229 protein-coding genes, 5 tRNA genes, 2 other RNA genes, 3 pseudogenes and 1 riboswitch (1 of these 240 cut by a window edge) are annotated in these 230,686 nt (G+C 52.0%); of the genes and pseudogenes, 93 read left to right on the forward strand and 146 right to left on the reverse strand.

The window, feature by feature from the left end:
- The first annotated feature begins 52 nt into the window (after positions 1–52).
- Positions 53–189, forward strand: a non-coding RNA gene (locus tag OGY04_RS23230) — RtT sRNA.
- A gap of 126 nt (positions 190–315) precedes the next feature.
- Here OGY04_RS23230 and OGY04_RS10580 read toward each other — a convergent pair.
- The 7 genes from OGY04_RS10580 to OGY04_RS10610 form a co-directional block, all read right to left on the reverse strand.
- Positions 316–1,422 carry a PTS fructose transporter subunit IIC gene (locus OGY04_RS10580; RefSeq protein WP_063940631.1) on the reverse strand — a complete coding sequence of 369 codons (1,107 nt, stop codon included), beginning with the start codon at positions 1,420–1,422 and terminating at the stop codon, positions 316–318.
- A 43-nt stretch (positions 1,423–1,465) separates the two neighbouring features.
- Complete coding sequence (locus OGY04_RS10585; protein WP_286585254.1) at positions 1,466–1,777, reverse strand: PTS fructose transporter subunit IIB; 312 nt, start codon at positions 1,775–1,777, stop codon at positions 1,466–1,468.
- Positions 1,778–1,832: 55 nt separating this feature from the next.
- Positions 1,833–2,303, reverse strand: coding sequence for a PTS sugar transporter subunit IIA (locus tag OGY04_RS10590; RefSeq protein ID WP_284884388.1), 471 nt, complete (start codon positions 2,301–2,303; stop codon positions 1,833–1,835).
- Between the two features lie 135 nt (positions 2,304–2,438).
- Entirely contained in the window at positions 2,439–3,116 is a 678-nt protein-coding gene (gene alsE / locus OGY04_RS10595) for a D-allulose 6-phosphate 3-epimerase (protein ID WP_286585255.1), read from the reverse strand.
- A 22-nt stretch (positions 3,117–3,138) separates the two neighbouring features.
- Entirely contained in the window at positions 3,139–4,401 is a 1,263-nt protein-coding gene (ulaA, locus tag OGY04_RS10600; RefSeq protein WP_286585256.1) for a PTS ascorbate transporter subunit IIC, read from the reverse strand.
- A 31-nt stretch (positions 4,402–4,432) separates the two neighbouring features.
- Positions 4,433–4,699, reverse strand: coding sequence for a PTS sugar transporter subunit IIB (locus OGY04_RS10605; protein ID WP_267441719.1), 267 nt, complete (start codon positions 4,697–4,699; stop codon positions 4,433–4,435).
- A 10-nt stretch (positions 4,700–4,709) separates the two neighbouring features.
- Positions 4,710–5,150, reverse strand: coding sequence for a PTS sugar transporter subunit IIA (locus OGY04_RS10610; RefSeq protein ID WP_103284950.1), 441 nt, complete (start codon positions 5,148–5,150; stop codon positions 4,710–4,712).
- A 222-nt stretch (positions 5,151–5,372) separates the two neighbouring features.
- Between OGY04_RS10610 and OGY04_RS10615 the strand changes: the two genes are divergently transcribed.
- The gene (locus OGY04_RS10615; protein WP_267441720.1) at positions 5,373–6,431 is read left to right on the forward strand and encodes a LacI family DNA-binding transcriptional regulator; all 1,059 of its coding nucleotides are present in this window, start codon (positions 5,373–5,375) and stop codon (positions 6,429–6,431) included.
- Between the two features lie 88 nt (positions 6,432–6,519).
- Here the strand turns inward: OGY04_RS10615 and rlmC are convergent, their stop codons facing one another.
- The 10 genes from rlmC to OGY04_RS10665 form a co-directional block, all read right to left on the reverse strand.
- Positions 6,520–7,647 carry a 23S rRNA (uracil(747)-C(5))-methyltransferase RlmC gene (rlmC, locus tag OGY04_RS10620; RefSeq protein ID WP_048214585.1) on the reverse strand — a complete coding sequence of 376 codons (1,128 nt, stop codon included), beginning with the start codon at positions 7,645–7,647 and terminating at the stop codon, positions 6,520–6,522.
- A 41-nt stretch (positions 7,648–7,688) separates the two neighbouring features.
- A complete protein-coding gene (locus tag OGY04_RS10625; protein ID WP_003035378.1) occupies positions 7,689–8,177 on the reverse strand; it encodes a YbjO family protein in 489 nt (162 codons plus the stop codon).
- 59 nt (positions 8,178–8,236) lie between these two features.
- On the reverse strand, positions 8,237–9,082 hold the full coding sequence (potI, locus tag OGY04_RS10630) for a putrescine ABC transporter permease PotI (protein ID WP_008784246.1): 846 nt from the start codon (positions 9,080–9,082) through the stop codon (positions 8,237–8,239).
- The gene (gene potH, locus OGY04_RS10635; protein ID WP_071445005.1) at positions 9,079–10,032 is read right to left on the reverse strand and encodes a putrescine ABC transporter permease PotH; all 954 of its coding nucleotides are present in this window, start codon (positions 10,030–10,032) and stop codon (positions 9,079–9,081) included. Before potH ends, potI begins: the two co-directional genes overlap by 4 nt.
- A 9-nt stretch (positions 10,033–10,041) precedes the next feature.
- Positions 10,042–11,175, reverse strand: a complete 1,134-nt coding sequence (gene potG, locus OGY04_RS10640) for a putrescine ABC transporter ATP-binding subunit PotG (RefSeq protein WP_008784245.1) — start codon at positions 11,173–11,175, stop codon at positions 10,042–10,044.
- A 138-nt stretch (positions 11,176–11,313) separates the two neighbouring features.
- Positions 11,314–12,426: a spermidine/putrescine ABC transporter substrate-binding protein PotF gene (gene potF / locus OGY04_RS10645; protein ID WP_136391668.1), complete on the reverse strand. Its 1,113-nt coding sequence runs from the start codon at positions 12,424–12,426 to the stop codon at positions 11,314–11,316.
- Between the two features lie 433 nt (positions 12,427–12,859).
- A complete protein-coding gene (locus OGY04_RS10650; protein ID WP_003831662.1) occupies positions 12,860–13,336 on the reverse strand; it encodes a type III secretion system chaperone family protein in 477 nt (158 codons plus the stop codon).
- 90 nt (positions 13,337–13,426) lie between these two features.
- Positions 13,427–14,329 carry a 30S ribosomal protein S6--L-glutamate ligase gene (rimK, locus tag OGY04_RS10655; protein WP_003831660.1) on the reverse strand — a complete coding sequence of 301 codons (903 nt, stop codon included), beginning with the start codon at positions 14,327–14,329 and terminating at the stop codon, positions 13,427–13,429.
- Between the two features lie 59 nt (positions 14,330–14,388).
- The gene (nfsA, locus tag OGY04_RS10660; protein WP_008784243.1) at positions 14,389–15,111 is read right to left on the reverse strand and encodes a nitroreductase NfsA; all 723 of its coding nucleotides are present in this window, start codon (positions 15,109–15,111) and stop codon (positions 14,389–14,391) included.
- Positions 15,095–15,385 (reverse strand): DUF1418 family protein, encoded by a 291-nt coding sequence (locus OGY04_RS10665; RefSeq protein WP_286585257.1) that lies wholly within the window; start codon positions 15,383–15,385, stop codon positions 15,095–15,097. Before OGY04_RS10665 ends, nfsA begins: the two co-directional genes overlap by 17 nt.
- 172 nt (positions 15,386–15,557) lie before the next feature.
- Here OGY04_RS10665 and OGY04_RS10670 point away from each other — a divergent pair, with 172 nt between their 5' ends.
- Entirely contained in the window at positions 15,558–15,821 is a 264-nt protein-coding gene (locus OGY04_RS10670) for a GrxA family glutaredoxin (RefSeq protein ID WP_003035358.1), read from the forward strand.
- A gap of 34 nt (positions 15,822–15,855) precedes the next feature.
- On the opposite strand, the gene OGY04_RS10675 is transcribed toward OGY04_RS10670, so the two are convergent.
- Positions 15,856–16,236, reverse strand: a complete 381-nt coding sequence (locus tag OGY04_RS10675) for an inner membrane protein YbjM (protein WP_003035356.1) — start codon at positions 16,234–16,236, stop codon at positions 15,856–15,858.
- 269 nt (positions 16,237–16,505) lie between these two features.
- Here OGY04_RS10675 and OGY04_RS10680 point away from each other — a divergent pair, with 269 nt between their 5' ends.
- Positions 16,506–18,191: an aspartate:alanine antiporter gene (locus tag OGY04_RS10680; RefSeq protein ID WP_003831652.1), complete on the forward strand. Its 1,686-nt coding sequence runs from the start codon at positions 16,506–16,508 to the stop codon at positions 18,189–18,191.
- A 288-nt stretch (positions 18,192–18,479) separates the two neighbouring features.
- Here the strand turns inward: OGY04_RS10680 and OGY04_RS10685 are convergent, their stop codons facing one another.
- The 8 genes from OGY04_RS10685 to OGY04_RS10720 form a co-directional block, all read right to left on the reverse strand.
- Positions 18,480–18,695: an ogr/Delta-like zinc finger family protein gene (locus tag OGY04_RS10685; protein WP_286585258.1), complete on the reverse strand. Its 216-nt coding sequence runs from the start codon at positions 18,693–18,695 to the stop codon at positions 18,480–18,482.
- Positions 18,696–18,762: 67 nt separating this feature from the next.
- Positions 18,763–19,863: a phage late control D family protein gene (locus OGY04_RS10690; RefSeq protein WP_286585259.1), complete on the reverse strand. Its 1,101-nt coding sequence runs from the start codon at positions 19,861–19,863 to the stop codon at positions 18,763–18,765.
- Positions 19,860–20,345, reverse strand: a complete 486-nt coding sequence (locus tag OGY04_RS10695; protein WP_058842450.1) for a phage tail protein — start codon at positions 20,343–20,345, stop codon at positions 19,860–19,862. Before OGY04_RS10695 ends, OGY04_RS10690 begins: the two co-directional genes overlap by 4 nt.
- Positions 20,342–23,407, reverse strand: a complete 3,066-nt coding sequence (locus OGY04_RS10700; RefSeq protein WP_286585260.1) for a phage tail tape measure protein — start codon at positions 23,405–23,407, stop codon at positions 20,342–20,344. Before OGY04_RS10700 ends, OGY04_RS10695 begins: the two co-directional genes overlap by 4 nt.
- Positions 23,400–23,519, reverse strand: coding sequence for a GpE family phage tail protein (locus tag OGY04_RS10705; protein WP_001397628.1), 120 nt, complete (start codon positions 23,517–23,519; stop codon positions 23,400–23,402). Before OGY04_RS10705 ends, OGY04_RS10700 begins: the two co-directional genes overlap by 8 nt.
- A 14-nt stretch (positions 23,520–23,533) precedes the next feature.
- Complete coding sequence (locus tag OGY04_RS10710; RefSeq protein WP_286585261.1) at positions 23,534–23,836, reverse strand: phage tail assembly protein; 303 nt, start codon at positions 23,834–23,836, stop codon at positions 23,534–23,536.
- A 54-nt stretch (positions 23,837–23,890) separates the two neighbouring features.
- The gene (locus tag OGY04_RS10715) at positions 23,891–24,406 is read right to left on the reverse strand and encodes a phage major tail tube protein (RefSeq protein ID WP_286585262.1); all 516 of its coding nucleotides are present in this window, start codon (positions 24,404–24,406) and stop codon (positions 23,891–23,893) included.
- 9 nt (positions 24,407–24,415) lie between these two features.
- The gene (locus OGY04_RS10720) at positions 24,416–25,588 is read right to left on the reverse strand and encodes a phage tail sheath protein (RefSeq protein ID WP_286585263.1); all 1,173 of its coding nucleotides are present in this window, start codon (positions 25,586–25,588) and stop codon (positions 24,416–24,418) included.
- A 133-nt stretch (positions 25,589–25,721) separates the two neighbouring features.
- Between OGY04_RS10720 and OGY04_RS10725 the strand changes: the two genes are divergently transcribed.
- Positions 25,722–26,537, forward strand: a complete 816-nt coding sequence (locus tag OGY04_RS10725; protein WP_267452222.1) for a S1 family peptidase — start codon at positions 25,722–25,724, stop codon at positions 26,535–26,537.
- Between the two features lie 107 nt (positions 26,538–26,644).
- On the opposite strand, the gene OGY04_RS10730 is transcribed toward OGY04_RS10725, so the two are convergent.
- The 6 genes from OGY04_RS10730 to OGY04_RS10755 are packed head-to-tail and all read right to left on the reverse strand — an operon-like array spanning position 26,645 to position 30,923.
- Positions 26,645–27,088 (reverse strand): tail fiber assembly protein, encoded by a 444-nt coding sequence (locus tag OGY04_RS10730; RefSeq protein WP_286585264.1) that lies wholly within the window; start codon positions 27,086–27,088, stop codon positions 26,645–26,647.
- 4 nt (positions 27,089–27,092) lie between these two features.
- Positions 27,093–28,499: a phage tail protein gene (locus tag OGY04_RS10735; protein ID WP_286585265.1), complete on the reverse strand. Its 1,407-nt coding sequence runs from the start codon at positions 28,497–28,499 to the stop codon at positions 27,093–27,095.
- A complete protein-coding gene (locus OGY04_RS10740) occupies positions 28,496–29,101 on the reverse strand; it encodes a phage tail protein I (protein WP_286585266.1) in 606 nt (201 codons plus the stop codon). The genes OGY04_RS10735 and OGY04_RS10740 overlap by 4 nt, the downstream gene beginning before the upstream one ends.
- Entirely contained in the window at positions 29,094–30,002 is a 909-nt protein-coding gene (locus OGY04_RS10745) for a baseplate assembly protein (protein ID WP_286585267.1), read from the reverse strand. Before OGY04_RS10745 ends, OGY04_RS10740 begins: the two co-directional genes overlap by 8 nt.
- Positions 29,989–30,348: a GPW/gp25 family protein gene (locus OGY04_RS10750; RefSeq protein ID WP_286585268.1), complete on the reverse strand. Its 360-nt coding sequence runs from the start codon at positions 30,346–30,348 to the stop codon at positions 29,989–29,991. The genes OGY04_RS10745 and OGY04_RS10750 overlap by 14 nt, the downstream gene beginning before the upstream one ends.
- Entirely contained in the window at positions 30,345–30,923 is a 579-nt protein-coding gene (locus OGY04_RS10755; RefSeq protein WP_286585269.1) for a phage baseplate assembly protein V, read from the reverse strand. Before OGY04_RS10755 ends, OGY04_RS10750 begins: the two co-directional genes overlap by 4 nt.
- A 91-nt stretch (positions 30,924–31,014) precedes the next feature.
- Between OGY04_RS10755 and OGY04_RS10760 the strand changes: the two genes are divergently transcribed.
- Positions 31,015–32,160: a hypothetical protein gene (locus OGY04_RS10760; RefSeq protein ID WP_286585270.1), complete on the forward strand. Its 1,146-nt coding sequence runs from the start codon at positions 31,015–31,017 to the stop codon at positions 32,158–32,160.
- Here the strand turns inward: OGY04_RS10760 and OGY04_RS10765 are convergent.
- From OGY04_RS10765 to OGY04_RS10815, 11 genes and pseudogenes are all read right to left on the reverse strand, one after another.
- Positions 32,138–32,584: a phage virion morphogenesis protein gene (locus OGY04_RS10765; protein ID WP_286585271.1), complete on the reverse strand. Its 447-nt coding sequence runs from the start codon at positions 32,582–32,584 to the stop codon at positions 32,138–32,140. The two genes, OGY04_RS10760 and OGY04_RS10765, sit on opposite strands and share 23 nt — an antisense overlap.
- Positions 32,577–33,008: a phage tail protein gene (locus OGY04_RS10770; protein WP_286585272.1), complete on the reverse strand. Its 432-nt coding sequence runs from the start codon at positions 33,006–33,008 to the stop codon at positions 32,577–32,579. The genes OGY04_RS10765 and OGY04_RS10770 overlap by 8 nt, the downstream gene beginning before the upstream one ends.
- Positions 32,971–33,219, reverse strand: a complete 249-nt coding sequence (gene lysC / locus OGY04_RS10775; protein WP_237441275.1) for an Rz1-like lysis system protein LysC — start codon at positions 33,217–33,219, stop codon at positions 32,971–32,973. The genes OGY04_RS10770 and lysC overlap by 38 nt, the downstream gene beginning before the upstream one ends.
- Entirely contained in the window at positions 33,104–33,532 is a 429-nt protein-coding gene (gene lysB, locus OGY04_RS10780) for an Rz-like lysis system protein LysB (RefSeq protein ID WP_286585273.1), read from the reverse strand. Before lysB ends, lysC begins: the two co-directional genes overlap by 116 nt.
- Positions 33,529–34,044, reverse strand: a complete 516-nt coding sequence (locus tag OGY04_RS10785) for a lysozyme (protein ID WP_286585274.1) — start codon at positions 34,042–34,044, stop codon at positions 33,529–33,531. The genes lysB and OGY04_RS10785 overlap by 4 nt, the downstream gene beginning before the upstream one ends.
- A complete protein-coding gene (locus OGY04_RS10790; RefSeq protein ID WP_001397650.1) occupies positions 34,025–34,240 on the reverse strand; it encodes an HP1 family phage holin in 216 nt (71 codons plus the stop codon). The genes OGY04_RS10785 and OGY04_RS10790 overlap by 20 nt, the downstream gene beginning before the upstream one ends.
- A 42-nt stretch (positions 34,241–34,282) precedes the next feature.
- Positions 34,283–34,446, reverse strand: a pseudogene (locus OGY04_RS10795) (tail protein X); the annotation flags it as partial.
- A complete protein-coding gene (locus tag OGY04_RS10800; RefSeq protein ID WP_096756074.1) occupies positions 34,446–34,910 on the reverse strand; it encodes a head completion/stabilization protein in 465 nt (154 codons plus the stop codon). The gene OGY04_RS10800 and the pseudogene OGY04_RS10795, both read right to left, overlap by 1 nt.
- Before the next feature lie 93 nt (positions 34,911–35,003).
- A complete protein-coding gene (gpM, locus tag OGY04_RS10805; protein ID WP_286585276.1) occupies positions 35,004–35,654 on the reverse strand; it encodes a phage terminase small subunit in 651 nt (216 codons plus the stop codon).
- Positions 35,655–35,657: 3 nt separating this feature from the next.
- The gene (locus OGY04_RS10810) at positions 35,658–36,725 is read right to left on the reverse strand and encodes a phage major capsid protein, P2 family (RefSeq protein ID WP_286585277.1); all 1,068 of its coding nucleotides are present in this window, start codon (positions 36,723–36,725) and stop codon (positions 35,658–35,660) included.
- A 16-nt stretch (positions 36,726–36,741) separates the two neighbouring features.
- Entirely contained in the window at positions 36,742–37,575 is an 834-nt protein-coding gene (locus tag OGY04_RS10815) for a GPO family capsid scaffolding protein (protein ID WP_286585278.1), read from the reverse strand.
- A gap of 142 nt (positions 37,576–37,717) precedes the next feature.
- Between OGY04_RS10815 and OGY04_RS10820 the strand changes: the two genes are divergently transcribed.
- Both OGY04_RS10820 and OGY04_RS10825 read left to right on the forward strand, forming a co-directional pair.
- Positions 37,718–39,484, forward strand: a complete 1,767-nt coding sequence (locus tag OGY04_RS10820; RefSeq protein ID WP_286585279.1) for a terminase ATPase subunit family protein — start codon at positions 37,718–37,720, stop codon at positions 39,482–39,484.
- Positions 39,484–40,512, forward strand: coding sequence for a phage portal protein (locus OGY04_RS10825; protein ID WP_286585280.1), 1,029 nt, complete (start codon positions 39,484–39,486; stop codon positions 40,510–40,512). Before OGY04_RS10820 ends, OGY04_RS10825 begins: the two co-directional genes overlap by 1 nt.
- 36 nt (positions 40,513–40,548) lie before the next feature.
- Here the strand turns inward: OGY04_RS10825 and OGY04_RS10830 are convergent, their stop codons facing one another.
- The 8 genes from OGY04_RS10830 to OGY04_RS10865 form a co-directional block, all read right to left on the reverse strand.
- On the reverse strand, positions 40,549–41,220 hold the full coding sequence (locus OGY04_RS10830) for an HNH endonuclease (protein ID WP_286585281.1): 672 nt from the start codon (positions 41,218–41,220) through the stop codon (positions 40,549–40,551).
- Positions 41,213–42,451, reverse strand: a complete 1,239-nt coding sequence (locus tag OGY04_RS10835) for an AAA family ATPase (protein WP_286585282.1) — start codon at positions 42,449–42,451, stop codon at positions 41,213–41,215. The genes OGY04_RS10830 and OGY04_RS10835 overlap by 8 nt, the downstream gene beginning before the upstream one ends.
- Positions 42,452–42,812: 361 nt before the next feature.
- Positions 42,813–43,679 carry a hypothetical protein gene (locus tag OGY04_RS10840; RefSeq protein ID WP_241176991.1) on the reverse strand — a complete coding sequence of 289 codons (867 nt, stop codon included), beginning with the start codon at positions 43,677–43,679 and terminating at the stop codon, positions 42,813–42,815.
- 364 nt (positions 43,680–44,043) lie between these two features.
- Positions 44,044–44,232: a hypothetical protein gene (locus OGY04_RS10845; RefSeq protein ID WP_024906464.1), complete on the reverse strand. Its 189-nt coding sequence runs from the start codon at positions 44,230–44,232 to the stop codon at positions 44,044–44,046.
- Between the two features lie 135 nt (positions 44,233–44,367).
- On the reverse strand, positions 44,368–46,752 hold the full coding sequence (locus tag OGY04_RS10850) for a replication endonuclease (RefSeq protein ID WP_286585283.1): 2,385 nt from the start codon (positions 46,750–46,752) through the stop codon (positions 44,368–44,370).
- A gap of 19 nt (positions 46,753–46,771) precedes the next feature.
- Entirely contained in the window at positions 46,772–46,999 is a 228-nt protein-coding gene (locus OGY04_RS10855) for a TraR/DksA family transcriptional regulator (RefSeq protein ID WP_080625500.1), read from the reverse strand.
- On the reverse strand, positions 46,999–47,235 hold the full coding sequence (locus tag OGY04_RS10860) for a DUF2732 family protein (RefSeq protein WP_137366245.1): 237 nt from the start codon (positions 47,233–47,235) through the stop codon (positions 46,999–47,001). Before OGY04_RS10860 ends, OGY04_RS10855 begins: the two co-directional genes overlap by 1 nt.
- Positions 47,236–47,302: 67 nt before the next feature.
- Entirely contained in the window at positions 47,303–47,644 is a 342-nt protein-coding gene (locus OGY04_RS10865; RefSeq protein ID WP_200060582.1) for a DUF5347 domain-containing protein, read from the reverse strand.
- A 220-nt stretch (positions 47,645–47,864) separates the two neighbouring features.
- Here OGY04_RS10865 and OGY04_RS10870 point away from each other — a divergent pair, with 220 nt between their 5' ends.
- Positions 47,865–48,323 carry a hypothetical protein gene (locus tag OGY04_RS10870; RefSeq protein ID WP_286585284.1) on the forward strand — a complete coding sequence of 153 codons (459 nt, stop codon included), beginning with the start codon at positions 47,865–47,867 and terminating at the stop codon, positions 48,321–48,323.
- Here the strand turns inward: OGY04_RS10870 and OGY04_RS10875 are convergent.
- Genes OGY04_RS10875 through OGY04_RS10885 form a run of 3 tightly spaced genes read right to left on the reverse strand, consistent with a single transcriptional unit; the run spans position 48,271 to position 49,275 of the window.
- Positions 48,271–48,504, reverse strand: coding sequence for a phage filamentation protein Fil family protein (locus tag OGY04_RS10875; protein ID WP_286585285.1), 234 nt, complete (start codon positions 48,502–48,504; stop codon positions 48,271–48,273). The genes OGY04_RS10870 and OGY04_RS10875 overlap by 53 nt on opposite strands.
- A 7-nt stretch (positions 48,505–48,511) precedes the next feature.
- Entirely contained in the window at positions 48,512–49,021 is a 510-nt protein-coding gene (locus tag OGY04_RS10880; protein WP_286585286.1) for a phage regulatory CII family protein, read from the reverse strand.
- Positions 49,022–49,053: 32 nt separating this feature from the next.
- Entirely contained in the window at positions 49,054–49,275 is a 222-nt protein-coding gene (locus OGY04_RS10885; protein WP_286585287.1) for a regulator, read from the reverse strand.
- A 125-nt stretch (positions 49,276–49,400) separates the two neighbouring features.
- On the opposite strand from OGY04_RS10885, the gene OGY04_RS10890 reads away from it, so the two are divergent.
- The 5 genes from OGY04_RS10890 (at position 49,401) to OGY04_RS10910 (ending at position 53,842) form a co-directional block, all read left to right on the forward strand.
- Positions 49,401–49,961, forward strand: a complete 561-nt coding sequence (locus OGY04_RS10890; protein ID WP_286585288.1) for a phage repressor protein CI — start codon at positions 49,401–49,403, stop codon at positions 49,959–49,961.
- Positions 49,962–50,042: 81 nt separating this feature from the next.
- Positions 50,043–51,002, forward strand: coding sequence for a hypothetical protein (locus tag OGY04_RS10895; protein ID WP_286585289.1), 960 nt, complete (start codon positions 50,043–50,045; stop codon positions 51,000–51,002).
- A gap of 82 nt (positions 51,003–51,084) precedes the next feature.
- A complete protein-coding gene (locus tag OGY04_RS10900) occupies positions 51,085–52,125 on the forward strand; it encodes a phage integrase (protein WP_286585290.1) in 1,041 nt (346 codons plus the stop codon).
- A 69-nt stretch (positions 52,126–52,194) separates the two neighbouring features.
- On the forward strand, positions 52,195–52,776 hold the full coding sequence (locus OGY04_RS10905) for a hypothetical protein (protein ID WP_286585291.1): 582 nt from the start codon (positions 52,195–52,197) through the stop codon (positions 52,774–52,776).
- A 268-nt stretch (positions 52,777–53,044) separates the two neighbouring features.
- Complete coding sequence (locus OGY04_RS10910; RefSeq protein ID WP_286585292.1) at positions 53,045–53,842, forward strand: SDR family NAD(P)-dependent oxidoreductase; 798 nt, start codon at positions 53,045–53,047, stop codon at positions 53,840–53,842.
- On the opposite strand, the gene OGY04_RS10915 is transcribed toward OGY04_RS10910, so the two are convergent.
- Positions 53,829–54,389, reverse strand: coding sequence for a TetR/AcrR family transcriptional regulator (locus tag OGY04_RS10915; RefSeq protein ID WP_003831648.1), 561 nt, complete (start codon positions 54,387–54,389; stop codon positions 53,829–53,831). The genes OGY04_RS10910 and OGY04_RS10915 overlap by 14 nt on opposite strands.
- Positions 54,390–54,474: 85 nt before the next feature.
- Here OGY04_RS10915 and OGY04_RS10920 point away from each other — a divergent pair, with 85 nt between their 5' ends.
- From OGY04_RS10920 to OGY04_RS10930, 3 genes are all read left to right on the forward strand, one after another.
- Positions 54,475–55,683 carry an MFS transporter gene (locus OGY04_RS10920; RefSeq protein ID WP_008784238.1) on the forward strand — a complete coding sequence of 403 codons (1,209 nt, stop codon included), beginning with the start codon at positions 54,475–54,477 and terminating at the stop codon, positions 55,681–55,683.
- Entirely contained in the window at positions 55,683–56,498 is an 816-nt protein-coding gene (locus OGY04_RS10925; protein ID WP_286585293.1) for a Cof-type HAD-IIB family hydrolase, read from the forward strand. Before OGY04_RS10920 ends, OGY04_RS10925 begins: the two co-directional genes overlap by 1 nt.
- 107 nt (positions 56,499–56,605) lie before the next feature.
- Positions 56,606–56,887: a hypothetical protein gene (locus tag OGY04_RS10930; RefSeq protein WP_003831642.1), complete on the forward strand. Its 282-nt coding sequence runs from the start codon at positions 56,606–56,608 to the stop codon at positions 56,885–56,887.
- Positions 56,888–57,104: 217 nt separating this feature from the next.
- Here OGY04_RS10930 and OGY04_RS10935 read toward each other — a convergent pair whose 3' ends face one another.
- Positions 57,105–58,337, reverse strand: coding sequence for an MFS transporter (locus OGY04_RS10935; protein ID WP_008784235.1), 1,233 nt, complete (start codon positions 58,335–58,337; stop codon positions 57,105–57,107).
- A gap of 297 nt (positions 58,338–58,634) precedes the next feature.
- On the opposite strand from OGY04_RS10935, the gene ybjG reads away from it, so the two are divergent.
- Together ybjG and deoR are read left to right on the forward strand one after the other, a co-directional pair.
- Positions 58,635–59,243, forward strand: a complete 609-nt coding sequence (gene ybjG / locus OGY04_RS10940) for an undecaprenyl-diphosphate phosphatase (RefSeq protein ID WP_286585294.1) — start codon at positions 58,635–58,637, stop codon at positions 59,241–59,243.
- A gap of 64 nt (positions 59,244–59,307) precedes the next feature.
- Positions 59,308–60,066, forward strand: coding sequence for a DNA-binding transcriptional repressor DeoR (deoR, locus tag OGY04_RS10945; RefSeq protein WP_032942805.1), 759 nt, complete (start codon positions 59,308–59,310; stop codon positions 60,064–60,066).
- A 45-nt stretch (positions 60,067–60,111) separates the two neighbouring features.
- On the opposite strand, the gene dacC is transcribed toward deoR, so the two are convergent.
- Positions 60,112–61,314 (reverse strand): serine-type D-Ala-D-Ala carboxypeptidase, encoded by a 1,203-nt coding sequence (gene dacC / locus OGY04_RS10950; RefSeq protein WP_020996521.1) that lies wholly within the window; start codon positions 61,312–61,314, stop codon positions 60,112–60,114.
- A gap of 328 nt (positions 61,315–61,642) precedes the next feature.
- On the opposite strand from dacC, the gene OGY04_RS10955 reads away from it, so the two are divergent.
- The gene (locus OGY04_RS10955; RefSeq protein ID WP_032942804.1) at positions 61,643–62,269 is read left to right on the forward strand and encodes a glutathione S-transferase family protein; all 627 of its coding nucleotides are present in this window, start codon (positions 61,643–61,645) and stop codon (positions 62,267–62,269) included.
- Between the two features lie 5 nt (positions 62,270–62,274).
- Here the strand turns inward: OGY04_RS10955 and OGY04_RS10960 are convergent, their stop codons facing one another.
- Entirely contained in the window at positions 62,275–63,372 is a 1,098-nt protein-coding gene (locus tag OGY04_RS10960) for a PQQ-dependent sugar dehydrogenase (protein ID WP_286585295.1), read from the reverse strand.
- Between the two features lie 102 nt (positions 63,373–63,474).
- Positions 63,475–63,858 (reverse strand): biofilm formation regulator BssR, encoded by a 384-nt coding sequence (gene bssR, locus OGY04_RS10965; RefSeq protein ID WP_008784229.1) that lies wholly within the window; start codon positions 63,856–63,858, stop codon positions 63,475–63,477.
- Between the two features lie 220 nt (positions 63,859–64,078).
- Here bssR and OGY04_RS10970 point away from each other — a divergent pair, with 220 nt between their 5' ends.
- Entirely contained in the window at positions 64,079–65,005 is a 927-nt protein-coding gene (locus OGY04_RS10970) for a LysR family transcriptional regulator (protein ID WP_071445063.1), read from the forward strand.
- Positions 65,006–65,037: 32 nt separating this feature from the next.
- Here OGY04_RS10970 and glgP read toward each other — a convergent pair whose 3' ends face one another.
- Complete coding sequence (gene glgP, locus OGY04_RS10975) at positions 65,038–67,488, reverse strand: glycogen phosphorylase (RefSeq protein WP_286585296.1); 2,451 nt, start codon at positions 67,486–67,488, stop codon at positions 65,038–65,040.
- Positions 67,489–67,539: 51 nt separating this feature from the next.
- Positions 67,540–67,725, reverse strand: coding sequence for a glycine cleavage system protein T (locus tag OGY04_RS10980; RefSeq protein ID WP_223240755.1), 186 nt, complete (start codon positions 67,723–67,725; stop codon positions 67,540–67,542).
- A gap of 231 nt (positions 67,726–67,956) precedes the next feature.
- On the opposite strand from OGY04_RS10980, the gene rimO reads away from it, so the two are divergent.
- Positions 67,957–69,264 carry a 30S ribosomal protein S12 methylthiotransferase RimO gene (gene rimO / locus OGY04_RS10985; RefSeq protein WP_204191432.1) on the forward strand — a complete coding sequence of 436 codons (1,308 nt, stop codon included), beginning with the start codon at positions 67,957–67,959 and terminating at the stop codon, positions 69,262–69,264.
- A 92-nt stretch (positions 69,265–69,356) separates the two neighbouring features.
- On the opposite strand, the gene gsiD is transcribed toward rimO, so the two are convergent.
- The 6 genes from gsiD to OGY04_RS11015 form a co-directional block, all read right to left on the reverse strand.
- Positions 69,357–70,268 carry a glutathione ABC transporter permease GsiD gene (gene gsiD, locus OGY04_RS10990; RefSeq protein WP_003831612.1) on the reverse strand — a complete coding sequence of 304 codons (912 nt, stop codon included), beginning with the start codon at positions 70,266–70,268 and terminating at the stop codon, positions 69,357–69,359.
- Between the two features lie 2 nt (positions 70,269–70,270).
- Complete coding sequence (gsiC, locus tag OGY04_RS10995) at positions 70,271–71,191, reverse strand: glutathione ABC transporter permease GsiC (protein ID WP_032942797.1); 921 nt, start codon at positions 71,189–71,191, stop codon at positions 70,271–70,273.
- Between the two features lie 46 nt (positions 71,192–71,237).
- Positions 71,238–72,776 (reverse strand): glutathione ABC transporter substrate-binding protein GsiB, encoded by a 1,539-nt coding sequence (gene gsiB, locus OGY04_RS11000; protein ID WP_191226233.1) that lies wholly within the window; start codon positions 72,774–72,776, stop codon positions 71,238–71,240.
- Positions 72,777–72,804: 28 nt separating this feature from the next.
- Positions 72,805–74,676, reverse strand: coding sequence for a glutathione ABC transporter ATP-binding protein GsiA (gene gsiA, locus OGY04_RS11005; protein WP_057067350.1), 1,872 nt, complete (start codon positions 74,674–74,676; stop codon positions 72,805–72,807).
- Entirely contained in the window at positions 74,663–75,628 is a 966-nt protein-coding gene (gene iaaA / locus OGY04_RS11010; RefSeq protein WP_003836974.1) for a beta-aspartyl-peptidase, read from the reverse strand. Before iaaA ends, gsiA begins: the two co-directional genes overlap by 14 nt.
- A 191-nt stretch (positions 75,629–75,819) precedes the next feature.
- Positions 75,820–76,608: an aminoglycoside adenylyltransferase family protein gene (locus OGY04_RS11015; RefSeq protein ID WP_286585297.1), complete on the reverse strand. Its 789-nt coding sequence runs from the start codon at positions 76,606–76,608 to the stop codon at positions 75,820–75,822.
- 174 nt (positions 76,609–76,782) lie between these two features.
- Between OGY04_RS11015 and moeA the strand changes: the two genes are divergently transcribed.
- Both moeA and moeB read left to right on the forward strand, forming a co-directional pair.
- Positions 76,783–78,018, forward strand: a complete 1,236-nt coding sequence (gene moeA / locus OGY04_RS11020; RefSeq protein WP_286585298.1) for a molybdopterin molybdotransferase MoeA — start codon at positions 76,783–76,785, stop codon at positions 78,016–78,018.
- Positions 78,018–78,767, forward strand: a complete 750-nt coding sequence (gene moeB / locus OGY04_RS11025) for a molybdopterin-synthase adenylyltransferase MoeB (RefSeq protein ID WP_057067348.1) — start codon at positions 78,018–78,020, stop codon at positions 78,765–78,767. The genes moeA and moeB overlap by 1 nt, the downstream gene beginning before the upstream one ends.
- A gap of 86 nt (positions 78,768–78,853) precedes the next feature.
- Here the strand turns inward: moeB and fsa are convergent, their stop codons facing one another.
- On the reverse strand, positions 78,854–79,516 hold the full coding sequence (gene fsa, locus OGY04_RS11030; protein WP_032942786.1) for a fructose-6-phosphate aldolase: 663 nt from the start codon (positions 79,514–79,516) through the stop codon (positions 78,854–78,856).
- A 132-nt stretch (positions 79,517–79,648) separates the two neighbouring features.
- On the opposite strand from fsa, the gene OGY04_RS11035 reads away from it, so the two are divergent.
- The 4 genes from OGY04_RS11035 to OGY04_RS11050 all read left to right on the forward strand — a co-directional run bounded on the left by OGY04_RS11035 (position 79,649) and on the right by OGY04_RS11050 (position 85,441).
- Positions 79,649–80,548, forward strand: a complete 900-nt coding sequence (locus OGY04_RS11035) for a glycyl-radical enzyme activating protein (RefSeq protein WP_137377782.1) — start codon at positions 79,649–79,651, stop codon at positions 80,546–80,548.
- Between the two features lie 5 nt (positions 80,549–80,553).
- Positions 80,554–82,986 carry a glycyl radical protein gene (locus OGY04_RS11040; RefSeq protein WP_286585299.1) on the forward strand — a complete coding sequence of 811 codons (2,433 nt, stop codon included), beginning with the start codon at positions 80,554–80,556 and terminating at the stop codon, positions 82,984–82,986.
- A 224-nt stretch (positions 82,987–83,210) separates the two neighbouring features.
- Positions 83,211–84,026: a Cof-type HAD-IIB family hydrolase gene (locus OGY04_RS11045; protein WP_032942782.1), complete on the forward strand. Its 816-nt coding sequence runs from the start codon at positions 83,211–83,213 to the stop codon at positions 84,024–84,026.
- 152 nt (positions 84,027–84,178) lie between these two features.
- A complete protein-coding gene (locus OGY04_RS11050) occupies positions 84,179–85,441 on the forward strand; it encodes a DUF1479 domain-containing protein (protein WP_103015135.1) in 1,263 nt (420 codons plus the stop codon).
- Positions 85,442–85,519: 78 nt separating this feature from the next.
- Here the strand turns inward: OGY04_RS11050 and OGY04_RS11055 are convergent, their stop codons facing one another.
- Entirely contained in the window at positions 85,520–87,112 is a 1,593-nt protein-coding gene (locus tag OGY04_RS11055) for an ABC-F family ATPase (RefSeq protein WP_008784214.1), read from the reverse strand.
- Positions 87,113–87,344: 232 nt separating this feature from the next.
- Between OGY04_RS11055 and ldtB the strand changes: the two genes are divergently transcribed.
- Positions 87,345–88,265, forward strand: coding sequence for a L,D-transpeptidase (ldtB, locus tag OGY04_RS11060; RefSeq protein WP_008784213.1), 921 nt, complete (start codon positions 87,345–87,347; stop codon positions 88,263–88,265).
- Positions 88,266–88,359: 94 nt separating this feature from the next.
- On the opposite strand, the gene OGY04_RS11065 is transcribed toward ldtB, so the two are convergent.
- Together OGY04_RS11065 and mntR are read right to left on the reverse strand one after the other, a co-directional pair.
- Entirely contained in the window at positions 88,360–89,469 is a 1,110-nt protein-coding gene (locus OGY04_RS11065; protein ID WP_286585300.1) for an anion transporter, read from the reverse strand.
- Entirely contained in the window at positions 89,466–89,939 is a 474-nt protein-coding gene (gene mntR, locus OGY04_RS11070) for a manganese-binding transcriptional regulator MntR (RefSeq protein WP_003831586.1), read from the reverse strand. Before mntR ends, OGY04_RS11065 begins: the two co-directional genes overlap by 4 nt.
- A 186-nt stretch (positions 89,940–90,125) precedes the next feature.
- Between mntR and mntS the strand changes: the two genes are divergently transcribed.
- Complete coding sequence (mntS, locus tag OGY04_RS11075; RefSeq protein WP_003831584.1) at positions 90,126–90,254, forward strand: manganase accumulation protein MntS; 129 nt, start codon at positions 90,126–90,128, stop codon at positions 90,252–90,254.
- Between the two features lie 276 nt (positions 90,255–90,530).
- Positions 90,531–92,111, forward strand: a complete 1,581-nt coding sequence (locus tag OGY04_RS11080) for a phosphoethanolamine transferase (RefSeq protein WP_048235776.1) — start codon at positions 90,531–90,533, stop codon at positions 92,109–92,111.
- Positions 92,112–92,250: 139 nt separating this feature from the next.
- Here OGY04_RS11080 and ompX read toward each other — a convergent pair whose 3' ends face one another.
- Entirely contained in the window at positions 92,251–92,766 is a 516-nt protein-coding gene (gene ompX, locus OGY04_RS11085) for an outer membrane protein OmpX (protein ID WP_048214619.1), read from the reverse strand.
- Positions 92,767–93,177: 411 nt separating this feature from the next.
- Here ompX and rhtA point away from each other — a divergent pair, with 411 nt between their 5' ends.
- From rhtA to ybiO, 6 genes are all read left to right on the forward strand, one after another.
- Positions 93,178–94,065 (forward strand): threonine/homoserine exporter RhtA, encoded by an 888-nt coding sequence (gene rhtA / locus OGY04_RS11090; RefSeq protein WP_008784209.1) that lies wholly within the window; start codon positions 93,178–93,180, stop codon positions 94,063–94,065.
- Between the two features lie 303 nt (positions 94,066–94,368).
- A complete protein-coding gene (gene dps / locus OGY04_RS11095; protein WP_003035253.1) occupies positions 94,369–94,872 on the forward strand; it encodes a DNA starvation/stationary phase protection protein Dps in 504 nt (167 codons plus the stop codon).
- Between the two features lie 365 nt (positions 94,873–95,237).
- Positions 95,238–95,984 carry a glutamine ABC transporter substrate-binding protein GlnH gene (gene glnH, locus OGY04_RS11100; protein ID WP_003035251.1) on the forward strand — a complete coding sequence of 249 codons (747 nt, stop codon included), beginning with the start codon at positions 95,238–95,240 and terminating at the stop codon, positions 95,982–95,984.
- A 137-nt stretch (positions 95,985–96,121) separates the two neighbouring features.
- The gene (glnP, locus tag OGY04_RS11105) at positions 96,122–96,781 is read left to right on the forward strand and encodes a glutamine ABC transporter permease GlnP (RefSeq protein WP_003035248.1); all 660 of its coding nucleotides are present in this window, start codon (positions 96,122–96,124) and stop codon (positions 96,779–96,781) included.
- Positions 96,778–97,500 (forward strand): glutamine ABC transporter ATP-binding protein GlnQ, encoded by a 723-nt coding sequence (gene glnQ, locus OGY04_RS11110; RefSeq protein WP_003035246.1) that lies wholly within the window; start codon positions 96,778–96,780, stop codon positions 97,498–97,500. The genes glnP and glnQ overlap by 4 nt, the downstream gene beginning before the upstream one ends.
- 118 nt (positions 97,501–97,618) lie before the next feature.
- Positions 97,619–99,856: a mechanosensitive channel protein gene (gene ybiO / locus OGY04_RS11115; RefSeq protein WP_071445081.1), complete on the forward strand. Its 2,238-nt coding sequence runs from the start codon at positions 97,619–97,621 to the stop codon at positions 99,854–99,856.
- On the opposite strand, the gene rlmF is transcribed toward ybiO, so the two are convergent.
- Positions 99,853–100,779, reverse strand: coding sequence for a 23S rRNA (adenine(1618)-N(6))-methyltransferase RlmF (gene rlmF, locus OGY04_RS11120; RefSeq protein WP_153753466.1), 927 nt, complete (start codon positions 100,777–100,779; stop codon positions 99,853–99,855). The two genes, ybiO and rlmF, sit on opposite strands and share 4 nt — an antisense overlap.
- Before the next feature lie 210 nt (positions 100,780–100,989).
- Here rlmF and mcbA point away from each other — a divergent pair, with 210 nt between their 5' ends.
- From mcbA to ybiJ, 5 genes are all read left to right on the forward strand, one after another.
- Entirely contained in the window at positions 100,990–101,250 is a 261-nt protein-coding gene (gene mcbA, locus OGY04_RS11125) for a DUF1471 family periplasmic protein McbA (RefSeq protein WP_048235782.1), read from the forward strand.
- A gap of 290 nt (positions 101,251–101,540) precedes the next feature.
- The gene (locus tag OGY04_RS11130; RefSeq protein ID WP_103015156.1) at positions 101,541–103,826 is read left to right on the forward strand and encodes a catecholate siderophore receptor Fiu; all 2,286 of its coding nucleotides are present in this window, start codon (positions 101,541–101,543) and stop codon (positions 103,824–103,826) included.
- Positions 103,827–103,869: 43 nt separating this feature from the next.
- Positions 103,870–104,547 carry a PKHD-type hydroxylase YbiX gene (ybiX, locus tag OGY04_RS11135; protein WP_008784205.1) on the forward strand — a complete coding sequence of 226 codons (678 nt, stop codon included), beginning with the start codon at positions 103,870–103,872 and terminating at the stop codon, positions 104,545–104,547.
- A 75-nt stretch (positions 104,548–104,622) separates the two neighbouring features.
- A complete protein-coding gene (locus OGY04_RS11140; RefSeq protein WP_103768882.1) occupies positions 104,623–104,889 on the forward strand; it encodes a DksA/TraR family C4-type zinc finger protein in 267 nt (88 codons plus the stop codon).
- A gap of 300 nt (positions 104,890–105,189) precedes the next feature.
- On the forward strand, positions 105,190–105,450 hold the full coding sequence (gene ybiJ, locus OGY04_RS11145; RefSeq protein WP_003831561.1) for a DUF1471 family protein YbiJ: 261 nt from the start codon (positions 105,190–105,192) through the stop codon (positions 105,448–105,450).
- A gap of 97 nt (positions 105,451–105,547) precedes the next feature.
- Here the strand turns inward: ybiJ and OGY04_RS11150 are convergent, their stop codons facing one another.
- The 5 genes from OGY04_RS11150 to OGY04_RS11170 form a co-directional block, all read right to left on the reverse strand.
- Complete coding sequence (locus OGY04_RS11150) at positions 105,548–106,633, reverse strand: malate/lactate/ureidoglycolate dehydrogenase (RefSeq protein WP_286585301.1); 1,086 nt, start codon at positions 106,631–106,633, stop codon at positions 105,548–105,550.
- Positions 106,634–106,795: 162 nt separating this feature from the next.
- Positions 106,796–107,764, reverse strand: coding sequence for a DNA-binding protein YbiB (gene ybiB / locus OGY04_RS11155; protein WP_286585302.1), 969 nt, complete (start codon positions 107,762–107,764; stop codon positions 106,796–106,798).
- Positions 107,765–107,793: 29 nt separating this feature from the next.
- Positions 107,794–109,944, reverse strand: coding sequence for an ATP-dependent DNA helicase DinG (gene dinG, locus OGY04_RS11160; RefSeq protein ID WP_032942770.1), 2,151 nt, complete (start codon positions 109,942–109,944; stop codon positions 107,794–107,796).
- 177 nt (positions 109,945–110,121) lie between these two features.
- A complete protein-coding gene (locus OGY04_RS11165; protein WP_048214628.1) occupies positions 110,122–111,543 on the reverse strand; it encodes a DASS family sodium-coupled anion symporter in 1,422 nt (473 codons plus the stop codon).
- A 33-nt stretch (positions 111,544–111,576) separates the two neighbouring features.
- Positions 111,577–112,929: a class-II fumarase/aspartase family protein gene (locus OGY04_RS11170; protein ID WP_008784199.1), complete on the reverse strand. Its 1,353-nt coding sequence runs from the start codon at positions 112,927–112,929 to the stop codon at positions 111,577–111,579.
- Between the two features lie 202 nt (positions 112,930–113,131).
- Between OGY04_RS11170 and OGY04_RS11175 the strand changes: the two genes are divergently transcribed.
- Positions 113,132–113,866, forward strand: a complete 735-nt coding sequence (locus OGY04_RS11175; protein WP_003831553.1) for a GntR family transcriptional regulator — start codon at positions 113,132–113,134, stop codon at positions 113,864–113,866.
- Positions 113,867–113,934: 68 nt separating this feature from the next.
- Here OGY04_RS11175 and rhlE read toward each other — a convergent pair whose 3' ends face one another.
- On the reverse strand, positions 113,935–115,281 hold the full coding sequence (gene rhlE, locus OGY04_RS11180; RefSeq protein WP_060682506.1) for an ATP-dependent RNA helicase RhlE: 1,347 nt from the start codon (positions 115,279–115,281) through the stop codon (positions 113,935–113,937).
- Between the two features lie 221 nt (positions 115,282–115,502).
- Between rhlE and cecR the strand changes: the two genes are divergently transcribed.
- The 5 genes from cecR (at position 115,503) to OGY04_RS11205 (ending at position 121,249) form a co-directional block, all read left to right on the forward strand.
- Positions 115,503–116,180, forward strand: coding sequence for a transcriptional regulator CecR (gene cecR, locus OGY04_RS11185; protein WP_048235794.1), 678 nt, complete (start codon positions 115,503–115,505; stop codon positions 116,178–116,180).
- On the forward strand, positions 116,177–117,172 hold the full coding sequence (gene hlyD, locus OGY04_RS11190; RefSeq protein ID WP_008784196.1) for a secretion protein HlyD: 996 nt from the start codon (positions 116,177–116,179) through the stop codon (positions 117,170–117,172). The genes cecR and hlyD overlap by 4 nt, the downstream gene beginning before the upstream one ends.
- Positions 117,165–118,901, forward strand: a complete 1,737-nt coding sequence (locus OGY04_RS11195; RefSeq protein ID WP_286585303.1) for an ATP-binding cassette domain-containing protein — start codon at positions 117,165–117,167, stop codon at positions 118,899–118,901. The genes hlyD and OGY04_RS11195 overlap by 8 nt, the downstream gene beginning before the upstream one ends.
- On the forward strand, positions 118,894–120,027 hold the full coding sequence (locus OGY04_RS11200; RefSeq protein ID WP_003831545.1) for an ABC transporter permease: 1,134 nt from the start codon (positions 118,894–118,896) through the stop codon (positions 120,025–120,027). Before OGY04_RS11195 ends, OGY04_RS11200 begins: the two co-directional genes overlap by 8 nt.
- A 115-nt stretch (positions 120,028–120,142) precedes the next feature.
- Positions 120,143–121,249: an ABC transporter permease gene (locus OGY04_RS11205; protein ID WP_008784194.1), complete on the forward strand. Its 1,107-nt coding sequence runs from the start codon at positions 120,143–120,145 to the stop codon at positions 121,247–121,249.
- On the opposite strand, the gene OGY04_RS11210 is transcribed toward OGY04_RS11205, so the two are convergent.
- Positions 121,211–121,621 (reverse strand): YbhQ family protein, encoded by a 411-nt coding sequence (locus OGY04_RS11210; RefSeq protein WP_003831542.1) that lies wholly within the window; start codon positions 121,619–121,621, stop codon positions 121,211–121,213. The genes OGY04_RS11205 and OGY04_RS11210 overlap by 39 nt on opposite strands.
- 132 nt (positions 121,622–121,753) lie before the next feature.
- Between OGY04_RS11210 and OGY04_RS11215 the strand changes: the two genes are divergently transcribed.
- The 3 genes from OGY04_RS11215 to OGY04_RS11225 are packed head-to-tail and all read left to right on the forward strand — an operon-like array spanning position 121,754 to position 124,715.
- Positions 121,754–122,515 (forward strand): endonuclease/exonuclease/phosphatase family protein, encoded by a 762-nt coding sequence (locus OGY04_RS11215; protein WP_286585304.1) that lies wholly within the window; start codon positions 121,754–121,756, stop codon positions 122,513–122,515.
- Positions 122,512–123,753, forward strand: coding sequence for a cardiolipin synthase ClsB (gene clsB / locus OGY04_RS11220; protein ID WP_032942766.1), 1,242 nt, complete (start codon positions 122,512–122,514; stop codon positions 123,751–123,753). The genes OGY04_RS11215 and clsB overlap by 4 nt, the downstream gene beginning before the upstream one ends.
- On the forward strand, positions 123,753–124,715 hold the full coding sequence (locus OGY04_RS11225; protein ID WP_103284921.1) for a lysylphosphatidylglycerol synthase domain-containing protein: 963 nt from the start codon (positions 123,753–123,755) through the stop codon (positions 124,713–124,715). The genes clsB and OGY04_RS11225 overlap by 1 nt, the downstream gene beginning before the upstream one ends.
- A 100-nt stretch (positions 124,716–124,815) precedes the next feature.
- Here the strand turns inward: OGY04_RS11225 and OGY04_RS11230 are convergent, their stop codons facing one another.
- The 6 genes from OGY04_RS11230 to moaA form a co-directional block, all read right to left on the reverse strand.
- Entirely contained in the window at positions 124,816–125,520 is a 705-nt protein-coding gene (locus tag OGY04_RS11230; RefSeq protein ID WP_003831536.1) for a Bax inhibitor-1/YccA family protein, read from the reverse strand.
- 41 nt (positions 125,521–125,561) lie between these two features.
- The gene (moaE, locus tag OGY04_RS11235; protein ID WP_286585305.1) at positions 125,562–126,014 is read right to left on the reverse strand and encodes a molybdopterin synthase catalytic subunit MoaE; all 453 of its coding nucleotides are present in this window, start codon (positions 126,012–126,014) and stop codon (positions 125,562–125,564) included.
- 1 nt (position 126,015) lies between these two features.
- Entirely contained in the window at positions 126,016–126,261 is a 246-nt protein-coding gene (gene moaD, locus OGY04_RS11240) for a molybdopterin synthase sulfur carrier subunit (RefSeq protein ID WP_003831530.1), read from the reverse strand.
- A complete protein-coding gene (gene moaC / locus OGY04_RS11245) occupies positions 126,254–126,739 on the reverse strand; it encodes a cyclic pyranopterin monophosphate synthase MoaC (RefSeq protein WP_003035188.1) in 486 nt (161 codons plus the stop codon). Before moaC ends, moaD begins: the two co-directional genes overlap by 8 nt.
- Before the next feature lie 2 nt (positions 126,740–126,741).
- Positions 126,742–127,254: a molybdenum cofactor biosynthesis protein B gene (moaB, locus tag OGY04_RS11250; RefSeq protein WP_286585306.1), complete on the reverse strand. Its 513-nt coding sequence runs from the start codon at positions 127,252–127,254 to the stop codon at positions 126,742–126,744.
- A gap of 19 nt (positions 127,255–127,273) precedes the next feature.
- Positions 127,274–128,263: a GTP 3',8-cyclase MoaA gene (gene moaA, locus OGY04_RS11255; RefSeq protein ID WP_032934386.1), complete on the reverse strand. Its 990-nt coding sequence runs from the start codon at positions 128,261–128,263 to the stop codon at positions 127,274–127,276.
- Positions 128,251–128,396, reverse strand: a riboswitch (molybdenum cofactor riboswitch). It overlaps the preceding gene by 13 nt.
- 329 nt (positions 128,397–128,725) lie before the next feature.
- On the opposite strand from moaA, the gene yvcK reads away from it, so the two are divergent.
- Positions 128,726–129,634 (forward strand): uridine diphosphate-N-acetylglucosamine-binding protein YvcK, encoded by a 909-nt coding sequence (yvcK, locus tag OGY04_RS11260; protein WP_003831525.1) that lies wholly within the window; start codon positions 128,726–128,728, stop codon positions 129,632–129,634.
- Positions 129,635–130,040: 406 nt separating this feature from the next.
- Here the strand turns inward: yvcK and uvrB are convergent, their stop codons facing one another.
- The gene (uvrB, locus tag OGY04_RS11265; protein ID WP_008784186.1) at positions 130,041–132,062 is read right to left on the reverse strand and encodes an excinuclease ABC subunit UvrB; all 2,022 of its coding nucleotides are present in this window, start codon (positions 132,060–132,062) and stop codon (positions 130,041–130,043) included.
- Positions 132,063–132,830: 768 nt separating this feature from the next.
- Here uvrB and OGY04_RS11270 point away from each other — a divergent pair.
- Positions 132,831–133,553: an ABC transporter ATP-binding protein gene (locus OGY04_RS11270; RefSeq protein ID WP_103284918.1), complete on the forward strand. Its 723-nt coding sequence runs from the start codon at positions 132,831–132,833 to the stop codon at positions 133,551–133,553.
- Here the strand turns inward: OGY04_RS11270 and bioD are convergent.
- From bioD to bioB, 4 genes are read right to left on the reverse strand one after another with little or no spacing between them, the layout of a single operon-like run.
- Positions 133,519–134,217 (reverse strand): dethiobiotin synthase, encoded by a 699-nt coding sequence (gene bioD / locus OGY04_RS11275; protein ID WP_071445157.1) that lies wholly within the window; start codon positions 134,215–134,217, stop codon positions 133,519–133,521. The two genes, OGY04_RS11270 and bioD, sit on opposite strands and share 35 nt — an antisense overlap.
- Positions 134,210–134,965 (reverse strand): malonyl-ACP O-methyltransferase BioC, encoded by a 756-nt coding sequence (bioC, locus tag OGY04_RS11280; protein ID WP_032942762.1) that lies wholly within the window; start codon positions 134,963–134,965, stop codon positions 134,210–134,212. The genes bioD and bioC overlap by 8 nt, the downstream gene beginning before the upstream one ends.
- The gene (gene bioF, locus OGY04_RS11285) at positions 134,949–136,106 is read right to left on the reverse strand and encodes an 8-amino-7-oxononanoate synthase (RefSeq protein ID WP_111465895.1); all 1,158 of its coding nucleotides are present in this window, start codon (positions 136,104–136,106) and stop codon (positions 134,949–134,951) included. The genes bioC and bioF overlap by 17 nt, the downstream gene beginning before the upstream one ends.
- Positions 136,103–137,143 (reverse strand): biotin synthase BioB, encoded by a 1,041-nt coding sequence (gene bioB, locus OGY04_RS11290; RefSeq protein ID WP_008784180.1) that lies wholly within the window; start codon positions 137,141–137,143, stop codon positions 136,103–136,105. The genes bioF and bioB overlap by 4 nt, the downstream gene beginning before the upstream one ends.
- Before the next feature lie 76 nt (positions 137,144–137,219).
- On the opposite strand from bioB, the gene bioA reads away from it, so the two are divergent.
- Together bioA and OGY04_RS11300 are read left to right on the forward strand one after the other, a co-directional pair.
- On the forward strand, positions 137,220–138,509 hold the full coding sequence (bioA, locus tag OGY04_RS11295; protein WP_128611514.1) for an adenosylmethionine--8-amino-7-oxononanoate transaminase: 1,290 nt from the start codon (positions 137,220–137,222) through the stop codon (positions 138,507–138,509).
- Between the two features lie 57 nt (positions 138,510–138,566).
- Positions 138,567–139,043, forward strand: a complete 477-nt coding sequence (locus tag OGY04_RS11300; RefSeq protein WP_048214637.1) for a kinase inhibitor — start codon at positions 138,567–138,569, stop codon at positions 139,041–139,043.
- A 95-nt stretch (positions 139,044–139,138) separates the two neighbouring features.
- On the opposite strand, the gene hutH is transcribed toward OGY04_RS11300, so the two are convergent.
- The 5 genes from hutH to hutI all read right to left on the reverse strand — a co-directional run bounded on the left by hutH (position 139,139) and on the right by hutI (position 145,451).
- A complete protein-coding gene (hutH, locus tag OGY04_RS11305; RefSeq protein ID WP_032942757.1) occupies positions 139,139–140,659 on the reverse strand; it encodes a histidine ammonia-lyase in 1,521 nt (506 codons plus the stop codon).
- 1 nt (position 140,660) lies between these two features.
- Positions 140,661–142,346 (reverse strand): urocanate hydratase, encoded by a 1,686-nt coding sequence (hutU, locus tag OGY04_RS11310; protein WP_174770541.1) that lies wholly within the window; start codon positions 142,344–142,346, stop codon positions 140,661–140,663.
- A 136-nt stretch (positions 142,347–142,482) separates the two neighbouring features.
- Positions 142,483–143,202, reverse strand: coding sequence for a histidine utilization repressor (locus tag OGY04_RS11315; protein ID WP_003831502.1), 720 nt, complete (start codon positions 143,200–143,202; stop codon positions 142,483–142,485).
- A gap of 87 nt (positions 143,203–143,289) precedes the next feature.
- Positions 143,290–144,231, reverse strand: a complete 942-nt coding sequence (gene hutG, locus OGY04_RS11320; RefSeq protein WP_218659435.1) for a formimidoylglutamase — start codon at positions 144,229–144,231, stop codon at positions 143,290–143,292.
- Positions 144,228–145,451, reverse strand: a complete 1,224-nt coding sequence (hutI, locus tag OGY04_RS11325; protein WP_198801912.1) for an imidazolonepropionase — start codon at positions 145,449–145,451, stop codon at positions 144,228–144,230. The genes hutG and hutI overlap by 4 nt, the downstream gene beginning before the upstream one ends.
- A 224-nt stretch (positions 145,452–145,675) precedes the next feature.
- Here hutI and OGY04_RS11330 point away from each other — a divergent pair, with 224 nt between their 5' ends.
- Positions 145,676–146,959 (forward strand): putative acyl-CoA thioester hydrolase, encoded by a 1,284-nt coding sequence (locus OGY04_RS11330; protein ID WP_128611652.1) that lies wholly within the window; start codon positions 145,676–145,678, stop codon positions 146,957–146,959.
- 95 nt (positions 146,960–147,054) lie between these two features.
- On the opposite strand, the gene OGY04_RS11335 is transcribed toward OGY04_RS11330, so the two are convergent.
- The 3 genes from OGY04_RS11335 to OGY04_RS11345 all read right to left on the reverse strand — a co-directional run bounded on the left by OGY04_RS11335 (position 147,055) and on the right by OGY04_RS11345 (position 151,954).
- Positions 147,055–149,319, reverse strand: a complete 2,265-nt coding sequence (locus OGY04_RS11335; protein WP_286585307.1) for a hydratase — start codon at positions 149,317–149,319, stop codon at positions 147,055–147,057.
- A 68-nt stretch (positions 149,320–149,387) separates the two neighbouring features.
- Positions 149,388–150,821 carry an anion permease gene (locus OGY04_RS11340; protein WP_048214643.1) on the reverse strand — a complete coding sequence of 478 codons (1,434 nt, stop codon included), beginning with the start codon at positions 150,819–150,821 and terminating at the stop codon, positions 149,388–149,390.
- A gap of 80 nt (positions 150,822–150,901) precedes the next feature.
- Positions 150,902–151,954: a 4-oxalomesaconate tautomerase gene (locus tag OGY04_RS11345; RefSeq protein ID WP_286585308.1), complete on the reverse strand. Its 1,053-nt coding sequence runs from the start codon at positions 151,952–151,954 to the stop codon at positions 150,902–150,904.
- A 178-nt stretch (positions 151,955–152,132) separates the two neighbouring features.
- Between OGY04_RS11345 and OGY04_RS11350 the strand changes: the two genes are divergently transcribed.
- On the forward strand, positions 152,133–153,083 hold the full coding sequence (locus OGY04_RS11350; RefSeq protein ID WP_286585309.1) for a LysR family transcriptional regulator: 951 nt from the start codon (positions 152,133–152,135) through the stop codon (positions 153,081–153,083).
- Between the two features lie 56 nt (positions 153,084–153,139).
- On the opposite strand, the gene pgl is transcribed toward OGY04_RS11350, so the two are convergent.
- Positions 153,140–154,135, reverse strand: a complete 996-nt coding sequence (pgl, locus tag OGY04_RS11355) for a 6-phosphogluconolactonase (protein WP_020996535.1) — start codon at positions 154,133–154,135, stop codon at positions 153,140–153,142.
- 165 nt (positions 154,136–154,300) lie between these two features.
- Between pgl and OGY04_RS11360 the strand changes: the two genes are divergently transcribed.
- A complete protein-coding gene (locus tag OGY04_RS11360; RefSeq protein WP_003831476.1) occupies positions 154,301–155,119 on the forward strand; it encodes a pyridoxal phosphatase in 819 nt (272 codons plus the stop codon).
- Here OGY04_RS11360 and modC read toward each other — a convergent pair whose 3' ends face one another.
- From modC to OGY04_RS11380, 4 genes are all read right to left on the reverse strand, one after another.
- Entirely contained in the window at positions 155,120–156,178 is a 1,059-nt protein-coding gene (modC, locus tag OGY04_RS11365; protein WP_003831474.1) for a molybdenum ABC transporter ATP-binding protein ModC, read from the reverse strand.
- A gap of 2 nt (positions 156,179–156,180) precedes the next feature.
- Complete coding sequence (gene modB, locus OGY04_RS11370) at positions 156,181–156,870, reverse strand: molybdate ABC transporter permease subunit (RefSeq protein WP_008784169.1); 690 nt, start codon at positions 156,868–156,870, stop codon at positions 156,181–156,183.
- Entirely contained in the window at positions 156,870–157,643 is a 774-nt protein-coding gene (gene modA, locus OGY04_RS11375) for a molybdate ABC transporter substrate-binding protein (RefSeq protein ID WP_003831470.1), read from the reverse strand. The genes modB and modA overlap by 1 nt, the downstream gene beginning before the upstream one ends.
- 184 nt (positions 157,644–157,827) lie before the next feature.
- The gene (locus OGY04_RS11380; protein WP_020996536.1) at positions 157,828–157,977 is read right to left on the reverse strand and encodes an AcrZ family multidrug efflux pump-associated protein; all 150 of its coding nucleotides are present in this window, start codon (positions 157,975–157,977) and stop codon (positions 157,828–157,830) included.
- A gap of 129 nt (positions 157,978–158,106) precedes the next feature.
- Between OGY04_RS11380 and modE the strand changes: the two genes are divergently transcribed.
- From modE to gpmA, 7 genes are all read left to right on the forward strand, one after another.
- On the forward strand, positions 158,107–158,895 hold the full coding sequence (gene modE, locus OGY04_RS11385; RefSeq protein ID WP_003831465.1) for a molybdenum-dependent transcriptional regulator: 789 nt from the start codon (positions 158,107–158,109) through the stop codon (positions 158,893–158,895).
- Positions 158,896–158,962: 67 nt separating this feature from the next.
- Positions 158,963–160,435 (forward strand): molybdate ABC transporter ATP-binding protein ModF, encoded by a 1,473-nt coding sequence (gene modF, locus OGY04_RS11390; RefSeq protein ID WP_286585310.1) that lies wholly within the window; start codon positions 158,963–158,965, stop codon positions 160,433–160,435.
- Between the two features lie 217 nt (positions 160,436–160,652).
- A complete protein-coding gene (gene galE / locus OGY04_RS11395) occupies positions 160,653–161,669 on the forward strand; it encodes a UDP-glucose 4-epimerase GalE (protein ID WP_003831462.1) in 1,017 nt (338 codons plus the stop codon).
- 9 nt (positions 161,670–161,678) lie between these two features.
- Positions 161,679–162,725: a galactose-1-phosphate uridylyltransferase gene (gene galT / locus OGY04_RS11400; protein WP_286585311.1), complete on the forward strand. Its 1,047-nt coding sequence runs from the start codon at positions 161,679–161,681 to the stop codon at positions 162,723–162,725.
- A 3-nt stretch (positions 162,726–162,728) separates the two neighbouring features.
- Complete coding sequence (galK, locus tag OGY04_RS11405; RefSeq protein ID WP_032942744.1) at positions 162,729–163,877, forward strand: galactokinase; 1,149 nt, start codon at positions 162,729–162,731, stop codon at positions 163,875–163,877.
- Positions 163,871–164,911, forward strand: coding sequence for a galactose-1-epimerase (gene galM, locus OGY04_RS11410; RefSeq protein ID WP_286585312.1), 1,041 nt, complete (start codon positions 163,871–163,873; stop codon positions 164,909–164,911). The genes galK and galM overlap by 7 nt, the downstream gene beginning before the upstream one ends.
- 232 nt (positions 164,912–165,143) lie before the next feature.
- Positions 165,144–165,896, forward strand: coding sequence for a 2,3-diphosphoglycerate-dependent phosphoglycerate mutase (gene gpmA / locus OGY04_RS11415; protein WP_003022999.1), 753 nt, complete (start codon positions 165,144–165,146; stop codon positions 165,894–165,896).
- Positions 165,897–166,004: 108 nt separating this feature from the next.
- On the opposite strand, the gene aroG is transcribed toward gpmA, so the two are convergent.
- Entirely contained in the window at positions 166,005–167,057 is a 1,053-nt protein-coding gene (gene aroG, locus OGY04_RS11420) for a 3-deoxy-7-phosphoheptulonate synthase AroG (RefSeq protein ID WP_003831449.1), read from the reverse strand.
- A gap of 317 nt (positions 167,058–167,374) precedes the next feature.
- On the opposite strand from aroG, the gene OGY04_RS11425 reads away from it, so the two are divergent.
- The gene (locus OGY04_RS11425) at positions 167,375–167,749 is read left to right on the forward strand and encodes a YbgS-like family protein (RefSeq protein WP_003022994.1); all 375 of its coding nucleotides are present in this window, start codon (positions 167,375–167,377) and stop codon (positions 167,747–167,749) included.
- A gap of 113 nt (positions 167,750–167,862) precedes the next feature.
- A complete protein-coding gene (zitB, locus tag OGY04_RS11430; protein ID WP_032942740.1) occupies positions 167,863–168,804 on the forward strand; it encodes a CDF family zinc transporter ZitB in 942 nt (313 codons plus the stop codon).
- Here the strand turns inward: zitB and pnuC are convergent.
- The 19 genes from pnuC to cydA form a co-directional block, all read right to left on the reverse strand.
- Positions 168,801–169,520, reverse strand: coding sequence for a nicotinamide riboside transporter PnuC (gene pnuC / locus OGY04_RS11435; RefSeq protein WP_003831446.1), 720 nt, complete (start codon positions 169,518–169,520; stop codon positions 168,801–168,803). The genes zitB and pnuC overlap by 4 nt on opposite strands.
- Positions 169,521–169,546: 26 nt before the next feature.
- Entirely contained in the window at positions 169,547–170,590 is a 1,044-nt protein-coding gene (gene nadA / locus OGY04_RS11440) for a quinolinate synthase NadA (protein WP_003837113.1), read from the reverse strand.
- A gap of 281 nt (positions 170,591–170,871) precedes the next feature.
- Positions 170,872–171,004: non-coding RNA, RtT sRNA (locus tag OGY04_RS11445), on the reverse strand.
- A gap of 22 nt (positions 171,005–171,026) precedes the next feature.
- Positions 171,027–171,102 (reverse strand) — tRNA-Lys (locus OGY04_RS11450).
- A gap of 32 nt (positions 171,103–171,134) precedes the next feature.
- Positions 171,135–171,210 (reverse strand) — tRNA-Lys (locus tag OGY04_RS11455).
- 146 nt (positions 171,211–171,356) lie between these two features.
- Positions 171,357–171,432, reverse strand: a tRNA-Lys gene (locus tag OGY04_RS11460).
- Positions 171,433–171,435: 3 nt separating this feature from the next.
- Positions 171,436–171,511 (reverse strand) — tRNA-Val (locus OGY04_RS11465).
- Between the two features lie 36 nt (positions 171,512–171,547).
- Positions 171,548–171,623, reverse strand: a tRNA-Lys gene (locus OGY04_RS11470).
- Between the two features lie 165 nt (positions 171,624–171,788).
- Positions 171,789–172,580, reverse strand: coding sequence for a cell division protein CpoB (cpoB, locus tag OGY04_RS11475; protein WP_286585313.1), 792 nt, complete (start codon positions 172,578–172,580; stop codon positions 171,789–171,791).
- A 9-nt stretch (positions 172,581–172,589) separates the two neighbouring features.
- A complete protein-coding gene (pal, locus tag OGY04_RS11480; RefSeq protein ID WP_003022983.1) occupies positions 172,590–173,108 on the reverse strand; it encodes a peptidoglycan-associated lipoprotein Pal in 519 nt (172 codons plus the stop codon).
- Between the two features lie 34 nt (positions 173,109–173,142).
- Entirely contained in the window at positions 173,143–174,435 is a 1,293-nt protein-coding gene (gene tolB, locus OGY04_RS11485) for a Tol-Pal system beta propeller repeat protein TolB (RefSeq protein ID WP_003022981.1), read from the reverse strand.
- 128 nt (positions 174,436–174,563) lie between these two features.
- Entirely contained in the window at positions 174,564–175,820 is a 1,257-nt protein-coding gene (gene tolA / locus OGY04_RS11490) for a cell envelope integrity protein TolA (RefSeq protein WP_008784157.1), read from the reverse strand.
- Positions 175,821–175,884: 64 nt separating this feature from the next.
- Positions 175,885–176,313, reverse strand: coding sequence for a colicin uptake protein TolR (gene tolR / locus OGY04_RS11495; protein WP_003022978.1), 429 nt, complete (start codon positions 176,311–176,313; stop codon positions 175,885–175,887).
- Positions 176,314–176,316: 3 nt separating this feature from the next.
- Positions 176,317–177,009: a Tol-Pal system protein TolQ gene (tolQ, locus tag OGY04_RS11500; RefSeq protein WP_003022976.1), complete on the reverse strand. Its 693-nt coding sequence runs from the start codon at positions 177,007–177,009 to the stop codon at positions 176,317–176,319.
- Positions 177,006–177,410, reverse strand: coding sequence for a tol-pal system-associated acyl-CoA thioesterase (gene ybgC / locus OGY04_RS11505; RefSeq protein ID WP_003831439.1), 405 nt, complete (start codon positions 177,408–177,410; stop codon positions 177,006–177,008). The genes tolQ and ybgC overlap by 4 nt, the downstream gene beginning before the upstream one ends.
- Before the next feature lie 542 nt (positions 177,411–177,952).
- Entirely contained in the window at positions 177,953–178,246 is a 294-nt protein-coding gene (ybgE, locus tag OGY04_RS11510; RefSeq protein ID WP_003831434.1) for a cyd operon protein YbgE, read from the reverse strand.
- Positions 178,246–178,359 carry a cytochrome bd-I oxidase subunit CydX gene (gene cydX, locus OGY04_RS11515; protein ID WP_003022970.1) on the reverse strand — a complete coding sequence of 38 codons (114 nt, stop codon included), beginning with the start codon at positions 178,357–178,359 and terminating at the stop codon, positions 178,246–178,248. The genes ybgE and cydX overlap by 1 nt, the downstream gene beginning before the upstream one ends.
- A 14-nt stretch (positions 178,360–178,373) precedes the next feature.
- Positions 178,374–179,513, reverse strand: coding sequence for a cytochrome d ubiquinol oxidase subunit II (gene cydB, locus OGY04_RS11520; RefSeq protein WP_003831431.1), 1,140 nt, complete (start codon positions 179,511–179,513; stop codon positions 178,374–178,376).
- A 15-nt stretch (positions 179,514–179,528) separates the two neighbouring features.
- On the reverse strand, positions 179,529–181,097 hold the full coding sequence (gene cydA, locus OGY04_RS11525; RefSeq protein WP_008784156.1) for a cytochrome ubiquinol oxidase subunit I: 1,569 nt from the start codon (positions 181,095–181,097) through the stop codon (positions 179,529–179,531).
- Between the two features lie 1,217 nt (positions 181,098–182,314).
- Here cydA and glmS point away from each other — a divergent pair.
- The 10 genes and pseudogenes from glmS to cobO all read left to right on the forward strand — a co-directional run bounded on the left by glmS (position 182,315) and on the right by cobO (position 193,491).
- Positions 182,315–182,764, forward strand: coding sequence for a methylaspartate mutase subunit S (glmS, locus tag OGY04_RS11530; RefSeq protein WP_003022963.1), 450 nt, complete (start codon positions 182,315–182,317; stop codon positions 182,762–182,764).
- On the forward strand, positions 182,764–184,152 hold the full coding sequence (gene glmL, locus OGY04_RS11535) for a methylaspartate mutase accessory protein GlmL (RefSeq protein WP_003831429.1): 1,389 nt from the start codon (positions 182,764–182,766) through the stop codon (positions 184,150–184,152). The genes glmS and glmL overlap by 1 nt, the downstream gene beginning before the upstream one ends.
- An 18-nt stretch (positions 184,153–184,170) precedes the next feature.
- A complete protein-coding gene (locus OGY04_RS11540; RefSeq protein WP_003831428.1) occupies positions 184,171–185,616 on the forward strand; it encodes a methylaspartate mutase subunit E in 1,446 nt (481 codons plus the stop codon).
- Entirely contained in the window at positions 185,616–186,857 is a 1,242-nt protein-coding gene (locus tag OGY04_RS11545; RefSeq protein WP_008784155.1) for a methylaspartate ammonia-lyase, read from the forward strand. The genes OGY04_RS11540 and OGY04_RS11545 overlap by 1 nt, the downstream gene beginning before the upstream one ends.
- 3 nt (positions 186,858–186,860) lie before the next feature.
- Positions 186,861–188,231 (forward strand): acyclic terpene utilization AtuA family protein, encoded by a 1,371-nt coding sequence (locus tag OGY04_RS11550; protein ID WP_003022951.1) that lies wholly within the window; start codon positions 186,861–186,863, stop codon positions 188,229–188,231.
- Positions 188,228–188,545 carry a DUF4387 domain-containing protein gene (locus tag OGY04_RS11555; protein ID WP_003831425.1) on the forward strand — a complete coding sequence of 106 codons (318 nt, stop codon included), beginning with the start codon at positions 188,228–188,230 and terminating at the stop codon, positions 188,543–188,545. Before OGY04_RS11550 ends, OGY04_RS11555 begins: the two co-directional genes overlap by 4 nt.
- A 169-nt stretch (positions 188,546–188,714) precedes the next feature.
- Positions 188,715–189,996: pseudogene (locus OGY04_RS11560) on the forward strand (dicarboxylate/amino acid:cation symporter); the annotation flags it as partial.
- A 119-nt stretch (positions 189,997–190,115) separates the two neighbouring features.
- Positions 190,116–191,117, forward strand: a complete 1,002-nt coding sequence (gene glsA / locus OGY04_RS11565; RefSeq protein ID WP_286585314.1) for a glutaminase A — start codon at positions 190,116–190,118, stop codon at positions 191,115–191,117.
- Between the two features lie 109 nt (positions 191,118–191,226).
- The gene (locus OGY04_RS11570; RefSeq protein ID WP_060682560.1) at positions 191,227–192,879 is read left to right on the forward strand and encodes a class I fumarate hydratase; all 1,653 of its coding nucleotides are present in this window, start codon (positions 191,227–191,229) and stop codon (positions 192,877–192,879) included.
- A 9-nt stretch (positions 192,880–192,888) separates the two neighbouring features.
- A complete protein-coding gene (cobO, locus tag OGY04_RS11575; protein ID WP_111465911.1) occupies positions 192,889–193,491 on the forward strand; it encodes a cob(I)yrinic acid a,c-diamide adenosyltransferase in 603 nt (200 codons plus the stop codon).
- Between the two features lie 82 nt (positions 193,492–193,573).
- On the opposite strand, the gene OGY04_RS11580 is transcribed toward cobO, so the two are convergent.
- The gene (locus tag OGY04_RS11580) at positions 193,574–194,476 is read right to left on the reverse strand and encodes a LysR substrate-binding domain-containing protein (RefSeq protein WP_003022936.1); all 903 of its coding nucleotides are present in this window, start codon (positions 194,474–194,476) and stop codon (positions 193,574–193,576) included.
- A gap of 405 nt (positions 194,477–194,881) precedes the next feature.
- Here OGY04_RS11580 and cobA point away from each other — a divergent pair, with 405 nt between their 5' ends.
- Positions 194,882–195,670 (forward strand): uroporphyrinogen-III C-methyltransferase, encoded by a 789-nt coding sequence (gene cobA, locus OGY04_RS11585; protein WP_003831416.1) that lies wholly within the window; start codon positions 194,882–194,884, stop codon positions 195,668–195,670.
- Here cobA and OGY04_RS11590 read toward each other — a convergent pair.
- Entirely contained in the window at positions 195,649–196,542 is an 894-nt protein-coding gene (locus tag OGY04_RS11590) for a PocR ligand-binding domain-containing protein (RefSeq protein WP_286585315.1), read from the reverse strand. The genes cobA and OGY04_RS11590 overlap by 22 nt on opposite strands.
- Before the next feature lie 372 nt (positions 196,543–196,914).
- On the opposite strand from OGY04_RS11590, the gene otnK reads away from it, so the two are divergent.
- The 8 genes from otnK to OGY04_RS11630 are packed head-to-tail and all read left to right on the forward strand — an operon-like array spanning position 196,915 to position 203,669.
- Positions 196,915–198,171, forward strand: a complete 1,257-nt coding sequence (gene otnK / locus OGY04_RS11595) for a 3-oxo-tetronate kinase (RefSeq protein ID WP_032942731.1) — start codon at positions 196,915–196,917, stop codon at positions 198,169–198,171.
- Positions 198,168–198,812: a 3-oxo-tetronate 4-phosphate decarboxylase gene (otnC, locus tag OGY04_RS11600; protein ID WP_008784146.1), complete on the forward strand. Its 645-nt coding sequence runs from the start codon at positions 198,168–198,170 to the stop codon at positions 198,810–198,812. The genes otnK and otnC overlap by 4 nt, the downstream gene beginning before the upstream one ends.
- A gap of 6 nt (positions 198,813–198,818) precedes the next feature.
- Entirely contained in the window at positions 198,819–199,628 is an 810-nt protein-coding gene (locus OGY04_RS11605) for a DeoR/GlpR family DNA-binding transcription regulator (protein WP_008784145.1), read from the forward strand.
- Positions 199,609–200,385 carry a hydroxypyruvate isomerase family protein gene (locus OGY04_RS11610; protein WP_286585316.1) on the forward strand — a complete coding sequence of 259 codons (777 nt, stop codon included), beginning with the start codon at positions 199,609–199,611 and terminating at the stop codon, positions 200,383–200,385. The genes OGY04_RS11605 and OGY04_RS11610 overlap by 20 nt, the downstream gene beginning before the upstream one ends.
- A 28-nt stretch (positions 200,386–200,413) precedes the next feature.
- Positions 200,414–201,226: a beta-keto acid cleavage family enzyme gene (locus tag OGY04_RS11615; protein WP_191226254.1), complete on the forward strand. Its 813-nt coding sequence runs from the start codon at positions 200,414–200,416 to the stop codon at positions 201,224–201,226.
- 21 nt (positions 201,227–201,247) lie between these two features.
- Positions 201,248–202,594, forward strand: a complete 1,347-nt coding sequence (locus OGY04_RS11620) for a bile acid:sodium symporter family protein (protein WP_020996543.1) — start codon at positions 201,248–201,250, stop codon at positions 202,592–202,594.
- Between the two features lie 5 nt (positions 202,595–202,599).
- Positions 202,600–203,019 carry a GlcG/HbpS family heme-binding protein gene (locus OGY04_RS11625; RefSeq protein ID WP_032942726.1) on the forward strand — a complete coding sequence of 140 codons (420 nt, stop codon included), beginning with the start codon at positions 202,600–202,602 and terminating at the stop codon, positions 203,017–203,019.
- The gene (locus OGY04_RS11630; protein ID WP_048214664.1) at positions 203,016–203,669 is read left to right on the forward strand and encodes an aspartate/glutamate racemase family protein; all 654 of its coding nucleotides are present in this window, start codon (positions 203,016–203,018) and stop codon (positions 203,667–203,669) included. The genes OGY04_RS11625 and OGY04_RS11630 overlap by 4 nt, the downstream gene beginning before the upstream one ends.
- A gap of 97 nt (positions 203,670–203,766) precedes the next feature.
- On the opposite strand, the gene sucD is transcribed toward OGY04_RS11630, so the two are convergent.
- The 8 genes from sucD to sdhC form a co-directional block, all read right to left on the reverse strand.
- Entirely contained in the window at positions 203,767–204,636 is an 870-nt protein-coding gene (gene sucD, locus OGY04_RS11635) for a succinate--CoA ligase subunit alpha (RefSeq protein ID WP_003022929.1), read from the reverse strand.
- Positions 204,636–205,802, reverse strand: coding sequence for an ADP-forming succinate--CoA ligase subunit beta (sucC, locus tag OGY04_RS11640; RefSeq protein ID WP_003022927.1), 1,167 nt, complete (start codon positions 205,800–205,802; stop codon positions 204,636–204,638). Before sucC ends, sucD begins: the two co-directional genes overlap by 1 nt.
- Before the next feature lie 90 nt (positions 205,803–205,892).
- Positions 205,893–207,116, reverse strand: coding sequence for a 2-oxoglutarate dehydrogenase complex dihydrolipoyllysine-residue succinyltransferase (odhB, locus tag OGY04_RS11645; RefSeq protein ID WP_008784139.1), 1,224 nt, complete (start codon positions 207,114–207,116; stop codon positions 205,893–205,895).
- A 14-nt stretch (positions 207,117–207,130) separates the two neighbouring features.
- The gene (sucA, locus tag OGY04_RS11650; protein ID WP_003831411.1) at positions 207,131–209,932 is read right to left on the reverse strand and encodes a 2-oxoglutarate dehydrogenase E1 component; all 2,802 of its coding nucleotides are present in this window, start codon (positions 209,930–209,932) and stop codon (positions 207,131–207,133) included.
- Between the two features lie 265 nt (positions 209,933–210,197).
- Positions 210,198–210,914, reverse strand: a complete 717-nt coding sequence (gene sdhB / locus OGY04_RS11655; protein WP_003022921.1) for a succinate dehydrogenase iron-sulfur subunit SdhB — start codon at positions 210,912–210,914, stop codon at positions 210,198–210,200.
- Between the two features lie 15 nt (positions 210,915–210,929).
- Positions 210,930–212,696, reverse strand: coding sequence for a succinate dehydrogenase flavoprotein subunit (gene sdhA / locus OGY04_RS11660; RefSeq protein ID WP_003831409.1), 1,767 nt, complete (start codon positions 212,694–212,696; stop codon positions 210,930–210,932).
- Positions 212,696–213,043 carry a succinate dehydrogenase membrane anchor subunit gene (gene sdhD / locus OGY04_RS11665; protein ID WP_060682566.1) on the reverse strand — a complete coding sequence of 116 codons (348 nt, stop codon included), beginning with the start codon at positions 213,041–213,043 and terminating at the stop codon, positions 212,696–212,698. Before sdhD ends, sdhA begins: the two co-directional genes overlap by 1 nt.
- Positions 213,037–213,441 carry a succinate dehydrogenase cytochrome b556 subunit gene (sdhC, locus tag OGY04_RS11670; RefSeq protein WP_003831406.1) on the reverse strand — a complete coding sequence of 135 codons (405 nt, stop codon included), beginning with the start codon at positions 213,439–213,441 and terminating at the stop codon, positions 213,037–213,039. The genes sdhD and sdhC overlap by 7 nt, the downstream gene beginning before the upstream one ends.
- A 383-nt stretch (positions 213,442–213,824) precedes the next feature.
- Here sdhC and OGY04_RS11675 point away from each other — a divergent pair.
- The 3 genes and pseudogenes from OGY04_RS11675 (at position 213,825) to OGY04_RS11685 (ending at position 216,644) form a co-directional block, all read left to right on the forward strand.
- Positions 213,825–213,935 (forward strand): annotated as a pseudogene (locus OGY04_RS11675) (hypothetical protein).
- Between the two features lie 203 nt (positions 213,936–214,138).
- On the forward strand, positions 214,139–215,422 hold the full coding sequence (locus OGY04_RS11680; RefSeq protein ID WP_003831404.1) for a citrate synthase: 1,284 nt from the start codon (positions 214,139–214,141) through the stop codon (positions 215,420–215,422).
- Between the two features lie 175 nt (positions 215,423–215,597).
- Complete coding sequence (locus OGY04_RS11685) at positions 215,598–216,644, forward strand: AbrB family transcriptional regulator (RefSeq protein WP_008784134.1); 1,047 nt, start codon at positions 215,598–215,600, stop codon at positions 216,642–216,644.
- Here the strand turns inward: OGY04_RS11685 and nei are convergent.
- From nei to ybgI, 8 genes are read right to left on the reverse strand one after another with little or no spacing between them, the layout of a single operon-like run.
- A complete protein-coding gene (nei, locus tag OGY04_RS11690; RefSeq protein ID WP_286585317.1) occupies positions 216,641–217,432 on the reverse strand; it encodes an endonuclease VIII in 792 nt (263 codons plus the stop codon). The genes OGY04_RS11685 and nei overlap by 4 nt on opposite strands.
- 14 nt (positions 217,433–217,446) lie before the next feature.
- Positions 217,447–218,091, reverse strand: a complete 645-nt coding sequence (gene pcp / locus OGY04_RS11695; protein WP_100272761.1) for a pyroglutamyl-peptidase I — start codon at positions 218,089–218,091, stop codon at positions 217,447–217,449.
- A 9-nt stretch (positions 218,092–218,100) separates the two neighbouring features.
- Entirely contained in the window at positions 218,101–219,096 is a 996-nt protein-coding gene (locus tag OGY04_RS11700) for a DUF979 domain-containing protein (protein ID WP_008784131.1), read from the reverse strand.
- Positions 219,093–219,815, reverse strand: a complete 723-nt coding sequence (locus OGY04_RS11705; RefSeq protein ID WP_003831395.1) for a DUF969 domain-containing protein — start codon at positions 219,813–219,815, stop codon at positions 219,093–219,095. Before OGY04_RS11705 ends, OGY04_RS11700 begins: the two co-directional genes overlap by 4 nt.
- Positions 219,816–219,870: 55 nt before the next feature.
- Positions 219,871–220,605, reverse strand: coding sequence for a 5-oxoprolinase subunit PxpA (gene pxpA / locus OGY04_RS11710; protein ID WP_286585318.1), 735 nt, complete (start codon positions 220,603–220,605; stop codon positions 219,871–219,873).
- Entirely contained in the window at positions 220,595–221,527 is a 933-nt protein-coding gene (gene pxpC / locus OGY04_RS11715; RefSeq protein ID WP_057067723.1) for a 5-oxoprolinase subunit PxpC, read from the reverse strand. Before pxpC ends, pxpA begins: the two co-directional genes overlap by 11 nt.
- The gene (gene pxpB, locus OGY04_RS11720; RefSeq protein WP_003831391.1) at positions 221,521–222,177 is read right to left on the reverse strand and encodes a 5-oxoprolinase subunit PxpB; all 657 of its coding nucleotides are present in this window, start codon (positions 222,175–222,177) and stop codon (positions 221,521–221,523) included. The genes pxpC and pxpB overlap by 7 nt, the downstream gene beginning before the upstream one ends.
- 15 nt (positions 222,178–222,192) lie before the next feature.
- Complete coding sequence (gene ybgI, locus OGY04_RS11725) at positions 222,193–222,936, reverse strand: radiation resistance protein YbgI (RefSeq protein ID WP_003831390.1); 744 nt, start codon at positions 222,934–222,936, stop codon at positions 222,193–222,195.
- Between the two features lie 289 nt (positions 222,937–223,225).
- On the opposite strand from ybgI, the gene dtpD reads away from it, so the two are divergent.
- Complete coding sequence (gene dtpD, locus OGY04_RS11730; RefSeq protein ID WP_235124603.1) at positions 223,226–224,707, forward strand: dipeptide permease DtpD; 1,482 nt, start codon at positions 223,226–223,228, stop codon at positions 224,705–224,707.
- 47 nt (positions 224,708–224,754) lie between these two features.
- On the opposite strand, the gene OGY04_RS11735 is transcribed toward dtpD, so the two are convergent.
- From OGY04_RS11735 to OGY04_RS11750, 4 genes are all read right to left on the reverse strand, one after another.
- Positions 224,755–225,657 (reverse strand): Rpn family recombination-promoting nuclease/putative transposase, encoded by a 903-nt coding sequence (locus OGY04_RS11735; protein WP_149608213.1) that lies wholly within the window; start codon positions 225,655–225,657, stop codon positions 224,755–224,757.
- Between the two features lie 161 nt (positions 225,658–225,818).
- A complete protein-coding gene (phrB, locus tag OGY04_RS11740; RefSeq protein ID WP_286585319.1) occupies positions 225,819–227,237 on the reverse strand; it encodes a deoxyribodipyrimidine photo-lyase in 1,419 nt (472 codons plus the stop codon).
- 18 nt (positions 227,238–227,255) lie between these two features.
- The gene (locus OGY04_RS11745; RefSeq protein ID WP_122973777.1) at positions 227,256–227,810 is read right to left on the reverse strand and encodes a DUF1722 domain-containing protein; all 555 of its coding nucleotides are present in this window, start codon (positions 227,808–227,810) and stop codon (positions 227,256–227,258) included.
- Positions 227,811–227,907: 97 nt separating this feature from the next.
- Entirely contained in the window at positions 227,908–228,114 is a 207-nt protein-coding gene (locus tag OGY04_RS11750; protein ID WP_003022870.1) for a YbfA family protein, read from the reverse strand.
- A gap of 308 nt (positions 228,115–228,422) precedes the next feature.
- Between OGY04_RS11750 and kdpF the strand changes: the two genes are divergently transcribed.
- The 3 genes in view from kdpF to kdpB are tightly spaced (at most 20 nt apart) and all read left to right on the forward strand, a layout consistent with a single transcriptional unit that may run on beyond the window.
- On the forward strand, positions 228,423–228,512 hold the full coding sequence (gene kdpF, locus OGY04_RS11755; protein WP_001670793.1) for a K(+)-transporting ATPase subunit F: 90 nt from the start codon (positions 228,423–228,425) through the stop codon (positions 228,510–228,512).
- Complete coding sequence (gene kdpA / locus OGY04_RS11760) at positions 228,512–230,191, forward strand: potassium-transporting ATPase subunit KdpA (RefSeq protein WP_032942710.1); 1,680 nt, start codon at positions 228,512–228,514, stop codon at positions 230,189–230,191. The genes kdpF and kdpA overlap by 1 nt, the downstream gene beginning before the upstream one ends.
- Before the next feature lie 20 nt (positions 230,192–230,211).
- Positions 230,212–230,686, forward strand: the start of a protein-coding gene (gene kdpB / locus OGY04_RS11765; RefSeq protein WP_048214675.1) for a potassium-transporting ATPase subunit KdpB. It continues 1,574 nt past the right edge of the window; only the first 475 of its 2,049 coding nucleotides appear in the window; its start codon is at positions 230,212–230,214; its stop codon lies off the right edge, out of view.

Consider the following 230,686-nt stretch of genomic DNA (forward strand, 5'->3'; position numbering starts at 1 on the left):
CACCGCCATATTTTAAGAAGAGCTCGTACGCAAGTACGGGCTTTTTTTTCGCATGTTGCACATCTGCGGGGGGATGAGAAGCCCCGACCGGGGTTCGACTACTGGCGCAGCCAGTTGGACAGACCGCGAACGGAGTGAGTGGGCTGCCCGAAGGGCGAGCAAAGCGAGTCAATCCCCGCCTCACCGCCATATTTTAAGAAGAGCTCGTACGAAAGTACGGGCTTTTTTTTCGCATGTTGCACGCCAGTGGGGGATGTAATCCCCCACTGTATGATGAACGCTTTCCGATATACACGGAGTACTTTTATTACGTACTTAGCTTATTTTAATATCATCCCAATCGATATCTTCCTCTTCTTGATCATTATTTATAATTACATCCCGAGGAACATCTTTTTTGATAACGGCATAGACAGTAGCCGTGACAAATATATTAACTATCAATGCCATAATACCAGCCATTGGGTGTGACATTGTAGGAATCATCAAAACACCACCAAAAGGTACTGTTGCATCAGCGCCATAAACCATGGTGATTGCACCACCACAAGCACCGCCGATTGCTGCAGCAGCAATACCACGAACGATATCATTCATAACTATGGGTATAGATCCTTCAACAATATTCACCACCCCCATAGGAACAGCCGATTTTAACATTTCGATTTCTTCGTTATTATAAATGTTTTTGCGAAGAAGTTTGGCAATAAAGAATGCAAGCCCAAAACCGATAGGTGTTGCCGTGTTAACTAACTGTAGGGCCGTAATTGGTTCATTTATACCCTGCGCCTGGAGTGTTAAGACAAATGCAAAACACGTTTTATTTATCGGACCGCCAAAGTCAACGATACACAACGCTCCTATAACAGCACCTAATAGTAAATTTGATGAAGTTCCCATACTTCTCAGGAACGATGTCAGAGCGTCTGTAAAAATACCAATAGGCGTACCGATGATATAAACCATAATCAGGGCACTGAGAACGGATGCAAAAAATGGCACAATCAATGTGGGCATTAACCCCCTGGCCCAGTCAGGCACCTTCATATTTTTAATAATAGCGAGAGCAATATACCCGGAAATGTAGCCGCCGATCATGCCACCAATGAAGCCCGCACCAATAGCATTAGCCGCCAGACCAACGACAAAACCAGGGGCAATACCGGGCTTACCTGCGATAGAACCGGAAATCCCGATAGCTATAACGACGGGTAATAGTCCAAGCGCCTTGGCCCCCATAGTCGCGAAGGCCTGCCACAGATCAAATTGACCCGGTACTAAAGTGTCCTGAACCGTCCCCCCAAGGCCCATACCAATTGCAATAATAAATCCAGCACCACAAACAATGGGAATCAAGAATGAGATGGCAGTAAGCAGATGACCCTTAGGGTTTGCTGCTTTCCATACTTCTTTAATATTCATAAATTACGCCCTTTAATTTAAATAGGATACGCATAGGTAAAAGTTATGAATTTACTAATTCACTGAGTTTTTCAATAAGCTTATTGGGAGATTTAACTGCCATTTCAGTTGGCACTCTGACTACTTTCTTTCCAGCGAACCTTTCTTCACCAGAAATCTTAACATCGGCGGCTAACAGTACAATGTCGGCTTGTATGATCTCATCAGCGGTTAAGGCATTCTCGATACCTATAGTGCCTTGTGTTTCAATTTTGACATTATGCCCTGCTTTTTTCGCAGCTATTTCAATTTTCTTTTGCGCAATATATGTATGTGCAATACCTACAGTACAGGCTGTAACGCCAACAATATTCATAACTATTCTCCAGGATTTAATTATTTACTATGTTATGGCTGAGGTGTTGATTAAATTAAGCGTTAATGCCTTCATTTTCAGGGATCAAAAGTTCGATGATTTTCTGAGGATCATTTTCTTTCAGCAATTTTTCTATTATTTCTTCATCTGCTAATGAGCCAGAGACTTGTGATAGTAAACGGATATGAGTTGCATTTTGATCCACTAGACAAACAGCAAATAAAATAATACAACGAACATCACTTCCATCCATTGTTTCCCAGGGTATTTGATGTTGGGTTCGTCCAATAGCCAATGCAGTACGGGCTACGCCTGAGGATTTCCCATGTGGGATCGCAACATGATTCTCGAACCCAGTGGAGCCTTGTTCCTCGCGTAGCCAGACATCTTTTAGAAAATCATTTTTACTGATGACAACTCCATCAAGTACTAATAAGTCGGTTAATTCTTCAATGGCTTCTTCTTTTGTTTTAGCCATCATATTTAGCTTAATGTTCTTTGCATTAAGCACATCTGAAATATTCATAACTCACCTTCATTAATATAATAGGGTTACAGCGCCCTCAACCGAATAAATCAAGAGCGAGAGTAAAGAGACAGATCGGTTAAATAGACTCTTTACCCTAAGTAATGGCTTAATACGGTTGAGCGCGCTGTAATTTTAGGCAGCGACTTCGCGCTGGTAGATATCGACCATTTTATCCCAGGCATCACTGACATTATCCGCCAGGGAGAACAGGCCCGAGGTTCCCACAATATAGACGTCAACGCCGGACCGGGAGATCACATTAAAGGTTTTCTCGTTGCAGGATCCATCAATCTCAGTCAAGTAGTGGTAGCCTTTATTTTCACGCATCGCAATCAGTTCTTTGATTTTGGTGAGTGATTCCGGAATAAACTTCTGCCCTGCGTAGCCGGGGTCAACCGACATAACGGTCACTTTATCCAGCAGATGTGCGTACTCTTTAATAGCATCCGCTGGAGTTGCCGGATTCAACACCACGCCACACTGGCGACCAGCATCTTTAATCTGGTTCAGCAGGCGGAATATTTTGTTATTCGCCGTTTCCGGATGGAAACTGATAATATCGGCTCCCGCATCAATACACATTGGAATAATATCTTCCGGGTGATTCACCATCAAATGCACATCAATTGGCACATCGGTAATTTTCTTCAGGTTTTCGATAAAGAATGGTGACAGCGTAATGTTCTTCACATAGCTACCGTCCATAATATCGACGTGATAAAAATCAGCTCGGCCATTCATTGCCGTAATTTGTTCTCTGAACTGCGTTAAATCCATACACATTAACGAGGGCGAAAATTTAGCTGCCATACCTTATCTCCATAAAAATCAATTAGTTAAATAATGAAACGACATGCCCAAGTATGATTCCAACAACGCCGAAGTCCGCATCACCAAAAGTGGTGGATGCAAAACCAAGGTCGCCCATTAGAGGCAGCAAGATTGCAGGCAAAAACGAAATCAGCAGACCGTGAGCGAAGGCCCCCACCACCGCACCTCGGCGACCACCGCAAATGTTGCCGTAGACGCCCGCCGTCGCGCCGCAGAAGAAGTGCGGTACCAAACCCGGAACAATGACGCTTAAACCAAACAGAGGGCATAGGAACATGCTCACCAGACCGGCGGCAAAACTTGACAGAAAACCGACGATTACGGCATTCGGGGCGAACGGAAAGACGGTTGGGCAGTCGAGCGCCGGTTTGGCGTCTTTCACCAACTTGTCGGCGATACCTTTAAAGGCTGGAACAATTTCGGCAATAATCATGCGTACACCCGCAAGGATGATCCACACGCCTGCCGCAAAGGTCAGCGACTGGATAACGGCGAAGATGATAAAGTTCTGACCACCACTGACGCTGCTCTCAACAAATTCCTTACCTGCAACCAGCACCAGAATTACAAACAGGATCATCATCGTCAGAGAGATAGCAACCGAGGAGTCCCGCAGGAAATTCAGTGATTTCGGCACCTGCATTTCTTCAATTGACGGGCTACCTTTACCGACCGCTTTTCCCACCAGCGCCGACAGCAGATAGCCAGTTGAGCCAAAATGACCTAGTGCCAGATCATCAGTACCGGTTATTTTGCGAGTGAACGGCTGCAGAATGGCCGGAGAGACCACCATCATGATGCCGAGAATCACCGCCCCGACCAGTATCACCCAAAATGGTGACAGGCCGCCGACGGAGAGAATGACAGCCAGCATCGCCGCCATATACAGCGTGTGGTGCCCCGTCAGAAAGATGTATTTCAGCGGTGTAATGCGGGCAAGAACAATGTTAAACAGCATCCCCAGCACCATGATCATTGCCGTCGCGGTACCGTAGTTTTTCTGCGCCAACGCCGCCATGGCGTCAGTATTTGGCACAACACCCTGAATATGGAATGAGTACTCAAACAACTGGCTAAACGTTGTTAACGTAGTGGCAACAATCGCCGCACCGGATGTTAGTATTACAAAACCCATTATAGTTTTAAGAGTTCCGGAAATAACCTCGGAGACTGCTTTTTTTTGCAATAATAGACCGATCATGGAAAACAGACCGACCAGTACTGCTGGTGTACCCAATACATCATGAATAATAAACTGCAGCATAGAATGACTCCGTAGGGCCGCAAAAAATTAGTCAGAGATTCTCGGAAAGAATTTCTTTGATTTTATTGTTATCCAGTAAATTAGATAAGCCAAAGACCTGTGCAGCATGGCTGGATAGATGTTCAGCAATATCTTTAGCGCTAAGAATAATATCTGCAGTTTCACTTTTTGCCGACGTCAGGTCAGTATGTGAAACAATTGCTTCTTTATTTAGCTCTTTAATGATTTTTTTCACGTTCATTTCAACGATAAAACTGCTGCCTAAACCGTTACCACACACAATCAGAATTTTTTTCATCTTTACCTCACTATCCTTTGATAACGGCTTGAATTTTTTCCAATGAGGATGCTTTTAACAATGCTGAAAGTCTTTCATCATCGCTAAAAATATCCGCAAGGGCTGTGATCATATTAATGTGCTCATCTCCCGAAATCGCACATAACATAATCACCACATAAATAGGATCATTATCTTCCGAGTCAAAAGAAATGCCTTGTTTAATATGCAAAAGCGATAAGCCATTTTTAATCCCACCCTGTTCCGGACGAGCATGGGGCATCGCCAGACCAGGTGCTAAAATATAATAAGGACCGAGTTCCTGATGGCTATTTAAAATGGCTTTAATATAAGCCTGAGTTATCGACTCTTTATCCAATAAAGGTTGTGCCGCTAACGTAATGGCCTGTTTCCAGTCACAGACTGAATCCACAATTTGGATATTTTCTGTAGGTAACCAGGTCGTAATCATAAATACCCCGATAGCGTTGAAATTGAGCCTACTATAGAGGAATGCCTTCACGCCTTACCGTGATCTCCCTCGCAAAGTTAGCGCTAACACGATGGCGATGTTAAAATTCTTGTTACCGCTAACTTCATTAACCATACTTATCATTACTTTGCAGTTGGGCAATGCGCAAAACGCTAAACATCATTTACAATGGGAGCCCAGACAGGCTAAAGGAGGACATCAGTGCAGACGTTACAAGCGGACGATAACGATAGCGCGCGAGAAAAACGCAGGAAAAACACTGGCAAAATTACGCTCGCCGAAGTGGCAAAACTGGTCGGCGTTAGCACGATGACCGTGTCGCGCGCACTACGTATGCCTGAAAAAGTGAATCCTGAACTACGCACCCGCATCGAAGCAGCGGTGAACGAGTTGGGCTATGTGCCAAACCTGCAGGCCCGCAGCCTCGCCTCTGCTGACTCCAGTCTCGTAATGGGTGTGGTGCCTTCTTTTTCCTCCCCTGGATTTCTTGCCGTCTCCGAAACGCTACAGACGGTGATCGCGACCCAGGGCTACAGCATGATGTTTATCGAGTCCGGCCAGGGTGGACAAAGCGAAGAAAAAGCCTTTGCACAAATGCTCGCCTATAACCCGGCGGCGATTGTTCAGTTCAATATTGATAACATCAGCAGTTGTTCGCAGATGATAAGTAATACCGGCGTGCCGGTGGTTGAGATTGGTGCCATTAATCGCGATGCTAACTGGGTCAGCATCGGCGTTGACTACGCTGCGGCCATTAAAAAGCTGGTCACCTCCCTTGCGCATAGCGGATATAAAAATATCGGCCTGCTCTGCACCGCCTCCAATAACATTATGTTTCGCCAGGTGCTGAGCGGCTGGAACAGCGCCATGCTCTCGGTTAACCACTCCCCACATCGCGTGGTGACCTCTCACCTACCAGCAGGCATAACGACCGGTTTAAACCTGCTGGGAGATATTCGTATCACCTGGCCAGAGCTGGATGCGCTGATTTGTACATCTGATGAAATTGCCTGCGGCTGCATTATGGCCTGCCACGGTGCAGGACAAAAAGTGCCCAACTCCCTGGCATTGGCAAGCTTGAGTGGTGGTACTCTTGCCGCAGTTTGCTCACCTTCTCTGACTGCTGTCGAGTTCCCATGGAGTGAAACAGGAACTCGCGCTGGAAAAACGTTACTTGATCTCCTTGCTGGCAATTCGACGGATAAATTCATTGAATTACCATCAACGTTACAAGTTCGCGCGAGCACCAGAAAATTGTAATGCGGTAATATTTATTAATTTGTCATCCTGCCTACAGCCTTGCATATCTCCGTAGGCCTGATAAGCGAAGCGCCATCAGGCATGGCAGTTATTGTCGGCTGAGCAGCGTTAGCACTTCATAGTGCGCGGTGTGTGGGAACATATCGAAAAGTTGGACGCGTTCAATGCGATACCCAGGCAACTCACGAATATCCTTCGCCATGGTTTGCGCATTACAGCTGGAATAAACGATATAACGCGGTGCCATGCGAGAGAGAAAATCGCACAGCGGCTTTCCAATCCCCCGACGCGGCGGATTCACCAGCACCAGGTCAGGTACTTCGCCCTGAGCGGTAGCAAACTGGGTTGAATCCAGCGCCTGAAAATGCAGATTCTGCAACCCAAGCTCCTGCGCTGACTGCTTCGCGCAGGTAATCGCTTCTGGCGCGATTTCAATCCCCGTCAGTTTCATTTGCGGTGTAGCACAGTGCAGACCAAAACCCCCGACGCCGCAAAACAAATCCCACATGTGATTAACCGGAAGCTGACGCACCCAGTCACGCGCCGTGGCATATAACTGCCCCGCTACCACCGGATTGGTCTGGAAGAAACTCTGCGGGCGGATCCACAACGGTACATCGTTAAAGCGTTCCGCCAGCGCCTGTTGTTCCGTCAGGAAGATTTCTGTCTCCCCTTCCATAATCGCCATATGCACCGGCTGAATATTGGCAGTGATCACTTTTAACTGTGGGAGTTGTGCCTGCAACCAGGGTAGTGCCGCGCGCAGTTGTGCCAGTTTTGCGTCAGAACGCAGGACAAAACGCAGCATCATACCGCCGTCGTATCGGCTTTCCGTTAACAGCAGATATTTCAGCTCCCCGCGTTTGCGCGCCACGTTATAGGGCGTCAGCCCCGCCCGAGCGATAAACGGCTTAAGCGCGGCAAATACGGGCGCAAAAGACTCAGGATAGAGCGGACAGTCGCACAAATCCTCAGGCGTACCGTCACGATGCAGCATTCCCAGAAGCGGTTTTTCCACGCTGCCGCTGACTACCATTTTGGCTTTATTACGAAACGCGCTTTCCGGACCACTGACCGGCGCGCACCATTCTCCGACCGGATACTCGGCCAGCAGATTCTGCAGATCGGCTGTTTTTTCGAAGAGTTGATCGGCGACAGGCTGTGTTATCCACTGACAGGAGCGGCAGCGTTCGGCGTCATATAGTGCGCACTGCATACAAAGACCTACAAATTAACCGGGGGCCAAGATTATACACGTTATTGCAAACGGAAGAACCGCCTGCTGGACGCAGGAACAAACAGCAGCAGCAATACCAGCATATCCGGCAGTTTTTGCATTACCAGAGTATGCAGGATTTCGCGTCTGGACTCCCCCGCAATACTGAACAGTTCGGGATATCCGTAGCCCAGCGAAGCCGCCCACAGATAGACGCTGGCGATAATCTGGGTCAACAGATAGATCCAGCGCGCCCAGTTCCGTCCTTTTACCAGCGAAAATGCGCAGTAAATTTCGATAAATAGCAGCACCAGACTGCCCAGAAACACCAGCGTCAAATTCCAGGTCTGCACACTGCGATGAATAAACTCACTGGTTCCACGAAACCCAAGCGTATTAAAAATCATCAACAGATCGAGACAGCGGATCATGATAATAGCCAGCGCCGCCACCTGCACCAAAGCAGGGACGTTTAAGCGAGCATGTGATGTGGATGATTTCTTAAAAAATCCCAACGCGTCGTCTTCCATGAAAACGGCGCAGCCACCACAGCTGCGCCGTATAGACAGGTTGGCAGATTTTAGTTTTTTCAGCCGCGTCTTGCACGTTGGATATCGCGGATCCGTTGTTTTTCTGTTCGCGCCATCAGATACCACGCGATAAATCCGATAATTCCTACCACACCAAGGATCAGCGTCGCCAGGGCGTTGATCTCCGGGTTCACCCCCATACGTACGCTGGAGAACACCAGCATCGGTAACGTTGTGGCGCCAGGACCAGAGACAAAGCTGGCTATAACCAGATCATCGAGTGACAGCGTGAAGGCTAATAACCAACCGGAAATCACGGCCGGCATAATCATCGGCAGGGTGATGACGAAAAAGACCTTCAGCGGCGTGGCGCCGAGATCCATCGCCGCTTCCTCAATGGAGTGATCCAGTTCGCGCAAACGTGAAGAAATCACCACCGCTACGTACGCCGTACAGAAAGTGACGTGCGCCAGCCATATGGTCAGCATGCCGCGATCCGCTGGCCAGCCGATGGCGTGAGCCAACGCAACAAACAGCAGCAGCAGCGACAAACCGGTAATAACATCCGGCATGACCAGCGGCGCGGTGATCATAAAGGCGAAACCATTCGAACCACGAAAACGACCAAAGCGCACCATGACCACGGCGGCGATGGTGCCAAGGATTGCCGCCATCGTCGCAGCACCCGCAGCAATCGTTAAACTCATGCCGACGGCGCTTATCATCGCGCTATCGTGAAAAAGCTCGCCATACCAACGTGTTGACCACCCCGCCCAGACCGTCACCAGCTTCGAGCTGTTAAACGAATAGATAACCAACATCAGCATCGGCGCGTACAGGAAGGTAAAGCCCACTACCAGGATAAAAATACGCCACGGCGAGCGAACGACCGGTAAGTTATTCATCCGTGTTCCCCCACGCTTTTTTGCTGATATTTGTGGAACCACATGATCGGCACAATCAGTAGCAGCAGCATAATAATGGCGACAGCAGAAGCCACCGGCCAGTCGCGGTTATTGAAAAATTCCTGCCACAGCACGCGACCAATCATGATGCTATCCGGGCCGCCCAACAGTTCCGGGATCACAAACTCGCCAACAGCCGGAATAAATACCAGCATTGACCCGGCGATAATCCCACCCTTGGTCAACGGCACAATCACGCTAAAGAAGGTCTTAAGCGGCCGTGCACCTAAATCCAGCGCCGCTTCCACCAGCGAGTAATCGATACGGGTCAGCGCGGTATAAATCGGCAGCACCATAAAGGGCAAATAGGCGTAAACAATACCGATGTAGACCGCCAGATTGGTGTGCAAAATCGTCAACGGTTGGTCGATGACGCCCAGCCACATCAGGAAGTTGTTCAGCACGCCGTTGTTTTTTAGGATCCCCATCCAGGCATATACGCGAATTAAAAACGAGGTCCAGGACGGTAGGATCACCAGCAACAGCAGAATATTACGCGTTGAGGGTTTACTGTGCGCGACGGCCCATGCCAGCGGGTATCCCAGCAGCAGGCAACAGATTGTCGAAATTCCCGCCACCTGTAACGATTGCATGTAGGCATCGAAATAGAGCGGATCGTCCGTCAATTGCAAAAAATTGCCTAAATTGAGCGTGATGGATAACTGATCGTCAGCCCATGAAACGAGGTCCGTATAGGGAGGAATAGCGCGCGCCATTTCAGCCAAACTGATTTTGAAGACGATCAGAAAAGGCAGCAGAAACAGGAGCAGCAGCCACACATACGGCAGCGCGATCACCAGCTTGCGCCCGTGCTTCATTTGCAGCCGCGACATAAACAGCGTGAATCGCCCTGCTTTATCCACGCGTGCCGGAGGTTCAAGTGTACTCATCTTCGCTCCTTAAACCGTCAACACCACACAGCTGTCCGCATCCCAACATAAACGGACTTCGTCACCCCAGGTTGGTAATCCCTTGCGATAACGATGCTCATTTTGTAGCTGGGCGCTCAACATCTGGCCGCTTTTCAAACGTACGTGGTACACCGACAAATCGCCCAAATAGGCAATGTGTACCACTTCGCCTACCGCGAAGTTATAACCCTCTGGCGGAGGGGCTTCGCAGAGCATGATTTTCTCCGGGCGCAGCGCAACGTATACCGGGACGTTATCGACAATAGACGCATCGGCGTCCACTTTCAGCGGATGCACCAGTCCAGGAGACTCAATCACCAGACCATCTTCCTGGCGTTCTTTTAGCAGTCCCTCAAAAACGTTTACCGAACCGATAAACTCTGCGCTGTAGCGCGTAGTCGGATGCTCGTAGATCTCTTCCGGCTCGCCGATCTGGACAAATTTGCCACGGTTCATGATCGCGATACGGCCCGCCATCGTCATGGCTTCTTCCTGATCGTGTGTCACCATCACGCAGGTCACGCCGACGCGTTCAAGGATATCCACCACTTCCAGTTGCATGCGGTCTCGGAGTTTTTTATCCAGCGCTCCCATCGGCTCATCCAGCAGCAGCAGTTTTGGCCGTTTCGCCAGACTACGCGCCAGTGCCACACGCTGACGCTGGCCGCCAGAAAGCTGATGCGGCTTGCGTTTGGCGAACTCCTGCATATGCACGAGTCCCAGCATCTCATTCACCCGACTGGCGATTTCAGCCTTCGGCAGTTTGTCCTGCTTGAGGCCAAAGGCAATGTTCTGCTCGACAGTCATGTGCGGAAACAGAGCATAGGACTGAAACATCATATTAATCGGACGCAGATAAGGCGGGACATGCGCTAAATCGACGCCATCAAGCATGATTTGCCCAGTAGTCGGCAGTTCAAATCCCGCCAGCATCCGTAGCAGAGTCGATTTGCCACAGCCGGACGCGCCGAGCAGAGCAAATATTTCACCTTTGTAGATAGTAAGATTGACGTCATCAACGGCGTGCTGACCGTCAAATGACTTGGTCAGATTGCGAATTTCAAGCAGCGGGGTCAGCGCTTTGCGGATTTTCGCTTGTGGGCGTGGGGTTGCATCATTCACTCAGGTGCTCTCCGGCATAAAACAAAGAAACGGTGCAAATAACGCACCATAAAGGTGCGTATTGCCGGGTTATATGTGTCCGGGCTCAACGCTGCCCGGCAGGCAAAAATCCTGCCGGGTCATGTCCCAAACATCGGTTTATTTCCCGCTTTTTACCTTCGTCCATGCGCGGGTACGTACACGATCGATCTTCGGATCCTGTACTTTCAGTGTGAACAGCTTGGCGCGAACATCCGCAGGCGGGTAAATGCCCGGGTTGTCACGAACTTCAGGGCTGACCAGAGCCGTCGCTTCTTTGTTGGCATTGGCATAAAACACGTGGTCGGAGATATGCGCAATCACATCAGGGCGCAGCAGGTAATTGAGGAACTGATAGGCTTCATCTTTGTTTTTCGCATCGGCAGGCATCGCGAATACGTCAAAGAACGCCATTGCACCTTCTTTAGGAATTGAGAAGGAGATATTGACGCCATTTTTCGCTTCTTTCGCACGGTTTGCCGCTTGCCATACGTCCCCTGCCCAGCCAATCGCGACGCAGGTATCACCGTTTGCCAGGTCGTTGATATATTGCGAAGAGTGGAAGTAGCGAATATTTGGGCGCAGCTTCAACAGCAGATCGGTTGCTGGCCCGGTGTAATCATCCGCTTTGGTACTGTTTGGGTCTTTACCCAAATAGTTCAGCACCGTGGCAAACACCTCTTCGGGCGCATCGAGGAAAGAGACGCCGCAGCTTTTGAGTTTTTCCAGATTTTCTGGCTTGAGGATCAAATCCCAGCTATCAACCGGCGCATCCGGCCCCAGCACCGCTTTGACTTTATCCACGTTATAGCCAATACCGGTCGTAGCCCACATATACGGCATCGCGAACTTGTTGTCCGGATCGTGTTTACCCACCAACTTCAGCAGTTCAGGATCAAGATTTTTCCAGCCCGGCAATTTGCTCTTATCCAGCGGCTGGAATACGCCCGCAGTCAGTTGACGCTCAAGGAAGCTGGCAGAAGGAACGACAAGGTCAAAGCCGGTACTGCCAGCCATGAGCTTACCTTCCAGTACTTCATTGGAATCAAATACGTCATAGATAACTTTAATTCCGGTCTCTTTTTCAAAATTAGCCACCGTGTCCGGGGCGATATAATCAGACCAGTTATATATATGCAGCGTTTTTTGTTCAGCAGCGAGCGTGCCGGCAGAGATGGCCATCAGAGCACCCGCAACCAGGCCTGATAACCATTTTTTATTTAAGGCGGTCATAATCTCTTTCCTTCTGAAAGTTCGTTAACAAACGAACAAAAATGTCACACTCTAATGATATGCAAGAAACGTGCATATTCTTTCATGCGGCACCGATGAAAAGAGAGACCTCTCCTCATGCCGCTGTTGCTCGCTGGCATCCGCCGATGCATTCAACACACATTGTGGCCACAGGTCAGGTCACAAGGGGCTGTTTAAATGATGACGTTGGTAAGCTTCGCAAGAATAACTTTAGCCAGGAATTGTGGATATAGCCCAGATTAAAAAACGTCTTTTATCAATTTTTTATGCAGGAATTGTCTATGACATAAAGCGGAAGGCGCTGAATCGAGGTGAATAATTCTTTAATGAAAGGTTAAATGCAGAATAAAAACAGGCAATACGCAACCGCTCTGGCAGCGGCTGCGCGATATATGTCCAGATTCAGGAAGAATTAATGGAGGAAATGAATTTCAGCGGTGCTGTTTTGCGCATCTTCTTCAGCATTAAATAACAGCTGATGCGCTCCGGCTTCGAGGATCACCATCGATATTTGCTCTTCGCTCTGGCGAACAAAACATTCAAACTGCTCAAACGTTACGCCCGGCGTAACGGATAAAGACTGGCAAACCACCAGCTTTGGCAGATTATCATCCTGCATATCCAGAAACGCTTTCACCGTCAGTGAACTGGCATTGATCGCAGACAGATCGGCGGCCAGTGGCAGCAATGCAGAAGGCCTGACTTCCGCCATCGCAGAAAACAGAATGACGTTATCGACCAAATCAACTTTTGCATCAAAGATGCCGTCAAAATTCTGCATGTGTGGCAAGTGCAGCGCCTGACAGGTATCGCATTCAAAAAAACTCATGCCCAGGTCGTCGAGCCATTGACGCAACGTATCCAGAGTGGGAACGACCAGTGATGTCATAATAATGTGCGACCTCTATTGATGAAAAAAATACCGGCACAGCTTACGCAAAAAGAGCGTGTCATACCACGATCGCAATCGATATTGCGCTTAGCCGCCGATTTTAAGACAAAATTCAGGAGTAGCATGGCGCTCGATCCACTGAATCATTTTCGCGGCAATGTCTATTCCAGTGGTTTTCTCCACGCCTTCCAGCCCCGGAGACGCGTTAACCTCCATGACCAGTGGCCCTCGATCAGCGCGCAGAATATCAACGCCTGCAACGTCCAGGCCCATCGTCCGGGCGGCTTTGAGCGCAATTTCTCTTTCGCGCGGCGTGATACTCGCAATAGTCGCCACACCACCGCGATGGAGATTAGAACGAAAATCGCCCTCTTTAGCCCGTCGTTCAATGGCGGCCACTACTTCATCGCCCACCACGAAACAGCGGATATCGCGACCCTTCGCTTCTTTGATATATTCCTGAACCAGGATATGGGCATTCACCCCACGAAAGGCATCTACCACGCTTTCTGCAGCCTGCCGCGTTTCCGCCAGCACCACGCCGATCCCCTGGGTGCCTTCAACCAGTTTCACCACCAACGGCGCACCGCCAACCATGTCAATCATGTCGCTGGTATCGTCCGGAGAGTGAGCAATTCCGGTGATGGGTAAATCAATTCCCTGACGCGCCAGCAGTTGTAGCGAACGCAGCTTATCGCGCGCTCGCGTAATCGCTACCGATTCATTCAACGGATAGCTACCCAGCATCTCAAACTGGCGCAGCGCCGCCGTCCCATAAAAGGTAATCGCGGAACCAATCCGCGGGATCACCGCGTCGAAATGGGGAAGCTGACGGCCCTTGTAATGAATAGAGGATGCCGCCGGGCTGATGTTCATATAGCAAGAAAGGGGATCGATAACTTCAACCAGGTGACCGCGCTGCATCGCCGCTTCACGCAGGCGTTTACAAGAATAGAGCGTTCCGTCCCGGGACAAAATGGCAATTTTCACCCTGCACCTCTCTGAATGACCTGGTAAAAGCTGGCGTATCATACACTGGGTTAAAATCTTTAGCGCGTGGCCCATCCCTGTTTATGCAAATATTCCAGGATAAAGGGGCGACTTTCTTTAATGATGGTACGGCGAATATGATCGCTCCAGGTGTCGCGGCGGGTATTGCTGCCTCGGGTCAGATAGTACTGCGCGAGCTGCTCATCATATTGCGCCAACACATCACTGTTGAGTGGCTGGTATTGGTTTTCATGCACCACAAGCGACGCGGGCAGGCGCGGCTTGATATCCGGGTTATCCGCAGGCCAGCCGAGGCACAATCCAAAGAGCGGCAGAACATGTTGCGGAAGCTTCAGCAGTTCGGTGACCGGCTCAATATTGTTACGCAAACCGCCAATAAACACGCCGCCAAGTCCCAGCGACTCTGCCGCCGTCAACGCATTTTGCGCCATCATTGCAGTATCAACCACGCCAAGCAGCAGTTGTTCCGCCAGCCCAAGCTGCGCGTCAGGGCAAATCTGCAAATGACGGTTAAAATCAGCGCAAAACACCCAGAACTCAGCGGCCTGTGCCACATGCTTTTGGCCGCCAGATAAGGTAGCCAGCGATTCACGCAGGGATTTATCCGTTATGCGAACGATCGTTGTGCATTGTAGAAAACTGGAGCTTGACGTTCCCTGAGCGGCGGCAATAATCGCCTCACGCTGTGCATCCGAAATGGCATCATCAGTAAAATGGCGAATGGAACGGTGGCTGCGGAGTAAATCAATGGTTGGAGTCATCTCTTTTGTCTCTGTCTGAATCAGTTGAATCACCGGGTGCGCGAGACATCAGTTGCGGTGCCAGCAGTTGAGCAACACGCCACATCAACGCCACCGCAGCAGGGAGCATCAGCAGTACGCCCAGAAATATCATCACCACGCAGGCTAACGGGCTGTTAAGCAGTGCGGGCAAGGTGAGGTAATCGTTAAGCGATAGCAGCGCCAGCGATAACAAAACCATCCCAATTATTTCCAGCATCAATACGCTTTTGGGTAATACACCAATTGTGCGCATACGCGGCCTCCCGGCGAAATGGCTTCCATTATAAAACGTTCCGGCTTGCCGTGTTTAACAGATATAGCTTGAGGATATCAAAGCAACAGGCTGAACCTGCTTTCCATCCGTCACAAATCGCGGCATCATAACCGGTATTGCCATCCGGCCTGATAAGTTCGAGGAGAAAGAGATGTTTGCCGTTATTTTTGGTCGCCCAGGGTGCCCGTATTGCGTGCGCGCAAAAGAATTAGCAGAAAAATTAAGCAGTGAGCATGACGATTTTAACTTCCGCTACATTGATATCCATGCTGAAGGAATTACCAAAGCAGATCTGGAAAAGACGGTAGGTAAGCCAGTTGAAACCGTTCCGCAGATTTTTGTCGATCAAAAACACATCGGCGGCTGCACGGATTTTGAAGCTTGGGCAAAAGAGAACATGAATCTGTTCGCCTGATAGCGGTTTCTACGCCCTCACCTTGAGGGCGTCATCAGTTCTTTTTCCGCCGTTGATGCTGATTGAATAAGCTACTGATAAATAAAAAACATAATGCGCCAAGCGCGCACCAAAACACCGCACTAAACAACCACGCCAGCTCTTGCCACAATGAACGCGTCGGCATAAAAACGAACCGCATCAGTAACAGGCAGCACGGCGCCGCCAACATTGCACCAAGCAGGGGTTTGAGCACTTCCCGACGATGGGAAAAAAAGCTTGCTGCAGCACCAGGTAAGATAAAAAACAACAATCCGACCTCAGGATGCCCTGCCGCTCTGAATGCCCCTTTCACGTTCAGCGTTAATGAAAGACACACCACAATAAAGAGCACAAAGCAGCAGACCGCACTCGCCCAACTTTGCTTATGTTTCAATCGTTCCTCCTGACACATTCTCTATCGAACACTCTTTTCGCCCGCAGGCGTCCAGTCAGATAAAGTAACTCGGCATTCCATGCCAAAAACACACCCACACGATTCTTATAGCCGTTGATACGTAATGAGATTAAACTAACCGCATATATTGTTATGCTGCATTATTCGGGGCTGTGTACGATGCTATCGCCCCTTAATTTCTGGCAAAAACATTAGCGTAAATTGCCATTTCTTTCAATAGCTTACTAGTAAACAAGAAGTTAGTCTCCGTGAATATAAACGTCGCAGATTTGTTAAATGGGAATTACATCCTGTTATTATTTGTGGTCCTGGCTCTGGGCCTGTGTCTGGGCAAATTACGTCTGGGTTCAGTCCAACTCGGTAATTCCATTGGCGTTTTAGTGGTCTCCCTATTATTAGGTCAGCAGCACTTTAGTATTAACACCGATGCATTAAATCTCGGCTTTATGCTGTTTATTTTTTGCGTCGGCGTCGAAGCCGGTCCCAACTTTTTTTCGATTTTTTTTCGCGATGGGAAAAATTATCTAATGCTTGCCCTGGTGATGGTCGGTAGCGCAATGCTGATCGCGCTGGGGCTGGGTAAGCTATTTGGCTGGGATATCGGCCTGACGGCGGGTATGCTGGCTGGCTCGATGACCTCAACGCCGGTGCTGGTCGGCGCGGGTGATACCTTGCGCCATTCAGGAATGACAGGGACACAACTTTCAAGCGCTCTCGATAACCTGAGCCTGGGTTATGCCCTCACCTATTTGATTGGTCTGGTCAGCCTGATTGTTGGTGCGCGCTATTTGCCGAAACTCCAGCATCAGGACCTGCAAACCAGCGCCCAACAAATCGCGCGTGAACGAGGTCTGGACACCGACGCCAATCGTAAAGTGTATCTCCCGGTGATCCGCGCCTATCGCGTTGGCCCTGAACTGGTGGCATGGGCCGATGGCAAAAATCTGCGCGAACTGGGTATTTATCGCCAGACCGGTTGTTACATTGAACGCATCCGTCGCAACGGCATTCTGGCCAACCCGGATGGTGATGCGGTGTTGCAAATGGGCGATGAGATAGCCTTAGTTGGTTATCCGGACGCCCATGCTCGCCTCGATCCCAGCTTCCGTAACGGTAAAGAGGTGTTCGATCGCGATCTGCTCGATATGCGCATCGTCACTGAAGAAATTGTGGTGAAAAACCACAATGCCGTAGGTCGTCGCCTGGCCCAGTTGAAACTAACCGACCATGGTTGTTTCCTGAACCGCGTGATCCGTAGCCAGATTGAAATGCCTATTGATGACAACGTCGTACTCAATAAAGGTGATGTGTTGCAGGTCAGCGGTGATGCTCGTCGCGTGAAAACCATTGCCGATCGTATCGGCTTCATTTCAATTCACAGTCAGGTGACCGATCTGCTGGCCTTCTGCGCCTTCTTTATCATCGGTCTGATGATCGGGATGATCACCTTCCAGTTCAGTAATTTCAGCTTCGGCATTGGGAATGCGGCTGGACTGCTGTTCGCCGGGATCATGCTGGGCTTCCTGCGAGCCAACCACCCCACATTTGGCTATATCCCACAGGGTGCGCTGAATATGGTGAAAGAGTTTGGCCTGATGGTATTCATGGCAGGCGTCGGTTTAAGCGCAGGCAGTGGCATTGGTAATGGCCTGGGTGCCGTCGGTGGTCAAATGTTGATTGCCGGTCTGGTAGTCAGCCTGGTTCCGGTTGTCATCTGTTTCTTGTTTGGTGCTTACGTATTGCGCATGAACCGTGCCCTGCTGTTTGGTGCCATGATGGGCGCACGTACCTGTGCTCCGGCAATGGAAATCATCAGCGACACCGCACGCAGCAACATCCCTGCGTTAGGTTATGCAGGGACCTACGCGATTGCCAACGTTCTGCTGACATTAGCGGGGACACTCATCGTCATTGTCTGGCCTGGCCTTGGTTAGCGCTGAAATTTTCCTTTAATTGAAAAATTTTTTGCAGGTAAGCAGAACTTTTCTTCAAGGCGTCAGTCATAACTATTGCCACTGCTTTTCTTTGATGTCCCCAATTTGTGGAGCCCATCAACCCCGCCGTTTTGGTTCAAGGTTGATGGGTTTTTTGTTGCCTGAAATTCACCCCCCTTCCAATCAACCACTTAGATAACTTCTTCTTCATGTATGGCGACAAAGTGGCGACAGAGCTTTTGTTATGGCAACACCAGACGTAAAAAACCCGCCAGCGGCGGGTCAGTATTAGTAAGCAAATTGTTCCTGCATAACCTTTGGATGAGGCGGTGCTGTGCTGATTTTTTGAGGACGGCATACTGAGCGCACAAAAGTCTCATGCGTCACGAAGGTATGCCCGCACTCGATGTTAGTGCACTGGTTGTAGCGTTCTTTGGTTTCATTGGAAACCTGGAAGCTGCTTCGGGTATGTGCAGCCTGCCCGCACATAGGACAATTCATCATAATAATCAGCCCTCATTATTAACCAGTTCGCAATAATGATACACCATTGTTCGCAATTTGGAACTAATCATTCCATTGCGAACTCATCTATTTTCACTTCAAGCTCCATGCTGGTTGTAAATCCATTATCCGGGCTGACAGAATGCGTCAGGGTGGTAATGGTCCATTCGGCATCATCGATCGGCTGCTTAAACCCCGTCACCTTCACCGGCATTTCCGTATAGAGATCAGCCCGCCCCTCAGCCAGCTGCAGGGAAAATGAAGCAACCCCACGCTGCAGACGTTCCCACTGCATTTTTGCTGCGCGCTCTGCATTGCTCCGATTGGCATAGGTACGATTAAGAACCAGCACGTTTTCATCCGTTCCCACCAGATAATCTCCCCGTTTTGCTTCCGGCTCTTTGGGTGTGGTGGTTTTCTTTCGACGGCGCTTAACACTGGTTGTCTCTTTTTTCCTGGGTTCACGCGTATGCAACCAGCTGGCAATAACACCGGTATAGGCACCACGATCAGCAAGGGTGAACCGATGACCGTCACCGGCTTTGCGTGTGATGGTGATAACCGGCAGCGGCTTGCCGCTTGCCGTTCTTCCCTGTCCCTGCCGGATAAACAGCAGATTCCCGTCTTTAACGGAAGCAATCGCCCCATACTGTCTCGCCAGTTTCATCAGAAAACTTGCATCGCTTTCATTGGTCTGGTCCAGATGATCCAGTGCCTTATCCGTCAGGTCTTTACCCAGCGCCACTTTGAGGTTATGCCGGGCGGCGATTTCCTTTACCACCTCCCCCACCGTTGTCTGATGCCATGATTTTTCGCGCCGTGTATTCAGGGTCTCACGGAAATCTGCACTACGCGCCCGGATGGTCAGTCGGTCAGGGGCACCGCTGTGTTCAATTTCATCCACGGTAAAAGCCCCTTTAGGGAAAAGCGGCTGGCCTTTCCAGCCCAGCGCCAGCTGAATCACTGCCCCACGTCGCGGCAGGGCGATCAGCCCGTCGGCATCGTCCAGCTCCAGATCAAGCTGGTCCGCTTCAAAGCCCCGGTTATCCGTCAGCGTCAGACTCATCAGACGGGTATCCAGCACGGTCGTCACGTCCTTACCTTCAATGACGATACTGAAAGCCGGGCTTTTGCTGTTCAGGTTCAGGAGATCAGAATTAACGTTCACTGCAGCAATCCTCCAGCCGTGTTTTTAATCCCCCCAATCGCAGAGGCAGCAGAGTCCTGCAGGTTGCTAAGCTGGTCACTCAGGCTCCCGAACATGTCAGACAGCGACTCATCAACCCGTTTGAGGGTGATCGTAAACTCAATGCGCCGGGGCATTCCACTGGCAAAAAACTCCGTCTTTGTCTGGCTCAGACTTTCAATAACAAACATGCCGTAAATGGTTCCGCTGCCTTCAATCAAAGGCCAGGCTTTGCCCTGCTCTGCCATCAACTCCAGCGCCAGCAATGACAGCCTGCCTCCGGTCACTTCCGGCAGCAGAACCCCGGACAGTGTCAGTGAATCATTATCCGGACCAAGAAACTGCGTTGACGGGCGGCGATTCACCCGGCTGTTGGCTGCATGTCGCCAGCTGCGCTGATACTGCAGCTCCTGATAAGGGACAGTGCGCAACATAAATACATATAAACCCAGCACCATCATCATGATTCATACCCCCCCTGATCGCTGAAATTGCTGCGCGCTTTTGCCCTGGCCCTGCGTTCCCGCTCGTCAAGCTGGCGTGCCACTTCACGGGCAATATCCTGCGCACTCTGTCCCGGCTGCGCGACGATATGAATGGGCGCATTTATCTCATAACGAATAACTGACGGCGGGCTGTCAGCCTTCACTGGCTGAGTCTGGTATGCCCTCGCAGGCAGACTGAACGGATGAAGCGGAGCCGCTTCTGCAGGTGCCGCAGCTACCCCCATCACGCCAGCAACGACAGAGGCAAGAGCAGCAGTACGCCGTCTGCTGGTGACATTTGCCGGTCCGTTCACAATTTCAGGGCCATTTTCTCCAACAATGCCAAACTGCCCGCGTGGAATGATCCCGCCCGTGTCGTACATCCCTGCGTAAGCCGGAAACCCGCCTGGCGGCAGCACCACTTTGCCGTCACTGTTCACCGTGGCGGATTGCTGCTGCGTGACCTGCGCAGGCAGTTTCGCCTTTGCCGCCTCCTTACTGACAATACCGAGCTTTTCCAGTAGCCATGACACACCGGATTTAAGAGACTCCAGCGGGTGCATCACCCTATTCAGACCTTCCGCCAGCGCCTCACCAAACCGGCGCCCCATTGCAGCTGCGCTGTTCAGTTCTTCGGAAGTGGATTTAACCGACGTAAGTAAATCACTGAACCAGCCCCACAAGGCCTGCACCCTGTCACCAATCCACTGAAACACGGGTCTGAGCGGCTCAAAGGCGGCGCTGATGGGTGCAGCAGCGGCTTTGAACCCTTCCACCACGCCCCCCAGAAATGCACTGATGGGCTGCCAGTATTTCCACACAACCAGCGCCACACCAGCCAGCGCAGCCACAACCAGCCCTATCGGACTGAGCAGCGCACCCAGCATGCCGGAAATACCAAACAGCGCGCCGCGAAGTAATGCCAGCGGACCAGAAACAAGAAAACGCAATACGCCACCGGTAGCTGTCAGCCCACCCCGCAACGCCGCCAGCGGGTTCATCACCATACCGATAATATTACGGATGCCTGACATACCGGCACGGAACACGGCAAGCGGCGCACCTGCCACCGTTTTCAGTGCATTACCCGCTATTCCGGCTGAGCGACGCAGGGAATTAAGCGGGGCACTCAGCAACCCGACACTGCCACCGGATGACGCCATACCACGACGCAACAGGAAAAGTGGCGCACCTGCCAGCCATGACAGGGCACCGCCAGTACGTGTTACCGCTGCAGCAACGGAAGGTAATGTTTTTACACCCAGCACAGACAGGCCAAACCGAATCACCGCAATCGGCCCCAGCACAGCAGCCACTGCCACGGCAAGTGTACCCAGCCCGACAGTGACAGCCGCCGTAGCCGCCGCCACTTTCATCAGAGTGCCAGCCAGTATGGGATTCTGCTCAACCCAGCGACGCAGCGCCCCGGTCACACCCTTAACCATACCCATAATATCCATCAGCGGCTGGCGCAGCGTTTCCCCCAGGCTGCTGAAAGCGTTCTGCGCGCCCGTCTTAACCAGCAACCACTGCGCAGACAATGAATCCTTGTTAATGTCGGATTCTTTCTGCATGGAGCCATTAGCACTACTGCCTGATGTGAGTTTCAGCTGACGCTGCAGCTCAGGCAGGTTGTTAGCCAGCTTTGCCGCGTCATCGCCAAACTCTTTGCCAAAAATCATTGTCATGGCTGACAGGCGTTTATCCTGCGGCAGATTGTTGACCTTCTCCAGAACCCGCTGAATGGTGCCCATGGCATCGATGGTCATCTGCTTTTCAATCTCCTCCGGATTGAGTTTCAGCAGATCCATACCTTCAAAGAAGCGTTTACTTTGCATAGTGGCAATGGACAGCTCACGCACCATGGCATTAGAAGCGCTGGCGGCGATTTCCGGGGCAGCCCCAAGTGAAAGAAATGTTGAACCCAGCGCCGCGGCCTTTCGGAAGTCAAGGCGGTCAGCCACGCCCCCCATACGCTGCAGGACGTTGATAATGTCCCCGCCCTTTGACATGGCGTTATCGTCCAGGTAGTTCAGCGCATCGCCCAGTTGTTCAATATTGCGCGTCGGCACTTTATAGAGCTGCGCGATTTTTCCCAGCCCTTCCGCCAGCTCATTGGCGGGCAGCTCAAAAGCCGTTGCAGCTTTTGCCGCCGTGGATGCAAAGGCCAGCAGGTCACGTTTCTGGTCCTCAAAGGGATCATCCTGGTTGGTCACGCCCATGCGCGCGCCCCCCTCAACCAGCGCGGCATAATCTATAGCGCCATTTTCCATCGGCAGCTGCTCACTGGCAGCCTTGATGGCATCCTGCATGTCATAAAACTGTTTTGTACGGTTGCCGTTATCGTCACGAAGCCCGTTTACCTGTTTTGCCACGCCTTTCATGGCATCTTCCATGCTGGCATAGCTTTTCACGGCCGCCATGACCGGGGCACCCATTGCCAGCCCCGCAGCCGTCGTGGTGGCTCCGGCTCCGGCAATACGGTCACGCACCTCAAGACGACGGGAATATTGCTCACGAGCAGCATTCACTTTCGCCTGCTGCTCGCCCAGGCGTTTCAGGGATTTCTGCTGGCGGTCCAGTGCCTGGCGGGTTTCATCGGCGTTCTGCCTCAGCGTACGCTGAGCGGAGCTTAGATTTTTTGTACTGATACCTGCGGCGCTTAATTCACCACGCTGCCGCTGAACCGATTGCTGCAGCCCATTAAAAGCCTCTTTGAGCTGCCCGGCCTTTCGCTTTGCCTGCTCCAGCTCCTTTGCCTGCTTTTTCGTCGGATTGCTGGCAGCAGAAAACGCGCTAGCCAGTTCGGTAACCTTCAGGCGCGCCGCGGTAAGGTCGCTTCTTGCTCCTTCCAGTTGGGCACGGACCTTACGGAAACCATCAATGCGCCCCGCCTGACCGTCCAGCTCTTTTAATCGGGTGCGGCTTTGTTGAATAGCAGTAGCCAGCTCTTTTGAGCTGGCCTGCGCGGATCGAAATGGGCGGGTGAGCTTGTCAACCGCATTCAGAATCACCTGCAGACGCAGGTTATTGTCACTCATCGCTGGCCCCGCTTCTCTGAATCGCTTTGTGCCGCCACTCCAGCACCTCAGTCAGCGGCATAACATCAGTGATGGACGGCGACCAGTGAAAGATGGTGGCAATATCCGCCACCAGATCATCTACCGTCAGGCTGTCGGTAAATCGGCAAGCACCGACTTCTTCAACAAAAAAGTTACTACCTCAACCGACAACGCGGTGAGATCTGCGGGGTCCAGTTCTGCCATTTCCTGTGCGGTCAGCGTCGGGGTTGAGATACGCGGGATAACGGTCATCATCGCCCCCACGTCCATATCCATGATGGCCTGCAACCGTGTGCCACGCAGCGCACCGGAATGAGGCTTACGCAGCACAATTTCGGTGATTTGGGTTTTACCACGAATGATCGGGGTATCCAGTTGCACGGTTTTTTCAGTTTGTTTGTCGCTCATGTTCATTTCCTGTTAATAGCGTACTGGCGCGGCTGACTGCGCCATTGAGTCAAATCAGAGGCCAAGGGCGTTACGGTGTGCTTCCATCAGGTCCACGCCGTCAACGATTTCAATCATGTTGACCACATCCACCTCATAGAGCACCTCGCCGTTGATTGTCAGCTTCGCATAACTGTTGGTGCTGCTGACTTTGGTGCTGCTGCTCTCGCCGGTTTTCCACTCGCCGGAATCCACCTCTTTGTGACGCCCGCGCACGACCAGCTCCACGGCCTGCACTTCGCCGGTATCATCACGCTGAATAGAGCCTGTGAAACGCAGCTGGATGCCGTCAACCGTGGCTTTACCCATCTGCTTGAATAACAGCAGTTCGGTGCCGCCAATTGAAAATTCCGTGTCCAGTGCGCCATCATCCAGCCCCATATCCACATCCACCGCGCCCGGCATACCGCCGCCGCGATACTTCTCAAACTTGCGGGTGAATTTCGGTAGGGTCAGTGACTCAACGATCCCCTGCCAGTTGTTCCCATCATTGAACAGGTTCAGGTGTTTTAACTTACGTGGTAAAGCCATGTAGCCCCCTTATGCGCTGACCTTGCTGGCAAAATCCATCAGGTACTGATCGGTGATGCGCTGGCGCAGCATCAGGTTTTCCAGCGGTGGCACCGGCGTGTAGTCGTAGTCGATAGTGAGCTTCCCTGCTTTCAGGGAGTCTTTATCGTTCACCGACTCATCCAGCCAGCAGTCAGCACCAATGAGATATCCCTGATTCACCAGGCTCCGTAACTTCGCGCGGACACCTTCGATAATGTCGCGGGCCAGCGATGGATTCAGTGGTTTATCCACCGCCCACATGTGCGCTTCTGCGATAGTGTCAGCCAGCACCTGCGCCGTACGGGTGTAGTTCTCAAAGGCAAACAGCGGATCGTCGCTGAGGCAGCGGGAACCCCAGAAGCGGAAGCCGTCTTTACGAATCAGCGTGGTGACGTCGCTCTGGTTCAGCAGCCCCGCATCCGTTGCCGGATCCTGCAGGTCCCAGAACACATCAGCAGAAATACCGGTGACACCGTTTACGCCCACGTTGGACAGGGTTTTGTGCCAGCCGGTCTGCTCGTCGATTTTGGCACGCAGGCCCAGCGCACAGGCAGAGGCGTAAGCCGTCGCGTCCGCCTTAAGTACCGTGTCAAAATTGATGAAATCAGGCCAGATCAGCATCCCCTCGCGCTGGCTGAAATTGTCGCGGTAGGCAATGGCTTCTTCTACCGTTTTGCAGCCATAGGCGGACAGGTAGGCAAACCCGCGCAGGCTCTGCGCCACGCTCAGCAGTTCCGTGGCAACGGCCTGCGTGTCATGCCCCGGCACACCGAGAATGCGCGGCTTGACGCCCAGCTGCGACTGCGCCGACAACAGCGCTTTCATGCCCGTTTTTTTACCGTCAGCGGTTACGCCACCGACGATGCTGGAGGTTGTTTCCGCTTCGGTTTCGCCCTGCGCCACGCGCACGACAACAGTCACGGGTTTTGCCTGGTCCGCAATCGCGTCGAGTGAACGGGCCAGTGTGCCGGATTCTCCCGCCTTGCCGCTGGCGGTCAGCACATCGGTCAGCAGGACCGGCTTATTAAGGGGAAACATGGACGCATCAGCATCATCGCCGGTGCAGACCATGCCCACGATGGCGGTGCTCACTGTGGTAATGGGTCGGGTGCCCTCGTTGATTTCAACAACGCGCACCCCGTGGTGGTAATCCTGAGCCATAAAGATATCTCCAGTTATATTACTGAGATACATTGGCCTTATTGATGCTTTACATCATCCAGTTGACATTGTGCCATTGACGGTACAATCAGACTCAGGTAAGTATTAATCACATTTACATACAGGAGCCCACATGCTAATCCCTTCCTTCAATTATCCTTATCCATCTATATTAGAATTATACCCTTACGGTATAGATGATAACCTTGCATCACAACTTACAGAAAAATGGGAAAGAGCTTTTGTCTCATTCCATGCGCCAAAACCAAATAGCAGAAAAGAAACACTTACAATGGGCAGTGGCTTTCTGATGCTATTAGGTGGCAATCCTTTTATAGTTACAGCAAGTCACGTCATTGATGATTTAAAAGACCTTGATAGCCGATATTTTAGAGTTGAAGATAAAGTATATCCTTTTGAGAAAGTTTCTGTTTTTTTCAATTCCGAACAAGACTATGCCTTCATTGAACTCCCAAAGGAAATGCTTACCTCTGAAAAAGGTTTTATATTTTTCACCGATAGCCCCCGAACTGATCTCATCCCCACTTCTTCCATGATAATTTCTGGTTTCCCCTCATCGAAAAACAAAATCCATAAAGACAGACCAGGCAAAGGCTTGCAGCGATTTAATTTCGTGCACCATCATTTTGAATACAACACTCTAAATGAAGAACTTCATTTCCCATTCGATTCAAGGCAAGGGAAAGGAACGCCTGTAAGGACAGAACCTGCCAGCACTTTCTCATCAGTACCATTACTGGAAGGAATGAGTGGTGCACCGGTGTTACAAATAATGCAGAATATTCATACTGAAGCGTTGACACTCCGTGTCGTAGGGATATTTAAGGAGCATAGATCTAAAACTGAGAAATGTTTAGTGGCCTCAACTTTCATTCACTTTGCGGAAGAAACAAATAACATTCTCGATATTAAAAGCCCCTACGAATGAAAAAATCCGATTCAACGAATGTAGATATACTGTTGAACCCCTATTTACTTTCCGCATTAAAAACACAGCAGCAAAATTTAGAAGCCCCCGCAGATGCGGGGGATGTATTAATATTCCGGAGGCGCAGGCCAACTGATAGCGTCCACATCAGAGATAGTCATTACATCCAGTATATCAAGATAATCCAGCCACAAGTTGTACTGCGCCAGCTCGTCACCCTTCAGCCTGCCGATCGCTGCTTTACCGGGCCACTGCTTACTGTTCATGTAATCATTGGCCTGAGCAATAAGCACCTGTCTAAATTTTTCCGCTTCGGCGATAAGGTCCTCTTTGCTCTTTGATGGCGCATCAATCCAGAAAGGTATACCGTTAGCATCGGAGCGTCTTATTTTCCCCTCTGGCGGTATTCCTGAATATTCAAAATAAATTTCGTCACTTACACCGACAGGATCGCCAGGCCATGATGACGCCTTTTCATAATCCGCCCGCAAAGCAACAGGATAAAATAGATTACTGGTCGGGCTATAAGCGTAATTACATGTTTTATCCATAGTTTTATCTCCCGTACGCGATAAATCCATAATCGGCAATTGCGTTTGTCATTGATGAGTTATAAAGCGTGATCTGATTTTTCCCGGTCCATTTAACCCCCACGCCAGCAATAAAGCCGGGAGCCAGTGCGCCTGTATAAGGCACTACGGCAAGAATGCCGGAAGGGAACGGGAAAGGGAGTTCAATCACTTTTGCTTCCCCCGCGACCAGCCCACCAGTATTCCCGCCAACCCATTGCCGGATTAAGCCAGAAGGTTCTTTGGCATAGCCACTAAGTGACAACTGGGCATCAAATGCGGACATATCAGGGATCTGGTGTGTACCCGTGCCAACATCCCGTTTAGCGGCTTCTCCCAATTGGAGGTATTCGAGAAGCCCTGAAATGCTTTTCCCACTGAGATTTGTCAGCGTGGCATCAAGTGGCTGTTTTCCCGCCAGCGCGTTCATCACTGTTGTCGCAAAGTTAGGATCATTCCCCAGCGCAGCAGCCAGTTCATTCAGTGTATCAAGCGCCGCTGGTGACGAACCAACCAACCCAGCAAGGGCGGCTTTCACAAATGCTGTAGTCGCAATCTGCGTATTGTTCGTCGACTGAGCTGCAGTGGGAGCCGTGGGCGCTCCACTCAGGGCCGGACTTGCCAGCGGTGCTTTCAGTGCCAGAGCATTGTTAATGGTGGTACCAAAATTCGGGTCATTATTGATAGCTGCTGCGATTTCTTTCAGCGTATCCAGCGTTGCAGGTGCCCCACCAATCAGGGCAAGAATAGCAGCCTGCACAAAGGCCGTGTTTGCAAGCTGTGTGGAATTATTGCCTGCCGCCGCCGTCGGCGCTTTTGGCGTGCCGGTGAGTGTCGGACTGTCTTTTGGTGCATACTGCGAATGAGGATCAACAGCAGCAAGATGCTTTGCCATCAGGTCATCCACATACACCTTAAGCTCCAGCACCTTGTCATCCACATATTTGCGGGTTGCCAGAACCACAGCAGCGTCAATTTTCAGTGTGACGTTATCGGTGCTGCTGGTAATCAGTACCATACGCACGGTCTGCGTGCGTCCGCTGCCCTCCGCCAGTTTCGGCTTGTAGCTCTCCGGGCAGTTTCCCACAGCAATCAGTGCGCCGGTTTCATCAAACAGGCCGACTTCACGGATCCACCACCCGCCCTCATTTTCCGGGATCACCTGCTCAGCAATAATCTGGCTGCTGTTCTGCGGGTCGATATACAGCATATTCAGCGCTCCGCGGCGCTCCTCAGCCACTAATGCGGTCTGTTGCGCGTTCGGTGTGGGCAGCACACCGCCACCGCTACCCACCGCCATATGGGTAATTTTCAACGGGACACCGAGCGCGGCGGCGCTTGCCAGTTTCGCCGCGCCGATATCCGTCAGCAGGGTGTAAAATTTTGCGCTCATGGGTTCACTCTCATCGTGTCGATAACATGGACCGCTCCGCCCTCATAAGCGGTGCCGCCGGAAATAATGGTTTCGTTGATATACGGGTAGATCGTGATTTCTTCGCCGGTGTAGGTGGCTGCGCCCACAAAATACGACCCGCTGGTCTGCAGGTTGATGGACATGCCGATCAGATGGCGGCTGCACGGTTTGGCGTCACCGATGAGGCGCTCCAGCTCCAGATAGATTTCTTCTGTTATGCCCTGATCCTGCACGCCAATGTCCAGGCGAAACGTCCCCGCCGTTTCGCCTGTCTGCCACCACTCAATGATGCGGATCAGAAAGCCAAACGGCTCCACCACGCGCCGTACGGCGCTGGTTGTCCCCTTGTGCTGATGGATATAGAAAGCATCCTGCACCACCCGACGCTTAACGCTCTCCGTCCAGCTTTCGTCCCAGCGGTCAACAGAAAACGCCCACGCCAGATACGGCAGAAACCTGACCGGACACGTTGACGGATTCCACAAATCACGCAGCGGCACCTGCAGATCGGAAACTCCGCTGCAGCTTTGCGCCAGTCGGCGCTCAAGCGGCGACGAACCGGGCGGCAGCAGGCTATTCATCCGTGCCCCCGTTGGTTACACTCCATTCCGTACAGGACGCTGCCTGCGTCTTATCCAGCACCACATCATCCATCGGGGACGCCAGCTCCACACGCTGGACACCCTCAACGTGCAGCGCGGCATAAATAGCGCTGCGGCGGATATCACGGCCCAGCCGCGTCTGACTGGCGATGTATTTCTGCAGGCTGGCTTTTGCCGCCGCCATCACCGGCTCAGCCTCCGGCCCCGGATACAGGAAGATCGTTGCGTCCACGCTGTACGGAATAATTTCAGCGCTGCGCACCGTCAGGCGGTCTGCCACCGGGCGAACCTTTTCACTGTTAAGCGCCTGTTCAACCACTGCCAGCAGGTCAGCCCCTGCCGTACCATCACCCTCACGGCTCAGTACGGTAAGCACCACCTCAGCCGGTGCAGGACTGGTTGCGCTGGCATCAGCCACGCGCCCGTCGGCACTTCTGGCGTGGAACTCATAGGCTCCCGTCGGTCCTGCAACGGACAACCCCTCAAATGCTGCAGGAATGCGCTGGCGTAATGCTTCATCACTTTCCATCACTGCGGCGACCGGCGGCACCGCGTCATTATCGGCAGGGACTACCGTCAGGCGCTTCACGTTGCAGTTACCTGCCAGTTGTTCAAGGTCATTTCCCATGGAATAGGCCACCATGACCGCCTGCGCAGCCTCATTAATACGCTGGCGCAGCAGGATTTCTCGGTAAGTATTTTCCTGCAGCAGTTTGGTGACGGGTTCTGACTCCAGCGCTAACGTGCGCATAACGGCTTCCTGTTCATCAGCCGGATGGAGAGCCACAAAGGCGGCCTTGCGTTCTGCCAGCAATGCCTCAAAGTCCGGCACGTCCACAATCTGCGGCGGCGGTAGCCGGGAAAGGTCAATGACTGCCATTGTCTGCTCCTGTTGATACGGAAAGGGAAACCGGTGCGCCGTTATTGCCGTGTCCGGTAAGTTCAACCGCCATAGAGCCGTCAAAATTACCGTTGATAGTGATGGAGTCCAGCGTAATGCGCGGTTCCCAGCGGTTCAGCGCCACATAGACCGCAGACATAATCTGCAGGCGCAGCGCCGGGTTCTGCGGCTGGTCAATCAGGGCAGACAGCAGGGAGCCATATTCCCGGCGGGCAAGACGGCTGCCCTGCGGCGTCAGCAGAATATCCCGCACCGACTGGCGCAGATGGTCTGTATCTACAATGGCCTGCCCGTCATTCCTGCTCATACCGATATACAACGTCATACCGGTCCCCCCGTGTTGTCGCCGCCTTTCAGAACACCAGTATGCTCATGGTCATCAACTACGATCCCGCAGGAAATCATCGCGCCACCGCCTTGAGTGACGCCACCATTGATCACCACCTCGCTGTTAATGCGCGTGGTGTCAGCCTCCACCACAAACTCACTGGTTTTGTAGGTGACGCTGTCTGATGCCTCGATCACCATGGATTTGATGCCCCTGACATACCATCGTCCGGTGGCGGGTTCATACTCAAACCATCCCCCGTCCGGGTACTCCGTCACGCAGCCGTCCACGGAATCCGACGGCGGCGGAAACTGATTCGAGTAGATGGCAGGCAGCACAAATGCGGTTTCCAGATTGCCACCCATACTCAGCACCACCACCTGCTCATCCGGCGACGGACACCACCATGTACGGGCACCACCGGCGCGCAGCGTCAGCCAGTTAATCCAGTTGGTTTCAAGCTCGCCCACTTTCACCCGGCACAGCCATTTCTTCCGATCCACTTCGGTCACGATGCCGGTGCGGATCAGATTGGTGATAAGGCGCATGATTTCTGTGAGTTGTGCGTTCATCTTCGTATGATGACAAAGCAGGATTTTTTATCATCTTTGTGGCACTGTATTGTTATTGATACAATCAGATACTCATAAGGAGATGAATTAAATGATTTTTTCCGCTCGTTACTTGGTCGAATTGCCTTATGTACTTAACATTCCTGATGGAGTGTATGATTTTTTATTCGAAGACACCCTTTTGCATATAACTGTAAACAATGACTTTTACGCACTATACGTTGATGCAGCACTCTTCCCTCAAACTCTTCTTATAGGCACCCGAGAACAACTACAACCGAACCTCATAGCAGGTAGAGGCATTATGAAATGCCGGACAATCGTTACTCTGGCTAGCACTTATGAATGTGAAACTCTTGATGAAATATCTAGAGATGAATTCATAAACTCGGTACGAAGCCAAATAAGAACAACAGATAGCATTCCATCAGAAGAAGATGCTGAGAAATTCTTAGCTTCTATAAGCCAGACAGAAGTTGATAATAAAATAGAACTTGAACGAATTAAAAAAACTGCCCGAACAATATTTCCACCAACACAATGTGAAGAATGCATAGGTATAATAAATCACTTTATAAAACATTATAGAGTTATGTTTAAAGATCCCTTTGCCGATGAAATATCTCTTTATCAAGTTGGCTCTGGCTTTACAAATGGTGTTCTTCAAGAACATTATTACAATGGTAACAAGGTAAGTGCTGCACCTATGGTTGGATTGATCCCACCGTTGATGAGAAGTAGTTGGTTTAACCACAACGAAGAACTTGTAGAACATTTTAAAAACAAGTTAATGATAGGACACTTTAATGAACATCCAGAATTGTTAATACTAAGAGCAACAAACCTTATGCATAAAGGTGCATTAAGATCTGCTGTAATCGAGGCTTCGGCAGGACTTGAAAGTTATGTTCTTAAACTTCTGCTAGATGCTTTAACTACGAAGGGACATAACGAGGAAGAAACTAAAAAATTACTAAGTGACAATTGGAAGTTCGATGACAGGTGCAAAAAGCTCTTTAAATACTGTTTCAATGCCTCCATTCCTGAAATAGCGAAACTTGAATGGCAAATAGCAAGCAAAAACAGAAAAGAACTCCGAGATAAAATCGCACATACATCTCATGAACCAACCGAAAATGAAACCAAGAATTTTATCAGCAGCATCACTTTATTAGTTGAAAAAATAGAAAACCACTTTAAAACGACAATAAAAACTAAGGGGCGAGAAGTTTTATAATGCAATCTTTAATAATTTCATGCTCAATAGTAAACAGACCAAGTAACTGTCGTTTCGCATATTTAACGCTAACGCCATTACGGTTGACCCGATCTCGTAGACCATAGTGATGCACCCGCGCCATCCGCTGCACCTTCCCCTCAAACTGCACGCTGGCTGAGTCCGCGCTGGCTGCAGTTTTCAGGTATTTCGCCGTGCGCAGCTTCGAAAACATCTGGCGTTTGATGCGCCCCTTTTTGGTTCGGGCCGTAACTTTTCGCGGCTCGTATCCGCTGCCATCAGGATTACGCTGCAGCCGAATATTGTTTTGCTGGTTCCGGCGTAATTCCTGCGCCAGTTCGCGCATCATACGGTTGCGTGCAGCAGGCTCCAGATTCGCCAACAGCGCTGTCAGCCACTCATCCACTTTATGCAGGTTATCCACGTTTCACCGTCCACATTTCTTCTGGCTCGTCGGGTTCCGGCTCAGCTTCGACCATTGATATACCGCCGTCAGTGCTGACCAGTACACGCTCCGTCAATTGCAGATTCAGACTGATATCGCATACATCATTGCGCAGAATATCCACTTCAAAGGTGAACAGTTTTTCGCGCAGCTCCGGGTTGTTGATGGCGTCCGCCTGATTTTCGCTGAGCCACAGCAACACGGGAGCCATCAGCAGATTCTGGTCGCCGCTGAAATCCTCGATCACAACGTTCAGGGTGTAGCGGTATTCCCATGACATAGAGCTGGCACCGGTTGCCACCAGTGAGCCGTTATCAACGAAAAGGTGCAGCTTATCCGGGTTGTTGCGGACATACGCCACTGCTTTATTCAGGGCGCTGCGCAGGGACTGCGGTTTGTTCACTGTTTCGCTCCTGACACGCAACTATCGTGTCGACTTTGTCAGCACAGACCGCCCAGGCGGCCTCTGTTTCATCCAGCGCCGCATTCAGATCACCGTTACTGCGCGGCGCTGACCTTTCCAGGCGGCACTGCGTCACTCTGGGACAGCCATTCACGGTAAGCTGCACCTCCGGCAAGGGCCGGACGTTCACGCAGCCTGATAATGTCAGCAGGCAAAGGAGTGTCAGCCCAGCGGCGCAAATCCTCGTTTTCACGTTTCAGTTCCTCGATCCGGCGCTGGCGGCCTCGCAACAGTGCGGTGGTCTGTTCCGCTGCCGCATAAAGCCGAGTCTGCTCCCGGCTGTTGGTTTCGGTCAGAATGGACAGGCCGATCAACTGACTGTTTTTCTTCGTCAGTTCCTGCGTTTTGTTTTTCAGCGCCGTGCCCTGCGTCTCAATGATGTGACTGGCATTGTTAAGCCGCCACGACTGCCAGCCCAGCGCCGCAATAGCCAGCGCCAGCCCTACTACCAATGCGCGTGTCACGCTCCAGTTCCTTTTAAGCACCAGGCCATTTCCCGCGCGCGGCGGTTCTCCAGACCTTTATTTTTCACACCGTTAACGTAAATCCAGCGCGGTAGCTGGTTGCATGCCTGCCACCACTGCTGGCGATTGATATATGACACCATGGTTGACCTGCAGATCGTGCCGGTCCCCACATTGAAACCAATACTCACCAGCGCATCGTAGACATGCTGCGGGGGCTTAACCGTCAGGCAGGCATCCAGCCTTTTTTCAGTCAGTAGTACATTGTTTATTAACCCCTGCGCCGCCTGCCGTTCCGTGATAGCTTTCCCCGGCACCACACCGGACGTATTACCGATCCCGTCAGTCCAGACGCCCGCGCTGCACTGATAAGGCTGCAGGCGGCATCCCTCGTAATCGGCGATCAGTTTCAGCCCCTCAACGGAAGTTTTGAGCGACTGAAAACCGGGCAGCGTGGCGGCGATAGCCAGCACAGCCCCGACAAGACAGCGCTTAACGATTGAAGGATTCATATTCCCCCCGTGAAATTTTGCCATCGCGCAGCAACCTGAAAGACTGGTGTTTGTAGTACCAGTTGATAGCCAGCATCAGCACACCAATCAGTACGCCTCCAACCGTTGATGCATCCTTGAGTGACAGATCGCCCAGCCATGCCAGCAGCACGGCGATGCAGTAAGTAATAAAGGCGCTGATTCGTTCAAGCGTCATAATTCAGTCCCATAGCTGGACGGTCTGCCCCGTGGTTGACGCCGTAATGTCCGGCAGTTCCACCTGCAGCCCGTGCGGTAAAAATGGGCCGTACTCTGCCAGCCCGGATTTGCCTTCAGAACCTGCTCAGTGACCCCCTGCGTACGCCCGTAATGACGCCAGCAAAGCGCGTCCACCGTGTCATACTGATGCGCACGCACTTTCATCAGATAAGCTCCACCGTACAGTGCGGCGCATCCTGCACCCGGCTGATGGCCCAGCGGGCATCACGCCACAGATCGCCGCTGGCCTCCGCCAGCTCCTCCCCCCGTTTCACACCTGATGCCGTGGCGTCATAGTCCTGATAACGCTCATTGAGCACAGCGCGCGTCCAGCAAAAAACGGCGTTATGGTAGTGCCGGATACGCTCGCTTTTACCATCCAGCATGTCCGCCGGAACCTCAGCCAGTGCCCGGTAGCCCAGCAACTGCTGGCGGTTGCGGAAGTCGTACAGCTCAGCGTTAACCTCAGAAATAGCCGTCAGCACAACCTGCTTTAAACGCGGCTGCGTCACCGTGCCGTCAGTTCGCATCACACTGCGAAATTCCGACAGGTCCACATCAGGCCAGAACGGCGTATTTTTGATGACCTCCGCCTGCTCCGGTGCCTGTTCGGGCGCAACAAACTTCATGCGGCTTTCTCCTGAATAAGTGGGCGGTGGACGGAATTTTGATGTGGCAGTGCCTTTCGCCATCCCGTGCCGCCCGTGCGCGGGGCACGTTCGTTAGCGGCTGTCATTGCGCAGTCTGCGCTCCAGCTGCTGCTTTTCTTTTTTCACACCGCAGCGGGGATCAAGCTGCAGCGCATGGGTAAGGTGATTCAGGGCAGACGCCGGGTTGCTTTCGCTCAGTACAGCGCCGATGGCTTTATGCAGGCGCGCCCGCGACTGGTCCGGCATATCAAGATCGGTGGTCAGGTCCAGCGTCTGCAGCAGCAGATCAGCATCAAAACCGGCAGCGGCAAGCAGAGCGCTTTGCGCCGCGTCTGCCATTTCTTCTGCCAGCACGGTCTGCACGTTACGGTTGCCCAGCGGCATCACCCAGCCATGGAGCAATGCATGGCGTCCGATTTCCAGCGCACCGGCAAAATCACCGGCGTCGATACGCCACAGCATCACGTACATCAGCACGTCATCCTGCTGCGCACCTCCGGCAGCTAGCACGCCCTCCGCCCAGGCGGAATATTTCGGCAGCAGTTCCACCTTGATTTCCGCCTTTTTCACCGTGGACTGAACGCCCTTGAGGCGGCGGCGGTCTTCTGCCAGCTGCAGCAGCATCAGGTCATAACCCGACGCATGGCGAACACTGCCGCCCTCACGGGCGGCCTGTTCGGCCTGAATGCGCAGGCGGTGTTGCCGTGCGGGACTCAGGCTCATGCGTTACTCTCCGTTTCCTGTTTCTACTGCAGGCGGGGTGAAATCACCGATTTCGATGTTTTCAACCAGCGCCGCGCAGCGGTAGTCCTCGACCACATACGCCTCGTTGACGGATTCAAAGTTTTCAATCCGGTCACGTTTCGGGTTATCGATAACAGAACGGCGGCGGGTGTCTTCCTGCCAGTAGATCGACAGGTTATCCAGACGGATGATCAGCAGGGCATTCGCCGGGAAGAAAGGCGCGCGCACAGCCTGCAGGCCGCCCATGCGTTTCTGGCTGATGATCAGATCGGCGGCGATTTTCTCGCTGTTGTCCTGCTCTTTGTTGACCAGCGGGAAATACTTGTCGGACAGCAGTTCACGACCGCAGACGACAACCAGCTCGTCATCATCCTGATACTCCACATCGATCAGCTCATTGACGGTATCCATCACCACCGCGTCAAGATTTAGATACTTACCTCCCGGACCTACTTTTACCGGCTCCGCCGTAGTGGTGCCGTCTTCTGCGGTTTTGCTACCCATGACATGATCCGGCGCGTCTTCACGGATTTTCTGCAGCCAGCCTTTATTGACGTCCTGCAGCAGCGGGTTTTCAGCACGGTTGGACGTTTTGGCACGCATCACGCCGTTGAAGCCGATCATGATGCGGTCCAGCGCCTGACGCTTGACGATGGCGTTGCGGATACGCACCTGGAAGTCCTGGAACTTGGCCCACAGGTCCAGTTTTGCGTAGGTCAGCACCGTATCAAAGTTGGTCTGTTCGCATTTGTATTCCACGTCTTCCATCAGCGTCGGATCGGTAGGCTCGCGCTCTTTGGTGGTGGTATCGGTGGTTCCGGCAATGGTGCTGCCAACGCCCAGCCCCAGCAACTGCCCTGACTGCTCAGTGACCGGCGTGATGTTAATCAGCGTCAGGAAAGCGGCGGACTGCTGGATCTGGTCTTCCAGCGTCTGCTGCACGGACGGCTCCACGGTAAACTTGCTGGAGAGTTCTTCAACCTCCACACCGTTCAGGCGCGCCAGTTGCTGCAGGTAAGCGTTAAAGGCAAAGCGGGTTTTCTTTTTCATCGGGTTTTATGCTCCATCAGCAATTGGTCAGGGTGCCTGCCGGTGCGTCACCGCCCGGCGCGCGCTGGCGGTAATCCTTGCGGCTGTCTTCACGGCTCAGCTGCTGCTGTAACTCGGCAAAGGCGGTCTGCTGTTTCTGCAGGGAGGACTCCAGCTCAGAAAGGCGCTGGTCCTGATCGGACAGGGATTTGTCAGTGCGCTCGCTCAGGAGCTGCTGCTCAGTAGCGATCAGCTCCACGGCTTTATGCACATCAGAGAAGCGCGCATCGTCGGTCTGTTCTTTTTTGGTGAACAGCGCGGTGACGCGGGCAAAGAGGGACGGCTTTTCGTCCTGGGCTTCTTCCAGTTCGATCTGCGTTTCTTCGGCAGCGGTAAAAAGGTTTTCAGGATTCTGCTTACGGTTTGCCAGCGGGTTATGTGCGGCACTGGCGCTGAATGCCAGCATTTCGGTGCCGAGACTTGCCGGATCATCTGTTGCAGCCAGTCCCACAAGATAGGCTTTACCGGTGTCAGCAAACTTCGGGCTGACCTCCATGGAGGTAAACAGCTTCTGGCCTTTTTTCACCAGTGCCACCAGGGAGTCCGTCGGCTCAACATCGGCGTAAAGTGCCATCTTGCCCGCCAGCGGACCGTCCTGGATTTCTTCCGCAACCAGCGCCGTCACTTTGCCGTAACGGTTGAAGGCACTGTCCGGGGAATAAGACTTGATGTGCTCAAGGTTAATCAGCGCGGTATAGACCGTCGGGTTGTAGCTGGCAGCCATCTGTTCCAGCCATTCACGCTGGATCTCGCGCCCGTCAGTGGTGGCACCTTCCACCCCGATACGGAAACGCTTTGCTTTCACTGTCATGAGCCGTGCTCCGTTAGAAATAACTTACTGGAGTCTTATGTTTGCGGTGATGGGGGGAGTGAGACAACGCGCTGTATTTGTACGGTAAACCACACAAACCGCAGCCGGGGAAAGCCTCCATCCAAGGCCGTATGTTTGGGCCATGAACACGACACTGACCCCCGCAGACCTCGATCCCCGTCGGCAGGCCATGCTGCTGTACTTTCAGGGATACAGCGTAGCCCGCATTGCTGAAATGCTGGGCGAAAAAGTTGCAACCGTTCACAGCTGGAAAAAACGCGACAAGTGGGGCGACTATGGGCCGCTGGATCAGATGCAGCTCACCACCGCCGCACGTTACTGCCAGCTCATCATGAAGGAGCAGAAAGAAGGGAAAGACTTCAAGGAAATTGACCTGTTGGCGCGCCAGTCAGAGCGCCACGCCCGGATCGGCAAATTTAACGACGGCGGGAACGAAGCAGATTTAAACCCGAAAGTAGCCAACCGTAACAAAGGTCCGCGCAGGCAGCCGGAAAAGAACGTTTTCACCGACGAACAGATCGAAAAGCTGGAAGAAATCTTCCACGCCTCTATGTTCGACTATCAGCGTCACTGGTTTGAAGCAGGAAAAACAAACCGCATCCGCAATCTGCTCAAGTCACGCCAGATTGGTGCCACGTTTTATTTTGCCCGTGAAGCATTGATTGACGCTCTGCTGACCGGACGCAACCAGATTTTCCTTTCTGCCAGTAAGGCACAGGCGCACGTGTTTAAGCAGTACATCATCGACTTTGCCAAAGAAGTTGAGGTGGAGCTGAAAGGCGATCCCATGGTGCTACCCAATGGCGCTGCATTGTACTTCCTCGGCACCAACGCCCGTACGGCGCAAAGCTACCACGGCAACCTGTACCTTGATGAATATTTCTGGATACCGAAATTCCAGGAGCTGCGCAAGGTTGCCTCCGGGATGGCCATTCACAAGAAATGGCGACAAACCTACTTTTCCACGCCGTCCAGCCTGACCCACAGTGCGTATCCGTTCTGGTCCGGTGCGCTGTTTAACCGAGGCCGCGCCAAAGCGGACAAGGTGGATATTGACCTGACCCACAGCAACCTTGCGCGCGGCCTGCTCTGCCCTGACGGACAGTACCGCCAGATCGTCACCGTGGAGGATGCGGTGCGCGGTGGCTGTAACCTGTTCGACCTCGACCAGCTGCGCATGGAGTACAGCCCGGACGAATACCAGAACCTTCTTATGTGCGAATTTATTGACGATCTGGCGTCAGTATTCCCGCTCAGCGAGCTGCAGGCGTGCATGGTGGACAGCTGGGAAGTCTGGACCGATTTCCAGGCACTGGCGCTGCGCCCGTTTGGCTGGCGGGAAGTCTGGATCGGTTACGACCCGGCGAAAGGTACGCAGAACGGTGACAGCGCAGGCTGCGTGGTTATGGCGCCACCCACTGTACCTGGCGGCAAGTTCCGCATTCTGGAGCGTCATCAGTGGCGCGGGATGGACTTCCGCGCCCAGGCTGATGCCATCAAAAAGCTGACGCAGCAGTACAACGTGACTTATATCGGCATCGACTCGACCGGCGTCGGGCACGGTGTTTATGAGAACGTAAAAGCGTTCTTTCCTGCCGTGCGGGAGTTTGTCTACAACCCCAACGTCAAAAACGCCCTGGTACTCAAGGCGTACGACATTATCAGCCACCGCCGTCTGGAGTTTGACGCCGGGCACACCGACATTGCGCAGTCCTTTATGGCTATCCGCCGGGCCACTACAGCCAGCGGCAACCGCCCAACCTACGAAGCCAGCCGCAGCGAAGAAGCCAGCCACGCAGATTTGGCCTGGGCAACGATGCACGCACTGTTTAACGAACCGCTGCAGGGCGAATCCGCCAATACCAGCAATATTGTGGAGATTTTTTGATGAGCAAACGTAAGAAAAACCGCGCTGCCGCTGAGCACAACGTACAACACAAAAGCGGTGTATCTGCAGAGGCATTCAGCTTTGGCGATCCCATTCCGGTACTGGACCGCCGCGAGCTGCTGGATTATGTGGAGTGTGTGCAGATGGATCGCTGGTATGAACCGCCGGTCAGCTTTGACGGGCTGGCGCGAACCTATCGTGCCGCCGTGCATCACAGCTCGCCGATTGCCGTCAAACGCAACATTCTGACCAGCACATTTATCCCGCATCCACTCCTGAGCCAGCAGGCGTTCAGCCGCTTTGTGCAGGACTATCTGGTATTCGGTAACGCCTATCTGGAGAAGCGTACCAACCGGCTCGGCGGTATTCTGTCGCTGGAGCCATCGCTGGCGAAATACACCCGCCGCGGCGTGGATCTGGATACCTACTGGTTTGTGCAATACGGCATGACCACGCAGCCCTACGAGTTTACCAAAGGCAGCATCTTTCACCTGATGGAACCAGATCTGAACCAAGAGATTTACGGTCTGCCGGAGTACCTGTCCGCTATCCCGTCCGCCCTGCTGAACGAGTCCGCCACGCTGTTCCGCCGCAAGTATTACATCAACGGCAGTCATGCGGGTTTCATCATGTACATGACCGATGCGGCGCAGAATCAGGAGGACGTGAACAACATCCGCCAAGCCATGAAAAGCGCAAAGGGACCCGGCAACTTCCGCAACCTCTTTATGTACTCACCCAACGGGAAAAAAGACGGTAACCAAATCATTCCGCTGTCAGAAGTTGCGGCAAAGGATGAGTTTCTGAATATCAAGAACGTGAGCCGCGATGACATGATGGCGGCACATCGAGTGCCGCCGCAGATGATGGGAATTATGCCGAATAATGTGGGGGGGTTTGGGGATGTGGAGAAGGCTAGTAAGGTTTTTGTTCGGAATGAACTTATACCACTGCAAGAACGCTTGTTAGAGTTGAATGACTGGCTAGGTGGTTTAGTAGTTCAGTTCCGGAGTTATAATATAGGATAAATATTTATTGTACTGGGCCTCAAAGGGCCCAATCATTTAAAACTGCAACTCTGCCCTAATGCCTGGAAATTTTTTCATTAATCTTAAATCAGTTAAAATATGCCAACGCCAAAAAACAGAAAATTGATAGGATACATCACACATCGGCCTTAATTTATCCTTAGCCTCTTGAATTTCAACCTCAGTACTTCGAGCACTAACGAGCTTTATCCTCAAACCAGTAAAGTAATACAATTCTTCGTGTAACTTCTCCATAAGATTTACTTTTGTAATTCCTCTTAAACCAGTACTTGAAGAGTTGAAACATTTATCAAGCAACTCAACAGTGTTTAATACTTTTCTACTAGCTCTTTTTCTTCGCGGATATACTTGGACACCATTAGTTATTGCATTCCCTGCTAAATGTACAATCTCGTTGAAAACATCGAAATCAGTCTTTGTGCAATCAACCAAATTCTCATGGGTATCACTTTTGATACTATTGCATCGACTACAGGCCCAAAACAGATTGTTCCAGCTATATTTAAGATTATCATCATCTCGATGTGGAATGAAATGTTCTATTTCAGGATCCATAAGTTCATTTTGTTCACAGAGATAGCATTTTCCATGAAAAATAGTTACCAACGCATCAACGACAGTTCTATGATTATATACACCTCTCGATAAACATTGAGGTGCGGGGACACTTCTAATAACATTAAACATCTTGTTCCCCCTCGATATAATCTAGATATTTGCTTTTAGCGAGCATGAGGGCAGCTTTCGATGTTTTATCAAGAAAATCATTATGTTTCTGTAGAGAATCAATAATAAAGTTAAACCTATCATTAAAGCAATTATCTTCCGCCAACACCATCAACTCTTTGACCATTGAGTTCAATTTATCAGATGAAATATCCTCTCCCAACATACCTTTAATTATTGAACTGTATGAGTACAATGATAAATCACCCATTGCATCTAATGTAGAAAGATTAAATACAATAGCATCAGATACTGACTGAATTACAAAAGGGGAATGTGTTGATACGATAAACTGCATATTTGGAAATGAAGATGCAAAAAAACTAAACACTTTCTTTTGTAAAGTAACGTGAAGATGCGCATCAATTTCGTCAATAAGGACTATTCCTTTCATTTCATGCTTATTGATTTTATCCAACTCAGCTTTAATTAATAAATCGGTATAAATAGAGAGAATTGATGAAAAACCGGAGGATAATTGGTCTAACCCAAATGGTTCTTTATTTTCTTGCAAAAGAAAAATCTTTAATTTATCAAAATCAAAATCCATTCTGATGGAGTCATCTTCAAAAAGTGATTTTAGATCATTATTTATACTTTCTATAATATTGAAAATTCTCTCATGGTCATCATCTTTGCCTACACCTTTACTGACAAGTGCGTAATTCCACAGCGTGACTATATATCTTTCAAAATACATCCCCGCATCAATTTTTGAATTATTTTTCTGAGCTGTATCATATTCACTCAAAAGAAGTTCAAGGCTACTAATTTTACCATCATTTTTTATCTTTGCCTCTCTTATTGCCGGAAATAATCTAACAATGGATTTTTTTTCTCTTGCTGATATTCTGAAATCAATTAAATCATTAAAAGTGATATTGAATTCACTAAATTCATTTAACCTAACTTTTAATTTTTCTGTTTCCGTTACAAAATGATTATAATTCCCTTGACCTTTATTAGTCATTTTTACATTACGTTCGTAATTTTCCAAATCAATTTTAGTTTGTTCTATAGTATAAGGATTATGCGATTTAACTGACGTTTCTATAAATGAATATATCCTCTCAATTAATTTAGTTTTACCTGAGCCATTATTGCCTGCAATTATTAAATTTTTACCTTCAAGTTTCAGGTTGTAAGGTTCGTCATTTCTTTTAAACAAAATGTTTTCAATATAATGCCGCATTATTCTTCATCCCATTATTCAATTTAGTCCATAATATGCCATTACTAAAAAACTTTCACTAGCTTTACGTTATCCTTATTGGCGCGCGCTCGTATCCCCGCCACGCCTGCCCGCATTATGTAGTGGTTATCATGCGCCTGCATGACATAAGCAAAAGCCCGCCATTCCTAGCGGGCCTTAGCTAAAACGATCCTCAAACGATCATGCGGATTCATGCGGCATAGTCATGCAATGACTGCTGCTTGCCATTACAGACCAGCTCGGTGCGTACAGTTGTTCAAGTATCTAGTTAAATTTCGCGAAGATAGCAGCCATGTTTGCATACTCCAGAGCACATAATGTCCCACGTTGGTAATGCAGTCTAGGCACTGATATGCTGAAGCTCAAGCCTAAATACAGTCCCCCAAGCTCGGTCACAGACGTAAGCAGCTGAGCCATCTGGTAGGAATCTTATACAGCTTGGTTCTTGGAAACCAGCGATTAGCGGGGTTGCAAAGCGGCTATACCCACCTTGTTTTTCAATTCGTTTTATTACACCAGAACCTTTTTCAACGACGTACAGATCGCCATCGATTGGATCGAAAATAATGCCAAGAGGACCAGTGAGAGCCCAAGCGAATCTTTGTTCTCTAAAATCCTCATATGTCCCACCCTTTGTTACATCAAATATAGCGCCAAGGGCGTAGTGAGAAAAAAATATACCCGAACCACCACCAGAGCCTCCCCAACTCCCCCCACACCCAGCCAAATGTGGATAAGGCTCAGATTGAACAACAACAGGGAAATTTGAAACAAATATATCTGCCTTATCAAAGCTCCTGCCTTTCACTATTCTACTAATACCTGCCATCCTATTATTAGAAAATGTAGTATAGAGTTCTTTCTGATGTTCAAAAACACCGTATGGATTAGAGTGCTGACTAGCAATTGTCGTAACAGATGCGGCAGCAGAGCTTCGACTTAATGAAATTTCTTTTATTTCACCACGACCTGAGTCTGCAACTATTAGCGTTCCATCACTTAGCGGATGAATTCCACTAGGATTCACAAGTGAGTCTAGCACTAGTGATTTTCCCGAAACTTGGTCCCCGCGCAGTGACGTTACTTCATGAATACAGCCTCCTCCAAATTCACTTACAAATACTCTTCCTTCACTTGTAATTCCCATATGGCTAGGGAGGCGAAGTCCACGTGCGGCATGAGTTACACTTTTAACTATGTAAGGCATAATATCTCCTATTACACTAAGTTATATTAGTTCATAAGGAATTACAATTACACTAATTAAGTTAGGATTATCTGCGGCAGACATTACATAATATATATCATGTTCATACATTCTTTCGCTATCATGTGAAAGAAATTATGAACCACATTGAATTACACACAATAATGGAAAAAGGCGATTAATTATAAAGAGGTAATAAAAAACGATTAGAGAAAGAGATGTTAACTGGAAACCATTCATCAATGCCCTCTATCCTAACTATTGATAGTTAAAAGAGCAGCTACTGAGAGAATATATCATTTATATCGTTGTTCAACCTTGCTGACGTCAGAATCAAGTTCTCACGCCAGCAACGTTCCTGCTACTAACTGGGAAGATCCATGGAGCGGCCGTATTCATGAGCACGAATCTTTGCCATCAGCTCATCCGTCAACTCAGAAACCCACTGGATAGCCAGCTGCTTTTCTTCATCGTCACACTCACTAGCCGCTACAAGCTTGATAAAAAAATCAATGCGCTGGAGCTTTAACGACTCCAAGAAATAGTCCTGCATCTTCCCTCCTATCGATACTACTGCATAAATAACTGTATATATATACAGTATAGAAGAAATTTCTGATTGTAAAATGCTTTTTTAGCTTTCAGTCAGTCATGTGGAGGTCACGATTCTGCACTTTTCGGACGATACTCACGAATACCACTGCCGCCACTTGTCATCCTCCTGCAGACGTTGATTCTGGTAAAACAGGCGCAGCCCGGCTCCAGATGGAATGCTGCCGCCACGCAGAAGCAGATCCACCTCTGTTTCACTCGCATCAAAGCCTCTGGACCTCAGCTCAGCGTCGAGCTGCTGGCGCTGATGACCGTTAATTTCCTGCTTGTACCCTTTTCGACGCTTTGGTTTTACCAGCCTCAACCGGGCAGTCAGCTCCCGGCGTTCCTTAGCGCTCAAATTATGGAGATCAGGCAGCGCCTCCAGCTCACTGGTTAAAGGTAATTCGCCACCTGATTGGTTCAAATTTTCAACAGGGGGACAGTTATTGCCACGAGTCCAAGGGGCGCAAGCGCCCTGGTCGGCTGTCGCCTCCTGAACGTCAACGGCCTTACGAACCTTTTTCCACTTCATCGCGTGCGTGCAAATCTTGCCCTCTACAATCGGGGACCAGATGCCATAGATACGGATACCGTGATCGCCGTAGGCGCTCGGTTCGTCGTTAAGCTCATAAGCCGTGCGGACAAGGTGATGTTTGCGGGGAACCAGTACACCGCCCTGCTTCATGATGTAGGTAGCAAAGCAGCCCGCATCAGCTGCTGCCAGCACCGCATCCAGACGCGGGTTATTCAGTACCGGCGCACCCACTTTGTGCTCGCCCTGCGCTCTCGCGACCTGACCAGCCAGCAAGCGCAACTCGCGATATGCCTGACGCCCCGGAATACCAAAGAAACGGAACTGCTGAACTCGGTGCAGCGACGCCCAGGCGGTGACGTGCTCGGCGCTGTCACGCAGTGACCGGCCTGTTTCTTTGCTGATCTCTTTAGCCAGCCCACGCCCGTCGATATTCTTACTGATGTATTTGGCAATGTAGCTGGTCGGCGTCCCCTTACGCGGGTTGATTAGCTCAGACTTAAAACGCGGTCCCGTATTGTTGCCCAGCTCCTCGCGGTCTTCACGTATGGAAAACTTACGCAGCAGCGCAGTGATGGAGCGGCGGTCTTTTTTGCGCATAAAACACAGCAGATGCCAGTGCACGGTGCCATCATGATGTGGCTCTGCAACGCGGACGCCGTACCAGCGCAGCCCGGCTTTGTGCATGGCCTTGCGGAAAGCGGCGAATGTATCAACCAGATAGTCACTGCTCTGCCGGACCGTGGCGCTGGTCCATTTCGGATTAGGTCTGCCGTTGTTGAGGGTTGCGTGGAAGCGTGACGGGCAGGTGATGGTATAGAACACTGCGCAGTCTCCACGCATTTCCGCGATCAGCTCCAGCCCTTTAACACAGGCCATCATTTCATTACGGCGGTGCGCCGGGTTGCTGTTGCTGGCGTTCACCACATCTTCCATATCCAGCGTGTCACCGTCTTCGTTGACCAGTTCATGCGAGCGGAAGAACTCCAACGATTTGCGACGCTGCTCGCGTTTGTGTATCACGGCTTCATAGCTGACATACGGGGACGCTTTCTTGTTGACCAGGCAGACGGCGCGCAGCTGCTCCTCCCGCCACTCGCAGCGCATCTGCCACAATTTGCGATACCACCAGTCCGCGCACAGCATGCGCGCCAGCGACGGTGGGATAAGTTCATAAGGCACCGGCTTGCGGCGGCGCTTTTTGCGGCGCAACCTCTCAAAGGCAGGCGGGATGACCTCAAGGCGCATGGCTTCTGCAGCAACCCTTTCCCATGCCTGGCGGATTTCTTCTGGTTTAACATCGTCACTGACAAACAGATCACCGCAAGCCGCATCAAGACACATGCTCATATGTGCCGCAACCAGCGTGGAAAGGCGCTTGACCTGCTCCTGATTCATTTCAAGCAGTACCAGCAGCCCCTCCAGCCCGTCCTGGCTCGCCATGAACCGGAAAGACGCAGACACCTGGCTGTCACGCACGCGCTCCAGCCGCTCAAGACAAGGCCTGATTGTTTCGCGCAGATAGCGGGAGTAAGCTTTAGCCTTGCCCAGGCTATGGAAGTATTTAATCCGCTCCAGCAGAGGCTTGCTGATATGGGCAGGCATGGCGCTTACATCGGCAATAATCACTAAATCGGGATTAACGCGCTGCTGTTCGCGGGCCATTTTGGCATGGCTAATTAGCTGATCCTGCTCTATTTCACGCTGGACAGGATCACGGGATTCATTAAAGAAATAGCGTTCCCAAACCTCATCACTCAACACCTCACGGCGCAGTTGCTCCTGCTCGTTATCCGCAGCGTACAGAGTGATCAGGTTTGAAAGTGCAGACACCGGCGCAACGTCCGCCGGTTCCAGATACGGGTTAACCGCTTTTTTTGGGGTATTCCATGGAAAGGCCACGGCGGTCACAGTCGGACCGCCTTTATCTTTTAGTAGCTCAGACATCACTGGAAGACTCCGAAGCTCACAAAGCACCTCGGGTGTAGTGCATCCCTTTCAGCTCTGCTATTTCCTGACAGGTGACGCAGAGATCACAGCCCGGCACTGCAGCACGGCGCTGTTCCGGGATGACGATTCCGCAACACTCACACTCCAGAGAAGAAGCCCCAGTCTTTCGGCTGCGAGCAGTTTGGATATGGCGCTGACGTTCTTCTTCAACGCGCTGTTGTACGAGATCCATTGAATCAGCCATCAGTGCCAGTCCCCCCTAGATTCCGCTTCACAGCGCGCAGCTTCGCGGCGCAGTAGCTCTGCTGCCTCCACCCCGTTCATTTCCTTCTGCAGAATATGAATCGCCAACGCTTCCATTCGGATTGAAACGGCTAAAGCACGATCCTTGCGCTCATCTATACGCGCCTCAGTTAGCAGCAGATTGAGGCCTGCATCATCTGGTCCGGTCTTGGTGATACGTGTTTCAATATTTCGCATAGTTATGTCTCCTGAATTTGGGCAAAGGAATGCCCGGCGGGTTTACGCCATTAATTTCTGTTGTGGATTAATTCGGCATGGTTAGCCGTTTTGGAAATAAGCTCACCACTGCACGAAAATGATTCATTGCTTTAATCAGTTCCCGCTTTTCGTCAGTAGTCAGATCACTAATATTGACGCTATGACGTTCTGCTGGAATTTTTGCCATATAAAATATGGCTGCCAGTGCCCTCTCATTCTGTTTATTGTTAACATCCCTTTGGTTGCGCATATCTTCAATAAACCTTTCAAGCTCCGACTCAATATTCAGGCCGAACACTTTTGCACGTAGTTCTGCAATATGGTTCAGTCCGTCCAGGCGTTTGCCGGGGCTTAGTGGAACAGTTGCCGCCGAGCCATCAATAGCCATTATCCCCTCCTATCTCGTCGTACATATACCTATTTAAAGTTGTGCCGGGAATTTTTTCACACGCCCGGCGCGTGCCTTGGTGGTAGACTATTTGTGCCAACAATCATCTACCCCTCGAAGGAGAAATCTGATGTCAGACTCTGACAACTTCCATGTATTGCCTCGTCCTGCCCCTGCACCTAAGCCAGAACCGGGGCAAGATAAAAAATAGGAATCCGGCATGACTAAACAAAGCTCCGAATATTTCCAGTTGCATTACTGCTATTACCTTGAGGCAATGACGGCAACGCTTCACGGTAGGGCTGACAAATTGATGACAGCTATCCAGCTTATTAGCGGTACTGCAGTATTTGCCGATACAGGATTGGAATGGTTGTTCGCTTTGCCCGTTGTTGTAATCGCAACAATTCAACTTGTGTGGCAACCCGCAATTATTTCCGAGCGTGCTACCGTACAAAGCCGCCAGTACGGGGAATTGCTTTATGCTGGGGATGAACTGACCCCGGAACTGATCGCACAAAAATTGAAAACGCTGCATCACTCTGATTCCGCACCTTTCGGTTCTTTGTTAAATCCAGCCTACAAAAGAGCTGCTATTGCATGTGGTCTGCCTGATGACACTAAACTCAGCTTCCAGGAAAAGCTTTTCGCCTGGTTTGCAGGATGCCTGCCACGTTAATACTTAGACGTTGTAGCAATCTCTTTTTACCTATACCCCGGACAGCCTGCTGCCGGGGAGACAGTTCAATACACGGATGCCACTTTTTTCCGTCAGGTAAGTGAATCCAGCCGTGACCGTAATGCATTGCCGGGCTTTGCCTAACCAGCAGTGATGCGAATGAAGGTTCGTCATTCAGCATAATCACCTCAGCTCAGCCCAAAAGAAGAGCCTAGACCCGTCACGGTATCGACGACACTTGCCATTGCAGGGTTGGCCTGTAAACGCGCCTGCAGCGAAATAGCGGTTAAAGCCATCAAGCGAGTAACTGAATTGACGCTTTCAACAACCTGGCGGCGGGTGGTCGCATTTAGCTGGACACCAGAAACCGCACTCGCAGCGACACGACCGATTTCTGCAGTGGCTTTCAGGACATACTGAGGAATTTTCTCTCGTGCGACTTCATTGGTCGGCACGCATGGCAAGCAATGAATCTGCGCCAGAAACCCATCAACCAGCGTTGAGTCCTCAGTGAGATCGGTCAGCAGCCATATGTCTGGAGCGGTGAGCTGATGCGGTTGCTCCGGGTTGAGCTTATTACGCAGGGTCTGAACGTTCATACCGGCACGTTCTGCCAGCTTCGCCATGTTGTGGCGCAGCGCGAAGGTCCGGCAGGCTTCATTGAAATGGGGATGTTTTGATATGCAATAGTCAAACATAGTCAGTTGCTCCGTGGAGTCTCAAAATGGAACTAGTTGATAGTCACGTTGCAATCAGAAAGGGCATCAACAGTCATAGCTGCGATGTTGATCATCACTTTTTCACGCTTTTTATCCTTACGTAAACGATGACGAACAAGCCTTCCGTCGGCGAGCATGTCGTTGATAGTGTCGATAGATAACCCTGTGAGTTCGCTGTATCTTTCGATAGTTACGTGGGGTGTGGTCAGAGTTATTGAAATGTTAGGTCTCATGGTGCAACATTCCCCGTTTAGTCATGATTAATCAGGATGAACACTGATCGTTTGCTTTTTGTGAACACCAGAAACATACGATCGCATCATGAAATCGTTAAGTAAAAAGTTCACTTGGAGTGACCATGAATTTGGAGAAAGGTGGCCGCGGTGCCATTGGGCGTATGGTTGAAGCGTATGGTTTCAAGACCAGACAAGCCTTATGTGACCATCTAGGAGTTTCAAAAAGCACGTTAGCAACGAGATATATGCGTGACTCATTTCCTGCTGAGTGGGTGATCCAGTGCGCTCTTGAAACTGGCGTCTCACTTAATTGGCTAACAAATGGTCAAGGTGACATCAGGAGTTCACAAAAAGACATCACCTCTGAGCTTCCTAAACAAGTACTGACTAACGGTAAATTACTGAACGATGGTTCTTATGTATTTGATAAAGATTTTCTTCCAAAGAATTTAGTTAGTCCCTTTGTCGTTGTGGAGGGAAACGTTGAGTTTATCTGTGATAGAAATTTCAGTGAAATTCGTGATGGGAAATGGATTGTGAGCATCGATGGCGAGGTTCTTATCAGGACATTAACCCGTCTTCCAAATGCTCGCATTATTGTCGAAGGTGGAAATCGAACATTTGAATGCTTGTTGACAGATATAAAAATAATAGCAAAAATAATTGTTACATGTTTAAAATAACTTTTATATTAAAACTCAATTTATAACTTAGCAAGCTCCATGAATTTAATTTAAAATAAAAGTTATTCAATGAGAGGCACAATGAAATTTTTAGAGTTTTCGGATGGTAGTCTAACTCAGCAGTGGCCCTTTAGGTTAGCACTAGGTATACCTGTATTCTGTGCACTAATACTATGCTTTCCGTTGTGGTTTAATCCATCAATAATTTTTAATCTAACACCTGAAGGCTATAGCAATTTCTTGGAATTATTTAAATTTCCTATAGGTGTTTTATCACTATCTATTCCCTTAGTTGCCATAGTCGCTCATATACAAAGAACAATACAAACCTCTAGTCAGATCGAAGCGACAAAAAAGAAAAATATTTCTGATAGTTTCTTTTCTCACCATAAGTTTATTACTGAAGCCCTAGGAAAGCTACCCAGTATGAAGGCAAAGGCTGGCGGTGAAAATTTTGAGTATAAAATTAACGACCCATATCTTGTGTATAATTACTTTTTTGAGAAATCTTCATATCAAGCAGGTATCATCACAGATGAATTAACATCTAAAGAAGTGTTTATTGGTTTAAAAATCAAAGAAATCAGCAAAATAATTTATGGATTCAATCAATCATCTTTTGCAACGCTCGAAGACGAATTATTTGCAATCCATAATTTAAATAATCACCTTAATAAAATATGCCACCATTTAGCCATTGTTATTCCTGAACAATCAAACAATAAGCTAATTATGTTTAAGTCTCAGGATGGTATTGTCAGTCTTGTTATGCCTTTCAACGACGAGGATGAATTAAAAAAGAAAATCCATAGCGTTCTTACACTTTGTCAGAAATCATTTTCTCTAATAAATCTTACCGTTGATGCTAATCCTTCAACAAGAATATATGCAGCTTCTAATAATGAAGACACTTATCATCTTAAGCATTTATTTAATTGTTCAGTTAATACTAAAATGCAGCCTCAATATGATAAATCCAATGCACATTCGGATCAATTAGAAAGTCAATATCTTCATTATTTGACTCTCTTACAATTATAATTGTATTACTTATCAAGAATCAAACATTGACCACTGTTCAAAAGTACAGTTAAATTTAGCCCTCAGACATGAGGGCTTTTTTATGGCAGTGCGAAAACTTGACACAGGAAAATGGATTTGCGAATGCTACCCCGCAGGGCGCACCGGGCGACGTGTGCGTAAGCAATTCGCCACCAAAGGTGAAGCATTGGCTTTTGAACGTCACACGATGGAAGAGACAGAGGCTAAGCCTTGGCTGGGTGAATCGGTAGATCGCCGAACTCTGAAAGACGTCGTTGAACTCTGGTTCAAACTGCACGGCAAATCCCTGACCGCTGGGAAGCATGTTTACGACAAGCTGATTTTGATGGTCGCTGCTCTCGGAAACCCTCTCGCAATAGATCTCAGCTCAAAATTATTCGCGCATTACCGCGACAAACGCCTTACGGGTGAAATCTATTTCAGTGAGAAGTGGAGGAAAGGTGCCAGCCCGGTAACAATCAACCTCGAACAAAGCTATCTGAGTGGCGTTTTTAGCGAGCTGGCACGACTCGGAGAATGGGCGGCACCGAACCCGCTGGAGAACATGCGTAAGTTCACGATTGCCGAAAAAGAAATGGCCTGGCTAACGCATGAGCAGATCACAGAGCTGCTATACGACTGCCAATGCCAAAGCACCCTGCTCGCTTTAGTCGTCAAGGTCTGCTTGAGTACCGGAGCACGCTGGCGCGAAGCGGTGAACCTCACTCGCTCCCAGGTCACAAAGTACCGAATCACGTTCGTCAGGACCAAAGGCAAAAAGAACCGAAGCATTCCGATTAGCAAAGAGCTTTACGAGGAAATCATTGCCCTAGACGGCTTCAAGTTCTTTACGGATTGCTACTTCCAGTTCTTGTCCGTGATGGAAAAAACCTCCATTGTGCTTCCGCGCGGCCAGCTTACCCACGTTCTGCGCCACACGTTTGCAGCGCACTTTATGATGTCGGGAGGAAACATACTTGCCCTGCAAAAGATCCTCGGTCACCACGACATAAAAATGACCATGCGTTACGCCCACCTGGCCCCTGATCATCTTGAAACAGCGCTTCGCTTTAATCCTTTAGCTACATTACCGGACAACATTCCATCGATGATTTGCCAATGACAATCTAATGCGCGCATGTATAATTCAGCCTAATCCCCCTTTAAATACCTCATTTAGGCAAGAAATCTGATGTCTCAGATCGTTCTTTTTCTACTCGCTATTGTGTTAATTATTGTTATTTGGCGTCTTATCGGACAACACAAGAAAACCTTGTTTCGTATTTCCTTAATTTTACTTTCTGTAGCTGTTCTGCTCATAGGCTCAGTTGCGGGCTGGCTCCAATACAGTGCATGGAAAGATAGCCAGCAGTATCAGAAAGATGTCGTGAGCTATTTTACTTCTTATGACAAATGGGCCGAAGAATCCAGAAAGGAGCATGACAACAACTATTACACGATGGATGTAATGGAAAGATATGCTGAAGACCTAGCGAATGCTCGCGGGCACTCATACTGGTATTCACAAAGGCCACTTACTTTAGGTACTGATGACTTTCCTGTGTTTGACGATACACTGACTATGACCTTAGCTGAACCTCTGGATGGCATAACTGAAATCAAGGTCAGCTATAATCGTGGCTTGAGCGGTGGTGTCGTTAGAGACTCAATAGAGGGAGGTTATCGCGGAGGTTTTCTGGTAACCCTACTCACTTTGGATATGACCAAGCGATGGAACCCTAATAAAAGTGCTTGGATACCAACCAAAGGCTAAAGGGAATTCGTAAAGTTACAACAAACAGTGGCGACAAAATGGCGGCAGCGGTTGGTATTACCCCGTAATCCCCACTCCTTACCACCAACCTAACTCGTTGATAATATTGCAAATCGCTGTTTTCACTAACCCATTTACATAAATGGGTTTTTTGTTGCCTGAAATTTGCGCTCATCGCCTTCCACCTCTGAAACTCCTCCCAAATTTGCAGCATGCCGGTTATGGCACATACTTTAAAACGGTGCTTTATCGGGGATGGGGGTTAGTCATGTTGCTTACTGGCAAAGTCGCAGTAATTTTTGGTGGCAGCGGGGCTATTGGTAGTGCGGTTGCGCAGGCCATGGCGCGCGAAGGAGCCCATATATGTCTGGGCGCTCGCAGCCAGGAAAAACTTGATCGGACGGCCAGTATTATCCGAACGGCAGGTGGTACAGTCGAAACCTTTATCACCGATGTACTCGACGAGCACAACGCATCGAAGGAAGTTACCCGCCTTGCGCAGCAAACTGGTGGAATAGATGTGGTGGTTAACGCAACGGGATTTATGCACGAACAGGGCAAACGCCTTGACGCATTATCCCTCTCTGAGTTTATGAGCGGTATAACCCCTTTCCTCTCGGCGCAGTTCAATATCGCTAAAGCCATAACGCCGCACATGGGCGGCAATCGTGCGGGCGTCATTCTCAGCGTTGTTGCCCCCGCGGCCCCGATGGCGATGCCTGGTCATCTGGGTCATATTGTTGGTTGTGCAGGAACAGGGGCTTTTATTAAAGCGTTCGCCAGCGAGGTAGGACCGGCAAATATCCGGGTCGTCGGCGTGCGCTCGCATGCGATTGTGGATGCTGTTGCAGCTGGCTCCTATACCGGAGAAATTTTCTCCGCCAAAGCACAGTCAATGGGTTTAACCGTCGATCAATGGTTAGGGGGGGCGGCGCAAAGTACCATGCTCGCGCGCCTGCCTACGCTTGCACAAATCGCTGAGGTCATGACCTTTCTTGCTTCAGACCATGCCAGCGCCATGACCGCGACGGTGGTGAATATTACCGGAGGCGCTACGCACAGCTGACTGTCGCGGGTATCCCTGCAATACGCTCCACCATCAGCAAGATATCTTCTCGCTGCAGCGGTTTTTTGTCCGTGACAAAATGCAGCGTCATTCCTTCAATAAACGCATCCAGCGCCCGCGCCGTAACCGGGTCAAACCACTGCTCCAGCGTTTGTTGGCTGCGTAGCATCCAGTTCTGCATCACCGTTTTCAACGCTGGTTTACGGCTGGCAAAAGCATACAGCTGATACATGAGCTCCATATTATCAGGCGTTGTGACCTGAGAGCCGTAAATCATATCGGTAATGGCATGGCAAGCCTGCGACGCATCCTTAACATCGGCAAAAAAGTCCTGATACTGCAGCATCATCCTGTCAGTAAAACGGCCAAATGCCTCCATCAAAAGCTCATCGATTCCCGAAAAGTAATAGGTCATAGAACCCAGTGGTACCTCGGCAATCATAGCGATTTTACGGTGTGTAACCCCATGAATACCATGGGCTATTACTGCATCCAGAGTCGCCTGAACTATTTTTTCCCGCCGCTGCGGATCGTTTGCACGTCGCACTACATTTCCTCTTCTTGCATTTGTGTACAAATGTACACAGTCTTGCTAATGTTGTCTCCTTCCCTCTTTTCTTTGGCTCGAATTCATGACTGGCATCTCATCACGCAAAGCCTTAAGACGTCGCACCTGGGCGCTGTTCACGTTCTTCTTTTTACCAGGATTATTAATGGCCTCCTGGGCAACGCGTACCCCTGCCATCAGAGATATCCTCTCCATCTCCACTGCCGAAATGGGTGCGGTGTTGTTTGGGCTCTCTATTGGTTCGATGAGTGGCATACTTTGTTCGGCCTGGCTGGTGAAACGATTTGGCACGCGTAAGGTGATCCGCACCACCATGTCTTGTGCCGTTCTCGGAATGGCGATCCTCAGCGTAGCGCTCTGGCTACATTCCGCATGGCTTTTCGCGTTTGGCCTGAGCGTATTTGGCGCCAGCTTTGGCGCGGCAGAAGTTGCCATCAACGTCGAAGGTGCGGCAGTTGAGCGCGAAATGAACAAAACCGTGCTGCCGATGATGCACGGTTTTTACAGCCTGGGAACGTTGGCAGGGGCTGGAGTTGGAATGATGCTTACAGCCTTCAGCGTCCCGGCTACCGCGCATATTCTTTTGGCTGCAATGGTTGCTATCACACCTATTTTCATCGCCATCAAAGCTATTCCTGACGGCACGGGCAAAAATGCCGCTGACGGTTCTCACTCCGGTGAAAAAGGACTGCCTTTTTATCGTGATATCCAGCTATTGCTGATCGGCGTTGTAGTGCTGGCGATGGCATTTGCTGAAGGTTCCGCCAACGACTGGCTTCCACTGTTAATGGTGGACGGACATGGATTTAGCCCGACATCAGGCTCGCTGATTTATGCTGGTTTTACGCTGGGTATGACCGTTGGGCGATTTACCGGTGGCTGGTTCATCGACCGTTACAGCCGCGTTGCGGTGGTGCGCGCCAGTGCGCTGATGGGCGCTCTCGGGATTAGCCTAATTATTTTTGTCGACAGCTCCTGGGTGGCCGGTGTGTCCGTTATTCTGTGGGGACTCGGCGCATCGCTCGGTTTCCCGCTGACCATTTCAGCTGCCAGCGACACCGGCCCCGATGCACCGACCCGCGTCAGCGTCGTGGCGACCACCGGTTACCTGGCGTTCCTTGTTGGACCGCCGCTGCTGGGCTATCTGGGTGAACACTATGGCCTGCGCAGCGCTATGTTAGTGGTGCTGGCGCTGGTGCTTGTCGCCGCCGTCGTCGCGAAAGCGGTAGCGAAACCGGATCTCAAAAATACTACGGTGATGGAGAACAGCTAATGAGTATCAAATTAATTGCGGTCGACATGGACGGCACATTTTTAAGCGACCAAAAAACCTATAACCGTGAGCGCTTTATGGCGCAATACCGCCAGATGAAAGAACAAGGGATCCGCTTTGTGGTCGCCAGCGGCAACCAATATTATCAGTTGATTTCCTTTTTCCCCGAACTGGCCAATGAGATCTCATTTGTCGCCGAAAACGGCGGTTGGGTGGTCAGTGAAGGAGAAGATGTCTTTAACGGCGAACTAGCTAAAGACGATTTCCATGCCATCGTAGATCATCTGCTGACCCGCGCCGATATCGACATTATTGCCTGTGGTAAAAACAGCGCCTATACGTTGAAACAGTACAGCGATGAGCATAAGAACGTTTCCGCCATGTACTATCATCGTCTCGAATTTGTAGATAATTTTGACAATCTTAACGACGTTTTCTTCAAGTTCGGGCTGAATATTTCCGACGACCGAATTCCACAGGTACAGTCCGATCTCCACGAGGCGATTGGCGATATTATGGTACCGGTGCATACCGGCTACGGCAGCATCGACTTAATAATACCCGGCGTGCATAAGGCTAACGGTCTGCGCCTGCTGCAACAACGCTGGAATATTAACGACGACGAGGTTGTTGTGTTTGGCGATGGCGGAAATGATATTGAGATGCTGCGTCAGGCGGGATTTAGTTTCGCAATGGCCAACGCTCACGAACCGGTTGTCCAGGCGGCAAAATATCGTGCAGGCTCGAACAACGAAGAGGGCGTGCTGGATGTTATCGACCGCGTGTTAAAGAATGAAGCACCGTTTACGCATTAACGGCTCAGCACAGACGGCAACAAAATGATGGCATGATCTATTCATAATCCGCCTCAAATTAACCCGCTGGATTATTACTTCCAGTGAATATTTCAGGCGAGCGGATCATGAAGAAAAGTGTACTGATGGCGACATTGTTGCTGGGCTTTGCGGGGACAACATTTGCACAGAGCGTTACCGTTGATGTCCCCAGCGGTTATAAAGTGGTGGTAGTGCCCTCTTCCGTCAGCGTCCCGCAGGCGGTCAGCGTAACGACCGCACCACAAACGGTATATGTTGCTCCAGCGCCTGCTCCGGCCCCAGTCTATCGCGCACATCCTTATGCGCGACATGTGGCAAGCGTCGGTGAAGGGATGGTTATCGAACATCAGATTGACGACCACCACTAAGTTGTCGCCAGGCCCAGACAACCGTAATACTAGTCAGTTAAGATCTTTGGTGAGCGGTAGGCCGGATAAGGCGTTTACGCCGCCATCCGGCAATTTGCTACAGGCCGCCGGATGGCGCTTCGCTTATCCGGCCTACAGCGTGATTCTATTATCAACATAATGATGAATTTATCGGCGTCATTATGCTTATCTGCGCTGGATTGCGGACAACCGGGCCTTAACCTTCCCGGGAATTCCCTACCCGTTTATCTTTCAGGAAGATAACCATCAAAATCAGCCACAGTACGCCGCTTGCCAGATTGAACAGGCTGAACAAGCCGTTCCCTCCCAGCAGATACGCGTGTTTGCTCAGCTCAATACCGACGGTAAAAATCAGCATCTGCAACATACCCATTGCGGCAGAAACGGTCCCCTTACTCATTTCGCTGGCAAACAGCGTCAGGCGCACCAGCCCCGCATTCGCCACGCCAATGCCAAACGCATAGATACTCAAACCTGCCGTCATCCATAGATATGCATGAGATGACACTACCGTGGCCGCAGCAGCAATAATCAGGCCAACGGCGATTGGCCAGCCGCCCATGATAATTAGCGAACGCACGGTTTTTCGCGAAGTCAGACGCGCCAGCACCAGGTTACCGGCAATCAACGCGCCAAAAATCGGCACCTGCAACAGACCATATTCGTAGCTGCTGAGATGTTCACCACTGATGATAATAATCGGGGACTGCGCAATCCACGCCAGTAACGGCAGGCTGACAAAACCCAACGCCAGTGCGCCTGCAACGAAGCGCACGTTCCTCAGCACCAGCTTATAATCCTTGCCCAGCTCTTTAATGGACAGCTTTTCACCAAGCCGGGTTGCCGTTTCCGGCATCGCGCGTTGCAGACCAAAAAAGGAGATGGCCGCCAGAGCAGCAAACAGGATAAACATCCCTTCCCACGGCAGAACATGTACCCAGGCTGCGCCTACCAACGGACCCAGCAGTGGCGCAATCAGCGCCACGTTTGCCATCAGCGCGGTAATTTTTATGCAGACCGCTTCTTCAAAGGATTCCTGAATGGCGGCGTAACCCACCGCACCAATAAAGCACAGGCTTATCCCCTGCAAAAAACGCAGGAAGGTAAATTGCTCAATATTCTGTGCAAGCAGGGTTGCAAGGCAGGTAACGATGAACCAGATCACACCGGTTAACATTACCGGACGACGACCAATACGGTCCGACAGCGGTCCTAACAACCACTGCAAAAACATGCCGCCTGCCAGATAGGCGGTCATGGACGTAGGTACCCAATCTAATCCGGCGTTATATTGCGCCACCACCGCCAACATTCCGGGCTGGATCATATCGTTGCCGATATAAGTGGAGAATTCGTAAAGCACCAGACAGAGCGGGAAAAGTAATGCCTGACGCCCCAAACGGACGCCTGAAGATAAACGGTTCTGCATGCAATCTCTTAACTATAGAAAAATCGCGCAAAGTGTAATAAATGCGCCGTACTGGTGATAGTGAATTATGTGATTTGAAAGCAAAATGCGCACATTTTTACACTCATTTGCTCAAGAACATTTTGCTTTAAGGTTAATTTAAGTTGAGACCGTTATCATGCTCAATAAATCTCATTAATTGTCTTAAAAATCGTCATTTAACAGGCAAATAAGACAAGACCGCTTTTTATCCCGTGAAAGCAATTTTATGCTCTCCCAAAATGGGTCTTTTTAACGATTACACTGAGTCTGGACGTTATGCTGGAAAATCTGAACAATTCGCTTTTTTACCTGATCAATGCAACACCCGACTCTGCGCAATGGGCAATTTCGCTCGCCATTTTCATTGCCAAAGATCTGATCAGCATTGTGCCGCTGTTAGCCGTTGTGCTCTGGCTTTGGGGACCTCGTGGTCAGGTTTCGCTCCAGCGCCAGTTGGTCATCAAAATGGCCATTGCGTTGGTAGTCGGTCTGACGATTTCTTGGCTGATGGGGCGTCTTTTCCCCCACGATCGTCCGTTCGTTAACCACATCGGCTATAACTTCCTGCACCATGCGGCAGATGACTCTTTCCCGAGCGACCACGGTACGGTTATCTTTACCTTTGCTCTGGCCTTCCTGTTCTGGCATCGCTTGTGGACGGGTGCTCTGCTGATGGTTGTCGCCGTGGCGATTGCCTGGTCACGAGTTTACCTTGGCGTTCACTGGCCGCTGGATATGCTGGGCGGATTACTGGCCGGGTTGATCGGTTGCCTGAGCGCCCAGATGATCTGGCAACGGTTCGGCACAAGCTTGTACCTCGGCTTGCAGACGTGCTATCGCACCTGCTTCGCTCTCCCCATCCGTAAAGGTTGGGTACGTGACTAACCCGCGGTAAAAAGAGTAGTATTAAGCGCGAAACTGAGCACTTATTCTATTCTCCAGGGGAACTATGGAAACTCGACGCGACGAGCGTATTGGTCAATTACTGCAGGCGCTGAAACGCAGCGATAAATTACACCTCAAAGAAGCCGCGACGTTGCTGGGCGTATCTGAGATGACCATTCGTCGCGACCTGAATAATCATGATGCTCCCGTCGTGCTGCTCGGGGGCTATATTGTTCTGGAACCCCGCAGCGCTAACCACTATTTAATCAGCGATCAAAAATCCCGTCTGGTTGATGAAAAGCGTCGCGCTGCCCAGCAGGCGGCGAGTCTCGTGCAGGCGCATCAGACCATCTTTTTCGATTGCGGTACGACCACGCCGTGGATCATTGAAGCGATCGACAATGAACTGCCCTTCACCGCAATCTGCTACTCGTTGAATACGTTTCTGGTGCTGCAGGAAAAACCGCAGTGCCGCGTCATTCTGTGTGGTGGTGAATTCCATGCCAGTAACGCGATTTTTAAACCGCTCGATTTCCAGGAAACGCTGAACAACCTCTGTCCGGATATCGCCTTTTATTCCGCAGCAGGTGTTCACATCGAAAAAGGCGCGACCTGTTTTAATCTGGAAGAACTGCCGGTGAAGCACTGGGCGATGTCGATGGCGCAGCATCACGTTTTGGTGGTCGATCACAGCAAGTTTGGCAAGGTGCGACCTGCGAGGATGGGGGAATTAAAACGCTTTGATACCATCATCAGCGACAGCCGTCCTGACGAGGCATTTGTTGAGTACGCTAAAGCACAACGTATCACGCTGAAGTACTAACAGATACTGCCGGACGGCGATTGCGCCATCCGGCAATAGATAAGATTAAGAGAACCAACCACCAAACCACTGGTGGAATTTCATCATCACAAAGTCCCACATGCGGCTAAAGAAACCACCCTCTTCCACATCTTCCATCACCATCAACGGACGCTGCTCAATGGATTTTCCGTTCAACTGGAAGTCGATAGTGCCCACAACCTGACCTTTCTTCAGCGGTGCAGTTAGCTGTGGTTCAGTCAGGGTAAAGCTGGCCTTCAGGTTTTTGAGCTGGCCACGCGGAATGGTCACAGAACCCCCTTCTCCGGCGCCCAGATTCACTTCACTCTTATCGCCAAACCAGACGCGCTGGGTGACGAAAGTCGCATCCGGCTTGATCGGCGTAACGGTTTCAAAGAAACGGAAACCCCAGGTCAGCAATTTTTCTGACTCATTGAAACGAATGCGGTCGGTTTTTGCTCCCAGCACCACGGAGATCAGGCGCATATCGCCCTGGGTCGCAGAGGCCACCAGGTTGTATCCCGCCCCGGCAGTGGTCCCGGTTTTCATACCGTCCACGTTCAGGTTGGTGCTCCACAACAGACGGTTGCGGTTCGGCTGGCGGATTTTATTGAAGGTAAATTCTTTCTCTTTGTGAATAGCGTACTCTTCCGGCACATCGTGGATTAACGCCTTCCCGAGCAACGCCATATCACGCGCGGTACTGAACTGTCCTGCCGCATCCAGGCCGTGTACCGTCTGGAAAGTCGTGTTGGTCAGCCCCAGTTTTTTTGCATAGCCGTTCATCAGACCAATAAAGGATTCCTGACTGCCGGCAACGTAATCAGCGAGTGCAATACAGGCATCGTTACCTGACTGAATGATAACGCCTTTATTCAGATCGGACACCGCAACCTGATCGCCGGGCTTGAGGAACATGACCGACGAACCGCGCAGGGCTGGATTACCGGTCGCCCAGGCGTCTTTGCCCACGGTGACCATGTCGTTGAGGTTAATTTTCCCGGCCTTCAGCGCCTGCCCAACCACATAGCTGGTCATGATTTTGGTCAGACTGGCAGGGTCCAGTTTCTCATCAGCATTACCTTCAGCCAGCACCTTACCACTGGCGTAATCCATCAGAATCCACGCACGCGCGTCCACGCTCGGCGGGGCCGTCGGTTGCTCCGCCGCCTGTACGGTCGGTGCCAAAAGGATTAAGAGTGCAGAACCTGCAGCAAAGCTGCGAAGTGAAGAGAAGTATTGCGTCATAAATGCCACCCGAGTATCCATTCCAAAAAACCACGTCATACCACACCGTGTTTACACAAAACCGGCCAAGCGACCTCGACCAACCCATGCAGAAAAAGTCTGATGGATGACGTGTAAAATAAGTGCGGTGAGTAATAACGCACTAACGAGCTTAAAGAAACCGTAAGTTGGTAAAGTTTTTAAAGTTTATGCAATAACGCCGCGCTGCGCTGCTCCTGGCACGATTTTTTTAGACTTTGTTGCGTAAATATTAGGTTTACCCCACCATGTGAGCTAGTCAGATGGCATCTGCAGCCATAAAGCTGCTCAATTAATTTGCGGGGTTACTATGATTACACTGTGGGGTCGCAATAACTCGACCAACGTAAAAAAAGTATTGTGGACGCTCGAGGAACTGGAACTGCCGTATAACCAAATTCTGGCGGGCGGACAGCATGGCGGTAACCGCGATGCCGACTATCTGGCACTGAACCCGAACGGACTGGTTCCGCTGCTACGCGATGATGAAACAGACGTTGTTCTGTGGGAATCCAATACCATTGTCCGCTATCTGGCCGCTCAGTACGGACAAAAACGTTTGTGGATTGACGCCCCGGCCGCGCGCGCCGTCGGTGAAAAATGGATGGACTGGGCAAATCAGACGCTAAGCCCTGCGCATCGGGTTATCTTATTTGGTCTGGTCAGAACACCTGCCGATCAGCGCGATATGGCGGCCATTGAGGCAAGTAAGCAAGTTTGCGAGAACCTGTTTGCCATTCTGGATAACGCGCTGGCAGACCAGCCATGGTTCTCCGGCGCTGAATTTGGCACCGCGGATATCGCTGTTGCACCGTTCATCTATAACCTGTTCAACGTTGGTCTGAGCTGGACCCCGCGCCCGCATCTGGAACGCTGGTATCAACAACTGACCGAGCGCCCGGCGTTTCAAAAAATCGTGATGATCCCGGTCAGCTAACCAAATCAGGGACTCACTTTCAGTAATTCCCCGTCGGACTCGTCGGTTAGCACGTACAAATAACCGTCTGGTCCGACGCGCACATCACGGATCCGCTGCCCCCTTTCCTGCAACAGACGACCATCCTCAGTGATCGTATTCCCTTTAACGCTCAGCACGATCACTTCTTTATCTTTCAACGCGCCGATGAACAACTTCTGCCGCCACTGCGGGAAGGTATCGCTATTGTAAAAAGCCATTCCACTAACCGCCGGCGACTTTTCCCAGTAAAAGATGGGTTGTTCCGTGCCTGCAACAATTTGACCTTTTGCTTCGGGAATTTTCAAACCACTGTAGTTAACACCCCAGGTCGCGATAGGCCAGCCGTAGTTTTTCCCTTTCTCGGGGATATTGATTTCATCGCCTCCGCGTGGACCATGCTCATTGAGCCACAGCACATCACTCCACGGATTCATCGCCATCCCCTGTGGGTTGCGGATGCCATACGACCAAATCTCTGCCCGCGCTCCCGCCATGTTCACAAACGGATTATCCGGCGGAATTTTTCCCTCGTCGGTCAGTCGGACTAATTTACCCTGCAATTTATCCAGGTCCTGGGCGGTAGCGCGTTGATTATTCTCCCCCAGGCCAATAAACAGATAACCGTTACCATCAAATACCAGACGTCCACCAAAATGGTTCCCGGTGGAAAGCTTTGGCTGTTGGCGAAAAACGGTCTGAAATCCTTGCAGATGTTTGAGATCGTCACTCAATCGCCCGTAGCCTACCGCGGTGCCCGCTTTGCCTTCGCGGTCGGCTTCAGCGAAGCTTAGCCATACCCGGCGAGATTGTGCAAAATCCGGTGCTAACGCCACATCAAGCAGTCCTCCCTGACCATTTGCCCAAACTTTGGGTACGCCGGTCAGCGGGTCGGAAAGCCCTTTATCAGGCTGCCAGAGTCGAAGCTGTCCACCTTTGAGCGTAATGAGCATACCGCGGTTATCGGGTAAAAAAGCCAGTGACCATGGGTGATCGAGTTTAGTTTGCAGCACTTCCACTTTTACCGCGGCGGCATAAGTGGAAAATAGCGCAAGTGGAATAGCACAGAGAAAGAGTCGACGCATAACACCTCCTTAATGGCTCTGCATAAAGCGTAGCCAGCAAGGGGAATTATCCCGCTACATTTACATAATCTTGACGAAAAGGGGGAGCGCCCTCCCCCTGATTCAGACGTGTTCCAGCGTTGGGTAAGATTGCAAACTCTGGATACTTAGCGTCAGCGTTGTCAGGCAGTTTTCCAGTTTCTCTGCGTTAACGGCGATAAACGTTGGACAATCGTGATGTCCACTCATAAGACAAACAGCGGCGGCGGCTAACGCCCCTTCAGCACGATGAAGGGCATTCCACTCTTCCTGATCAAGATGCATACCGTGAAGCTGTGATTGCTCGTGCAATTCGCGATTCAGTGCAAAAAAAACATCACGCAGGCGATCGCTCTCGCTAACTGACATGTAGCCTTTCGCTTTTCTCAACTGCAGATAAGCGGCAAGTTCGATACGGGCGTTTATCAATTTGTTGAGAAGATCGGTTCTCAGTCTGTCAACAACCATACTTTGTTCCTCCTCTTTCCAACTATGGTGCAACTTAATAGTATGGTTGTTTTTTGAACAAATAGATGTCCTACATCAATAAAGCCCAATTGATTAACATAATTTACAATGTTACAACTTCATCCGGTACGCTTATCGAAAGCGCCCAGTGTCTGACTCGCCTGACTTTTTTTGCTATACCTGATGTGGTTACTGCCATGGTGTTGATGATGAGGGGTCTATGTCGAAAGCAAATGATGCAGAAAAGATACGCACACTATCAAAAATAGATCTCAATCTGCTGACCATTTTCTGTTTGATCTATAGCGTGGGTAGCATTTCCAGAGTCGCTGACATGCTGAACATCTCACCTTCCGCCGTCAGCCAGTCATTAAGAAAACTGCGCGAAATGATGGGTGATAATCTTTTTGTCCGTAGCGGGAATGCACTGTTACCGACAGTCTATTCTGATGAACTGTATGATAATACAATCCCAATTATCGATAAGCTATCAACGCTGATGCCGCTTTCCACGCCTGCCGCCAAAAAAAGGTTAACGCTTTATACGGAGTCTTTTATTTCCCCTATCGTTATTCCAGATGTCACCGCCAGAATAATCGAGACTGACGCCGATATCAGCCTCCTGCACCTTACCGCCGACCTGAATGAACAGAGTATTATTGAACTGCTGAATATGCGTCAGGCAGATGCCGTTTTTTCTACCTTTGCCGTAGAGTCAGCAAGTCTTTCATGCCAGAAAATATGCGATATGCGCCTGGTACTGGCGGCCTCGCAGAATAATTCTTTATATGGTAACACCATCAGTGAAGCGCAATTCAGAAACGCTAACCTGGTCGGTTACAATACTAAGAATGAGAAAATCATTTATCATCGCAGTATTGTGGATAAAAAATTTAGAACCGGAGAACGCTGCCTGCTTACCTCATCGTTTACGGCGATTCTGACGATTGTGTCCAATACCCATTGTTTAGGGGTGATCCCGGAAAAGGTATTTGAAACACACGCTCACCTGTATGGACTAAAAAAAATAAACACTCCGTTTCCCTTGCCACAATTTAGCGTGTTTGCCTCATCGCGCAAAGAAAGCAATACCCACAAAATCCTCTCACCTATTCTGGCTGATTTGCAAACAGCCTCCCTGTTATGAAAACCAGAGAGGCTGAGCGTTAGAAATACTGGCTACACGCGTATTTTTGCTATGCGCCAGATATGGTCGGCATATTCCTGAACCGTTCTGTCCGACGAGAAATACCCCATGTTAGCAATATTATGCATGGTTTTTGTCGTCCACTCCCGGGGAGTACGATACAACTCGTCCACCGCATCCTGACAATCTACATAGCTGCGATAATCTGCCAATACCTGATAGTAGTCGCCGAAGTTAATCAATGAATCCAACACGTCTCTATAACGCCCTGGCTCCTGCGGACTGAGCACCCCTGTACCGATTTGCGTCAGCACCTGATGAAGTTCCTCATCCTTTTCAAAGATGTGCCTCGGGTCATAGCCATCACGTCGCAGAGTTTCAACCTGATTAGCCGTATTGCCAAAGATAAAGATGTTATCTTCCCCAACGTATTCGCGCATTTCGATATTCGCACCGTCGAGCGTACCGATAGTGAGCGCACCATTCATACCGAATTTCATATTGCTGGTCCCGGAGGCTTCCGTCCCGGCCAGGGAAATTTGCTCTGACAGATCGGCTGCCGGAATAATTAGCTGAGCGAGACTGACGCTGTAATCCGGAATAAATACTACTTTCAGTTTGCCGCCAATCTGCGGATCGTTATTGACTAACTGCGCCACATCGTTAATCAAGCGAATAATTTGTTTTGCCATGTGATAAGAGGAGGCCGCTTTTCCGGCAAAGATATTCACTCGCGGTACCCAGTTGGCATCCGGCGCGGCTTTAATCCGGTTATAGCGTGTAATAACGTGGAGCACATTCATGAGTTGCCGCTTGTACTCGTGGATGCGTTTCACCTGCACATCAAACAGCGCATCAGGATTCACCACCACGCCATAGTGGGTGGCAATATGGTGCGCCAGCCGCTGCTTATTTTCACGTTTCGCACGATGCACAGCCTCATTCACCGACGGATAATCTATAAACTGCTTCAGCTCGCCCAACTGCATTAATTTAGTCCGCCAGCTGTCACCGATATTTTCGTCCAGCACTTTGGCAAGCGGTGGATTCGCCAGCGCCAGCCAACGACGCGCAGTCACACCATTGGTTACGTTGGTGAAACGCAAGGGAAATATACGCGCGAAGTCTGCAAACAGTGATTCGGTCATCAGTTTTGAATGCAATGCCGACACGCCGTTTACCTTATGACTGACAACTACCGCCAGCCAGGCCATACGCACCACACGACCATTGGACTCATCAATTAACGACACACGTTTTAGCAGATCGCTGTCATTACGATAACGTTCCTGTAAGGTCTTCAGAAAACGATCGTTAATCTCAAAAATAATCTGCAAATGGCGCGGCAAAATTCGACTTAGCATTTCTACTGGCCAGGTCTCCAGCGCCTCACTCATCAACGTATGGTTGGTATAAGAAAAAATCTGACAGGTCACGTCAAACGCGTTATCCCAACTAAACTGATGATGATCAATCAATAAACGCATCAACTCAGGGATCGCCAGTACCGGATGCGTATCATTAAGGTGAATCGCAATTTTATCGGCCAGATTGTCGTAAGTTTTGTGCAACTGATAATGACGACTCAGAATATCCTGGATCGTCGCCGAGGCCAGGAAATAGGCCTGGCGTAAACGCAATTCACGCCCCGCATCGGTGGAATCATCAGGGTACAAAACCCGCGAGATACGATCGAAGTGGTATTTGTTTTCCACTTCAGTAGCAAAGTCGGCCTGCTGATTCAGTTTGCCCGCATTAACTTCGCTATTCACCTGCACGTTCCACAAGCGTAACGTATTAGTCGTGTCCGTCGCATAACCTGGAATAATTTGATCATGTGCCACAGCCAGAATATCCTCGGTTTCAAGCCAGCGGGTTTTATTCCCTTCCTGTTGAACACGCCCGCCAAAACGTACTTTATAATGCGTATTATGACGTTTGAACTCCCAGGGATTACCGTATTCCAGCCAATAATCGAGCGACTCTTTTTGTACACCGTTAACGATATTTTGTTTGAACATACCGTAGTTATAACGAATACCGTATCCACATCCCGGCAACCCAAGCGTTGCCAGTGAATCAAGGAAGCAGGCCGCCAGACGACCGAGACCACCATTACCTAACCCGGGATCGTTTTCTTCGTCAATCAGTTCTTCCAGTTCAAGCCCCATTGCCTCCAGCGCGCTTCTGACTTCGTCATAAATACCTAAAGAGAGCAACGCATTGGATAGCGTACGACCAATTAAAAATTCCATCGACAGATAATATACCTGACGCGCATCCTGAGAGAATTGCGCCCGATTAGAACGGTGCCAGCGCTCGACCATCCGATCGCGTACCGCATATAACGTCGCATTAAGCCACTCCCGTTTCGTGGCGATTGCGGGATCTTTGCCAATAGTGAATAAAAGTTTATTAGCAATATCATCTCTAAGTTTATCAACATCAGAGTCCGTGGCGACTGGAAGTGGCGAAATATACATATTAACGTTACCTTTCAAATTTTGTAGGATGGTAATAGACAGGTGAATTATTTAAAGTTTGGGTACGTGAGCGTTAGCTTTTTGTCGAATATTTTCATGACTGGCGATGAACGTTAATTCTGTCATTAATACACGCCAACTTAAGCCTGTGGCAAGTGAGATATAATATAAACTCACACCATTAGCATAAAGAGTTTTAGCCATTTCAAGTTTCGACTTCAAAACAATATCTTTCAAATTTAACCTCATTAGTAACGCTCGACGAGATAAAATTTACGATAATGACTGTCTATAGCCAAGAAGCGGCACTTAAAGCCGGAATTAGACTCACTAAACACCTTTCACTAACCGATCTACTCTTTATAGGTATCGCTCTTTATTCTCTCCGTCTTATGCTGATCAGATATAGATGTACCGTGAAGGCATCTGTATAATCCCCCGATTACGAGCAATGTACAGTATAAGAAAATGGCAAAAATTGGTTTTATATCACTAGGTTGTCCGAAAAACCTCGTCGATTCTGAGCGCATCCTGACCGAACTTCGTACCGAAGGCTATGATGTTGTGCCAAGCTACGACGACGCGGATATGGTTATCGTTAATACCTGCGGCTTTATCGACAGTGCGGTTCAGGAGTCCCTGGAAGCAATTGGCGAAGCGCTGAACGAGAACGGTAAGGTGATCGTCACCGGCTGTCTGGGCGCGAAAGTCGATCAGATCCGTGAAGTCCACCCGAAGGTGCTGGAAATCACCGGACCGCATAGCTATGAACAGGTTCTGGAGCACGTTCACCACTATGTGCCAAAACCAAAACACAACCCGTTCCAGAGTCTGGTTCCTGAGCAGGGAGTCAAGCTGACTCCTCGTCATTACGCCTATCTGAAGATTTCCGAGGGTTGTAACCACCGCTGCACGTTCTGCATTATTCCATCCATGCGCGGCGATCTGGTGAGCCGTCCGATTGGCGACGTCCTTAGCGAAGCCAAGCGTCTGGTCGATGCGGGCGTGAAAGAGATTCTGGTAATTTCTCAGGATACCTCAGCGTACGGTGTAGATGTGAAGCATCGTACCGGTTTCCATAACGGCGAGCCGGTCAAAACCAGCATGGTTGATCTGTGCGAACAGTTATCAAAACTGGGGATCTGGACGCGCCTGCATTACGTCTACCCTTACCCACACGTTGATGATGTGATCCCGCTGATGGCGGAAGGCAAAATCCTGCCGTATCTGGACATCCCGTTACAGCATGCCAGCCCGCGTATTCTTAAACTGATGAAACGCCCGGGCTCCGTGGACAGACAGCTGGCGCGCATCAAGCAGTGGCGTGAAGTCTGCCCTGAACTGACGTTGCGATCCACTTTCATTGTTGGTTTCCCGGGTGAAACGGAAGAAGACTTCCAGATGTTGCTCGACTTCCTGAAGGAAGCGCGTCTGGATCGCGTGGGCTGCTTTAAATACAGCCCGGTAGAAGGCGCTGGCGCTAATGACCTGCCGGATCAAATCCCGGAAGAGGTGAAAGAAGAACGCTGGAACCGCTTTATGCAATTGCAGCAGCAGATCTCTGCTGAACGTTTGCAAGAGAAAGTGGGCCGCGAGATTCTGGTTATCGTTGATGAAGTTGACGAAGAAGGCGCAATTGGTCGTAGCATGGCTGATGCTCCAGAAATCGACGGCGCGGTATACCTGAATGGTGAAACCAAGGTGAAACCTGGCGATATCATCCGCGTGAAGGTCGAAAACGCAGATGAATACGATCTGTGGGGCACCCGCGTTTAATTAGCGTAACCCAACGTAGGCCGGATAAGGCATTTATGCCGCATCCGGCAATGCCTGATGGCGACGCTGAAGCGTCTTATCAGGCCTACGGTTTATCCTTTTATCTTCGGGTCCAGCGCGTCGCGCAGACCATCTCCCAGTAAGTTAAACGCCAGTACCGTCAGGAATATCGCTACCGCCGGGAAAATCGCCACGTGCGGCGCGATCACCATATCAGCGCGCGCTTCATTAAGCATTGCCCCCCACTCCGGCGTCGGCGGCTGTGCGCCTAATCCCAGAAATGACAGGCTTGCGGCAGAGATGATCGACGTGCCAATTCGCATGGTAAAAAAGACCACGATCGATGAGACCGTTCCAGGCAGAATATGGTTGAAGATGATGGTCGCATCGCTGGCACCAATACTGCGCGCAGACTCAATAAACGTCTGTTGCTTCAGCACCAGCGTATTCCCGCGCACCAGGCGCGCGAAGGCTGGAATGGAGAAAATGGCCACGGCAATGATCACGTTAGCGATTCCGCTGCCCAGCACGGCGACCACGGCTATCGCCAGCAATATCCCCGGAAAGGCGAACAGCACATCGCAGATTCGCATGATCAGTCGATCCCACCAGCCTTCGTAGTACCCCGCCAACAGACCCAGTACCGTACCAATCGCCGCGCCAATAAATACGGCAAAGACTCCTGCCGCCAGCGAGATTTGCGCACCAACCAGCACGCGGCTAAAGATATCCCGTCCCAGTGAGTCAACGCCAAACCAGTGCAGCATCGACGGCCCATCATTCAAACGGTCATAATCGAAGTAATTCTCGGCATCAAATGGCGTCAGCCAGCGGGCAAAAATCGCTACCATGATCAGGAGCAATACAAACAGCCCAGCGACCATCGCCATGTGCTGTCGACGGAACCGACGCCAGAACTCATGCCACGGTGTGCGTATCTGCTCTGGCTTAACAAGGGGCATCGCATTTAAAATCGCCTGTCGGCGCCAGTTAAAAAATCGCATCCTTACTTGTACCTGATAGCCGGATTAATGGCAGCGTAGAGCACATCCACCACTAAGTTAATAAGAATAAATTCCAGAGAAAACAACAGCACCTCGGCCTGAATCACCGGGTAGTCGCGCATTTCGACGGAGTCCACCAACAGTCGCCCAAGCCCGGGCCAGTTGAACACCTTCTCAACCACGATTGATCCACCAAGCAAAAAGCCAAACTGTAGTCCCATCATGGTGACCACCGGGATCATCGCATTACGCAGACCATGTTTTAACACCACCCAGGTTTCACTCACCCCTTTAGCCCGCGCGGTGCGCATATAATCTTCGCTAAGCACATCAACAAACGAGGCGCGAGTAAATCGGGCTAACACCGCAGCCACCGCCGCGCCCAGCGTAATAGACGGGAGGATGTAGTGAAGCCAGGTGTCTGCGCCCACGGTAGGCAACCAACCGAGTTCAACGGAGAATATCTGCATCAGCAGCATGCCAAGCGCAAACGCCGGGAACGAGATCCCGGTGACCGCCAGCGTCATGCTTAATCTGTCCGGCCAGCGATTTCGCCATACGGCAGCAATGATCCCCGCCGTCATACCAAACAATACCGCCCACGCCATACTGGCAATAGTCAGCCATAGTGATGGCATAAAACGACTGGCTATCTCTTCAGAAACCGGGCGACGAGAAACCATCGAGGTGCCAAAATCGCCTTGCAACACGTTGGTCATGTAATGCCAGAACTGAACATGCAGCGGCTGGTCAAGACCCAGCTGCTTGCGCACCAGTTCAATAACCTCGGCGTCAGCTTCCGGTCCGGCAATCAGCCGGGCCGGATCGCCGGGTAGCAGGTGAACAAATAAAAATACCAGCACCGCAACAATCAACAGAGTTGGAATCAACCCCAGCAGGCGCTTGAAAACATAGTTAAGCATCAGGCTCCCTTCGTCGGCCCCTGGGCTGCGGGGCCGAATGCATAGCTTATTTTAAATCCGCATCATCAAAACTAAATCCGGTATCCGGCATAATCCAGAACCCGGTCAACCGGGTACTGTGCGCCGAAATCAGTTTTTCCACCACCAGCGGGATCCACGGCGATTCTTTCCAGATAATATCCTGCGCGTCTTTGTACAGCTTCGCTTTCTGCGCCGGATCGTTAGTTTGCAACGCTGCCGCTAAATCACTGTCCACCTGCTTATTGCTGTAGAACGCCGTATTAAACAAAGTTGGCGGCCAGTTTTGTGATGCAAACAGCGGTGACAGCGCCCAGTCAGCTTCGCCCGTAGACGCCGACCAGCCGGTGTAGAACATCCGTACCCCACTCTCTTTCTGCGCTTTCCCTTCAACTTCCGCGGCGCGCTGACCGGCATCCATCGCTGTTACCTGAGCCTTAATGCCCACCTGTGCCAGCTGCTGCTGGGTAAATTGCAGCACTTTCTGCGCGGTACTGTGGTTATGCGAAGACCATAGCGTAGTGGTAAAACCGTTCGGATAACCTGCTTCTTTTAGCAGTTCGCGCGCTTTCGCCGGGTCGTAGGGCCACGGCGTATAGCTTTGCGCATAGGCTATCGACGGGGGGAGAACGCCGGTTGCCGGCGTCGCGTAACCAGCAAAAGCCACTTTCACCAGCGCCTGGCGGTTGATGGCATAATTCAGCGCTTCACGCACCTTCGGGTTGTCGAACGGTTTTTGCGTGACGTTCATGCTGATGTAACGCTGCATAATAGACGGACTGGCCACCAGTTCCAGGTTTTTGTTCTTCGCCAGTAACGCCGCCTGCTCGTAAGGGATTGGGAAGGCAAACTGCGCTTCCCCAGTTTGCAGCATGGCCGCACGCGTGTTGTTGTCGGTCACCGGACGCCAGGTAATCGTATCCAGCTTTGGCAGCCCTTGCTGCCAGTAGCCCGCGAACTTCTTAACCTTCACAAAATCCGTCTGATTCCAGGTATCAAGCTGGTACGGCCCGGTCCCCACAGGATGGAAACCGATCTCCTTACCGTATTTCTCCAGCGCGGCGGGAGAAATCATCGCCGTTGCCGGGTGCGCCAGAATATTGATAAAGGCAGAGAACGGCTGTTTCAGCGTAATCTTCACCGTCGACGGATCGACGACTTCGGTTTTATCGATATTCTTATACAGGTTGTAACGTTTCAGATGGTTTTCCGGGTTACTGGCCCGATCGAGGTTAGCTTTTACCGCATCGGCATTGAAGTCAGTTCCATCCTGAAACTTCACGCCCTGGCGCAGCTTAAGGGTATAGGTCAGCCCATCATCAGAAACCGTATAACTCTCCGCGAGCACATTTTTCAGTTTCATCTCTTTATCAAGGCCAAACAACCCCTGATAAAACGACTTCGCTACCGCCTGCGACAACGTGTCATTCGCGTCATAGGGGTCGAGCGTCGTGAAATTGGACCCCACGGCTACCACTACATCTTTGGCGGCCCAGCCAGGCGATGCGGCCAGTGCAGAGACCACTCCCACAGCAACCAGCCATTTTCGAGCAACAATTTTTGTCATGTTATTCTCCTTAAACCCTGCCTGCCTGTTATAAACGCGAAAGCGCATTTTCTGGTAGCGGACGCGCTACATAATGCCCCGGACCAACTAACTGGAGTGATACGGGGGAAATCTCTTCGCCACGTTTACGAATATTGCTGGGGATATCGTCCGACAACAGCACACGCTGGGGCCGGTGATGGGATGGATCGGCGACCGGAACTGCCGCCATCAGCTTGCGAGTGTACGGATGTTGCGGATTTTCAAACACCGCCCGCCGGGTGCCTATCTCAACGATCTGCCCAAGATACATCACCGCCACACGGTGACTGATCCGTTCCACCACCGCCATATCGTGGGAAATAAACAGGTATGCGATACCCAATTCTCGCTGTAGGTCGAGCATCAGGTTGATGATTTGCCCACGAATTGAAACATCCAGCGCCGAGACAGATTCATCGGCAATAATCACTTTGGGATTGAGCGCCAATGCCCGTGCAATACAGATACGCTGACGCTGACCGCCGGAAAACTCGTGCGGATAGCGCCAGGCATGCTCAGGTAGCAAGCCTACACGTTCCAACAACCATGCAACCCGTTTTGATCCCGCATCGCCCTGCAATAACCCATGTACCCGTAGCGGCTCCAGAATGGAATATCCCACGGTCTGGCGCGGATCGAGCGAGGCATACGGATCCTGGAAGATAAACTGAATATCCCGACGCAGCGGCTGCAACTTGCTGGCAGCAAGGGTATCAATACGCTGTCCGTTGAAAATGATTTCCCCACGCTGAGACTCAACCAGACGCAGCAGCGCCCGCCCGGTGGTGGATTTCCCGCAGCCCGACTCCCCCACCAGTGAGAGCGTTTCTCCCGGCCACAGGTCAAAACTGACGTTTTCCACTGCATGCACCTCGCGAGTCACGCGATTTAGAATACCGCTGCGCAGAGGAAAACGCGTCACCAGATTGCGTACCCGTAGGATAGGCTCGCCTTCAACCACGGTGTCCTGCTCGGTTTGCGGTTCGACATGACTGGGATCGTGCAATGAAATGAGCGGGAAACGGCGCGGAAGCTCATGCCCGTTCATCGCCCCAAGCTGCGGCACGGCTGCCAACAGCGCTTTGGTATAGGGATGCTGGGGAGCGTGAAAAATTTGTTCAACGCTGCCGGTTTCTACCGCCTCGCCCTGATACATCACCAGCACGCGGTCAGCAATATCCGCCACAACGCCCATATCGTGGGTAATGAAGATCACTCCCATCGACATATCCTGCTGCAACACTTTTATCAGTTGCAGGATCTGCGCCTGAATGGTGACATCCAGCGCGGTCGTCGGCTCATCGGCAATTAAAACCGCAGGGCGACACGACAGTGCCATGGCAATCATCACCCGCTGGCGCATACCGCCGGAAAGCTGGTGTGGATAACGCGATAAAATCGCCTTCGCCTCGGGGATACGCACCTGATCGAGCATCCGCTTCGCTTCTACCATCGCCTCTTCATGGCTGGCGCCCTGGTGCAAGCGTATAGACTCAGCAATTTGCTCGCCCACGGTAAACACCGGATTGAGCGATGTCATAGGCTCCTGGAAGATCATCGCGATATCCGCACCGCGCACGTGACGCATTTGTGATGCGCTCTGTTCACCCAGCTCAATAACCTGCCGGTTGCGGCGTCGCAGCAGCATTTCATCGCAGCTTACCTCGCCGCCTGCTTGTTCAATCAGATGCATCAGCGACAAGGCCGTTACCGACTTTCCTGAACCGGACTCACCAACAATCGCCAGCGTTTCGCCACGCTTCAGGCGAAATGACAGATTACGCACTGCGCTGACACGTTGCTGTTCCTGTTCAAAGGCAATATTCAGATTGCTGACTGCCAGCACGTCGCTGGCATCAAGCTCATCACTGTGTGGCAACGCTATCTCCTTTTTCCCGATAAATACCGGTGGTTGGCGTATCGCCTGCATATCCCCAGGCGCGGTACATGCCTTCGCTATTAAACGGCAAGGCGACATTGCCCTCATGATCGATAGCAATTAAACCGCCACTGCCGCCAAGCGCCGGTAATTTTTCCATCACTACGCGTTCACACGCTTCGGATAAACTCAGGCCGCCATAGTCCATCAACGCCGCAATGTCATAGGCCGCCAGCGCACGAATAAAGACTTCCCCGGTTCCGGTGCAGGAGACTGCCACACTTGCGTTATTGGCATAACAGCCTGCGCCGACCAACGGACTGTCACCCACCCGCCCAGGTAATTTGTTGGTCATCCCCCCGGTCGATGTTGCGGCCGCCAGATTGCCAAACATATCTAACGCGACCGCCCCCACGGTACCCATTTTGTTGTTTTCATCCAGCGGGCTCGCGCTATGGTCCAGTACCGTTTCTCCCGCTGTTCGCGCCGCCAGTAGTTGAGCGTAGCGTTCTGGCGTCGAGAAAATATCCGCTGATACGCGCTCCATACCCTGCGCAATGGCAAAGTTTTCAGCCCCTTCACCGATCATCATGACGTGTGGGCTGTGTTCCATTACCAGGCGCGCCGCGAGAATCGGATTGCGTAAATGGCTGACTCCGGCGACGGCTCCCGCATTCAGCGTGTTACCGTCCATCACGCAGGCATCCAGTTCATGGGTTTCATCACGGGTATACACCGCGCCAATTCCGGCATTAAACAACGGACACTCTTCCAGTAAGCGCACGGCTTCGGTCACCACATCCAGTGCGCTACGACCGTCTTCAAGCATCCGCTGGCCGGTTTCAACGATATCCGACAGCGCCTGTATATAACGCAACTCTTGCTCCTGACTCAGCTGCGAACGGGTGATAGCCCCTGCGCCGCCGTGAATTGCAATGACTGCTTTACCCATTTTTTTCGTCCATTAGGTGGCAGGTACCGGGGTTATAAATATCAGAATTTCTGTGACTTATTGATTCGATTTTTGAATATAGAAAGATGCAGACGTCATGTAAAGGTAAAGGCCCGTACCTCACGCCCCATCCCATCAGGTTATTTAGATGAGTTAAACAGAAAGAGTATCTTCCAACATCGTTGAATATATTATTCAAGCCGATCGGCAATCTGTTTTTTTGCATAAAACACAAAGCGTTCAACAGATGGCATAGACGCAGCCCAGTTCTTTTTGGTTAACCCCAGGTATTCCGCACGTGCGGCTTGCAGCGTATCAGCATACTCATCGGGTAATTGCGGTATAAGCCAGGAGGCGGCTTCATCTTTAGCGACAATATTGCCCGTAACTACGCTGTACCAAATACGCGCCAGAGTAAGGATGATATTTCGCTCGTCACCCTCTAAATCGCCCGGTTTCTGCCACATATCAAGGATATGCCGAAACGTTTGCACGACATCGCTAAAAGGGATGACGTTGAATAACGTCTCAGCGGGTTCACCGAACAACGCTACGCTGACGCGCCGGGCCTGGGTCAGCAGGATGGACAGATCAGGATCCACCTGTCTCGGTTCAAAAATTCCCGCGCGAATATCGTCACGCAACCATTCGCCAAATTGCATTTCTCTTGACGGTGGGAATTGCCACGGCACAAGTTGTGAATAGACCACGATGGTCACTTCCAGCGCCCGATAGCTATCAACGCTGCCAGGCGGTGCTGATATTTCCAGAAACCCCTGCATCAGATCTTTTATTTGCCGGGTATTCAGTGGCTGCCTAATGGTAACCAGTAAATCGATATCGCTTTGGGGCTTTAAGCCACCTTCAACAGCAGAGCCATACAAATGAACAGCAACCAGGTCGCCCTCGATAATCCGCGCAATCAGTGCACTGGCGGCATTCACCTGTTGTCGAATTGAATTCGGGATAGTCGCAGCCATTTAGCCTCCTGGAAAAAAGCAGAAATAATGAGTCTATACTGCATTTTTCCTATAGCGCTATTCTCTGGCAGAAAACCTGTCTCAGATCGGATCCTAAGCCTGAGGTAGCATACTGTCCGCGTCCATTTTCTGACATAATGAGCGGATTCGATTTTGCCCCGCAGGAGTCTTCTCATGGAATTTACCGCCGGACTGATGCCGCTTGAAACGGCTCTCTCTCAGATGCTTTCGCGTATTACCCCACTCACCGCCGTCGAAACGCTGCCGTTGGTTCAATGCTTTGGCCGCATTCTGGCCACCGACGTCATCTCCCCGATTGATGTGCCGGGATTCGATAACTCGGCAATGGATGGCTATGCGGTGCGATTAGCCGATTTACAATCAGACCAGCCTCTTGCGGTGGCTGGCAAAGCCTTTGCTGGTCAACCATTCCACGGCGAGTGGCCTGCGGGAACCTGCATCCGCATTATGACCGGTGCCCCGGTGCCTGCCGGTTGTGAAGCGGTGGTGATGCAGGAGCAAACGGAACAAACTGACGACGGTGTACGTTTTACCGCCGAGGTCCGCAGCGGACAAAATATTCGTCTGCGCGGTGAAGATATCGCAAACGGCGCGGTGGTATTCCCTACCGGAACTCGTCTGACAACTGCCGAGCTTCCTGTTCTGGCCTCGCTCGGCATTGCCGAAGTACCGGTCGTTCGCAAAGTTCGCGTGGCGTTGTTCTCCACCGGTGATGAGCTGCAACTGCCGGGTCAACCGCTGGGCGACGGGCAGATTTATGACACAAACCGTCTGACCGTTCACCTGATGCTGCAGCAGCTGGGCTGCGAAGTGATCAACTTAGGAATTATTCGCGACGATCCAAACGCGCTGCGAGCCGCATTTATCGAAGCCGACAGCCAGGCCGACGTCGTCATCAGCTCTGGCGGCGTTTCGGTAGGCGAAGCGGATTACACCAAAACCATTCTGGAAGAGCTGGGAGAAATTGCCTTCTGGAAGCTGGCCATCAAACCCGGTAAACCGTTCGCGTTTGGTAAACTGAGCAACAGCTGGTTTTGCGGCCTGCCGGGTAATCCGGTTTCTGCGGCCCTCACCTTTTATCAACTGGTGCAACCGCTGCTGGCGAAACTCAGCGGAAACACCGCCTGTGGGTTACCTCCGCGCCAGCGCGTGCGCACAGCCTCACGCCTGAAGAAAACGCCAGGGCGTCTGGATTTTCAACGTGGTGTATTGCAGCGTACCGCGGAAGGCGAACTGGAAGTCACCACCACCGGACACCAGGGCTCGCATATTTTTAGCTCCTTTAGCCAGGGCAACTGCTTTATCGTGCTGGAGTGCGATCGCGGTAACGTTGAGGCCGGAGAATGGGTTGAGGTCGAGCCGTTTAACGCACTGTTTGGAGGCCTGTAATGGCGGAACTCAGCGACCAGGAGATGATGCGCTATAACCGGCAAATCATTCTGCGCGGCTTCGATTTCGAAGGTCAGGAAGCGCTCAAAGATGCGCGGGTACTGGTCGTTGGTCTGGGGGGACTGGGATGCGCAGCAACTCAGTACCTTGCGGGCGCTGGCGTCGGACATTTAACCCTGCTCGACTTTGACACGGTCTCCGTGTCGAACCTCCAACGCCAGACGCTGCACAGCGATGCAACCGTCGGGCAACCCAAAGTGCTATCCGCCCGTGACGCGCTAGCGCGGATTAACCCTTATATCGCCATTACGCCGGTGAATGCGCTGCTTGACGATAGCGAGATTCACGCGCTTATTGCCGAACACGATTTGGTGCTGGACTGTACGGATAACGTCAGCATCCGCAATCAGCTGAATGCCGGATGTTTTGCCGCCAGAGTCCCGCTGGTTTCCGGTGCAGCTATTCGCATGGAAGGACAAATTACCGTATTTACATACCAGGACGGTGAGCCCTGCTACCGTTGCCTGAGTCGTCTGTTCGGTGAAAATGCCCTGACCTGCGTAGAAGCCGGAGTGATGGCCCCGCTGATCGGCGTGATCGGATCGTTACAGGCGATGGAAGCCATTAAGCTACTGGCAAACTACGGTAAACCGGCATCCGGAAAAATCGTCATGTACGATGCCATGACCTGCCAGTTTCGCGAAATGAAGCTGATGCGCAACCCGGGATGTGAGGTTTGCGGGCAGTAAAAAAGTCGGGTGGCGGCTTCGCCTTACCCGACCTACAACGGCTCCAACGTAGGCCGGGTAAGCGTTAGCACCACCCGGCAACAGCATCAGATCGACGTGCGACCGAATGCGCTCTGCCAGTCGTGCTCAAACTTCGCGACGGCAGCATCAACCGCCGGAGAGCTAATCATCTGCTGAGCAACGTCCAGCGGTAGCGTGATGGACTCGCAGCCCGCCAGTAGACAATCCAGTGCCTGACGCGGTGTTTTAAAACTGGCTGCCAGTACTTTGGCGTGCGGGGCATGCATTTTCAGTAACGTCTGCAGGTCGGCCACCGTCTGAATGCCATCCCCTCCTTGCGCATCCACGCGGTTAACGTATGGCGCAACGTATTCCGCACCCGCCAGAGCAGCCAATAACCCTTGAGCTGCACCGTATACCGCAGTACCTAACGTCGGGATCCCTTCTTCTTTCAGCAATTTTATAGCCGCCAGACCTTCTGCTGTCACCGGCACTTTGACCACGATATCAGCAATGATTGCCCGCAGCTTACGCGCATCGCTGACCATCCCTTCGGCGGTGGTCGCCATTACCTGAGCAAACAGACGCCCTTGCCCTCCCATCGCTTCCTGCAGTTGCGGCAGTAGTACTTCCAGCGTCTGGTTCCCTGCCGCCACAATGCTCGGGTTAGTGGTCACCCCTGCCAGCGGGAAAATGCGCGCCAGAGCTTTTACCGCATCAACATCAGACGTATCTAAATAGAGTTCCATAACCTTTCCTCAAACGAATAATTAGCATGAATAAAAGGTAGCACGGCGAAACCTCACGGTTAGTTGACGTATGTCAATATAACTTTCATTCGAAAGTAATTTAATCTTTATACGAAAGAAAAGAGGTCGCTTATGATTTTCAATATCCAGCGCTACTCCACGCATGATGGCCCCGGTATTCGTACCGTGGTGTTCCTTAAGGGATGCTCCCTGGGCTGTCGGTGGTGCCAGAATCCGGAAAGCCGCGCCCGCACGCAGGACCTGCTTTATGACGCGCGTTTGTGCCTCGACGGTTGCGATCTCTGTGCTCAGGCTGCACCCGCGGTGATTGAACGGGCGCTGGGCGGATTACTTATTCATCGCGAAAAACTGACCGATGACGCTCTCACCGTACTGACCGACTGCTGTCCGACTCAGGCGTTAACCGTTTGCGGAGAGGTAAAAAGCGTGGACGATATCATGGCGACCGTATTGCGAGATAAACCGTTTTACGACCGCAGTGGCGGAGGCCTCACCCTGTCCGGCGGTGAACCGTTTATGCAGCCAGAGCTGGCAGCTGCTTTGCTCAAAGCCAGCCACGACGCAGGCATTCATACCGCGGTGGAAACCTGTTTGCATGTCCCGTGGAAGTATATTGAACCATCATTACCTGACGTCGATCTGTTTCTGGCAGATCTAAAACACGTTGCAGATGCGCCGTTTAAACAATGGACCGATGGCAGTGCCTCTCGCGTACTGGAAAATCTAAAAAAACTGGCTGCCGCCGGTAAAAAAATGATTATCCGCGTACCGCTGATTCAGGGATTCAACGCAGACGAAGCCGCTATTCAGGCCATTACCGATTTTGCCGCCGATGAGCTTCACGTCGGTGAGATCCATTTCTTGCCCTACCACACCCTTGGCATCAACAAATACCACTTACTCAGTCAACCCTACAACGCACCGGATAAACCGCTTGATGCGCCAGCACTGCTCGAATTTGCCCAGCAGTACGCCAGCCTTAAAGGTTTAACCGCGACCCTACGAGGATAATCGCCATGACCACTCTGAAACTGGACACACTCAGCGACCGTATCAAAGCGCATAAAACGGCCCTGATCCACATCGTGAAACCACCGGTTTGTACCGAGCGCGCCCAGCACTATACCGAGATGTATCAGCAACACCTGGATAAGCCTATCCCGGTACGTCGTGCACTGGCACTAGCTCATCATCTGGCGGAACGCACCATCTGGATCAAACATGACGAACTGATCATTGGTAACCAGGCAAGCGAAGTGCGTGCCGCGCCTATTTTCCCGGAATACACCGTCTCCTGGATTGAAAAAGAGATCGACGACCTCGCCGACAGACCGGGCGCAGGCTTTGCGGTAAGCGAAGAGAACAAACGTGTATTGCATGAGGTGTGCCCATGGTGGCGTGGTCAGACCGTGCAGGATCGCTGCTACGGGATGTTCACTGATGAGCAGAAAGGGCTGCTGGAAACCGGCATTATCAAAGCCGAAGGTAACATGACCTCCGGCGACGCACACCTGGCGGTAAACTTCCCGCTGCTGCTGGAAAAAGGTCTCGACGGCCTGCGTCACAAAGTCGATGAACGTCGCTCCCGCATCAATCTGACATGTCTGGAAGACCTCCATGGCGATCAGTTCCTGAAAGCGATTGATATCGTGCTGGAAGCCGTCAGCCTTCACATTGAGCGCTTTGCCGCGCTGGCGCGTAAAATGGCGTCCATGGAAACCCGCACCAGCCGTCGAGATGAACTGCTGACCATGGCGGAAAACTGCGATGTGATCGCCCATGAGCCGCCAAAAACGTTCTGGCAGGCATTGCAGTTGTGCTATTTCATCCAGTTGATCCTGCAAATTGAATCAAACGGTCACTCGGTGTCGTTTGGTCGTATGGATCAATACCTCTACCCGTTCTATCGTCGCGACGTCGAGTTGAACCAGAGTCTTGATCGTGAGCACGCTATTGAACTGTTGCACAGCTGCTGGCTGAAACTGCTGGAAGTGAACAAAATCCGTTCCGGCTCCCATTCGAAAGCCTCGGCGGGCAGTCCGCTGTATCAGAACGTGACCATTGGTGGTCAAAACCTGGTCAACGGCCAGCCGATGGATGCCGTCAACCCGCTCTCCTACGCGATTCTGGAGTCCTGCGGCCGTCTGCGTTCTACGCAGCCAAACCTGAGCGTGCGTTATCACGCGGGGATGAGTAATGACTTCCTTGATGCCTGCGTGCAGGTGATCCGCTGCGGTGTCGGGATGCCAGCCTTTAACAACGATGAAATCGTCATACCGGAATTCATTAAGTTGGGCATTGAACCGCAGGATGCCTATGACTATGCGGCCATTGGGTGTATCGAAACCGCAGTCGGCGGGAAATGGGGCTACCGTTGCACCGGCATGAGCTTTATTAACTTTGCCCGCGTGATGCTGGCGGCACTGGAAGGTGGGCGTGATGCCACCAGTGGCAAAGTCTTTCTGCCACAGGAAAAAGCGCTCTCGGCTGGTAACTTCAACAATTTCGACGAAGTGATGGATGCCTGGGATACGCAAATCCGCTACTACACGCGTAAATCCATAGAAATTGAGTATGTCGTCGACACCATGCTGGAAGAGAACGTGCACGATATTCTGTGTTCCGCGCTGGTAGACGACTGCATTGAACGGGCGAAAAGCATTAAGCAAGGCGGCGCGAAGTATGACTGGGTATCGGGTTTGCAGGTGGGTATTGCCAACCTCGGTAACAGCCTGGCAGCAGTGAAGAAACTGGTCTTTGAACAGGGCGCTATTGGTCAACAACAGCTGGCCGCCGCGCTGGCCAATGATTTTGACGGTCTGACCCATGAGCAGTTACGCCAACGACTGATCAACGGCGCGCCGAAATATGGCAACGATGACGATAGCGTTGATACGCTGCTGGCCCGCGCTTATCAGACCTATATTGATGAACTGAAACAGTATCATAATCCGCGTTACGGACGTGGCCCGGTTGGCGGCAATTACTACGCCGGGACCTCATCTATTTCGGCAAACGTGCCGTTTGGCGCAGCAACGATGGCAACGCCGGATGGCCGTAAAGCACACACTCCGCTGGCAGAAGGCGCAAGCCCGGCCTCCGGTACGGACCATCTCGGCCCAACGGCGGTAATTGGTTCGGTGGGTAAACTGCCGACCGGTTCGATTCTCGGCGGCGTGCTGTTAAATCAGAAGCTCAACCCGGCCACGCTGGAAAATGAATCCGATAAGCAAAAGCTGATGATCCTGCTGCGTACCTTCTTCGAAGAGCACAAAGGCTGGCATATTCAGTACAACATTGTCTCCCGTGAAACGCTGCTGGAAGCCAAAAAACACCCGGATCAATATCGTGACCTGGTGGTCCGTGTAGCAGGTTATTCCGCCTTTTTCACTGCGCTTTCTCCGGATGCGCAAGACGACATCATCGCGCGTACTGAACATATGCTGTAAACAATATTGTCGGCCGGATGAGATTCCACACCGCCATCCGGCACGCCACCCTCCCCATTGCCGGATACGCTGACGCTTATCCGGCCTACAACGATTCTTCCCGTAGCCGGGTAAGGCGAAGCTACCATCCGGCTTTTTACTTTCATTCGAAATTAAATTTGTGCTACAGGTCACATTGTTATTAGAATGTTTCTGGTTGCAGTAATCGCCAGGAGCCTATCTTTATGACCATCAAAGTTATCGTCACCGATATGGACGGAACTTTTCTCGACGACGCCAAGAAATACGATCGTGCACGTTTTATGGCGCAGTATCTGGAACTGAAAAAACGAAATATCGAATTTGTCGTGGCCAGCGGTAACCAGTATTACCAGCTGATCTCCTTTTTCCCGGAGCTCAAAGAGGAAATTTCTTTTGTCGCTGAGAACGGGGCTTTGGTCTTTGAACATGGCAAACAGCTGTTTCACGGCGAGCTTACCCGCCACGAATCCCGTATTGTCATTGGTGAACTACTAAAAGATAAGCAGCTCAACTTTGTGGCTTGTGGGCTGCAAAGCGCTTACGTTAGCGAAAATGCGCCGGAGTCCTTTGTCGCATTGATGTCAAAACACTACCATCGCCTGAAACCCGTAAAGGATTATCAGGATATCGATGATGTGCTGTTCAAGTTCTCGCTAAATTTACCGGACCAACAAATCCCATTGGTTATCGATCACCTGCATGCTGCGCTGGACGGCATTATGAAGCCCGTCACCAGCGGCTTCGGGTTTATCGATCTGATCATTCCGGGCCTACATAAAGCCAACGGGATCAGCCGCCTGCTTAAACGCTGGAACCTGTCACCGCAAAACGTAGTCGCCATTGGCGATAGCGGAAACGACGCGGAAATGCTGAAAATGGCGCACTACTCTTTCGCCATGGCCAACGCGGCAGAGAATATCAAAGCGATTGCTCGCTATCAGACCGACGACAATAACCATCAGGGCGCGCTGAACGTAATTCAGGCTGTGCTGGATAACACCTCCCCTTTTAACGTCTAATCCTGCCAACCGGGGTATCCCTCATCCCGGTTTTCACTCTTTTTCTATTTTGCTCACTCCATCAAGTTTTAAACTTGCGTTAACTAAATTTTAACTTATATTATCATCTGTAAGTTAGTTAAGTTTCGAATGAAAGTTAATGCGAGGTGGATATGGCTTTTACTTTTACCAGCGACACGCTGCCTGCCGATCACAAAGCGGCAATCCGGCAGATGAAACAGCAACTGCGGGCACAGCTTGGGGATGTTCAGTTAATCTTCAATCAGTTGAGCGATGCTATCGCCACCCGCGTGGCGGAAATCAACGCCCTCAAAGCGCAAGGTGCCCCAGTGTGGCCAGTGATATCTTATGCTGATATCAAAGCAGGCCACGTAAGTGCAGAGCAGCGTGAAGAAATTAAGCGTCGCGGATGCGCAGTCATTAAAGGTCATTTCCCTCGCGAACAGGCTCTCGGATGGGACAGCTCAATGCTGGACTATCTGGACCGCAACCACTTTGACGACGTCTATAAAGGACCCGGCGATAATTTCTTCGGTACTCTGAGCGCATCACGGCCTGAAATCTACCCCATCTACTGGTCCCAGGCGCAGATGCAGGCCCGCCAGAGTGAAGAAATGGCCAATGCACAGTCGTTCCTCAATCGTTTGTGGACCTTTACAAGCGAAGGTAAACAATGGTTTAACCCGGATATCAGCGTTATTTACCCTGACCGCATTCGCCGTCGACCGCCGGGAACCACGTCTAAAGGGCTGGGCGCGCATACGGATTCCGGCGCGCTGGAACGCTGGCTTCTTCCGGCATATCAGCAGGTCTTTGCTCATGTTTTCAATGGCAAGCTGGAAGATTACGATCCGTGGCAGGCGGCGCATCGCACTGAGGTAGAAGAGTACACGGTGGATAACACCACCAAATGTTCGGTATTCCGTACCTTCCAGGGCTGGACTGCACTGTCCGATATGCTGCCAGGTCAGGGATTGTTGCATGTGGTCCCGATCCCTGAAGCGATGGCGTATGTGCTGTTACGCCCATTGCTTGACGATGTGCCGGAAGATGAACTTTGCGGCGTCGCGCCCGGCCGGGTGCTGCCGATTTCCACGCAATGGCATCCTCTGCTGATTGAAGCGTTAACCAGCATTCCACAACTGGACGCCGGAGACTCCGTCTGGTGGCATTGTGATGTGATTCACTCCGTCGCACCGGTGGAAAATCAGCAGGGTTGGGGTAACGTGATGTACATTCCTGCCGCACCGATGTGCGAAAAGAATCTGGCCTACGCCCACAAAGTGAAGGCCGCGCTGGAAAAAGGTGCATCACCGGGTGATTTTCCACGGGAGGATTATGAAACTAACTGGGAAGGACGCTTCACGCTGGAGGATTTGAATATCCACGGTAAACGCGCGCTGGGGATTGTTTAATTTTATATCCCCTTATCCCTAAGTATCTCGTGTTACAGGTGCAACCATCACACCTGTAACACGAGAACGACGGGAGACTTATTCGACGCCTTTACTACGCAGGTAATCTTCGTAGTTACCGGTGAAGTCGATTACGCGTTCCGGCGTAATTTCAATCACGCGGGTTGCCAGCGAGCTGACGAACTCACGGTCATGAGAAACGAAGATCAGCGTGCCCTGGTACATTTCCAGCGCCATGTTCAGCGACTCGATAGACTCCATATCCAGGTGGTTGGTCGGTTCATCCATAACCAGGATATTCGGTTTCTGCATCATCAGCTTACCGAACAGCATGCGTCCTTTTTCACCACCGGAGAGGACTTTTGCAGGTTTCTTGATATCGTCCTGGCTGAACAGCAGACGACCAAGGAAGCTACGTACTACCTGCTCATCATCGCCTTCCTGCTTCCACTGACTCATCCATTCGAAAACGGTCAGATCGTTTTCGAACTCGTATTCATGATCCTGCGCGTAGTAACCGACCTGGGCGTTTTCAGACCACTTAACGGTACCGTTGTCCGGCTGTAAGTCGCCAACCAACGTTTTCAGCATAGTGGATTTACCCACGCCGTTGGCACCAATGATGGCAACCTTCTCCCCTACTTCCAGCAGCAGGTTGAAGTTTTTAAACAGCGGGCCTTCATCAAAACCTTTCGCCAGCGCTTCCACTTCCAGCGCGTTACGGAACAGTTTCTTATCCTGTTCGAAGCGGATGAACGGGTTCTGACGGCTGGACGCTTTCACTTCGTCGAGCTTAATCTTATCAATCTGACGCGCACGAGAAGTCGCCTGTCGAGATTTAGACGCGTTGGCGCTAAAGCGGCTGACGAAGGATTGCAGATCGGCAATCTGTGCTTTCTTCTTGGCGTTATCGGCCAGCAGACGTTCACGCGCCTGGGTTGCCGCCGTCATGTATTCGTCGTAGTTACCCGGATAAACACGCAGTTCGCCGTAGTCCAGATCCGCCATGTGCGTACAGACCATGTTCAGGAAGTGACGGTCGTGTGAAATGATGATCATGGTGCTGTCACGCTCGTTCAGCGTCTGCTCCAGCCAACGGATGGTGTCGATATCCAGGTTGTTCGTTGGTTCGTCGAGCAGGAGAATGTCCGGGTTAGAGAACAGCGCCTGCGCCAGAAGCACACGCAGCTTCCAGCCGGGTGCGACTTCGCTCATCGGGCCGTAATGCTGTTCTACCGGAATACCTACACCCAGCAGCAGTTCACCCGCACGCGCTTCCGCAGAGTAGCCGTCCATTTCGCCATACTGAACTTCGAGGTCAGCAACTTTATAGCCGTCTTCTTCGCTCATCTCGGCCAGAGCGTAAATGCGATCGCGCTCCTGCTTCACTTCCCACAGTTCAGCGTGACCCATGATCACGGTGTCAAGCACGGTGAACTCTTCAAAGGCGAACTGATCCTGGCGCAGCTTACCAATGCGCTCGTTAGGATCGAGGGAAACGTTGCCCAGCGTCGGTTCGAGATCGCCGCCGAGAATTTTCATAAAAGTGGATTTACCGCTACCGTTCGCGCCAATCAGGCCGTAACGGTTGCCGCCGCCAAATTTGACGGAAATATTTTCAAACAGCGGCTTACTGCCGAACTGCATGGTGACGTTGCTGGAAACTAACACAGGCGTATCCTGAAAGAGAAAGAAATATGTGACAAACCGCTTATTATGCCATAAGTCTGCAAGAAGATCGCGTCTTCATGCGGAAGGGAAAAAGTGAAACCAAAAGGAAAAAAATGTGATTTAGTACACATCCGAATTCCTTGTTGCTCAGATTGCACATATAATGCGTGCCCAACACTACATAAATCTCAACCCACTAGCCTGCCTGGCACTGAATCTCGCATACATGAATATGAATATGAAATTAACAACGCTTTTCGCGGCGGCACTCGCAATAGTTGGTTTTTGTAATACCGCTTCAGCCGTCACGTACCCGCTGCCGACTGATGGTAGCCGTTTGATTGGCCAAAACCAGGTCATTACTATTCCTGAAGGCAACACCCAACCGCTGGAGTATTTTGCGGCAGAGTATCAGATGGGTCTGTCTAACATGCTGGAAGCCAACCCGGGCGTGGATACCTTCCTGCCGAAAGGCGGCACCGTGCTGAACATTCCTCAGCAGTTGATCCTGCCGGATACCGTGCATGAAGGTATTGTTATCAACAGCGCTGAAATGCGTCTGTACTACTACCCGAAAGGCACCAACACCGTAATTGTTCTGCCGATCGGTATCGGCCAGCTGGGCAAAGACACGCCAATCAACTGGACCACCAAAGTAGAACGTAAAAAAGCGGGCCCAACCTGGACGCCAACGGCGAAAATGCATGCGGAATACCGCGCTGCGGGCGAACCGCTGCCAGCCGTTGTTCCGGCAGGTCCGGATAACCCGATGGGACTGTACGCGCTATATATCGGTCGCCTGTATGCTATCCACGGCACCAATGCTAACTTCGGCGTAGGCTTACGCGTCAGCCACGGTTGCGTGCGTCTGCGTAACGACGACATCAAATTCCTGTTTGAAAATGTGCCAGTCGGCACCCGCGTACAGTTTATCGATGAGCCGGTAAAAGCCACTACCGAACCAGACGGCAGCCGTTACATCGAAGTACATAACCCACTGTCTACGACTGAAGCACAATTCGAAGGCGGAGAAATCGTACCGATTACCCTGACCAAGAGCATTACCAGCATCACCGGTCAGTCTGACGTCGATCAAGCCGTCGTTGAGCAGGCTGTACAGAACCGTTCAGGTATGCCGGTTCGTTTGAACTAATCTGCTATATATGCCCGATGGCGCTACGCTTATCGGGCCTACCAACGCAGTAGGCCGGATTAGGCGCCAGCCGCCATCCGGCACATCACATCAATTACATCAACAGCAGCAAACCATACCCCACCAGCGCCGCCCATATCAGCATCGGTACCGAATACCAATGAAAACGCCACCAGATCCGTCGGTCATTTGCCATCCGTAACGCAATGAGATTCGCCAGCGATCCCGGCAACAGACCAAAGCCGCCCACATTAACCGCCCAGGCCAGCAGCAGCGTCGGCGGGACATAGTTCAGCAGCAAAATCGTACTCGGCACATTACTGATAAACTGCGACAGGCCAATAGCCGTCAACCAAAGTTCCGGCGCTGAGAGCGTGCCAATCTGGTGGGTAATCCCCTGCAAGGCCGGGAGCTGCGTCAGCAAATGCACATCAATGAACATCGCCATAAATACTAACAGCAACGTCCAGTCCACGCTGAGGATCACGCGACGCGCCAGCACCATGAACCCTGCCGCCACAATCGCCAGACCCCACAGCTCTTGCTTTAACTCCAGCGCCGCCAGGAAGATGATATACAGCGCCAGACAGCTCCATACCAGGCGTGGTTGCCAGTCAGACGCGCGCGTACCGGTATGATAGTGCAACGCTTTATGCGGGAAACTGAACCAGCACAGCACCACCAGCGTCAGCATCATGGCCCCCGCAAGCGGCGCCATTTGCCAGGTAAACGCGGTAAACGATAAGCCTGAGCGTCCCCACATCAGAATGTTTTGCGGATTACCTATTGGCGTGAGCAACGATCCGGCGTTTACCGCCAGCGCCTCAAAGATAATCAGGCGATTCACCGGAATGGCACATAATTTTTTCAGGGTGATGGTCAGCGGAACAACAATAAACAATGCAACGTCGTTGGTCAGAAACGTCGACAACAACGCCGCCGCCAGCACCATAAATATCGCCAGCTGGCGCTCTGTTTTGAAGCGGCGGGTCATCTTGCGCCCTAACACATCGAAATAACCGCTTAGCTCCACGCCTTTGGTCAGTAACATCAGCCCGCTAAGCGTGATAATCGTGTGCCAGTCAATTGCCCCTGGCCAGGACCGGGGCGTAAATGGCGTGAACAGACTCAGTACAACCCCAACGATGATTAACAGCTGGAAAAAGCGATCGCGCTGTAAGGCACGTAATAAAGGAAAACTCATTCAGAGCCAGTTCCTTGCTGTTGCGTAAACCGGCTAAAAGCCTCCAGCGTTTCCTTACTGACGTGATGCTCCATCCCCTCCGCGTCGCGACGGGCAATTTCCGGGCTGATGCCTAACATCAACAGGAAATTTTCCACAATCTGATGACGTTCCCGGCTCTCCTGGGCTAGTCGTTCACCTTCTGCGGTTAAAAACACCCCACGCCACGGGATCATTTCAATCAATCCGACTGAAGCAAGGCGCTTAAGCATTTTAGCAACCGTCGGCTGGGAAACCCCAAGTCGCGCGGCCATATCCACCTGGCGCGCTTCACCCACCTCAATAATGAGATCGGAAATCAGCTCTACGTAGTCATCAATCAGTTCGCGGCGATGCGCCTCCCGGACCTGACGAAATCCTTCAACGTGTTCTTCGACATTCACCAATTGCGTCACTTTTTTTGTTGTTGGCATACCTGCGCGACGACTCATTCTGCTTCCTCGTTACTGTGACGCGTTAACGGCATCTGATTAGAGAGCGCTCATTGTAAACCAGAGTTGCGTGGGCACAAAAAATTAACGTTTTAGCAATAGCTATATAATATAGCCTGTGCTATATCTGTATATAATAAAGACATCCCTCAAGGACTGATGGGATTGTGAAGTCAGGAGGTTTACATGAATGAATTTAAGAGGTGTATACGCGTGTTTAGTCACTCTCCCTTTAAAGTACGGTTGATGCTGATCTCTATGCTGTGTGACATGATTAACAGCAAACCAGAGCAGGATAAACCTTCAGAAAAATAATGCGGCGTCGCGGTACGCCGCTTCATTTTCCTGCAGTCATTCGGGTACGGTGGTGGTTTTCGTCTCAATAACCCTTCTTTTTGTCAGTTTTGCCACGTCCCTCGCAAAACAATTTCTTTGTAGTAGTTGACCTTCTCTTGCGCACACTCTATCTTTTCGCAGCCCTGCGTATATTGCGGCTCGCGGATGCGGACCCTATCCCTCTTCTCGCTCTCTCAGGCAGGCAATGACCCTTAGCGCCAGGGTAAGCACATGGCGTTTTTGTAACAGTGGCATATGAATTTAACCCTCAAAGATTCAATCATTGCTCGTAGCCGAGCAATTAGTCCGTGGACTGGCCTCTATTTCTTACAGTCTCTGCTAATAAACCTTGCTCTGGGCTATCCGCTTAGCCTGCTCTATAGCGTAGCTTTCACCTGTATATTGATGCTGCTGTGGCGTAGCGCGCCGCGCGCGCAGAAAGCACTGATTGGCATTTGCTCACTCATTGCGGCAATGTACTTTCCGTTCGGCCAGGCTTACGGCTCACCGAACTTCAATACCTTACTGGCGCTGCACTCAACCAATATGGAAGAGTCAACCGAGATCCTGACCATCTTCCCCTGGTACAGTTATCTGGTTGGGGTGTTTATTTTTGCCCTTGGCGTTATCGCCGTACGCCGTAAAAAAGATGTGCAGCAGCGCAGCTGGAATAAGTTCGACAGCATTTGTTTGCTGTTTAGCGTTGTCGCATTCTTTGTTACCCCGGTACAAAACCTGGCCTGGGGCGGCGTGTTCAAGCTGAAAGACACTGGCTATCCGGTTTTCCGTTTCGCCAAGGACGTTATCGTCAATAACAACGAAGTGCTCGACGAACAAGAGCGTATGGCGAAACTGTCGAGCGTAAAAGACAGCTGGACGGTAACCGCCGTTAAACCGAAGTATCACACCTACGTCGTGGTAATCGGTGAAAGCGCCCGCCGCGATGCGTTAGGCGCGTTTGGCGGTCACTGGGATAACACCCCGTTTGCCAGCTCCGTTAACGGCTATATCTTCGCGGATTACATTGCTGCCAGCGGTTCAACGCAAAAATCGCTCGGCTTAACGCTTAATCGGGTAGTGGATAATAAACCCCAGTTCCAGGATAACTTTGTCACCCTGGCTAACCGCGCGGGCTTTCAGACATGGTGGTTTTCCAATCAGGGACAGATTGGTGAATACGATACGGCCATCGCCAGCATTGCGAAGCGCGCTGATGAGGTTCAGTTCCTCAAAAGCGGTGACTTCGAAGCGGATAAAAACACCCGTGACGAAGCGCTGTTGAAGATGACTGCCCAGGTGCTGGCAACCGAGCGCACCCAGCCACAGCTCATCGTGCTGCATTTAATGGGCTCGCATCCGCAGGCCTGTGACCGAACGCAGGGTAAATACGAGACTTTCGTCCAGTCAAAAGAGACATCTTGTTATCTGTACACCATGACGCAGACGGATGACCTGCTGCGCCAGCTTTACGAGCAGTTACGTAACAGCGGTAATAGCTTCTCGATGGTCTATTTCTCCGATCATGGCCTCGCGTTTAAAGAGCGGGGAAAAGAGGTGCAGTACCTGGCGCATGACGATCAGTTCCAGCAGAATTTCCAGGTGCCTTTCATGGTGCTGTCGAGCGATGATAAAGCGCATCGGGTGATTAAAGCCCGTCGCTCCGCCAATGATTTCCTCAGCTTTTTCTCGCAGTGGACGGGGATAAGCGCAAAAGAAATCACCAACAACTACCGCTTTATCTCAGAGAAAAAAGCCGGGCCGGTGTACATCACCAACTTCAAACTGCAGAAGGTGGACTACAACCATCTGGGTACCGATATTTTCTCAACCAAATAATACGTTGTCGGCCGGATAAGGCATTTTGCTACCGATGCCTGATGCGCTGCGCTTATCAGGCCTACAACGACATTCCTTCCTGCATTACACGCAAAAAAAATCCGCCCCAAGAGGCGGATTTTTCATATCACCGAAGTGATTAGAAGCGGTAACCCACGCCAGCAATCCAGGTGCCAACGTCAACGCTACGAATACGGCTCTGCTCGTAGGAGAAGTCCAGAGCAACGTTTTCGATCGGGTTGAACTGCAGACCAGCACCGTAAGAGAAACCGTAGTCGCTGGTGCTGTGGTTGTCAGCCGGAGATGCTGCGTTCTGGAATTTACCGTAACCAACACCCACTACACCGTAGATGCTTGCCCAGTCGTTCAGACGGTAAGCCGGACCAGCAGTGATGCCGTAGTACTGGGTTTTGTTGTAGTCGCCAGAAGCATCGGTACGATCTTTTTCAGTGTAAGTGAAGGAACCGATAACACCCAGCGGGTTGTTGTCCTGCTCGTAGCGATACTTCAGGTTGAAACCGTTCATTTTGTTCGCTGCGCCCTGAGCATCGCTCTGAGCGTAACCACCGGTAACGGTAGAAGTAGCAGCTACAGCAGTACCTGCGGAGAAAGCCAGAACAGCGGCCAGTGCTGAAAGACATGCAATTTTTTTCATAACCACCTCAAATGTGCTTCAAGTAAATCTTAAGTTTTAAATATACCAAAAATTGATGGGAAACTCTTTGCGATTCGCGATGTCTAACGGGGTCTTTCATGTAACAGAACATTTCAAAAACACGCTATCTCTTTCAATTAACATCACTTTTTCAACTGAAAATACCATTATTGCGCGCACAATATGGCACATTCATCCAGAACATTCCTAATCACACAGATTATTAATCCATCATTTTCATGCCATTGTACGGAACTGAGCAATTTTTTTTTCAACGAATACTCAACCAGTTGAGCGTAATTCCATTACACTCGCTGTTTTACTTTTCTATACATAAAATCATCTGCGTCGTAACAATGCTGAAGCGTGGCACAGATGGAGACGTGTAATCATCATTTGACAGGAGAAAGGATGCCGGGGTTGTCACGTAAAGCGCCAGTCTGGTTGCCTATTTTGGTTTTGCTTATTGCTATGTCCTCCATTCAAAGCGGAGCATCACTGGCAAAATCGTTGTTCCCACTCGTCGGTGCGCCGGGCGTTACCGCGCTGCGCCTTGCGCTGGGTACGCTCATTCTTATCGCTTTCTTTAAGCCCTGGCGTTTACGATTCGCCAAAGAACAACGCCTGCCGCTACTGTTTTATGGCCTGTCTCTGGGCGGGATGAACTATCTTTTCTACCTGTCTATCCAAACCGTCCCACTGGGAATCGCCGTGGCGCTGGAATTTACCGGCCCGCTCGCGGTAGCGCTGTTTTCATCCCGACGCCCGGTGGATTTCATTTGGGTTGCGTTGGCAGTACTCGGGCTCTGGTTCCTGCTGCCTCTGGGTCAGGACGTTTCTCACGTAGATTTAACCGGCGCAGCGCTGGCGCTGGGGGCTGGCGCCTGCTGGGCCATCTATATTCTTACCGGGCAGCGAGCCGGGGCGGAACACGGTCCGGCAACCGTCGCAGTAGGGTCATTCATTGCAGCTCTGGTATTTGTACCAATCGGCGCACTCCAGGCCGGAGATGCCCTGTGGCACTGGTCCATACTGCCGTTAGGTCTGGCCATTGCAGTCCTCTCTACTGCGCTTCCCTATTCACTGGAGATGATTGCGTTGACGCGCCTGCCTACGCGTACTTTCGGTACATTGATGAGCATGGAACCCGCGCTGGCAGCGGTTTCCGGAATGATCTTCCTCGGTGAAACGCTGACGCTTATCCAGACGCTCGCTCTGGGCGCCATTATTGTCGCATCAATGGGCTCTACGCTCACTATTCGTAAAGAGCCACAAATAAAACAAGTCGACGTGAATTAACCACGTATTATTCTGCATGGTTTGCATAATCATGCAGAATATCCAATTGTAAATCTGCGTGATAATAATTCTAATAAATATAATTTTCTCATCCGCATATTTCATTTAATCTTAAAATTAACATAAAAATAACACCACGCAAGTAACAAAACACTCATCACATTGATTTTATTTGATATTTTATATTCACCCTCGTCTTCGCTATTAAAGTGATAGGCAACACCGGAAACAAAAATCCAAATTTAGCGCTATACTTAATTCCGTTGAAGAGTTGGGACATAAATATCAAGAGGATATGAAAATATGAGTACCGCGAAACTGGTAAAAACAAAAGCATCCGCCCTCCTTTATACCCGCAACGATGTGTCTGATAGCGAAAAGAAAGCGACCGTAGAACTGCTGAATCAGCAAGTAATCCAGTTCATTGACCTGTCATTGATCACCAAACAGGCTCACTGGAACATGCGCGGTGCAAACTTCATTGCAGTACATGAAATGCTGGATGGCTTCCGTACAGCTCTGACCGATCACCTCGACACCATGGCTGAACGCGCCGTACAGTTGGGCGGTGTGGCACTGGGCACAACTCAGGTTATTAACAGCAAAACGCCTCTGAAAAGTTACCCGCTGGATATCCATAGCGTACAGGACCACTTAAAAGAGCTGGCCGAACGTTATGCCGTAGTTGCAAACAGCGTACGTAAAGCTATCAGCGAAGCAAAAGACGAAGATACCGCGGATATCTTTACCGCAGCTTCTCGCGACCTCGATAAATTCCTGTGGTTTATCGAAGCCAACATTGAGTAACAGCAGACATAAGAATTACCTATATAACCCTCGCTCCGGCGGGGGTTTTGCACATCTATGGTGCATAACATTGATCATTCGTCACTCCAAAGTAAATTATTTGTAATAATCACCTCACACAATCGTTAACGAAAGATTGTTTTATCAACAATTTTTACGCTAAATAGTCATACCGTTTGCACCGTGACTGGTTCGCACCAAATGAGTGCCCCAAAACAGTGCAGATTATTCGCTATGCCCTACTTATTGTGCAGAGAAACGAGACACCCTCTTGTTAAAACAATGAGTTGCAAAATTGGCACGATTTTTTCATTAAGCCATATGTTCTCGCAGGGGATCGCCCCGTGGATATAAAAGGAAATCCTATGAAGTCTGTATTAAAAGTTTCACTGGCTGCACTTACCCTGGCTTTTGCGGTGTCCTCCCATGCCGCAGACAAGAAACTGGTTGTCGCAACCGACACCGCGTTTGTACCGTTTGAATTCAAACAGGGTGACAAATACGTTGGTTTTGATGTGGATCTGTGGGCTGCCGTGGCCAAAGAACTGAAACTGGATTATGAACTGAAACCGATGGATTTCAGCGGCATCATCCCGGCTCTGCAAACCAAAAATATCGACCTGGCACTGGCAGGTATCACCATCACCGATGAGCGCAAAAAAGCGATCGACTTCTCCGACGGCTACTACAAAAGCGGTCTGTTAGTGATGGTGAAAGCGAATAACAACGACGTCAAAAGCGTAAAAGATCTGGATGGTAAAGTCGTTGCAGTTAAGAGCGGCACCGGTTCCGTTGATTACGCGAAAGCGAATATCAAAACCAAAGACCTGCGTCAGTTCCCGAATATCGATAACGCATATATGGAACTGGGCACCAACCGCGCAGACGCTGTACTGCACGACACACCAAACATTCTTTACTTCATCAAAACAGCCGGCAATGGTCAGTTCAAAGCTGTAGGCGAATCGCTGGAAGCCCAGCAGTACGGTATCGCCTTCCCGAAAGGCAGCGACGACCTGCGTGAGAAAGTGAACGGCGCGCTGAAAACGCTGAAAGAGAACGGTACCTACAACGAAATCTACAAAAAATGGTTCGGTACTGAACCTAAATAATAACCGGCAGCGTTGCCCGGTAGCGTGATGCTAACCGGGCCTACGCCTGGATTTTTGAGACCTGTAGGCCGGATAAGCACAGCACATCCGGCAAAACGGGCATTTGAATATTTACACCACGGTAACAGGAACGACATATGCAGTTTGACTGGAGTGCCATCTGGCCCGCCATCCCGCTTTTGATTGAAGGCGCCAAAATGACCCTGTGGATCTCGGTCCTCGGTCTGGCTGGCGGTCTGATAATCGGACTTGCAGCAGGGTTTGCGCGCACTTTTGGCGGTTGGATCGCCAACCACGTAGCGCTGGTGTTTATCGAAGTCATTCGCGGTACGCCAATCGTTGTGCAGGTAATGTTTATTTACTTCGCTCTGCCAATGGCATTTAACGATTTACGCATTGACCCCTTTAGCGCCGCCGTTGTCACCATCATGATCAACTCCGGGGCCTATATTGCGGAAATCACCCGCGGTGCCGTGCTCTCAATCCATAAAGGGTTCAGCGAAGCCGGTTTGGCGCTTGGGCTTTCACGCACAGAGACTATCCGCCACGTTATTTTACCTCTCGCACTGCGTCGTATGCTGCCGCCGCTGGGCAACCAGTGGATCATCAGCATTAAAGATACCTCGCTGTTTATTGTCATTGGCGTCGCTGAACTGACCCGCCAGGGCCAGGAAATCATTGCCGGTAACTTCCGCGCACTGGAAATCTGGAGCGCCGTTGCGGTGTTCTATCTGATCATTACGCTGGTGCTGAGCTTCATTCTGCGTCGTCTGGAAAGAAGGATGAAAATCCTGTGATTGAATTTAAAAACGTTTCTAAGCACTTTGGTCCAACCCAGGTGCTGCACAATATTGACCTGAACATTCAGCAGGGTGAAGTCGTGGTGATTATCGGGCCGTCAGGATCCGGTAAATCTACCCTGCTGCGCTGCATTAACAAGCTGGAAGAGATAACCTCCGGCGATCTGATCGTCGATGGTCTGAAAGTAAACGATCCGAAGGTAGACGAGCGCTTAATCCGTCAGGAAGCCGGAATGGTGTTTCAGCAGTTCTACCTGTTCCCACATCTGACGGCACTGGAAAACGTCATGTTCGGACCGCAGCGCGTACGCGGGGCGAATAAAGAACAGGCCGAGAAACTGGCGAAAGAGCTGCTGGCAAAAGTGGGTCTGGCCGAACGTGCACATCACTACCCTTCTGAACTGTCCGGCGGTCAACAACAGCGTGTGGCTATCGCCCGTGCGCTGGCAGTAAAACCGAAAATGATGCTATTTGATGAGCCAACCTCAGCACTCGACCCGGAACTGCGCCATGAAGTTCTGAAAGTTATGCAGGACCTGGCGGAAGAAGGGATGACCATGGTGATTGTGACCCACGAAATTGGCTTTGCCGAAAAAGTGGCTTCACGCCTGATTTTCATTGATAAGGGACGAATTGCCGAAGACGGTAATCCGCAGGCCCTGATTGAAAATCCACCCAGCCAACGCTTACAGGAATTCTTGCAGCACGTTTCCTGATAGCTCAACCTCCCTTCGCCCGAAGGGAGGTTTTTCACCAGAATCCTCTCATTTCAATTCCCTCCCGCCCTGACATCTATACTTATCCTTTTGAATTTATTTTCTCATGGGAGGAGTCATGCGCTGGATCCTGTTCATCTTTGTTTGTCTGTTGAGTCTTCCGACTCAGGCAGTGACGATACCTGGCGTCACCACGCCAACGTCAACCAACGCACAAACCGCCCCAGCAAAGGAGCCAGATGTTGAACAGAAGAAAGCAGCTTACGGCGCACTGGCTGATGTGCTGGAAAATGACACCTCGCGGAAAGAACTGATCGATCAGTTACGCAAAGTGGCAACTGCACCCCCTGCTGAGCCGGTGCCAACCATTGTCCCACCCACGTTAACGGAAGAAAAAACGGTGCTGGAAAACGTCACCGATGTCACCCGGCACTACGGTGAGGCGCTCTCCAGCCGCTTTGCCCAGCTTTATCGCAATATTACCGATGCACCGCACAAGACCTTTAACCCGCAAACATTCACCAATGCCCTGACTCATTTTTTAATGCTGGCGGCGTCAGTGTTCGGGTTTTACTGGCTGATCCGCCTGTGCGCGCTGCCGCTGTATCGCAAAATGGGGCAATGGGCGCGGCGGAAAAACCGCGAACGCAGCAACTGGCTGCAGCTTCCGGCGATGATCGTCGGGGCATTCATTATTGATTTGCTTCTGCTGGCGCTGACATTGTTTGTCGGGCAGATACTGAGCGACAGAATGAACGCCGGCAGTCGCACCATCGCCTTTCAGCAAAGCCTGTTTCTCAATGCCTTTGCCCTGATTGAATTCTTCAAAGCCATTCTGCGTCTGATATTTTGCCCAACGGTGGCCGAACTGCGCCCGTTTAACATTCAGGATGCCGGTGCGCGCTACTGGAATCGGCGTTTGAGTTCATTAAGCAGTTTGATTGGTTACGGGCTTATAGTTGCCGTTCCCATTATCTCCAATCAGGTCAATGTGCAGGTCGGCGCGATGGCCAACGTCATCATCATGCTATGTATCACGCTATGGGCGCTGTACCTGATTTTCAGAAACAAGAAAGAGATAACGCTGCATTTACAGAATCTGGCAGAAAGATCGTTAGCTTTTTTCAGCCTGTTTATCCGCGCCTTTGCGTTGGTATGGCACTGGCTGGCCAGCGCCTACTTCATTGTGCTGTTTTTCTTTTCGCTGTTTGATCCGGGCAACAGCCTGAAATTCATGATGGGCGCTACGCTGCGCAGCCTGGTAATCATTGGAATTGCCGCCTTTGTTTCCGGCATGTTTTCCCGCTGGATAGCCAAAACTATTACCCTTTCGCCACACACCCAGCGCAGCTATCCGGAACTCCAAAAGCGGCTGAATGGCTGGCTGTCGACGGCGTTAAGCGTGGCCAGGATCCTGACGGTGTGCGTTGCGGTGATGCTGCTATTGAATGCCTGGGGACTGTTCGACTTCTGGAACTGGCTGCATTACGGCGCAGGAGAAAAAACGGTGGATATTCTGATCCGTATCGCGCTGATTTTATTCTTCTCCGCCATCGGCTGGACGATCCTCGCCAGCCTGATTGAAAATCGTCTGGCTTCCGATATTCACGGACGCCCGCTACCCAGCGCTCGTACCCGCACCCTGTTGACGCTGTTTCGCAACGCGCTGGCGGTGATCATCAGCACGATCACCATCATGATTGTGCTGTCCGAAATTGGCGTTAATATCGCCCCTTTACTGGCCGGGGCCGGGGCGCTGGGGCTGGCAATCTCTTTCGGCTCGCAAACGCTGGTAAAAGATATTATTACCGGGATTTTTATTCAGTTTGAAAATGGCATGAACACCGGCGACCTGGTGACCATCGGCCCACTCACCGGTACGGTTGAACGAATGTCCATTCGTTCTGTGGGCGTGCGTCAGGACACCGGGGCGTACCATATCATTCCCTGGTCATCAATAACGACCTTCGCCAACTTTGTGCGTGGAATTGGATCGGTCGTCGCCAATTACGACGTAGACCGCCATGAGGATGCGGATAAAGCAAATCAGGCGTTGAAAGACGCGGTTGCTGCGGTGATGGAAAAAGATGATATTCGCGGGCTGATTATCGGCGAGCCGTCGTTTGCCGGGATTGTAGGATTAACCAATACGGCATTCACGCTACGGGTCTCGTTTACCACCTTGCCGCTGAAGCAGTGGACGGTACGTTTTGCGCTCGACAGCCAGGTGAAGAAATACTTCGATCTGGCCAACATACGCGCCCCGGTACAGACGTATCAAGTGTTACCTGCACCAGGGAATGGCCCTGCGTCGGCGGCAAGCGAACCGCTACCGCCAACCGAGCCAACGCTTTAGCGTTTACGCGCCATAAAACGACGACGCTGATCGTTATCCATAAAGGTCCAGGCAATAAAGCGACTCTGCTTTTGCCCCTGGGCCATCTCTTTCTTGACCACTTTCACCGCGCCCGCATCCGTTAATGCATGGTACAGCGGAGGCAAGTTCTCACCGCGCGACACCAGCGTGGTGAACCACATCACCTGGCGACCAAAGGCCTGGCTTTCAGCAATCATTTTCTTGATGAACGCCACTTCACCGCCTTCACACCACAGCTCCTGCTGCTGTCCGCCAAAGTTCAGCGCATCGTCTTTGTCCTGTCCCAGATTACGGCGTTTTCGCTCGCTTCCGGCACGGGCTGAGGCCGCAGAATCATGGAATGGCGGGTTACATAATGTGGCTTCATACTGCTCATTTTTGTGAATGATGCCGTTGAAGATTGCCATTGCATCTTTCTGGCGACGCAGACGAATAGCACGGGTTAATCCCGGATTGGCGTTGACGATCGCCTGAGCGCTGTTAAACGCTTCGCTACTGGTTTCACTACCCGTGAATCGCCAGCCATATTCATGCACGCCGATCAGTGGATAAATACAGTTTGCCCCCACTCCCACGTCCAGCACGCTCGCATTTGCCGGAATGGTTCCGCTGGTTTCACCCAACAGGTCGGCCAAATGGTGTATGTAGTCAGCACGACCAGGCACCGGCGGGCACAGAAAACCATCTGGAATATCCCAGTTTTTCACCGCATAAAAATGCGCCAGCAGTGCTTTATTGAGCGCCTTTACTGCCTGCGGATTCGCGAAATCAACACTCTGCTCACCGCCGGGCGTGAGGGTGAGAAATTGCGTCAGCTCGGGCGTAACCTGGCATAAAGTCGCAAGATCATAACGGCCATTGTGGCGGTTGCGTGGGTGTAATCCCGGTTTCTGGGCGGACATAGCATTCTCCTTTTAACAGCGGCGTAAGATACCCGCATAACGCCACGCGGTAAACACACACAACAAGGAAATTTGATTTTTTACACCTGTTTGACGCCTTGCTGATTGTTCAAAAAACAGACAGTTCATCACCAATTTTTTGCGGTAAATGTCATCCGCTGACGACCTAAACTTATCAGGCACACCTGTTGTTTTTCAGAGGACATCACCATGAAGAAATGCCTCACATTACTTGCTGCTACCGTACTTTCCGGCATGACATTTGCCTCCTTTGCTGCACAGCCCAACACTAGCCCTGCAACCGGTCAGCTACATGCTTCCGGCACCGTATCCGCTACCGGCGCCTCTAATCTGAGCGACCTGGAAGACAAGCTGGCGGAGAAAGCGAAAGAGCAAGGCGCAAAAGGCTTTGTCGTTAATTCTGCAGGCGGTAAAAATCAGATGTACGGCACCGCAACCATCTATAAGTAACCCCTTCTCAGCCCAACTGCATTCATCCCGAATGCAGTTTTCTGCGCGCTGTTCACTTCATTGCAGTTCAATTTGTAATCAATATGTTGGCATTTTGAATCCAATGTAAATAAATGTATTTATTTTTGAATTAATGAATGCTAAAACGTCGCACTGATTAGTAATGCTTATCAAAATCATTATCAATTACACATTCATTTCCGCGAGGCCTGCAGGGTATAACATCCATAGAGATGTCCCTTCGCGCGAGTGAAACCGTCCACTCAAAAAATAATAAGTCACTCATTAACATGGATAAAAATCGCAACTTGCCGTCCAGTAGCTTTCACTCACTGACTTTTTTTGCCGGTCTGTGCATTGGCCTGTCCCCTATAGCTCAGGCTGTCGCTGCGGACGACCAGGATAAAAAACAAGAAGACACTCTGATCGTTGAAGCGGCCAAACCTTCGCTGTACGCCCCAACACAGTCTGCCGACCCTAAATTCTCCCGTCCGGTGGCGGATACAACCCGCACCATGACGGTGATTTCTGAGCAGGTGATTAAGGATCAAGGCGCAACAAATCTGACCGACGCGCTGAAAAACGTCCCGGGCGTTGGCGCATTTTTCGCCGGTGAGAACGGTAACTCCAGCACCGGTGACGCGGTTTACATGCGTGGTGCGGATACCTCGAACAGTATTTATATCGACGGTATCCGTGATATTGGCAGCGTCACGCGCGACACCTTCAATACCGAACAGGTGGAAGTAATCAAAGGTCCTTCCGGTACCGACTATGGACGTAGCGCACCGACTGGCTCTATCAATATGATCAGCAAGCAGCCACGCACCGACTCAGGAATCGATGCATCGGCCAGCGTCGGTAGCGCCTGGTTCCGCCGTGGTACGCTGGACATTAACCAGGTCATCGGCGAGACCACCGCCGCACGTTTAAACCTGATGGGTGAAAAAACGCATGATGCTGGTCGCGATAATGTTAAGAATGAACGTTACGGTGTGGCCCCCTCTCTCGCTTTTGGCTTAGGGACTGAGAACCGACTGTACCTGAACTATCTGCATGTCACCCAACACAACACACCGGATGGCGGCATCCCTACCATTGGCCTGCCGGGATACTCCGCACCTTCTGCGGGGACTTCTGCACTGAATCATTCAGGCAAAGTGGACACGCATAATTTCTACGGTACAAACTCGGATTACGACGATTCGACAACCGATACCGCGACGATACGTTTTGAACATGACCTGAACGACAGCACCACTATTCGCAACACCACCCGCTGGTCGCGCATTAAACAGGATTATCTGATGACGGCGGTGATGGGCGGCGCGTCTAACATCACCCAACCCACCAGCAGCGTCGACAGCTGGACCTGGTCACGCCTGGCAAATACCAAGGATGTCAGCAATAAGATCTTGACCAACCAGACCAACCTGACCTCAACGTTCTACACGGGATCCATCGGTCACGACATCAGCACCGGCGTGGAGCTGACGCGCGAAACACAAACCAACTATGGCGTGGTGCCGATCACCCCACCACCGGTTAATATCTATCACCCCGACAGCAACGTGAATATCGGCGGATTGTCTCGTAACGGCGCCAACGCTAACGGGCAAACAGACACCTTCGGTGTATACGCTTTTGATACGCTACAAATTACCCGTGAATTCGAGCTGAACGGTGGTATTCGCCTCGACAATTACCGCACGGAATATGACAGCGCCACCGCTTGTGGCGCTTCCGGTCGCGGCGCAGTCGCGTGCCCGACAGGCGTGGCCAAAGGTTCCCCGGTCACCACTGTGGATACAGCCAAATCAGGCAATCTGGTGAACTGGAAAGCTGGCGCGCTGTATCACCTGACCGATAACGGTAACGTGTACATCAACTATGCCGTTTCTCAGCAACCGCCGGGCGGCAGCAACTTTGCTCTTGCTCAGGGCGGCAGCGGTAACAGTGCGAACCGTACCGATTTCAAACCGCAGAAAGCGAAAACCAGCGAGATCGGCACCAAATGGGAGGTGCTGGATAAGCGCCTGCTGTTAACCGCCGCGATTTTCCGCACAGATATTGAGAATGAAGTTGAGCAGAACGACGACGGTACCTATTCCCAGTACGGAGAGAAACGCGTTGAAGGCTACGAGCTCTCGGTAGCAGGTAACATCACTCCCGCATGGCAGATTATTGGGGGTTACACCCAGCAACGCGCGACCATCCACAGCGGTAAAAACGTTGCTCAGGATGGATCCTCTTCCCTGCCATATACACCGGAACATGCATTCACGCTGTGGAACCAGTATCAGGCTACCGATGATATCTCCGTTGGCGCAGGCGCTCGCTACGTGGGCAGTATGCATCGCGGTTCCGACGGTGCGGTGGGTACGCCATCCTACACTGAAGGTTACTGGGTCGCTGACGCCAAACTGGGCTATCGCGTGAATCGCAATCTCGATTTCCAGCTAAACGTCTATAACCTGTTCGACACCGATTATGTATCTTCCATAAACAAGAGTGGATACCGTTATCATCCGGGCGAGCCAAGAACTTTCCTGCTCACCGCCAATATGCATTTCTAATCCATCGCGTGGGGCGTAAGCCCCACTTTCAGGAGAAACACTGATGATGTACCACATTCCCGGCGTTCTGTCAGCGCAGGATGTAGCCTGGTTTCGCGAACAACTGGACGCTGCCGACTGGGTTGATGGCCGCGCAACCACCGGCGCTCAGGGGGCGCAGGTTAAAAACAACCAGCAAGTGAATACGCAAAGTGAACGCTACGGCGTTTTACAACAGGCGGTACAGACTGCGGTAAATAACAGCGCGCTTTTCTTCGCCGCAGCACTACCGAAAACGCTCTCCACACCGCTGTTTAATCGCTACCAGGACAACGAGACCTACGGTTTTCACGTTGACGGTGCGGTGCGTAGCCATCCGCAAAACGGCTGGATGCGCACGGACCTTTCCGCAACTTTATTCCTGAGTAACCCGAATGATTATGAAGGGGGAGAACTGCTGGTCAATGATACTTACGGCCAGCATGCGGTGAAGCTTCCGGCAGGCGATCTGGTGCTTTACCCTTCCAGCAGCCTACATTGCGTCACGCCAGTGACCCATGGCGTTCGTGTAGCGTCTTTTATGTGGATACAGTCGATGGTCCGTGACAACAAAAATCGCGCCATGCTTTTTGAACTGGATAAAAACATTCAATCCCTGAAGGCTCGCCATGGGGAGAGCAGCGAGATCCTGTCATTACTCAATCTCTACCATAACCTGCTGCGTGAATGGTCTGAAATCTGATACTGCTGGCGCGTGGTCGTTTTTCAGCCATCACCTTCGCTATACTTAGTCTGTAGACATCAGCAGGAGGTACACATGGCATCCGGATGGGCAAATGACGACGCGGTTAACGAACAGATCAACAATACTATTGAAGATGCTGTTGCCCGCGCTCGCGGTGAGTTACCGACGGGAGAAAGTCTGTATGAATGCGAAGAATGCGGCAATCCTATCCCTCAGGCCAGACGTGAGGCCGTGCCTGGTGTACGCTTGTGCATCGCCTGCCAACAGGATAAAGATTCACATAGCGCATCATTTTCAGGATATAATCGCAGAGGTTCGAAAGACAGCCAGCTACGTTGACTTATCTTTACCAAAAGTTTCAGCGCATACGATTTCCTTTACGAGCACGCTTTTTTGCACCCTGTGTAGCAAAATGTGCCGTTGTCGCCTTCTCTGTAAAGCGCAATGACAAGAACTGTAAATCCCTTACTCGAATTTATTAATATTCAATAAGTTATTTGTCATTCAATTTTTTTGATTGATGTCGTCAATTCTATTCGATTTTCTCTCACCAAAAAAAACGTGATACTTATCACATCGACGGAACAACGTCTTCTTAAAGAACACTGACTAACAGAACAACCCTGCGAGAGATTAATCATGAAAAATATCAAATTTGCTGTTGCTGCCATCGCCCTGTCTACCCTGTCATTTGGCGTTTTCGCTGCCGAGCCGGTTTCCTCTACTCAGGCGCAAAACATGAACAAAATTGGTGTGGTATCTGCTGACGGCGCCACTACGCTGGACGGCCTGGAAGCCAAACTGGCTGAGAAAGCGAATGCAGCTGGCGCAACTGGCTACAGCATCACTTCCGCTATCGGCAAAGACAAAATGAGCGGCACCGCGGTTATCTATAAATAACCGAAAGATTACCTGTACGACCCAATGCTCCAACCCTCATTGACCCTGTTTGTTACCCTTTGTTTGCCCGTCCGCCACTGGACGGGCTTTTTTTTGCCTATTGTTTCAGCCGTTGGCAGAATTCCTGCAACACGGCGTCTGGCATCCCAATTTGCAGTGCCGCCTCACAAATCGCTTGCCAACTTCCGGCATCCAGCGGAATACCGTGTTCCAGCCGTTCCTCGCGAGTGTTCACCTCCCACTCCCCAGGCAACAGGATCGGGGCATCTTCAGCATGCGGGGACGCTTTCACCCACTCAGCAAATGCCGCGACCTGGTTGTCGCAGTCCGGCGCGCCGAACAGTTGTGGATTCATAATGATGGTGGTCATACAGTTAATGATGGCGTCCGCGCTGGTCTGCAGGCTCTCTTCATGTGTGGTTTTACCGCCAGAAAGCGCACCGCCCATAATTTCGCACATCGCCGCCAACGCATACCCCTTGTGCTCGGCAAAGGTCAGCAACGACCCCAGCGGAGAAACCTGCATTACCGCAGGATCGGTAGTGGGAACACCCGCCACATCAATCAGGCATCCTGGAGCCACCGGCTCGCCCTTATGCCATGCCACACGGGTTTTGCCAAACGCGATGGCGCTGGTTGCATAGTCCAGCAACAGTGGGAAGGTATTTTTACGCGGGAATACGACGCAGAAAGGATTGGTGCCAAAACGGCTATCGCGCCCATGAAACGGTGCGACCATCGGGATCCCCACCACATTCACAAAATGCACCGAGACAAAACCTGCCGCCGCACATTGCTCCGCCCAGTAGCCAATACGGCCGATATGGTGCGAATTATGTAATGCCACGGCGGCGATTCCGTACTGACGCGCTTTTTCGATTCCAAGCGTGATTGCCTCGTGCGCCGCCACCTGACCAAACGCACAGTCGCCGTCAAGCGTAATCACCGCCCCCGCATCTTTTACCACTTTGGCATGACGGTTGATCTGCAGATGCCCCTGCGAGAATGAACGAATATAGCTTGGGATCATACCGATGCCATGGGAGTCGTGACCGGCGAGGTTAGAGGCTATCAGATGGTCGGCCACCAGCCGCGCCTCCTGATCATTGCTTCCCATCTGATGAAAAACGGCCTGGATAAAGGTGTGCAGCGTTGGCACATGGAAGCGATGTCCACTGTTCATTGTTATCTCCTGTTGTGTCGCGTGTTTGTTGTGTTTCTTATTTTTCAACAAACTATGCTGCGCCACGGTGCGCTGGAGGTCAATAAACGTGCAGAAATTTCACATTGCCGAAAAGAGAGAACCGACAGACCAGGCAACAGGCCCGTCGGGATAACAAATGGTTTAGAAACTTTGCTCGACGCGGGTAAGTCCTTCAGCCAGTGAGGCGGACTCACCGGTTGCCACCAGGCAGCAGGCCATCTGGATTTTCAACGATGCCGGAACAGGCTCACTGCCAGCCAGACAACGCTCAATCCAGCGCGCGGTGGTTTCCGGATCTTTTGCTACCGGTAGCGGTACCGGCTCGTCAGGCATCTCGCTCTGTCGGTCTTGTAGCACTCGCACACCGGATGAATCTATCAGGCTTATCTGCGGGCAGCGCTGCGGGTTGGCATACACTTCGCCCTCGGTACCATGCATCAACAGGGCGCGCCCACCGATATCGCCGAAGAACTTCGCCACGCGAGAAACATATTCCGGGTGGGACACGCTGGAAAGACGCAGCGCGGCATCTTCAGCAAATGGCGTGGCTAATTTAGCCAGCGTATGTGCACTGTTACGCACACCCATGCGCCAGCGCATCGCCAGCTGTTTCTCCAGCGGAGGGCACAGCGCGCTCACCGGAATAAACACCGGCTCATGACCATCCAGCTTTGCCTGCGCCTGCCCGGCATGCAGCGTTGGCGTAATTCCCATCAGTTCAAAAATGGTTTCAGTCAGCACGCGGGTCGGATCCTCGCTGACGCCGTGCACCACCACCGGGAAGCCAAGTTTATGCAATAAAATCGCCAGCAGCGGAGTCAAATTCGCCTGCTTGCGCGCGCCATTGTAGCTGGGAATGACAATCGGCATGGGTTTGGTTACCGGCGGAGTCAGGCGAATGGTGTGGTTTTGCATCGCTTCGTAAAAGCCCAGCATCTCCGCTTCACCTTCGCCCTTGATACGTAGCGCAATCAGTACCCCGCCCATCTCAAGGTCAGGTACGTCGCCGTTCATCATATGGGTATACAGTCCGCGAGCAGTATCCTTATCCAGGTCACGCGCGTGATTTTTTCCTCGCCCAATCTCTTTAATGATTTTGCGGTAATCCATCGATAACTCCTTGCCTGTTGCTCGCATCGTTAACGCCGACGGCGGCGCGTGGGTTTCGCTTTTTCTTTTGGTTTTACTATAACGTCTGGCACAGCAGGTTGCTCTATCGGAAATATGGGTAACGCGTTCAGTAAACGCTTGCCATAGCTTTTGGTCAATAAACGCTTGTCATAAATAACCACTTCTCCCCAGCAGCCATGGCTACGGATGAGTCGCCCAACCTGCTGGATCAAATTGAATGACGCCGCAGGCAGGCTCTGCACCTCGAAGGGGTAGCGGTTCAGACTTTTCAACCACTCGCCCTCGGTGATCACCACCGGGCTGTCGATAGGCGGAAAAGCAATTTTGTGAATATGCACCTGAGTCAGCAGGTCGCCTTTCAAGTCCAGACCTTCAGCAAAAGATTGCAGCCCAACCAGCACACTGCGCTCGCCGTTGGTCACCCGTTTGCGGTGCAACTCCACCAGACGGTAGCGCGGCTGATCGCCCTGCACCAACAACAGCAGGCGCAGATCGGTAACGTGCTCAAGAAAACGCTGCATCGCCCGACCGCTGGCAAAAAGTACCAGCATGCCCTGATGCTTTTTACTCTCCAGCTGTTCGCGAAAATAGGCGGCCATTTCCGCGATATGCTGCTCTTCGTTATCAATTAACGGTTCGTAGCGCATCTGCGGAATGACTATTTTGCCCTGTTCAACGTGATTAAACGGTGAATCCAGCGCGACAAACCGGTCCCCTGCTTTTTCTTTCAGACCGCTCATCTCCTGCAAACGCGAGAAGCTGTTGAGAGAGCGCAGCGTTGCGGAAGTGACAATAATATGCGGGACGCTACGCCACAGCAGTCGTTCGAGCTGATCGCTCACACGGATCCCCACGCAGTGGAACCAGACGTGGATCTGCCCGTCACGCACCTCGCGCGTCGCCCATTTACTCACCGGCGCGCCTGACGATTGCGCGAGCGATGCCAGCCGCCACAGTTTGCTTTGCGCCTCAAACATGCCCAGCGCCCGGTTCATCTGCAAAATAACCCGATGCAGACGCACGATATCGTGAGTGCCGGTTTTTTCGCTGAGATCGTTGAGGAACAGTTCCGCCAGACCGCGCAGCATTTCCGTTAGCTTTGCCAGACGCTGACAAATCTCCATCACTTCCGCAGGCAATTCACCCATCGCAAAGCGGTGCTCCGCCTCCTGGGTAGCGGGCATATACAGATTAAGAATGTTATTGAGCGATGAAATCAGCTCATACAATTCCTCACAGTGACCGTTCAGACGCTCGGCATTCGCCAGCGGCGGCGTGGTCTTCGGGCGGAACTGCTCCAGGCAGGTAGCCACTAATTTGCAAAACAGATCCAACTGCAGTCGATACCAGGGGGCGCTGATTTCTGCGCTCATCTCCAGCGCATCGCGCGCGACATCCGGCAAATGGTGGCCTTCATCAAGTACCAGCAGTAGGTTTTTCGGCTCCGGCAAAACGGCTTCGCTTTCCATGGCCGCCATTACCAGCGCATGATTAGCCACGACCACTTCAGCTTCCTGAATCTCCCGGCGGGCGACAAAAAAAGGGCATTCACGATAGTAGTGACAGTTGCGATTCAGACAGCTGGCTTTATCGGTGCTCAGACGCTGCCAGAGTCCGTCGTCGATAGCGATATCGGTGTGGTCGCGCAGCCCGTCCCACTTGTAGCTGTCGAGATCGCCTTTTAGCCTGGCACAGCGCTTTTGTTCTTCCTGGTTGTTGGGCGTCAGGTCATCGTCGAGAAAAGCCAGCAGATCCTGCTGATTGGGTTCAGTGCTGGCCAGCGCCGCTAAGTTACGCGGGCAGACATAGCGTCCGCGACCAAACGCAGCGGTAAAACGCAGGTCGGGGATAATTTTGCGCAGCAGCGGTAAATCTTTGCTGTAGATCTGGTCCTGCAAAGCGACGTTGGCGGTACTGACCACCAGCGTTTTTTGTTCTTCACGCGCGATGGCAATACCGGGAATCAGATACGACAGGGTTTTCCCCACTCCGGTCGGTGCTTCAATCGCCAGATGCCGCCCTTCTTCCCCGGAGAGCGTTTTCGCGACGTCAGCAATCATCTGCCGCTGCGGCGCACGGGGGATAAAGTCGGGGATCTGTTCCTGAAGCGCCTTGTACCAGGCGGCGATTTGCGCTTTTAGCGCAGCCGTAAGTGCCATGAGAAAACCTGAAATACTGTATAAACAGCCACTATTGTGGCACATTTCAGGCGTTGGATGTACCTTTTTCCCTCATTCTGGAAAGCGCTTCGCAGCTCTGGCTTAAATTACCGGATGGCGGCTTACACCTTATCCGGCCTACAGTCAGGTATATTGCAGGCCGAATAAACGTGTCGGTTAATAGTACCCCAGCAGCTTCCACCACAGCATGCCCACTGCAAAAATGATAATCACATTTGCCGTTACCACACAGAGGTTAATTTTGTAAAAACGCGGTCGTTCAAAATAGCCCTGGGCAAAATAAATAGGACCAGGTCCGCCACCATACTCGGTATTCCCCCACATCAGATTACTAAAGATGCCGAAGCAAATAGCGACCATCATCGGCGGTGCACCCGCAGCGATCGCCGTGGCCGCGAAAGGAGCATACAGCGCAGCTACGTGCCCGGTAGCCGTAGCAAAGAGATAGTGGACATAAATGTAAAGGATCCCCAGCACAATAAAGGACTCAATCGCACCAAACCCTTGAATACCGCTGCCTAACTTTACTGTCATCCATTTAATAAAACCCAGATCGGCAAGTCCGGTCGCCAGGCTAATAATGACGCTAAACCAGATAACCGTATCCCAGGCTGCATGGTCATTAAGCAAACTTTTCCAGCTAACAGCACCCGAAGCAAACAGATAAGCAGCCAGCCCCAGCCCGACAGATGTGGCAGACAATCCAGTAATCAAACTGGTGCCCCAGCCAACCAACGCCAGCACAAAACCAAACGCGACCTTTTTCTCGTTGCTGCTCATCGAACCGAGCTCACCGAGCGCCTGCTTACCCATCGCTTTTGCCTCTGGCGTACGCTTAAGCTCAGGATCCAATAATTTATAGACCAGTAGCGGCATCAGACAGAAACAAACCATCGCAGGGACTACTGCGGAAATAAACCATCCGCCCCAGGTTATCTCCATACCCAATGACGATTTCGCCAGGCTCGCTACCAGCGGATTCGCCGCCATCCCGGTGAGAAATATCGCCCCGGTAATCGGCGTAAACTGGAAGCACACCATGGTTAAGAAATCGCCAATACGTTTGCCCGTTACCCCTGGAGCGGAGCCCAACACATCATTGATGGAACGCGTGATGGGAAAAATTATGCCCCCGGACCGCGCAGTTACTGACGGCATTGCCGGGGCCATAATCAGATCGGAAACCCCCAGTGAGTAAGCAATACCCAGGCTGCTGCCGCCAAAGAGCGATAACATTTTATACGCAATACGTTTCCCCAGTCCTGACGTCACAAACCCCAGAGACAAGACGTAGGCGCAGAAAATGAGCCATACCGTACCGGACGCAAACCCTGACAGCGCCTTTGCCTCTGGCAACGTTTTGGTGAAAATAACCACGCAAAGTGCAATCAACATCACCGCCCCCGAAGGGAGCGGCTGGGTAAGAATGGCGGCAATGGTCGCGGCAAATATCGCGAACATATGCCAGGCCTGAGGCGTTAGACCATCAGGAACAGGATAAAACCAAATGATCGCGCCTATCGCCAGCGGTATCAGGAACGACAGAATGGATTTTCCCGTGACAGAATTCGTTGACATAAAAATATCCTTATTCCGTTAGCCCGAGAGCATTCATTTCCGCGACATGTATCTTGCTAATACCTGATCCACCATCGCCGGAGCCATTCCAAGGTAATTTGCCGGGTCGGTCAGTTTTTCAATCAACTGTGGGTCCAGCCGTTCAGAGACAGAGGGCATCGCATTCAGCACATCAGCCAATCGCCCACCCTGTTCGTTGACGATACGGCAGGCGTCGTACACCACGTCATGTGCATCCTGACGACCAATGTACGGGGCCAATCCCATCATGACCGCCTCAGCCACAATCAATCCGTTGGTCATACCGAGGTTACGTTTCATCGCCTCTTCATCAACCACCAGCCCCGCCAGCATAAAGTTGGCCTGATGCAATGCCCCCGCGCTGAGCACGAAACTTTCTGGGATAGCAATCCATTCGGCATGCCACGGCCCGGTTGCACGCTCCAGATCTTGCACCATCGCATCAAGCATCAACCCTGCCTGTTGGCGAACGCCTTTGGCACAGGCCAGCATCAGCTCGCTGGAAATAGGGTTGCGTTTCTGCGGCATGGTACTGCTGGCGCCACGCCCTTTAACAAACGGCTCATACAGTTCGCCAAACTCGTTTGCTGCCAGCAGCATTACGTCGTAGGCAATCTTGCCCAGCGACCCGGTAATCACCGCTAACAGGTTCACCGCTTCGGCAAAACCATCACGCGCGACGTGCCAGGTGGATGTTGGGACATTTAGCCCAAGCTCTTCCATCATCGCTTTTTGTACCGCCAGCCCTTTATCCCCCAGCGATGCCAGCGTACCGGCCGCCCCCGCAAATTCGCCGACCAATACACGAGGACGCGCTTGGGAAAGACGTTCCGCGTGGCGTTCAAACATATCCAGCCAGATGGCCGCTTTGTAACCGAATGTCACGGGCAAAGCCTGTTGTAAATGGGTTCTCCCGGCCATCGGCGTATCACGGTAGCGGCGTGAAAGATCGGCCAGCGTGGCGCGGAGTTTGTCCATATCGGACTCAATGAGCGCAAAAGCATCACGAATTTGCAGAACCACTGCGGTGTCCATAATGTCCTGAGTGGTGGCCCCCCAGTGCACATAACCGCCGGACTCGCCTGCCTGTTTAGAAATCTGGTGCACCAGCGGTAGGATCGGATAACCCACAATTTCGGTTTCATGGCGCAATAAATCAAAATCGAGCGTGTCAGCATTACATTTTTCTGCAATTTCCTGCGCCGCAGCCTCGGGTATCACACCACAGCGTGCCTGGGCTTTGGCTAATGCCACTTCCACTTCCACGTATTTGCGCACCAGCTCGCGATCGTCAAACACAGCGCGCATCGCCGGTGTGCCGAAAGAGTCCCTGAACAGAACAGAATCAAGTACATTCGAAGCCATAAATCCCCCTGGAAAATCTGATAATGATAAGATGCGTGTTTACGGCAGTTTGTTGGATATTCAAATGCCGCCACAATGTCCAGACATAAACAAATGTCCGTACATTTAAATGTACGGACATTTATAGTATTTATAAGAAATGTAGGGAATAGTCCGTACAAATTTTCGTGATAAAGATCACTAATATTTTGATGAAACTGCGATGAAAGAATCTCTGTACAAGCGAATAGCACGTGAACTGGCGCAGCAAATTGCGGTGGGAACCTTTGCCCCCGGTTCGCTGTTTCCTACGGAAATGGAACTGTGTGAAACATGGCAGGTCAGCCGCCACACCATGCGTGAGGCGTTAAGGGAATTAACAGAGCAAGGTCTGATATCACGGCGTAAAGGCGCGGGAACTCGCGTTTGCGAACCTAAGGCTAACGGCGTCAATCACCCGCTATCGCATCTTGAGGATCTGTTGCTGCTGGCCAAAAACAATCTGCGCGTCATCAAGAAAATCGATGAGATTGTGGCGGACATAGAGTTGTCCCAGATGATTGGCTGCCCGCCAGGTTCCCGTTGGCTGCACATTGCCAGCACTCGCGAAGATGCGCAAAACCCCGACGCGCCAATCTGCTGGACGGACAGCTATGCCAGCACGGATTACGCCAAACTGCGTACGTACATCCGTGACGACCCACACTCGTTAATCAGCGATTTGATCGAAACCCATTACGGTATTAAAAGCCATGAGGTGCATCAGACCATTACGGCTGTCGGCGTGCCCAAAAAGGTGGCAAAGATTCTCAATGTAGCACCTGATTCACCAGCAATGAGAATCGTGCGTCGTTATCTGGACAGGGACGGGAAAGTATTTGAGACGACGATTTCGATTCACCCGGCAGGACGATATACCTGCTCAATCGTGCTGAAATCTCAAAGTTCGGGGGAGTGATTGACCTATCCGGCCTACACAGTGTGTAGACCGGATAGCATGTTTATACTGCCATACAGCAAGGTGAATTACTGCGCTGCAGACGGTTTGCGCGGACGGCGCGGTGGACGAGGTTTATCACCTGCCGGTTTGCCTTCGCCATTACGCGGCTTCGCTTTTGGCGCACCGCCATCCTGACGACGCGGCTGCTGTCCGCGCCCTGCTCCTCCCTGCCCGCGACCACCGCCGCCGCCACGCTGCTGACGACCGTTCTGGATCGGCTCAGCTTTAATGGACGGGTCTGGCTCATAGCCTGGCGTTGCAATACGCGGGATCTCTTTTTTCAGCAACTTCTCGATGTCACGCAACAGCTTGTGCTCATCGACGCACACCAGAGACAACGCTTCGCCGGTAGCGGCCGCACGACCGGTACGACCAATGCGGTGCACGTAGTCTTCCGGGACGTTTGGCAGCTCGTAGTTCACCACGTGCGGTAACTCTTCAATGTCCAGACCTCGCGCGGCAATATCGGTCGCTACCAGCACGCGAATATCACCGGATTTAAAATCAGCCAGCGCACGCGTACGCGCACCCTGAGATTTATTACCGTGGATAGCCGCACTGCGGATGCCGTCTTTATTCAGTTGCTCTGCCAGATGGTTCGCGCCATGTTTGGTACGGGTAAACACCAGCACCTGCTGCCAGTTGCCCTGACCAATCATCTGCGACAGTAGTTCGCGTTTACGTTTTTTATCAACGAAATGAACGTGCTGAGTAACCTGCTCTGACGCGGTATTACGACGCGCCACTTCGATTTCCAGCGGGTTGTGCAACAGTTTTTCGGCCAGCGATTTAATGTCATCAGAGAACGTTGCCGAGAACAACAGGTTCTGACGTTTTGCCGGCAGTTTTGCCAGAACGCGACGAATATCGTGAATAAAGCCCATATCCAGCATGCGGTCAGCTTCATCCAGTACCAGGATCTCAACCTGATCCAGTTTCACCGCATTCTGGTGTTCCAGATCGAGCAAACGACCCGGAGTGGCAATCAGCACATCTACGCCGCCACGCAGCTTCATCATCTGCGGGTTAATGCTGACGCCGCCGAAGACCACCAGCGAGCGAATATTCAGATACTTACTGTAATCACGGACGTTTTCGCCAATCTGGGCCGCCAGTTCGCGGGTTGGCGTGAGGATCAGCGCACGAACCGGACGACGGCTTTTACCATGCGGCTGATTGGTGATCAGGTGCTGCAACAGCGGCAAGGTAAAACCTGCCGTTTTCCCCGTACCGGTCTGGGCGCTGGCCATCAGATCGCGGCCTTCCAGCACGGCAGGAATAGCCTGCTGCTGAATAGGGGTAGGTTCACGGTAACCCTGCTCGGCAACGGCACGTAAAATTTCAGGGTTTAAACCAAGGGAATCAAAAGACATAACAACTCCGAACCGCCCTGACCGTTACCGGTGTCGTTTTCAGGGAGATACATACAATAGAGATGACAAAAACCACAATGTCATGAAGGGGCGGAGTGTAGCAGTTTTTGTGATGTGCCGCATAAATTATCCCTTCACTGGAAAATAACGCTCCGGACTGGACAAGGCTGCACATCAGTCATAATCTTAATCAATCGATTGATTAAGATCAGAGTCGTGCCATGAATACACCCACCATGACAACCAAAGGTGAACAGGCGAAGAACCAGCTCATTGCCGCCGCATTGGCGCAATTCGGTGAGTATGGTCTGCACGCCACGACGCGCGATATCGCTGCACAGGCCGGGCAAAACATTGCGGCTATCACCTACTATTTTGGCTCAAAAGAGGATTTATATCTCGCCTGCGCCCAGTGGATTGCGGATTTTATCGGTGCACAGTTTCGCCCGCACGCTGAAGAGGCCGAGCGTTTATTCGCCCAGCCTAAGCCGGACCGTGGCGCGATGCGCGAACTGATCCTGCGCGCCTGCAAAAATATGATCATGCTGTTAACTCAGGACGACACCGTTAACCTGAGCAAATTTATCTCGCGCGAACAGCTTTCCCCCACCGCGGCTTATCAACTGGTGCACGACCAGGTTATCAATCCGCTGCATACACATCTGACGCGCCTGATTGCCGCCTATACGGGCGGCGATGCCAATGATACCCAAATGATTCTGCACACCCACGCCATACTCGGCGAGGTGCTGGCTTTTCGTCTGGGGAAAGAAACCATTCTGTTGCGTACAGGCTGGTCACAATTTGATGAGGATAAAACCGCGCTGATTGACCAAACGATCACCTGTCACATCGATCTTATTCTGCAAGGTTTAACGCAAAGGAGTCTGGAGTCATGAAAAAACCTGTCGTTCTCGGGCTGGTTATCGCGGCCCTCGTTGCCGTGATTGCCGGTGGAACGTGGTGGTATCAGAGTCGGCAAGATAACGGCCTGACGCTATACGGCAATGTCGATATCCGTAGCGTCAACCTGAGTTTTCGTGTCGGCGGCAGGCTGGCCTCGCTGGCGGTTGACGAAGGCGATGCGATTACCGCCGGTCAGGTGCTGGGTGAACTGGACCGCGCACCGTATGAAAACGCATTGATGCAGGCAAAAGCCAACGTTGCCGCCGCACAGGCACAATACGATCTGATGCTGGCAGGGTATCGCGAAGAAGAGATCGCGCAAACCGCGGCGGCAGTCAAACAGGCACAGGCCGCCTATGATTACGCGCAGAACTTTTACAATCGGCAGGTCGGATTGTGGAAAAGCCGCACCATTTCAGCCAACGATCTGGAAAACGCCCGTTCATCTCGCGATCAGGCGTTAGCTTCGCTGAAATCCGCACAGGATAAACTCACGCAATATCGCAGCGGTAATCGTGTGCAGGACATCGAGCAGGCAAAAGCCACGCTCGAACAAGCTCAGGCCGAGCTGGCACAGGCAGAGCTGAATTTGCATGACACCACGCTGACCTCGCCGTCTGACGGCACGCTTCTCACCCGTGCAGTTGAACCCGGTAGCATGCTGAACGAAGGGGGCACGGTACTGACGCTGTCGCTCACGCGTCCGGTTTGGGTTCGTGCTTACGTTGACGAACGAAATCTGAGCCAGGCGCAGCCAGGACGTGAGATCCTGCTCTATACCGATGGTCGCCCGGACAAACCGTATCACGGCAAAATCGGCTTCGTTTCTCCTACCGCCGAATTTACCCCGAAAACGGTCGAGACTCCTGACCTGCGTACCGACCTGGTTTATCGCCTGCGAATTGTGGTGACCGACGCGGACGATGCGCTGCGTCAGGGAATGCCGGTAACGATAAAGTTTGGCGATGAGGCACGGCATGAATGACGCCGTCATTACGCTTAAAGGGCTGACGAAAAACTTTGCCGGAATGGAAAAACCGGCCGTCGCCCCGCTCGACTGTACCGTTCATGCAGGCTACGTGACCGGGCTTGTCGGGCCGGACGGCGCGGGCAAAACTACGTTGATGCGAATGCTGGCGGGATTATTAAAACCTGATGCCGGAAGTGCTGAAGTGATTGGTTTTGACCCCATCAAAGACGACAGCGCACTACATGCGGTGCTGGGCTATATGCCGCAGAAATTTGGTCTGTACGAAGATTTAACCGTCATGGAGAACCTCAATCTCTATGCCGACTTACGCAGCGTCACCGGTGAAGCGCGAGAAAAAACCTTTGCCCGACTCCTGGAATTCACCTCGCTGGGACCATTTACCGGACGACTGGCTGGCAAGCTTTCTGGCGGCATGAAGCAAAAGCTCGGGCTTGCCTGTACGCTGGTTGGCGAACCTAAAGTGTTGCTGCTGGATGAGCCAGGCGTAGGTGTCGACCCCATTTCCCGTCGCGAACTGTGGCAAATGGTCCACGAGCTGGCCGGGGACGGCATGCTGATCCTCTGGAGTACGTCGTATCTGGATGAAGCAGAGCAATGCCGTGATGTGCTGCTGATGAACGAAGGTGAACTGTTATACCAGGGCGATCCCACCCAGCTTACGCAAACCATGGCAGGTCGCAGCTTCCTGATGAGCAGTCCACAGGAAAACAACCGCCGACTGCTGCAACGCGCGTTAAAACTGCCGCTGGTCAGCGACGGAATGATTCAGGGCAAATCCGTCCGTTTAATACTGAAAAAAGAGGCTACGGCTCAGCAGATCCAAAACGCTAACGGCATGCCGGAGATAACCATCAACGAAACCGCACCCCGCTTCGAAGATGCCTTTATCGATTTACTCGGCGGAGCCGGAACATCGGAATCCCCGCTGGGCGCTATCCTGCATACCGTGGAAGGCACGCCTGGCGAAACGGTGATCGAAGCCAAAGCGCTGACCAAGAAATTTGGCGATTTTGCCGCTACCGACCACGTAGACTTTGCCGTGCAACGCGGCGAGATTTTTGGTCTGTTAGGACCCAACGGCGCTGGCAAATCCACCACCTTTAAAATGATGTGCGGCCTGCTGGTCCCCACTTCCGGCAAAGCGCTGGTGCTGGATATGGACCTGAAAGTTAGCTCCGGTAAAGCGCGTCAGCATCTGGGCTATATGGCGCAGAAATTCTCCCTGTACGGTAACCTGACGGTTGAACAGAATCTGCGCTTTTTCTCCGGCGTCTACGGCCTGCGCGGTCGGGCGCAGAAAGAGAAAATCGATCGTATGAGCGAAGCATTTGGCCTGAAGAATATCGCTTCCCATGCCACCGATGAACTGCCGCTGGGATTTAAGCAGCGTCTGGCGCTGGCCTGCTCGCTGATGCATGAACCCGACATTCTGTTCCTTGATGAACCCACTTCCGGGGTCGATCCTCTCACCCGGCGTGAGTTCTGGTTGCATATCAACAGCATGGTGGAAAAAGGCGTCACGGTGATGGTGACCACCCACTTTATGGATGAGGCAGAATACTGCGATCGCATCGGGCTGGTGTATCGCGGCAAACTGATAGCCAGCGGTACGCCAGACGACCTGAAGGCTCAGGCTGCCGACAGCGACACGCCGGACCCGACCATGGAACAGGCGTTCATCACGCTAATCAATGACTGGGATAAGGAGCATACGCATGAGTAACTCCGCTCTCTCCTGGCGTCGCGTCCGCGCGCTGTGCGTGAAAGAGACGCGCCAGATCGTCCGCGATCCCAGCAGTTGGCTGATTGCTGTGGTGATCCCGCTGCTGCTGCTGTTTATCTTCGGCTACGGGATCAACCTCGACTCCAGCAAGCTGCGGGTAGGGATTTTGCTCGAACAGCAGAGTGAAGAGGCGCTGGATTTTACCCATACCATGACCGGTTCGCCGTATATTGACGCCACCATCAGCGATAATCGTCAGGAACTGATTGAGAAAATGCAGGCCGGGCGCATTCGCGGTCTGGTGGTGATCCCAGTGGATTTTGCCCAGCAGATGGCGCGACCTAACGATGTCGCCCCGATCCAGGTGATCACCGACGGCAGCGAACCGAATACCGCCAACTTTGTGCAGGGTTATGTCGAAGGCATCTGGCAAATCTGGCAGCAACAGCGGGCAGAAGATCGTGGGGAATCGTTCAAACCTTTGATCGACGTGCAAACCCGCTACTGGTTTAACCCGGCGGCCATCAGCCAGCACTTTATTATTCCCGGGGCGGTCACCATCATCATGACGGTCATTGGCGCCATCCTCACCTCATTAGTGGTGGCGCGCGAATGGGAGCGCGGCACCATGGAAGCGCTGCTGTCGACAGAAGTCACCCGCGTCGAACTCCTACTGTGCAAACTGATCCCGTATTACTTTCTGGGCATGCTGGCGATGCTGCTGTGTATGCTGGTGTCGGTGTTTATTCTTGGCGTGCCCTACCGCGGCTCGTTGCTGATCCTGTTTTTCATTACCAGCCTGTTTCTGCTCAGTACACTCGGTATGGGGTTGCTTATTTCCACCATCACCCGCAACCAGTTTAACGCCGCGCAGGTTGCGCTGAACGCCGCCTTCCTGCCCTCGATTATGCTGTCGGGATTTATCTTCCAGATAGACAGCATGCCCGCGATTATCCGGGCGGTAACCTACATTATTCCGGCGCGTTATTTCGTCAGCACCCTGCAAAGCTTGTTCCTGGCGGGCAATATCCCGGTGGTGCTGATTATCAACGTGCTGTTTTTAATCGCTTCGGCGGTGATGTTTATCGGCCTGACGTGGCTTAAAACCAAACGTCGGCTGGATTAAATTCGTGTATGGATAATTGTAGCCGTAGGCCGGATAAGGCGTTCACGTCGCCATCCGGCATTATGCCTGATGCGCTTAGCTTATCAGGCCTACAAACTGGACTGAGAGGACAGGCATGTTTCATCGCTTATGGACATTAATTCGCAAAGAGCTGCAATCGCTATTACGCGAACCGCAGACGCGAGCCATTCTGATTTTACCGGTGCTGATTCAGGTTATCCTGTTCCCGTTCGCGGCAACGCTGGAAGTCACCAACGCCACTATCGCTATCTATAACGAAGACAACGGTAAACATTCGGTTGAGCTTACCCAGCGCTTCGCCCGCGCCAGCGCCTTTACGCATGTTCTGCTGCTGAAAAGTCCGCAGGAGATCCAGCCCACCATCGACACGCAAAAAGCCCTGCTGTTGGTGCGTTTCCCGGCTAACTTTTCGCGTAATCTGGATACCTTCCAGCAGGCTCCCATGCAGATTATCCTCGACGGACGTAACTCCAACAGCGCACAAATTGCCGCGAATTACCTGCAGCAAATCGTTAAGGAGTATCAGCAGGAGCTGATGGACGGCAAGCCGAAACCGAACAACAGCGAGCTGGTGGTGCGTAACTGGTATAACCCGAATCTGGATTACAAATGGTTTGTGGTTCCGTCGCTGATCGCCATGATCACCACCATCGGCGTAATGATCGTTACTTCACTCTCGGTTGCCCGCGAGCGCGAGCAAGGCACGCTGGATCAACTGCTGGTTTCCCCGCTTACCACCTGGCAGATTTTTATCGGTAAAGCTGTGCCCGCGCTAATTGTGGCTACTTTTCAGGCCACCATTGTGCTGGCGATCGGCATCTGGGCTTATCACATCCCGTTTGCCGGTTCATTGGGGCTGTTCTATTTCACAATGGTGATTTACGGGCTGTCGCTGGTCGGCTTTGGTCTGCTGATTTCGTCACTGTGCGCCACCCAGCAGCAGGCGTTTATCGGGGTGTTTGTGTTTATGATGCCGGCGATTTTACTCTCGGGCTATGTCTCACCGGTCGAAAACATGCCGGTCTGGTTGCAGAATCTGACGTGGATAAACCCGATCCGCCATTTTACGGACATCACGAAACAGATTTACCTGAAAGATGCGAGTCTGCAGATTGTCTGGGGAAGCTTGTGGCCGCTATTAGTGATAGCGGCCACGACCGGATCAGCGGCGTATGCGATGTTTAGACGCAAGGTGATGTAGCTTTTTGTCTTTCGCCAGCAGCGAGACCACGGCGGGTCCGGCAAGGATGACCAGCCCCGCCAGTGCCAGCAAGACGTTGTTTTGCAGCACGCGTGACAGCAGCCACAGCACGATCATGGCGGCACCGAAATACCACGTCGTGGTCAACTCTTCCAGCACATCAGCCACGTCGCGCCAGCGCTGTTCGTGGTGACGTTGCAATGCAAGCATCAATAAAACCGTAACGCCGTACACGACGCACAATCCCAGGCCGACATGCACCAGTCTGCCGCTCATCCAGCCCATTACCAGCAACGCCACTACCAGTAAATGCAACACTATCTGCCAGCAACTTAGACCCGTTGCGACACGAACACGTTGTTGCCACCTCATGGCTATTCTCCTGAAGGATTTTCGACTAATTGTTCAGAGTACCGGACTTTACGGAAAATTCCGCAACACCGCATCTTTTTGTGACGACGACTACACTATTTTAATCAGGAAAGTGATGCCAACGGGAGAATCATGGCCAGACAAACAGAACGGTTTTCATTCAATGTGCTCACCATTAATACTCACAAAGGGTTCACCGCCTTCAACCGGCGTTTTATTTTGCCTGAGCTACGGGAAGCCGTCAGAACCGTCGGCGCAGACATTGTGTGTCTGCAGGAAGTCATGGGAGCGCACGAAGCGCATTCGCTGCACATTGAGAACTGGCCGGATACCAGCCACTACGAATTTCTGGCGGACACGATGTGGAGCGACTTCGCCTACGGGCGTAACGCCGTGTACCCGCAAGGACATCACGGTAATGCAGTGCTGTCGCGGTATCCCATTGAGCATTATGAAAATCGTGATGTGTCAGTCGGTGCGAGTGAAAAGCGCGGAGTCCTTTACTGCCGCATCGTACCGCCAATGCTCTCCCACCCCATTCATGTGATGTGTGTGCATCTCGGCCTACGTGAAGCTCACCGCCAGGCTCAGCTCTCAATGCTGGCAGACTGGGTTAACGCCCTGCCCAACGCGGAGCCCGTGGTGATTGCTGGAGATTTTAACGACTGGCGGCAAACGGCCAATCGCCCGTTGAAAGCCAAAGCTGGTCTTGACGAGATTTTTACCCGCGCCCACGGTCGCCCGGCGCGAACGTTTCCGGTGCAGTTTCCTCTGCTGCGCCTGGACAGGATCTATGTGAAAAACGCGAATGCCAGTACCCCGACGACGCTTGCGCTGCGTCACTGGCGACATTTGTCCGATCATGCCCCCCTGAGTGCGGAGATTCATTTATGAAATATGGCTGGCGTGAAGGCAATCAAATTCAACTGCTGGAAAACGGCGATCAATTCTACCCCGCCGTCTTTGACGCCATTGAGCAGGCACAGCAAAAAATTATCCTTGAGACTTTTATCTGGTTTGAAGATGCAGTAGGAAAACAGCTGCATGCCGCGTTGCTCGAAGCCGCCCGACGAGGAATCAAAGCAGAGGTGCTGCTGGATGGCTACGGCTCGCCGGATCTGAGCGACAGTTTTGTTGAAGAGCTGACCGTAGCCGGTGTTGTTTTCCGCTACTACGATCCGCGTCCGCGTCTTTTTGGAATGCGCACCAATCTCTTTCGCCGTATGCATCGAAAAATAGTGGTCATTGATGACCGTGTTGCCTTTGTCGGCGGCATCAATTACTCCGCTGAACATATGTCGGATTACGGCCCGGAGGCCAAGCAGGATTACGCCGTGCGCGTTGAAGGTCCAGTCGTTGCTGACATTCTGAACTTTGTACTGGAAAACCTGCCCGGGCAAAGCGCCGTACGACGCTGGTGGCGACGTCATCACCGGGCAATCGACAATCATCGCCCCGGCGAAGCGCAGGCGCTGTTTGTCTGGCGCGATAACGAAGAGCATCGCGATGATATTGAACGCCACTATCTTAAAATGCTGACCCAGGCCCGACGGGAAGTGATCATTGCCAATGCCTATTTCTTTCCCGGTTATCGCCTGCTGCATGCCCTGCGTAAAGCAGCACGACGCGGCGTTCGGGTAAAACTCATTGTGCAGGGTGAACCGGATATGCCGATTGTGAAAGTGGGTGCCCGCCTGCTGTACAACTATCTGGTTAAAGGTGGTGTCCATGTCTACGAATACCGCCGTAAACCTCTGCATGGCAAAGTGGCGCTGATGGACGATCACTGGGCGACGGTGGGCTCCAGCAATCTTGATCCGCTGAGCCTGTCACTGAATCTGGAAGCGAATCTGATTATTCATGACCGCACGTTTAACCAGACCCTGCGCGACAACCTGAACCCTATTATTGCGCAGGACTGCAAACGGGTTGATGAATCCATGCTGCCAAAACGCACCTGGTGGAACCTGACTAAAAGCGTGTTGGCCTTCCACTTTTTACGCCACTTCCCGGCGCTGGTCGGCTGGCTTCCGGCGCATACCCCGCATCTGGCCGAGGTAGAGCCGCCCGCGCAGCCCGCTCTGGAAACTCAGGACCGTATACAAACTGAGGATGCAGGAGGGAAAACCTGATGGCAAAAAATCACCGACGCTGGCGGTTAGCGAAAAAGATCCTCACATGGTTATTTTTTATTGCGGTGATCGTGTTGCTGGTCGTTTATGCCAGCAAAGTCAACTGGCAGGAAGTGTGGACGGTAATTCGCGATTACAACCGGATCGCCCTGCTCAGCGCCGTGGGGTTGGTGATCGTCAGTTATTTACTTTACGGTTGTTATGATCTGCTCGGGCGCTACTACTGCGGTCACAAACTGGCAAAACGCCAGGTCATGCTGGTGTCGTTTATCTGTTACGCGTTTAACCTGACGTTAAGCACCTGGGTGGGCGGTATTGGGATGCGATATCGGCTCTACTCGCGTCTCGGGTTGCCGGGGGGCACAATAACGCGGATTTTTTCGCTGAGTATTACCACTAACTGGCTGGGCTATATTCTGCTGGGCGGTTTTATATTTACCTTCGGCGTCGTCGAACTGCCCGCTCACTGGTATATCGATGAAGGCACATTGCGCATTTTAGGCATAGCGCTGCTGCTTATTATTGTTGTTTATCTGTGGTTTTGCACCTTCGCTAAACATCGTCACATCACCATCAAGGGCCAAAAGCTGGTGCTCCCCTCCTGGAAATTTGCCCTCGCGCAGATGGCGATATCCGGGACTAACTGGATGGTTATGGGGGCGATTATCTGGTTGTTGCTGGGTCAGAATATTAACTATTTCTTCGTGCTTGGCGTGCTGCTGGTGAGCAGTATTGCCGGGGTTATTGTGCATATTCCGGCAGGGATCGGCGTGCTGGAGGCGGTTTTTATGGCGCTGCTGGCGGGAGAGAATACGTCTCAGGGCACGATCATTGCTGCCCTGCTCGCGTATCGCGTGCTGTACTATTTTATTCCGCTACTGCTGGCGCTGATGTGTTATTTACTACTGGAGAGTCGGGCGAAAAAGCTGCGGGTAAAAAACGAGAAGGCGATGGCGAAATGATGGTGCTTATAGTGCCGGATGCGGCTTAACGCCTTATCCGGCCTACTTTCGATACACAACTGTAGGCCGAATAAGCGCAGCGCCATCCGGCAACAGACAATTAACGACGATTGCCGAAAATACGCAGCAGCATCAGGAACAGGTTGATGAAGTCCAGATACAGCGTTAAGGCCCCAAGAATTGCGTATTTACGCAGATTGGAGCTGTCTCGCAGGTCGATCTGCTCACCGATATTTTTCAGCTTCTGCGTGTCATAGGCGGTCAGACCGACAAACACTATCACCCCGATATAGGTCACCGCCCACATCAGCGCTTCGCTCTTCAGCCAGAAGTTAACCAGCGAAGCCAGCACAATACCGATCAGCGCCATAAACAGCATATTGCCGAAGCCGCTCAGATCGCGCTTGGTGGTGTAGCCATACAAACTCATGATCCCGAACATCCCGCCAGTGACCACGAAGGTGCTGGCGATAGACGAGTAGGTATAGACAATAAAGATGCTTGATAGCGTCAACCCGGTTAATGCCGAATAGAGCATAAACAGCGTGGTCGCCATACCCGCGCTCAGCCTTTGCACCATGCCGGACAGAACAAACACCAGCGCCAGTTGAGCGATGATCAGGCCAAAGAAGGTGATTTTGCTGGAGAAGACAAACATCATCACCGCGGGCGTATTTGCCGCATACCAGGCGATAAACGCCGTCAGCAACAGTCCGCAGGTCATCCAGCCGTACACCTGCGCCATATACGTTTGCAGGCCGGAACGGGCCTGTACAATAGAATCGGATCGTGGGAATCGGTCCATGACAATCTCCTGAATCAGTATGAGCCTACAACAATTGTACTCTACCAGCGTTTTGCTGCTAGCTTATCACTGTCGCGGGCATCAACCCAGCGCTCACCTTCCGGCGTGGCCTCGCGCTTCCAGAACGGCGCGCGGGTTTTCAGGTAATCCATAATGAACTGCCCGGCATCAAACGCGCTGCTGCGATGCGCGCTGGTCACGCCAACAAAAACGATTTCGTCACCCGGCCACAGTTCGCCAATGCGATGGATCACCGTCACCCGACCCAGCGGCCAGCGCGAACGCGCGTCGTCGACAATCTCCGCCAGCGCTTTTTCGGTCATTCCCGGATAGTGTTCCAGCGTTAACGCCTTAACGTTGTCACCGAGATTGTGATTGCGCACTTTACCGGTGAAAGTGACTACCGCGCCGTCTTCATCGCGCTCTGCCAGCCAGGGATACTCATCCCCGACGCTGAACGGCGCATGGCCAACAACAATTCGCGTTTCAGCCATTTTAGCCTCCGGTTACCGGCGGGAAGAAAGCGACTTCATCACCCGCGTTAAGAGGATGGTCAAAACTGACCAGCGTCTGATTCACCGCCGCCAGCAGCTTGCCGTCTTCCAGCGCCAGCGCCCAGCGATCGCTTTGCGCCGCCAGATGCTTGCGCAGCGCTTCTACCGTTGCAAACTCGGCGGCAACTTCTAACGCATCGGTGTTCACCAGTTCCCGTACCTGAGCAAAGAAAAGAACCTTAATCATGTGCATCCACCTTAAAATCACCCGATTTGCCGCCGCTTTTTGCCAGCAAACGCACCGGACCAATCACCATATCCTTTTGCACCGCTTTGCACATATCGTAGATGGTCAACGCCGCCACGGAGGCTGCCGTTAACGCTTCCATTTCAACGCCGGTTTTACCGGTTAGGCGACACAGCGTTTCAATACGTACGCGGTTATGTTCCGGTTCAGCGTGCAGATTGACTTCAACCTTGCTCAGCATCAGTGGGTGACACAGTGGGATAAGATCCCAGGTGCGTTTGGCGGCTTGGATACCGGCAATACGCGCCGTGGCGAAAACGTCGCCCTTATGGTGGCTGCCGTCGATAATCATCGCCAGCGTTTCGCTACGCATGGTCACGAATGCTTCTGCACGCGCCTCGCGTACGGTTTCCGCTTTGGCGGAGACATCCACCATATGCGCTTCGCCAGCGGCGTTAATATGAGTCAGTTGCGACATACTTATTTCTTCAAATGTGGGTGGAAATTACACGGACGCGTACGGGCATCAAGCTGCGGCGCAATGATATTTTCCCAGGCAGTACGACACGCTTTGGTCGAACCCGGCATGGCAAAAATCAGCGTTTTATTGGCCACCCCGGCAATCGCGCGGGATTGCAGCGTCGCGGTGCCAATCTCTTCAAACGACAGCATACGGAATACTTCGCCAAACCCTTCGACTTCTCTGTCGAACAGCGGTTGCAGCGCTTCCGGCGCCTGGTCCCCTTCGGTTAAGCCAGTGCCACCGGTAATGAGCACCACCTGTACATCGTCACTGGCAATCCAGGCAGAAACCTGGGCGCGGATAGCGTAGCGGTTCTCTTTGACAATCGCCTTATCGACAATCTGATGACCCGCTTCTTGCGCCGAGTCACACAGATAATGGCCGGAGGTGTCATCTTCTTCGCCGCGACGGTTGGAAACAGTAAGAATAGCAATGCGTGTCGGGATAAATTCAGCGCTTACCTGACTCATGAAAAACTCCTTTTAGCGATCAGCCGCCAATGTAAGATAAGTTTTGCGTAATACCGGTATTGTTCTGATGCAGGAAATGGGTCTGCTTTTTCTCCAGCAGCGCGGCTGAAATACGTTCTTCCAGCGCCGGTTGCTGAGCATCGTCTTCCAGCAAATCACGCAGGCTTACGCCGCCTTCACCAAATAAACACAGATGAAGCTTGCCGACAGAGGAAACGCGCAGACGATTACAGGTGGCGCAGAAGTCTTTCTCATAAGGCATGATCAGACCAATTTCGCCAACATAATCAGGGTGACAGAAAACCTGAGCCGGGCCGTCACTACGCTGTCGGATCTGGTGGATCCAGCCGCGACGCAGCAGCTCATCGCGCAGTACCTGTCCGGAAATATGGTGTTTACGGAAGAGAGAGCTGCCCTCGCCCGTTTCCATCAGTTCAATAAAACGCAGTTGGATTGGTCGAGGTTGGATCCACGCCAGGAAGGTGTCCAGTTGATGATGGTTTACGTCGCGCATCAGCACGGTGTTGACTTTCACTTTTTCAAAACCGGCATCAAAGGCAGCATCAATGCCTGCCATCACCTGCTGAAACTTGTCCTGTCCGGTAATGGCGTGAAACTGACGGGCGTCGAGGCTGTCGACGCTGACGTTGAGCGCGGTCAGTCCGGCATCGCGCCAGGCGGCGGCATCGCGCGCCAGACGATAACCATTGGTGGTTACCGCAATCTGGCGAATGGCGTCGTTTTCGCGCACGGCGGCGATAATGTCAGTGAAGTCGCGACGCAGTGAAGGTTCGCCCCCCGTCAGACGCACTTTTTCCGTTCCCAGACTGGCGAACGCACGCGTGACACGGCGAATTTCATCAACGGTTAAAAAGCCGTTATTGGTGACCCCGCCGGGCTTATAGCCATCCGGCAGGCAGTAGGTGCAACGAAAGTTACACACATCGGTAATCGACAAACGTAAGTAGTAAAACTTACGTGCGAAAGCATCGGTAAGTTGAGAGCCCATGTACACCTTTCCAAATACGGGAGACGTAGTCATTTCTTCCTGCGCCCTGGTGACAAACTTTTTCAAGTCTTGTCACGGCCAAAGCACCGTATCATTTGACCCAGGTGCAGAGGCTAGAGTGTTTATACTCATCATACTTCGAGTTGCAGATGCGTTGGCTTACGGCAACTCAAATTTTTAAGAGTACTTTGTGGTTATGCCGATACTAGCGTGTAAATGGCGCTTTTGCCATGTACACTTTCGCTGTATAAATATGTATATAGCGACATGATCGTGCAATTTCGCTACAGAATAAGCAAAAATCACAGTTTTGCATTGATATACATCATCTTGCCATCAGGTGAGTGTCGTCAGAAAGGAGTAGATCGCAGAAAAAAATTACGGCAGATGCCGACTGGATAATTGCTGAAAACACGCTATTTACGTTACTGTAGCGCCGATCAATTGATATCAGGAAAATATATGCGCACTCGCACGCTGGCAGATCTGGACCGCGTTGTCGCTCTCGGCGGAGGGCATGGATTAGGACGCGTTCTCTCCTCTCTTTCCCCATTAGGTTCCCGCCTGACGGGTATCGTCACCACCACCGATAACGGCGGGTCGACAGGTCGTATTCGTCGCTCTGAAGGAGGGATTGCCTGGGGAGACATGCGTAACTGTCTGAACCAGTTAATTACCCAACCCAGCGTTGCATCCGCTATGTTTGAGTATCGTTTTGGCGGTAATGGCGAACTTTCCGGGCATAACCTCGGAAATCTGATGTTAAAGGCGCTCGATCACCTCAGCGTGCGGCCTCTGGAAGCTATCAATTTAATTCGTAGCCTGCTGAAAGTTGACGCACATTTAATTCCGATGTCGGAGCTGCCGGTGGATCTGATGGCCATTGATGACCAGGGACACGAAGTTTATGGCGAAGTGAATATCGATCAGCTCACCGTCCCACCTCAGGAACTGATGCTTTCGCCAAAAGTCCCGACTACACGGGAGGCCGTTGAGGCTATCGCTGAAGCGGATTTAATATTGATAGGCCCCGGCAGTTTTTACACCAGCCTGATGCCGATTCTTTTACTCGATGAAATGTCACAGGCATTACGTCGCACACCGGCTCCGATGGTCTACATAGGCAATCTTGGACGCGAATTAAGCCTGCCAGCAGCGAGCCTGACGCTTAGCGATAAGCTGGCCATTATTGAACAGTACGTCGGGAAGAAAGTGATTGATGCGGTGGTTGTGGGGCCGAAAGTGGATGCTTCCGCCGTTACCGACCGCGTTGTGATCCAGGAAGTGTTGGAAGCCAGCGATATTCCCTACCGCCATGACCGCCAGCTATTGCATAGTGCGCTGGAGAAAGCTGTGCAGGCGCTGGGCTGAACGGATTTGCCTGATGCGCTTCGCTTATCAGGCCTACAAAACGAATTGCTCCGCCATCAAACAATGCCTGATGCGCTGCGCTTATCAGGCCTACAAAACGATTTGCTCCGGCATCAAACAATGCCTGATGCGCTACGCTTATCAGGCCTACAAAACGAATTGCTCCGCCATCAAACAATGCCTGATGCGCTGCGCTTATCAGGCCTACAAAACGATTTGCTCCGGCATCAAACAATGCCTGATGCGCTACGCATATCAGGCCTACAAATCGATTTGCTCCGGCATCAAACAATGCCTGATGCGCTGCGCTTATCAGGCCTACAAAACGAATTGCTCCGCCATCCGGCCTACGTACGCTATCTACCCAGTAGGTCGGATAAGGGTTTACCCCGCATCCGACACCGCCTTACGATGCCGCAATAAACAACTCGCGCAACTGATGCAACTGGTCACGGATTGTCGCGGCCTCTTCAAACTCGAGATTCTGCGCGTGCTGCATCATCTGCCCTTCCAGCTCGTGAATCTTCTGCTGCAGCGCTTTTGGCGTCATATCCAGTTCGACAACCTCAGACTTCGCGCCTGCGCGTGACTTCCCTTTGCCTTTCGCTTTGGTCTTCGCAATATTCTGACCCAGCGCCAGAATATCGACCACTTTCTTGTTCAGCCCCTGCGGCGTAATACCGTGTTCTTCGTTATAGAGCTGCTGTTTCTCACGACGACGTTCGGTTTCACCAATCGCTTTAGCCATAGAGGCGGTAATTTTATCACCGTAAAGAATCGCCTTACCGTTGATGTTACGCGCCGCACGACCGATGGTCTGAATAAGCGAACGCTCAGAACGCAGGAACCCTTCTTTGTCTGCGTCCAGAATCGCCACCAGGGAGACCTCAGGCATGTCCAGACCTTCACGTAGCAGGTTGATACCCACCAGCACGTCAAACTCGCCCAGACGCAGGTCACGAATGATTTCCATACGTTCCACGGTATCGATGTCAGAGTGCAGATAACGCACCCGTTCACCGTGCTCTTCAAGATACTCGGTGAGATCCTCCGCCATCCGTTTGGTGAGCGTGGTGACCAGCACACGTTCGTTAATCGCCGCACGGGTGCGGATCTCAGATAGCAGATCGTCAACCTGCGTCGCCACCGGGCGCACCTCAATGACCGGATCCAGCAGGCCGGTCGGTCTTACTACCTGATCGACCACATCATCACCGGATTTCTCCAGCTCATAGTTGCCCGGCGTCGCCGAAACGTAGATGGTTTGCGGGGCCAGCGCTTCAAACTCTTCAAATTTAAGCGGACGGTTATCCAGCGCAGACGGCAGACGGAATCCGTATTCGACCAGGGTTTCTTTACGCGCCCGGTCACCGCGATACATGCCGCCAATTTGCGGGATAGTCACGTGAGATTCATCCACCACCAGCAGGCCATCGGCAGGCAGGTAATCAAACAGCGTCGGCGGCGGCTCGCCCGGACCACGCCCGGAGAGATAGCGGGAATAGTTTTCAATCCCCGAGCAGTAACCCAGCTCGTTCATCATTTCCAGATCGAACTGGGTACGCTGACTTAAGCGCTGTTCTTCCAGCAGTTTGTTATTAGCCAACAGGACTTTTCGCCGCTCTGCCAGCTCAACTTTAATTTCTTCCATCGCCTGTACAATACGTTCGCGCGGCGTCACGTAGTGCGTTTTAGGGTAGATAGTAAAGCGCGAAATAGTAGATTCGACCTGTCCGGTAAGCGGGTCAAACAGCGACAAACGTTCGACTTCTTCATCAAACAGTTCCACGCGCAACGCGATGTCGTCAGATTCCGCCGGGAATATGTCGATCACTTCACCGCGCACGCGGAAGGTCCCGCGCTGGAATGCCTGATCGTTACGGGTATATTGTAGCTCCGCCAGACGACGCAGGATCGCGCGCTGGTCGATAATCATCCCCACCGTCAGGTGCAGCATCATTTTCAGGTATAGATCCGGGTCACCCAGACCATAAATCGCGGAAACCGACGCTACGACGACGACATCCCGTCGCTCAAGCAACGCTTTGGTTGCTGACAGACGCATCTGCTCAATGTGTTCGTTAACCGAAGCATCCTTCTCGATGAAGGTGTCAGAACTTGGCACGTAGGCTTCCGGCTGATAATAGTCGTAGTAGGAGACGAAATACTCCACCGCGTTATCCGGGAAGAACTCTTTCATCTCACCGTACAACTGCGCGGCAAGCGTCTTATTGGGGGCCAGCACCATGGTAGGGCGCTGTAAGTCCGCAATCACGTTCGCGATGGTGAATGTTTTCCCCGACCCCGTCACCCCCAGCAACGTCTGATGCGCCAGACCATCCTCCAGACCTTCTTCCAGGCGACGTATCGCCTCAGGCTGATCGCCAGAGGGTTTAAAAGCGGAATTTAGTTTGAACGGTTTACTCATGAGCAGCTACCTGAAGCAATGGGCGGGCAGGTGTGTAATTTTACTCGCAGCAGTATATTTTGCCAGTAAAATATACTGGATGAAAAAACAGTAACGCGCCAGAATATTTCTGTTACGCCAGCAAAATGGCCGTGACTACAGGCTAAAATTTGTCCGCAGGCAAGATAAAACACCAGCAAAAATGTGTTATCCCCAAACCAATGACTTTTTTAACATTTGTCAAGCTACCCGATGAAAGTTTTATGGCAACACATGACACTTCTGCGACAGCCATTGCATTTATCTAACACACTGTAATTTAATGACTATTATCTCAAGCCGTCTTTCGCATCAATTTAGTCGCAGGCCGCGTCTTCTCTCGCTTACCTTGTGTTTTCTAACTCTAATACACAAGGTTATCCACAGGAATAGTGGATAACTGCCTCCAGCCCGTACGGACTGTAGCCTGGCAAAAACGTCCTGATGATCTTTTCTGGTGGGATAAAAAAAAATTATCGCTATTTTTTGATATTTATCAGCTAACGAAGCGACCTGGGATGGCCGAGATCTTGCTCGCATTTTCATCATTTTCCTGCCTGCACCATCACAACGCCACCAGGCACTGACAATGTGCACACTGCGGCGCTCATCCACAACAAGCCGGATACCGCAACCCGCTCAATACGCTATTCTGCTGTATTTTCCCCTAATTCCGCTTCTGGCAAGAGATTTGCAGTTTTCTCCCGACCATCAGCCCGCAAGGCGGATATCATCATGAGGGAGAAATCTATGTTGAGTCTTCGTGCAGTGAATCACTATTACGGTAATCAACACTCGCTTTGGGATGTCGATCTCGACCTGTTGCCCGGCAAATGTACCGCCGTGCTGGGTCTTCCAGGGATGGGAAAAACCACGCTGGCCAATTGCATCATCGGCAATTTACCGATTGAGAGCGGAACCATGTTCTGGCATCAGGCTGGCGCACCACCTTGCGATCTGCTTCAGATTCCGGCGGCAAAGCGCATTGCGCTGGGTATTAACTGTGTATCACAGGAACGGCGAATTTTTTCGCAACTGACGGTAGAGGAAAATCTGCACATTGCGCGCCAGGCGGTCGAGGAAAGCGAAGCGATGAACAGCAGCGATATTTACCGCCTGTTTCCGCAGCTGTTTGTACTGCGTCAGGCCAAAGGGGTGGCATTGTCAGAGGAAAATCAGCATCTGCTTGCACTCGCCAGTGCGCTGGTCACTCGCCCGCGCCTGCTGATCCTCGATGAGCCGACGCGAGGAAGTGGCCAGGCGTATATCCACAAACTGGGGAATCTGATTGTGAGGCTAAGCCAGGAGCTTGGCATCGCCATTATGCTCGCGGAGCAGAGCCTGCCGTTCATTCGTCGGGTCGCCGACTGCTATTGCTTGTTACATCGTGGACGCAACGTGGCTCAAGGACAAATAACACAATTCAGCGACCCGCTAATCAACGACTGGTGGATGCCAGAGACAAAACGCTAAGATCGATATAACGACCTGTCGATGCTCGTTCCGGCTCTTCTGCCAGCCAGGGTATTTCCCCCAGTAGCGGAGCCGCAAGCGCACGCTTTAGCGTCGCCATATATTCAGCATGACGCTTGCCAGGTGGCATCACATCATTGGCAACCCATCCGGCGAGCGTCAGCCCGGCCTGCTGCACCGCCTGGGCGGTCAAAATGGCATGGTTGATACAACCGAGCTTAACGCCAACCACCAGAATCACCGGCAGTTGTTCCGCTTTTACCCAGTCAGAAAAACTCAGCGTTGGTGAAAGTGGCGTAAACCATCCGCCTGCGCCTTCCACCAATACCCAGTCAGCTTGCTCTTCAAGCAAGCGTAAACCCGCAGACATCACTGAAGCCTGAATGGGGCGTCCTTCGTCAGCACTGATGATATGCGGTGAGGTAGGTTCGGCGAAGGTATACGGATTGATGGCCGCATAATCCACTGCCACAACGCTGTTGCGCTGTAGAGCCAGCGCATCGCTGTTTCGCAGACCTTCAGCCGTCATTTCACTGCCTGACGCCACCGGCTTATAGCCGACCGTTCGCAACCCCAGCTGTCCCGCCGCCTGAAGCAACGCACAGCTGGCGATAGTTTTACCTACTTCGGTGTCCGTCCCGGTGACAAAATACGTGTTAGTCACGTTGAATTACTCCCAAAAAAAGATGATAGGTCAGCGGATATTTCCCCTGCTGACAGGGCCAGGCGAGCTGTAACTGGCGCAACTGCGAGCGGGTCAGCACACGCTGCTCACGTCCATCATGCAAATGCGTCGCGCCAATGCCCTTTAGCGAGCGCATGGCACTCAGCGCATCGTCAAACCACAGCGTGACGGCATGAGACTGGTATTCAACGTCCCAGCCGCACAGAGCGTTTTCCAGTTGCTCCACGGGCAAAAAACGGTTGGCGTGCTCCCGATCATCAACCGCTCTCCACGCCTGACGAAGTTCCGGCATCGACCCTTGCGCCAGCGTACTAAACGCCACCGCCCCTCCAGGACGCACCACCCGGTATAGCTCGCGTAACGCGCCGCGCAGGTCGTTGCACCACTGCACGGCCAGATTGCTCCAGGCTAGGTCGAAAGTGGCAGCGGCCTGCGGAATGGCTTCGATATCCGCCAGCAGATAGTGATGGGCGACATCGTGACGCTGCGCTTGCGTAAGCATTTGCGCCGACAGATCCAGCGCACAGACCTCGCTCCCCTGCTCCCGCCAGTAACGACTCATACGCCCAGGCCCACAGCCCGCGTCCAAAACCCGTGAGAACGCCCGGCCATTGAGTTGCGCCAGTAACGCATCGGCGCTCTGACGCTGAAGCTCCGCATGTTGCTCATAGTGCGTGGCCGCGCGACCAAACGCAGCGGCAATCGCCTGCTTATTGACCTGCGCCATGCAGCACCTCCAGTAAGTTGTCGATATCCTGGACTTCATGCGCCTGGGTCAGCGTAATCCGCAGCCTGGCCGTCCCAACCGGCACCGTCGGTGGACGAATCGCCGTCACCCAGCACCCCTGTTGCCGTAACGTCTGTGCCAGTTGCAAGGCTTTATGATTGTCGCCAACGATCAGCGGTTGAATAGCGCTGTCTGAATGTGCCAGCGTCAAATCCGTAGTATTCACCCCTGCGCGAAAACGCTGGATCAGCATCGCCAGCTTTTCTCTGCGCTCATCGCCTTCGCGGCTGCGGATCACCGCCAGCGCGGCGCGCAAGGCCTGAGCCTGGGCTGGCGGCATGCTGGTGCTGTAGATCAGATGACGGGCAAACTGCAGCAGATAATCGGCCACGCTATCAGAACACAGGATCGCCGCACCGCTGACGCCGAACCCTTTGCCAAATGTCACCACCAACAGCTCAGGTTTCACCTGCTGTCGGGAGCACGAACCACGCCCTTCCTCACCGCTTACGCCAATCCCATGCGCATCATCCACCAGCAGCCACGCGCCCTGCCGTTTCGCCACCACGTGGATTTCTGCCAGCGGCGCGCTGTCGCCATCCATGCTGAACACGCCTTCGGTGATCACCAGCTGCTGCCCCGGACAGGGGGCTGTCAGCAGACGATCCAGATGTTGCGAGTCGTTATGAGTAAAGCGACGTAACACGGCAGGGCTAAGACTGGCAGCCTCCAGCAGCGAGGCATGGCTGAGCCTGTCGGCAACAATCTTGTCATCTTTTCCCATCAGTGCGGCAATGACCGCCTGATTGGCGGCAAAACCAGAGATGAACAACAGCGCCCGGGAATAGCCGAGCCACTGCGCCAGTTCTTCTTCCAGCGCCTGATGAGCAACGGAATAACCGCTGACATGGCCCGAGCCGCCGCTGCCGACGCCAAAACGCTCAGCGCCCTGCTGCCACGCGCAGATAATCTGCGGATGGTGGCTTAAGCCGAGGTAGTCGTTGCTGGAGAAATTCAGATACTGGCGACCGTCGGCCTGCAGCCAGCGCCCGGCACCCTGCGTCACTGCATAGCGCTGACGCAGGGCATCAGCACGACGACGCGCTGTTAGCGCATCGTCAATTTTTTGCTGCCAGGTCATACGGTTGCCGCGTTGTAGTAATCGTCGGTATCCGGGGTACGCAGCGCCTGCTCCAGACGTTGTTGCTGTTCGTTATCGCCCGCCAGTACCGCCGTTTGCTGCGGGTTAAGACCCAGCTTGCGAAATAACAGCAAATCCTTATCTTCGTTCGGGTTCGGAGTGGTCAGCAGTTTGCAGCCGTAGAAAATCGAGTTGGCCCCGGCCATAAAGCACATCGCCTGGGTTTGTTCGTTCATCTGCTCGCGCCCGGCAGAAAGACGCACGTATGAGGTCGGCATCATGATACGCGCCACGGCGATAGTACGAATAAAATCAAAAGCATCTACGTCGTCGTTATCGGCAAGCGGCGTGCCCTTCACTTTCACCAGCATGTTGATCGGCACGCTTTCCGGCGGCGTCGGCAGATTCGCTAATTGCAGCAGCAGACCCGCGCGGTCGGTCACCGTTTCGCCCAGCCCAACAATCCCGCCGGAGCAAACTTTAATGCCCGCCTCGCGCACTTTATCCAGCGTATCCAGACGCTCCTGGTACGAGCGGGTGGTGATGATATTGCCGTAAAATTCCGGCGAGGTGTCGAGGTTGTGGTTGTAGTAGTCCAGACCCGCATTGGCCAGGCGCTGGGCCTGAGATTCGTCCAGCGTGCCCAGCGTCATACAGGCTTCCAGCCCCAGTTCTTTCACGCCCTGAACCATTTGTTCCAGGTACGGCATATCGCGCTCATGCGGGTTCTTCCACGCCGCGCCCATGCAAAACCGCGTTGAACCGGCCTGCTTCGCCTTACGTGCCGAGTCCAGTACCTGTTCAACCTCCATCAACCGTTCTGTTTCCAGACCGGTTTTATAGCGGGAGCTTTGCGGGCAGTATTTGCAATCTTCCGGGCAAGCACCGGTCTTAATCGACAGCAGCGTACTAACTTGTACCTGCTGCGGATCGAAATGCTGGCGATGAACCTGCTGCGCTTCAAACAGCAGATCCAACAGCGGTTTTTCAAATAATTCGGTGACTTGCGACATTGTCCAGCGAGAAGAATGAGCCATATTGGTATACGTTTCGTTGTTAGTTTGGTGTAGACTCGTAAACCTAAATCTTTTTAATTTGGTTTACAAGTCGATTATGACAACGGACGATCTTGCGTTTGACCAACGCCATATCTGGCACCCATACACCTCCATGACCTCCCCGTTACCGGTTTATCCGGTGGCGCGTGCCGAAGGTTGCGAACTGATCTTAGCCAGCGGTGAGAAGCTGATTGACGGCATGTCATCCTGGTGGGCGGCAATCCACGGTTACAATCACCCGCAGCTGAACGCCGCGATGAAAACGCAGATTGATGCCATGTCGCATGTGATGTTTGGTGGCATTACCCATGCCCCGGCCATTGCGCTGTGCCGCCAGTTGGTGGCGATGACGCCAGAGGCACTGGAGTGCGTTTTTCTCGCGGATTCAGGATCGGTCGCCGTAGAAGTTGCAATGAAAATGGCACTGCAATACTGGCAGGCTAAAGGTGAATCCCGCCAGCGTTTCCTGACATTTCGTAACGGTTATCACGGTGATACCTTCGGCGCGATGTCGGTCTGCGATCCTGACAACTCAATGCACAGTCTGTGGAAGGGGTACCTGCCGGAGAACCTGTTTGCCCCTGCCCCACAAAGCCGCATGGGCGGCGAGTGGGACGAACTGGATATGGTGCCTTTTGCCCGTCTGATGGCCGCGCATCGCCACGAAATTGCGGCAGTGATCCTAGAGCCAATCGTACAGGGCGCTGGCGGTATGCGCATGTATCATCCTGAATGGTTAAAACGCATCCGTAAGATGTGCGACCGTGAAGGGATCCTGCTGATTGCCGATGAAATCGCCACCGGATTTGGTCGTACAGGCAAGCTGTTTGCCTGCGAGCATGCCGACATCACTCCGGACATTTTATGCCTGGGCAAAGCGTTAACCGGCGGAACAATGACCCTTTCAGCAACCCTCACCACCCGCCAGGTTGCGGAAACCATCAGCAACGGTGAAGCAGGATGCTTCATGCACGGCCCGACCTTTATGGGCAATCCGTTGGCCTGCGCCGTCGCCTCCGCCAGCCTGTCGTTAATCGAAACCGGCGAGTGGCGCGCACAGGTAGCGGCCATTGAAGCGCAACTGCGGGCAGAACTCGCCCCGGCGGTAGATTCCTGCTGGGTCGCGGACGTACGCGTGCTCGGCGCCATTGGCGTAATCGAAACCACCCATCCGGTGAATATGGCAGCGTTACAGAAGTTCTTTGTCGAACAGGGCGTGTGGATAAGACCGTTTGGCAAGCTCATCTACCTGATGCCGCCGTACATCATCCAGCCCAATCAGTTACGTCGCCTGACGCAGGCCGTGAACGAGGCTGTGCGCAATGCAACATTTTTTAGCGATTAATCAGCGGTAAGCTCTACGGTTTCTGGCTACACTTTTTGGCTAACGAGAGGAGTCAGCATGAAACTAATCAGTAACGATTTGCGCGATGGCGATAAGCTTGGGCATCGCCACGTCTTTAACGGCATGGGGTATGACGGGGATAATATTTCCCCGCATCTGGCGTGGGATGACGTACCCGCAGGAACCAAAAGCTTTGTCGTGACCTGCTTTGATCCTGATGCGCCAACCGGCTCCGGCTGGTGGCATTGGGTGGTAGTAAATCTGCCGGCTGATACCCGCGTACTCCCGCAAGGTTTCGGCTCCGGGCTGGTTGCACAACCGGATGGGGTGATTCAGACCCGTACAGATTTTGGCAAAGCCGGTTATGGCGGCGCTGCGCCGCCGAAGGGTGAAACCCACCGCTATATCTTTACGGTTCACGCCCTGGATGTGGAGCGTATTGATGTCGATGAAGGTGCCAGCGGCGCGATGGTTGGATTTAACGTCCATTTCCACTCGCTCGCCAGCGCCTCGATTACGGCGATGTTTAGCTAAGCTGTGTTGTGCCGGATATCGGCTTCACCTCATCCGGCCTACAAAGCAGACCGTAGGCCTGATAAGACGCGTCAGCGTCGACATCAGGCAATTTTCTACAGAAATTCAGGCAGCAATTGCAGCAACGTTCCTTGCGCTAACAGCTCGGTCGCGCACTCAATATCCGGGGCAAAAAAGCGATCCTGCGTGTAGTGGGCAACCTGCTCGCGCAGCGCTTGTCGCGCCTGCTCCAGCAACGGACTGGAGGTTAACCCTTCACGCAGGTCAATCCCCTGACACGCCGCCAGCCACTCCACGGCAATCACACCGCGCGTATTTGCTGCCATCTCCCACAGTCTGCGTCCCGCCGCCGGAGCCATAGAAACATGATCTTCCTGGTTGGCGGATGTCGGCAAGCTGTCCACGCTGTGCGGATGCGCCAGCGCTTTGTTCTCGCTCGCCAGCGCGGCGGCGGTTACCTGAGCAATCATAAAGCCGGAGTTAACCCCGCCATTTTTCACCAGGAACGGCGGCAACTGCGACATATGTTTGTCCATCATCAGCGCAATGCGCCGCTCTGACAAAGAGCCGATTTCCGCAATCGCCAGCGCCAGATTATCTGCCGCCATCGCCACCGGTTCAGCATGGAAATTCCCACCGGAGATCACATCGCCCTCTTCGGCAAACACCAGCGGGTTGTCGGAAACCGCGTTGGCTTCAACCAGCAGAACATCCATCACCTGGCGCATTTGTGTCAGACACGCCCCCATCACCTGTGGCTGACAGCGCAGAGAATACGGGTCCTGCACCTTTTCACAGTTATGATGCGACTGCGAAAGCGCGCTGGAGTCGGTCAACACATGACGGTACAGCGTTGCGGCATCAATCTGCCCACGCTGCCCTCGCGCGGCATGAATACGGGCGTCAAACGGACGACGGGAGCCCAGCACGGCTTCTGTGGTCAGCGCCCCGCACACCGTCGCAGACGCAAACAGTTCCTGAGCTTCAATTAACCCGCGCAGTGCAAAGGCGGTGGAAGCCTGAGTGCCGTTGAGCAGCGCCAGTCCCTCTTTCGCCTCCAGCGTGATCGGCTCCAGTCCGGCCTTTTTCAGCGCGTCGGTAGCCGGGAGCCATTCCCCCTGCCAGCGCGCTTTACCTTCGCCCAGTAGCGTCAACGACATATGTGCCAGCGGCGCCAGGTCGCCCGATGCGCCCACCGACCCTTTCGCCGGGATCAGTGGATATACCTCGGCATTCACCAGCGCAATCAGCGCTTCAATCACGCTCAAACGAATGCCGGAAAAACCGCGCGCCAGGCTGTTGATTTTCAGCACCATAATCAGGCGAACCATTGCGTCATCCAGCGCCTCGCCAACGCCTGCCGCATGGGAAAGCACCAGCGAACGCTGTAAATTCTGCAAATCTTCCGTGGCGATACGGGTCTGAGCCAACAGGCCAAAGCCGGTATTAATGCCATACGCCGTACGGCCTTCAGCGACAATATTATTGACGCAGGCGACGCTGGCGTTGATTGCATCAATCGCTCCGGCATCCAGGCTCAGTTTGACCGGCTGCTGCCAGATTTCACGTAGCTGGGTAAAACTCAGATGGCCCGGCGTGAGTGTCATGGTGTTCATATCAGTGTTTCTCCTGCGTCGCAGCAATCATTGGCAAATTCAGCCCTTCTTCAACGGCGCACTCCACCGCAATGTCATACCCGGCGTCGGCGTGGCGCATCACCCCGGTAGCCGGATCGTTATGTAATACCCGGGCGATGCGCGCCGCGGCTTCATCGGTACCATCGCAAACAATGACCATCCCGGCATGCTGAGAGAAGCCCATGCCAACCCCGCCGCCGTGGTGCAATGACACCCAGGTTGCTCCACTGGCGGTGTTAAGCAGCGCGTTCAACAGCGGCCAGTCGGATACGGCGTCTGAACCGTCGCGCATAGCTTCTGTTTCGCGGTTTGGGCTGGCAACAGAACCGGAGTCCAGATGATCACGGCCAATAACAATCGGCGCGGATACTTCACCGCAGCGCACCATTTCATTAAACGCCAGCCCCAGCTTTTGTCGCCACTCCAGGCCGACCCAGCAGATACGCGCTGGTAAGCCCTGGAAGTTAATCCGCTCACGCGCCATATCCAGCCAGTGATGAAGGTGCTTATCATCAGCCACGATCTCTTTCACTTTGGCATCTGTCTTATAAATATCCTGCGGATCGCCCGACAGCGCCACCCAACGGAATGGCCCTATGCCGCGACAGAACAGGGGGCGAATATAAGCAGGTACGAATCCCGGGAAATCAAAGGCATTTTCCACGCCCATCTCTTTGGCCATCTGGCGAATGTTGTTGCCGTAATCAAACGTCGGCACGCCCATTTTGCTAAACGCCAGCATCGCCTCAACGTGCGTTGCCATTGAACGTTTCGCCGCCTGCACCGTGCCCTGGGGATCGGACACCGCTTTTGCCTGATACTCTTCCCAACTCCAGCCGCACGGCAGATAACCATGCAGCGGATCGTGGGCGCTGGTCTGGTCGGTGACCATATCCGGGCGCACACCGCGCTTCACCAGTTCCGGCACAACGTCGGCGGCATTAGCACACAGCGCAATGGAGACGGCTTTACCCTCGCGGGTGTATTTGTCGATACGCGCCAGCGCATCGTCAAGCGATGTCGCCTGCTCGTCGACGTAACGGGTACGCAGACGGAAATCAATTCGGCTTTGCTGGCATTCAATGTTCAGCGAACACGCACCCGCAAGTGTAGCGGCTAGCGGTTGTGCTCCGCCCATGCCGCCCAGCCCGGCGGTCAGCACCCAGCGTCCGCTGAGGTTACCCTGATAATGCTGACGCCCGGCCTCAACGAAGGTTTCATAAGTCCCCTGCACGATGCCCTGGCTGCCGATGTAGATCCAGCTTCCGGCGGTCATTTGGCCGTACATCGCCAGCCCTTTGGCGTCCAGTTCGTTGAAGTGTTCCCAGGTAGCCCAATGTGGCACCAGGTTGGAGTTGGCAATCAGCACGCGCGGTGCGTTGTCGTGAGTTTTGAATACGCCTACCGGTTTACCAGACTGGACCAGCAGAGTTTCATCGGTCTCCAGTTTGGTCAGCGCATTGACGATGGCGTCATAACATTCCCAGTCCCGCGCGGCGCGGCCAATCCCACCGTATACCACCAGCTCATGCGGATTTTCCGCCACATCGGGATCCAGATTATTCATTAACATGCGCAGCGGCGCTTCGGTCAGCCAGCTTTTGGCCGTTAAGGTGGTGCCGCGTGGGGCACGAATATCCTGCTGACGATATTTGCTATGGGACATGACAGAAAACTCCTCGCGAACGTCGGATAGATAAGAAACATATACTTGTCTATACAAGTCATCGCAAGGGTGATTTTAACAATTAAGATACATTTTTATTATATTGCGTCAGCAATCACGGTTTTCATGTCCTGTATCAGGACATAAACCGTCCTTGCAGGCGATAGCGAGAACCCGGGAACAGCAAACGGGCATGAGAGACAATGGATGACGCAGACCAGGTTTTACGGCGGATCAGCAGGCAGGGATCGTGTTCTTTGATATTCAGCAGCGCGCACTCTTCAGCGCTGGCACGTACCGCTTCAACAATATGTTCACCTTCCGTCAGCGGGGCTATCAGTGACAGGTATGCGTGCGGCGTGGTCTGGCTGTAATCCTGCGCCAGATACTCCGGCACAATTTCGGCATTCACGCAGCGATCTTCAATCTGTACCGGCAGATCGTTCTCGTAGTGCACCATGACAGAGTGAAAAATGGAGGTGCCTTCTTTGACATTTAACACCAAAGCCTGCTGCGCGTTGGCCTGGGTTTTTTCCAGCGTCAGCACTTCGCACCGGTGCTGATGCTGACGGGCGTTGATTTCATCCGCGATGCTGCGGATTTCAAACAGCGCGGACTGGCCTTTGGGCTCGGCGACAAACGTCCCCACGCCCTGCAAACGCACCAGTAAACCTTCATCCGTTAACTCACGTAGCGCCCGGTTGATGGTCATGCGGCTGAAACCATACTGCGCCACCAGCTCTGCCTCAGAAGGAATGCGATCGTGAGGCTGCCAGATACCGCTGGCAATTTTTTCGCTGATCTCCTGTTTGACCTTTTCGTAAAAAGGAGCCGGAGCAGAACGGGATGGGAGCATGCGTGAGCCTTCCTTAAGCTGAAAATATGAGTGGGTAGAGTTTACAGGCATTACCCGAGCCTGATAAGCGCAACGCCATCAGGTATATCAGTGCCACCAGTGGGCGATTTGCCAGCCTAATCGCGCCGCCACGCGTGCTGCTCTGCCATCATCGTCAAAGCGTGGATTAAATTCAACCATATCCACCGCCAGGAGTTTACCGCTACGACACAGAGGCTCAATCAGTCTCAGCAGCGTCGCCAAGGGTACGCCAAGCGCGGCGGGGGCCGACACGCCGGGCATTTCCCACACCGGCAGCACGTCGAGGTCGATTGTCAGATAGATGACATCCAGATTGGCAATGAACTGCGCTAACTGCGCCTGCGCCGTATCGCAATGCAGATCCTCCACCACGGTAACACCGAGCCGCTGGGCCTCATCCCAAAGCGCCTGGGTGTTTGCCGCCCGACTGACTCCGATACAGGCATAGTGAAATTCACGCTGCTGTTCATCGCAAAGCTGCGCCAACTGGCGAAATGGCGTACCGGATGTAGCTTGTTCAGCTTTGCGCAAATCGAGATGCGCATCGAAGTTGACTATCCCCACTTTCGCCTGCGGGAACGCATCCAGTACGCCCGCTCCGTGCGCAAAGGCAGTTTCGTGTCCCCCGCCCAAAACAAAGGTACGCATGTTCTCGTGCTGACAGCGCTGTACCGCATTGCGTAACGCCTGCTGCGCGCCCTCAAGATCGGGAGCCTGCGCCACAATATTTCCCAGATCCACCAGTCGATTGTGCCCATCATGACTGGCTAAATTCGCCAACGCCTTTCGCAACACATCGGACGCTCCCGCGGCGCCCGTGCGCCCCTGATTGCGTTTAACGCCTTCGTCGCAGGCAAACCCGAGTAACGCTATCTGCTCGCGGTACATTTCTGGGCTAAACGTCTGGCTCAGGGTGATAGTCTGAAACAGGCGCAGCGCATTCGGCGATTCGGCGCGGTCATCACGTCCCTGCCACAGCGCAGGTGAGGCTGGTTGCCAGTTGGTCATGCTATTTGTCCTTTGAATACGCGTTGGTAGAGCGGATTGCGCCCGGGTTCATACAGGATCTCAACCGGGAGGGTTGCATCCCACACCACAAAATCGGCCACAAACCCGGCCTTCAATTGACCGTGGGTGGCATGACGCCCCAGTGCCCGGGCCGCATGACGGGTTACGCCCGCCCATGCTTCTTCCGGCGTTAGGCCAAACTGAACACAGGCCATATTCATCGCCCAGTGCAGGCTGATAAACGGACTGGTACCGGGGTTAAAATCTGTCGCTACCGCCATCGGTACCTGATATTGACGCAGCAACGCTACCGGTGGGCGCTGCTGCTCTTTGAGGAAATAGAATGCGCCGGGCAGCAGCACGCCGACCGTACCGCTTTGGCTCATCGCCGCCACGCCCGCTTCATCGAGGTATTCAATATGATCGGCGGATAGCCCTTGGTAGCGGCTTACCAACTGTGCGCCGCCAAGCAATGACAGTTGTTCGACATGGCCTTTAATCGGGACGCCCAGCGCCTGTGCAGCCTGAAACACCCGCTCGCTCTGCGCCAACGAAAAACCAACGCTTTCACAGAACAGATCGACGGTCTCAAACAGCCCTTGTTCCCACAATTGCGGCATAATGGTCTCACACACCAGCGTAATATAGCCGTCAGGATCATCCCGGTATTCCGCTGGAGTTGCATGCGCGGCCAACAGCGTCGGGCTGATTTCAACGATATTCTCTGCCGCCAGCGCTGCCACCACGCGCAATATTTTCTCTTCTGTCGGCAAATCCAGGCCGTAGCCGGATTTTATTTCCAGCAGCGTAACACCTTCTTTGATCAGCTGTTCCATCCGCTGATGGGCTACGTGTAAGAGTTGTTCATCCGTGGCGCTGCGGGTCGCCGATACGGTGGCATTGATCCCCCCACCCTGAGCGCTTATCTGCTGGTAGGAGACACCATTTAGCCGCTGCTCCCACTCACCTGCGCGGTTTCCGCCAAAGACCAGATGCGTATGGCAATCAATCAGGCCAGGCGTAATCAGCCTGCCCTGCATATCAAAAGTATTGTCATGCGTGAGATATAACGATGATTCCGGGACGATATCGCGAATCTTGCCCTGGCGGACGATCAGCGCGTGACCATCCAACAGCCCATATGGGGTACCACGTTCAGGGTCCATAGTCGCCAGACGAACATTGCGCCAGATAACATCATCAGGGAAGAATTGCTGCATTCGACTCACCACTTGTCATAGGTTGTATAGACATTTATTTTTGATTATAGGGATGTTGTCAACCTGAAGGACCGTAATTGTTATGTATTTGTGATATAAGGACTCTCCGCGCCGGGCTTTGTGGTGATAAAAACAACTTTTTACCTTTTAACCTTCCCGTTTCGCTCAACTTAGTATAAAAAAGCAGGCTTCAATGGATAACTTTTCAAAGCCCGGAGCAACCTGTGAACATATCATCAGTTTCCCGTCTGGCGCTGGCTATGGCTTTTGGCGTGACGCTGACCGCCTGTAGCTCTACGCCGCCCGATCAAATTCCTTCCGATCAGACCGCGCCAGGCACCTCTTCGCGCCCGATCCTGTCGGCCAATGAAGCGAAAAACTTCGTTGCTGCGCACTATTTTTCCGCACTGACGCCAAACACCGCGCCGTGGAGCCCTTCTTCTATTTCTCTGCCTGCACAGCCTGACTTCGTCGTTGGCCCGGCAGGGACTCAGGGCGTCACCCATACCAGCATTCAAGCCGCTGTTGATGCAGCAATCATCAAACGTACTAACAAACGTCAGTACATCGCGATTATGCCAGGCGAGTACCAGGGCACGGTATATATTCCGGCAGCAACAGGTAGCCTGACGCTGTACGGTATGGGCGAAAAACCGCTTGATGTGAAAATTGGCCAGGCCATTGACGGTGACATGAGCACCGCGGACTGGCGTCGTACGGTGAACCCAGCCGGTAAATACATGCCGGGTAAACCTGCGTGGTATATGTTTGATAATTGCCAGAACAAACGCGGCACGAATATTGGCGTGATGTGTTCTGCTGTCGTCTGGTCGCAAAATAACGGTCTGCAATTGCAGAACCTGACCATCGAAAACAACCTGGGTGACAGCGTTGATGCGGGTAACCACCCGGCCGTTGCACTGCGTACCGATGGCGATAAAGTGCAGATCAACAAGGTCAATATCCTGGGCCGCCAGAATACCTTCTTCGTGACCAATAGCGGCGTACAAAACCGTCTGGAAAACGATCGTCAACCGCGTACGCTGGTTACCAACAGCTACATTGAAGGCGATGTGGATATCGTTTCCGGCCGCGGTGCCGTAGTGTTCGATAACACCGATTTCCGCGTAGTGAACTCCCGTACCCAGCAGGAAGCCTATGTGTTCGCACCAGCTACCCTGTCAAACATCTACTACGGTTTCCTGGCGATTAATAGCCGCTTCACGGCAAGTGGCGATGGCGTGGCGCAGTTAGGCCGCTCGCTGGATGTCGATTCCAACACTAACGGTCAGGTCGTGATTCGTGACAGCGTGATTAACGAAGGCTTTAACATGGCAAAACCATGGGCTGACAGCGTTATCGCAAAACGCCCGTTTGCCGGTAATACCGGTGCGGAAGATGACAAAGGTGAAATCCAGCGTAACCTGAACGACACCAACTTCAACCGTATGTGGGAATACAACAACCGCGGTATCGGTAGCAAAGTGGTTGCTGAACCTAAGCAGTAAACGTCATTCTCTGATGTAAACCCGGCAGATTCATGCTCTGCCGGGCAATGTGCCGGATGGCGACGAAAATCGCCCTCTCCGGCATACAATTAGCGTTACACCAAACGCGACTTATTAAAATTAATCAAACTCCCTGCCTTAATAATTTCACGCTCTTCTGCGGTCAGGCTTTCCATATACACACTGATTTCACTCACCGCACCATCATCGTGAAGCACATACGCTTCGATTTCTATACTGCACTCATCTAACGCGCGGCGAATACCGGGAATATAGATATAGTCACCCACTTCAAATGAAGGTTGCTCTGCCATCTGGAGCGGTAGCATACCCCAGTTGATAACGTTGGAACGGTAACGCTTGGTGGCATATTCCTGGGCAATATTTGCCAGGCCACCAATCACTCGCTGACAGCTCGCCGCCTGCTCGCGCGCCGAGCCATCGCCAGGTTTGACGGCGTAAATCATGCTACCAATCTCAGTATCCAACGGTTGCACATTTTCCTGACCGGCAATCTGTTGGATGCGTTCGAAAACTGACGCCAGTTCGCTGACATCGCCCCCCTCCACGCGCCTTTTTTCCAGCTCCGACGTCGCTTTACTTCTTCCCACATACCCTGGATCTCGTCGAGACAGCGTAAATTCCGCCAGTCCTAGTGGATTAGAGCGATACGACGAGGTTTCACCGGACGGGATAAGCTCATCCGTTGTTGTCACATCATCAAGGATCTTCGAGGCCACTTTCAGCAGAATATTTTCCGTTAATGCGCCCAGTTCCGGCCAGTCTTTAATGTTCGGGCCGTAAATGAGCGGCTGCTGCGTAGCCCCTTTCACGAATCCCTGGTATACGCGACTCTTATAAGGTGCAGGATTAAACGCATAGTCTGGCACCGTATCCCAGCAGTCCAGATCCGTCGCAGCAGTGAGGAATCCTCCGTTGGCTGCCGTAGCAGCAATTGATCGCGCATCCATCAGCGCAACGGCTGACATTTGACCATTGCCCGGTTTCGACCCTTCACGGTTAGGGAAGTTGCGTGTGGTATGGCGGATGCTAAGACCATTGTTGATTGGCGTATCGCCCGCGCCAAAGCATGGACCGCAGAATGCGGTTCTGATGACAGCCCCCGCGCCCAGTAAATCTGTAACGACACCTTTCTGTGCTAAATCCATAAACACCGGTTGTGACGAGGGGTATACAGCAAGCGAGAAAGCATCATTACCGCAGGATTGACCACGTAATGCCTGCGCCGCAGCAATCACGTTTTCATAGTTGCCGCCCGAGCATCCAGCAATGATCCCCTGCTGTACTTTTAAGCGGCCATTTTCTACTTTATCCAACAACGAGAGGCTGGCTTTACCCTGCGCGATACGTGCAGATTCAACTTCAATCTCCCGGAGAATATCCGTCAGATTCTCATTGAGAGTATCAATCTCATAGACATTACTTGGATGGAATGGCAGCGCAATCATCGGCTTAATCGCACTCAAATCAACATAAATACAACCGTCGTACCAGGCCATCGGCTGCGGACTTAGCTGGCGATAGTCTTGCTCACGTCCATGTAATGCCAGCCAACTACGAGTTTCATCATCCGTTTGCCAGACGGAGCTCAAACAGGTGGTTTCAGTGGTCATCACATCAACGCTGTTGCGAAAATCCGTTGAGAGATGGCGAATGCCAGGGCCGACAAACTCCATGACCTTATTTTTGACGTAGCCATTTTTAAATACCGCGCCAATGATCGCTAACGCCACATCCTGTGGACCAACACCTGCTGGGGGTTTCCCGGTCAGATAAACGGCAACGACGTCAGGATAATCAATGTCCCAGGTGTCGTTTAGCAACTGCTTGACCAGCTCACCGCCCCCCTCTCCTACCGCCATCGTACCCAATGCGCCGTAACGTGTATGGCTGTCTGAGCCAAGGATCATTTTGCCGCCGCCCGCCATCATTTCACGCATGTATTGATGGATAACAGCAATATGTGGCGGCACAAAGATTCCGCCGTAACGCTGTGCCGCAGACAGACCAAACATATGATCGTCACCATTAATAGTTCCCCCTACTGCACATAATGAGTTATGGCAGTTAGTCAGAACATACGGCAGCGGAAAACGTTCCATGCCAGAGGCTTTTGCAGTCTGAATAATACCGACAAAGGTAATATCGTGTGAGGCTAATGAATCAAACTTAATTTTAAGCTTATTCATATCACCGGACGTATTATGCGCGGAGAGAATCGACCACGCTATAGTTCCTTTTTTCGCATCCTCTTTGCAGATATGCCCTGGCAAAGAATCCTCAGCTACAACTTCATTATTATCGGAGAGATAAACTCCTTTTTCATACAACGTAATCATTTGATACTCCGTAATCCCGTACTTATATTAGTGCGCAGTCAATTAATAATTTGAATCTGGCTTATGGTTTACAGCATGTTCCAGTTAATCAACATGCTCCACCACCACACGCCCAGGGTGATATGGACAATAAAGGTCAGTAAGGTCAGCATGCCCCCCACCAGCCACCACGATTTAATATCGTTATAGCCAACGCCAAAAATAACCGGACCCGCGGCACCGCCATAATGGGTGACCATTCCGCCATAGGAGTTAGAGAAGAGTAATGCCAGCGCGGTTAACATCAATGGTGCGCCGGAGACATTCGCCAGCATGGCAAATACCGGCATCATTGCCACAATATATGCACTGCCTGAGGCAAAGAAATATCGAACGATAATGCTCAGGAACAAAATAACGAAGAACGCCACATTGCCATGATTACCAAAGTCGAGATTGTTTTTGAACAGTTCAGCTAACCAGTCAAAGAATTTCACTTTCGATAATAGCGAACTTAATCCGATAATACCGCCATACCAGATTAAGGTATTCCAGCCGCCCTTATTTTTAACCACATCATCCCAGGTAACCACGCCTAACAAAAGCATCATGCCCATTACGACAATCGCTACCGTTGATTCATCAACGCTAAGGCTTTTACTGAAAATCCATCCCAATAACGCAAGGACGAAGATACCCAGCAGCATTTTTTCGCGCCCTTTCATTGGCCCTAAATCCTGAAGCCCGGCTTTAGCAATAGTTTTGTTATCAACCTTTTTAATTTCAGGTGGATACATAAAATAGATAACTAAAGGCGTTACCAACAGCATAACCAGTCCAGGCAAAGCTGCCGCGAGTGCCCATCCCCCCCAGCTCAGTTGTAAATGACAGATATCATTGATCATCTTCAACGCCAGAATGTTTCCTGCCATCGCAGTAAAAAACATATAGCTGGTCGTTTTGGTAACCATATAGACCGTCATCATCAGGTAGTGACCGACACGGCGCGGGCTCTTATCTGGCTCAGAGCCCAGCGCCACCGCCACGCTATTGATAATGGGCAATACAATTCCTCCCGCTCGCGCGGTATTTGACGGTGTTGCCGGAGCTAACACCAGATCAAGGAATACGGTCACATAGCCAAGTCCAAGCGTGGTGTTACCAATTTTACCGATCAGAATATAAGCAATGCGCTTACCCAGCCCCGTCGTCACAAAAGCAGCACTTAACGTAAATGCGGAGAAAACCAGCCATGTCGTACCGGAAGCATAACCGCTCAGTACGCTGCTGGTCTTCAGTACGCCATGGCCTAAATTTCCGACAACTACCATAGAGGCGGCAACGGCAATCAATAACACCACCGGTTCAGGAAACGGTTTAATCACCAGTCCGACAATGGCCGCAAGATAAATACCAAACAGCACCCACGCTAGTTCACTTAATCCCGCAGGGGCAGGAATCAAACCAATAATACAGGGGATCGCTAATATTAAAATTAGCTTCCATAATGATTTAACGTTCATTTATTAATCCTGAATAATCTATACAGGCAATACAGCATTTTTCGTTTTTCTGCCATCGCAGAGAAATGAGGCCAATGCTGTCAGGGAAGGAAAACATCACCAGCGAATATTTTTCTGGCGGTACGAATAACCGAAGCTCTGATAGTTTCAGGTTCATCCCCTTTATTGGTTAAATGAATATCAAGAGTGCCGCCAGGATGTTCGATAGTGATATTCCCGTAATGCGCACCCGCCGTTACCTGACGCGAAACAGTACCGTTAATGACGCAGCTACTGGCGATAGCTATCGCCCCGGTAATCGCCAGCGCTTTATGGCAAGAGTGCGGCATAAAATAACGAACATTAATTTCGCCGTCTTGTTGAGGTGCAGAGATGAGAATCGGTTTTGGGAGAACCTTATTGCTGACATCACCCAGCCCCATAGCTTCACCGGCCTGTAAACGAATAGACTCAATGCGCGACAATAATTCGTTGTCTGCATCCAGTTCTTCCGCTGATTCATAGCCCGTTTTCCCAAGGTATTCGGCAGGAATAATTACGACAGGTGTCGCCATATCCATACAGGTCACCGGAACTGAGTTGATATAATCGATGTGTTGGCCCGTCGGAAAAATATGCCCAGTTTTAGAACCTGCGGCATTAAGAAACGTCAACGCAATAGGGGCCGATGTTCCCGGGACGCCGTCAATTCGTGCCGTTCCTTCATACTCAACAACACCATGCGGCGTCTGTATATCAGCTTCGATAAACGTGTTGGTGTTCACATTGCGAATGCGTACGCGGGTGGTCGGCGTAGAAGCAGCAATCAACCCCTTTTCAATAGCATACGCACCAACGGCGGAAAGCATATTGCCACAGTTGGGTGTGGTATCGACCCGTTGCTCATGTACCAGTACCTGAGCAAATAAATAATCGATATCAGCGTTGGGGTCGTTTGAAAGACTAATAATCGCGACTTTACTGGTTAACGGATTGCCACCGCCAATGCCATCTATTTCCAACGCATTGCCAGAACCCATAATCCCAATCAATATTTCATCCCGCTGTTTTTCTTCTTCAGGTAAATCTTGTGCTAATAAAAATGCACCCCTGGAGGTTCCTCCACGCATCATAACGCAAGGTATTTTTTTCATAACAATGCTCTCAATATTATTTCCACTACATACATGGTTGCATGTCATGAATAGGGTGGCTAATGACTTTGTTTGTGTGATTAGTGATTTATTTTTATTAATTAAAATTTATGAATTGCGGATACACTGAACACTTTCATCTTAGACAGGGGCTTCCCTGATTGAGTCCGGAGTCAAAATGAAACACGAGTTATCGAGCATGAAGGCATTTGTTACGTTGGCAGAGTCCGATTCTTTTAACAATGCCGCCAAGTTACTCAATATTACGCAACCTGCATTAACGCGCAGGATTAAAAAAATGGAAGAGTATTTACACACCCAGCTATTTGAAAGAACAACTCGCAAAGTCACATTAACAAAAGCGGGGGCAATGCTTTTACCTGAAGCCAGAGAATTAATTAGAGCGTTGGATGAGACCATTTTTAACATCAGTGAAATGAATGTTCATCATCACGGCATAGTGACATTAGCCTGTATTCCTACCGCGGTTTTCTATTTCTTGCCGTTGGCAATTGGAAAATTTAATGAACGATATCCCAATATCAAAGTGCGAATTATTGAACAAGGTACGAATAATTGTATGGAATCCGTACTTTGTAATGAGGCAGATTTTGGAATAAACATGAACAACATCACAAATTCCTCTATCGAGTTCACTCCACTGGTTAATGAACCATTTGTTCTGGCTTGTCGACGCGATCATCCGCTCGCTAGTAAGCAGTTGGTTGAGTGGCAAGAATTGCTGAATTACAAACTGATAGGCGTTCGTTCCTCAAGCGGTAACCGATTATTGATTGAACAACATTTGTCCGATAAACCGTGGAAGTTGAACTGGTTTTACGAGGTTCGTCATCTGTCCACTTCGCTGGGTCTGGTTGAAGCTGGACTAGGTGTTTCCGCATTACCAGGGTTAGCAATGCCGCAAACGCCGCATCCAACGCTGATAGGGATCCTACTGGTTGAGCCTGTGATTAGACGCACGCTGGGAGTTATTCGGCGTAAAGACGCTATCCTCTCCCCTCCCGCTGAACGTTTCTTCTCTCTTCTACTTAATTTATGGGCAGATGATACAGATAGCCTTTGGACATCTGTGGCTAAGTGTCAGGAAAACATGTCGTTTGCTAAATAAGCAAAAAAAATCCGCAATCTTCACAAGATTGCGGATCGTTTATAACGCCTGGCGTTTTAGTAAGCGTTAACCACCACCCACATCGGGCCTTGTCCTACCGCGTAACGACCTTTCTCCGTCAACAGTCCTTGTTCGCCAGCAATCTCGTATACCGCGATATGGTGCGATTTTTGCCCGGCTGCAATCAGGTATTTACCTCTGTTATCGATATTAAAACCGCGTGGCTGAGTTTCGGTAGGTTGGAAACCTTCTTTGGTCAACACGCTGCCATCTTCAGAGACGCTAAAGACCGTAATCAGGCTGGCGGTGCGATCACAGGCATACAGATGACGACCATCCGGTGTGATGTGAATATCTGCTGCCCAACGGGTATCCGCGAAATCAGCAGGCATCATATCCAGCGTCTGCACACACTCAATCTTGCCGTACGGATCTTTCAGCTCCCAGACATCAACAGAGCTATTCAGCTCGTTCACGCAGTAGGCATATTGCTTATTCGGATGGAACGCCATATGACGCGGGCCCGCGCCTTCAACGGTAGTCACTTCAGCCGGTTCCTGCGCAACCAGATGGCCATCATCGCTAACGTCAAACAGGCAGATACGATCCTGTTTCAACGCCGGAACCCAAAGGGTACGGTTATCCGGAGAGATGTTGGCTGAGTGGCAACCATCCAGACCTTCTACCACGTCAACCAGTTCCACCGGCAGGCCATCTTCCAGACGCGTGACACTCACGCTACCCGCGTTATAAGAGCCAACGAACACGAAACGTCCCTGATGATCGGTAGAAATATGCGTCGGGCTACCCGGCAGCGCTGACTCTGCCGCGAAGGTCAGCGCTCCGTCATCAGGCGCAATACGATAAGCCAACACGCGAAACTCCGGGCGCACACCAACATAGAGGTAACGCTTATCCGGGCTGACGACCATCGGCTGTACCTGACCCGGTACATCAACCACCTGCGTCAGCGTCAGAGAACCATCGTGATTCAGGCTCCAGACGTGGATTTGCTGACTTTCAGGGCTGGCGGTATAAACGGTTTGCTTCATGAATACTCCTTTGCTTTTTGGCAGGTGGCTGCAATTGCCTGACACACGCCTAAGGTAGACGCTTTTAACGGTGAATGCTTAATTAAGGCTCAGAATTTTGTCCGGCTCCCGTCTCGGTGTACCATTCCAGCAGACAAAATTCTCAACCTTAATCTGGAAAAAACTATGACCGCACGCGTGATTGCCCTGGATTTAGACGGTACCCTGTTGACCCCGAAAAAAACCTTGCTGCCATCCTCTCTCGAAGCGCTCTCGCGCGCCAGAGAAGCAGGCTACCAACTTATCATTGTCACAGGTCGCCATCACGTTGCTATTCATCCTTTTTATCAGGCACTGGCGCTGGATACACCTGCAATTTGCTGTAACGGTACCTACTTGTATGATTATCAGGCAAAAAAGGTACTGGAATCCGATCCCCTCCCGGTAGACCAGGCATTACAGCTGATCGAAATGCTGGATGAACATCAGATCCACGGGCTGATGTATGTGGATGAGGCCATGCTGTATGAGCGCCCAACCGGGCATGTGGTGCGTACCGCTAACTGGGCGCAAACTCTGCCGCCGGAACAGCGCCCGACCTTCACCCAGGTTCCTTCGCTGGCGCAGGCCGCACATGACGTCAACGCCGTCTGGAAATTTGCTCTGACCGACGAAGATATTCCGAAACTGCAGCAGTTTGGCCAGTACGTTGAGCAACAGCTGGGACTGGAGTGTGAATGGTCCTGGCACGATCAGGTCGACATTGCCCGTAAAGGCAACAGCAAAGGACGACGCCTTACCCAGTGGATTGAAGCACAGGGCGGGTCAATGGAAAACGTGATTGCCTTTGGCGATAACTTTAACGACATCAGCATGCTGGAAGCCGCAGGTACCGGCGTGGCGATGGGCAACGCGGATGACGCGGTCAAAGCCCGCGCCAACATCGTGATTGGCGACAACACCACAGACAGCATCGCGAAATTTATCTACTCCCACCTGCTGTAATCAGGCGGTAATCGATACGCTCTTAATTTGCGCGTACAGCCACAGGCCAGGTTTGATACCCAGTTCATCCCTGGCCCATGGGCTGATCCTTGCCCACAGCGTCTTACCGCCCACCTCAAGCTGAACTTCCACCTGACCGTTATCGTCATAACATTGCGCGACTTTTGCCCGGAGAACGTTACGAATACTGGTCTGCTGGGGGGGTTGGAGCACCAGTGAAACATCAGAGGCCTGAATACGAATACGCAGCGCGGTTTGCAGCGGTTGCTCCAGCTTATTGACCCACAGATGCTGATCGCCGAGCGCCAGCGCGGTCATCGCATAGTGTGGATGATGTTCCAGCACGCTGACTTTCAGAATACTGCTTTGCTGTTCCTTAGGCAGCCAGGGGTGCATCACGCTGCTGCCCCAGACATCTTCCAGCGAACCAAACGCTTTGACCTGCCCGTTCTCCAGCACCATCACTTTATCCGCCAGGTGCAAAATCTCATCAAGCGAGTGGCTGACGTACAGCATCGGAATATTAATTTCACGTGCAAGGCGTTGCAGGTAAGGCAGCAGTTCGCGTTTACGCGGTATATCCAGCGAGGCTAACGGCTCATCAAGCAGCAATAACTCAGGCGCGGTCAGCAGCGCCCGACCGATGGCAACACGCTGCTTTTCACCGCCAGAAAGACCGCCAGGCAGACGGTCAAGCAGCGGTTCAATGCCCAACAGCGCCACCAGCTTATCAAATTGTCCGGCCATGCTTTTCGCCATTCCGTAACGCAGGTTGCCGCGCACTTTATAGTGCGGGAACAGGCGCGCATCCTGGAAAACATAGCCCACCCGGCGTTTTTCCGGCGTTAAACAGATACCGTTCTCGACGTCGTTTAAGACCCGACCGTTGAGCACGATGCGTCCGGACTGCGGCTGCGTCAGGCCGCTGATGGCGTTAATCAGTGAGGTTTTGCCCGCGCCGGAAACGCCAAAAATAGCGGTGATGCCGCTGGCTGGCAGCGTTTCGTTGAGCGTCAGGCAATGCGTCCCCAGCGTCTGGGAGAAATTGAGTTCCAGCATAATTATCGCCCCGTCCGCTCACGGCTAATACGCGCCAGCCATTCAGAAATCAGCAGCGAAATCAGCGCTAAAACAATAGAAATGATACACAACCTCGCCGCCGCGCTTTCGCCGCCGGGAGTCTGGATCAGGGTATACATCGCCGAAGGAATGGTGCGGGTTTCACCAGGAATGTTGGAAACAAAAGTAATGGTTGCGCCGAATTCCCCGAGGGAACGCGCGAACGCCAGCACCGTACCGACAATAATGCCGGGCAGCATCAGCGGTAGCGTAATGGTCATGAATACACGCCAGCGTCCGGCTCCCAGCGTGCGGGCCGCCTGCTCCAGCTTGACGTCGACACCTTCCAGCGCCAGACGAATTGCCCGTACCATCAGAGGAAAAGACATCACCGCCGCAGCCAGTACCGCACCGCGCCAGCTAAAGGCAAAGGTAATGCCAAACCAGTCGTACAACCATTCGCCAATGAATCCGCGCCGCCCCATGGCGACCAACAGCAGATAGCCCACCACGACCGGCGGCAGAACCAGCGGCAAATGCAGAACGCTGTCGAGCAGCGCTTTGCCCGGGAACTTGCATCGCACAAGCAGCCAGGCAAAGAAGATCCCAAACGGCAAACTAAACAACACAGCCAGGGAAGAAACTTTCAGGCTCAGGATGACGGCCTGCCATTCAGGATCGGTCAGTATCATTACTTGGTCGTAAATCCATAACGTTTAAAGATTTCAGCAGCCTGCGGTCCTTTCAGGTAATCATAGAACGCGCTAACCGTTGCGTTTTTGTGCCCATCAACAATCGCGATAGGGTATTCCACTTTTTTGTGCGAATCTTCCGGGAAAGTCGCAACAACTTTTACGCCCTTACTGGCGACAGCATCGGAACCATAGACGATCCCCAGCGGCGCTTCGTTACGCTCTACCAGCGCCAGCGCACCGCGCACGTCTTCAGCAGGAGCCAGTTTCGGGGCCAGGGTATCCCATGCACCCAATTTTTGCAGCGCTTCTTTGGCATAAATGCCCGCCGGAACATGTTCTGGATCGCCAACAGCCAGGCGTCCACCATTCAACAGACTGGTCCAGTTGGTTTTGCTGTCAATGGTGAAGTCTTTCTGCGCGCTGGCTTTCGGCGCAACCACCACCAGACTGTTACCCAACAGCGTTTCACGCGATGCGGTATCAATCGACTTCTTGTCTACCGCGTAGTCCATCCATTTCTGATCGGCAGAAATAAACAGATCGGCCGGTGCGCCTGCTTCAATCTGACGCGCCAGCGTGGAAGAAGAAGCAAAAGAGGAGACAACATCAACGTTCTTCTCTTTTTTATATTGCGTTGCAATGTCCTGCATCGCGTTGGTCAGCGAAGCCGCTGCAAAAACGGTAATCTTTCCTTCATCCGCCAGCGCATGCCCGGCAACGGTAAGAGAAAGTGTTGCCCCTGCAAACAAGCGTAACCATGTACGTGCCATCTGTAACTCCTTTGCGTTTCGTTATGTAGGCGCAAATATAACGAGTAAACCAGGATTTTCCCAGTGGTTATTGATACCAATTAGAGGTTACACAAAGAAAATATCGGCAGGGAAAGCAAGATCTTGAGAAAACGAGTTGGCAGGCAAAAAATATAAACGCCCGACTGAGCGGGCGTTTGGGGAATCAATGATTCTGTCTGGACTGGTCTTTCTGACCGATAGAGGAGAAGATGTTGAACACTTCACCCAGTCCGTAAATCAGCCCCAGGATGACAGCCATCACCACAGGAACCATAATTACGGCGAATACCAGACTTTTCAATAACTCTAACATGGTCAACTCCAGATATAGTCCTTAGTTGTATTCTAACCACATAACACAGAAAAACACTCCCCTTTTGTGCGGTTGGCTTTGCGCGCGCGCGGTTTTCCGTCACAATACCCCTTTTGCCAGGAGCTTGTGATGCAGGCCGAAATCCTTCTTACGCTGAAACTTCAGCAAAAACTGTTTGCCGATCCCCGTCGCATTTCTCTGCTTAAGCACATTGCGCTTTCCGGCTCCATCAGTCAGGGCGCGAAGGATGCAGGTATCAGCTATAAAAGCGCCTGGGATGCGATTAACGAAATGAACCAGCTCAGCGAGCAAACGCTGGTTGAGCGCGCCACTGGCGGCAAAGGCGGCGGCGGCGCGGTATTAACGCGCTACGGCCAACGCTTAATCCAGCTGTATGATTTATTAGCGCAAATCCAACAGAAAGCCTTCGATGTTTTGAGCGATGACGACGCACTGCCGCTCAATAGCCTGCTGGCGGCGATCTCTCGCTTTTCGCTGCAAACCAGCGCCCGTAACCAGTGGTTTGGCACCATTACCGCCCGCGACCACGATCAGGTTCAACAGCATGTCGACGTGCTACTGGCGGATGGCGAAACGCGCCTGAAAGTGGCAATCACTGCACAAAGCGGCGAGCGTCTCGGGCTTGAGGAAGGCAAAGAAGTACTGATTCTGTTGAAAGCGCCTTGGGTAGGAATCACTCAGGACGACGCCATCGCTCAGGCCGCCGATAACCAGTTGCAGGGCACGATTAGCCATATCGAACGCGGAGCGGAGCAGTGTGAAGTGTTGATGACCTTGCCAGACGGCCAGACGCTGTGCGCGACTTTGCCGATAGAGCAGACCCACACATTAACGGAAGGCGCTAACGTCACAGCATATTTTAATGCGGACAGGGTGATTATCGCCACACTGTGCTGAGTTAATTGACATCAGCCTGAAGAACACGTATCCCTGTTATTCATCGCTGCAAATAATGGGATACAAAATGTCATCGTTGCAAATTTCGCAAGGCACGTTTCGTCTTAGCGACACAAAAACGCTCCAGTTAGATGCGTTGACGTTAAACGCGGGCGATAGCTGGGCGTTTGTTGGCTCTAACGGCAGCGGGAAATCTGCGCTGGCCCGCGCGCTGGCGGGCGAGTTGCCGCTCCTGAAAGGCGAACGCCGCAGCCAGTTCACACGTATTACCCGACTCTCCTTTGAGCAGCTCCAAAAGCTGGTCAGCGACGAGTGGCAGCGAAACAACACCGATCTTCTTAGTCCCGGTGAAGACGACACCGGGCGCACTACCGCAGAAATCATTCAGGACGAAGTTCACGACCCCGCCCGCTGCGCTTCGCTGGCGCAGCAGTTTGGCATTTCTGCCCTGCTCAACAGGCGTTTCAAATACCTTTCCACCGGTGAAACACGCAAAACTCTGCTCTGCCAGGCATTAATGTCCACACCGGATTTGCTGATCCTTGATGAACCCTTTGACGGGCTGGACGTGGCGTCCCGTCGCCAGTTAGCAGAGTTGCTCGCTGAGTTGCACCAGGCCGGTTTAACGTTGGTACTGGTGCTTAATCGCTTTGATGAAATTCCCGAATTCGTGCAGTTTGCCGGCGTACTTGCCGACTGCACGCTGACGGAAACCGGTGCAAAACCCGACCTTCTGCAACAGGCATTAATCGCTCAGCTTGCCCATAGCGAACGGCTGGAAGGCATCCAGTTACCCGAACCGGATGAGCCTTCGGTGCGCCACACGTTGTCAGATAACGAGCCGCGCATTGTGCTTAACGACGGCACCGTCTCGTATAACGATCGCCCTATCCTGCATCATCTGAGCTGGCGGGTAAATCCGGGGGAACACTGGCAAATCATCGGCCCCAACGGTGCGGGGAAATCAACCCTGCTCAGTTTAATCACCGGCGATCATCCCCAAGGATATAGCAACGACCTGACCCTGTTTGGCCGCCGCCGGGGCAGCGGTGAAACTATCTGGGATATCAAAAAACACATTGGCTATGTCAGCAGCAGCCTGCATCTGGATTACCGGGTAAGTACGACAGTTCGCAACGTTATTCTCTCCGGTTATTTCGATTCAATCGGCATTTATCAGGCCGTCTCCGACAGGCAGCACAAGCTGGTACAACAGTGGCTGGATATTCTGGGCATCGATAAACGTACCGCGGATGCGCCATTTCATAGTCTTTCCTGGGGGCAGCAGCGGCTGGCATTGATTGTTCGTGCACTGGTGAAACATCCTACGTTGCTGATCCTCGATGAACCGTTGCAAGGATTAGATCCGCTCAACCGTCAACTGATCCGTCGGTTTGTGGATGTCCTGATCGGTGAAGGTGAAACTCAGCTTTTGTTTGTCTCTCATCACGCCGAAGATGCCCCGGCCTGCATTACCCATCGGCTAGAGTTTGTACCCGAGGGTGATATCTACGCCTATCGACAAACCTCTCTGCGTTAATTTTCATGCCAGGGCGTTTATCACGCCCTTTTTTCTGCTTTTTTTTCAGACAAGTGCTGAAATAACAACCTAACATAATGATTTATAATAAAGTAACTGGCAGCATCGAGTGAAAACACCGGAGTGTAAACGATTCCACTAATTTATTCCGTGTCACACTTTTCGCATCTTTGTTATGCTATGGTTATTGCATACCATAGGCTTAACGGAGCGAATTATGAGAGTATTGGTTACAGGTGGTAGCGGTTACATTGGAAGCCACACTTGCGTGCAGTTACTGAAAAATGGTCACGAAGTGGTGATCCTGGACAATCTCTGCAACAGCAAGCGCAGCGTTCTGCCCGTCATTGAGCGTTTAGGCGGCAAGCATCCGACCTTCGTGGAAGGAGACATCCGTAACGAAGCGCTGATAACCGAAATTCTGCACGATCATGCCATTGATACGGTCATCCATTTTGCCGGTTTAAAAGCCGTTGGAGAATCCGTTGCCAAGCCGCTGGAGTACTATGACAACAACGTCAACGGCACTCTGCGTCTGGTGAATGCAATGCGCGCTGCCAACGTGAAAAACTTCATTTTCAGCTCCTCCGCGACCGTCTATGGCGATCAGCCGCAAATTCCTTACGTTGAAAGCTTCCCCACCGGCACGCCGCAAAGTCCGTACGGCAAAAGCAAGCTGATGGTGGAACAGATCCTGACCGATCTGCAAAAAGCACAGCCCGACTGGAGCATTGCCCTGCTGCGCTACTTTAACCCGGTTGGCGCTCATCCATCGGGAGATATGGGGGAAGATCCGCAAGGTATTCCAAACAACCTGATGCCTTACATCGCGCAGGTTGCCGTTGGCCGTCGCGAATCTCTTGCCATATTTGGCAATGACTACCCTACTGAAGATGGCACCGGCGTACGCGACTACATCCACGTGATGGATCTCGCCGACGGCCATGTTGCTGCCATGGAAAAACTGGCGGGCAAACAGGGCGTACATATTTACAACCTCGGTGCAGGCATCGGTAGCAGCGTGCTGGACGTGGTCAACGCCTTCAGCAAAGCTTGCGGTAAACCGGTGAATTACCATTTCGCCCCGCGCCGTGATGGCGATCTTCCGGCCTACTGGGCTGACGCCAGCAAAGCCGATCGAGAGCTCAACTGGCGCGTGACCCGCACACTGGATGAAATGGCACAAGATACCTGGCACTGGCAGTCACGCCACCCGCAGGGATATTCGGATTAAGGACCAATCATGACGCAATTCAATCCTGTCGATCATCCACATCGCCGTTTTAACCCGCTCACCGGGCAGTGGATCCTCGTATCACCACATCGCGCCAAACGCCCGTGGCAAGGGGCGCAGGAAACTCCGTCTAAGCAGGTACTGCCTGCACATGACCCGGACTGCTTCCTGTGCGCTGGCAATACGCGCGTTACCGGCGACAAAAACCCGGATTACACCGGGACCTATGTCTTTACCAATGACTTTGCGGCGCTGATGTCCGATACCCCGGACGCGCCGGACAGTCACGATCCGTTAATGCGATGCCAGAGCGCGCGCGGTACCAGCCGTGTAATTTGCTTCTCGCCCGATCACAGCAAAACGCTGCCGGAACTCAGCGTCCCTGCACTAACAGAAATTGTGAAAACGTGGCAGGAACAGACTGAAGACTTAGGCAAAACCTATCCCTGGGTGCAGGTATTTGAGAATAAAGGCGCAGCGATGGGGTGCTCAAACCCGCACCCACACGGACAAATTTGGGCCAACAGCTTTTTGCCTAACGAAGCCGAACGTGAAGATCGCCTGCAGAAAGCGTACTTCGCCGAACAAGGCGCGCCGATGCTCGTTAATTACGTCCAGCGTGAGCTGGCGGACGGCAGCCGTACGGTCGTTGAAACCGAGCACTGGCTGGCAGTTGTCCCTTACTGGGCCGCGTGGCCGTTCGAAACGCTGCTGCTGCCGAAAGCGCACGTGTTGCGAATTACCGATTTGACCGACGAACAGCGTGCTGACCTGGCGCTGGCGTTGAAAAAACTGACCAGTCGTTATGACAACCTGTTCCAGTGCTCATTCCCCTATTCTATGGGCTGGCACGGCGCACCGTTTAACGGTGAAGAAAACCAACACTGGCAGTTGCACGCACACTTTTACCCGCCGCTGCTGCGTTCCGCGACTGTGCGTAAATTTATGGTCGGTTATGAAATGCTGGCAGAAACCCAGCGCGACCTGACGGCAGAACAAGCGGCTGAACGACTGCGTGCGGTCAGCGACATCCATTTTCGCGAATCCGGAGTTTAAATAATGAGTCTGAAAGAAAAAACACAATCTCTGTTTGCTGAAACATTTGGCTACCCTGCCACCCATACTATTCAGGCACCGGGTCGTGTGAACCTGATCGGTGAACATACCGATTATAACGACGGCTTCGTTCTGCCCTGCGCTATCGACTATCAAACCGTTATCAGCTGTGCGGCACGCGACGATCGAAAAGTCCGTGTGATCGCCGCTGATTACGACAATCAGGTTGATGAGTTCTCGCTTGATGCGCCAATTATCGCTCATGACAGCCAGCAGTGGTCAAACTACGTGCGTGGCGTAGTGAAACATCTGCAAAAGCGCAATAACGCCTTTGGCGGCGCGGATCTGGTGATCAGCGGTAACGTCCCGCAGGGTGCGGGCTTAAGCTCTTCTGCCTCACTGGAAGTCGCTGTGGGAACGGTATTCCAGCAGCTCTATCATCTGCCGCTCGACGGCGCGCAGATTGCCCTGAATGGCCAGGAAGCTGAAAACCAGTTTGTCGGCTGTAACTGCGGCATTATGGATCAACTGATCTCGGCACTTGGTAAGAAAGATCATGCGCTACTGATCGACTGCCGAACGCTGGGCACCAAAGCCGTTTCCATGCCTGAGGGCGTAGCGGTGGTGATCATCAACAGTAACTTTAAACGCACATTGGTCGGTAGCGAATACAATACCCGTCGCGAACAGTGTGAAACCGGCGCGCGTTTCTTCCAGCAGCCAGCGCTGCGTGATGTCAGCCTTGAAGCGTTTAACGCCGTCGCCCACGAACTGGATCCGATTGTCGCCAAACGCGTTCGCCACGTGATCACGGAAAATGCGCGTACCGTTGAAGCCGCACAGGCGCTGGAAAAAGGCGACCTGCTGCGCATGGGCCAACTGATGGCGGAATCTCACGCCTCAATGCGCGATGACTTTGAAATTACCGTGCCGCAAATTGATACGCTGGTCGAGATTGTCAAAGCGACCATCGGCGATAAAGGCGGTGTCCGTATGACCGGCGGCGGCTTCGGCGGCTGCATCGTGGCGCTGATCCCGCAAGATTTGGTACCTGCCGTACAGCAGGCCGTCGCGGAACAATACGAAGCAAAAACCGGTATCAAAGAAACATTCTACGTCTGCAAACCTTCACAAGGAGCAGGACAATGTTAAGCGAAATCCCTGTGCAGGCTCCGGACGGTCAGCCGTTTCGCCTGCTCACCCTGCGCAATGACGCAGGGATGGTCGTCACGCTCATGGACTGGGGCGCGACGCTGCTCTCTGCGCGTATTCCGCTTAGCGATGGTAGCGTGCGTGAAGCATTGCTCGGGTGCGCCAGTCCGGAACAATACCCGGAGCAGGCTGCGTTTCTGGGCGCTTCAATTGGTCGCTACGCTAACCGTATCGCCAACAGCCGCTATACCTTTGCCGGCGAAACCGTTGAGTTGGTACCAAGTCAAGGCGACAACCAGCTGCACGGCGGGCCAGACGGTTTCGACAAACGTCGCTGGCAGATAGTCAATCAGAATGACCGTCAGGTGCTGTTCGCCTTAACATCTGACGATGGCGACCAGGGTTTCCCTGGCCATCTATGCGCCACCGCGCAGTATCGCCTGACTGACGATAATCGTATTTCGATAACCTACCGCGCCACGGTCGATAAGCCCTGTCCGGTGAATCTGACGAATCACGTTTATTTTAACCTCGACGGTGACAAAACGGATGTGCGCCAGCATAAGCTGCAAATTATGGCGGACGAGTACTTGCCGGTTGATGAAATGGGCATCCCGCATGACGGGCTGAAATCCGTCGCTGGTAGCACTTTCGATTTCCGCACGCCTAAAATGATCAGTAGTGAATTTCTTGCCGATGACGATCAGCGCAAGGTGAAAGGTTACGATCACGCCTTCCTGCTTCAGGCACAGGGCAATGCGCGTACGCCGGTCGCCCGACTGTGGTCCCAGGATGAAAAACTGCAGATGGTGGTATACACCTCCGCCCCGGCATTGCAGTTTTACTCCGGCAACTTCCTCGGCGGTACGCCATCTCGTGGGCCTGATGCCTACAAAGACTGGCAAGGTCTGGCGCTGGAAAGTGAGTTTCTCCCGGACAGCCCAAACCATCCAGAGTGGCAGCAGCCGGACTGCTTCTTACGCCCGGGTGAAGAGTATGCCAGCGTGACGGAATATCAGTTTCTTCCAGTCTGATCCTTTCCCCTCACAGGCCCGATGACGTAACGTAGCGGGCCTGTTATTTGTTTATCACAGTAGAACCGCTCAAATCCCCACCGCTCAAAGACAAAATCGCAACCTTGAATTCACAAGAACCTTACACTGTGGCGCTATTTTCGCTATGGTTATGCGTAAGCATTGCCGCTGACGCTTTACGGCAATATAATGAGAATTATTATCATTCAATATGATTTATAGGAGTGAGTGTATGGCTGTAACTAAGCTGGTTCTGGTACGTCACGGTGAAAGTCAGTGGAACAACGAAAACCGTTTTACCGGTTGGTATGACGTTGATCTGTCAGAGAAAGGCGTGGGCGAAGCAAAAGCGGCAGGTAAACTGCTGAAAGAAGAAGGCTACAGCTTCGATTTTGCTTATACTTCTGTGCTGAAACGTGCCATCCACACCCTGTGGAACGTACTGGACGAACTGGATCAGGCCTGGCTGCCGGTTGAAAAATCCTGGAAACTGAACGAACGTCATTACGGCGCGCTGCAGGGTCTGAACAAAGCTGAAACCGCTGAAAAATACGGTGACGAGCAGGTTAAGCAATGGCGTCGCGGCTTTGCGGTAACGCCACCGGAACTGACCAAAGATGACGAGCGTTATCCGGGTCACGATCCGCGTTATGCGAAGTTGACCGACAAAGAGTTACCGGTTACCGAAAGCCTGGCGCTGACCATCGATCGCGTTATCCCCTACTGGAACGAAACCATTCTGCCGCGCATGAAAAGCGGTGAGCGCGTAATTATCGCCGCTCACGGTAACTCTCTGCGTGCGCTGGTTAAATATCTGGATAACATGGGCGAAGATGAGATCCTTGAACTGAACATCCCGACCGGCGTACCGCTGGTATATGAGTTCGACGAAAACTTCAAACCAATCAAACACTACTATCTGGGTAATGCTGACGAGATCGCAGCAAAAGCGGCAGCCGTTGCGAACCAGGGTAAAGCGAAGTAATTTTCATCCCGGATCAAACGAGAAAAGCGTGGAATGCTCCACGCTTTTTTATTGCCGGATGACGGCGTTGCCTTATCCGGCCTACCGAGCGTAGCCCGGATGAATTTTTTAACCGCGGCGCGCTTTTACCGCATCCGCCAGCTGGCGCAATACCGCATCGGTATCTTCCCAGCCAATGCAGGCGTCGGTGATGCTCTTACCGTAGGTCAGCGGCTCACCGCTATCCGGGTTCTGATTACCTTCTACCAGATGGCTTTCGATCATCACACCAATAATTGCTTTTTCGCCCCCAGCAACTTGTCCGCAAACATCTTTCGCGACATCCATCTGCTTTTTGAACTGCTTGCTGGAGTTGGCATGGCTAAAGTCGATCATCACCTGCGCTGAAAGCCCTGCTTTGATCAGACCTTCTTTCACGTCGGCAACGTGCTGAGCGCTGTAGTTCGGCTCTTTGCCGCCGCGCAAAATAATATGGCAATCGCCATTACCACTGGTATTTACGATCGCCGAATGACCCCATTTGGTCACAGACAGGAAGCAGTGCGGCGCTCCTGCGGCGTTAATCGCATCAATCGCTACTTTTATCGTGCCATCAGTACCGTTTTTAAAGCCAACCGGGCAGGACAGACCAGACGCCAGTTCGCGGTGCACCTGAGATTCTGTGGTACGTGCCCCAATCGCGCCCCAGCTCATCAGGTCGGCGAGGTATTGCGGCGTAATCATATCGAGGAATTCACCCGCAGCAGGCAATCCGCTGTCATTGATATCCAGCAGCAGTTTACGCGCAATGCGCAGCCCATCGTTGATCTGGAAGCTGTTGTCCATGTGCGGATCGTTGATAAGCCCTTTCCAGCCGACGGTAGTTCGCGGTTTTTCAAAATAGACGCGCATAACGATTTCAAGCTCGCCTTTTAACTCTTCACGCAGTGCCAGCAGGCGAGCGGCATACTCTTTGGCGGCTGCCGGATCATGAATAGAGCAAGGCCCAATCACTACCAGCAGGCGATCGTCACTCCCTTTCAGGATTTTATGAATCGCCTTACGGGCATGAGCCACCGTGTTTGCGGCATTTTCAGTAGCGGGGAATTTTTCCAACAATGCGACTGGCGGTAATAACTCGTTGATCTCTTTAATGCGTAAATCGTCGTTCTGATAATTCATGATTATTCCAGCGTTGCCATACTTATATAAATGAATGCAATCCCTCCAATCTATATCTTCAGTCATAAAGTGTAAACGGGGTTTTACACTTTGGACGGATTAATCCTGGAATTGGCCAAAAAAACGCAATAAAGTAGCGAAAAACGAGATCCAACCTACAATTTATAACTGTAACAGCTTTAATTTTCATAAATTTCAAGATTCTATGCTGGGTTTAATTTCTCTGGCAAAACTATTAACCACATATTGATGATGTAACTGGCACATGCACTGTTGGAAGACGTTATCCGACATATCGACCATAACAGGAGCATATTATGCATATGACAAAGCTGGCTTCACTCTTTCTTACCGCTACACTCAGCCTCGCCAGCGGCGCGGCGCTGGCAGCTGAAACCAATACGCAGTCCAATAACGGCCAGGCAAATTCCTCGGCGGATGCCGGTCAGGTCGCCCCAGACGCACGCGAAAACGTGGCACCAAATAATGTCGACAACAGTAACGTGAATTCGGGTGGCACAATGCTGCACCCGAACGGTTCATCAATGAACCATGAAGGGATGACCAAAGACGAGATGCACAAAAACACCATGTGTAAGGACGGTCGCTGCCCTGATGTGAATAAGAAGGTTGAGACCGGAAACGGCATTAACAATGATGCTGAGACAAAAACTGATGGCACTACGCAGTAACGCTGAAAATAAAGCTAATAATGGGAGAGCAATAGCTCTCCTTTTTAATTTTATCATCCCAAAAACGGTATGATGGCATACAGTAAAGATGAGAATAACAAAGGGATGGCATAATGGCGCACTCGCATACTCATACTTCTTCTGAGCAACCCAAGGACAATAATGCCCGCCGCTTGATGTTTGCATTCTGCATTACAGCCGGATTTATGTTGGTTGAAGTGGTGGGTGGCATACTTTCAGGTTCACTGGCCTTGTTGGCCGATGCCGGGCATATGCTCACTGATGCCGCAGCGCTCCTTTTTGCGCTGCTGGCCGTCCGGTTTTCCCATCGCCCGCCCACAATACGACACACCTTCGGCTGGCTAAGGCTCACGACACTGGCCGCGTTTGTTAACGCCATCGCATTGGTCGTGATCACCATTTTAATCGTCTGGGAAGCCATTGAGCGCTTCCATACGCCCCGCCCCGTGGCTGGCGGCATGATGATGGTTATAGCTGTCGCGGGTTTACTGGCTAACGTGCTGGCTTTTTGGGTTCTACACCGCGGCAGTGAGGAGAAAAACCTGAACGTCCGCGCCGCGGCACTACATGTGATGGGCGATTTACTCGGCTCGGTCGGGGCGATCATCGCTGCGCTGATTATTATCTGGACGGGCTGGACGCCTGCGGACCCGATTCTCTCGATTCTGGTTTCCGTGCTGGTACTACGTAGCGCCTGGCGACTGTTAAAGGATAGCGTTAATGAATTACTGGAAGGCGCCCCGCTGACGCTGGATATCGCCGCACTGCAGCGCCATCTCAGCCGGGATATCCCCGAAGTCCGCAATGTGCACCATGTCCATGTCTGGATGGTGGGTGAAAAACCGGTAATGACGCTGCATGTGCAGGTGGTCCCGCCGCACGATCACGACGCGCTGCTGGAGCGTATTCAGCATTTCCTTATCCATCACTACCAGATTGAACACGCCACGATCCAGATGGAGTATCAGCCGTGTAATGGGCCGGACTGCCACCTGTATCAGGGGGTATCCGGCCATTCACACCATCACCATTAATGGGACAGCGCGTGGGAACCCCGCTCGCGCGCGCTGTTAATCCACATCCTGCTACCGTTCAGTGCGATAACAGTCAGGATCACATATTCCAGCGACATGGCATATACGCCTTGCAGGGCGAAAATCACTACGCTTATTACGTTAATGATCACCCACAGCAGCCAGTTTTCAACGTACTTACGCGTCATCAGGATCATCGCCGCAATCGACAACACCATCATGCAGGAGTCCCAGAACGGGAATGCATCGGGTTGCAACTCAGGCACAACAACCTGCAATCCTAAAGCCTGCATAATGTTCACCGCAATGCGGGTCAGGAACGCAAAGACCGGATCGATATAGACCGACATCAGGCCGATCGCCACCACGCAAGCCGCCAGCCAGCCGATCGCTTTTGGTAACGGCAGCCAGCGAATTTTCAGTTCCGCTTCATGCTGGTTGGTTTGCCTGGACCAGGCATACCAGCCGTAGATGTTGGCGGCAAAGAAGAAAACTTGCAGCAACAGGCTTGCATAGAGCTGGATCTGAAAGAAGATAATCGCAAACAGCGTGACGTTTATCAGGCCGAAGAAGTAATTGCTGATTTTCTCAAGGCTAGCCAGGCCAATACACAGCAACCCAGCGATCGTCCCCACAGCTTCGATCCACGACAGATCGTAACCGCCAGCGCCAATCGGAATATGTACCAGAATGTTCTGCGTGCTAAAAAAGTCCATCTTTTCCCCCAGAGCCAAAAAATTAATTAAGCTCGAAGTGTAGCCGCAAATTCCAACATGCGGTTTAACGGCAACAACGCCCCTTCTCGCAGCGCAGCATCAACATGTATCTCATGAGCCGCTCCGCCTTGTTCCAGGCCCTCAGCAATCGCCTTGAGGCCGTTCATCGCCATCCACGGACAATGCGCACAGCTGCGGCAGGTTGCCCCCTCACCAGCCGTCGGCGCTTCAAGCAATTCTTTATCCGGAACGGCCTGCTGCATTTTGTAAAATATGCCCCGGTCAGTCGCCACAATCAGCTGTTGATGCGGTAACGATTTAGCGGCGTTGATTAACTGGCTGGTTGAGCCAACCGCATCGGCCATATCAACGATAGACTGAGGGGACTCCGGGTGCACCAACACCGCTGCATCAGGGTAAAGCCCCTTCATGCGTGTTAAAGCCTGAGTTTTAAATTCGTCGTGGACGATACAGGCCCCCTGCCAACAAAGAACGTCTGCACCGGTCTGTTTTTGGACGTAGTTGCCCAGATGTCTGTCCGGAGCCCAGATGATTTTTTCACCCAAACTATCAAGATGCTCAATAAGTTCTACCGCGATACTGGATGTGACGACCCAGTCCGCACGTGCTTTAACGGCGGCTGAGGTATTGGCGTAAACCACCACGGTACGATCCGGGTGCGCATCGCAAAACGCGCTGAACGCATCAATCGGACAGCCCAGATCTAATGAGCATTCCGCCTGTAGGGTCGGCATCAGGATGGTCTTTTCCGGGCTGAGGATTTTGGCGGTTTCCCCCATAAACCTCACGCCTGCAACCAACAGCGTAGAGGCAGAATGTTTTGAGCCGAAACGCGCCATCTCCAGAGAATCAGAAATACAACCACCGGTCTCTTCGGCCAACTGCTGAATTTCGGGATCGGTGTAATAGTGCGCGACCATAACGGCATCACGCTCTTTCAGCAGGCGCTTGATTTTTTCACGATAAAATTGCTTTTCATCCACACTCAGCGGGGCTGGCTTCGGCGGAAACGGATAAATTGCTGCTTCTGGATCAAACATCACGCTCATCTTGCTTTCTCGTTTTACTGGCTTAACGAAATAACCGATTAAAAGCGTGACTCACGCCGTATTCGGTTAGATTTGTTTTATATGCTAAACAAGATAGCGGATTGGCGTAAGAAAGTCACAATAATTGCGTGTGAGGAATGCCGGAAGGCGACTGACGTCTTATCCGGCCTACGTGAATAGTGTCGTCTGTAGGACTGATAAGCGAAGCGCATCAGGCAAGCAGCTTCGAATCTTATAAATCGCAGATAGCAAAAAGGCGCCTTTAGGGCGCCTTTTTACACTGGTGGGGCGTGCAGGATGACTCGCTTTGCTCGCCCTCCGGGCCGTCGCCGTAAACGGCTCCGTTGTCTCACTACGTGAGACCCGAACCTGCTGCAGGTTCGAATCGTTAATTCTGCGCATAGCAAAAAGGCGCCTTTAGGGCGCCTTTTTACACTGGTGGGGCGTGCAGGATTCGAACCTGCGACCAATTGATTAAAAGTCAACTGCTCTACCAACTGAGCTAACGCCCCCGTATGGGGTTTACTTCTTTATACTTTCAGGATGGTGGGTCGTGCAGGATTCGAACCTGCGACCAATTGATTAAAAGTCAACTGCTCTACCAACTGAGCTAACGACCCGCTCGGGTATAACCTGAAAATTTTTACTCGGTGCCACCAATAAATTGGTGGGGCGTGCAGGATGACTCGACTTCGTCTCGCCCTAACGGGCCGTTGCTAAAGCAACGTTATCCTTCACATTTAACATCTGAGTACGATGTTAAAGTTGGTGGGGCGTGCAGGATTCGAACCTGCGACCAATTGATTAAAAGTCAACTGCTCTACCAACTGAGCTAACGCCCCGAGTGGTGGGTGATGACGGGATCGAACCGCCGACCCCCTCCTTGTAAGGGAGGTGCTCTCCCAGCTGAGCTAATCACCCGATACTGCGCTGGATACTACTTACTAACTAAGTTAGTGGTGGGTCGTGCAGGATTCGAACCTGCGACCAATTGATTAAAAGTCAACTGCTCTACCAACTGAGCTAACGACCCACTTTTTTTGCCGCTTTCGGGCTGTTTGATATCCCTTGGCAACGGCGGCATATATTACTGATTTCAGATTTTAGCGCAACAAAAATTTCGATGTAAATAACTCAACTGCTTAGGAATCACACGACGCGACCAGAATTAACACGATTTCTGGTCGCATGGTGTTCATTACATCGCGCCAAGGCGTTTTTGCGCTTGTTTCGCGCCATCAGTGCCAGGGTATTTAGTGATAACCTGCTGATAAACGGCTTTCGCTTTCTCTTTATCACCTTTGTCCTGCATGATGACGCCGACTTTATACATCGCGTCTGCAGCCTTTGGTGATTTCGGGAAGTTTTTGACTACTGAAGCAAAATAGAACGCTGCATCATCTTTTTTCCCCTTGTTGTAATTCAACTGACCCAGCCAGTAATTCGCATTTGGCAGGTAAGTTGAGTCTGGGTACTTTTTAATGAAGTTCTGAAATGCTTCAATCGCGTCATCCTGGCGGGATTTATCCTGCACCAGAGCAATGGCCGCATTGTAATCGGTATTCGCATCGCCAGTTTGTACCGGAGCACCTGACGCTGCCGCTGCACCCGTATCAGGTGCAGGGGTTGCTGCTGCCCCACTCTGATCGCCGCCCGCAGATTGCGCCGCAGGTGCACTACCGCTACCAAGATTATTCATCTGCAGCAATATCTGCTTCTGACGTTCAACAACCTGATTCAGTTGATACTGATTTTCCTGAATTTGACCGCGCAGGGAATCAATATCGGACTGATTATCGGAGAGTTGTTGCTGGAGTTGGGTTAAAAGCTGACTGTGAGCGTTAGAAATACGCTCGAGTTGAGTGACACGGTCTTCGACCGAGCCAGAGCCGACACTACTGATTGGCGCCTGTGCAAAAGCGGCCCAGGGGGCCGCTATGCCAACCAGTAACGACAGACTCAACAGATGATGTCTGAAGTTACTGCTCATGCAATTCTCTTAGTAAACCAGTACGGCGCGACGGTTTTTGGCGTAAGCCGCTTCGTCATGACCCAGTACTGCAGGTTTTTCTTTACCGTAAGAAACGATGGAGATCTGGTCAGCAGAAACGCCTTTACCCTGCAGGTACATCTTAACGGCGTTCGCACGACGCTCACCCAAGGAGATGTTGTACTCAGGAGTACCACGTTCGTCCGCATGACCTTCTACGGTGACTTTGTAAGACGGGTTGCTACGCAGGAAGTTAGCGTGAGCATCCAGCATTGCAGCGAAGTCAGAACGGATATCGTACTTGTCCAGATCGAAGTAAACGATGTTGTTCTGCTGCAGCTGTTGCATCTGAAGACGCGCTTGCTCTTCAGAAGACATGTTGCCGCTGCCGTTTGCATCCATACCAGTGCCGGCACCCAGCATGCCTTCGCTGCCGTCATTGCTGGCGTTCTTGTTAGAAGAACACGCTGCAATAGCCATAACAGGCAGAGCAATCATCAGCCCTTTCAGCACTTTGTTCAGTTGCATTTCAATGATTCCTTTATTAATCAATTATTTATTATCACAGATACGGCGACCAGGCAGGGAATTTAACCTGTCCATCAGTTGCCGGAAGACGCGCTTTGAAACGCCCATCTGTAGAAACCAAATTCAGCACGGATCCCATCCCCTGAGAAGAGCTGTAGATTACCATAGTGCCGTTAGGTGCCAGACTTGGCGTTTCGTCCAGGAACGTTGACGACAGAACTTGTACGCCACCCGCTACCAGATCTTGTTTGGCAATGTGCTGCTGACCGTTGGCCGAGCTTACCATTACCATAAATTTACCGTCGCTGCTCACATCCGCATCCTGGTTTTGCGAACCTTCCCAGGTAATGCGCTGCGGAGCACCGCCGTTGACGTTAACTTTATATACCTGCGGACGACCGGCCTGGTCAGACGTAAAGGCCAGGTTTTGGCTGTCCGGGAACCAGGTAGGTTCCGTGTTGTTGCTACGACCATCCGTCACCTGACGGATCTGACCGGAACCAATGTCCATGACATACAGGTTCAGGCTACCGGTTTTAGACAGGGCAAACGCCAGTTTGCTGCCATCCGGAGAAAACGCAGGCGCACCGTTGTGACGTGGGAACGAGGCTACCTGACGAACCGCGCCGTTAGACAGTGTCTGAATAACCAGTGCAGAACGACCGCTTTCGAAGGTAACGTACGCCAGTTTTGAACCGTCCGGGGACCACGCCGGAGACATCAGCGGCTGCGGAGAACGGTGTACCACGAACTGGTTGTAACCATCGTAGTCGGACACACGTAATTCGTACGGGAACTGACCACCGTTGGTCTGAACAACATAAGCGATACGGGTACGGAATGCACCTTTAATGCCGGTCAGTTTTTCAAACACTTCGTCACTTGCAGTATGGCCCGCGTAACGCAGCCACTGCTTGTTCACTTTATAGGTGTTCTGTGCCAGTACGGTACCCGGTGCGCCACCGGTGTCAACCAGCTGATAGGCAACGCTGTAAGAACCATCCGGGTTTGGCGTAACCTGGCCGACGACTACGGCATCAATGCCCAGCGCAGACCACGCGGCAGGTTGAACTTCCTGCGCGGTACCGGGCTGCTGAGGCAGACGAGAACGGTCTAACGGGTTAAATTTACCGCTGTTACGCAGGTCAGCACCTACGATACCACCGATATCTTCAGGTGCAGCACCCGGTCCTGCCCACTGGAAGGGGACAACACCAATCGGGCGCGCCGAGTCCACCCCCTGGGTGATCTCGATACGTACTTCTGCGTGCAGCACCGCTGCCCACAGCATCAGAAAACCAAATGCTACTCGTAATGCCTGCTTCATCATATCTCCCTTATCTGGACGGAAAGCCCACGATAATTTAGCAGAATGTTAACAAACTCAAATACACAAAACTACCAGAACTCTGTCTCAACCTTAGACCGTTTCCCCTGATTTCTCAGGGGGCGTTATTACAGTTTGAAGTCCAGTTTGGCATCTTTTACTTTTTCATAAACTGCCTGGCTAGGCGGTTTAGGAATTCTTGCGGTTTTCGCAGCCGTCAGCGCAGCCTGACACAATGCCGGATCCCCGCCCTCTTCGGTCACATCCAGTAACAGACCATCGGGTGCTAACTTGATATGTAATACGCAAGATTTACCTGCATACAAATCTGCACCATACAGACGGCTCTGGATCGCATTGCGAATTTGAGATGCGTAAGCACTGATATCAGCACCAGATGCACCGCCATTGGCACCACTTGTACCACTATCTTTCGCCGGTTGGCCGTTTCCTTTCGCTCCACCGCCCGATTTCGGTGCATTCTTACCGGAGCTCAGGTCACCCAACAAGTCGTCAACGCCAGAGGCTGCAGCGGCTTTTTCGGCCGCAGCCTTTTTAGCAGCAGCTGCTTTATCTGCCGCAGCTTTCTTATCGGCAGCGGCTTTCTCAGCTGCAGCTTTTTTGTCTGCTGCTGCTTTTTCTGCAGCGGCTTTCTTATCAGCCGCCGCTTTTTCAGCAGCGGCAGCTTTCGCGGCAGCGGCTTTTTCTGCTTTCTCAGCAGCAGCTTTCTCGGCTGCTGCTTGCTTAGCGGCCTCAGCCTGTGCTTTCTTCGCAGCGTCCGCAGCTGCCTTAGCAGCTTGTGCTTCTGCAGCTTTCTTCGCATCAGCGGCGGCTTTAGCGGCTTCAGCCTCAGCTTTTTTCTGTGCGTCCGCAGCGGCTTTCTTCGCGGCATCTGCCGCTTGCTTCGCCTGAGCATCAGCTTTAGCCTTCGCGTCTGCAGCAGCCTTCGCCGCAGCCTCTTCAGCCTGTTTCTGTTGCTCTTGCGCTTTCGCTGCGGCGGCTTCAGCTTGCTTCTGCTGTTCCGCCTGTTCGCGCACTTTTTCCTGCGCGGCTAAACGTTCTTTTTCCAGCTGCTTCAGTCGCTCTTGCTCAGCTGCCTGCTTCTCGCGAAGTTCTTCAGCTTGCTGCTGCGCCTGCTTTTCACGCTGCTCTTCAGCACGTTTCGCACTTGCCTGCTGTTGCTGCTGCCTGTCGTACTGTTGCACAACGGCGCCAGGATCGACCATAACGGCGTCGATGGACGAACCGCCACCGCCGCCGGCTGAAGCATCAATGTGCTCATCGAACGAACTCCAGATCAGCGCTGCAAATAAAATGACATGCAGCACCGCTGAAATAATTATCGCCCTTTTGAGCTTGTCGTTTTGTTCGGTTGCCTTTGACACTCTCGGTTCCCAAAAAACTGTTCGCCTGTTACGTGCTATCTTTCAAGCCAGCAAAACGCAGTCATCAGATTGGCTGCGTCATCAAGCCAACCGATTTTACGCCTGCACTGTGTAACAAGTTCAGCGCTTTAATTATTTCATCATAAGGCACGTCTTTCGCACCACCGATTAAAAAGACCGTTTTCGGATTGGTCTGCAGGCGGCTTTTCGCTTCCGCAATAACCTGCTCCGGTGGTAGTTGATCCATACGATCTTTCTCAACCACCACGCTGTATTGCCCAATACCGGAAACTTCAATAATGACCGGGGGTTCGTCGTTACTGCTGACGGCTTGCGACTCGGTAGCATCCGGCAGGTCGACTTCCACACTCTGCGTAATGATCGGTGCGGTTGCCATAAAGATCAGCAACAGCACCAGCAGTACGTCGAGCAGCGGTACAATATTGATTTCGGACTTGAGTTCGCGACGACCTCGTCCACGCGTTCTGGCCATGGCTTACCCCTTGTTGCTCTCGCTAACGGTAAACGCCTGGCGGTGCAGAATCGCGGTGAACTCTTCCATAAAGTTGTCGTAATTCAGTTCCAGTTTGTTCACGCGCTGGTTCAGACGGTTGTAGGCCATAACCGCCGGGATTGCCGCAAACAGACCGATAGCCGTTGCAATCAACGCTTCTGCGATACCCGGTGCGACCATTTGCAACGTCGCCTGTTTTACCGCGCCAAGCGCGATAAATGCGTGCATGATCCCCCAAACGGTACCGAACAGACCGATATACGGGCTGATGGAGCCAACGGTTCCGAGGAATGGAATATGCGTTTCCAGCGTTTCCAGCTCACGGTTCATCGAGATACGCATCGCACGGGAAGCCCCCTCAACGACCGCTTCCGGCGCGTGGCTATTTGCCCGATGCAAACGCGCAAATTCTTTGAATCCGCTGTAGAAAATTTGCTCCGAGCCCGCCAAATTATCACGACGCCCCTGGCTTTCCTGGTACAGGCGCGACAATTCAATGCCGGACCAGAACTTGTCTTCAAATGCTTCGGCTTCACGTGAAGCAGCATTAAGAATACGGGTCCGTTGGATGATGATGGCCCAGGATGCGATTGAGAAACCAATCAAAATCAACATGATAAGTTTAACCAGAAGGCTTGCCTTCAGGAACAAATCAAGGATATTCATGTCAGTCACTGCTTAAACTCCGCGACAATAGACTTGGGAAGCGCACGAGGCTTCATTTTGAGTGGATCAACGCAAACAATCAGAACTTCGGCTTCATTCAGCACGGTGTTCTCTGCGTTGACAATGCGTTGCGTGAAAACCAATGAGGTGCCACGCATTGACGTAATTTCGGTTTGAACTTCGAGCATATCGTCGAGCCGGGCAGGCGCAAAATACTCGAGGGTCATCTTGCGCACCACAAAGGCGACACGTTCAGCCAACAGGACCTGCTGACTGAAGTGATGATGACGAAGCATTTCTGTGCGTGCTCTTTCATAAAAAGCGACGTAACTGGCGTGGTAAACCACCCCACCGGCATCGGTATCTTCATAATAGACACGAACCGGCCATCGAAACATATACTTATTCATTCCTACTGCCTCTTTGTTGGCTTCGCCCACTCGCACCAGTTACTTACCTTCGTAAGCGTCTGGTGATTCGCGTTCTTGCCGCCGCGATGCATCAAGAATGTCGTTGTATATCGCGCTGTCTTCACTGTACATCCCGGTAATGCAATTAGGTTGTGTCCTGTGGTTGTTCGCGGATGGCGCTGACGAAAATTTTTGCACAGAACAAGGCGCGAGTGGCGAAGTTTGGTAATTCCAAACAAGACGCAAGTAACGCAGTACTGTGCAAAAAGATTCTCAGCCCTTCGGGACGCGTTCCATCAGGATGTTCTCTGTGTTGTCGCACTTGGACATAGTTCTACTATGTCCAGCGCACTCCGCCTTGATAACGCCCTGATGGTACAGCGTCGCCACCGCACACAACCACAGGGCACAACCTCAGGTTAGTGCTTTCAAACTTCGCTACTATACGCGCGGGAATGGTGCTTTGGAATGGGGGAAAGTAAACGGAGAGTAAAAAATTATGGGCTTATGCAAGCCCATAAATATTTAAGGATGTTTCTTATTCAAAAGAAGAAGAAAATCAGACCAACAACGAGGACAATATCCGCGATCAGCGGGCAGAAGATGCCCTGCCAATGTACGGCGCGAGGACGGAAGCCAACGCCGTGAATAATGCCTGCGCAGACCGCCCACATCAGCAGGAAACCATGCCAGATTTCAAGCTCACTGGTTTTGGCCGCGAAACGAGACGGATCCCAGAATATGCAGCCAGCCAACACGATTGCCAGCACAAATGAAAGCGCCCGCAAGGGGCGCTTGTCCATCGCGTTGTATACCATCGCGATAATGTTGGTCATTAGCTATCTTCTTGCCCGGCTTTGCCTGATTCAACGTGCTCAAGCGCCAGCGCTGTGATTATCCCAAATGCACAGGCAAGAAGCGTTCCCAAAATCCATGCGAAATACCACATTTTAAGCTCCTTACTTAGTACAGAGAGTGGGTGTTGCTTTCAATATCTTCTTTAGTGATGCGACCGAACATCTTCCAGTAACACCAGCTGGTGTACAGCAGAATGATCGGTACAAACACCGCCGCGACCCAGGTCATCAGATTCAATGTACGCTGGCTGGAGGTGGCATCCCACATGGTCAAACTTGCGTTCATCATGGTGCTGGATGGCATCACAAACGGGAACATTGCGATACCGGCAGTCAGGATGATGCAGGCTAACGTCAGTGAGGAGAAGACGAACGCCCATGCCCCTTTCTCCATACGAGAAGTCAGGATGGTCAACAGCGGCAGAACCACGCCCAGTGCAGGAACCAGCCACAGGATAGGTGCATTGTTAAAGTTCACCATCCATGCGCCAGCCACACGAGCCACTTCTTTGGTCAGCGGGTTAGAGGCAGCATGATGATCCAGTGCTGAGGTCACAACATAACCGTCAATACCATAAATCACCCACACACCGGCCAGCGCGAAGCAGACCAGAGTCACCAGCGCCGCAACCTGTGAAGTTGCACGAGCACGCAGATGCAGTTCACCTACCGTACGCATCTGCAGATAGGTCGCACCCTGGGTGATGATCATCCCAACGCTCACGACACCTGCCAGCAGACCAAACGGATTCAGCAACTGGAAGAAGTTACCGGTGTAGTACAAACGCATGTAGTCATCTACGTGGAACGGAACCCCTTGCAGCAGGTTGCCGAACGCCACGCCAATCACCAGCGGTGGCACGAAGCTACCAATGAAGATGCCCCAGTCCCACATGTTGCGCCAGCGCATATCTTCAATCTTAGAGCGGTAGTCAAAACCGACCGGACGGAAGAACAAGGACGCCAGAACCAGAATCATCGCCACATAGAAACCGGAGAACGCAGCGGCATACACCATCGGCCAGGCAGCGAACAGTGCGCCCCCCGCGGTGATGAGCCAAACCTGGTTACCGTCCCAGTGCGGAGCGATGGAGTTAATCATAATTCGACGCTCGGTATCATTACGACCGAGGAAACGGGTGAGCATGCCCACCCCCATGTCGAATCCATCAGTGACTGCAAAACCAATCAGCAGAATGCCAACCAGCAGCCACCAGATAAAACGCAATACTTCATAATCGATCATTTGACGACTCCTGTCTTAGCGTGCCGGCTGAGAAGTCACAGTGGACTGCTCGTAGTGATAACGACCGGTTTTCAGGCTACTCGGCCCAAGGCGTGCGAACTTGAACATCAGATACAGTTCAGCCACCAGGAACAGGGTATACAGGCCGCAAATCAACAGCATCGAGAAGATGAGGTCGCCAGCAGTCAGCGAAGAGTTCGCTACGGCTGTTGGTAACACTTCACCAATCGCCCACGGTTGACGACCGTACTCTGCAACAAACCAACCGGATTCAATAGCAATCCACGGCAGAGGAATCGCATACAGCGCGGTGCGCAGCAGCCATTTTTTCTCACCGATACGGTTACGAAGCACAGTCCAGAAGGACACCGCGATAATTGCCAGCATCAGAATGCCGCATGCCACCATGATACGGAAAGCGAAGTACAGCGGCGCAACGCGAGGAATAGAATCTTTCGTTGCCTGCTGAATTTGCGCTTCGGTCGCGTCGGTAACTTTGTCCGTATAGCGTTTCAACAGCAGACCATAACCCAGGTCTTTCTTCATGCTGTTGAACTGGTCGCGAACGGCCTGGTCGGTAGTACCAGCACGCAGTTCTTCCAGCAGCTGATACGCTTTCATCCCGTTACGGATACGCTCTTCGTGTTGCACCATCAGGTCTTTCAGACCAATGACCGGTGTATCAACAGAGCGGGTGGCAATGATGCCCAGCGCATAAGGAATCTGAATCGCAAAATGGTTTTCCTGCGCATCCTGGTCCGGAATACCGAACAGCGTGAAGGAAGCCGGTGCAGGCTGAGTTTCCCATTCTGCTTCAATCGCAGCGAGTTTGGTTTTCTGCACGTCGCCCATTTCGTAACCAGATTCATCACCCAGAACGATAACAGACAGAATAGCAGCCATACCAAAGCTGGCAGCGATAGCAAAAGAACGTTTAGCAAACGCGAAGTCACGACCGCGCAGCATATAGTAGGAGCTGATACCCAGAACGAACATCGCGCCACATACATAACCAGATGCCACAGTGTGAACAAATTTCACCTGTGCTACCGGATTGAGCACCAGTTCAGAGAAGCTCAGCATCTCCATACGCATGGTTTCGAAATTGAAATCCGCTGCGATTGGGTTCTGCATCCAGCCGTTCGCAACCAGAATCCACAACGCGGACAGGTTAGAACCCAGAGCCACCAGCCAGGTGACACACATATGCTGGACTTTACCCAAACGGTCCCAGCCGAAGAAGAACAGACCTACAAAGGTGGATTCGAGGAAGAAGGCCATCAAACCTTCGATCGCCAGCGGCGCACCGAAAATATCCCCTACATAGTGGGAGTAGTAAGACCAGTTAGTCCCGAACTGGAACTCCATGGTCAGACCGGTAGCCACACCCAGAGCGAAGTTGATACCAAACAACTTGCCCCAGAACTTGGTCATATCTTTATAAATCTGTTTGCCGGAAAGGACGTAGACCGTTTCCATGATGGCCAACAAGAACGCCATACCGAGCGTCAGTGGCACAAACAGGAAGTGGTACATCGCGGTCAAGGCAAACTGTAAGCGCGACAGTTCGACTATATCTAACATCATGACTCCTTGCTCATCGCATGAAGACTCCGAGAGTGAACCCCGTTAGAAAGGGTCACACGCATGCCCCAATACAAATTTATCTGCTTCCTTACGCCGCTACCCTTTCCTCTCATTTGAAGAAAGGACAATGATGAAAGGTTACAAACATGTTAATAAAACACTCAAATTGATCCCGCAATTATATTACGCCGTAAAATCCTTACAATAAACAGGTTTTTATCGAGACAAATTTGCATTTTTCGATAGTGATCAATTTATAGCTAATTTACCACTTTCAGACCAATTTGATCTGAAGCAATTTACCCTCTTTTGGTGCTGTTTTCCAAGTTTTAAACATTGATTTAAATCAATTTTCAAATTTAATGTTAATAGTGTTTAGCACTCGCGCTACTAGTAAACACGATGTTAACAACATGTTTTTCAATGAGTAATTGCCGTTACTACAAATGATAGGATATTTATTTAAATGTACACGATCTTTTAACCAGCCCGGATGACTTAATTGATAGAAGATAAAGAATCACTAATGCTGGGTAGCTCACAGTTTTTTGTTTAGCAAGTCATGGATTTGTTATTTCATACAAATTATTCATTTAAATTTTACTTATAATTAACACCGAGATGTAACTATCTCAACTGGAAGCGAAAACGTTCCACAATGACCGATGCATTGCGTTTGTCGTTCTGCGAGAGAACGCTGACGTTTCGCTTAAGTCATCACTGAAAGTTATCATTAACACCCCCTCTTCTCTTATGTGGCAAAGATTAAATATGCCACAAACATTTCCTTATCATTTTTATCCTAAATTTAACAAAAATGAATTGTGACATATAAGATTAAAAAATAAAAAACCGTTATGTCGTTCACAAGTTAATTAGTAATTGGGATTTTTGAAATTATTTAAAACACGTCATAAACGGCGCGCATAACAAAATAAGATTTCGATCACAAACATGGCAAGTCATTTATTACCCAATTCTCTAATAAATTAAAACCAGCTAAGAAAAGATAATCTATCACATTGATTATGAAAGGATTTTATAGATGACAAATATAACAATCATTTTTCTCAGGATATTTTGAAAATAGATCAATTGCTTCCTTTTTCGCTTCCACAGAAACTCCAACCCTATTAAGAGGTTGTCACAATCCATGTTCTAAATATTAGAAAATAATTTCACTTATTGACCATCAGCCCTACAGAGGATTACCCATGAAGAAATCTACACTTGTTATTGGCGTCATCGGTGCTGACTGCCATGCAGTAGGTAATAAAGTTCTGGATCGCGTTTTTACTGCTCATGATTTTCACGTAATCAACCTCGGGGTGATGGTGAGCCAGGATGAATATATTGATGCTGCGATTGAAACAGGCGCCGATGCCATCGTGGTGTCCTCTATCTACGGTCATGGCGACATTGACTGCCTCGGACTACGTGAGCGCTGCATCGAACGCGGCCTTGGCGACATTCTGCTGTACGTCGGCGGCAACCTGGTCGTCGGTAAACATGACTTCGCCGACGTGGAAGTGAAGTTTAAAGAGATGGGTTTTAACCGGGTCTTCGCCCCCAGCCACGATCTGGAAGATGTTTGCGCGCTTATCACTAATGATATTCACCAACACAATGGCCTCGAACAGCGTTGCCTGGAAGAGGCCATCTGATGCAAACAGTTTCTGTCGATATCGGCTCGACATGGACCAAGGCAGCCCTCTTCGCACATGAAGGCGAGGAATTAACCCTGGTAAACCATGTCCTGACCCCAACCACCACACATCATCTGGCAGACGGTTTTTTTGCCAGCCTGAATCAGGTGCTGAATGTTGCCGATGCTCGCCCGTTACTGAAAAGTGGTGAAGTGCAGTTGAAATACTCCTCCTCAGCGAAAGGTGGGCTCGCCGTTGCAGCAATGGGGCTGGTGCCTTCCATTACGCTAGAGTCGGCAAAAGTTACCGCCCATTCGGCAGGAGCGAAAATCGCGCAATATTATTCGTACAAGCTGAACCGTCATGACATCCAGGAGCTGGAATCATCACCGCCAGACATTCTGTTGTTTACCGGCGGGACAGACGGTGGCGAAGAAAGTTACGGCCTGGCGAATGCGCACGCGCTGGCAGGCTCAAAGCTTGATTGCGCCATTATCTACGCCGGAAACCGGGACATTCAGGACGAAATACAAACGATTCTGGGACATAAGGATCTGACCACGGTAGACAACATTCTGCCGGACCTCGATCACCCGAATCCGTTTGCCGCGCGCCAGGCGATTTGCGATGTGTTCTTGTCACGCATCGTCAAAGGCAAAGGTCTGGACGTTATCGTCGGCGAAACAGGCGAAGAGCCTATGCCGACGCCATGGACGGTATATGAGTTAGTCAAAGCCATTAGCGATTACGACAGCGCATGGAAGGAATTCATGCTGATTGATATGGGCGGAGCCACCACGGATGTCTATTCGGCCAGCGCGAATACCCTCTCCCCTGATACCGTCCTGCATGGTGTTCCTGAACCGTTCGTCAAACGTACCGTTGAAGGCGACCTTGGAATGCGCGTTTCCGCCGTTGTGGTGGGAGAAAGCACGCAGGATATGGTGAAAGTCATCTTCGCCCAGCAGCCACAGCGCGAGGAAGCGTTTTACCGCTATCTACGCCACCTGGTTGGGCAACCGGATTACCTGCCACTCAGCGAGGAAGAGAAATATTTCGACACCCTGCTGGCAGGTTTATGCGTGGGCTATGCCGCTGAGCGCCACGCGGGCACTAAAAAGCAGGTTTGCACCTGCGTGGGTAATGTGGATTTACAGATGGGTCGCGATCTCACCACCGTACGCAAAGTCGTCGGTTCAGGGGGATGGCTCTCTCGCGCCAGCCAGTTCGATATCCATAACTGGCTCAAATACAGGGAGCTGGACGACCAGGGTAAAAGAATTCTGTTACCGAATCAGTTTGAGTATTACCGCGATTCAAATGGCCTGCTCCCTCTACTGGCAAACGTCGCCAGGCTGTACCCGCAAGCCGCTGCTCGCACCAGCATTCAGTGTTTAACCCTATAAAACTTAAGGCAGCTACGAATGGAACTTCGAAATAAAAAATTGACCCACGACGAATTCATGACCGAAAGGCATCAGGTGTTACAAACCTGGGAAACCGGCAAAGACGTTGAGAACTTCGAAGATGGCGTGAAGTACCAGCAATCAATTCCAGAGAAAAAGCGTTTCTCCCTCGCCCTGCTGAAGGCCGATCAGGAAGGTAAAACTCTGAGCCAGCCGCGCGCAGGTGTGGCATTAATGGATGAGCATATTGCGCTGCTCAAAACATTGCAGGAAGAGTGCGACCTCCTGCCAAGTACTATCGATGCCTATACCCGTCTGAACCGCTATGAAGAAGCCGCTGTCGGGATCCAAAAATCCATCGAAGCAGGTACTTCCAAGCTGAATGGTTTACCGGTCGTCAATCACGGGGTTGCTGCCTGCCGTCGTATGACTGAATCGCTGGATAAACCGATCCAGGTTCGCCACGGTACACCGGATGCGCGTCTGCTGGCAGAAATCGCCATGGCCAGTGGCTTTACCAGCTACGAAGGCGGCGGTATCTCCTACAACATCCCTTACGCCAAACGCGTCACCCTGGAAAAATCTATCCGCGACTGGCAGTACTGCGACCGTCTGATGGGTCTGTACGAAGAGAACGGCATTCGCATCAACCGTGAACCGTTTGGTCCGCTGACCGGCACGCTGATCCCGCCGTTCATGTCCCACTCAGTCGCGATTATCGAAGGCCTGCTGGCGCTGGAGCAGGGCGTGAAGTCTATTACCGTCGGTTACGGCCAGGTCGGTAGCCTGACACAGGATATCGCTGCTATTCAGGCACTGCGTGAACTGTCCCACGAATACTTCCATAACCATGGCTTCGACGATTACGAGCTGAGCACCGTTTTCCACCAGTGGATGGGCGGATTCCCGGAAGATGAAGCAAAAGCCTTCTCCGTTATCGCCTGGGGCGCAGCGGTTGCCGGTATGTCTGGTGCCACAAAAGTTATTACCAAAAGTCCGCACGAAGCATTCGGTATCCCAACCGCGGCAGCTAACGCCCAGGGTCTGAAAGCGTCACGCCAGATGCTCAACATGGTCAGCGATCAGAAATTCCCGCAGTGCGCTGCCGTGGAGCAGGAAGTTGACCTGATTAAGAGCGAAGTCCGCGCGGTATTGAAGAAAGTCTTCGAACTGGGCAATGGTGACATTGCGCGCGGTACGGTGCTGGCCTTTGAAGCTGGCGTGCTGGATGTGCCTTTCGCTCCTGCCGCCTGTAACGCCGGTAAGATCCTGCCTGTTCGCGATAACACAGGCGCAATCCGTATTCTTGAAGCCGGTGCCGTGCCGCTGCCGAAAGATATTCTCGCCCTGCACCACGACTACGTTGCAGAGCGCGCACATTTCGAAGGTCGCAAGCCTTCTTTCCAGATGGTCATTGATGACATCAACGCCGTATCCCACAGTAAATTAATAGGAAGACCATAATGAAAATTAAACAGGCCCTTTTCACAGCTGGCTACTCCTCATTTTATTTTGACGATCAGCAGGCCATCAAAAACGGCGCCGGTCATGACGGGTTTATCTATACCGGCGATCCGGTAACGCCTGGATTTACGTCTGTTCGTCAGGCGGGTGAATGTGTTTCCGTACAGCTGATTCTGGAAAACGGCGCGGTGGCTGTGGGCGATTGCGCAGCGGTGCAATATTCAGGTGCAGGCGGTCGTGACCCGCTGTTCCTGGCTGAAAACTTCATTCCGTTCCTCAACGACCACATCAAGCCGTTGCTGGAAGGTCGTGACGTTGATTCGTTCCTGACCAACGCCCGTTTCTTTGACGAACTGCGTATTGACGGCCATCTGCTGCATACCGCCGTACGTTATGGTCTGTCTCAGGCGCTGCTCGACGCAGCGGCACTGGCTACCGGTCGTCTGAAAGCCGAAGTGGTTTGTGATGAATGGCAACTGCCATGCGTCCCGGAAGCCATTCCGTTATTTGGTCAGAGCGGCGACGACCGTTATATCGCCGTCGACAAGATGATCCTCAAAGGTGTGGATGTCCTGCCGCATGCGCTGATCAATAACGTTGAAGAGAAGCTGGGCTTTAAAGGTGAAAAACTGCGTGAGTACGTCCGCTGGTTGTCTAACCGCATCCTGAGCCTGCGCACCAACGAAAGCTATCACCCGACACTGCACATTGATGTCTACGGCACCATCGGTCTGATCTTCGATATGGATCCAGTGCGTTGCGCCGAATACATCGCCAGCCTGGAAGCCGAAGCGCAAGGCCTGCCGCTGTACATTGAAGGCCCGGTTGATGCCGGTAACAAGCCGGATCAGATCCGCATGTTAACCGAGATCACTCAGGAGCTGACTCGTCTGGGTTCTGGCGTGAAAATCGTTGCGGATGAATGGTGTAACACCTATCAGGACATCGTGGACTTCACCGACGCGGGCAGCTGCCACATGGTGCAGATTAAAACCCCGGACCTGGGCGGTATTCACAACATCGTTGATGCAGTGCTGTATTGCAACAAACACGGAATGGAAGCCTATCAGGGCGGTACCTGTAACGAAACGGAAATCAGTGCTCGTACCTGCGTACACGTCGCGCTGGCCGCGCGTCCAATGCGCATGCTGATCAAACCGGGTATGGGTTTCGATGAAGGTCTCAACATCGTGTTTAACGAAATGAACCGCACCATCGCGCTGTTGCAAACTAAGGATTAAGAGATGGCACGCACATTTAAGATCTTATCGCCTACGGCTATCCTGGGTTATGGCTTCCCGGAAGAAAGTTTTCGTAAAGCCATGGAAGAGTCACCGGATCTTATTGCTGTTGACGCAGGTTCCTCCGATCCTGGCCCCCACTACCTGGGGGCAGGTAAACCCTTTACTGACAGGGCCGGTGTGAAACGCGATCTGCGCTATATGATTGTGGCAGGCGTTAAGAACAACATCCCTGTCGTGATCGGCACAGCCGGTGGTTCTGGTGCAGCTCCGCATCTAGAGTGGTGTCGCCAGATAATCCATGAGATCGCGCAGGAAGAAAAACTGTCTTTCTCAATGGCGCTGATTCCGTCTGATGTCGATAAAGAAATCGTTCATCAGGCGCTGGATAACGGCAAAATCACCGCGCTCGATTTTGTGCCTGAACTGACTCACGAGGCCATTGAAGAGAGCACCTACATTGTCGCGCAGATGGGCGTCGAGCCTTTCCAGCGTGCGCTGAAAGCCGGTGCGCAGGTGGTCCTGGGCGGACGTGCCTACGATCCGGCCTGCTTCGCCGCGCTGCCGATTATGCAGGGCTTTGATGAAGGTCTGGCGCTTCATTGCGGTAAGATCCTTGAGTGTGCAGCCATTGCCGCCACCCCTGGTTCCGGCTCAGATTGTGCGATGGGAATCATTGACGATAACGGCTTTACGCTGAAGGCGTTCAATCCCAAGCGTAAGTTCACCGAGACTTCCGCCGCAGCGCACACTCTGTACGAGAAGTCAGATCCGTACTTCCTGCCAGGGCCAGGCGGTGTGCTGAACCTGAAGGCATGCACTTTCACCCAGGTTAACGAGGGTGAAGTGTATGTCAGCGGTTCACGCCATGAAGAAACACCGTATGCGTTGAAACTGGAAGGTGCACGCCAGGTTGGCTTCCGTTGCCTGACCATCGCCGGAACACGTGACCCGATTATGATTGCCGGGATTGACACGATTCTTGAAGAGGTACAGGCAAGCGTTGCACGTAACCTCTCACTGAATGACGACAGTATCCGCATGACGTTCCACCTGTACGGTAAGAACGGTGTGATGGGCAACCATGAGCCGATGAAAACTGCGGGCCATGAACTGGGAATTTTACTGGATGTCGTTGCGCCAACACAGGATATCGCTAACAGTGTTTGCTCGCTGGTGCGCTCTACCCTGCTGCACTACGGCTATGAAAATCGCATTGCGACTGCGGGCAACCTCGCCTTCCCGTTCTCGCCATCTGATATTCAGAGTGGACCGGTGTATGAGTTCTCGATCTATCACCTGATTGAAGCGAGCGATGCGCTGCGTTTTGATTTCCACATTGAACAGGTGACGCCAGAAGGAGTTCAGGCATGAAACACTCAATTTGTTCACTGGCACAAGTTATTCGTTCCAAAAATGCCGGACCGTACGAACTGGTTTTAGATATTTTATTTAAAACAAGGGAAGACTATCAGCGGGTAAAAGCCTGCGAGCAATTAACGCCGCAGCTTATTGCCGGTTTATATAATGTTGAGCCTGAATTTATTCACAATATCGTCTGGTTCGATCCAGCGAATGCCGTAAAAATCGTCATGCCACGAGATATTATTTCCGGCAACGTCGGTGACAATGATGTTTATGGTGCGCAGCAACACGCTCCATTATTAAGTATTGAGTTCGACTTGTAACAAAAAAACACAATAACAACCATTGGAGCACAGAATTCAGCTGTATCACAGTGCTTCGAATTATTCATGCGGTTGGTCACAACAGGCGTGCGTCTGAGCTGCTGTCCAGGTTCAGGCGCACGCCACCCTACACAATTCCAATTACCAGCCTTTATCCGATGGAGTACACATGAAGAAAATTAGTTTAACGAAGATGATCATATTAGGCCTGATACTCGGCATGATTGCCGGGGTGGCCATAAATAATATGGCCGCGGCTGAAACAGCAAAATCTTATGCAGCAGATATTTCCATTTTCACCACCATATTCTTACGTATGGTGAAAATGATTATCGCTCCATTGGTTATTTCAACTCTGGTTGTAGGTATTGCCAAAATGGGCGATGCCAAAACGCTGGGACGTATATTTTCGAAAACCTTCTTCCTGTTTATTTGCGCCTCTCTGGTGTCAATTGCACTGGGTCTGGTTATCGTTAATATCTTCCAGCCAGGCGCAGGTATCAACTTTGTGCCACATGACGTCGGAGCCGTTGCCGCCGTTAAGTCAGAGCCATTCACGCTAAAAGTATTCATCTCACACGCGGTACCGACCAGTATTGTCGATGCGATGGCGCGTAACGAAATTCTGCAGATCGTCGTGTTCTCAATCTTCCTTGGTTGCAGCCTCGCTGCGATTGGTGAAAAAGCCGATCCTATCGTGAAAGTGCTGGATTCACTGGTGCACGTCATGCTGAAGCTGACGGGTTACGTCATGCTGTTTGCACCACTGACCGTGTTTGCCGCTATTTCAGGTCTGATTGCCGAACGTGGTCTGGGTGTGATGGTTAGCGCCGGGATCTTCATGGGTGAGTTCTACCTGACGCTGGGTATGCTGTGGGCGATCCTGATTGGCCTGTCTACGATGATCGTCGGGCCTTGCATCGCGCGTTTAACGAAATCAATCCTCGAACCCGCTCTGCTGGCCTTTACCACTTCAAGCTCTGAAGCCGCCTTCCCGGGTACGCTGGACAAGCTGGAAAAATTCGGTGTTTCGTCAAAAATCGCCAGCTTCGTTCTGCCTATCGGTTATTCCTTTAACCTGGTCGGTTCCATGGCTTACTGCTCATTTGCCACCGTCTTTATTGCCCAGGCGTGCAACATCGAACTGAGCATGGGCGAGCAAATCACCATGCTGTTAATCCTGATGCTGACCTCAAAAGGAATGGCAGGCGTACCGCGCGCATCAATGGTGGTTATCGCTGCAACCCTGAACCAGTTCAACATTCCAGAAGCAGGTCTGATTCTGCTGATGGGTGTCGATCCGTTCCTCGATATGGGTCGTTCCGCCACGAACGTTATGAGTAACGCCATGGGAGCAGCCATTGTCAGCCGTTGGGAAGGTGAACACTTCGGCCAGGGTTGCCGTGGCTCTGCACCAGTGAAGTCCCCGGAGCAGGAACGTCCGGTTACCGAAACGGAAATCGCTTTGTCCTGACAATAGAACAACAACTAATCGTAGGCCGGATAGCGGCGTGAACGCCCTATCCGGCCTACTGGATTGTTTTCCCAACAACACCAACAGGAATGCATAATGAATAAAACAATTCTCGGCGTGAGTCTCTTTTCTTTCAGCGTCTTGTTTAGCGCAACCACATTCGCGCAAACCACGCCCGACTACGCCAAGCTAATAGAACAGGCTCATCAGAAGTACAAAAGTAACAACGATGGAAAAGTCGCCGACTACATCCCTGCTCTGGCGACCTATAGCCCGAAAAATTTTGCCATCACCATTGCGACGGTGGACGGCAAGATCTACCAGGTTGGCGATGTTAACAAACCTTTCCCAATGGAATCCCTGAGTAAAGTGTTCACCATGGCGCTTGCCATGGAGCAGCACGGTCCTCAGGTAGTGCTGGATAAACTTGGCGCCAATGCCACCGGAATGCCATTCAACTCAGGTTTAGCTGTTGAACTGACCAAAGGCGCGCCTGAAAACCCTCTGGTAAACGCCGGGGCCATGAGCACCGTTAGCCTGATCGAAGCCAAAGACAAAACCGATCGTTGGAACAAAATCCTCGACAACCTGAACGTCTGGGCCGATGCCACTCTCACCGTGAACGAACCGGTTTTCAAATCTGAAATGGAAACCAACCAGCACAATCAGGCGCTGGCCAAACTGATGGAATCCTATAACAGCTTCTATGGCAACACTGACGAAACCGTTGAAATTTATACCCGCCAGTGCTCGGTGGATATCACCGTTGAGCAACTGGCCAAAATGGGTGCCGTGCTCGCGAACAAAGGCAAATCTCCGTTCAACGGTAAACAGTTGCTGAATGAGAAATATGTTCCGCAGGTGCTGGCAGAAATGGCAATTGCCGGGCTTTACGACGGTAGCGGTAAATGGCTGTACACCGTTGGCATCCCGGCGAAAAGCGGCGTCGGCGGCGGCATGGTTGCCGTTGTCCCAGGCGAATATGCGATTGCGGTCTATTCTCCACCGCTTGATGAAGCCGGAAACAGCGTTCGTGCCCAGAAAACTATCGAATATGTCGCCGAAGCGACAAAAGCCAATGTCTTTTTAGCCAAATAACTTTACGCCGGATGGCGCTTCGCTTATCCGACCTACACCAATGCGTTAATCGTAGGCCGGATAAGCGAAGCGCCATTCGGTAAACAACACGAAGAGGTGAGAAGTAAACATGTCTAAACCATTTGTCTGGCAGGAACTCTTTGTTCAGAGTAAGGATAGTACCGAGTATGAATTACTTAGTAACCAGCACGTTACGGTAACGGAGTTAGACGGAGAGGAAGTGATCAAGGTTGCACCGGAAGCGTTAACCTTGTTAGCACAGCAGGCGTTTTATGAGGCTTCATTTTTCCTGCGCGCCGGACATTTAAAACAGATTGCCAGCATTTTGCACGACCCACAGGCCAGCAGTAACGATAAGTACGTCGCATTGCAGCTGCTGCGCAATGCAGAGGTTTCAGCTAAAGGCGTACTGCCCAACTGCCAGGATACCGGGACGGCAACCATTGTGGCCAGCAAAGGACAACATGTCTGGACCGGCGGCGATGACGCAGAAGCATTAAGCAAAGGCGTGTATTCCACCTTTACCGAAAACAACCTGCGTTACTCGCAAAATGCCCCGCTGGATATGTATACAGAGGTCAATACCCAGACCAACCTGCCCGCACAAATCGATATTAGCGCCACCCCAGGTAACGAATACCGTTTCCTGTTCGTCAATAAAGGTGGTGGCTCAGCTAACAAAGCGGCGCTGTACCAGGAAACCAAATCCATTCTACAGCCGGAAAAACTCACTGCGTTCCTGATCGAAAAAATGAAATCACTGGGTACAGCCGCTTGTCCGCCGTATCACATCGCTTTTGTGGTTGGGGGCTTATCCGCCGACCAGGCGCTGAAAGTCGCCAAACTGGCTTCAACCAAATATTACGATAATCTACCCACCAGCGGGAACGAGCTGGGCCAGGCGTTCCGTGATACGGCGCTGGAAGCCGAGTTGCTCAATGCCAGCCGCGAGTTTGGCATCGGGGCGCAGTTTGGCGGCAAATACTTTGCCCACGATATCCGCGTAATTCGCTTACCGCGCCACGGCGGCTCCTGCCCAATCGCGATGGCCCTCTCCTGCTCAGCCGACCGTAACATTAAGGCCAAAATTAATAAACACGGTATCTGGCTGGAGAAACTCGAGCATAATCCGGGCAAATTCATTCCTGATTCACAGCGAGTAGAAAACGGCGCTCAGACCGTACAACTGGATCTGAACCGTCCGCTGCGTGACATCCTGCATGACCTTTCCGCTCTGCCCATTGGTACACGCCTGTCGTTAAGCGGCCCGATTGTTGTCGCTCGCGATATCGCCCACGCGAACATCAAAGCGCGACTGGATAACGGCGAACCGATGCCGGAATACATGAAAAAGCATATCGTTTACTACGCTGGTCCCGCCAAAACCCCGGAAAATCAGGCTTGTGGCTCAATGGGGCCCACCACCGGCGGGCGCATGGATGGGTATGTCGATGCTTTCCAGGCACAAGGTGGCAGCCTCATTATGCTCACCAAGGGTAACCGTAGCCAACAGGTCACTGATGCCTGTCAGAAACACGGTGGATTTAGCCTCGGCAGCATTGGCGGTGCAGCAGCCCTGCTGGCGCAGCAGTACGTGAAAAGCCTGCAGTGCCTTGAATATCCCGAACTGGGAATGGAAGCCGTATGGATGATGGAAGTTAAAAATATGCCGGCCTTCGTATTAGTGGATGACAAAGGCAATAACTTCTTTAGCCAGTTCGAGCAGCAGCATCGCTGCGCAACTTGTCCGGCAGGGCATTAAGGAGTTTCCATGGAAGCGCGCGCCAATAACGACAGACACCGTCAGCGTCAGCAGAAGCTGAAAGAGCAGGTTGATACCCGCGTAGCGGCGGCAACGGAGAAGAAAGGGATCCTGATTGTCTTCACCGGCAACGGAAAAGGAAAATCCACCGCAGCCTTTGGCACGGCAACGCGCGCAGTGGGTCACGGAAAAACCGTTGGCATCGCGCAGTTTATTAAAGGTCAGTGGGACAATGGCGAGTACAACACCCTGCACCCCCTCGGCGTCGAGTTCCATATTATGGGTACCGGATTTACCTGGGAAACCCAAAATCGGCAAGCAGATATCGAGGCGGCAACGGTTGTCTGGCAGGAAAGTAAGCGCATGCTGGCCGATGCGCATTACGATCTAGTGGTGCTGGATGAACTCACCTACATGCTTGCTTACCACTATCTGGATATGCAAGAGGTTATCAGCGCCATCGAAAATCGTCCTGCCGGTCAGAGCGTTATCATCACAGGACGCGGATGCCATACGCTGTTACTGGAACTGGCCGATACGGTCAGTGAAATTCGCCCGGTCAAACACGCGTTTGACCGCGGTATTCAGGCACAGGTTGGGATCGACTGGTAGCCGTTCTTTTGCCGGATAACGATGCTAACGCGTCTTATCCGGCCTACCCATCGTTGTAGGCCTGATAAGGCGCAAGCCACCTTCAGGCAGCCGATACCACGGACTTACTGAGCAACCAGTTACGGAAAATCTGTAAATGCTCGGATTCCGATTTCTCTTCACGCCACGTCATAATAAATCGATTCCCGGTACGCATTGGAACATCGCAAGGAATGACCATATCACCGCTGTCCAGATCGTGCTGAATGGCAAAACGTGGGAGCAGCGCAACGCCCAGATTAGAACGGACCGCCGCGATCAGCATCGATAACAAATCAAATCTCGGACCTTTATTCACTAGCGGACTGCTGACATCTGACAGCGCAAACCACTCCTGCCACCCTTTGATGCGCGTGCTTTGGTGTAAGAGCGGAAATTCGTTTAGTAATTCGTTCACCGCCAGTTTTCGTTCCGGTTCGGCCAGCAAACAGCGACTGCAAACCGGCAGAATTTCCTCTTCAAACAGGTACTCAACCCCTGACCATGGCGAATAAAAGTCTTCGCGCATGATTGCCGCGTCATACTCTCGATTGAGAAAATCACCAATATTCGCCAGGGAATGAATGTTCACGATAATATCAGGATTAAGTTTGTTAAATTCACGCAGGTTTGGGATCAGCCAGTGCGTGCTGAACGTCGGATTCACCGCCAGCTCAATAACCTGTACCGTCGGCTGCCAGGTCATTATCGTCGTCGTATCTCGTTCAAGTTTATTTAACGTTTCTTTAACGATACTTAAATAGTGTTTGCCGGCCGCATTTAAGAAAATGCGTTTTTTGGCATGATTAAATAGCGCGGTATTGAGAAAATCCTCCAGTGCATTTACCTGGCGGAAAACAGCACTTTGTGTTAAAGCCAGCTCTTCAGCTGCCCGAGTATAACTTTCGTGACGCGCAACAACTTCAAAAGTTACCAGCAACTCCGTCTTGGGTATTTTTCCTCTCATAACCTCTTCCATATGCAGCGTACAAAAATAGTTTAATTTATAAAAAATAATTCAAGCTACCCAGATAAGCACCGAGAGTTATATTTTATTTCATCCATTAATGTCATTGATCCAATCCATGATTTACTCACACTGATGGCGGATAAATATTAACCAATAATACTCAAGAGCAGCAATAAACACAATTTAAATAAGGTTAAACCTAAGCAAATGGTGCCAATAAGTTCTTAATAATTTTTCAAGTTATCTTGTTTATTGCAGAAAAAACTTTGCGAGATTAATCAATATTATCAGTGCGATAATTTTGGATAATTTCACGTTATAACTTACGGGCAAACGACTGCTTTTTATCATTCCTTGATGTAGTTTCTGCCTTTTTTTGATCGATGTGATAAAGGACACAATGTGAAAACTTTCGGAAAGGTCTGGCTCGTTGGGGCAGGTCCCGGTGATATTTCATTACTTACCCTCAAAGCAATGATGTGCATTAAACAGGCTGATGTCATTATTTACGATCGGCTGGTCAATCCTAAAATTTTGGAATGGGCATTACCTGATTGTCTTCTTATCAATGTCGGCAAAAACCCAGGTTTCCATTGTGTACCGCAGGATGAAATCAATGCACTGCTTGTCCAGTATGCCCAAACGCACAATAATATTGTGCGTCTGAAAGGCGGCGATCCGTATGTTTTTGGACGTGGGGCTGAAGAAGTTGAGGATCTCGTCGAGACGGGCATCCCGTTTGAAGTGGTGCCGGGTATCAGCTCAACCATTGGTGGCCTGACCTATGCCGGGATTCCGGTAACACACCGCGATTTCGCCTCGGGATTTCACGTGGTAACCGGTCATACGCGGGAGGGCAACCAACAGCAGGACTGGCGTCAACTGGCCAAACTGAATGGTACGCTGGTTATCGTCATGGGTATCGCCAATCTGGCGTTTATCTGTGAGGAATTATTGATGGGTGGAAAATCAGCAGATACGCCTGCAGCGCTAATTATGTCCGCCACCCGGGATAACCAACGCCGACTGACCTGTACGCTCGGTTCACTACTGAGCAAGGCGCAAGAAGCTAACATTCTCCCCCCTGCGCTGATAGTGATTGGTGATGTGGTAACCCTGAGCGATCGGCTCTCTTTTATCCCTGAAGCCATCACGCTGCCGGAAAACCTTTACTGTGACAGTCTGGCATGACGAAAAGACTGGGGCGACGTTTGATGCGCCGCCCGGAAAACGCGGCAAAAGTAACTGGTTTGTGCGTATTGGAGTTTCCGGGCAATGCTGTCTATTGAATGAACGGGATCGTGCAATAACTCCCCCGCTTTTTGCATTTTTTTCTGATTCACCCAGGTTTTAAAGTTAACGCCCTGTCGTTTCTTAAAAAAACGGCTGAAATAGTTTGCGCTTAAGCAAACGTGAGCTGCTACGGATTCCAGGGATAATTCACTATATAAATTCTCATCAATATAACGCAACGCTGCCAGAAGCTTTTTCTCGTGTCGGGAAGGCTCTGTAAAATAATGACGCATGTAACTGGTCGGTGGGATAACAAACTCATCAGGTTGTTGCTGTTCTGTCTCAAAATTATCAACAATAAAATTTAATAAATTAGCTGATGCCACCAGCGTATTATTATCGACTACCGCCACCTGACCCCATTCAGCTTTTATTTTTGGTTCATCCATCCATGAGCATTTATTATCAATAACGATGGTTTTATATTCCTGATATTTTGCCCGCACCTGCCCACAGAGCATAAAACCGTACAGATGCCCATCGCGAATTAATGGCATAGAAAACAGACTTAGCCCTGCGTGGCAGCTGAGTATTCTGGGTTTAAGGTGTTTTAAACCTTCAAAAGCACAATATTTGTCACACTTTTGGCAACTCGTACAATAGCGTTCATCCGCCCGCATTAATGTGCAGAACGAATTAAAGTTATGGCAATCCGAGAGAGTTTTTCCGTTTACATCAACCACAACCGTGGCTAATCCAGTCGCACTGGAGAATACTTTTGCTATCGAGAAAAAACGTTGTAGATAATCATCCTGGATTTTCAACGACACGGTATCCTCCGGCATTAATGAAATTAAAGCCGGTAATATGCAGAATTTAATCAAGAGAAAGAATGATGCTCACCGCAAAAAATAATCTCATTTATGCAGATGATTATGATCAATTGGCAAGAGAGTTAAAGCAACCACGATAATACTCCGCTGCATGCTACTGACTTCGCTTTCTCAAAGATTAACGAATCTTCACACTCTCTTGTGAGACTCTTTTCGCAAAACAAAACATCTTTCTCCATTATTTTCAATAGATTACTCATTTTTACTGTGAATCAATGATGTGCTTATTTGTGATAATCATCATGTGAATGTGAAAGGCCCTCCTGAATAATATGTTCAATTAGCAAACAATCTGAACGGAGTTGATCCATGGCCGTCACCACAGGCGTTATCGCCGACGATTTCACCGGCGCAACGGACATTGCAAGCTTTATGGCGCAGCAGGGGTGGCGCGTTGCGCTACTGCCCGGAATGCCTGATACCACTCAATGCTGGAATGAAGAGGTCGAAGCTATCGTCATCTCGCTGAAAAGCCGCTCATTACCCGCAGAACAGGCCATCGCACAATCTCTGTCCTGTGCCCGCTGGCTGAAACAAAAGGCAGGTGTCCGCCAGATCTATTTTAAATATTGTTCGACGTTCGACTCCACGCCAACAGGCAACATTGGACCGGTCAGCGATGCGTTGATGAACGAGCTGCATACACCCGTGATCGTCCACTGCCCCGCCCTGCCGCAAAACGGGCGCACGGTGGTGCATGGCCATCTTTTTGTAAACGGCGTACTGCTTAACGAATCCGGGATGGAAAAGCATCCGCTTAATCCTATGACCGATGCCAGCCTGCCGCGCCTGTTGAGCGCGCAAACGCCAGGTAAGGTTGGTTGCATTAACCTCACGATACTGCGTCAAGGTGTGGAAGCGGTCACTAACGCTCTGGCCCAACTTCAGGCTGAAGGTACGCGTCACGTTATCGTCGATACGCTGGATGAAGCAGATCTCAACACGCTGGCGCAGGCACTCCATGCCAGCCCTCTGTTAGCCGGGGGCTCCGGGCTCGGTGGCGCACTGGCCGCCTGCACCGGAACTCAGCAAACCATGCCGCTGGACGCTTTTCCACTACCTGCTAAAACGGTGGTGTTCTCCGGTAGCTGTTCTGCAATGAGTAATCGTCAGGTCAATCGCTATAAGGCCGCAGCAGCCTCTCGTGTACTCGACGTGGCCCGCTGCCTGTCTGATACAGAACGCTACACTGATGAACTGTGTGCCTGGGCGATGACGCATATCAACGACCCATTCGCGCCGATGATATACGCCACCCAGCCGCCAGACATACTCCAACGCATTCAACAAGAGTACGGCGAACAGGCTGCCAGCCAGGCGATCGAACACGCTTTTTCCCGACTGAGCGCAAAGCTACAAGTTGCAGGTGTAAACACCTTTATCGTCGCAGGCGGAGAAACATCCGGCACCGTGGTAGAGGCACTGCAGGTGAAGCGTCTGTCCGTTGGCAAAGCCATTGCGCCTGGCGTGCCGTGGGTATTTTCCTCCGGTCTGGCGCTGGCGCTGAAGTCAGGCAACTTTGGTGACGAAGATTTCTTTTTTACAGCCCAGGAGTACGCATTATGAATCCGGTGAGTGAACACCAACTACGCGAACTACTCGTCCACTATGGCCGTTCCTTGTTTATGCGTGGTTACAGCAGCGGCGGCTCCGGCAACCTCAGCGTCAAATTGCCGGATGGCGGCTATCTGGTGACCCCGACCAACTCCTGCCTGGGTGAGCTTGATCCTGCCACGCTAAGTAGGCTGGATGCCAACGGCGTGCATCTTAGCGGCGACAAACCGTCAAAAGAGGTACCCATGCATCTGGCGTGGTATCGGCATCGGCCATCCTGCGGCGCGGTTGTGCACCTGCATTCTCCATGGCTGACCGCGCTCTCCTGTCTGCCTTGCTCTACGCCAGAAAACTGTCTACCGCCACTAACGCCATACTATGTGATGCGCGTCGGACAGCTACCGCTGCTGCCTTATTTCAAGCCCGGCCATGAAGGCATTGCCAGCGCATTGAGTGAAATCGCGGCAGATCATACGGCTGCGTTGCTGGCCAATCACGGGCCGGTAGTAAGCGGTCGCTCGCTGCGTGAGGCGGTGTTTAACGCCGAGGAACTGGAAGACAGCGCCCGCATCTGGCTGACATTAAAACCGCTCGGCTATGTTCCGCTCTCAGAAGAGGCGGTGGCCGAACTTGAACATTCCCGGCAAGCGTGAGGTGACATGATGATCCCCGAGCAACGACGTGATTTTATCTACCGCTATGTGCACGAAAAGAATGCCGCCTCATTTAATGAACTGGCAGATCTGATGAGCGTGTCGCATATGACCGTGCGTCGCGACATTCAGTTGCTGGAAGAAGAAGGCAAAGTTATTGCCATTAACGGCGGCGTAAAGCTCAATAACCTGCTGAAATCCGAACTGCCGTGGCGGGAAAAAGCCGAGTTGAATCATGACGTGAAGCGTAAGATGGGCCAGCTCGCCGCAATGCTCATTGAGCCCGGACAAACGCTGTATCTGGATGCCGGAACGTCGTTGTTTGAAGTGGCGAAAGCGGTGGCCGCCAGCCACTGTTTCAATCTGACGGTCGTCACCAACGATTTTTCCATCAGCCACTATCTGATGGATATGCCACACATTACGCTCTACCACACCGGCGGTCTGGTGGATCAGCGTAACCGCTCATGTCTTGGCAAAAGCGCCGCCAGTTTTCTGCGCACCATTAATATTGATGTGGCGTTTCTCAGTTCATCGTCGTGGGATACCGAGCGCGGCATGTCGACGCCGAGTGAAGGGAAAGCCTCGGTCAAAGAAGCGGTGCTTACCGTCTCCCGGCGTCGGGTGCTGGTCTGTGACAGCAGTAAATTTGGCAAATACGGCATGTTCCACATCTGTGGGCTGGAGCAGTTAACCGACATTATTTCTGATAACCGGTTACCGGAAAATGCGCAGCAGACTATTGTCAGCCAGGGCGTTAAGCTGCATCTGGTTGATGGCCGGGAGGGTGCACGCCATGCTGAAGTTAGCGGCTAACCTCGACTGGTTATTTACTGATTTACCGATAGCGGGTCGATTTCAGGCGGCAAAAGCAGCCGGTTTTCGCGGCGTAGAAGGGCTGTTTCTCTGGCAGCACCCGCTGGAGCATTTGCGGGCCGCTCAGCGGGAAACTTCTCTGCCGGTGGTGCTAATGAACGCCCCGGCTGGCAACTGGGCACAGGGTGAACGGGGACTCGCAGCATTGCCCGGTCGAGACCAGGAATTTCATCACAGTCTGAACGTGGCACGAGATTACGCCACGGCACTGGGTTGTCGCCGGGTTCACGTTATGTCCGGCTTGCGCTGCAATGACCTGACGCTGCACGCCCAGCGCGACCTCCTGACGAATCGACTGCGCATCGCCTGCGATGTTATGGCAGACGCGGAAATCGATGTACTGATTGAACCATTAAATTCGCAGGATATGCCCGATTATTTTATCGACAGTTTCCCGCTGGCTGAATCTATCATTCACGAGGTTGGTAAGAAGAATATCGGCTTACAGTTTGATATTTACCACTGTCAGAAAACTCATGGCAACGTGGCGAAAAATATCGAACGCTATTTTACCCTTATTAAACATTTTCAAATCGCTTCTGTTCCTTATCGCCATGAACCAGGAACCGGGGAGTTAAATGAAGCATGGCTATTTAATTTTATAAGAAAAATGAATTACCAGGACTGGATTGGCTGTGAATATCAACCATCAACATCAGGGCCGGAATCATTACGCTGGATAACGCCTTACCTATAATTTTAATATCTCTGTACCGGAGGAAAAAATGTCGGATACTGTTATTATTTCGCTGGCACCCGTTGCCGCGGATTGCCCCAGAGTTATACCCGAAGAACTGGCGCAGGAAATACTCGCCAGCGTAGAACATGGCGCGTCCATCGTCCATTTACACGTTCGCGATAAACAGGGACGCCTGACGCCAGATACTACCGACTTTCAGGCAACAATTGACCGCGTTATGCGCCATTCAAACCTGATTATTCAGGCTTCTACCGGCGGCGTCTCTTCGATGTCCATCGCCGAGCGCTGCGCGCCACTGGCCTGCCCCGGCGTGGAGATGGCCTCGCTGAACGTCGGTTCCGTTAACCTCGGTGATGCGGTGTATTTTAATCCCGGTCCGGACGTGGAATATTGTTCACGGCAAATAACTGAACGCAATATTATTCCAGAGTTTGAAGTTTTTGAAATCGGCATGATTAATAACATCCTGAACCTTGAAGATAAAATAAAATTTCAAAAACCTATGCTCTTTAATATTGTTCTCGGTCACCGCGGCAGTACGCCTGCAACCGTTGATGCATTAATTGCTCTGCGTAGCATGATCCCACGCGAAGCCTTATGGGGAATTACTCATTTTGGCAGAAGGAATTTCGATATTATCGCTGCCGCGGTCGCTATGGGTGCCAGTGAAGTGCGAATCGGCTATGAAGATAGTTATTATTTAAGCGCCGAAGAAAAAGCGCAGCATAATTATCAGCAGGTAGCCAAACTCGCTACGCTCATTCGCAGTATGGATAAAAAAGTTGCTACGCCGGAAATTGCGCGGCGCATGTTATCTATTCCACCCCGGCAGCAATAACAACAGCAAGGACATTTCAACATGACTATGACCACTGTTATTCACAAAACCGGACTCGGCGTCAGCGTTGCGGGCGTGGTGCTGGCGATTATCGGCGCGCTCATCCAGTCCACGGCTCTGTGGCAGCCGGGGCTGGTGATGTTCACCGTCGGATTCGCCGCCGGTGCAGGCTACTGGCCTGGTTTACGCAGCTATCAGTTTACGCTGTGGATCATCGCTGGTTTTGTTGCCGCCATGACCTGGTCTACGGATCTGATCGTCTGGGGCGGTTTCAATATCACTCATAAATGGATCGTGTTCCTTGTGATTCAGGCCACCATGTTCAGCATGGGCACCAAGCTAACGATCCAGGATTTTATTGATGTCGCCAAAATGCCGTGGGCAGTTTTTATCGGTACCTTCTGCCATTTCGTGATCATGCCCCTGCTCGGCCTGAGCATTACCCTGATCTTTGATTTTCCGCCTGAAGTGGCGGTGGGCATTTTGTTGATTGGCGCTTGCCCCAGCGGTCTCTCGTCGACGGTGATGGTTTACATCGCCAACGCCAACCTCGCGCTGGCGGTGTCAATCGCCGCAGTCTCAACGCTGGCGGCAACGGTAATGACTCCACTGTGGGTTAATCTGCTGGCGGGTTCGATGATCGATATCCAGCTCACCGCGATGGTGATGGACGTGGTGAAAATCGTATTAATTCCCATCGGCGCAGCAATTCTGCATGACTATCTGAAAACCTATGCAGGCGTGCGCGGACGCCGTGTTGTCCAGATGCTGGCCGGGATCGGCGCAATTTGGCTGCTGTATATGATTGCCGGCGGCTGGGACGCGCTGTTTGGTCATGCCAGCGCCGAAGCGCAGATGTACGCGGTGGTCCTCAACTTCGTAGCAGGCGGCCTCGTTTGGGCATTGTTCTACAACTGGCTGTATGGCCGCGTGGCGGGCGTGAAGAAGGTCATGCCAACCATCTCAATGATGGGGATCATTTTCTTTACCACCACCGCCGCCGCCGCCGGGCGCGACAACCTGGTGCAGGTCGGTTTCCTGCTCTGCTTCGCCATGTTGATGCATAACCTCGGCGGCTTCCTGATTGGTTATCTGATGAGCCGCTGGATCTTCCGCATGGACGTGCAGTCTGCCCGTACCGTGGCCTTTGAAGTCGGCCTGCAAAACGGCGGTATGGCGTCAGGGCTTGCCGCCGCGATGGGCAAACTGGCAACGGTAGGACTCGCCTCAGCGGTGATGACACCGCTGGGTAACGTTAGCGGCTCGCTGCTCGCCAACTACTGGCGCAAAAAAGACGCCAGACAGGCGCAGGTAGCAGCAGCCAAAGATCCCGTTCAACCTGCTTGCGAAAATCTGTCGAAAGGATAATCACGATGACAACTCTCACTCTGGGACACGCCCTGCGCGCCGTAACCTATGCGCTCGAACTCGCCGAAACACGTTATGCAAATCGCCCATTAAGCGTGGCCGTATGCGATGCCAATGGAGAACTGCTCAGCTTTGCGCGGATGGATAACGCCAAACTGTTAACCATCGAGTTAACCCAGCGTAAAGCGCGCACCAGCAGCCGCCTGGGCTGCACCACGCAGGCATTTTTACAGCGTCTGCAAAAAGAGCAGCTGGATATTAGCTATTTTGCCGATCCGCGTTTTACGGCGCTGCCGGGCGGGATCCCGATTCTGCACCAGGGGAAATGCCTTGGAGCCGTCGCGGTGGGCGGTTTATCCGCGCAGGAAGATCATGATGCGGCGCTGTCCGTCGCGGAAACGTTACTTAAGGAGATTGCCCAATGAAAAAGGTCGCCATGCTGCATACCAGTGCAGCCACGCTTGCGATAATGCAACAGCTGATCGCCGACATCATGCCGGAGGTCGAAGTGATGCACCTGGTTGAAGAATCTATGATTAAACAGGTGATGAAAGCCGGAGGCGTATCGCCAAATATTGCCGCCCGCATCGCCGACTATGTGCATATTGCTGAAAAGGCGGACTGCGATATCTTTATTACCGCCTGCTCTTCAATTGGTACTGCGGTGGAGCAATGCCAGTTTATGACCCCACTCCAGCTCGCGCGCATTGACTGCGCGATGGTGGAAGAGGCGATTGAAAAAGGCGAACGGATCGCCGTGTTAGCAACCGTGGCAACCACGCTGAAGCCAACGCTGGATTACGTCCAGCGTAAAGTTCAGCAAAGCGGTAAATCACGAACCATTACGCCTGTATTAATGGAGGATGCATTCCACGCGCTGCTGGCGGGAGATATGGATACCCATGACCGTATCGTCAGTGAAGGGTTACAGAGCGCCTTTACCCAGGCGGATGTCGTGATGCTGGCGCAGGCTTCGATGGCGCGCGTTTTACAACAGCTCCCTTCCCCGCCGGTGCCGGTAATGACCTCACCGGAAAGTGGAATTCGCTGGTTGAAAACGCTGGCTGAACGCTAAATTCCCGGCAAAAAAAAGGCCATCATCAGATGGCCAACCATGTCGAAACGGGACCAGCCCTTGACTATGCAGAGAGTCAGGGCTGTTTTTTTATTTCTTACTTAATAACGGTTTTTAGCGCTTCGCCGATATCGGCCAGGCTACGAACAGTTTTCACGCCTGCAGCTTCCAGCGCAGCGAATTTCTCATCCGCTGTACCTTTACCACCCGCGATAATCGCACCCGCGTGACCCATACGCTTACCTTTCGGCGCAGTCACGCCCGCGATGTAACCCACAACCGGCTTGGTCACATGATCTTTAATATAAGCAGCTGCTTCTTCTTCCGCGCTACCGCCGATCTCACCGATCATGACGATCGCTTCAGTCTGCGGATCTTCCTGGAACAGCTTCAGGATGTCGATGAAGTTAGAGCCAGGGATCGGGTCGCCACCGATACCCACACAGGTAGACTGGCCGAAACCATAGTCGGTGGTCTGCTTAACCGCTTCATAGGTCAGGGTACCTGAACGGGAAACGATACCCACTTTACCCGGCTTGTGAATGTGGCCCGGCATGATACCGATTTTACATTCACCCGGAGTGATAACGCCTGGGCAGTTCGGGCCGATCATGCGTACGCCAGCTTCATCCAGCTTCACTTTCACGGTCAGCATATCCAGCGTTGGGATACCTTCGGTGATGGTGATGATAAGCTTGATGCCTGCATCGATTGCTTCCAGAATGGAATCTTTGCAGAACGGTGCCGGAACATAGATAACGGTGGCGGTTGCGCCGGTCGCTTCTACCGCTTCACGTACGGTGTTGAACACTGGCAGACCCAGATGCGTGGTGCCGCCTTTGCCCGGCGTAACGCCACCGACCATTTGCGTACCGTAAGCGATCGCTTGTTCGGAGTGGAATGTCCCCTGGCTACCGGTGAAGCCCTGGCAGATAACCTTGGTATCTTTATTAATTAAAACTGACATTATTTCCCCTCCACTGCGGCAACAACCTGCTGAGCTGCATCCGTCAGACTTTTCGCTGCAATAATATTCAGGCCGCTATCAGCCAGTTTTTTCGCGCCGAGTTCAGCGTTGTTACCTTCCAGACGTACCACGACCGGAACGTTTACACCTACTTCTGCTACCGCGCCGATGATACCGTCAGCGATCAGATCGCAACGTACGATACCGCCGAAGATGTTAACCAGTACGGCTTTAACATTGTCATCGGAAAGGATAATTTTGAACGCTTCGGTTACACGCTCTTTAGTCGCACCGCCGCCAACGTCGAGGAAGTTAGCCGGTTCGCCGCCGTGCAGCTTAACGATGTCCATGGTGCCCATTGCCAGGCCCGCACCGTTAACCATACAACCGATGTTGCCGTCCAGTGCGACGTAATTCAGTTCCCACTGTGCAGCCTGCGCTTCACGCGGATCTTCCTGAGACTGGTCGCGCATTTCGCGCAGGTCAGCCTGGCGGAACAGTGCGTTGCCGTCAGCGCCCAGTTTGCCGTCGAGGCAGATCAGGTCACCCTGCTTGGTCACCACCAGCGGGTTGATTTCGATCAGCGCCAGATCGCGCTCCAGGAAGATAGTCGCCAGACCCATGAAGATCTTGGTGAACTGCTGAACCTGTTTACCTTCCAGACCCAGTTTGAACGCCAGCTCACGCCCCTGGTAAGGCATCGGGCCTGCCAGCGGATCGAGCGCCACTTTGTGGATCAGGTGCGGGGTTTCTTCCGCTACTTTTTCGATTTCCACGCCGCCTTCGGTAGAGGCCATGAAGACCACGCGACGGGAGCTACGGTCAACAACTGCGCCGAGGTAAAGTTCTTTACCAATGTCGGTCGCGGCTTCAACCAGAATCTGATTTACCGGTTGGCCATGAGCATCTGTCTGGTAAGTGACCAGACGTTTACCCAGCCAGTGTTCAGCAAAAGCGCGAATGTCTTCTTTGCTGTTTACCACCTTCACACCGCCCGCTTTACCACGGCCACCAGCGTGAACCTGACATTTCACTACCCACGGGCCAGCGCCGATTTTAGATGCAGCTTCTTCGGCTTCACGCGGAGTAGTACAGGCATAACCCACCGGTGCCGGTAAGCCATAGCGGGCAAAAAGTTGTTTTGCCTGATATTCATGTAAGTTCATGTGTTCTGTCCATCCTTCAGGTAATCGTTATCTTTTACCCGTAGGTCTGATAAGCGTCCAGACCTACGGGGCAGGTGATACTCTTATTAACTACACGTCCAGCAGCAGACGCGTTGGATCTTCCAGCAACTCTTTAATGGTTACCAGGAAGCCTACTGACTCACGACCATCGATCAGACGGTGGTCATAAGACAGCGCCAGATACATCATCGGCAGGATTTCAACCTTGCCGTCTACCGCCATCGGACGATCTTTGATGGCATGCATACCCAGGATGGCGCTCTGCGGTGGGTTGATGATCGGCGTGGACATCAGGGAACCGAACACACCACCGTTAGTGATGGTGAAGTTACCACCCGTCAGATCTTCGACCGTCAACTTGCCGTCGCGACCTTTAACTGCCAGTTCTTTAATATTCTTCTCAATGTCAGCCATACCCAGCAGATCCACATCACGCAGGACCGGCGTGACCAGGCCACGCGGCGTGGAGACCGCCATGCTGACATCAAAGTAGTTGTGGTAAACCACGTCATCGCCGTCGATGGACGCGTTCACTTCCGGATAGCGTTTCAGCGCTTCAACAACCGCTTTCACGTAGAAAGACATAAAGCCCAGACGGATACCGTGGCGTTTCTCGAACGCATCCCCGTATTGCTTACGCAGGTCCATGATTGGCTTCATGTTGACTTCGTTGAACGTGGTCAGCATGGCGGTAGAATTTTTCGCTTCCAGCAGACGCTCGGCTACGCGTTTGCGCAGACGGGTCATCGGAACACGTTTTTCGCCACGCGCGCCCAGTTGAGCCTGCGGTGCAGGTGCTGCAGCCGGCGCTTTTGCTTCGGCTTTCGCAGCCGGAGCTTTCGCCAGATGTTTTTCAACATCTTCACGGGTGATACGACCGCCGACACCGGTGCCGTTGATAGAGCTGGCTTCGAGGTTATGCTCACCCAGCAGGCGACGGATCGCCGGGCTCAGGGCATCGTTGTTCTGCTCAGCAAGAGACGCCTGCTGGCGCTGTGCCGGAGTAGAATCTTTCTCTTCAGACTTAGCACTGGTTTCTTTACCGGTGCTGTTGCCTTCACGCAGGCGACCGAGGATCTGGCGAGAAGTGACGGTTGTCCCTTCATCTTCCAGAACCGCATCAAGAATACCGTCCGCTGATGCCGGTACTTCCAGTACCACTTTGTCAGTTTCGATTTCTACCAGTACTTCATCACGACGTACTGCATCGCCCGGTTTTTTGTGCCAGGTTGCAACCGTTGCATCCGCTACGGATTCAGGCAGGTCGGGAACAAGAATATCTACGCTACTCATTATTTATCCTTTATTTAATCGACGTTCAGCGCGTCATTTACCAGATCTTGTTGCTGCTTCTGGTGAACGGACATATACCCTACTGCCGGAGAGGCAGAGGCCGGGCGACCTGCATAACGCAGAGCTGACCCAAATGGAATTACTTCACGGAAATGATGCTGGCTGCAGTACCATGCGCCCTGGTTGAGCGGCTCTTCCTGGCACCAGACAAAATCATGTACGTGAGCAAATGGTTTCAGCGCTTCCTGCACCGCTTTATGCGGGAACGGATAGAGCTGTTCGATGCGCACAATGGCGACATCTTTTTGGTCGTTCTTGCGGCGTTGCTCCAGCAGGTCGTAATAAACCTTACCAGAACACATCACGACACGCTTCACGCCTTTAGGATCAAGTTCATCTACTTCGCCAATGGCTGGCAGGAAAGTACCATTTGCCAGTTCGTCCAGCGTAGACACCGCCAGCGGATGACGCAGCAGCGACTTCGGTGACATCACCACCAGCGGACGACGCATACCGCGCAGCGCCTGACGACGCAGCATGTGGTAAACCTGCGCCGGGGTAGACGGGACGCAAACCTGCATGTTTTGCTCAGCGCAAAGTTGCAGATAACGTTCCAGACGCGCGGAGGAGTGCTCCGGACCCTGACCTTCATAGCCGTGCGGCAGCAGCATAACCAGACCGCACATACGGCCCCATTTCTGCTCGCCGGAAGAGATGAACTGGTCGATAACGACCTGTGCACCGTTAGCGAAGTCACCGAACTGTGCTTCCCAGATGGTTAGCGTGCGCGGTTCTGCTGTGGCATAACCGTACTCGAACGCCAGCACGGCTTCTTCAGACAGCACGGAGTCCCATACGCGGAAGGTGCCTTGTCCGTTATGCACATGCTGCAGCGGAGTGTAGGTTGAACCGTTCGCCTGGTTATGAATCACCGCGTGACGGTGGAAGAAGGTTCCGCGACCGGAGTCTTCACCCGACAGACGGACCGGAATGCCTTCGTCAACCAGCGTGGCGTAAGCCAGATTCTCTGCACCACCCCAGTCAAACAGCTTCTCGCCTGCGGCCATGGCCTGGCGGTCGCCGTAAATCTTGGCAACACGCGACTGCATTTCAACCGCTTCAGGTACGGTGCTGATGCGTTTTGCCAGCTCCTGCAGACGCTTCATCTCAACTTTGTTCGGGTAGTTTTCATCCCATTCGTGGTTGAGGTACGGCGACCAGGTGAAGGAGTGCATGTTCATTGGACGCCACTCTTTCACTACGCATTCGCCAGCATCCAGCGCGTCACGGTACAGATTGACCATCTCGGTCGCATCTTCCAGCGTGGCGACCTTGTCCGCTTCCAGCTTATCAGCGTAGATTTTGCGCGGGGTCGGATGCTTTTTGATTTTCTGATACATCAGCGGCTGGGTTGCGCTCGGCTCGTCGGCTTCGTTGTGGCCGTGACGGCGGTAGCACACCAGATCGATAAAGACATCGCGTTTAAAGGTATTACGGAAATCCAGCGCCAGGCGGGTCACGAAAGCGACCGCTTCCGGGTCATCCGCGTTCACGTGGAAAATCGGCGCCTGAACCATCTTACCGATGTCGGTACAGTACGGTGTAGAACGCGCATCCAGCGGGTTAGACGTAGTGAAGCCCACCTGGTTGTTGATAACGATGCGAACGGTACCGCCCACTTCGTAACCACGCGCTTTCGACATGTTCAGGGTTTCCTGAACCACGCCCTGCCCGGTAACTGCCGCATCACCGTGAATGGTGATTGGCAGGACTTTATTGCTGCTCGGCTCGTCCAGACGATCCAGACGTGCACGTACAGAACCGATAACCACCGGGCTAACGATTTCCAGGTGCGACGGGTTAAACGCCAGCGCCAGGTGCACCAGGCCGCCTTCGGTTTCGATATCTGATGAGAAGCCCATGTGGTACTTCACGTCACCGGTGCCGAGATGTTCTTTATGTTTGCCCGCAAATTCGTCGAACAGTTCCTGCGGGCGTTTGCCCAGTACGTTAACCAGAACGTTCAGACGACCACGGTGCGCCATGCCCAGTACCACTTCACGGGTACCGCTGTTACCGGCGTGGCGGATCATCTCTTTGAGCATTGGGATTAACGCATCGCCGCCTTCCAGCGAGAAGCGTTTCGCGCCCGGGAACTTAGCGCCTAGGTAGCGTTCCAGACCTTCTGCTGCGGTCAGTTCACTGAGGAAGCGTTTCTTCTCTTCGCTGCTGAATGCGGCACGGCCAGACTCGATACGCTGCTGAAGCCAACGTTTTTCTTCGGTGCTGGTGATGTGCATATACTCGGCGCCAATTGGGCCGCAGTAGGTTTGCTTCAGCGCAACAACCAGGTCGCTCAGCTTCATCGTGTCTTTGCCGCCGGCAAAAGAACCTACGTTAAAGCTTTCCTGGAAATCCGCATCGGTCAGATCGTGGAAAGACGGGTCCAGATCGGCCACATTTTCTTGCTGCCACAGTCCCAGCGGATCAAGATTCGCATGCTGATGACCGCGGAAACGATAGGCGTTAATGAGCTGCAGGACTTTAACCTGCTTCACATTGGCATCAGGGTCGGAAATAGAAGAAGAGTAACGTGGGGTAATCAACGCCTGTCGACGGAAATAATCACGTGTTTTTGAGTGAAGTTGATCCGGTTTGACTCCGGTACCAGGTAACTGCTGGAACGTCGAACGCCAGTTAGCATCTACCGAGTCAGGGTCGGTTAAGAAGTCTTCATAGAGCTGTTCTATCCAGCTCTGGTTAGAACCAGAGAGGTAAGAAGAGTCCAACCAGGCTTTCAAAGCGCTGTTCTGCATCGTGATCCCTTAAGCATTTGTATGCTTACTTCGCCGTGGATACTACCACGCACACCGATGTGCGTGCCGGGGTTCACTTGTTGCGGACTGTCGTGTCATCTGCGTCCGCTAAGGAACCTTTAAAAACTGTCTAATAATGTGGCAGTTTTTAGAGGTTTCCTGCACTTAAATTGCCTGATGGCGCTTCGCTAATCAGGCCTACAAGGTACGTAACCCGTAGGCCGGATAAGACGCTACGTCGCCATCCGGCAACCACTACAACTACTTACGCACTACGTTTGAGCAGCATCGACTTAATATGGCCGATGGCGCGCGTCGGGTTCAGTCCTTTCGGACATACGCTGACGCAGTTCATGATGCTATGGCAGCGGAATACGCTGAAAGCGTCACTTAAACCTTCCAGGCGGCTGTCGGTCTCGGTATCGCGGCTATCAATTAAGAAGCGATACGCTGCCAGCAGACCTGCCGGGCCAATAAACTTGTCCGGGTTCCACCAGAATGATGGGCAGGACGTTGAGCAGCATGCACACAAAATACATTCATACAGCCCATCGAGCTTCTCACGCTGCTCTGGCATTTGTAAATGCTCACGAGCTGGCGGATTTTTCCCATTATTCAACAAGTAAGGCTTAATCTTCTCATACTGTGCGTAGAATTGCCCCATGTCTACCACCAAATCGCGCACAACCGGTAAACCCGGCAGCGGGCGAATGACAATTTTTTTGCCCGGCTGATTCAGCGCAGAAATAGGAGTGATACAGGCCAGTCCATTTTTGCCGTTCATGTTCAGACCGTCGGAGCCACAAACCCCCTCACGGCAAGAGCGGCGGAACGACAGCGACGGATCTTTTTCTTTCAGCTGCATCAAGGCATCCAGCAGCATCATGTCGCGCCCTTCTTCCGCCTCCAGGGTGTAATCCTGCATGCGCGGAGCGTCGTCAACATCCGGGTTATAGCGATAAACTGAAAACTCGAGTTTCATTGTCCTGTCTCCGCATTAATAGGTACGAATCTTCGGCGGGAATGCCGGGCGCAGCTTCGGTTCCATATTGACTTGGCGTCGCGTCATGGATTCCGACTCTGGCAGGTACAGGGAATGGCACAGCCAGTTTTCATCATCACGTTCCGGGAAGTCGAAGCGGCTATGCGCGCCACGGCTTTCGGTACGGAAGTTTGCAGATACTGCAGTGGCGTACGCGGTCTCCATCAGGTTATCCAACTCCAGACACTCAACGCGCTGGGTGTTGAACTCGCTGGAGGTATCGTCCAGACGGGCATTTTTCAGGCGTTCGCGGATCGCTTTCAGCTCTTCCAGACCTTTCGCCATCGCATCGCCTTCGCGGAATACCGAGAAGTTATGCTGCATACATTCTTGCAGCGCTTTGCGAATCGCCACCGGGTCTTCACCGTTACGGTTACCGTTCCAGCGGTTCAGACGCGCCAGAGAAGCGTCGATTTCATCTTCGGTCGCATCCAGCAGGTCACCCTGCTCAGCGATGGATTCCTGCAGATGCAGACCAACCGCACGACCAAATACTACCAGGTCCAGCAGCGAGTTGCCGCCCAGACGGTTGGCGCCGTGAACCGATACGCAGGCGATTTCGCCGACGGCAAACAGCCCAGGGATCACCACATCTTCGCCCTGCTCATTCACTGTCAACGCCTGGCCAGTTACTTTGGTCGGAATACCGCCCATCATATAGTGGCAGGTTGGGATAACTGGAATCGGCTCTTTGACCGGGTCAACGTGAGCAAAGGTACGGGACAGTTCGAGAATACCCGGCAGACGGGATTCCAGTACTTCTTTACCCAGGTGGTCGAGTTTCAGTTTGGCGTGCGGACCCCACGGGCCGTCGCAGCCGCGACCTTCGCGAATTTCGATCATGATGGAACGCGCCACCACGTCACGACCCGCCAGGTCTTTCGCATTCGGGGCATAACGCTCCATGAAGCGCTCACCGTGTTTGTTCAGCAGGTAGCCACCTTCACCACGGCAGCCTTCTGTTACCAGAACGCCTGCACCGGCGATACCGGTTGGGTGGAACTGCCACATCTCCATATCCTGCACCGGCACGCCAGCGCGGATAGCCATACCAACACCGTCACCGGTATTGATGTGGGCATTAGTAGTGGACTGATAAATACGGCCAGCACCGCCGGTGGCCAGCACAGTCGCGCGGGCTTTGAAGTAAACCACTTCACCGGTTTCGATACACAGCGCGGTACAACCGACAACTGCGCCATCGGCGTTTTTCACCAGGTCCAGCGCATACCACTCGGAGAAGATGGTGGTATGGTTTTTCAGGTTCTGCTGATACAGCGTGTGCAACAGCGCATGACCGGTACGGTCGGCCGCTGCCGCAGTACGAGCCGCCTGCTCGCCGCCGAAGTTCTTCGACTGGCCGCCAAACGGACGTTGATAAATTGTGCCATTGTCGAGGCGAGAGAACGGCAGCCCCATGTGGTCCAGCTCCAGAATCGCTTCCGGACCGGTTTTACACATATATTCAATAGCGTCCTGGTCACCAATGTAGTCCGACCCTTTAACGGTGTCGTACATGTGCCATTCCCAGTTATCTTCATGGGTATTACCGAGCGCAACGGTGATGCCACCCTGCGCGGATACGGTATGGGAACGGGTTGGGAACACTTTGGAGAGCAGCGCACAGGTCTGACCGCTCTGGGAAATTTGCAGCGCCGCGCGCATACCTGCGCCGCCGGCACCAATCACAACAGCATCAAATTCTCTGACTGGCAGTTTCATTACACACCCCACACCACAACAAATCCATAAATGACGTAAACCACCAGCGCAATGACGATAGCCAGTTGCAGAATCAGGCGCACAGCCAGAGGTTTAACGTAGTCGGTCAACACCTGCCACATGCCGATCCAGGCATGAATCAAGATGGAGAAAAGTGCCAGCAGGGTGAAGACTTTGGTGAATGCCGATGAGAAGAAACCGGTCCAGACTTCATACGTCAGCTCGCCGCTGGTGGCGAAGAAACCGACCATATAGATGATGTATAACGTCAGAACGATAGCGGTAGCACGGACCAGAATGAAGTCATGTACGCCGTTGCGTCCTAATGCGGAGGCGTTGCTTACCATACGAGGACTCCTGCGAGAAGTGAAAGCACGACAATGATAACGAAACAAATTTTGGCGGAGCGTGTCCCTGCTTCGAGGGTTTCTTCGATATAGCCAAAATCCATCAACAGATGGCGAATGCCCATTACGGCGTGATATGCCAGCGCAATCAGGATCCCCCACAGAATTAACTCCACAAAGAAGTTATTCATAATGGATGACGCGGTGAGGAAACCTTCAGGGGAGGAAAGGCTGGTACCCAATAACCACAACAGAATCCCGACTGCCACAAAGGTGATCACTCCGGATACGCGATGGAGAATGGACGCTATCGCCGTGATTGGGAACCGGATCGTTTGCAGATCCAGATTGACAGGTCTTTGTTTTTTCACATTTCTTATCATGAATAACGCCCACATGCTGTTCTTATTATTCCCTTTAGACTTCGGGTACAGAAGATGAAGACACCTGTAGCCTGAAAGACGACGGGATTTCCTTCCTCCGGTCTGCGTGCGGGTCAGACAGCGTCCTTACTATAACTACGCGTCATATAAAACACTGCTTCCAGATGCTAAAACGACACGTTACAACGCTGGTTGGCTCGGGATTGCAGGGTATTCCGGAGACCTGGCGGCAGTATAGGACGTTCACAAAATCATTACAATTAACCTACATATAGTTTGTCGGGTTTTATCCCGAACAGTGACATAGGTCACGATAACAACATTATTTTAATTTTTAATCATCTGATTTGACAATCATTAAACAAAGTTGTTACAAACGACACCAGAAAAAGCATATAATGCGTAAAAGTTATGGGGTCACTCTTTCACCGGAGATTTAGTTATGTAACAGTGTGGAAGTATTGACCAATACCTTCAGGACAGTTATTAGTGATAGACAGGTTAAATAATTCGGATTGCTAAGTTCTTGATTTGCAGTTTATTCGCCATGAAAAGACCGTTTTACCTGCAAGCGCCCATAGCTCTGTACCCAGGTCATCCCCTCTTTCGCAGAGCGGCGAGCCAAATAACAAACTGGTAACGGTTTATTGATGCACGAAGGCAAATTTAAGTTCCGGCAGTCTTAAGCAATAAGGCGCTAAGGAGACCGTAAATGGCTGATACTAAAGCAAAACTCACTCTAAATGGTGACGCTGCTATTGAACTGGATGTGCTGAAAGGTACGCTCGGTCAAGATGTTATTGATATTCGTAGCCTTGGCTCAAAAGGGATGTTTACTTTTGACCCAGGTTTCACCTCTACCGCATCCTGCGAATCCAAAATTACTTTCATCGACGGTGACGAAGGTGTTTTGCTGCATCGCGGCTTCCCGATTGACCAACTGGCGACCGAGTCCAACTATCTGGAAGTGTGTTATATCCTGCTGTACGGCGAAAAACCGACGCAGGAAGAGTACGACGAGTTCAAAACCACAGTCACTCGCCATACCATGATCCACGAGCAGATCACCCGTCTGTTCCACGGTTTCCGCCGCGACTCTCACCCGATGGCCGTTATGTGCGGTGTAACCGGAGCGCTGGCAGCGTTCTATCATGACTCGCTGGATGTAAACAACGCGCGTCACCGTGAAATCGCCGCCTTCCGCCTGCTGTCCAAAATGCCAACCATGGCAGCGATGTGCTACAAATATTCCATCGGGCAGCCGTTCGTGTACCCACGTAACGATCTCTCCTACGCCGGTAACTTCCTGAACATGATGTTCTCTACGCCGTGCGAAAAATACGAAGTGAATCCGATTCTGGAACGCGCAATGGACCGTATCTTAATCCTGCACGCTGACCACGAACAGAACGCCTCAACCTCTACCGTACGTACCGCGGGCTCTTCTGGCGCTAACCCGTTTGCCTGCATCGCGGCAGGTATTGCTTCCCTGTGGGGACCGGCACACGGCGGCGCAAACGAAGCTGCGCTGAAAATGCTGGAAGAAATCAGCTCTGTTAAACACATTCCGGAATTTGTTCGCCGCGCGAAAGACAAGAATGATTCCTTCCGCCTGATGGGCTTTGGTCACCGTGTTTATAAAAACTATGACCCGCGCGCTACTGTCATGCGTGAAACCTGCCATGAAGTACTGAAAGAACTGGGCACCAAAGATGATCTGCTGGAAGTGGCGATGGAACTTGAGCACATTGCGCTCAACGACCCGTACTTCATCGAGAAGAAACTCTACCCGAACGTAGACTTCTACTCCGGCATCATCCTGAAAGCGATGGGCATTCCGTCCTCCATGTTCACCGTTATCTTCGCCATGGCACGTACCGTTGGCTGGATTGCACACTGGAACGAAATGCACACCGACGGCATGAAAATCGCGCGTCCGCGTCAGCTGTACACCGGCTACGACAAGCGCGATTTTAAGTCTGATATTAAGCGTTAATTGTCTGCCGGATGGCGCTAGCGCTTGTCCGGCTTAAAGTTATAAACGCTCCCAGGCCGGATAAAGCAGTGATGCCTATGTCCGGCCTGTTTTTATTTGATCCACATTATTTTATTCTTATCGTGCTTTCTCTATGATTTACTGAGATTTCTCACATTTTACTCAGGAGCATGGGATGCCTGTTTTGCAGTGGAGCCTGTTGTTTGTGCTATCGCTCCTTCTTTCCCTGCTCTTTCTGTTTATCCATCTTCCAGGCCCCTTGCTGCTCGGTTCGATGATCGTCGGCATCATCTTCAGTATGCGCGGCATCTCGCTGCATCCTCCTCGCTGCACATTTCTTGGCGCACAGGCGATTCTCGGCTGTATGATTGCCCAAAATCTGACTGGTTCAATCTTTACAACCCTTGCAGCCCACTGGCCGATGGTGATTGTTATCCTGCTGGCAACTCTTATCAGCAGCGCGATAATCGGCTGGCTGCTGGTTCGCTATAGTAATCTACCTGGGAATACTGGTGCGTGGGGCTCGTCACCAGGCGGTGCAGCGGCAATGGTCGCAATGGCCCAGGATTATGGCGCCGACATCCGGCTGGTGGCGTTTATGCAGTATCTGCGCGTACTGTTGGTGGTCGGCGCGGCAGCGCTGGTCACCCGGCTGGTGATGGGCGACCAGGCCCAAACGGTCAGTGAACAAATCATCTGGTTTCCGCCGCTAAGCGGCAATCTTTTCAGCACTCTGATGCTGGCCGCCGTTGCCGGCACGGCTGGGCGCCTACTGCGTATTCCCTCTGGCGTTATGCTATTGCCAATGCTGGTGGGTGCCATGCTGAATGCAAGCGGAGTGATGGTGATTGAACTGCCGGAATGGCTACTGGCAATAGCCTATATGTCAATTGGCTGGCAAATCGGTCTTGGCTTTGACAAGCAGATCTTTTTGATGGCGTTACGACCACTGCCACAGATCCTGTTGTCCATTTTTTCACTGATGGCGATCTGCGCAGCCATGGCCTGGGGACTGGCGCATTACATGCAGATCGATTTTCTCACTGCCTATCTGGCAACCAGTCCTGGAGGAGTGGATTCTGTTGCGGTGATCGCCGCAGGAAGCCACGCTGATATGGCGCTCATCATGGCGATGCAAACCCTGCGACTGTTCAGCATTTTGTTAACTGGCCCCGCAGTCGCGCGTTTTATTTCGGTGCACGCACCAAAACAACCCGCTTAGTGCTGACAACCCGGGCACCAGTAAAAGGGGCGCGAAGAGAGCATCGTTTTCTCGATTATTCCACCACAACGCTCACAGGTTTCGCCGTCCCGATGAAAGACCTTGAAGCGAAACAACGCACCGTGATGTTTATTCTCATCGACCAGGCCGCGGGTAGTATAAGACAACCGCGGAATATCAAGCAGCGCATGTGCCAGTTGATCCAGTTGCTCATCACTAAGCTGCGACGCTTTATGCTGCCCGGTCAACCCAACCTGCCAAAGGATCTCTACCCGCAGGTAGTTACCTAATCCAGCCAGAAATGCCTGGTCCAGTAGCAGACCAGAAAACTGGCGATTGCGAAAACGCGGAGATAACAGACGCGCTTTAACCTCATCGGGCGTTAAACGTAAATCCAGTACATCTGGCCCTACCCGTTGCAGGAACGGATGGGTGGAGAGCTGTTCTGGCGTCAGCATTTCGATATCAGACGCGCTATAGAGCAGGATAGTTTTGTCGTGTGTCTGCAGCCTGACACGCAGTATCCGCGAAGTTTGCGGAATTTTGCCGGTATCCACCACTCGCCACACGCCATAGAGCTGATTGTGACTGTACAGCGTCAGGCCATTAGAAAAATGGGTCAGTAATGCTTTCCCCCGCGTTTCAAGCTGGGTAACACGTTGCCCAATCAGTTGAGATTGATACGGTTTTAACTGCTCAAAGGCAAACCAGACATCCGTCAGGGGTTTGCCTTTGACTGCCGCCTCCAGGTTATCCGCCGCGCGGCGGATCTCCGGGCCTTCAGGCATAATACTGTCCTTTGTTAATGTGTTGCGCCGCCCGTCACTGCGATATCGCTTTCCACCTGCAAGGCGGTGGCAATCGCAATCTCCAGCGCACGGCGCACCGTTTCTGTCGCCATACTTGGCGCCCCGGGATGCTGCGCAGCCTGTTGCGGCAAATAAGGGATATGAATAAAGCCGCCCTTCACCGCCGGTACGTCGCGTAGTTTATGCAGCAGGCCATACATCACATGGTTACACACGAAAGTACCCGCAGTCTGGGAAACCGAGGCCGGAATTCCCGCGTTGCGCATGGAGACAACCATCGCTTTAATCGGCAACGTACTAAACCATGCCGCCGGGCCATCGACCACAATCGGCACATCGACCGGCTGTTGCCCCTGATTATCCGCAATACGCGCATCGTCAACGTTAATCGCCACGCGTTCCACGGTGATATCCGTGCGACCACCCGCCTGCCCCACCGCCAGCACCAGTGATGGCGACAACGCGTCAATCGCGGCGTTGAGTACAGCGAGAGACTCGCCAAAGACACACGGTAGTTGGCGGGCAATAACACGGCATCCGCCGATAATAGCATTGTCGAGGCTCGAGACCACTTCCCAGGAAGGGTTAACTGACTCGCCGCCAAAGGGTTCAAATCCCGTGATGAGTACTGTTTTCATCCTTCCTCCTTACAGGAACATCAGGAAATACATCAGGAACACGTTGACCAGTAGCAGCAGTACGCCGGTTGGCACCTGCGCTTTAATCACCGCATTTTTGTCCGGTAGTTCCAGCAACGCTGCAGGAACAATATTAAAGTTCGCCGCCATCGGCGTCATCAGCGTCCCACAATAGCCGGAGAACATACCTATCGCCGCCATTACCGCTGGGTTGCCGCCGTGTTGCAGTACGAGGATCGGAATGCCAATCCCAGCGGTCACGATCGGGAAAGCAGCAAACGCATTACCCATAACCATGGTCAACAATGCCATGCCGATGGTGTACACCGCCACCGCGATAAAGCGACTATCCACCGCCAGATATTCCTGCGTCAGGTATGAAATGCCGCTACCGACACCCGCCGCTGTAAACAGCAGCCCAAGCGTAGCCAGAATCTGCGGCAAAATGAACGCCCAGCCAATGGAGTCCAGCAGACGGCGTGCCTCCTGAATCGGTTGATGCACCCGCTCATGGGTCATTTTTATCGCCATCGCCAGACCAATCAACGAACCCGCTGTCATTGAAAAGAGCGTCACCAGAGTGGCGTGATTACCCGGCCCGAACAGCGCATCCTGTAAGCCCGGAATATGGTTGAACATCAGTACGCCAATGACCGTTACCACCGGGATCGCCAACGCTGGGAAAAACAGGCGGTTGCCCAGGCGGCTGGCGCTTTCTTCGCGCTGTTGCTGCGTGCGTTGATGGTAGCTTCCCAGCTTCACACCGCCAAAACCCGCGATCAGGGCCAGCACGACCACCGCAACGCCGACGGCAATATGCACTGCGCGTTTATCGCCAAACAGCGAGTATGTCCAGTCACCAAGCAGAAACAGTACGCCATATATGCCCCAAAACAGGCCTGTGGTGAAACGGCGCGGGTTTGCTTTGTCCTGCCAGGACATCAGCGCCACAATCAGTAATACCGCACCTGCCAGCCAGTAGAGATAGCTTTGTTGAAAATTCATTTCGCTTCCCCTTTCGCTGCGGCATTTGCTTTCGCCACCTCACGTTGCAAATAGCTATCCAGACGCCACAAACGCGTGCCGTGGATCAGGAAAGCACAAATTGCCGTTGGGATCCCCCACAAGGCGATATGCAGAGGTTCGGTCTGGATCCCTCCAGACTCCAGCATAAAGTTGTGCATGAATATGATCGCGCCGAAGGCAACAAAGATATCTTCACCGAAAAACAGCCCGACGTTATCGGTCGCCGCTGACATTGCGCGCAGGCGATAGCGAACCGCGCCGGGTATCTCTCCGTGATTTTTCTCGGCGGCCCCTTCCGCCATTGGCGCCAGCAGCGGGCGCACCATCTGCGGATGCCCCCCCAGACTGGTCAACCCTAACGCAGCGGTCGCTTCGCGAATGAACAGATAGACAATAAGCAGACGGCCACTGGTGGCACTGCGGATTTTCGCAATCCACGCCTGAGCACGCTCTTTGAGTCCGTGACGTTCCAGCAGGCCAATAACCGCCAGCGGGATCAGCAGGATAAACGGCAGGTTGCGGGTGTTAAGAAAACCTTCACCCAGCTTCTCGAGGATGGTGGCGATCGGCATATGCGCCGCCAGTCCCGTGACGATCCCGGCAATAATAACCACCAATACCGGATTAAAACGTAAAAGAAATCCGACCACGATGACGGCGATCCCCGTCAATGGCCAGAGAGAAATTACCTCTCCCATAATTCATTCCCGTATATGTTGTTGTGTAATATATTGTTGTTTTGTATGGTAAATCTTATGCACCAATTTCAATATTGCATGCATTAAAGGCGCTACGCAAGCGACGGGCAAAAGCGAGTGCGTGCTCGCCATCCCCATGAATGCATACCGTCTGGGCGGTCACGCTTGCCCATGTTCCACTTTGGCTTTTTACTCTGCCGGATTGCACCATTTCTAACGTTTGCGCCAGCGCCTGCTCTTCATCCTCAATCAGTGCGCCCGGCTGGTTACGTGGCACCAGACTGCCATCGGCCTGATAACCCCGATCGGCAAAAACCTCTTGACGCGTTATCAAGCCATAGTGTTCTCCAGCGCGAATCAGTTCGCTTCCCGCCAGCCCGACCAGAACCAGCGACGGATCACAGGCATGAACCGCTTTCGCAATCGCATCAGCCAATTGAGGATCTTTCGCCGCCTGGTTATAGAGCATGCCATGCGGTTTGACATGGCGCATCACACCGCCTTCTGCCCGCGTGATGGCAGCCAGCGCGCCAATTTGATACAGCGTCTGTGCATACACCGTTTGTGCAGGCAGGGTCATGGCGCTACGACCAAAATTTTCCCGATCCGGAAAGCTGGGGTGCGCGCCTACCGCCACACCATTTTTTAACGCATCACGCACGCTTAAGAGCATAGTTTGCGCATCGCCGGCGTGAAACCCACAGGCGATGTTGGCAGATGACACCAATTGCAGCAACGCTGCATCGTTCGCACATCCCTCACCGAGGTCTGCATTGAGATCAATTTTCATTGTTAAGTCGCCATGCCAACTGTTCCAGATAACGCTGCTGGTCGTACCGCGCCTTCAGCGCTTCCTCCAGCGAACACTGCACAAAATGAATCGGCTGACCGAGCGGGATCTGCGCCAGATGATACATATCTGCCTCGATAATACAGGCGATGCGCGGATAGCCACCCGTCGTCTGAGCATCGTTCATCAGCACGATTGGCTGGCCATTATGCGGAACCTGCACCACGCCGGGGAGCAAACCATGCGACAGCAGCTCGCGATCGGTCGTGCGCGTCAGCGGCTGCCCCTGAAGACGATACCCCATACGGTTACTTTGCGGGCTAAGCTGCCACGGCGAGCGCCAGAAAGAGGCCTGCGATACCTCATCAAACTCCTGATATTCAGGGCCGGGCAGTGCGCGAATGAGATTACCCCACATCAGTTGTTTTACACCTTGTGGCCCGCTGAATTGCCGGGTAGATATGCCAATCGCCAGTCGATCGCCATCACGCAGCAGACGCCCTTCAAACCCACCAATGCCCACTTTCAGATCGGTACTACGCGAGCCCATCACTTCGGGAACATCGATACCGCCCGCTACCGCCAGATAACTGCGCATGCCATGAAGAGGACGTTTTAGCGTCAGACGCTGCCCGGCTTTTACCGGTAACCGCCATCCGCTCCATACGGGAGTTCGATCCAGATGCGCTTCGCATCCGGCACCGGTCAGGGCAAACCAGCCATCGGCTTCAAACTCCACCACCAGTTGCCCCAGAGTGATTTCCAGCGCTGCGGCATTCGCATCATTACCCACCAGCAGGTTAGCCACGTTCAGCGCCGGTTTATCCAGCGCGCCACAGTGACTAATTCCGGATTGACGAAAACTATGGCGTCCCCCGTCCTGTACTGAGGTGTACATGCCAGCGCGGATGATGTTTAACATATCCCCTCCTTCTGCGGGACAAAACGCACGGTATCGCCAGCCCGTAACAGAATCGGCTCCTCCCGTTTTGGATCAAATAACGAAACGGAGGTACGCCCAATCAATTGCCATCCACCGGGTGTGGCAAGCGGGTAGATCCCCGTTTGAGATCCACCGATACCGACAGAACCTGCCGGAACAAGCAAACGCGGTTCCGCACGTCTGGGGGTATGCAGCTGTTCAGGTAAGCTCCCGAGATAGGGAAATCCCGGCTGAAAACCGATAAACCACACCACATAGTCAACTGACGCATGAAGTTCGACGACCTGCTTGTCGCTTAATCCACTGTGTCGGGCGACCTCTGCCAGATCAGGGCCAAACTCACCACCATAGGTCACAGGTATTTCAATAAAACGTGAATCCGGCTCCAGTGCTTCGCTCTCTTCCCACCAGCGCTGCAGGCGTTCAATCGCATCCAGCGCCAGCGTTTGCGGGTCGCGTAGAGTAACCGTGATATTGTTCATTCCCGGAATAGCTTCAAGCACATTCGGGGCGTCAACTAAACGCTGAGCCAGACGCCAGATGCGTTTCTGAGTCGCCAGCGTGATGGGGGGCTCCAGTTCAAGAACCACCGCCGTTTCACCTAACAGATAACAACGCGCTCGCTGCACTTTCATCCCTCTTTATTACGCTGGATTAGGTATATCGATAAAGGTTACGTCCAGATCGGTATTTTCATTCAGCCATTCGCTTAATGCGCGAATGCCGCCGCGTTCGGTCGCATGGTGACCGGCAGCATAAAAATGCAGCCCCTGCTCGCGGGCTGAGTGAATGGTTTGCTCAGAGACTTCACCGGTAATAAAGGCGTCGACACCAAATCGGGCTGCGCTATCAATAAAACTTTGACCGCCACCGGTACACCAGGCAACGCGCTGAACTTTCTCCGGCCCGGTATCACCGCACCATAACGGTTTACGGCCTAAACGCGCTTCAATCCACGATGCCAGCTCCAGCCCCGGAACCGGCATGGAGAGTTCTCCCCATGGCACCAGCGGTTCAATTTCCCCCATAACGGTGATTCCCAACAGCGCGGCCAACTGCGCGTTATTCCCCAATTCCGGGTGTGCATCCAGCGGCAAGTGCCAGCCATACAGGTTGATATCATTTTCTAACAGCGTTTTCAGACGATTGCGCTTCATGCCGCGAATAACCGGAGATTCGCCTTTCCAGAAATAGCCGTGGTGAACAATAACCGCATCCGCTTGCTGGCGTACCGCCTCGTCCAGCAATGCCTGGCTTGCAGTCACACCGGTCACGATTTTATGCACCGTCTCTTTGCCCTCAACCTGCAAACCATTCGGCGCATAATCGCTAATGGCGGCGCTGTTTAGTTTGTCGTTGATCAGTTGTTCCAGTTCGGTGTTTTTCATCATCGTCCTCGTAGTCATCATTTCTGCCTGCCCAATCAGCAACACAGCTTAGGTTAAAATAGCGTTCCCGCCTGCGTTCGTCGATAGCCATTTCACTGACACATAAAGAAACAATCACACCCGCTTTGAACGTGATTTGCTTACCACTACGCGATCTAATTCATGTATATTTATGCAATCAGACAGCATATTGCAAAAATAATCAGATCTGTATCAAAGTTACAACTTTAAGGAAACACACTCGCGCAGCACGTTCAGCCAGTCGCGAGGCATTTACTTCGAGAAAATAATGAATAAACAAGCATCTCAACCACGGGCGATATACTACGTTGTCGCGCTACAAATCTGGGAATACTTCAGTTTTTACGGCATGCGTGCGCTGCTGATCCTGTATCTCACTAACCAGCTTAAGTACGACGATAATCACGCATATGAACTGTTCAGCGCCTACTGCTCGCTGGTCTATGTCACCCCTATTCTCGGGGGATACCTGGCCGATAAAGTGCTCGGCAATCGAATGGCGGTGATGATCGGCGCATTTTTAATGGCGGTAGGACATCTGGTATTGGGTGCCAGCGAAATGGCCCCGGCGTTCCTCTATTTGTCGCTGGCGATAATTGTCTGCGGCTACGGTCTGTTTAAATCAAATATCAGTTGCCTGTTGGGCGAGTTGTATCAACCTGAAGACCCGCGTCGCGACGGTGGATTCTCTCTGCTTTACGCTGCTGGTAACATAGGTTCGATTATTGCCCCTATTGCCTGTGGCTACGTGCAGGAAGAATACAGCTGGGCGATGGGCTTTGCGCTGGCTGCCATCGGCATGCTGGCAGGGCTGGTGATATTCTTATGTGGTAATCGCCATTTCGCCCACACCACCGGCGTCAACAAGGCCGTTCTCTGTGCTAAAACCTTTATTCTGCCAAACTGGGCCTGGCTGTTAGTTTTGTTGGTTGCCGCACCGCTGCTGATTACCGTGCTGTTCTGGAAAGAGTGGTCCGTTTACGCACTGATAGTTGCCACTGTTATTGGTCTGGCAGTTCTGGCGAAGATTTATCGCCAGGCACAGACGCAGAAACAGCGCAAAGAGCTGGGGCTTATCGTCACGCTGACCTTCTTCAGCCTGTTGTTTTGGGCCTTTGCTCAACAGGGCGGCAGTTCGATCAGCCTGTATATCGACCGCTTCGTTAACCGCGATATTCTGGGGTATTCCGTCCCTACCGCGATGTTCCAGTCGGTTAACGCTTTTGCCGTTATGCTGTGCGGTATCGTACTGGCGTGGGTAGTCAAAGAAAGCGTGAGTGGCAATCGTACCGTACGTATCTGGGGTAAATTTGCCCTTGGCCTCGGCTTAATGAGCGCTGGGTTCTGTATTCTAACCTTGAGCGCTCGCTGGTCCGCTGCTTACGGCCACTCTTCCATGCCGCTGATGGTACTTGGGTTGGCGGTCATGGGCTTTGCCGAACTGTTTATCGATCCGGTAGCAATGTCACAAATTACGCGTATTGAGATCCCTGGTGTTACCGGCGTATTAACCGGCATTTATATGCTGCTTTCCGGTGCCATCGCCAATTACCTGGCAGGCGTTATCGCCGATCAGACCTCACAAGGCTCGTTTGATGCTGCCGGCGCTATCAACTACTCCATCAATGCCTATATTGATGTCTTTAGTGAAATTACCTGGGGTGCGCTGGCCTGTGTGGTGCTGGTGCTGATGATTTGGCTGTACCAGTCGCTTAAGTTCAGAAACCGTTCACTGGCGGTAGAATCCTGAGTGTAGGGGCCCGATGATGTAATCTGATTCGGGCTTTTTTTCAGGAATTACGCATGGCTGGCAGTCAACTCCTCTTCAGAAAGACCTGTAACCAGAAGCACCATGTTGCGATCTATTCCCTGCTCCAACATAGTTTGCGCTATACGTAATGCGGCTTCTCGTTTGCCTCGCTGCAACCCTTCCTGTAATCCATCTAAGCGTAACCGCTCGGCAATCGTCATCAGCTTCTCCTTATGTTGGGGGATCCGTTGCACCATCTCTTGTATAAATTCATTAAAGCGAGATTCATCGCCGGATTGCAGGATGTAATTAAACATCGCCTGTAGTTGCGTGTCATTAGCGCACCCTGTAAGTAACAGCGTGGCCAGTTGATCTACCAGCCCCATCAAATCCCGCTGACGGATATGTTTTTGCATTAGTTCCAGCAGTGCCATTCGCCTGTGAGCCATGATTTCGTCATCGGGCACCACTGTGATATCCACCAATGGAAATGCGCTGGCATAAAGTTGCCGTGCCGTTACAGGATCGGTAAACGCATCAAGCCAGCACAGTGAGTACGGATACGGACTTCGACAGCCATGATAAAACAGCATGGGTATCACAATCGGCAGTTCTTTGTGCCCGGCATCCAAATGACGCTGCATCGCCGCTATTGCGTAACGCAGCAGACGAAAAGCCATATGCGGATCGGCTGAACTCTGGTGTTCTATAACCACGTATACATAACCTTCACCATCGTGCGTATGCACAGACCAGAGCACGTCGGAGTAGCGGGTACGTAAATCCGCTTCAATAAAGCTTTCTGACTCCAGCTTCAGCGTATTTAAATCGCAAAGCGTTTGCAGATCTGCGGGTAGATGAATTTCGAGGAAGTCCCGAGCTGTTTCTGGATGATGTAAAAACGTTTTAAATACCGCATCGTGCGGTGTAGATGTCGTTGGTGTTGTCATCAAATTCCGTCACCTGAATGAAGATGACTGCACTTTACTGCTGGCGGAAAACCTCTTCATCAAGGCATTAGCAGCCTTGCGTACACGCTTCAACGCTAAATGCCCCCCACTGCAACATATTCATTCTGCTGGAAGGTATTACGCAGAAATCCGCTGCGCGTTTATCCCTTACGCGCCACCTCATATGCCGCCAGTGTCGCCAGCCTTGCCTGTTGATGATCCACAATCGGGCGAGGATAACTCAGTGTTACCTGCGCTTTTTCAGCCCACGACCACGGTTCATGAATGGCTTTACCCGGCACGTCGCGCAGTTCCGGCACCCACTGGCGGATAAACTCACCGTCACGATCAAATTTTTCGCCCTGCGTCGTGGGGTTAAAGATACGGAAATACGGTGCGGCGTCGGTTCCGGTTGAGGCTGCCCACTGCCAGCCGCCGTTATTGGCCGCCAGGTCGCCATCGATCAGTTGCGACATGAAATATTGTTCGCCTTTACGCCAGTCGATCAGCAGGTCTTTCACTAAAAAACTGGCGGTAATCATTCGTAAACGATTATGCATCCAGCCCGTGGCGTTGAGCTGACGCATGGCCGCATCCACAATGGGGTAGCCCGTATTCCCTGTTTTCCAGGCCTGCAAATGCGTCGGATTATTCTGCCATTGCACGCGATCGGTCCAGCGAATAAAAGCTTGATACCGACACAGCGCCGGATGGTAAGTCATCAGATGACGATAAAATTCGCGCCAGATAAGCTCATTCAACCAAACGCTGCCTGCCCCATCCTCAAGCGCCTGCGGCTGCTCCACGAGCAGTCGATTCAGGCACTGGCGCGGTGATAGTCCACCTGTCGCCAGGCTCGCGGATAATCGACTGGTTCCATCAATCGCTGGAAAGTCACGCAGTTGTTCATATTCTCCGGCGGCCTGCTGGCAAAAATGGCGTAACTGCGCGATGGCCAATTTTTCTTCTGCCGGAAATTGCTGCGAATCAAAATCCTGCTGCGGGTAGCTCAGCGTGATGGATGTTAATGGAGAGTCAAGAGCACCGCTTTCTCTCACCTTCGGCGCACTGACACATTCTGGGATCCCGTCTTTTATCCGCTTCAGCCAGGCATTTTTAAACGGCGTAAAGACTTTATACATCTCGTGATTACCGGTCATGACCGCCCCCGGAGGCAGGATCACGCTGTCGTCAAACCCTTCGCACACCACCTGAGGTATTGACTTTTCAACGGCAGCATCACGCTGGCGTTCGTTTATTTCATATTGATAGTTATAAAATATTCGACTGACGCCATGCTGTACGCAGACGTTTTTGACGGTTTCCACACTGGTCGCAAAATCACCGACTTCATGAAACAGAAGCGGGATGCCCTTTTCTGCCAGCGCCGTTTGCAACGCGTTCAACTGCGCGTTAACCAATGCCGCCTGACGTGGGGCCATATCATGCGCCTTCCACTGTTCAGGCGTGGAGATATAGAGCGCGAGTACATGTGCAGAACGATCCCGACAAGCCGCCACCAGCGCGAGATTGTCATGCAGGCGTAAATCACGCCGAAACCAGACCAGATGCGTGGTCATAACACTCCCTGATAAAAATTAATCATTGCCCTGTAAACGCCAAATCGCAGGCCAGAGTTCAAAATAACGTTGCCCGGACAACCAGGTGTTCGGGTGCTCAGCCATATAGTGTTTGAGGAGCATTAAGGGTGCAAGTAGCGGCTGCGCCTCGCGTCGATAGTTATCGATTATCGAGGTCAATTCCTGACGTTGATGCAGATCGAGCTGATTACGGAAATAGCCCTGTACGTGCATCAATACATTGGTATGGTTACGCCGGGTAGCAGGATTTAATAACAGATGGGTCAATCGTAGGCGATACTCGGTAAAAAAAGCATCGAGATCTTGCCATTCATGGATTGCGGCAACGAAGGGGCCAAGCTCCCGATACTCTGGCTGGGAATGCGCCAGTAGTACCAGTTTGTAGCGGGTATGATAGTCAATTAATGCGCCTCGCGTTAATTTTCGCTGACGCAGGCGGTGCAATTCATGCAAAGCGTAAACACGAATTAATGTATTTTCGTCGAACTGAGGTGCCTCACTCGCTTCTGTGGTCAGACAGGTGCGGATACCAACAGGAATTCTCGTGCTCATCGCCACTCCTTATCCGTTACTCAGATAAGTGTAGACGTCGGCGTATAAAAAAACCGCCACATTGCTGTTGGCGGTTTTCTTGAACAATAACGACAACTTAATAGAAGTCGCAGGTGGCTTTTTCAGCCTGCTCCATCCACACCGGTTTATCACTAGTTTTGGACCAGACGCGGTGCAGATAGCTGTAAAAACGGGCGCGGTCTTTCCAGAACAACATGACCGGCAGCGCCAGCACGCCCGCCACAACGGCAAAGGTACGGCGCAAGAAAACAATGTGTGCTGGATATTCTTTATAAAAGTCCATAATCCTCTCCCATATATCTGTTCGGTGAATCGCACCGGAAAAATAAACTTGGTTAACTGATGAAAATAATACCGCCTTGTGTGTAATTTTGCTACTCATCCGACCACTTATTTTTATCTATTGATGCTCCGTTTAGCTAAAAACCGTAATTAAGTTACATAAAAGTTAAATTAATACTAATCATTAGTTAAATAATGGTCTTTGCCATTTTTATACTTTTTTTACACCCCTCCCACTGATTTTTGCGAAATCTTTGCAAGCAAAAATCTACGCTCTGGTTATCACATTTATGCCACTGGAGGTGCACCGTGAGTGCAGGCGTGATAACCGGCATTGTGCTGGTCTTTTTATTATTAGGTTATCTGGTGTATGCCCTGATTAATGCGGAGGCGTTCTGATGGCGGCCCAAGGATTTTTACTCATTGCCAGTTTCTTGCTGGTACTGTTTATCATCGCCAGACCGCTGGGTTTTGGCTTGGCTCGGCTGATCAATAATACGTCCCTGCCGGGCCTGGCTGGCGTGGAACATCTGCTCTGGCGCGGTCTGGGCATCTCGCAGCAGGAGATGAACTGGCGGCAGTATCTGTTGGCGATCCTCGCGCTCAATGTGCTGGGGTTGCTGGTCCTGTTTTCAATGCTGATGGCGCAAAACCTGCTGCCGCTAAATCCGCAACAGCTACCTGGGCTTTCGTGGGATTTGGCGCTCAACACGGCGGTAAGTTTTGTCACCAACACCAACTGGCAATCCTATGCTGGCGAAACCACCTTAAGCTACTTCAGCCAGATGGTCGGGCTGACCGTGCAGAACTTCCTGTCAGCGGCAACCGGGATTGCGGTGATTTTTGCCCTGGCCCGTGCCTTTACTCGCCAGAGTATGAACACGCTGGGCAACGCCTGGGTCGATCTGGTTCGCATTACGCTGTGGATCCTGCTCCCCATTGCATTGCTCATTGCGTTGTTCTTCATTCAGCAAGGTGTGCTGCAAAACGTGTTGCCCTATCAGCCCATTACTACCCTTGAAGGGGTGAAACAGCTGCTGCCGATGGGGCCCGTCGCCTCACAGGAAGCGATTAAGATGCTTGGCACTAACGGGGGCGGGTTCTTTAACGCTAACTCATCACATCCGTTTGAAAACCCTACCGCGTTGACCAATCTGGTACAGATGCTGGCCATTTTCTTAATTCCTACCGCGCTGTGTTTTGCCTTTGGTGATGTGGTTGGCGATCGTCGCCAGGGGCGGACCCTGCTGTGGGCCATGTCGCTGATATTTGTAGTCTGCGTAGCCGTGGTGATGTGGGCCGAAGTTCAAGGCAACCCGCACCTGATGGCATTCGGTGCAGACAGTAATATCAACATGGAAGGCAAAGAAAGCCGCTTTGGCGTGCTGGCTACGAGTCTTTTTTCCGTCGTGACGACAGCGGCATCTTGCGGCGCTGTCGATGCGATGCATGACTCCTTCACCGCGCTGGGCGGGATGGTGCCGATGTGGCTAATGCAGATTGGCGAAGTGGTCTTCGGTGGTGTCGGTTCGGGCCTGTACGGCATGTTGCTGTTCGTGTTATTGGCGGTGTTTATCGCGGGCCTGATGATTGGTCGCACGCCGGAATATCTGGGTAAGAAAATAGACGTGCGCGAAATGAAAATGACCGCACTGGCGATTCTGGTCACCCCTGCGCTGGTGCTGCTCGGTACGGCGATAGCGATGATGAGCGACGCCGGACGCAGCGCCATGCTCAATCCTGGTCCACATGGCTTTAGTGAGGTGTTGTACGCCGTATCGTCTGCCGCGAACAACAACGGCAGCGCCTTCGCCGGATTAAGCGCCAACAGCCCGTTCTGGAACTGTCTGCTGGCCCTGTGCATGTTCTTCGGCCGTTTCGGCGTGATCATTCCCGTGATGGCAATTGCCGGATCGCTGGTCAGTAAAAAGATCCAGCCAGCAAGTCCAGGCACGCTGCCTACTCACGGTGCACTGTTTGTCGGGTTGTTAATCGGTACGGTGTTACTGGTTGGCGCCCTCACCTTTGTTCCTGCCCTGGCGCTTGGCCCGGTCGCAGAATACCTGTCATTACACTGAGTGATGCGGAGCACATGACTATGAGTCGCAAGCAACTGGCGCTGTTCGAACCCTCTCTGGTCGCACAGGCGCTGATGGACGCCGTGAAAAAATTAAGCCCACATACCCAGTGGCGCAATCCGGTGATGTTTATCGTCTGGCTGGGCAGTCTGCTGACAACCCTGTTAACGTTGGCAATGGCCACAGGCCATATGCAAGGCAATCCGTGGTTTACCGGCGCGATAAGTCTGTGGCTGTGGGTCACCGTTCTGTTCGCCAACTTTGCCGAAGCGCTGGCGGAAGGACGCAGTAAGGCTCAGGCTAACAGTCTGAAAGGAGTGAAGAAAACCGCTTTTGCTCGCAAACTCCGCGAACCGAAATACGGTGCCGCCATGGATCACGTTCCGGCGGAGGATTTGCGCAAAGGAGATATCGTGTTAGTAGAAGCGGGCGATATTATCCCGTGTGACGGCGAAGTCATCGAAGGTGGCGCATCGGTGGATGAAAGCGCCATTA

The organism is Citrobacter sp. Cpo091 (genome assembly GCF_030332645.1).
In the GTDB taxonomy this organism is placed as follows: Bacteria; Pseudomonadota; Gammaproteobacteria; order Enterobacterales; family Enterobacteriaceae; genus Citrobacter; species Citrobacter portucalensis.

Coding starts and splice junctions, on each gene's coding strand:
- OGY04_RS11545 (WP_008784155.1), top strand. CDS start 185,616: ATGAAAATTAAACAGGCCCTTTTCACAGCTGGCTACTCCTCATTTTAT.
- sdhA (WP_003831409.1), bottom strand. CDS start 212,696: ATGAAACTGCCAGTCAGAGAATTTGATGCTGTTGTGATTGGTGCCGGC.
- OGY04_RS11045 (WP_032942782.1), top strand. CDS start 83,211: ATGACCATCAAAGTTATCGTCACCGATATGGACGGAACTTTTCTCGAC.
- OGY04_RS11200 (WP_003831545.1), top strand. CDS start 118,894: ATGAGTAACTCCGCTCTCTCCTGGCGTCGCGTCCGCGCGCTGTGCGTG.
- OGY04_RS11210 (WP_003831542.1), bottom strand. CDS start 121,621: ATGAGGTGGCAACAACGTGTTCGTGTCGCAACGGGTCTAAGTTGCTGG.
- OGY04_RS11345 (WP_286585308.1), bottom strand. CDS start 151,954: ATGAAAAAAATACCTTGCGTTATGATGCGTGGAGGAACCTCCAGGGGT.
- mntR (WP_003831586.1), bottom strand. CDS start 89,939: ATGAGTCGTCGCGCAGGTATGCCAACAACAAAAAAAGTGACGCAATTG.
- glgP (WP_286585296.1), bottom strand. CDS start 67,488: ATGTATATTTCGCCACTTCCAGTCGCCACGGACTCTGATGTTGATAAA.
- OGY04_RS11215 (WP_286585304.1), top strand. CDS start 121,754: ATGGCCAGACAAACAGAACGGTTTTCATTCAATGTGCTCACCATTAAT.
- pnuC (WP_003831446.1), bottom strand. CDS start 169,520: ATGGACTTTTTTAGCACGCAGAACATTCTGGTACATATTCCGATTGGC.
- OGY04_RS10650 (WP_003831662.1), bottom strand. CDS start 13,336: ATGACATCACTGGTCGTTCCCACTCTGGATACGTTGCGTCAATGGCTC.
- OGY04_RS10695 (WP_058842450.1), bottom strand. CDS start 20,345: ATGATGATGGTGCTGGGTTTATATGTATTTATGTTGCGCACTGTCCCT.
- OGY04_RS11705 (WP_003831395.1), bottom strand. CDS start 219,815: ATGGGAGAGGTAATTTCTCTCTGGCCATTGACGGGGATCGCCGTCATC.
- tolB (WP_003022981.1), bottom strand. CDS start 174,435: ATGAAGCAGGCATTACGAGTAGCATTTGGTTTTCTGATGCTGTGGGCA.
- OGY04_RS11165 (WP_048214628.1), bottom strand. CDS start 111,543: ATGTCAACGAATTCTGTCACGGGAAAATCCATTCTGTCGTTCCTGATA.
- moeA (WP_286585298.1), top strand. CDS start 76,783: ATGGAATTTACCGCCGGACTGATGCCGCTTGAAACGGCTCTCTCTCAG.
- OGY04_RS10895 (WP_286585289.1), top strand. CDS start 50,043: ATGAAATTTTTAGAGTTTTCGGATGGTAGTCTAACTCAGCAGTGGCCC.
- OGY04_RS11225 (WP_103284921.1), top strand. CDS start 123,753: ATGGCAAAAAATCACCGACGCTGGCGGTTAGCGAAAAAGATCCTCACA.
- rlmF (WP_153753466.1), bottom strand. CDS start 100,779: ATGTCCGCCCAGAAACCGGGATTACACCCACGCAACCGCCACAATGGC.
- ybiO (WP_071445081.1), top strand. CDS start 97,619: ATGCGCTGGATCCTGTTCATCTTTGTTTGTCTGTTGAGTCTTCCGACT.
- zitB (WP_032942740.1), top strand. CDS start 167,863: ATGGCGCACTCGCATACTCATACTTCTTCTGAGCAACCCAAGGACAAT.
- hutI (WP_198801912.1), bottom strand. CDS start 145,451: ATGCAGCAATTCTTCCCTGATGATGTTATCTGGCGCAATGTTCGTCTG.
- bssR (WP_008784229.1), bottom strand. CDS start 63,858: ATGGTTGTTGACAGACTGAGAACCGATCTTCTCAACAAATTGATAAAC.
- OGY04_RS11550 (WP_003022951.1), top strand. CDS start 186,861: ATGGCACGCACATTTAAGATCTTATCGCCTACGGCTATCCTGGGTTAT.
- OGY04_RS10665 (WP_286585257.1), bottom strand. CDS start 15,385: ATGCGCACAATTGGTGTATTACCCAAAAGCGTATTGATGCTGGAAATA.
- glsA (WP_286585314.1), top strand. CDS start 190,116: ATGAATAAAACAATTCTCGGCGTGAGTCTCTTTTCTTTCAGCGTCTTG.
- cobO (WP_111465911.1), top strand. CDS start 192,889: ATGGAAGCGCGCGCCAATAACGACAGACACCGTCAGCGTCAGCAGAAG.
- OGY04_RS11335 (WP_286585307.1), bottom strand. CDS start 149,319: ATGATTACGTTGTATGAAAAAGGAGTTTATCTCTCCGATAATAATGAA.
- OGY04_RS11230 (WP_003831536.1), bottom strand. CDS start 125,520: ATGGACCGATTCCCACGATCCGATTCTATTGTACAGGCCCGTTCCGGC.
- OGY04_RS10760 (WP_286585270.1), top strand. CDS start 31,015: ATGATTTTTTCCGCTCGTTACTTGGTCGAATTGCCTTATGTACTTAAC.
- rimO (WP_204191432.1), top strand. CDS start 67,957: ATGGCAAAAATTGGTTTTATATCACTAGGTTGTCCGAAAAACCTCGTC.
- glmS (WP_003022963.1), top strand. CDS start 182,315: ATGAAGAAATCTACACTTGTTATTGGCGTCATCGGTGCTGACTGCCAT.
- OGY04_RS11360 (WP_003831476.1), top strand. CDS start 154,301: ATGACCGCACGCGTGATTGCCCTGGATTTAGACGGTACCCTGTTGACC.
- OGY04_RS10960 (WP_286585295.1), bottom strand. CDS start 63,372: ATGCGTCGACTCTTTCTCTGTGCTATTCCACTTGCGCTATTTTCCACT.
- potH (WP_071445005.1), bottom strand. CDS start 10,032: ATGAGTACACTTGAACCTCCGGCACGCGTGGATAAAGCAGGGCGATTC.
- pal (WP_003022983.1), bottom strand. CDS start 173,108: ATGCAACTGAACAAAGTGCTGAAAGGGCTGATGATTGCTCTGCCTGTT.
- sucA (WP_003831411.1), bottom strand. CDS start 209,932: ATGCAGAACAGCGCTTTGAAAGCCTGGTTGGACTCTTCTTACCTCTCT.
- galE (WP_003831462.1), top strand. CDS start 160,653: ATGAGAGTATTGGTTACAGGTGGTAGCGGTTACATTGGAAGCCACACT.
- OGY04_RS11615 (WP_191226254.1), top strand. CDS start 200,414: ATGTCGGATACTGTTATTATTTCGCTGGCACCCGTTGCCGCGGATTGC.
- OGY04_RS11580 (WP_003022936.1), bottom strand. CDS start 194,476: ATGAGAGGAAAAATACCCAAGACGGAGTTGCTGGTAACTTTTGAAGTT.
- ompX (WP_048214619.1), bottom strand. CDS start 92,766: ATGAAAAAAATTGCATGTCTTTCAGCACTGGCCGCTGTTCTGGCTTTC.
- ybjG (WP_286585294.1), top strand. CDS start 58,635: ATGCTGGAAAATCTGAACAATTCGCTTTTTTACCTGATCAATGCAACA.
- OGY04_RS10750 (WP_286585268.1), bottom strand. CDS start 30,348: ATGACGTTGTATATCGGTATGAGCAGGAATGACGGGCAGGCCATTGTA.
- OGY04_RS10835 (WP_286585282.1), bottom strand. CDS start 42,451: ATGCGGCATTATATTGAAAACATTTTGTTTAAAAGAAATGACGAACCT.
- sdhB (WP_003022921.1), bottom strand. CDS start 210,914: ATGAAACTCGAGTTTTCAGTTTATCGCTATAACCCGGATGTTGACGAC.
- phrB (WP_286585319.1), bottom strand. CDS start 227,237: ATGACCACGCATCTGGTCTGGTTTCGGCGTGATTTACGCCTGCATGAC.
- potI (WP_008784246.1), bottom strand. CDS start 9,082: ATGAATAACTTACCGGTCGTTCGCTCGCCGTGGCGTATTTTTATCCTG.
- glnP (WP_003035248.1), top strand. CDS start 96,122: ATGCAGTTTGACTGGAGTGCCATCTGGCCCGCCATCCCGCTTTTGATT.
- OGY04_RS10580 (WP_063940631.1), bottom strand. CDS start 1,422: ATGAATATTAAAGAAGTATGGAAAGCAGCAAACCCTAAGGGTCATCTG.
- ybgI (WP_003831390.1), bottom strand. CDS start 222,936: ATGAAAAACACCGAACTGGAACAACTGATCAACGACAAACTAAACAGC.
- sdhD (WP_060682566.1), bottom strand. CDS start 213,043: ATGGTAAGCAACGCCTCCGCATTAGGACGCAACGGCGTACATGACTTC.
- OGY04_RS11130 (WP_103015156.1), top strand. CDS start 101,541: ATGGATAAAAATCGCAACTTGCCGTCCAGTAGCTTTCACTCACTGACT.
- gsiB (WP_191226233.1), bottom strand. CDS start 72,776: ATGACAAAAATTGTTGCTCGAAAATGGCTGGTTGCTGTGGGAGTGGTC.
- hlyD (WP_008784196.1), top strand. CDS start 116,177: ATGAAAAAACCTGTCGTTCTCGGGCTGGTTATCGCGGCCCTCGTTGCC.
- glmL (WP_003831429.1), top strand. CDS start 182,764: ATGCAAACAGTTTCTGTCGATATCGGCTCGACATGGACCAAGGCAGCC.
- OGY04_RS11195 (WP_286585303.1), top strand. CDS start 117,165: ATGAATGACGCCGTCATTACGCTTAAAGGGCTGACGAAAAACTTTGCC.
- ybiB (WP_286585302.1), bottom strand. CDS start 107,764: ATGGATTACCGCAAAATCATTAAAGAGATTGGGCGAGGAAAAAATCAC.
- alsE (WP_286585255.1), bottom strand. CDS start 3,116: ATGGCAGCTAAATTTTCGCCCTCGTTAATGTGTATGGATTTAACGCAG.
- OGY04_RS10610 (WP_103284950.1), bottom strand. CDS start 5,150: ATGATTACGACCTGGTTACCTACAGAAAATATCCAAATTGTGGATTCA.
- gsiD (WP_003831612.1), bottom strand. CDS start 70,268: ATGCGATTTTTTAACTGGCGCCGACAGGCGATTTTAAATGCGATGCCC.
- OGY04_RS10830 (WP_286585281.1), bottom strand. CDS start 41,220: ATGTTTAATGTTATTAGAAGTGTCCCCGCACCTCAATGTTTATCGAGA.
- ldtB (WP_008784213.1), top strand. CDS start 87,345: ATGAATATGAAATTAACAACGCTTTTCGCGGCGGCACTCGCAATAGTT.
- OGY04_RS10905 (WP_286585291.1), top strand. CDS start 52,195: ATGTCTCAGATCGTTCTTTTTCTACTCGCTATTGTGTTAATTATTGTT.
- mntS (WP_003831584.1), top strand. CDS start 90,126: ATGAATGAATTTAAGAGGTGTATACGCGTGTTTAGTCACTCTCCCTTT.
- nadA (WP_003837113.1), bottom strand. CDS start 170,590: ATGAGCGTGATGTTTGATCCAGAAGCAGCAATTTATCCGTTTCCGCCG.
- moaC (WP_003035188.1), bottom strand. CDS start 126,739: ATGTCGCAACTGACTCATATTAACGCCGCTGGCGAAGCGCATATGGTG.
- OGY04_RS11150 (WP_286585301.1), bottom strand. CDS start 106,633: ATGAACAGTGGACATCGCTTCCATGTGCCAACGCTGCACACCTTTATC.
- OGY04_RS10725 (WP_267452222.1), top strand. CDS start 25,722: ATGCTAATCCCTTCCTTCAATTATCCTTATCCATCTATATTAGAATTA.
- OGY04_RS10745 (WP_286585267.1), bottom strand. CDS start 30,002: ATGGCAGTCATTGACCTTTCCCGGCTACCGCCGCCGCAGATTGTGGAC.
- OGY04_RS10785 (WP_286585274.1), bottom strand. CDS start 34,044: ATGAATCCTTCAATCGTTAAGCGCTGTCTTGTCGGGGCTGTGCTGGCT.
- fsa (WP_032942786.1), bottom strand. CDS start 79,516: ATGGAACTCTATTTAGATACGTCTGATGTTGATGCGGTAAAAGCTCTG.
- OGY04_RS10955 (WP_032942804.1), top strand. CDS start 61,643: ATGATTACACTGTGGGGTCGCAATAACTCGACCAACGTAAAAAAAGTA.
- OGY04_RS10720 (WP_286585263.1), bottom strand. CDS start 25,588: ATGGCTCAGGATTACCACCACGGGGTGCGCGTTGTTGAAATCAACGAG.
- tolR (WP_003022978.1), bottom strand. CDS start 176,313: ATGGCCAGAACGCGTGGACGAGGTCGTCGCGAACTCAAGTCCGAAATC.
- odhB (WP_008784139.1), bottom strand. CDS start 207,116: ATGAGTAGCGTAGATATTCTTGTTCCCGACCTGCCTGAATCCGTAGCG.
- OGY04_RS10740 (WP_286585266.1), bottom strand. CDS start 29,101: ATGAATAGCCTGCTGCCGCCCGGTTCGTCGCCGCTTGAGCGCCGACTG.
- OGY04_RS10860 (WP_137366245.1), bottom strand. CDS start 47,235: ATGCGAAATATTGAAACACGTATCACCAAGACCGGACCAGATGATGCA.
- modC (WP_003831474.1), bottom strand. CDS start 156,178: ATGCTGGAACTCAATTTCTCCCAGACGCTGGGGACGCATTGCCTGACG.
- potF (WP_136391668.1), bottom strand. CDS start 12,426: ATGACCGCCTTAAATAAAAAATGGTTATCAGGCCTGGTTGCGGGTGCT.
- OGY04_RS10735 (WP_286585265.1), bottom strand. CDS start 28,499: ATGAGCGCAAAATTTTACACCCTGCTGACGGATATCGGCGCGGCGAAA.
- bioF (WP_111465895.1), bottom strand. CDS start 136,106: ATGACCTGGCAGCAAAAAATTGACGATGCGCTAACAGCGCGTCGTCGT.
- OGY04_RS10700 (WP_286585260.1), bottom strand. CDS start 23,407: ATGAGTGACAATAACCTGCGTCTGCAGGTGATTCTGAATGCGGTTGAC.
- OGY04_RS10810 (WP_286585277.1), bottom strand. CDS start 36,725: ATGAAAAAGAAAACCCGCTTTGCCTTTAACGCTTACCTGCAGCAACTG.
- OGY04_RS11315 (WP_003831502.1), bottom strand. CDS start 143,202: ATGCTCCCATCCCGTTCTGCTCCGGCTCCTTTTTACGAAAAGGTCAAA.
- OGY04_RS11350 (WP_286585309.1), top strand. CDS start 152,133: ATGAAACACGAGTTATCGAGCATGAAGGCATTTGTTACGTTGGCAGAG.
- OGY04_RS11170 (WP_008784199.1), bottom strand. CDS start 112,929: ATGGCTTCGAATGTACTTGATTCTGTTCTGTTCAGGGACTCTTTCGGC.
- nei (WP_286585317.1), bottom strand. CDS start 217,432: ATGCCTGAAGGCCCGGAGATCCGCCGCGCGGCGGATAACCTGGAGGCG.
- OGY04_RS10910 (WP_286585292.1), top strand. CDS start 53,045: ATGTTGCTTACTGGCAAAGTCGCAGTAATTTTTGGTGGCAGCGGGGCT.
- gpM (WP_286585276.1), bottom strand. CDS start 35,654: ATGAGCCTGAGTCCCGCACGGCAACACCGCCTGCGCATTCAGGCCGAA.
- sucC (WP_003022927.1), bottom strand. CDS start 205,802: ATGAACTTACATGAATATCAGGCAAAACAACTTTTTGCCCGCTATGGC.
- modA (WP_003831470.1), bottom strand. CDS start 157,643: ATGGCACGTACATGGTTACGCTTGTTTGCAGGGGCAACACTTTCTCTT.
- galT (WP_286585311.1), top strand. CDS start 161,679: ATGACGCAATTCAATCCTGTCGATCATCCACATCGCCGTTTTAACCCG.
- OGY04_RS11140 (WP_103768882.1), top strand. CDS start 104,623: ATGGCATCCGGATGGGCAAATGACGACGCGGTTAACGAACAGATCAAC.
- OGY04_RS10590 (WP_284884388.1), bottom strand. CDS start 2,303: ATGAATATTTCAGATGTGCTTAATGCAAAGAACATTAAGCTAAATATG.
- aroG (WP_003831449.1), bottom strand. CDS start 167,057: ATGAATTATCAGAACGACGATTTACGCATTAAAGAGATCAACGAGTTA.
- modE (WP_003831465.1), top strand. CDS start 158,107: ATGCAGGCCGAAATCCTTCTTACGCTGAAACTTCAGCAAAAACTGTTT.
- OGY04_RS10930 (WP_003831642.1), top strand. CDS start 56,606: ATGAAGAAAAGTGTACTGATGGCGACATTGTTGCTGGGCTTTGCGGGG.
- deoR (WP_032942805.1), top strand. CDS start 59,308: ATGGAAACTCGACGCGACGAGCGTATTGGTCAATTACTGCAGGCGCTG.
- dtpD (WP_235124603.1), top strand. CDS start 223,226: ATGAATAAACAAGCATCTCAACCACGGGCGATATACTACGTTGTCGCG.
- OGY04_RS11555 (WP_003831425.1), top strand. CDS start 188,228: ATGAAACACTCAATTTGTTCACTGGCACAAGTTATTCGTTCCAAAAAT.
- OGY04_RS11750 (WP_003022870.1), bottom strand. CDS start 228,114: ATGGACTTTTATAAAGAATATCCAGCACACATTGTTTTCTTGCGCCGT.
- OGY04_RS10625 (WP_003035378.1), bottom strand. CDS start 8,177: ATGGAAGACGACGCGTTGGGATTTTTTAAGAAATCATCCACATCACAT.
- OGY04_RS10870 (WP_286585284.1), top strand. CDS start 47,865: ATGACTAAACAAAGCTCCGAATATTTCCAGTTGCATTACTGCTATTAC.
- OGY04_RS11540 (WP_003831428.1), top strand. CDS start 184,171: ATGGAACTTCGAAATAAAAAATTGACCCACGACGAATTCATGACCGAA.
- hutU (WP_174770541.1), bottom strand. CDS start 142,346: ATGTCCCATAGCAAATATCGTCAGCAGGATATTCGTGCCCCACGCGGC.
- OGY04_RS10875 (WP_286585285.1), bottom strand. CDS start 48,504: ATGCTGAATGACGAACCTTCATTCGCATCACTGCTGGTTAGGCAAAGC.
- OGY04_RS10605 (WP_267441719.1), bottom strand. CDS start 4,699: ATGAAAAAAATTCTGATTGTGTGTGGTAACGGTTTAGGCAGCAGTTTT.
- OGY04_RS11080 (WP_048235776.1), top strand. CDS start 90,531: ATGAATTTAACCCTCAAAGATTCAATCATTGCTCGTAGCCGAGCAATT.
- OGY04_RS11425 (WP_003022994.1), top strand. CDS start 167,375: ATGCATATGACAAAGCTGGCTTCACTCTTTCTTACCGCTACACTCAGC.
- bioC (WP_032942762.1), bottom strand. CDS start 134,965: ATGGCGCAGGTCAATAAGCAGGCGATTGCCGCTGCGTTTGGTCGCGCG.
- OGY04_RS11065 (WP_286585300.1), bottom strand. CDS start 89,469: ATGAGTTTTCCTTTATTACGTGCCTTACAGCGCGATCGCTTTTTCCAG.
- bioA (WP_128611514.1), top strand. CDS start 137,220: ATGACAACGGACGATCTTGCGTTTGACCAACGCCATATCTGGCACCCA.
- OGY04_RS10670 (WP_003035358.1), top strand. CDS start 15,558: ATGTTTGCCGTTATTTTTGGTCGCCCAGGGTGCCCGTATTGCGTGCGC.
- OGY04_RS10755 (WP_286585269.1), bottom strand. CDS start 30,923: ATGAACGCACAACTCACAGAAATCATGCGCCTTATCACCAATCTGATC.
- cydB (WP_003831431.1), bottom strand. CDS start 179,513: ATGATCGATTATGAAGTATTGCGTTTTATCTGGTGGCTGCTGGTTGGC.
- OGY04_RS10920 (WP_008784238.1), top strand. CDS start 54,475: ATGACTGGCATCTCATCACGCAAAGCCTTAAGACGTCGCACCTGGGCG.
- moaD (WP_003831530.1), bottom strand. CDS start 126,261: ATGATTAAGGTTCTTTTCTTTGCTCAGGTACGGGAACTGGTGAACACC.
- sdhC (WP_003831406.1), bottom strand. CDS start 213,441: ATGTGGGCGTTATTCATGATAAGAAATGTGAAAAAACAAAGACCTGTC.
- hutG (WP_218659435.1), bottom strand. CDS start 144,231: ATGACCAACTGGCAACCAGCCTCACCTGCGCTGTGGCAGGGACGTGAT.
- OGY04_RS10890 (WP_286585288.1), top strand. CDS start 49,401: ATGAATTTGGAGAAAGGTGGCCGCGGTGCCATTGGGCGTATGGTTGAA.
- glnH (WP_003035251.1), top strand. CDS start 95,238: ATGAAGTCTGTATTAAAAGTTTCACTGGCTGCACTTACCCTGGCTTTT.
- moeB (WP_057067348.1), top strand. CDS start 78,018: ATGGCGGAACTCAGCGACCAGGAGATGATGCGCTATAACCGGCAAATC.
- galM (WP_286585312.1), top strand. CDS start 163,871: ATGTTAAGCGAAATCCCTGTGCAGGCTCCGGACGGTCAGCCGTTTCGC.
- OGY04_RS10925 (WP_286585293.1), top strand. CDS start 55,683: ATGAGTATCAAATTAATTGCGGTCGACATGGACGGCACATTTTTAAGC.
- OGY04_RS11745 (WP_122973777.1), bottom strand. CDS start 227,810: ATGAGCACGAGAATTCCTGTTGGTATCCGCACCTGTCTGACCACAGAA.
- OGY04_RS11680 (WP_003831404.1), top strand. CDS start 214,139: ATGGCTGATACTAAAGCAAAACTCACTCTAAATGGTGACGCTGCTATT.
- OGY04_RS11620 (WP_020996543.1), top strand. CDS start 201,248: ATGACTATGACCACTGTTATTCACAAAACCGGACTCGGCGTCAGCGTT.
- OGY04_RS10865 (WP_200060582.1), bottom strand. CDS start 47,644: ATGGCTATTGATGGCTCGGCGGCAACTGTTCCACTAAGCCCCGGCAAA.
- sucD (WP_003022929.1), bottom strand. CDS start 204,636: ATGTCAGTTTTAATTAATAAAGATACCAAGGTTATCTGCCAGGGCTTC.
- dacC (WP_020996521.1), bottom strand. CDS start 61,314: ATGACGCAATACTTCTCTTCACTTCGCAGCTTTGCTGCAGGTTCTGCA.
- OGY04_RS11040 (WP_286585299.1), top strand. CDS start 80,554: ATGACCACTCTGAAACTGGACACACTCAGCGACCGTATCAAAGCGCAT.
- rhlE (WP_060682506.1), bottom strand. CDS start 115,281: ATGTCTTTTGATTCCCTTGGTTTAAACCCTGAAATTTTACGTGCCGTT.
- OGY04_RS10790 (WP_001397650.1), bottom strand. CDS start 34,240: ATGACGCTTGAACGAATCAGCGCCTTTATTACTTACTGCATCGCCGTG.
- gpmA (WP_003022999.1), top strand. CDS start 165,144: ATGGCTGTAACTAAGCTGGTTCTGGTACGTCACGGTGAAAGTCAGTGG.
- galK (WP_032942744.1), top strand. CDS start 162,729: ATGAGTCTGAAAGAAAAAACACAATCTCTGTTTGCTGAAACATTTGGC.
- rhtA (WP_008784209.1), top strand. CDS start 93,178: ATGCCGGGGTTGTCACGTAAAGCGCCAGTCTGGTTGCCTATTTTGGTT.
- kdpA (WP_032942710.1), top strand. CDS start 228,512: ATGGCGGCCCAAGGATTTTTACTCATTGCCAGTTTCTTGCTGGTACTG.
- moaA (WP_032934386.1), bottom strand. CDS start 128,263: ATGGGCTCTCAACTTACCGATGCTTTCGCACGTAAGTTTTACTACTTA.
- OGY04_RS10900 (WP_286585290.1), top strand. CDS start 51,085: ATGGCAGTGCGAAAACTTGACACAGGAAAATGGATTTGCGAATGCTAC.
- yvcK (WP_003831525.1), top strand. CDS start 128,726: ATGCGCACTCGCACGCTGGCAGATCTGGACCGCGTTGTCGCTCTCGGC.
- OGY04_RS10845 (WP_024906464.1), bottom strand. CDS start 44,232: ATGCAGGACTATTTCTTGGAGTCGTTAAAGCTCCAGCGCATTGATTTT.
- rlmC (WP_048214585.1), bottom strand. CDS start 7,647: ATGCAGTGCGCACTATATGACGCCGAACGCTGCCGCTCCTGTCAGTGG.
- pxpA (WP_286585318.1), bottom strand. CDS start 220,605: ATGAAAATTGATCTCAATGCAGACCTCGGTGAGGGATGTGCGAACGAT.
- OGY04_RS11570 (WP_060682560.1), top strand. CDS start 191,227: ATGTCTAAACCATTTGTCTGGCAGGAACTCTTTGTTCAGAGTAAGGAT.
- OGY04_RS11035 (WP_137377782.1), top strand. CDS start 79,649: ATGATTTTCAATATCCAGCGCTACTCCACGCATGATGGCCCCGGTATT.
- OGY04_RS10715 (WP_286585262.1), bottom strand. CDS start 24,406: ATGGCTTTACCACGTAAGTTAAAACACCTGAACCTGTTCAATGATGGG.
- ulaA (WP_286585256.1), bottom strand. CDS start 4,401: ATGCTGCAGTTTATTATTCATGATGTATTGGGTACACCAGCAGTACTG.
- OGY04_RS11605 (WP_008784145.1), top strand. CDS start 198,819: ATGATGATCCCCGAGCAACGACGTGATTTTATCTACCGCTATGTGCAC.
- cecR (WP_048235794.1), top strand. CDS start 115,503: ATGAATACACCCACCATGACAACCAAAGGTGAACAGGCGAAGAACCAG.
- OGY04_RS10825 (WP_286585280.1), top strand. CDS start 39,484: ATGAGCAAACGTAAGAAAAACCGCGCTGCCGCTGAGCACAACGTACAA.
- OGY04_RS10935 (WP_008784235.1), bottom strand. CDS start 58,337: ATGCAGAACCGTTTATCTTCAGGCGTCCGTTTGGGGCGTCAGGCATTA.
- OGY04_RS11015 (WP_286585297.1), bottom strand. CDS start 76,608: ATGGCTGCGACTATCCCGAATTCAATTCGACAACAGGTGAATGCCGCC.
- ybiJ (WP_003831561.1), top strand. CDS start 105,190: ATGAAAAATATCAAATTTGCTGTTGCTGCCATCGCCCTGTCTACCCTG.
- cpoB (WP_286585313.1), bottom strand. CDS start 172,580: ATGAGCAGTAACTTCAGACATCATCTGTTGAGTCTGTCGTTACTGGTT.
- OGY04_RS11205 (WP_008784194.1), top strand. CDS start 120,143: ATGTTTCATCGCTTATGGACATTAATTCGCAAAGAGCTGCAATCGCTA.
- pgl (WP_020996535.1), bottom strand. CDS start 154,135: ATGAAGCAAACCGTTTATACCGCCAGCCCTGAAAGTCAGCAAATCCAC.
- moaE (WP_286585305.1), bottom strand. CDS start 126,014: ATGGCTGAAACGCGAATTGTTGTTGGCCATGCGCCGTTCAGCGTCGGG.
- moaB (WP_286585306.1), bottom strand. CDS start 127,254: ATGAGTCAGGTAAGCGCTGAATTTATCCCGACACGCATTGCTATTCTT.
- uvrB (WP_008784186.1), bottom strand. CDS start 132,062: ATGAGTAAACCGTTCAAACTAAATTCCGCTTTTAAACCCTCTGGCGAT.
- pxpC (WP_057067723.1), bottom strand. CDS start 221,527: ATGTTAAACATCATCCGCGCTGGCATGTACACCTCAGTACAGGACGGG.
- gsiC (WP_032942797.1), bottom strand. CDS start 71,191: ATGCTTAACTATGTTTTCAAGCGCCTGCTGGGGTTGATTCCAACTCTG.
- OGY04_RS11300 (WP_048214637.1), top strand. CDS start 138,567: ATGAAACTAATCAGTAACGATTTGCGCGATGGCGATAAGCTTGGGCAT.
- OGY04_RS10815 (WP_286585278.1), bottom strand. CDS start 37,575: ATGACAGTGAAAGCAAAGCGTTTCCGTATCGGGGTGGAAGGTGCCACC.
- modB (WP_008784169.1), bottom strand. CDS start 156,870: ATGATACTGACCGATCCTGAATGGCAGGCCGTCATCCTGAGCCTGAAA.
- OGY04_RS10820 (WP_286585279.1), top strand. CDS start 37,718: ATGAACACGACACTGACCCCCGCAGACCTCGATCCCCGTCGGCAGGCC.
- ybgC (WP_003831439.1), bottom strand. CDS start 177,410: ATGAATAAGTATATGTTTCGATGGCCGGTTCGTGTCTATTATGAAGAT.
- OGY04_RS11610 (WP_286585316.1), top strand. CDS start 199,609: ATGCTGAAGTTAGCGGCTAACCTCGACTGGTTATTTACTGATTTACCG.
- modF (WP_286585310.1), top strand. CDS start 158,963: ATGTCATCGTTGCAAATTTCGCAAGGCACGTTTCGTCTTAGCGACACA.
- OGY04_RS11735 (WP_149608213.1), bottom strand. CDS start 225,657: ATGACAACACCAACGACATCTACACCGCACGATGCGGTATTTAAAACG.
- OGY04_RS10585 (WP_286585254.1), bottom strand. CDS start 1,777: ATGAATATTGTTGGCGTTACAGCCTGTACTGTAGGTATTGCACATACA.
- OGY04_RS10885 (WP_286585287.1), bottom strand. CDS start 49,275: ATGAGACCTAACATTTCAATAACTCTGACCACACCCCACGTAACTATC.
- otnC (WP_008784146.1), top strand. CDS start 198,168: ATGAATCCGGTGAGTGAACACCAACTACGCGAACTACTCGTCCACTAT.
- OGY04_RS10840 (WP_241176991.1), bottom strand. CDS start 43,679: ATGCCTTACATAGTTAAAAGTGTAACTCATGCCGCACGTGGACTTCGC.
- bioB (WP_008784180.1), bottom strand. CDS start 137,143: ATGGCTCATTCTTCTCGCTGGACAATGTCGCAAGTCACCGAATTATTT.
- hutH (WP_032942757.1), bottom strand. CDS start 140,659: ATGAACACCATGACACTCACGCCGGGCCATCTGAGTTTTACCCAGCTA.
- OGY04_RS10730 (WP_286585264.1), bottom strand. CDS start 27,088: ATGGATAAAACATGTAATTACGCTTATAGCCCGACCAGTAATCTATTT.
- OGY04_RS10850 (WP_286585283.1), bottom strand. CDS start 46,752: ATGTCTGAGCTACTAAAAGATAAAGGCGGTCCGACTGTGACCGCCGTG.
- OGY04_RS10710 (WP_286585261.1), bottom strand. CDS start 23,836: ATGAGCGACAAACAAACTGAAAAAACCGTGCAACTGGATACCCCGATC.
- OGY04_RS11700 (WP_008784131.1), bottom strand. CDS start 219,096: ATGAATTTTCAACAAAGCTATCTCTACTGGCTGGCAGGTGCGGTATTA.
- OGY04_RS10800 (WP_096756074.1), bottom strand. CDS start 34,910: ATGAAGTTTGTTGCGCCCGAACAGGCACCGGAGCAGGCGGAGGTCATC.
- pcp (WP_100272761.1), bottom strand. CDS start 218,091: ATGAAAACAGTACTCATCACGGGATTTGAACCCTTTGGCGGCGAGTCA.
- OGY04_RS11175 (WP_003831553.1), top strand. CDS start 113,132: ATGAAAGAATCTCTGTACAAGCGAATAGCACGTGAACTGGCGCAGCAA.
- dps (WP_003035253.1), top strand. CDS start 94,369: ATGAGTACCGCGAAACTGGTAAAAACAAAAGCATCCGCCCTCCTTTAT.
- OGY04_RS10855 (WP_080625500.1), bottom strand. CDS start 46,999: ATGGCTGATTCAATGGATCTCGTACAACAGCGCGTTGAAGAAGAACGT.
- OGY04_RS11050 (WP_103015135.1), top strand. CDS start 84,179: ATGGCTTTTACTTTTACCAGCGACACGCTGCCTGCCGATCACAAAGCG.
- OGY04_RS10970 (WP_071445063.1), top strand. CDS start 64,079: ATGTCGAAAGCAAATGATGCAGAAAAGATACGCACACTATCAAAAATA.
- ybiX (WP_008784205.1), top strand. CDS start 103,870: ATGATGTACCACATTCCCGGCGTTCTGTCAGCGCAGGATGTAGCCTGG.
- OGY04_RS11625 (WP_032942726.1), top strand. CDS start 202,600: ATGACAACTCTCACTCTGGGACACGCCCTGCGCGCCGTAACCTATGCG.
- clsB (WP_032942766.1), top strand. CDS start 122,512: ATGAAATATGGCTGGCGTGAAGGCAATCAAATTCAACTGCTGGAAAAC.
- ybgE (WP_003831434.1), bottom strand. CDS start 178,246: ATGACCAACATTATCGCGATGGTATACAACGCGATGGACAAGCGCCCC.
- OGY04_RS11270 (WP_103284918.1), top strand. CDS start 132,831: ATGTTGAGTCTTCGTGCAGTGAATCACTATTACGGTAATCAACACTCG.
- OGY04_RS11380 (WP_020996536.1), bottom strand. CDS start 157,977: ATGTTAGAGTTATTGAAAAGTCTGGTATTCGCCGTAATTATGGTTCCT.
- mcbA (WP_048235782.1), top strand. CDS start 100,990: ATGAAGAAATGCCTCACATTACTTGCTGCTACCGTACTTTCCGGCATG.
- OGY04_RS11685 (WP_008784134.1), top strand. CDS start 215,598: ATGCCTGTTTTGCAGTGGAGCCTGTTGTTTGTGCTATCGCTCCTTCTT.
- OGY04_RS10880 (WP_286585286.1), bottom strand. CDS start 49,021: ATGTTTGACTATTGCATATCAAAACATCCCCATTTCAATGAAGCCTGC.
- OGY04_RS10685 (WP_286585258.1), bottom strand. CDS start 18,695: ATGATGAATTGTCCTATGTGCGGGCAGGCTGCACATACCCGAAGCAGC.
- OGY04_RS11630 (WP_048214664.1), top strand. CDS start 203,016: ATGAAAAAGGTCGCCATGCTGCATACCAGTGCAGCCACGCTTGCGATA.
- OGY04_RS11340 (WP_048214643.1), bottom strand. CDS start 150,821: ATGAACGTTAAATCATTATGGAAGCTAATTTTAATATTAGCGATCCCC.
- otnK (WP_032942731.1), top strand. CDS start 196,915: ATGGCCGTCACCACAGGCGTTATCGCCGACGATTTCACCGGCGCAACG.
- nfsA (WP_008784243.1), bottom strand. CDS start 15,111: ATGACTCCAACCATTGATTTACTCCGCAGCCACCGTTCCATTCGCCAT.
- cydA (WP_008784156.1), bottom strand. CDS start 181,097: ATGTTAGATATAGTCGAACTGTCGCGCTTACAGTTTGCCTTGACCGCG.
- dinG (WP_032942770.1), bottom strand. CDS start 109,944: ATGGCACTTACGGCTGCGCTAAAAGCGCAAATCGCCGCCTGGTACAAG.
- iaaA (WP_003836974.1), bottom strand. CDS start 75,628: ATGGGTAAAGCAGTCATTGCAATTCACGGCGGCGCAGGGGCTATCACC.
- cydX (WP_003022970.1), bottom strand. CDS start 178,359: ATGTGGTATTTCGCATGGATTTTGGGAACGCTTCTTGCCTGTGCATTT.